Source organism: Streptomyces globisporus C-1027, assembly GCF_000261345.2.
In the GTDB taxonomy this organism is placed as follows: domain Bacteria; phylum Actinomycetota; class Actinomycetes; order Streptomycetales; family Streptomycetaceae; genus Streptomyces; species Streptomyces pakalii.
On sequence record NZ_CP013738.1, the window covers coordinates 3,709,510 to 3,940,195 of the forward strand.

Annotated in this window: 187 protein-coding genes, 11 tRNA genes, 2 rRNA genes, 1 other RNA gene, 2 pseudogenes and 2 riboswitches (2 of these 205 running past the window's edge); of the genes and pseudogenes, 106 read left to right on the top strand and 97 right to left on the bottom strand. The window is 71.1% G+C overall.

Features of this window, described 5'->3' with window-relative positions; translation table 11 throughout:
* The 3 genes from WQO_RS16085 to WQO_RS16095 form a co-directional block, all read right to left on the bottom strand.
* Nucleotides 1–2,056, bottom strand: a 23S ribosomal RNA gene (locus WQO_RS16085) (it extends 1,069 nt beyond the left edge of the window).
* Between the two features lie 302 nt (nt 2,057–2,358).
* Nucleotides 2,359–3,884, bottom strand: a 16S ribosomal RNA gene (locus WQO_RS16090).
* Together the 16S and 23S rRNA genes form the textbook arrangement of a ribosomal RNA operon.
* A 673-nt stretch (nt 3,885–4,557) precedes the next feature.
* On the bottom strand, nt 4,558–5,115 hold the full coding sequence (locus WQO_RS16095; RefSeq protein WP_006125761.1) for a MarR family winged helix-turn-helix transcriptional regulator: 558 nt from the start codon (nt 5,113–5,115) through the stop codon (nt 4,558–4,560).
* Between the two features lie 132 nt (nt 5,116–5,247).
* Here WQO_RS16095 and WQO_RS16100 point away from each other — a divergent pair, with 132 nt between their 5' ends.
* The gene (locus WQO_RS16100) at nt 5,248–6,582 is read left to right on the top strand and encodes an MFS transporter (RefSeq protein ID WP_010056519.1); all 1,335 of its coding nucleotides are present in this window, start codon (nt 5,248–5,250) and stop codon (nt 6,580–6,582) included.
* 38 nt (nt 6,583–6,620) lie between these two features.
* On the opposite strand, the gene WQO_RS16105 is transcribed toward WQO_RS16100, so the two are convergent.
* Nucleotides 6,621–8,285, bottom strand: coding sequence for an ATP-binding SpoIIE family protein phosphatase (locus WQO_RS16105; protein ID WP_029181908.1), 1,665 nt, complete (start codon nt 8,283–8,285; stop codon nt 6,621–6,623).
* A gap of 312 nt (nt 8,286–8,597) precedes the next feature.
* On the bottom strand, nt 8,598–10,070 hold the full coding sequence (locus WQO_RS16110; RefSeq protein WP_107115825.1) for an NAD(P)/FAD-dependent oxidoreductase: 1,473 nt from the start codon (nt 10,068–10,070) through the stop codon (nt 8,598–8,600).
* Nucleotides 10,071–10,413: 343 nt separating this feature from the next.
* On the opposite strand from WQO_RS16110, the gene WQO_RS16115 reads away from it, so the two are divergent.
* The gene (locus tag WQO_RS16115) at nt 10,414–11,334 is read left to right on the top strand and encodes a TetR/AcrR family transcriptional regulator (RefSeq protein ID WP_029181907.1); all 921 of its coding nucleotides are present in this window, start codon (nt 10,414–10,416) and stop codon (nt 11,332–11,334) included.
* Between the two features lie 319 nt (nt 11,335–11,653).
* Nucleotides 11,654–13,648, top strand: a complete 1,995-nt coding sequence (locus tag WQO_RS16120; RefSeq protein ID WP_058954005.1) for a sigma-70 family RNA polymerase sigma factor — start codon at nt 11,654–11,656, stop codon at nt 13,646–13,648.
* Between the two features lie 39 nt (nt 13,649–13,687).
* Here WQO_RS16120 and WQO_RS16125 read toward each other — a convergent pair whose 3' ends face one another.
* On the bottom strand, nt 13,688–15,799 hold the full coding sequence (locus WQO_RS16125; protein WP_107115826.1) for an asparagine synthase-related protein: 2,112 nt from the start codon (nt 15,797–15,799) through the stop codon (nt 13,688–13,690).
* An 853-nt stretch (nt 15,800–16,652) separates the two neighbouring features.
* Between WQO_RS16125 and WQO_RS16130 the strand changes: the two genes are divergently transcribed.
* The 4 genes from WQO_RS16130 (at nt 16,653) to WQO_RS16145 (ending at nt 22,175) form a co-directional block, all read left to right on the top strand.
* Nucleotides 16,653–18,221, top strand: coding sequence for a hypothetical protein (locus WQO_RS16130; RefSeq protein ID WP_010056510.1), 1,569 nt, complete (start codon nt 16,653–16,655; stop codon nt 18,219–18,221).
* A 121-nt stretch (nt 18,222–18,342) separates the two neighbouring features.
* On the top strand, nt 18,343–19,599 hold the full coding sequence (lhgO, locus tag WQO_RS16135; RefSeq protein WP_010056509.1) for an L-2-hydroxyglutarate oxidase: 1,257 nt from the start codon (nt 18,343–18,345) through the stop codon (nt 19,597–19,599).
* Complete coding sequence (gene trmB, locus WQO_RS16140) at nt 19,592–20,512, top strand: tRNA (guanosine(46)-N7)-methyltransferase TrmB (RefSeq protein WP_010056508.1); 921 nt, start codon at nt 19,592–19,594, stop codon at nt 20,510–20,512. Before lhgO ends, trmB begins: the two co-directional genes overlap by 8 nt.
* A gap of 73 nt (nt 20,513–20,585) precedes the next feature.
* On the top strand, nt 20,586–22,175 hold the full coding sequence (locus tag WQO_RS16145) for a PrsW family intramembrane metalloprotease (RefSeq protein ID WP_010056507.1): 1,590 nt from the start codon (nt 20,586–20,588) through the stop codon (nt 22,173–22,175).
* On the opposite strand, the gene WQO_RS16150 is transcribed toward WQO_RS16145, so the two are convergent.
* The 5 genes from WQO_RS16150 to WQO_RS16170 all read right to left on the bottom strand — a co-directional run bounded on the left by WQO_RS16150 (nt 22,156) and on the right by WQO_RS16170 (nt 27,107).
* Nucleotides 22,156–23,103, bottom strand: a complete 948-nt coding sequence (locus WQO_RS16150; protein WP_010056505.1) for an aldo/keto reductase — start codon at nt 23,101–23,103, stop codon at nt 22,156–22,158. The two genes, WQO_RS16145 and WQO_RS16150, sit on opposite strands and share 20 nt — an antisense overlap.
* A 240-nt stretch (nt 23,104–23,343) precedes the next feature.
* Nucleotides 23,344–24,375, bottom strand: coding sequence for a M23 family metallopeptidase (locus WQO_RS16155; RefSeq protein WP_010056504.1), 1,032 nt, complete (start codon nt 24,373–24,375; stop codon nt 23,344–23,346).
* Between the two features lie 12 nt (nt 24,376–24,387).
* A riboswitch (cyclic di-AMP (ydaO/yuaA leader) is annotated at nt 24,388–24,538 on the bottom strand.
* Between the two features lie 276 nt (nt 24,539–24,814).
* Nucleotides 24,815–26,041, bottom strand: a complete 1,227-nt coding sequence (locus WQO_RS16160) for a PP2C family protein-serine/threonine phosphatase (RefSeq protein WP_010056503.1) — start codon at nt 26,039–26,041, stop codon at nt 24,815–24,817.
* A gap of 142 nt (nt 26,042–26,183) precedes the next feature.
* Nucleotides 26,184–26,930: a MerR family transcriptional regulator gene (locus tag WQO_RS16165; RefSeq protein ID WP_010056502.1), complete on the bottom strand. Its 747-nt coding sequence runs from the start codon at nt 26,928–26,930 to the stop codon at nt 26,184–26,186.
* A gap of 103 nt (nt 26,931–27,033) precedes the next feature.
* Nucleotides 27,034–27,107 (bottom strand) — tRNA-Met (locus WQO_RS16170).
* Between the two features lie 155 nt (nt 27,108–27,262).
* Between WQO_RS16170 and tsaD the strand changes: the two genes are divergently transcribed.
* Both tsaD and alaS read left to right on the top strand, forming a co-directional pair.
* Nucleotides 27,263–28,327 carry a tRNA (adenosine(37)-N6)-threonylcarbamoyltransferase complex transferase subunit TsaD gene (gene tsaD, locus WQO_RS16175; RefSeq protein WP_029181906.1) on the top strand — a complete coding sequence of 355 codons (1,065 nt, stop codon included), beginning with the start codon at nt 27,263–27,265 and terminating at the stop codon, nt 28,325–28,327.
* A gap of 63 nt (nt 28,328–28,390) precedes the next feature.
* Nucleotides 28,391–31,042 (top strand): alanine--tRNA ligase, encoded by a 2,652-nt coding sequence (alaS, locus tag WQO_RS16180; RefSeq protein ID WP_010056500.1) that lies wholly within the window; start codon nt 28,391–28,393, stop codon nt 31,040–31,042.
* Between the two features lie 33 nt (nt 31,043–31,075).
* Here alaS and WQO_RS35080 read toward each other — a convergent pair.
* Nucleotides 31,076–31,213: pseudogene (locus WQO_RS35080) on the bottom strand (short-chain fatty acyl-CoA regulator family protein); the annotation flags it as partial.
* On the opposite strand from WQO_RS35080, the gene WQO_RS37410 reads away from it, so the two are divergent.
* The 7 genes from WQO_RS37410 to WQO_RS16215 all read left to right on the top strand — a co-directional run bounded on the left by WQO_RS37410 (nt 31,179) and on the right by WQO_RS16215 (nt 37,239).
* Nucleotides 31,179–31,472, top strand: a complete 294-nt coding sequence (locus tag WQO_RS37410; RefSeq protein WP_010056499.1) for an isocitrate lyase and phosphorylmutase — start codon at nt 31,179–31,181, stop codon at nt 31,470–31,472. The pseudogene WQO_RS35080 and the gene WQO_RS37410 sit on opposite strands and share 35 nt — an antisense overlap.
* Nucleotides 31,473–31,609: 137 nt before the next feature.
* Entirely contained in the window at nt 31,610–32,467 is an 858-nt protein-coding gene (locus WQO_RS36545; RefSeq protein WP_010056497.1) for a hypothetical protein, read from the top strand.
* Nucleotides 32,468–32,579: 112 nt separating this feature from the next.
* Nucleotides 32,580–33,440 carry a SigB/SigF/SigG family RNA polymerase sigma factor gene (locus tag WQO_RS16195; protein WP_010056495.1) on the top strand — a complete coding sequence of 287 codons (861 nt, stop codon included), beginning with the start codon at nt 32,580–32,582 and terminating at the stop codon, nt 33,438–33,440.
* A gap of 205 nt (nt 33,441–33,645) precedes the next feature.
* Nucleotides 33,646–34,689, top strand: coding sequence for a fatty acid desaturase family protein (locus WQO_RS16200; protein WP_010056493.1), 1,044 nt, complete (start codon nt 33,646–33,648; stop codon nt 34,687–34,689).
* Nucleotides 34,690–34,814: 125 nt separating this feature from the next.
* On the top strand, nt 34,815–35,624 hold the full coding sequence (locus tag WQO_RS16205) for an alpha/beta fold hydrolase (RefSeq protein ID WP_010056491.1): 810 nt from the start codon (nt 34,815–34,817) through the stop codon (nt 35,622–35,624).
* Nucleotides 35,624–36,883 (top strand): PP2C family protein-serine/threonine phosphatase, encoded by a 1,260-nt coding sequence (locus WQO_RS16210; protein ID WP_010056490.1) that lies wholly within the window; start codon nt 35,624–35,626, stop codon nt 36,881–36,883. Before WQO_RS16205 ends, WQO_RS16210 begins: the two co-directional genes overlap by 1 nt.
* Complete coding sequence (locus WQO_RS16215; protein WP_010056489.1) at nt 36,880–37,239, top strand: STAS domain-containing protein; 360 nt, start codon at nt 36,880–36,882, stop codon at nt 37,237–37,239. Before WQO_RS16210 ends, WQO_RS16215 begins: the two co-directional genes overlap by 4 nt.
* Before the next feature lie 160 nt (nt 37,240–37,399).
* Here the strand turns inward: WQO_RS16215 and WQO_RS16220 are convergent.
* The 6 genes from WQO_RS16220 to WQO_RS16245 form a co-directional block, all read right to left on the bottom strand.
* Nucleotides 37,400–37,473: transfer RNA gene (locus tag WQO_RS16220), tRNA-Lys, on the bottom strand.
* 230 nt (nt 37,474–37,703) lie between these two features.
* Complete coding sequence (locus WQO_RS16225; protein ID WP_058954006.1) at nt 37,704–39,914, bottom strand: DEAD/DEAH box helicase; 2,211 nt, start codon at nt 39,912–39,914, stop codon at nt 37,704–37,706.
* Between the two features lie 239 nt (nt 39,915–40,153).
* Nucleotides 40,154–40,738 carry a hypothetical protein gene (locus WQO_RS16230; RefSeq protein ID WP_058954007.1) on the bottom strand — a complete coding sequence of 195 codons (585 nt, stop codon included), beginning with the start codon at nt 40,736–40,738 and terminating at the stop codon, nt 40,154–40,156.
* Between the two features lie 157 nt (nt 40,739–40,895).
* Complete coding sequence (crcB, locus tag WQO_RS16235; RefSeq protein WP_010064939.1) at nt 40,896–41,270, bottom strand: fluoride efflux transporter CrcB; 375 nt, start codon at nt 41,268–41,270, stop codon at nt 40,896–40,898.
* Nucleotides 41,267–41,758 (bottom strand): FluC/FEX family fluoride channel, encoded by a 492-nt coding sequence (locus WQO_RS16240; RefSeq protein ID WP_010064940.1) that lies wholly within the window; start codon nt 41,756–41,758, stop codon nt 41,267–41,269. The genes crcB and WQO_RS16240 overlap by 4 nt, the downstream gene beginning before the upstream one ends.
* On the bottom strand, nt 41,755–42,105 hold the full coding sequence (locus WQO_RS16245) for a metallopeptidase family protein (RefSeq protein WP_006125792.1): 351 nt from the start codon (nt 42,103–42,105) through the stop codon (nt 41,755–41,757). Before WQO_RS16245 ends, WQO_RS16240 begins: the two co-directional genes overlap by 4 nt.
* Before the next feature lie 136 nt (nt 42,106–42,241).
* Between WQO_RS16245 and WQO_RS16250 the strand changes: the two genes are divergently transcribed.
* The 4 genes from WQO_RS16250 to WQO_RS16265 all read left to right on the top strand — a co-directional run bounded on the left by WQO_RS16250 (nt 42,242) and on the right by WQO_RS16265 (nt 44,301).
* Nucleotides 42,242–43,939: a metallophosphoesterase family protein gene (locus tag WQO_RS16250; protein ID WP_010064941.1), complete on the top strand. Its 1,698-nt coding sequence runs from the start codon at nt 42,242–42,244 to the stop codon at nt 43,937–43,939.
* An 80-nt stretch (nt 43,940–44,019) separates the two neighbouring features.
* Nucleotides 44,020–44,092 (top strand) — tRNA-Glu (locus WQO_RS16255).
* A gap of 38 nt (nt 44,093–44,130) precedes the next feature.
* Nucleotides 44,131–44,205 (top strand) — tRNA-Asp (locus WQO_RS16260).
* A gap of 22 nt (nt 44,206–44,227) precedes the next feature.
* A tRNA-Phe gene (locus WQO_RS16265) sits at nt 44,228–44,301 on the top strand.
* 41 nt (nt 44,302–44,342) lie between these two features.
* Here WQO_RS16265 and WQO_RS16270 read toward each other — a convergent pair.
* The 3 genes from WQO_RS16270 to WQO_RS37135 form a co-directional block, all read right to left on the bottom strand.
* A complete protein-coding gene (locus WQO_RS16270) occupies nt 44,343–45,224 on the bottom strand; it encodes a cytochrome c biogenesis CcdA family protein (RefSeq protein ID WP_010056797.1) in 882 nt (293 codons plus the stop codon).
* Nucleotides 45,221–46,024 (bottom strand): DsbA family protein, encoded by an 804-nt coding sequence (locus WQO_RS16275; RefSeq protein ID WP_010056798.1) that lies wholly within the window; start codon nt 46,022–46,024, stop codon nt 45,221–45,223. The genes WQO_RS16270 and WQO_RS16275 overlap by 4 nt, the downstream gene beginning before the upstream one ends.
* 73 nt (nt 46,025–46,097) lie before the next feature.
* On the bottom strand, nt 46,098–46,676 hold the full coding sequence (locus tag WQO_RS37135; RefSeq protein ID WP_010056799.1) for a hypothetical protein: 579 nt from the start codon (nt 46,674–46,676) through the stop codon (nt 46,098–46,100).
* 133 nt (nt 46,677–46,809) lie between these two features.
* Here WQO_RS37135 and hrpA point away from each other — a divergent pair, with 133 nt between their 5' ends.
* From hrpA to WQO_RS35090, 3 genes are all read left to right on the top strand, one after another.
* Nucleotides 46,810–50,742 carry an ATP-dependent RNA helicase HrpA gene (gene hrpA / locus WQO_RS16285; protein WP_058954008.1) on the top strand — a complete coding sequence of 1,311 codons (3,933 nt, stop codon included), beginning with the start codon at nt 46,810–46,812 and terminating at the stop codon, nt 50,740–50,742.
* A 128-nt stretch (nt 50,743–50,870) separates the two neighbouring features.
* Nucleotides 50,871–50,945 (top strand) — tRNA-Asp (locus WQO_RS16290).
* A 153-nt stretch (nt 50,946–51,098) separates the two neighbouring features.
* Nucleotides 51,099–51,329: a DUF6274 family protein gene (locus WQO_RS35090; protein WP_073822288.1), complete on the top strand. Its 231-nt coding sequence runs from the start codon at nt 51,099–51,101 to the stop codon at nt 51,327–51,329.
* 575 nt (nt 51,330–51,904) lie between these two features.
* Here the strand turns inward: WQO_RS35090 and bldC are convergent.
* Complete coding sequence (gene bldC, locus WQO_RS16295) at nt 51,905–52,111, bottom strand: developmental transcriptional regulator BldC (protein WP_003949541.1); 207 nt, start codon at nt 52,109–52,111, stop codon at nt 51,905–51,907.
* 656 nt (nt 52,112–52,767) lie between these two features.
* Entirely contained in the window at nt 52,768–53,613 is an 846-nt protein-coding gene (locus WQO_RS16300) for a DUF8083 family protein (protein WP_010056432.1), read from the bottom strand.
* 175 nt (nt 53,614–53,788) lie between these two features.
* Between WQO_RS16300 and WQO_RS16305 the strand changes: the two genes are divergently transcribed.
* Nucleotides 53,789–54,880, top strand: a complete 1,092-nt coding sequence (locus WQO_RS16305) for a Leu/Phe/Val dehydrogenase (protein ID WP_029181900.1) — start codon at nt 53,789–53,791, stop codon at nt 54,878–54,880.
* Nucleotides 54,881–55,161: 281 nt separating this feature from the next.
* Nucleotides 55,162–55,419 carry a DUF3073 domain-containing protein gene (locus WQO_RS16310; protein WP_006125824.1) on the top strand — a complete coding sequence of 86 codons (258 nt, stop codon included), beginning with the start codon at nt 55,162–55,164 and terminating at the stop codon, nt 55,417–55,419.
* 138 nt (nt 55,420–55,557) lie between these two features.
* On the opposite strand, the gene purM is transcribed toward WQO_RS16310, so the two are convergent.
* The 9 genes from purM to purS all read right to left on the bottom strand — a co-directional run bounded on the left by purM (nt 55,558) and on the right by purS (nt 65,082).
* The gene (purM, locus tag WQO_RS16315; RefSeq protein WP_010056437.1) at nt 55,558–56,631 is read right to left on the bottom strand and encodes a phosphoribosylformylglycinamidine cyclo-ligase; all 1,074 of its coding nucleotides are present in this window, start codon (nt 56,629–56,631) and stop codon (nt 55,558–55,560) included.
* A gap of 60 nt (nt 56,632–56,691) precedes the next feature.
* Nucleotides 56,692–58,218 (bottom strand): amidophosphoribosyltransferase, encoded by a 1,527-nt coding sequence (purF, locus tag WQO_RS16320; RefSeq protein ID WP_010056438.1) that lies wholly within the window; start codon nt 58,216–58,218, stop codon nt 56,692–56,694.
* 331 nt (nt 58,219–58,549) lie between these two features.
* Nucleotides 58,550–59,389, bottom strand: coding sequence for an META domain-containing protein (locus WQO_RS16325; protein ID WP_010056439.1), 840 nt, complete (start codon nt 59,387–59,389; stop codon nt 58,550–58,552).
* Between the two features lie 111 nt (nt 59,390–59,500).
* Nucleotides 59,501–60,298: a maleylpyruvate isomerase family mycothiol-dependent enzyme gene (locus WQO_RS16330; protein ID WP_010056440.1), complete on the bottom strand. Its 798-nt coding sequence runs from the start codon at nt 60,296–60,298 to the stop codon at nt 59,501–59,503.
* A 10-nt stretch (nt 60,299–60,308) separates the two neighbouring features.
* Entirely contained in the window at nt 60,309–61,238 is a 930-nt protein-coding gene (locus tag WQO_RS16335) for a M23 family metallopeptidase (RefSeq protein ID WP_010056441.1), read from the bottom strand.
* A gap of 47 nt (nt 61,239–61,285) precedes the next feature.
* Nucleotides 61,286–61,792 carry an ArsR/SmtB family transcription factor gene (locus WQO_RS16340; RefSeq protein ID WP_010056442.1) on the bottom strand — a complete coding sequence of 169 codons (507 nt, stop codon included), beginning with the start codon at nt 61,790–61,792 and terminating at the stop codon, nt 61,286–61,288.
* 115 nt (nt 61,793–61,907) lie between these two features.
* Nucleotides 61,908–64,157: a phosphoribosylformylglycinamidine synthase subunit PurL gene (purL, locus tag WQO_RS16345; RefSeq protein ID WP_010056443.1), complete on the bottom strand. Its 2,250-nt coding sequence runs from the start codon at nt 64,155–64,157 to the stop codon at nt 61,908–61,910.
* A complete protein-coding gene (purQ, locus tag WQO_RS16350) occupies nt 64,154–64,834 on the bottom strand; it encodes a phosphoribosylformylglycinamidine synthase subunit PurQ (protein ID WP_010056444.1) in 681 nt (226 codons plus the stop codon). Before purQ ends, purL begins: the two co-directional genes overlap by 4 nt.
* Entirely contained in the window at nt 64,831–65,082 is a 252-nt protein-coding gene (gene purS / locus WQO_RS16355; RefSeq protein ID WP_010056446.1) for a phosphoribosylformylglycinamidine synthase subunit PurS, read from the bottom strand. Before purS ends, purQ begins: the two co-directional genes overlap by 4 nt.
* 436 nt (nt 65,083–65,518) lie before the next feature.
* Between purS and WQO_RS16360 the strand changes: the two genes are divergently transcribed.
* From WQO_RS16360 to WQO_RS16395, 8 genes are all read left to right on the top strand, one after another.
* The gene (locus WQO_RS16360) at nt 65,519–65,854 is read left to right on the top strand and encodes a histone-like nucleoid-structuring protein Lsr2 (RefSeq protein ID WP_010056447.1); all 336 of its coding nucleotides are present in this window, start codon (nt 65,519–65,521) and stop codon (nt 65,852–65,854) included.
* 183 nt (nt 65,855–66,037) lie between these two features.
* Nucleotides 66,038–66,109, top strand: a tRNA-Gly gene (locus WQO_RS16365).
* A gap of 79 nt (nt 66,110–66,188) precedes the next feature.
* Nucleotides 66,189–66,261: transfer RNA gene (locus tag WQO_RS16370), tRNA-Gly, on the top strand.
* Between the two features lie 128 nt (nt 66,262–66,389).
* Nucleotides 66,390–67,457 carry an ABC transporter ATP-binding protein gene (locus WQO_RS16375; protein ID WP_010056448.1) on the top strand — a complete coding sequence of 356 codons (1,068 nt, stop codon included), beginning with the start codon at nt 66,390–66,392 and terminating at the stop codon, nt 67,455–67,457.
* Complete coding sequence (locus tag WQO_RS16380) at nt 67,454–68,290, top strand: ABC transporter permease (RefSeq protein ID WP_010056449.1); 837 nt, start codon at nt 67,454–67,456, stop codon at nt 68,288–68,290. Before WQO_RS16375 ends, WQO_RS16380 begins: the two co-directional genes overlap by 4 nt.
* A gap of 1 nt (nt 68,291) precedes the next feature.
* A complete protein-coding gene (locus WQO_RS16385) occupies nt 68,292–69,668 on the top strand; it encodes a sensor histidine kinase (protein WP_029181902.1) in 1,377 nt (458 codons plus the stop codon).
* Nucleotides 69,665–70,285, top strand: a complete 621-nt coding sequence (locus WQO_RS16390; protein WP_010056451.1) for a response regulator transcription factor — start codon at nt 69,665–69,667, stop codon at nt 70,283–70,285. The genes WQO_RS16385 and WQO_RS16390 overlap by 4 nt, the downstream gene beginning before the upstream one ends.
* Before the next feature lie 23 nt (nt 70,286–70,308).
* Nucleotides 70,309–70,384, top strand: a tRNA-Gly gene (locus WQO_RS16395).
* A gap of 56 nt (nt 70,385–70,440) precedes the next feature.
* Here WQO_RS16395 and WQO_RS16400 read toward each other — a convergent pair.
* The 6 genes from WQO_RS16400 to ffs form a co-directional block, all read right to left on the bottom strand.
* Nucleotides 70,441–71,355, bottom strand: a complete 915-nt coding sequence (locus tag WQO_RS16400; RefSeq protein ID WP_010056452.1) for a phosphoribosylaminoimidazolesuccinocarboxamide synthase — start codon at nt 71,353–71,355, stop codon at nt 70,441–70,443.
* Between the two features lie 84 nt (nt 71,356–71,439).
* Nucleotides 71,440–72,894 carry a N,N-dimethylformamidase beta subunit family domain-containing protein gene (locus WQO_RS16405; RefSeq protein ID WP_030806787.1) on the bottom strand — a complete coding sequence of 485 codons (1,455 nt, stop codon included), beginning with the start codon at nt 72,892–72,894 and terminating at the stop codon, nt 71,440–71,442.
* A 313-nt stretch (nt 72,895–73,207) separates the two neighbouring features.
* Nucleotides 73,208–74,926 (bottom strand): M48 family metalloprotease, encoded by a 1,719-nt coding sequence (locus tag WQO_RS16410; protein ID WP_010056454.1) that lies wholly within the window; start codon nt 74,924–74,926, stop codon nt 73,208–73,210.
* Between the two features lie 395 nt (nt 74,927–75,321).
* Nucleotides 75,322–76,572: a phosphoribosylamine--glycine ligase gene (gene purD / locus WQO_RS16415; protein ID WP_010056456.1), complete on the bottom strand. Its 1,251-nt coding sequence runs from the start codon at nt 76,570–76,572 to the stop codon at nt 75,322–75,324.
* A 180-nt stretch (nt 76,573–76,752) separates the two neighbouring features.
* On the bottom strand, nt 76,753–79,035 hold the full coding sequence (locus WQO_RS16420; RefSeq protein WP_010056457.1) for a DNA polymerase III subunit gamma and tau: 2,283 nt from the start codon (nt 79,033–79,035) through the stop codon (nt 76,753–76,755).
* Between the two features lie 58 nt (nt 79,036–79,093).
* Nucleotides 79,094–79,190: signal recognition particle sRNA small type (gene ffs / locus WQO_RS34455), an RNA gene on the bottom strand.
* A 143-nt stretch (nt 79,191–79,333) separates the two neighbouring features.
* Here ffs and WQO_RS16425 point away from each other — a divergent pair.
* The 4 genes from WQO_RS16425 to WQO_RS16440 all read left to right on the top strand — a co-directional run bounded on the left by WQO_RS16425 (nt 79,334) and on the right by WQO_RS16440 (nt 86,113).
* Nucleotides 79,334–79,421 (top strand) — tRNA-Ser (locus tag WQO_RS16425).
* A gap of 340 nt (nt 79,422–79,761) precedes the next feature.
* Nucleotides 79,762–81,729: a type I restriction-modification system subunit M gene (locus WQO_RS16430; RefSeq protein WP_010056458.1), complete on the top strand. Its 1,968-nt coding sequence runs from the start codon at nt 79,762–79,764 to the stop codon at nt 81,727–81,729.
* Complete coding sequence (locus WQO_RS16435) at nt 81,726–82,961, top strand: restriction endonuclease subunit S (protein WP_010056460.1); 1,236 nt, start codon at nt 81,726–81,728, stop codon at nt 82,959–82,961. Before WQO_RS16430 ends, WQO_RS16435 begins: the two co-directional genes overlap by 4 nt.
* A gap of 8 nt (nt 82,962–82,969) precedes the next feature.
* Entirely contained in the window at nt 82,970–86,113 is a 3,144-nt protein-coding gene (locus WQO_RS16440) for a type I restriction endonuclease subunit R (RefSeq protein ID WP_010056461.1), read from the top strand.
* Nucleotides 86,114–86,233: 120 nt separating this feature from the next.
* Here the strand turns inward: WQO_RS16440 and WQO_RS16445 are convergent, their stop codons facing one another.
* From WQO_RS16445 to WQO_RS16455, 3 genes are all read right to left on the bottom strand, one after another.
* A complete protein-coding gene (locus tag WQO_RS16445) occupies nt 86,234–88,000 on the bottom strand; it encodes a tyrosine-type recombinase/integrase (protein WP_010056462.1) in 1,767 nt (588 codons plus the stop codon).
* Entirely contained in the window at nt 87,997–88,293 is a 297-nt protein-coding gene (locus tag WQO_RS16450; protein WP_010056463.1) for a helix-turn-helix domain-containing protein, read from the bottom strand. The genes WQO_RS16445 and WQO_RS16450 overlap by 4 nt, the downstream gene beginning before the upstream one ends.
* Before the next feature lie 163 nt (nt 88,294–88,456).
* Nucleotides 88,457–88,951 (bottom strand): helix-turn-helix domain-containing protein, encoded by a 495-nt coding sequence (locus WQO_RS16455; protein WP_010056464.1) that lies wholly within the window; start codon nt 88,949–88,951, stop codon nt 88,457–88,459.
* A 321-nt stretch (nt 88,952–89,272) separates the two neighbouring features.
* Here WQO_RS16455 and WQO_RS16460 point away from each other — a divergent pair, with 321 nt between their 5' ends.
* The 4 genes from WQO_RS16460 (at nt 89,273) to WQO_RS16475 (ending at nt 94,806) form a co-directional block, all read left to right on the top strand.
* On the top strand, nt 89,273–90,793 hold the full coding sequence (locus tag WQO_RS16460; protein WP_010056465.1) for a DnaB-like helicase N-terminal domain-containing protein: 1,521 nt from the start codon (nt 89,273–89,275) through the stop codon (nt 90,791–90,793).
* Nucleotides 90,794–91,045: 252 nt separating this feature from the next.
* Nucleotides 91,046–92,425 carry a hypothetical protein gene (locus tag WQO_RS16465; protein WP_010056466.1) on the top strand — a complete coding sequence of 460 codons (1,380 nt, stop codon included), beginning with the start codon at nt 91,046–91,048 and terminating at the stop codon, nt 92,423–92,425.
* 324 nt (nt 92,426–92,749) lie between these two features.
* Complete coding sequence (locus WQO_RS16470) at nt 92,750–93,091, top strand: hypothetical protein (RefSeq protein WP_010056467.1); 342 nt, start codon at nt 92,750–92,752, stop codon at nt 93,089–93,091.
* Nucleotides 93,088–94,806: a relaxase/mobilization nuclease domain-containing protein gene (locus WQO_RS16475; protein ID WP_010056468.1), complete on the top strand. Its 1,719-nt coding sequence runs from the start codon at nt 93,088–93,090 to the stop codon at nt 94,804–94,806. The genes WQO_RS16470 and WQO_RS16475 overlap by 4 nt, the downstream gene beginning before the upstream one ends.
* 55 nt (nt 94,807–94,861) lie before the next feature.
* Here the strand turns inward: WQO_RS16475 and WQO_RS16480 are convergent, their stop codons facing one another.
* The 4 genes from WQO_RS16480 to WQO_RS16495 are packed head-to-tail and all read right to left on the bottom strand — an operon-like array spanning nt 94,862 to nt 97,962.
* Nucleotides 94,862–95,266, bottom strand: a complete 405-nt coding sequence (locus WQO_RS16480) for an NUDIX hydrolase (protein ID WP_029181903.1) — start codon at nt 95,264–95,266, stop codon at nt 94,862–94,864.
* A gap of 48 nt (nt 95,267–95,314) precedes the next feature.
* Nucleotides 95,315–96,229: an FAD-dependent oxidoreductase gene (locus WQO_RS16485; RefSeq protein ID WP_010056472.1), complete on the bottom strand. Its 915-nt coding sequence runs from the start codon at nt 96,227–96,229 to the stop codon at nt 95,315–95,317.
* A gap of 4 nt (nt 96,230–96,233) precedes the next feature.
* Entirely contained in the window at nt 96,234–96,803 is a 570-nt protein-coding gene (locus tag WQO_RS16490; protein ID WP_010056473.1) for a cysteine hydrolase family protein, read from the bottom strand.
* A 25-nt stretch (nt 96,804–96,828) separates the two neighbouring features.
* On the bottom strand, nt 96,829–97,962 hold the full coding sequence (locus WQO_RS16495) for a helix-turn-helix domain-containing protein (protein ID WP_029181904.1): 1,134 nt from the start codon (nt 97,960–97,962) through the stop codon (nt 96,829–96,831).
* Nucleotides 97,963–98,175: 213 nt separating this feature from the next.
* On the opposite strand from WQO_RS16495, the gene WQO_RS16500 reads away from it, so the two are divergent.
* Genes WQO_RS16500 through WQO_RS16535 form a run of 8 tightly spaced genes read left to right on the top strand, consistent with a single transcriptional unit; the run spans nt 98,176 to nt 105,310 of the window.
* Nucleotides 98,176–98,643: an NUDIX hydrolase gene (locus WQO_RS16500; RefSeq protein ID WP_010056475.1), complete on the top strand. Its 468-nt coding sequence runs from the start codon at nt 98,176–98,178 to the stop codon at nt 98,641–98,643.
* Nucleotides 98,644–98,646: 3 nt separating this feature from the next.
* The gene (locus WQO_RS16505; RefSeq protein WP_010056476.1) at nt 98,647–99,294 is read left to right on the top strand and encodes a hypothetical protein; all 648 of its coding nucleotides are present in this window, start codon (nt 98,647–98,649) and stop codon (nt 99,292–99,294) included.
* On the top strand, nt 99,291–101,090 hold the full coding sequence (locus WQO_RS16510) for a DUF4254 domain-containing protein (RefSeq protein ID WP_010056477.1): 1,800 nt from the start codon (nt 99,291–99,293) through the stop codon (nt 101,088–101,090). The genes WQO_RS16505 and WQO_RS16510 overlap by 4 nt, the downstream gene beginning before the upstream one ends.
* 46 nt (nt 101,091–101,136) lie before the next feature.
* Nucleotides 101,137–101,712 (top strand): phosphoribosyltransferase family protein, encoded by a 576-nt coding sequence (locus WQO_RS16515; protein WP_010056478.1) that lies wholly within the window; start codon nt 101,137–101,139, stop codon nt 101,710–101,712.
* On the top strand, nt 101,709–102,857 hold the full coding sequence (locus WQO_RS16520) for a glycosyltransferase family 9 protein (protein WP_010056479.1): 1,149 nt from the start codon (nt 101,709–101,711) through the stop codon (nt 102,855–102,857). Before WQO_RS16515 ends, WQO_RS16520 begins: the two co-directional genes overlap by 4 nt.
* Nucleotides 102,854–103,990, top strand: coding sequence for a hypothetical protein (locus tag WQO_RS16525; RefSeq protein ID WP_029181905.1), 1,137 nt, complete (start codon nt 102,854–102,856; stop codon nt 103,988–103,990). The genes WQO_RS16520 and WQO_RS16525 overlap by 4 nt, the downstream gene beginning before the upstream one ends.
* Nucleotides 103,975–104,724: an SDR family NAD(P)-dependent oxidoreductase gene (locus WQO_RS16530; protein WP_010056482.1), complete on the top strand. Its 750-nt coding sequence runs from the start codon at nt 103,975–103,977 to the stop codon at nt 104,722–104,724. The genes WQO_RS16525 and WQO_RS16530 overlap by 16 nt, the downstream gene beginning before the upstream one ends.
* Complete coding sequence (locus WQO_RS16535) at nt 104,717–105,310, top strand: histidine phosphatase family protein (RefSeq protein WP_010056483.1); 594 nt, start codon at nt 104,717–104,719, stop codon at nt 105,308–105,310. Before WQO_RS16530 ends, WQO_RS16535 begins: the two co-directional genes overlap by 8 nt.
* A 320-nt stretch (nt 105,311–105,630) precedes the next feature.
* Here the strand turns inward: WQO_RS16535 and WQO_RS16540 are convergent, their stop codons facing one another.
* The 3 genes from WQO_RS16540 to WQO_RS37465 all read right to left on the bottom strand — a co-directional run bounded on the left by WQO_RS16540 (nt 105,631) and on the right by WQO_RS37465 (nt 108,983).
* Nucleotides 105,631–106,179, bottom strand: coding sequence for a hypothetical protein (locus WQO_RS16540; protein ID WP_010056484.1), 549 nt, complete (start codon nt 106,177–106,179; stop codon nt 105,631–105,633).
* A gap of 30 nt (nt 106,180–106,209) precedes the next feature.
* The gene (locus WQO_RS16545; protein ID WP_032747500.1) at nt 106,210–107,130 is read right to left on the bottom strand and encodes a hypothetical protein; all 921 of its coding nucleotides are present in this window, start codon (nt 107,128–107,130) and stop codon (nt 106,210–106,212) included.
* Between the two features lie 786 nt (nt 107,131–107,916).
* A protein-coding gene (locus WQO_RS37465) for an IS630 family transposase (protein WP_470433552.1) occupies nt 107,917–108,983 on the bottom strand; the annotation gives its coding sequence in 2 pieces (ribosomal slippage) (nt 107,917–108,537 and nt 108,540–108,983; 1,065 coding nt in all).
* An 840-nt stretch (nt 108,984–109,823) separates the two neighbouring features.
* Here WQO_RS37465 and WQO_RS16560 point away from each other — a divergent pair.
* Together WQO_RS16560 and WQO_RS16565 are read left to right on the top strand one after the other, a co-directional pair.
* On the top strand, nt 109,824–110,039 hold the full coding sequence (locus WQO_RS16560) for a type II toxin-antitoxin system VapB family antitoxin (RefSeq protein ID WP_010056557.1): 216 nt from the start codon (nt 109,824–109,826) through the stop codon (nt 110,037–110,039).
* Nucleotides 110,036–110,458 carry a PIN domain nuclease gene (locus tag WQO_RS16565; RefSeq protein ID WP_010056558.1) on the top strand — a complete coding sequence of 141 codons (423 nt, stop codon included), beginning with the start codon at nt 110,036–110,038 and terminating at the stop codon, nt 110,456–110,458. Before WQO_RS16560 ends, WQO_RS16565 begins: the two co-directional genes overlap by 4 nt.
* 122 nt (nt 110,459–110,580) lie before the next feature.
* Here the strand turns inward: WQO_RS16565 and WQO_RS16570 are convergent, their stop codons facing one another.
* The 3 genes from WQO_RS16570 to WQO_RS16580 all read right to left on the bottom strand — a co-directional run bounded on the left by WQO_RS16570 (nt 110,581) and on the right by WQO_RS16580 (nt 112,729).
* Nucleotides 110,581–111,834: a damage-control phosphatase ARMT1 family protein gene (locus WQO_RS16570; protein WP_010056559.1), complete on the bottom strand. Its 1,254-nt coding sequence runs from the start codon at nt 111,832–111,834 to the stop codon at nt 110,581–110,583.
* Nucleotides 111,831–112,097 carry a hypothetical protein gene (locus tag WQO_RS16575; RefSeq protein ID WP_010056560.1) on the bottom strand — a complete coding sequence of 89 codons (267 nt, stop codon included), beginning with the start codon at nt 112,095–112,097 and terminating at the stop codon, nt 111,831–111,833. Before WQO_RS16575 ends, WQO_RS16570 begins: the two co-directional genes overlap by 4 nt.
* Nucleotides 112,098–112,168: 71 nt before the next feature.
* Nucleotides 112,169–112,729: a hypothetical protein gene (locus WQO_RS16580; RefSeq protein WP_010056562.1), complete on the bottom strand. Its 561-nt coding sequence runs from the start codon at nt 112,727–112,729 to the stop codon at nt 112,169–112,171.
* 163 nt (nt 112,730–112,892) lie between these two features.
* Here WQO_RS16580 and WQO_RS16585 point away from each other — a divergent pair, with 163 nt between their 5' ends.
* On the top strand, nt 112,893–113,477 hold the full coding sequence (locus WQO_RS16585) for a TetR/AcrR family transcriptional regulator (RefSeq protein WP_010056564.1): 585 nt from the start codon (nt 112,893–112,895) through the stop codon (nt 113,475–113,477).
* A 47-nt stretch (nt 113,478–113,524) separates the two neighbouring features.
* On the opposite strand, the gene WQO_RS16590 is transcribed toward WQO_RS16585, so the two are convergent.
* The gene (locus WQO_RS16590; protein ID WP_010056565.1) at nt 113,525–114,241 is read right to left on the bottom strand and encodes a hypothetical protein; all 717 of its coding nucleotides are present in this window, start codon (nt 114,239–114,241) and stop codon (nt 113,525–113,527) included.
* A 282-nt stretch (nt 114,242–114,523) separates the two neighbouring features.
* Between WQO_RS16590 and WQO_RS16595 the strand changes: the two genes are divergently transcribed.
* Complete coding sequence (locus tag WQO_RS16595) at nt 114,524–116,341, top strand: lysyl oxidase family protein (RefSeq protein ID WP_010056566.1); 1,818 nt, start codon at nt 114,524–114,526, stop codon at nt 116,339–116,341.
* A gap of 323 nt (nt 116,342–116,664) precedes the next feature.
* On the opposite strand, the gene cobN is transcribed toward WQO_RS16595, so the two are convergent.
* Nucleotides 116,665–120,270, bottom strand: coding sequence for a cobaltochelatase subunit CobN (gene cobN, locus WQO_RS16605; RefSeq protein ID WP_010056567.1), 3,606 nt, complete (start codon nt 120,268–120,270; stop codon nt 116,665–116,667).
* A 94-nt stretch (nt 120,271–120,364) separates the two neighbouring features.
* Nucleotides 120,365–120,450: riboswitch (cobalamin riboswitch) on the bottom strand.
* A gap of 186 nt (nt 120,451–120,636) precedes the next feature.
* On the opposite strand from cobN, the gene WQO_RS16610 reads away from it, so the two are divergent.
* From WQO_RS16610 to WQO_RS16620, 3 genes are read left to right on the top strand one after another with little or no spacing between them, the layout of a single operon-like run.
* The gene (locus WQO_RS16610; protein ID WP_010056568.1) at nt 120,637–121,947 is read left to right on the top strand and encodes a cobalamin biosynthesis protein CobG; all 1,311 of its coding nucleotides are present in this window, start codon (nt 120,637–120,639) and stop codon (nt 121,945–121,947) included.
* A gap of 28 nt (nt 121,948–121,975) precedes the next feature.
* The gene (locus WQO_RS16615; RefSeq protein WP_010056569.1) at nt 121,976–122,602 is read left to right on the top strand and encodes a precorrin-8X methylmutase; all 627 of its coding nucleotides are present in this window, start codon (nt 121,976–121,978) and stop codon (nt 122,600–122,602) included.
* A 2-nt stretch (nt 122,603–122,604) separates the two neighbouring features.
* Entirely contained in the window at nt 122,605–124,119 is a 1,515-nt protein-coding gene (locus WQO_RS16620; RefSeq protein ID WP_010056571.1) for a precorrin-2 C(20)-methyltransferase, read from the top strand.
* Between the two features lie 113 nt (nt 124,120–124,232).
* Here the strand turns inward: WQO_RS16620 and WQO_RS16625 are convergent, their stop codons facing one another.
* Nucleotides 124,233–125,003 (bottom strand): cobalt-precorrin-6A reductase, encoded by a 771-nt coding sequence (locus tag WQO_RS16625; protein ID WP_010056573.1) that lies wholly within the window; start codon nt 125,001–125,003, stop codon nt 124,233–124,235.
* A gap of 16 nt (nt 125,004–125,019) precedes the next feature.
* Here WQO_RS16625 and WQO_RS16630 point away from each other — a divergent pair, with 16 nt between their 5' ends.
* The 3 genes from WQO_RS16630 (at nt 125,020) to WQO_RS37140 (ending at nt 127,162) form a co-directional block, all read left to right on the top strand.
* Nucleotides 125,020–126,129 (top strand): cobalt-precorrin-5B (C(1))-methyltransferase, encoded by a 1,110-nt coding sequence (locus WQO_RS16630; protein ID WP_010056575.1) that lies wholly within the window; start codon nt 125,020–125,022, stop codon nt 126,127–126,129.
* A 203-nt stretch (nt 126,130–126,332) separates the two neighbouring features.
* Nucleotides 126,333–127,028 carry a VOC family protein gene (locus tag WQO_RS16635; protein ID WP_202970403.1) on the top strand — a complete coding sequence of 232 codons (696 nt, stop codon included), beginning with the start codon at nt 126,333–126,335 and terminating at the stop codon, nt 127,026–127,028.
* Nucleotides 127,029–127,030: 2 nt separating this feature from the next.
* A complete protein-coding gene (locus WQO_RS37140) occupies nt 127,031–127,162 on the top strand; it encodes a hypothetical protein (protein ID WP_257721847.1) in 132 nt (43 codons plus the stop codon).
* Between the two features lie 703 nt (nt 127,163–127,865).
* On the opposite strand, the gene WQO_RS16640 is transcribed toward WQO_RS37140, so the two are convergent.
* On the bottom strand, nt 127,866–128,510 hold the full coding sequence (locus tag WQO_RS16640) for a dihydrofolate reductase family protein (protein WP_010056576.1): 645 nt from the start codon (nt 128,508–128,510) through the stop codon (nt 127,866–127,868).
* Nucleotides 128,511–128,681: 171 nt separating this feature from the next.
* Here WQO_RS16640 and WQO_RS16645 point away from each other — a divergent pair, with 171 nt between their 5' ends.
* The 3 genes from WQO_RS16645 (at nt 128,682) to WQO_RS16655 (ending at nt 131,069) form a co-directional block, all read left to right on the top strand.
* On the top strand, nt 128,682–129,248 hold the full coding sequence (locus WQO_RS16645; protein WP_010056577.1) for a flavoprotein: 567 nt from the start codon (nt 128,682–128,684) through the stop codon (nt 129,246–129,248).
* Between the two features lie 64 nt (nt 129,249–129,312).
* Nucleotides 129,313–129,783 (top strand): cation:proton antiporter regulatory subunit, encoded by a 471-nt coding sequence (locus WQO_RS16650; protein ID WP_010056578.1) that lies wholly within the window; start codon nt 129,313–129,315, stop codon nt 129,781–129,783.
* 2 nt (nt 129,784–129,785) lie between these two features.
* The gene (locus WQO_RS16655; RefSeq protein ID WP_058954009.1) at nt 129,786–131,069 is read left to right on the top strand and encodes a cation:proton antiporter; all 1,284 of its coding nucleotides are present in this window, start codon (nt 129,786–129,788) and stop codon (nt 131,067–131,069) included.
* Between the two features lie 112 nt (nt 131,070–131,181).
* Here the strand turns inward: WQO_RS16655 and hemC are convergent, their stop codons facing one another.
* Nucleotides 131,182–132,114 carry a hydroxymethylbilane synthase gene (hemC, locus tag WQO_RS16660; protein WP_029181916.1) on the bottom strand — a complete coding sequence of 311 codons (933 nt, stop codon included), beginning with the start codon at nt 132,112–132,114 and terminating at the stop codon, nt 131,182–131,184.
* Between the two features lie 191 nt (nt 132,115–132,305).
* Between hemC and WQO_RS16665 the strand changes: the two genes are divergently transcribed.
* Complete coding sequence (locus tag WQO_RS16665) at nt 132,306–132,761, top strand: tellurite resistance TerB family protein (RefSeq protein WP_010056583.1); 456 nt, start codon at nt 132,306–132,308, stop codon at nt 132,759–132,761.
* Between the two features lie 57 nt (nt 132,762–132,818).
* Here the strand turns inward: WQO_RS16665 and WQO_RS16670 are convergent, their stop codons facing one another.
* Nucleotides 132,819–133,892: a PucR family transcriptional regulator gene (locus WQO_RS16670; protein WP_029181917.1), complete on the bottom strand. Its 1,074-nt coding sequence runs from the start codon at nt 133,890–133,892 to the stop codon at nt 132,819–132,821.
* Between the two features lie 387 nt (nt 133,893–134,279).
* On the opposite strand from WQO_RS16670, the gene WQO_RS16675 reads away from it, so the two are divergent.
* The 4 genes from WQO_RS16675 (at nt 134,280) to WQO_RS16690 (ending at nt 144,607) form a co-directional block, all read left to right on the top strand.
* Entirely contained in the window at nt 134,280–134,933 is a 654-nt protein-coding gene (locus tag WQO_RS16675; protein ID WP_010056585.1) for a hypothetical protein, read from the top strand.
* An 86-nt stretch (nt 134,934–135,019) separates the two neighbouring features.
* Nucleotides 135,020–137,134 (top strand): flotillin family protein, encoded by a 2,115-nt coding sequence (locus WQO_RS16680; protein WP_058954010.1) that lies wholly within the window; start codon nt 135,020–135,022, stop codon nt 137,132–137,134.
* 419 nt (nt 137,135–137,553) lie between these two features.
* Entirely contained in the window at nt 137,554–142,563 is a 5,010-nt protein-coding gene (locus WQO_RS16685) for a DNA repair ATPase (protein WP_010060258.1), read from the top strand.
* Nucleotides 142,564–142,603: 40 nt separating this feature from the next.
* On the top strand, nt 142,604–144,607 hold the full coding sequence (locus WQO_RS16690; protein ID WP_050992300.1) for an NAD-binding protein: 2,004 nt from the start codon (nt 142,604–142,606) through the stop codon (nt 144,605–144,607).
* Nucleotides 144,608–144,686: 79 nt separating this feature from the next.
* On the opposite strand, the gene trpS is transcribed toward WQO_RS16690, so the two are convergent.
* Nucleotides 144,687–145,787: a tryptophan--tRNA ligase gene (gene trpS, locus WQO_RS16695; protein ID WP_010060260.1), complete on the bottom strand. Its 1,101-nt coding sequence runs from the start codon at nt 145,785–145,787 to the stop codon at nt 144,687–144,689.
* A gap of 413 nt (nt 145,788–146,200) precedes the next feature.
* On the opposite strand from trpS, the gene WQO_RS16700 reads away from it, so the two are divergent.
* The 4 genes from WQO_RS16700 (at nt 146,201) to WQO_RS16715 (ending at nt 152,163) form a co-directional block, all read left to right on the top strand.
* A complete protein-coding gene (locus WQO_RS16700; RefSeq protein WP_010060261.1) occupies nt 146,201–147,292 on the top strand; it encodes an LLM class flavin-dependent oxidoreductase in 1,092 nt (363 codons plus the stop codon).
* A gap of 5 nt (nt 147,293–147,297) precedes the next feature.
* Nucleotides 147,298–147,966 carry an FMN reductase gene (locus WQO_RS16705; protein ID WP_010060262.1) on the top strand — a complete coding sequence of 223 codons (669 nt, stop codon included), beginning with the start codon at nt 147,298–147,300 and terminating at the stop codon, nt 147,964–147,966.
* A gap of 156 nt (nt 147,967–148,122) precedes the next feature.
* Nucleotides 148,123–148,545, top strand: coding sequence for a universal stress protein (locus WQO_RS16710; RefSeq protein WP_010060264.1), 423 nt, complete (start codon nt 148,123–148,125; stop codon nt 148,543–148,545).
* 120 nt (nt 148,546–148,665) lie between these two features.
* On the top strand, nt 148,666–152,163 hold the full coding sequence (locus WQO_RS16715) for an ATP-binding protein (protein ID WP_032748387.1): 3,498 nt from the start codon (nt 148,666–148,668) through the stop codon (nt 152,161–152,163).
* 118 nt (nt 152,164–152,281) lie between these two features.
* On the opposite strand, the gene WQO_RS16720 is transcribed toward WQO_RS16715, so the two are convergent.
* The 5 genes from WQO_RS16720 to WQO_RS16740 all read right to left on the bottom strand — a co-directional run bounded on the left by WQO_RS16720 (nt 152,282) and on the right by WQO_RS16740 (nt 156,653).
* A complete protein-coding gene (locus tag WQO_RS16720; RefSeq protein WP_032748388.1) occupies nt 152,282–153,481 on the bottom strand; it encodes a MerR family transcriptional regulator in 1,200 nt (399 codons plus the stop codon).
* 171 nt (nt 153,482–153,652) lie between these two features.
* Entirely contained in the window at nt 153,653–154,510 is an 858-nt protein-coding gene (locus WQO_RS16725; RefSeq protein WP_010060269.1) for an ABC transporter permease, read from the bottom strand.
* Complete coding sequence (locus WQO_RS16730; protein ID WP_058954011.1) at nt 154,507–155,478, bottom strand: ATP-binding cassette domain-containing protein; 972 nt, start codon at nt 155,476–155,478, stop codon at nt 154,507–154,509. Before WQO_RS16730 ends, WQO_RS16725 begins: the two co-directional genes overlap by 4 nt.
* An 84-nt stretch (nt 155,479–155,562) precedes the next feature.
* Nucleotides 155,563–156,132, bottom strand: a complete 570-nt coding sequence (locus tag WQO_RS16735) for an NADPH-dependent FMN reductase (RefSeq protein ID WP_010060273.1) — start codon at nt 156,130–156,132, stop codon at nt 155,563–155,565.
* Nucleotides 156,133–156,245: 113 nt separating this feature from the next.
* Complete coding sequence (locus WQO_RS16740) at nt 156,246–156,653, bottom strand: hypothetical protein (RefSeq protein WP_010060274.1); 408 nt, start codon at nt 156,651–156,653, stop codon at nt 156,246–156,248.
* Between the two features lie 130 nt (nt 156,654–156,783).
* Between WQO_RS16740 and WQO_RS16745 the strand changes: the two genes are divergently transcribed.
* On the top strand, nt 156,784–157,713 hold the full coding sequence (locus WQO_RS16745) for a hypothetical protein (protein ID WP_010060275.1): 930 nt from the start codon (nt 156,784–156,786) through the stop codon (nt 157,711–157,713).
* Nucleotides 157,714–157,791: 78 nt separating this feature from the next.
* Nucleotides 157,792–158,037, top strand: a complete 246-nt coding sequence (locus WQO_RS16750; RefSeq protein ID WP_010060276.1) for a DUF2630 family protein — start codon at nt 157,792–157,794, stop codon at nt 158,035–158,037.
* Nucleotides 158,038–158,082: 45 nt separating this feature from the next.
* Here the strand turns inward: WQO_RS16750 and WQO_RS16755 are convergent, their stop codons facing one another.
* Nucleotides 158,083–158,508 (bottom strand): RNA-binding S4 domain-containing protein, encoded by a 426-nt coding sequence (locus tag WQO_RS16755; protein WP_010060277.1) that lies wholly within the window; start codon nt 158,506–158,508, stop codon nt 158,083–158,085.
* An 86-nt stretch (nt 158,509–158,594) separates the two neighbouring features.
* The gene (locus WQO_RS16760) at nt 158,595–160,664 is read right to left on the bottom strand and encodes a PhoX family protein (RefSeq protein WP_010060278.1); all 2,070 of its coding nucleotides are present in this window, start codon (nt 160,662–160,664) and stop codon (nt 158,595–158,597) included.
* A 294-nt stretch (nt 160,665–160,958) separates the two neighbouring features.
* On the opposite strand from WQO_RS16760, the gene WQO_RS16765 reads away from it, so the two are divergent.
* Nucleotides 160,959–162,590: a VWA domain-containing protein gene (locus tag WQO_RS16765; protein ID WP_079055560.1), complete on the top strand. Its 1,632-nt coding sequence runs from the start codon at nt 160,959–160,961 to the stop codon at nt 162,588–162,590.
* Here the strand turns inward: WQO_RS16765 and WQO_RS16770 are convergent.
* Together WQO_RS16770 and WQO_RS16775 are read right to left on the bottom strand one after the other, a co-directional pair.
* Nucleotides 162,524–163,849 (bottom strand): sensor histidine kinase, encoded by a 1,326-nt coding sequence (locus tag WQO_RS16770; protein ID WP_010060281.1) that lies wholly within the window; start codon nt 163,847–163,849, stop codon nt 162,524–162,526. The genes WQO_RS16765 and WQO_RS16770 overlap by 67 nt on opposite strands.
* Nucleotides 163,846–164,499 carry a response regulator transcription factor gene (locus WQO_RS16775; protein ID WP_010060284.1) on the bottom strand — a complete coding sequence of 218 codons (654 nt, stop codon included), beginning with the start codon at nt 164,497–164,499 and terminating at the stop codon, nt 163,846–163,848. The genes WQO_RS16770 and WQO_RS16775 overlap by 4 nt, the downstream gene beginning before the upstream one ends.
* A gap of 182 nt (nt 164,500–164,681) precedes the next feature.
* Here WQO_RS16775 and metG point away from each other — a divergent pair, with 182 nt between their 5' ends.
* Entirely contained in the window at nt 164,682–166,295 is a 1,614-nt protein-coding gene (metG, locus tag WQO_RS16780) for a methionine--tRNA ligase (protein ID WP_010060286.1), read from the top strand.
* 85 nt (nt 166,296–166,380) lie between these two features.
* On the opposite strand, the gene WQO_RS16785 is transcribed toward metG, so the two are convergent.
* Together WQO_RS16785 and aspS are read right to left on the bottom strand one after the other, a co-directional pair.
* On the bottom strand, nt 166,381–167,172 hold the full coding sequence (locus tag WQO_RS16785) for a L,D-transpeptidase family protein (protein WP_010060287.1): 792 nt from the start codon (nt 167,170–167,172) through the stop codon (nt 166,381–166,383).
* Between the two features lie 237 nt (nt 167,173–167,409).
* A complete protein-coding gene (gene aspS, locus WQO_RS16790; protein WP_010060288.1) occupies nt 167,410–169,203 on the bottom strand; it encodes an aspartate--tRNA ligase in 1,794 nt (597 codons plus the stop codon).
* 165 nt (nt 169,204–169,368) lie between these two features.
* Here aspS and WQO_RS16795 point away from each other — a divergent pair, with 165 nt between their 5' ends.
* Entirely contained in the window at nt 169,369–171,486 is a 2,118-nt protein-coding gene (locus tag WQO_RS16795; protein WP_010060289.1) for an ATP-binding SpoIIE family protein phosphatase, read from the top strand.
* Nucleotides 171,487–171,628: 142 nt separating this feature from the next.
* On the opposite strand, the gene WQO_RS16800 is transcribed toward WQO_RS16795, so the two are convergent.
* The 3 genes from WQO_RS16800 to WQO_RS16810 form a co-directional block, all read right to left on the bottom strand.
* Nucleotides 171,629–172,765, bottom strand: a complete 1,137-nt coding sequence (locus WQO_RS16800; RefSeq protein WP_010060290.1) for an AI-2E family transporter — start codon at nt 172,763–172,765, stop codon at nt 171,629–171,631.
* 65 nt (nt 172,766–172,830) lie between these two features.
* Nucleotides 172,831–173,787, bottom strand: a complete 957-nt coding sequence (locus WQO_RS16805; protein ID WP_010060291.1) for a pirin family protein — start codon at nt 173,785–173,787, stop codon at nt 172,831–172,833.
* A gap of 178 nt (nt 173,788–173,965) precedes the next feature.
* Complete coding sequence (locus WQO_RS16810; RefSeq protein WP_058954012.1) at nt 173,966–174,478, bottom strand: SseB family protein; 513 nt, start codon at nt 174,476–174,478, stop codon at nt 173,966–173,968.
* 168 nt (nt 174,479–174,646) lie between these two features.
* On the opposite strand from WQO_RS16810, the gene WQO_RS16815 reads away from it, so the two are divergent.
* The 3 genes from WQO_RS16815 to WQO_RS16825 all read left to right on the top strand — a co-directional run bounded on the left by WQO_RS16815 (nt 174,647) and on the right by WQO_RS16825 (nt 178,249).
* A complete protein-coding gene (locus tag WQO_RS16815; RefSeq protein ID WP_010060295.1) occupies nt 174,647–176,473 on the top strand; it encodes an acyl-CoA dehydrogenase in 1,827 nt (608 codons plus the stop codon).
* Between the two features lie 152 nt (nt 176,474–176,625).
* The gene (locus WQO_RS16820) at nt 176,626–177,924 is read left to right on the top strand and encodes a M18 family aminopeptidase (RefSeq protein ID WP_010060297.1); all 1,299 of its coding nucleotides are present in this window, start codon (nt 176,626–176,628) and stop codon (nt 177,922–177,924) included.
* Nucleotides 177,925–178,027: 103 nt separating this feature from the next.
* Nucleotides 178,028–178,249 carry a DUF6458 family protein gene (locus WQO_RS16825; protein ID WP_010060299.1) on the top strand — a complete coding sequence of 74 codons (222 nt, stop codon included), beginning with the start codon at nt 178,028–178,030 and terminating at the stop codon, nt 178,247–178,249.
* Nucleotides 178,250–178,297: 48 nt separating this feature from the next.
* Here the strand turns inward: WQO_RS16825 and WQO_RS16830 are convergent, their stop codons facing one another.
* Entirely contained in the window at nt 178,298–180,115 is a 1,818-nt protein-coding gene (locus tag WQO_RS16830; RefSeq protein ID WP_010060301.1) for an NHL domain-containing thioredoxin family protein, read from the bottom strand.
* A gap of 64 nt (nt 180,116–180,179) precedes the next feature.
* On the opposite strand from WQO_RS16830, the gene WQO_RS16835 reads away from it, so the two are divergent.
* Nucleotides 180,180–180,671 (top strand): LURP-one-related/scramblase family protein, encoded by a 492-nt coding sequence (locus tag WQO_RS16835; RefSeq protein ID WP_010060303.1) that lies wholly within the window; start codon nt 180,180–180,182, stop codon nt 180,669–180,671.
* Nucleotides 180,672–180,757: 86 nt separating this feature from the next.
* On the opposite strand, the gene WQO_RS16840 is transcribed toward WQO_RS16835, so the two are convergent.
* Complete coding sequence (locus tag WQO_RS16840; RefSeq protein WP_010060304.1) at nt 180,758–181,549, bottom strand: carbon-nitrogen family hydrolase; 792 nt, start codon at nt 181,547–181,549, stop codon at nt 180,758–180,760.
* 201 nt (nt 181,550–181,750) lie between these two features.
* Between WQO_RS16840 and WQO_RS16845 the strand changes: the two genes are divergently transcribed.
* A complete protein-coding gene (locus WQO_RS16845; RefSeq protein ID WP_010060305.1) occupies nt 181,751–182,575 on the top strand; it encodes a maleylpyruvate isomerase family mycothiol-dependent enzyme in 825 nt (274 codons plus the stop codon).
* A 47-nt stretch (nt 182,576–182,622) separates the two neighbouring features.
* Here the strand turns inward: WQO_RS16845 and WQO_RS16850 are convergent, their stop codons facing one another.
* Together WQO_RS16850 and WQO_RS16855 are read right to left on the bottom strand one after the other, a co-directional pair.
* The gene (locus WQO_RS16850) at nt 182,623–183,930 is read right to left on the bottom strand and encodes an MFS transporter (protein WP_010060306.1); all 1,308 of its coding nucleotides are present in this window, start codon (nt 183,928–183,930) and stop codon (nt 182,623–182,625) included.
* A complete protein-coding gene (locus WQO_RS16855; protein WP_010060307.1) occupies nt 183,927–184,610 on the bottom strand; it encodes a GntR family transcriptional regulator in 684 nt (227 codons plus the stop codon). Before WQO_RS16855 ends, WQO_RS16850 begins: the two co-directional genes overlap by 4 nt.
* A 126-nt stretch (nt 184,611–184,736) precedes the next feature.
* Here WQO_RS16855 and WQO_RS16860 point away from each other — a divergent pair, with 126 nt between their 5' ends.
* The 4 genes from WQO_RS16860 to WQO_RS16875 all read left to right on the top strand — a co-directional run bounded on the left by WQO_RS16860 (nt 184,737) and on the right by WQO_RS16875 (nt 187,893).
* Entirely contained in the window at nt 184,737–185,072 is a 336-nt protein-coding gene (locus WQO_RS16860; RefSeq protein ID WP_010060308.1) for an ArsR/SmtB family transcription factor, read from the top strand.
* On the top strand, nt 185,072–185,746 hold the full coding sequence (locus WQO_RS16865; RefSeq protein ID WP_029182250.1) for a cation efflux transmembrane domain-containing protein: 675 nt from the start codon (nt 185,072–185,074) through the stop codon (nt 185,744–185,746). The genes WQO_RS16860 and WQO_RS16865 overlap by 1 nt, the downstream gene beginning before the upstream one ends.
* Nucleotides 185,747–185,831: 85 nt before the next feature.
* On the top strand, nt 185,832–186,731 hold the full coding sequence (locus WQO_RS16870; RefSeq protein ID WP_010060311.1) for a D-alanyl-D-alanine carboxypeptidase family protein: 900 nt from the start codon (nt 185,832–185,834) through the stop codon (nt 186,729–186,731).
* Nucleotides 186,732–187,017: 286 nt separating this feature from the next.
* A complete protein-coding gene (locus WQO_RS16875; RefSeq protein WP_050992303.1) occupies nt 187,018–187,893 on the top strand; it encodes a D-alanyl-D-alanine carboxypeptidase family protein in 876 nt (291 codons plus the stop codon).
* A gap of 67 nt (nt 187,894–187,960) precedes the next feature.
* Here the strand turns inward: WQO_RS16875 and WQO_RS16880 are convergent, their stop codons facing one another.
* From WQO_RS16880 to pdhA (WQO_RS16890), 3 genes are read right to left on the bottom strand one after another with little or no spacing between them, the layout of a single operon-like run.
* Complete coding sequence (locus WQO_RS16880; protein WP_010060315.1) at nt 187,961–189,415, bottom strand: dihydrolipoamide acetyltransferase family protein; 1,455 nt, start codon at nt 189,413–189,415, stop codon at nt 187,961–187,963.
* Between the two features lie 11 nt (nt 189,416–189,426).
* Complete coding sequence (locus WQO_RS16885) at nt 189,427–190,407, bottom strand: alpha-ketoacid dehydrogenase subunit beta (protein ID WP_010060316.1); 981 nt, start codon at nt 190,405–190,407, stop codon at nt 189,427–189,429.
* A gap of 2 nt (nt 190,408–190,409) precedes the next feature.
* On the bottom strand, nt 190,410–191,570 hold the full coding sequence (pdhA, locus tag WQO_RS16890) for a pyruvate dehydrogenase (acetyl-transferring) E1 component subunit alpha (RefSeq protein WP_010060318.1): 1,161 nt from the start codon (nt 191,568–191,570) through the stop codon (nt 190,410–190,412).
* Between the two features lie 350 nt (nt 191,571–191,920).
* On the opposite strand from pdhA (WQO_RS16890), the gene WQO_RS16895 reads away from it, so the two are divergent.
* The 3 genes from WQO_RS16895 to WQO_RS16905 all read left to right on the top strand — a co-directional run bounded on the left by WQO_RS16895 (nt 191,921) and on the right by WQO_RS16905 (nt 194,281).
* Entirely contained in the window at nt 191,921–192,580 is a 660-nt protein-coding gene (locus WQO_RS16895) for a response regulator (RefSeq protein WP_010060319.1), read from the top strand.
* Nucleotides 192,581–192,667: 87 nt separating this feature from the next.
* Nucleotides 192,668–193,120: a pyridoxamine 5'-phosphate oxidase family protein gene (locus WQO_RS16900; RefSeq protein WP_010060320.1), complete on the top strand. Its 453-nt coding sequence runs from the start codon at nt 192,668–192,670 to the stop codon at nt 193,118–193,120.
* A gap of 129 nt (nt 193,121–193,249) precedes the next feature.
* Entirely contained in the window at nt 193,250–194,281 is a 1,032-nt protein-coding gene (locus WQO_RS16905) for a phosphotransferase (RefSeq protein WP_058954013.1), read from the top strand.
* 101 nt (nt 194,282–194,382) lie between these two features.
* Here the strand turns inward: WQO_RS16905 and WQO_RS16910 are convergent, their stop codons facing one another.
* Complete coding sequence (locus WQO_RS16910; protein ID WP_010060322.1) at nt 194,383–195,978, bottom strand: protein kinase domain-containing protein; 1,596 nt, start codon at nt 195,976–195,978, stop codon at nt 194,383–194,385.
* A 353-nt stretch (nt 195,979–196,331) separates the two neighbouring features.
* Between WQO_RS16910 and WQO_RS16915 the strand changes: the two genes are divergently transcribed.
* The 4 genes and pseudogenes from WQO_RS16915 (at nt 196,332) to WQO_RS16930 (ending at nt 200,004) form a co-directional block, all read left to right on the top strand.
* Nucleotides 196,332–197,966, top strand: a complete 1,635-nt coding sequence (locus WQO_RS16915) for a protein kinase domain-containing protein (protein WP_010060323.1) — start codon at nt 196,332–196,334, stop codon at nt 197,964–197,966.
* 188 nt (nt 197,967–198,154) lie between these two features.
* A complete protein-coding gene (locus tag WQO_RS16920) occupies nt 198,155–198,898 on the top strand; it encodes a hypothetical protein (RefSeq protein ID WP_032748366.1) in 744 nt (247 codons plus the stop codon).
* A 57-nt stretch (nt 198,899–198,955) separates the two neighbouring features.
* Nucleotides 198,956–199,096, top strand: a pseudogene (locus WQO_RS36550) (PadR family transcriptional regulator); the annotation flags it as partial.
* A gap of 359 nt (nt 199,097–199,455) precedes the next feature.
* Nucleotides 199,456–200,004 carry a bacterial proteasome activator family protein gene (locus WQO_RS16930; protein WP_029182253.1) on the top strand — a complete coding sequence of 183 codons (549 nt, stop codon included), beginning with the start codon at nt 199,456–199,458 and terminating at the stop codon, nt 200,002–200,004.
* Between the two features lie 62 nt (nt 200,005–200,066).
* On the opposite strand, the gene WQO_RS16935 is transcribed toward WQO_RS16930, so the two are convergent.
* The 7 genes from WQO_RS16935 to pdhA (WQO_RS16965) all read right to left on the bottom strand — a co-directional run bounded on the left by WQO_RS16935 (nt 200,067) and on the right by pdhA (WQO_RS16965) (nt 208,544).
* Nucleotides 200,067–201,056, bottom strand: coding sequence for an NAD(P)H-quinone oxidoreductase (locus WQO_RS16935; RefSeq protein ID WP_010060330.1), 990 nt, complete (start codon nt 201,054–201,056; stop codon nt 200,067–200,069).
* A 49-nt stretch (nt 201,057–201,105) separates the two neighbouring features.
* Nucleotides 201,106–202,248 (bottom strand): potassium channel family protein, encoded by a 1,143-nt coding sequence (locus WQO_RS16940; protein WP_010060331.1) that lies wholly within the window; start codon nt 202,246–202,248, stop codon nt 201,106–201,108.
* Complete coding sequence (locus tag WQO_RS16945) at nt 202,206–203,918, bottom strand: molybdopterin molybdotransferase MoeA (RefSeq protein ID WP_058954014.1); 1,713 nt, start codon at nt 203,916–203,918, stop codon at nt 202,206–202,208. Before WQO_RS16945 ends, WQO_RS16940 begins: the two co-directional genes overlap by 43 nt.
* Entirely contained in the window at nt 203,915–204,853 is a 939-nt protein-coding gene (locus tag WQO_RS16950) for an NTP transferase domain-containing protein (protein ID WP_010060333.1), read from the bottom strand. Before WQO_RS16950 ends, WQO_RS16945 begins: the two co-directional genes overlap by 4 nt.
* An 84-nt stretch (nt 204,854–204,937) precedes the next feature.
* Nucleotides 204,938–206,356, bottom strand: coding sequence for a dihydrolipoamide acetyltransferase family protein (locus tag WQO_RS16955; RefSeq protein WP_010060334.1), 1,419 nt, complete (start codon nt 206,354–206,356; stop codon nt 204,938–204,940).
* Nucleotides 206,356–207,387 (bottom strand): alpha-ketoacid dehydrogenase subunit beta, encoded by a 1,032-nt coding sequence (locus tag WQO_RS16960; protein WP_010060335.1) that lies wholly within the window; start codon nt 207,385–207,387, stop codon nt 206,356–206,358. Before WQO_RS16960 ends, WQO_RS16955 begins: the two co-directional genes overlap by 1 nt.
* Entirely contained in the window at nt 207,384–208,544 is a 1,161-nt protein-coding gene (gene pdhA, locus WQO_RS16965; protein ID WP_010060337.1) for a pyruvate dehydrogenase (acetyl-transferring) E1 component subunit alpha, read from the bottom strand. The genes WQO_RS16960 and pdhA (WQO_RS16965) overlap by 4 nt, the downstream gene beginning before the upstream one ends.
* A gap of 276 nt (nt 208,545–208,820) precedes the next feature.
* On the opposite strand from pdhA (WQO_RS16965), the gene WQO_RS16970 reads away from it, so the two are divergent.
* Nucleotides 208,821–209,390 (top strand): Lrp/AsnC family transcriptional regulator, encoded by a 570-nt coding sequence (locus tag WQO_RS16970; RefSeq protein ID WP_010060338.1) that lies wholly within the window; start codon nt 208,821–208,823, stop codon nt 209,388–209,390.
* A 75-nt stretch (nt 209,391–209,465) separates the two neighbouring features.
* Here WQO_RS16970 and WQO_RS16975 read toward each other — a convergent pair whose 3' ends face one another.
* Entirely contained in the window at nt 209,466–210,065 is a 600-nt protein-coding gene (locus WQO_RS16975; RefSeq protein WP_010060340.1) for a TetR/AcrR family transcriptional regulator, read from the bottom strand.
* 157 nt (nt 210,066–210,222) lie between these two features.
* Here WQO_RS16975 and paaN point away from each other — a divergent pair, with 157 nt between their 5' ends.
* On the top strand, nt 210,223–211,923 hold the full coding sequence (paaN, locus tag WQO_RS16980; RefSeq protein WP_010060342.1) for a phenylacetic acid degradation protein PaaN: 1,701 nt from the start codon (nt 210,223–210,225) through the stop codon (nt 211,921–211,923).
* Between the two features lie 3 nt (nt 211,924–211,926).
* Here paaN and WQO_RS16985 read toward each other — a convergent pair whose 3' ends face one another.
* Genes WQO_RS16985 through WQO_RS16995 form a run of 3 tightly spaced genes read right to left on the bottom strand, consistent with a single transcriptional unit; the run spans nt 211,927 to nt 214,903 of the window.
* The gene (locus WQO_RS16985; RefSeq protein WP_010060344.1) at nt 211,927–212,610 is read right to left on the bottom strand and encodes a TrmH family RNA methyltransferase; all 684 of its coding nucleotides are present in this window, start codon (nt 212,608–212,610) and stop codon (nt 211,927–211,929) included.
* Nucleotides 212,607–214,004 (bottom strand): HTTM domain-containing protein, encoded by a 1,398-nt coding sequence (locus WQO_RS16990; protein WP_010060346.1) that lies wholly within the window; start codon nt 214,002–214,004, stop codon nt 212,607–212,609. Before WQO_RS16990 ends, WQO_RS16985 begins: the two co-directional genes overlap by 4 nt.
* On the bottom strand, nt 214,001–214,903 hold the full coding sequence (locus WQO_RS16995) for a DUF5819 family protein (RefSeq protein ID WP_032748390.1): 903 nt from the start codon (nt 214,901–214,903) through the stop codon (nt 214,001–214,003). Before WQO_RS16995 ends, WQO_RS16990 begins: the two co-directional genes overlap by 4 nt.
* 115 nt (nt 214,904–215,018) lie before the next feature.
* Between WQO_RS16995 and paaA the strand changes: the two genes are divergently transcribed.
* The 6 genes from paaA (at nt 215,019) to WQO_RS17025 (ending at nt 219,973) form a co-directional block, all read left to right on the top strand.
* Complete coding sequence (paaA, locus tag WQO_RS17000) at nt 215,019–216,134, top strand: 1,2-phenylacetyl-CoA epoxidase subunit PaaA (RefSeq protein ID WP_029182256.1); 1,116 nt, start codon at nt 215,019–215,021, stop codon at nt 216,132–216,134.
* Complete coding sequence (gene paaB / locus WQO_RS17005) at nt 216,131–216,421, top strand: 1,2-phenylacetyl-CoA epoxidase subunit PaaB (protein WP_010060350.1); 291 nt, start codon at nt 216,131–216,133, stop codon at nt 216,419–216,421. The genes paaA and paaB overlap by 4 nt, the downstream gene beginning before the upstream one ends.
* On the top strand, nt 216,418–217,134 hold the full coding sequence (paaC, locus tag WQO_RS17010; RefSeq protein ID WP_010060351.1) for a 1,2-phenylacetyl-CoA epoxidase subunit PaaC: 717 nt from the start codon (nt 216,418–216,420) through the stop codon (nt 217,132–217,134). Before paaB ends, paaC begins: the two co-directional genes overlap by 4 nt.
* On the top strand, nt 217,128–217,625 hold the full coding sequence (paaD, locus tag WQO_RS17015; protein WP_010060352.1) for a 1,2-phenylacetyl-CoA epoxidase subunit PaaD: 498 nt from the start codon (nt 217,128–217,130) through the stop codon (nt 217,623–217,625). The genes paaC and paaD overlap by 7 nt, the downstream gene beginning before the upstream one ends.
* Complete coding sequence (locus WQO_RS17020; RefSeq protein ID WP_010060354.1) at nt 217,626–218,684, top strand: 2Fe-2S iron-sulfur cluster-binding protein; 1,059 nt, start codon at nt 217,626–217,628, stop codon at nt 218,682–218,684.
* Between the two features lie 95 nt (nt 218,685–218,779).
* The gene (locus WQO_RS17025) at nt 218,780–219,973 is read left to right on the top strand and encodes an acyl-CoA dehydrogenase family protein (protein ID WP_010060357.1); all 1,194 of its coding nucleotides are present in this window, start codon (nt 218,780–218,782) and stop codon (nt 219,971–219,973) included.
* Between the two features lie 32 nt (nt 219,974–220,005).
* On the opposite strand, the gene WQO_RS17030 is transcribed toward WQO_RS17025, so the two are convergent.
* From WQO_RS17030 to WQO_RS17045, 4 genes are all read right to left on the bottom strand, one after another.
* Nucleotides 220,006–220,350 carry a rhodanese-like domain-containing protein gene (locus WQO_RS17030; protein WP_010060359.1) on the bottom strand — a complete coding sequence of 115 codons (345 nt, stop codon included), beginning with the start codon at nt 220,348–220,350 and terminating at the stop codon, nt 220,006–220,008.
* A gap of 102 nt (nt 220,351–220,452) precedes the next feature.
* Entirely contained in the window at nt 220,453–221,367 is a 915-nt protein-coding gene (locus WQO_RS17035; RefSeq protein ID WP_029182257.1) for a J domain-containing protein, read from the bottom strand.
* Nucleotides 221,368–221,460: 93 nt separating this feature from the next.
* The gene (locus tag WQO_RS17040; protein ID WP_237274137.1) at nt 221,461–222,873 is read right to left on the bottom strand and encodes a DUF2252 domain-containing protein; all 1,413 of its coding nucleotides are present in this window, start codon (nt 222,871–222,873) and stop codon (nt 221,461–221,463) included.
* A gap of 139 nt (nt 222,874–223,012) precedes the next feature.
* Nucleotides 223,013–223,363: a winged helix-turn-helix transcriptional regulator gene (locus WQO_RS17045; protein WP_029182259.1), complete on the bottom strand. Its 351-nt coding sequence runs from the start codon at nt 223,361–223,363 to the stop codon at nt 223,013–223,015.
* Between the two features lie 147 nt (nt 223,364–223,510).
* Between WQO_RS17045 and WQO_RS17050 the strand changes: the two genes are divergently transcribed.
* On the top strand, nt 223,511–224,122 hold the full coding sequence (locus WQO_RS17050; RefSeq protein ID WP_010060364.1) for an FMN-dependent NADH-azoreductase: 612 nt from the start codon (nt 223,511–223,513) through the stop codon (nt 224,120–224,122).
* A gap of 133 nt (nt 224,123–224,255) precedes the next feature.
* Here the strand turns inward: WQO_RS17050 and WQO_RS17055 are convergent, their stop codons facing one another.
* Together WQO_RS17055 and WQO_RS17060 are read right to left on the bottom strand one after the other, a co-directional pair.
* Entirely contained in the window at nt 224,256–225,068 is an 813-nt protein-coding gene (locus WQO_RS17055; protein WP_010060365.1) for a ScbR family autoregulator-binding transcription factor, read from the bottom strand.
* Between the two features lie 293 nt (nt 225,069–225,361).
* Nucleotides 225,362–225,444, bottom strand: a tRNA-Leu gene (locus tag WQO_RS17060).
* A 313-nt stretch (nt 225,445–225,757) separates the two neighbouring features.
* Between WQO_RS17060 and WQO_RS17065 the strand changes: the two genes are divergently transcribed.
* The 5 genes from WQO_RS17065 to WQO_RS17085 form a co-directional block, all read left to right on the top strand.
* Nucleotides 225,758–226,615, top strand: coding sequence for an FhaA domain-containing protein (locus WQO_RS17065; RefSeq protein WP_010060366.1), 858 nt, complete (start codon nt 225,758–225,760; stop codon nt 226,613–226,615).
* A gap of 10 nt (nt 226,616–226,625) precedes the next feature.
* A complete protein-coding gene (locus tag WQO_RS17070) occupies nt 226,626–227,144 on the top strand; it encodes an FHA domain-containing protein FhaB/FipA (RefSeq protein WP_010060367.1) in 519 nt (172 codons plus the stop codon).
* Between the two features lie 129 nt (nt 227,145–227,273).
* A complete protein-coding gene (locus tag WQO_RS17075; protein ID WP_010060368.1) occupies nt 227,274–228,773 on the top strand; it encodes a PP2C family protein-serine/threonine phosphatase in 1,500 nt (499 codons plus the stop codon).
* A gap of 22 nt (nt 228,774–228,795) precedes the next feature.
* Nucleotides 228,796–230,196 (top strand): FtsW/RodA/SpoVE family cell cycle protein, encoded by a 1,401-nt coding sequence (locus tag WQO_RS17080; RefSeq protein ID WP_010060370.1) that lies wholly within the window; start codon nt 228,796–228,798, stop codon nt 230,194–230,196.
* Nucleotides 230,193–230,686, top strand: partial view of a peptidoglycan D,D-transpeptidase FtsI family protein gene (locus WQO_RS17085; protein WP_010060372.1) — the beginning only. Its footprint extends 964 nt past the window's final position; only the first 494 of its 1,458 coding nucleotides appear in the window; the start codon lies at nt 230,193–230,195; its stop codon lies beyond the right edge, outside the window. Before WQO_RS17080 ends, WQO_RS17085 begins: the two co-directional genes overlap by 4 nt.

Sequence of the window (230,686 nt, forward strand, 5' to 3'; positions counted from 1 at the left end):
CCGGGCAGGCGTCAGTCCGTATACATCGCCTTACGGCTTCGCACGGACCTGTGTTTTTAGTAAACAGTCGCTTCTCGCTGGTCTCTGCGGCCACCCCCAGCTCAAGCAGCAAGTGCTATCACCGGTGATGGCCCCCCTTCTCCCGAAGTTACGGGGGCATTTTGCCGAGTTCCTTAACCATAGTTCACCCGAACGCCTCGGTATTCTCTACCTGACCACCTGAGTCGGTTTAGGGTACGGGCCGCCATGAAACTCGCTAGAGGCTTTTCTCGACAGCATAGGATCATCCACTTCACCACAATCGGCTCGGCATCAGGTCTCAGACTATATGCACGACGGATTTGCCTACCGTGCGTCCTACACCCTTACCCCGGGACAACCACCGCCCGGGCTGGACTACCTTCCTGCGTCACCCCATCGCTTACCTACTACAAGTCTGGTTCATCGGCTCCACCACTACCCTCAACTCCGAAGAGATCGGGCCGGCTTCACGGACTTAGCATCGCCTGATTCAGTACTGGGCGTTTCAAAGCGGGTACCGGAATATCAACCGGTTGTCCATCGACTACGCCTGTCGGCCTCGCCTTAGGTCCCGACTTACCCTGGGCAGATCAGCTTGACCCAGGAACCCTTAGTCAATCGGCGCACACGTTTCTCACGTGTGTATCGCTACTCATGCCTGCATTCTCACTCGTGAACCGTCCACAACTCGCTTCCGCGGCTGCTTCACCCGGCACACGACGCTCCCCTACCCATCCGTACTCCCGTTGGGGATATATGTACGAATGACACGACTTCGGCGGTACGCTTGAGCCCCGCTACATTGTCGGCGCGGAATCACTTGACCAGTGAGCTATTACGCACTCTTTCAAGGGTGGCTGCTTCTAAGCCAACCTCCTGGTTGTCTCTGCGACTCCACATCCTTTCCCACTTAGCGTACGCTTAGGGGCCTTAGTCGATGCTCTGGGCTGTTTCCCTCTCGACCATGGAGCTTATCCCCCACAGTCTCACTGCCGCGCTCTCACTTACCGGCATTCGGAGTTTGGCTAAGGTCAGTAACCCGGTAGGGCCCATCGCCTATCCAGTGCTCTACCTCCGGCAAGAAACACACGACGCTGCACCTAAATGCATTTCGGGGAGAACCAGCTATCACGGAGTTTGATTGGCCTTTCACCCCTAACCACAGGTCATCCCCCAGGTTTTCAACCCTGGTGGGTTCGGTCCTCCACGAAGTCTTACCTCCGCTTCAACCTGCCCATGGCTAGATCACTCCGCTTCGGGTCTAGAGCGTGCAACTCAAACGCCCTGTTCGGACTCGCTTTCGCTACGGCTTCCCCACACGGGTTAACCTCGCTACACACCGCTAACTCGCAGGCTCATTCTTCAAAAGGCACGCAGTCACGACTGACAGCACAAGTGCTGCCAGCGACGCTCCCACGGCTTGTAGGCACACGGTTTCAGGTACTATTTCACTCCGCTCCCGCGGTACTTTTCACCATTCCCTCACGGTACTATCCGCTATCGGTCACCAGGGAATATTTAGGCTTAGCGGGTGGTCCCGCCAGATTCACACGGGATTTCTCGGGCCCCGTGCTACTTGGGTGTCTCTCAAACGAGCCGTTAATGTTTCAGCTACGGGGGTCTTACCCTCTACGCCGGACCTTTCGCATGTCCTTCGCCTACATCAACGGTTTCTGACTCGTCTCACAGCCGGCAGACTATGAAAAAGAGATCCCACAACCCCGCATGCGCAACCCCTGCCGGGTATCACACGCATACGGTTTGGCCTCATCCAGTTTCGCTCGCCACTACTCCCGGAATCACGGTTGTTTTCTCTTCCTGAGGGTACTGAGATGTTTCACTTCCCCTCGTTCCCTCCACACTGCCTATGTGTTCAGCAGCGGGTGACAGCCCATGACGACTGCCGGGTTTCCCCATTCGGAAACCCCCGGATCAAAGCTTGGTTGACAGCTCCCCGGGGACTATCGTGGCCTCCCACGTCCTTCATCGGTTCCTGGTGCCAAGGCATCCACCGTGCGCCCTTAAAAACTTGGCCACAGATGCTCGCGTCCACTGTGCAGTTCTCAAACAACGACCAGCCACCCACCACCCCGTCCTTGCAGACGAGTTCACTGGGGCCGGATCAGAAGGACAGCCACATTCGGCCGCACCCTCAGATACCCAACAACGTGCCCGGCCCGATGCCCCGTTCACCACGTTCCACGCCGAAGCAGTACTAGTAGTGACCAGATCATCGTGCCGAATAGTCAACGTTCCACCCATGAGCAACCAGCACCGGACATTCGCCGATGTACTGGCCTCTGACCAAACCGAAGCCTGGTAAGAAGTGCTCCTTAGAAAGGAGGTGATCCAGCCGCACCTTCCGGTACGGCTACCTTGTTACGACTTCGTCCCAATCGCCAGTCCCACCTTCGACAGCTCCCTCCCACAAGGGGTTGGGCCACCGGCTTCGGGTGTTACCGACTTTCGTGACGTGACGGGCGGTGTGTACAAGGCCCGGGAACGTATTCACCGCAGCAATGCTGATCTGCGATTACTAGCAACTCCGACTTCATGGGGTCGAGTTGCAGACCCCAATCCGAACTGAGACCGGCTTTTTGAGATTCGCTCCGCCTCGCGGCATCGCAGCTCATTGTACCGGCCATTGTAGCACGTGTGCAGCCCAAGACATAAGGGGCATGATGACTTGACGTCGTCCCCACCTTCCTCCGAGTTGACCCCGGCAGTCTCCTGTGAGTCCCCATCACCCCGAAGGGCATGCTGGCAACACAGAACAAGGGTTGCGCTCGTTGCGGGACTTAACCCAACATCTCACGACACGAGCTGACGACAGCCATGCACCACCTGTATACCGACCACAAGGGGGGCACCATCTCTGATGCTTTCCGGTATATGTCAAGCCTTGGTAAGGTTCTTCGCGTTGCGTCGAATTAAGCCACATGCTCCGCTGCTTGTGCGGGCCCCCGTCAATTCCTTTGAGTTTTAGCCTTGCGGCCGTACTCCCCAGGCGGGGAACTTAATGCGTTAGCTGCGGCACCGACGACGTGGAATGTCGCCAACACCTAGTTCCCAACGTTTACGGCGTGGACTACCAGGGTATCTAATCCTGTTCGCTCCCCACGCTTTCGCTCCTCAGCGTCAGTAATGGCCCAGAGATCCGCCTTCGCCACCGGTGTTCCTCCTGATATCTGCGCATTTCACCGCTACACCAGGAATTCCGATCTCCCCTACCACACTCTAGCTAGCCCGTATCGAATGCAGACCCGGGGTTAAGCCCCGGGCTTTCACATCCGACGTGACAAGCCGCCTACGAGCTCTTTACGCCCAATAATTCCGGACAACGCTTGCGCCCTACGTATTACCGCGGCTGCTGGCACGTAGTTAGCCGGCGCTTCTTCTGCAGGTACCGTCACTTTCGCTTCTTCCCTGCTGAAAGAGGTTTACAACCCGAAGGCCGTCATCCCTCACGCGGCGTCGCTGCATCAGGCTTTCGCCCATTGTGCAATATTCCCCACTGCTGCCTCCCGTAGGAGTCTGGGCCGTGTCTCAGTCCCAGTGTGGCCGGTCGCCCTCTCAGGCCGGCTACCCGTCGTCGCCTTGGTAGGCCATTACCCCACCAACAAGCTGATAGGCCGCGGGCTCATCCTTCACCGCCGGAGCTTTCAACCCCGTCCCATGCGGGACAGAGTGTTATCCGGTATTAGACCCCGTTTCCAGGGCTTGTCCCAGAGTGAAGGGCAGATTGCCCACGTGTTACTCACCCGTTCGCCACTAATCCACCCCGAAGGGCTTCATCGTTCGACTTGCATGTGTTAAGCACGCCGCCAGCGTTCGTCCTGAGCCAGGATCAAACTCTCCGTGAATGTTTACCCGTAATCGGGTGCACACACACGAGAGCGGAACAACCGGTCGGAATAAGACCCGTTGTTCACAGCGTCCTCGCTGTGTATTTCAAAAGGAACCGCGTCCCAGCGTGATGCTGGAGACGGGGTATCAACATATCTGGCGTTGACTTTTGGCACGCTGTTGAGTTCTCAAGGAACGGACGCTTCCTTCGGTCCCGTATCACCGGGGCCCTCCGGGCGCTTCCCTTCGTCTTTACTTCTTTGTCTTGCTGTCTTGCGTTTCCGACTCTATCAGACTCTTTCGTGTCCGATTCCCGGTCGAAGCGGGCCGTGCAGTTTCGCTTTCCAGGTTCTTCGCTTTCGCGTTTTTCCTTTCCGGCGAGTCCGACTCTATCAGATCCTTTCGGGCCTGATTCCCAGTCAGCGGGGCTTGTCCTCCCGGCTGTTGGGCCGTTCCGACGCTCAAACCCTAGCGGATTCTCCCGGCGGCTCATAATCGGGCCCTCGTCATGAATTCCGGCATGCCGAAATCATCCCGAGTGGGAGATCGTGCTGAAGTTTGGTTGCCGCGTTCGCGGCGGATGGCTGCCCCGGAACCCTTGGCTCCGTGACAACTCGGAGAACTTTACGGATCCACCAGGGGTGTGTCAACCCTCCCCAGCAGTCCCGACCGCGGCCTCTCGCGCGGCCCTCAGTCCAGGTCGGTGAGCCGGCCGCCGGCGTCCGGCTGGGCGTGCTCCACGCGGCGCAGGAGGCGGACGAGCAGCTCGCCGAGGACGCCTCGCTCGTCGCCGGACAGGTCCTGGAGGAGGTCCTCCTCGAAGTCGCTCGCCATGCGCATCGCCTCGAGCCACTTCGTACGGCCCTCATCCGTCAGCTCGACGATGACGCGGACCCGGTTGTTCTCGTCGCGGTCGCGGGTGACCAGGCCCTCGCCGGCCATCCGGTCGATGCGGTGGGTCATGGCGGCCGGGGTGAGTCCGAGGCGCTTCGCCAGTTCGCCGGGGCCCAGCCGGTAGGGGGCGCCCGACAGGACCAGGGTCTTGAGGACCTCCCACTCGGCGTTGCTGATGCCGAGCGCCGCGACCTGCCTCCCGTACGCGACGTTCATCCGGCGGTTCAGGCGGCCCAGTGCGGAGACGACCTGCTCGACCTGGGGGTCGAGGTCGCGGAACTCGCGCTGGTAGGCGGCGATCTGTTCGTCGAGGCTCGGCTCGCTGGGGCCGGGCTCCTCGGTGCTCTCGGACATGGCGGGCAGTATGGCACGCCCTCACCACCCTTGAAGTCCTTCAGTCTGAAGTTTTCACCTTCTAAGTTTAGTGCTAAAGTCTTCGAGTCTGATTCCTTCAAGATCTTGAGGTAGGTGAGTGTGACCAGGGAGATGGGCGCAGCGCTGCGGCGGATCCAGCTGGGCAGCGCGCTGAGCGCGTTCGGGCTCGGGTTCACCGTTCCGTATCTGTACGTCTACGTGGCGCAGGTGCGGGATCTGGGCGCCGGGACGGCGGGGGTCGTCCTGGCGGTCTTCGCGATGGCAGCGCTGGCCGTTCTGCCGTTCACCGGGCGGGCCATCGACCGGCGGGGCCCGTTGCCCGTGCTGGTGGTGGCCTCCGCCCTGGCCTCCGTGGGCGCCGCTGCCCTGGGCTTCGCGAGCAATGTTCCGGCCGCCGTGCTGGCCGCCGCGGTCCTGGGTGCGGGCACCGCCGTCATGCAGCCGGCTCTCGCCACGATGCTCGTGTGGTGTTCCAGCACCGCGACCCGTACGCGCGCCTTCGCCATGCAGTTCTTCCTGCAGAACCTGGGGCTGGGCCTCGGCGGGCTCGTCGGCGGGCAGCTCGTGGACGTGGACCGTCCGGCGAGCTTCACCATGCTCTTCCTGATCGAGGCCGCGATGTTCGTGGTGCTCGGTGTCGTCGTCACCACCGTGCGGATGCCCCGTACGGCTTCCCTCGGCGGGGCCAGGCCCTCGGGCGACGCCGCTGCCAAGGGCGGCGGGATGCGGGCGCTGCTCTCGCACCGGGCCATGGTGCAGCTGTGCGTGCTGGGCTTCGTGCTGTTCTTCGCCTGCTACGGGCAGTTCGAGTCCGGGCTCGCCGCGTACGGCACGGAGGCCGCCGGGATCCAGCCCTCCACCCTCGGCTTCGCGCTGGCCGCCAACACCGCCGTCATCGTCGTCGCCCAGTTCGTCGTGCTGCGGCTCGTGGAGCGGCGGCGGCGCAGCCGGGTCATCGCTGCGGTCGGCCTGATCTGGGCGTTCGCCTGGGTCGTCGCCGGGTACGCGGGGCTGGGCCACGGCAGCCAGACCATGGCGACGGCCGCGTTCATCTCCACGTACGCGCTGTTCGGGCTGGGGGAGGCGATGCTGTCGCCGACCGTCGCGCCGCTGGTCGCCGATCTGGCGCCGGAGTCGATGGTCGGGCAGTACAACTCCGCGTTCGCGCTGTGCAAGCAGCTCGCGCTGGCGGTCGGTCCGGCCGTCGGCGGTCCGATGGGGGCGTCGCTGCACGGCCCGTACATCATGACGTTCGTGCTGTTCTCGCTGGGCATCACGGTGCTCGCGCTGCGGCTGGGGCGCCGGCTCACCCCCGTACAGGATCAGCCGTCCCTGGCGGCCGTCCCCTCGCGGGTCGTGGCGGTGTCACTGCCCGAGGCTGCGGAAGGCGCGGTGTCCGTCAAGAACACCTCAGCCGCTCCCGCCCCGGCTTCCGCCGGTCACTGACCGGGCCTGACGGAGAACATTCGCCCTGCCGCCCTGCTTCACTGCGGCAGGGCGAACTCGCACCAGACCGCCTTGCCGCCGCCGGGTGTGCGCCGGCTGCCCCACGAGGTGGCGATCGAGGCGATGATCGAGATGCCGCGTCCCGCCTCGTCGGCCGGTTCGGCCTGGCGGCGGCGCGGCAGGTGGTCGTCGCCGTCGGTGACCTCGATGATCAGCCGTCGGTCCGTACGCCGCAGTCCCAGGCGCATCGGCGGGGTGCCGTGCTGGAGGGAGTTCGCGACGAGCTCGCTGGTGGCGAGGACGCCGAGGTCGCGGAGCTCGACGGGGAAGCGCCAGGAGCTCAGGACTCCGGTGGCGAAGGCGCGGGCGCGCGGGGCGGCCTCGATGCCGCCGAGGAGATCGAGCGCGGCGTTGTGGAACAGCTCCGCGTCGGCGCCCGTACGGGCGGGGTGCTGGACGACCAGGACCGCCACGTCGTCGTCGTGCTCGGCGGTCACGCCGAGGGAGCGGATCAGCCGGTCGCAGACCACCTGGGGTGATCCCTTGGCGCCGGAGAGGGCCCGGGCCAGGGAGGCGACGCCCTCGTCGATGTCCTCGCTGCGCCGTTCGACCAGGCCGTCCGTATAGAGGACGGCGGTGGAGCCGGGCGGCAGCGCGATGGTGCCCGAGGTGTGGACCCAGCCGCCGGTGCCGAGCGGGGGTCCTGTGGGGTCGGCGGCGCGGTGCACGGTGCCGTCCTCGTCGCGGACGAGGATCGGGAGGTGTCCGGCGGAGGCGTAGACGAGCTGTCCCTCGTTCGGATCGTGGACGGCGTAGACGCAGGTCGCGATCTGGCTGGCGTCGATCTCGGCGGCGAGGACGTCCAGCAGCTGGATCACCTCGTGCGGTGGGAGGTCGAGGCGGGCGTAGGCGCGGACGGCGGTGCGGAGCTGGCCCATCACGGCGGCGGCCCGGACCCCGCGGCCCATCACGTCGCCGATGACGAGGGCGGTGCGGCCCGCGCCGAGGGTGATGACGTCGTACCAGTCGCCGCCGACCGCGGCGTCGGTGCCACCGGGCTGGTAGGTGGCGGCGATGCGGAGGTCGTCGGGCTGTTCCAGCTCCTGCGGGAGCAGGGAGCGCTGGAGGGTGACGGCCGTTTCGCGGTGGCGGCGCTCGCTGGTGCGCAGGCGTTCGGCGGCTTCGGCGTGGTCGGTGACGTCGGCGGCGTAGACGAGAACGCCGTCCTCTCCGGCGATCGGGGTGCAGGTCACCGTGTACGAGCCGCCCTCGGCGGTTCTGCGGGACTTGACCGTGCGGGGGGTGCCGCTGCGCAGGACCTGGTCGAGCAGCGGGAGGACGCTGAGCCGGTCGAGCTCGGGCATGGCCTCGGCGGCGGGGGCGCCGGACGGGCGGGGGCCGAACGCGGCCTCGTAGGCGTCGTTGACGTACGCGACGCGGTGGTCCGGGCCGTGCAGCAGGGCGACCGGGGCGGGAAGCCGGCCGAGGATCTCGCGGGCGGAGAGGTCGTCGAGGGCGGGCCCGGGGAGGCCCTCCGCCGTCTCGGCGCCGGAAGGCGCCTGGGCGGCGTCGTCCGGCTGGGCGGGCGTGCCCTCGGTCCGGGCGTACTCGGCGCGGGCGGCCGGCACGGAACTGCGGTCGTCCCGCGCGGCGGCTCGGCGCTGCGTTCCGGGAAGGCGGGCGCTCCAACGCGTGAAGTTCACGGTATTTCTGGCCTCGTGTGTCGGTCTGGTCCGCTCGGGCGGGCTGCTTCTTCTGCCGTTTCCTCGGCCGTGTTCGGGGCTCCGGGGGCCGTACCCCCGGGAAGGCGCAGCCGGGCCTCGTCGCGCTGTCGGTGCGTCGCTGCTGGTCACTGATGGTCACTGCCGACCGGGTCACTCTGTGCAGGTGTGGGCCCACCTATGGTCACACGTCCAGTGTGACCGACCGTACTGACAGTTGCCGCCGGGCCGCTCGGTGAACGGCCGTCAGCCGGCTTTCCGGCCCCACCGTCAGCTGTCGGTCCGGTCGGCCGGTCAGCCGTCGGTCCGGCCGCCCTTCGGCGGTTCTCCGGCGTCCCTCGGCGGTTCTCCGGGACCCTTCGGGCGGCTGGGGCCGGGCAGTCCCGGGGTGCCGGAACCGCCGCCGCCCGCCGCGAGTTCGAATTCGGCGCGGGGGTGCTCCAGCGAGCCGAGGGAGACGATCTCGCGTTTGAAGAGTCCGGACAGGGTCCATTCGGCAAGGACGCGTGCCTTCCGGTTGAACGTCGGTACCCGGCTGAGGTGGTAGATGCGGTGCAGCAGCCAGGCGGGGTAGCCCTTGAGCTTGCGGCCGTAGACGTGGGCGACGCCCTTGTGCAGGCCGAGGGAGGCGACCGAACCGGCGTACGCGTGGCGGTACTCCGTGAGCGGCTTGCCGTCGACGGAGGCGAGGACGTTGTCGGCGAGGACCTTCGCCTGGCGCACGGCGTGCTGGGCGTTGGGGGCGGTCTCGCGGCCGGGTTCCGAGGCGGTCAGGTCGGGTACGGCCGCGGCGTCGCCCGCGGCCCAGGCGTGCGGCATGTCCTCGACGCCGAGGGTGGCGGTGCAGCGGAGCCGGCCGCGTTCGGTGAGGGGCAGGTCGGTGGCGGCGAGCAGGGGCGCCGGTTTGACGCCCGCGGTCCAGACGAGGGTGCGGGTGGGGAAGCGGGAGCCGTCGCTGAGGGCGGCGACGCGGTCCTCACAGGTGTCGAGGCGGGTCTCCAGGCGTACGTCGATGTTCCGGCTTCGCAGCTCGCCGATGGCGTAGGTGCCCATGGCCTCGCCGACCTCGGGGAGGATGCGCCCGGAGGCCTCGACGAGGATCCATTTCAGGTCGGTCGGTTTGATGTTGTGGTAGTACCGCGCCGTGTAGCGGGCCATGTCCTCCAGTTCGGCCAGCGCCTCGACGCCCGCGTAGCCGCCGCCGACGAAGACGAAGGTCAGAGCGGCGTCGCGGATCGCGGGATCGCGGGTGGCGGAGGCGATGTCCATCTGTTCGATGACGTGGTTGCGCAGCCCGATGGCTTCCTCGACGGTCTTGAAACCGATGCCGAAGTCGGCGAGACCGGGGATCGGCAGGGTGCGCGACACGGACCCGGGGGCGATGACGATCTCGTCGTACCCGATCTCCAGGGCCCCGGTGCCGTCCTCGCCGGTGGCGAGGGTGGTGACGGTCGCGGTCCGTTTGGCGTGGTCGACGCGCTGGGCCTCACCGATGACGATCGTGCAGTCCTTGAGGACCCGGCGCAGCGGCACGACGACATGGCGGGGCGAGATCGAGCCGGCGGCCGCTTCGGGGAGGAAGGGCTGGTACGTCATGTAGGGCTCGGGCGTGACGACCACGATCTCGGCGTCGCCGCTCCTCAGTCTCTGCTTCAACTTCCGCTGGAGACGCAGCGCTGTGTACATCCCGACGTAGCCGCCGCCGACGACGAGAATGCGCACACCTGGCCGGGTGCCGGGGGTCGTCCCCCGGGAATCTGGAGCCATCACCACCCCATGACGCAACGGAGTCAGTGGTTTGTCCACAGGCCCGGCAAATTGTGTGACCGGAGGTCCGGCGGCGGCACTCGGGGCCCGTCGGCGCTGGAAAGCGACAGCCGTGCAGGTCAGGCGCTACGCACGGGGTGAGCGGAGGGGCGATGTTCCGGCGCGGATCGGATCGTGGTCCGATCGGGGGGCGTCCCATGCGGAACAACCCCCTTCTGAATTGACGCGGGCTCAACTATGTTCGTTACCCGTCGGGGTGTCGGGTGCGGATTTCGTATGGCTCCGCTCCCCAACTGAAACGGCGGGAAGTCTCCGGGGGGAGACGTCATAACCGGGGGAAGTTATGCATATTCAGGATACTCATGGCCAGGCTGCGCTCTCGCGCGCTTCCGAGGACAAAGGACGCCTCGGCTCCGTGGGTGCGCTGGGCGTCATGAGCTCGGCCGATGCTGTTCGTTCCGCGGCCGCGGTGAGTGCGGCGGCGCTGGGTTCGGCCGCTGCTGGACCGGGCCCGAGCGGAGCGACGACGACGGGAACGGGGGCTGCGGGCGCGCCGCGCTCGGCCCCGCTGCGGGTCGACGCGCAGCGCAATCTGGAGCATGTGCTGCGGGCGGCCCGCGAGGTGTTCGGGGAGCTGGGTTACGGCGCCCCGATGGAGGATGTGGCCCGTCGCGCACGCGTCGGCGTGGGCACCGTCTACCGGCGGTTCCCGAGCAAGGACGTGCTGGTGCGCCGGATAGCCGAGGAGGAGACCGCCCGGCTGACCGAGCAGGCGCGTACGGCGCTGGGGCAGGAGGAGAAGCCCTGGGCGGCGCTGTCCCGCTTCCTGCGTACGTCGGTGGCGTCGGGCGCGGGCAGGCTGCTGCCGCCGCAGGTGCTGCGGGTCGGGGTCGACGGTGAGGAGCAGCCGGGTGTGCCGGCGGCTTCGCGGCCGGAATCGGTGGACGAGACCCGGGTTCCGCAGCAGCGCCAGGGCGTGGGCCAGGACGACTTCCGCGCCGCCGACCGGCGCTCGGGCGGAGGCGGCGACGGGCTGGACGGCCTCGGCGAGGAGACCGGCGCGGTCGAGCTGCTGGAGGTCGTGGGGCGGCTGGTGGACCGGGCGCGGGAGTCCGGCGAGCTGCGCCGGGATGTGACGGTGGCCGATGTGCTGCTGGTCATCGCCACGGCGGCTCCTTCGCTGCCGGACGCCGCCCAGCAGGCCGCGGCTTCGGCCCGGCTGCTGGACATCCTGCTGGAGGGCCTGCGGTCGCGGCCGGCGTGACGGCCGGGGCCGGCCGGTCGGCCCGCTCGTCCCGTTCCGGGCCGGGGGGCTCGTCCGGCCGGTGGTCGGTGTGAGCGGCGGTTCGTGCGACTCGTGCGGTCCACTGCTCGTGCCGTTCCGCGTTCGTCCGTTCCGCGTTCGTCCGTTTCGCGCGGTCGAATCAACGGGGAGTGATTCCCCGAAAGAGGACGCTCTAGTACTCACATTCGGGAAAACGCCCCGGATGAGTGGTTGGCGGGACTGAGGGGCCAACACGATTGAGCCATGTGGCAGTCTTGGCCGGTATTCGGGTCCGAGGGTGTATACGGGGGCTTCCGCGATGAGCGGTAACGAGCAGCAGGAAGAGCCGCTCGGCGAGATCGCTGCGGCCGACAGGGATACGAAGGCGGATGGGCCGTCCGCCGGGCAGGTGCCGGTCCAGTCCGGGCGCGGCCCGTCGGGCGGCGAGGCCGAGGGTGGCACCGTCCTGCCCGGTCCGTGGCCCGCCGTCGCCGAGGACGCGTCCGGCGAGGCGGGTACGGGCGTCGGCCCGCACGCGGTTCCGCAGCAGCGCGCCGGTCGCAGCGGGGCCCCCGAGGCCGGTCTCTCCGACGCCCGGCTGATCGAGGACATGCGGGCGGGCGACGACCAGGCCTACGAGGAGCTGTTCCGGCGGCATTCGGGCGCCGTGCTCCGCTACGCCCGCAGCTGCTGCCGGGACGCACACACCGCCGACGACCTGACGGCCGAGGTGTTCGCCCGCACGCTCCAGGCCGTACGGGGCGGCAAGGGGCCGACGGAAGCGGTCAGGGCCTATCTGATGACCGCCGTCCGCCATGTCGCCGCCGCCTGGACCAAGAGCGCCAAGCGGGAGCATCTGGTCGACGACTTCGCGGTGTTCGCCACGCAGGCGACCCGGTCCTCCGAACTCTCCGACGACGACACCCTCGAACTCGGCGCCGACGTCCTGGCGATGCACGAGGCCGAGCAGACCATGGCGATGCAGGCGTTCCGGAGCCTTCCGGAACGCTGGCAGGCGGTCCTGTGGCACACCACGGTGGAGGAGGAGTCGCCGAGCGAGATCGCCCCGCTGTTCGGCCTCACCGCCAACGCCACCGCCGTGCTGGCCAGTCGCGCCCGCGAGGGGCTCAAGCAGGCGTATCTCCAGGCCCACGTCAGCCAGGCGCTCACCACGGGCGGGGACTGCGCGCAGTACGCCGACCGGCTCGGCGCCCACGCCCGGGGCGGGCTGCGGACCCGGGCCGAACGGGGGCTGCGCAAGCATCTCGACGAGTGCGCCCAGTGCCGGGTGGCCGCGGGCGAGCTGGACCATGTGAACGCGGGGATCCCGGCGCTGTTGCCCGTCGCGGTCATCGGCTGGTTCGCCGCCGGGTATGCGCTCAAGGCCGCGGGCATCGTGGCCGGCGGTGCGGCCGGGCCCGCCGGGGCGGGAGCCGCCGCCGCGGCCACCGGGTCCGGCTCGACCGGCGGGGCCGCCGGTGGCGCCGCTGCCTCCGAGGGGCTCGGCGCGCCCGCCAAGGCGGGAATCGCCGCCGCCGTGGCGGTGGCCGCCGCGGCAGGTCTGGTGTGGGCGCTCGTCGGTGACGACCAGCCGAAGCCGGAGCCCAAGCCGGTCGCGAAGCCCCCGGCCGTGGCGCCCGCCGTGCCCACACCGGAGCCCCCGGCGCCCGCCCCGAAGCCGACGCCGAAGCCGCCCGCCGCGCCCGCACCGCCCGCGCCCCCGGGCCCGGACCCGTCCGAGCCGGCACCGAAGCCCACTCCGAGCCCCACGCCCTCGCCCGAGCCGCCGCCGAAGCCCGCGCCCCCGGCACCGAGCCCGCCGCCGTCCCCGAAGCCGACGCCCAAGCCGCCGAAGCCCACACCGCCGCCGCCCGCGCCGGAGGTGTACCAGGTCAGCGAGTTGGCGTATTCGGTGTTCGGCGACCAGAGCGAGCCGGAAGTCGTGATGGGGCAGAGCAGTTGGGTCTGGCAGCGGTCGAACGTGTCGGTCGCCTCCACCCGTTACGCGCACGGGGTGACCGTGCACGCCCGCTCCTCGGTGACCATCCAGCTGAACCGGCCGTGCACGCGCTACGAGGCCATGGTCGGGGTGGACGACCTGACGCTCGGGCTCGGCGCGGTGCGCTTCTCCGTGTTCAACGGGGACGGGGCCCGGCTGTGGCGCTCCCCGGTGATGGAGGGCGGCGAGCCCGCTGTCCCGGTGAGCGTGGGCATCGCGGGCCAGTCCTCGATCCGCCTCGTGGTGGAACCGGAGGGGCCGATGGGCGGGGTGGCCCTGGCCGACTGGGCGGATTCCCGGATCAGCTGCACCTGACCCGTACGCGCGCCACACGTCCTCGACGGCGGGTTCCGGTCAGGGCTGGAGGGTGCGCCGGGCGGGGATCACTCCGCCCGCGACCGCGCGCTGGCGCGGGGCGGCCGTGCCCGTCCAGCAGGTGCCGCGGCGGGTCACCAGGCGGCGCAGCCACAGTTCGGTGGAGGCCAGGTCCGCCAGGCCGTCCAGGGGCAGCGGTTCGCCCTCGGACGCGGCGCGCAGGGCCTTGCGGACCACCCGGGCCTCCACCAGACCCGCGTCGGCGAGCAGCGGGGCGTCGAAGAGGGCCATCAGCTCGGGCAGCGCGGTGCGCAGGCCGGTCCGGGTGACGGCGGTGGAGGTGGCCTGGGAGGGCGTGCCCCAGCCGGGCGGCAGGTCGTGGATGCCCGCACCGCCGAGCACCCGGCGCAGGATCGCGGCCCGTGCGCCGGGCTGGACGCGCAGCGACTCGGGCAGGGCACGGGCGGCCCGGACGACCTGATTGTCGAGGAACGGGGCGTGCAGGCGCTGGCTGCGGATCTCGGCGGCCTGTTCCAGGATCCGGTGGTCGGCGGCTCCCCGGGCGAGGGCGGCGCGGGCCCGGGCCTCGCCCGGGCGCTGTACGGAGGTGGGCCGGATCGCCGCCCCCTGAAGGCGAACCGATACTTCGGCCAGTGCCTCCCCCGTCAGCCAGCGCGCCGCCGGTCCCGGACGCGACCAGGCGAGGGCGGCGAGCGAGGCGTCGGCGGGGGTGGCGAGGTCGGGGGCGTGGCGGTTGGCGTCGGGGAGGAGCCCGGCGGCGGACTCCAGCCCGGTGCGGTAGGACGTGCGGGCCAGGCGGCGGGCGGCGCGGTAGACCGTGAGCGGGACGAACAGGGAGTGCGCCGTGGGGCCTTCGGCCTTGGTGAGGGCGGCGACGGGGCGCAGGAGGTGGCGTCTGCGCCGGTCCATCAGGAGGTCGGCGAGGCGGGCCGGGTGGGCGTCCAGGACCTGCCGGGCCCCGGACCCGACGAGGTGGTCGGCGCTGCCCGCGGAGAGCCGGCGGCGGTGGCGTTCGGCGAGGACGAGGGAGGGGGCCGGTTCGTCGGTGAGCGGGCCGGTCTCCAACGAGGCGTACGGCAGGGCCTCCTCGCCCGCCGCGACGACGACGTGGTGCAGGCGCGGGTTGGCGGCGATGACGCGGGCCCGCTCCATCTCGCCCTCGTTGCCGCGGGTGGTGAGGTCGTTGAAGGTGACGGCGAGCAGCCGCTCCCCCGCGCCGGTGCCGTGGCCGAGGAGGGTGCCGGGCAGTCCGGGCAGCCCGGAGGCGAGCAGGGCGAGGGTGGCGGACGCACTGCCTCCGGAGAGGTCGGCGCCGATGCCCGCCACGGGTCCGCCCCGGGCGGCGCGCCGGTCGGCGGGGCCCATGCCGGGGACGGGCCCCGGGTCCTGCGGCATGCTCTCCGGCGCGTGGCGCGGGGCCGTGAGCCGGGCGCGTACGGCTTCGACGAGCGCGTCCCGTACGCCCTCCACCGCGTGCACCGGGTCGGCCTGGGGTGCGGCGACGGCGAGCGAGGCGACGGCTTCGTACCCGGTGATCTCCCGCGAGCCCTCGCGCAGGATCAGCGCGTGGCCCGGCGGGACCCGCCGCACGCCCTCGTACGGCGTTCCGTCACCGAGGGCCTCGGGGGTCTCCGGGCAGGCGAGCAGGGCGGCGAGGTGCCCGATGTCGAGCTGGGCCTCGATGAGGTCGGCCAGCGGCAGGGCGGCGGTGGCGTAGGCGGTGCCGCCCGCCCAGGGGGTGTGGAAGACGGGCCGGGCTCCGGCGAGGTCGCCCGCGACGGTGATGCGGCGGCCGATCTGGACGACGGCGGTGTAACTGCCGGGCCAGGCGGTGAGATGGCGCATCGCGCCGCCGCGTGCGGAGAGCAGACCGACGCGGAGTTGTTCGTCGGTGGCGCCGCAGCAGCCGAGGACCGCGAGGCGGGCGGTGGGGGCCCCTTCGGGGGTGGCGACGCCGATGACGCGGATCTCGTCGGGCCGCCAGTCGCCGACCGCCCACAGCGGATCCGGGTCGCCCCACAGGAGTTGGGAGCCCACCGGGTGGACCGTGCGCCCCTCACCGCCGTTTCCGACGGCGCCGACGGTGCCGAAGCTCGCGGCGATACTGCTCCATCCCACCAACCAACGCATCGCCGCCTCCACAGGCTGTGGACAAACGGCGTACGAGATGAACGCAAACGCCGCTGCGGGACATGCTGCCACGACAACGCCGCAGGAGAGGGTGTACGGGCAGCGCACGCCGGAAGAGCATGCGCCCCTGGCAAAGGCCCGACGCGGTCTTCACCGCGGCGACAGCAACGGAACTTCCCGTTCCGGGAGTTGTGGAGGCCGGGCCGTGCGGTCACCGCGCCGCCCCGGCCCGCTCCCCCGGTGAGGGGAGGGGCCGGCGCCGCCCGGAAACAGCGGCGATATCCGGCCAAAGTCGGACCGTTGGCCAGACCCTGAACGGACCGTCGCTATTCGGCCATTCTCTCGAAGTGCCGCCCAGCGCGCATACCGCGCCGCGCCCCCCGGGCGACCCCTCCACGCACAGTCCGGGAGGTGGGCCTCACCTCCCGGACCGGTCCGCCGCCCGCGGGGAATGGAGCGGCGGTTTCCCCCAGCCCACTGAGTCCAGTGCAGCGGGCCGACCCACGCAGGACTCAGCCAAGCGCCACGCGACGGGACGGGCCAGAGCGCACGGCCGGGCGCACGGCCACACACCGGGAGCACGCCGCACCCCGGCCCGGACCGCCCGCCCCGAACACCCGGACCGCCCGCACGGACAACAATCCCGCCATCCGGACGTCTGCCCCTTAACGGTAGGGATAGGGAGAACTACGCTGTGTTTACTGGTGTTCTCGACAGGGGGCATATTCCTCGGGGCTCGGCCACATGCGTGTGCAGGCGGAGTACGAGGGTTCGAACCTGGGGAGGCATCGGTACGAATGCCGCGCGCCGTCCTCGGTGACGCGGCGGCCGTCTGTGTGTCGAGGGGTGGCGCATGTCCAGGGAGCAACGCGGGCCGAACGAGAAGCTCGGCACGGTTCTCGCCCTCGCGGGAATCAGCAACGCCGGGCTCGCCCGGCGGGTCAACGACCTCGGAGCACAGCGCGGTCTGACACTTCGCTACGACAAGACCTCGGTGGCCCGGTGGGTCGCCAAGGGGATGGTGCCGCAGGGCGCGGCGCCGCATCTCATCGCGGCGGCGATCGGGGCCAAGCTCGGGCGCCCGGTGCCGCTGCACGAGATCGGCCTCGCCGACGCGGACCCGGCCCCGGAGGTCGGTCTCGCCTTCCCCCGGGACGTGGGCGAGGCGGTCCGGTCGGCGACCGAGCTGTACCGGCTGGATCTGGCCGGGCGGCGGGGCGGCGGCGGGATCTGGCAGTCCCTGGCGGGATCCTTCTCGGTGAGCGCCTACGCGACGCCCGCCTCCCGCTGGCTGATAACCCCCGCCGACCCGTCGGTGGCCCGGGACCCGACGGCGGCGCAGGCGGCGATCCTCGGTCCACGCGGCGGCGGGCCCGAAGGCCCCGGCGCGGCCGGCGGCCAGGGGCCGGGGACCGCACCGGACGCCCGGGGCGCACACATCCTCCACACCCCCGGCTCCGTCCCCGTACAGCCGGGACCCGATTCCGCGGCGGACGCCTCACCGCTCCGCGTCGGCCACAGCGATGTGTCGAAGCTGCGCGAGGCGGCCCAGGACGCCCGGCGCTGGGACTCCAAGTACGGCGGCGGCGACTGGCGTTCCTCCATGGTTCCGGAGTGCTTACGCGTCGACGCCGCACCCCTGCTCCTCGGCTCGTACACCGACGAGGTCGGGCGGGCCCTGTTCGGCGCCTCCGCCGAGCTGACCCGGCTGGCCGGCTGGATGGCCTTCGACACCGGTCAGCAGGAAGCCGCCCAGCGCTACTACATCCAGGCCCTGCGCCTGGCCCGGGCCGCCGCCGACGTGCCGCTCGGCGGCTATGTCCTCGCCTCGATGTCCCTCCAGGCGACCTACCGCGGCTTCGCCGACGAGGGCGTCGACCTCGCCCAGGCCGCCGTCGAGCGCAACCGGGGTCTCGCCACCGCCCGCACCATGAGCTTCTTCCGGCTGGTGGAGGCCCGCGCCCATGCGAAGGCCGGCGACGCACCGGCCGCGGGGGCCGCGCTCAAGGGCGCCGAGAGCTGGCTGGAGCGGTCCCGGGCGGGCGATTCCGACCCGCCCTGGCTCGGCTTCTACGGCTACGACCGGTTCGCCGCCGACGCCGCCGAGTGCTACCGGGACCTGAAGGCCCCCCGCCAGGTGCGGCGCTTCACCGAGCAGGCGCTGTCCCGGCCGACCGAGGAGTTCGTCCGCAGCCACGGACTGCGGCTCGTCGTCTCCGCCGTCGCCGAGCTGGAGTCGGGCAATCTGGACGCGGCCTGCGCGGCGGGCACCCGGGCGGTGGAGGTCGCGGGCCGCATCTCCTCGGCCCGCACCACGGAGTACGTGCGCGACCTGCTGCACCGCCTGGAGCCGTACGGGGACGAGCCCCGCGTCGCGGAGCTGCGCGAGCGGGCCCGCCCGCTGCTGGTCACCCAGGCCTGAGCCGGACACTGAGCCGGACACGACAGGCCCTGGGGGGCCGGATGTGCGCCACGCCCTGCCCATCTCGGGTTTGAGCCGGTTGTCAGTGGGTCAGTGCACTATCGGGGTGGGAGGTGGCGTGATGATGACGCACGCGGCGTACGACTGCGATGTGCTGGTGATCGGCGGCGGGATCGTCGGTCTGTCGACCGCGCACGCGCTGACCCGGGCGGCTCCGGGCACCCGGGTCACGGTCCTGGAGAAGGAGCGCGGCCCCGCCCGCCACCAGACCGGCCGCAACAGCGGCGTGATCCACAGCGGCATCTACTACCGCCCCGGCTCCCTCAAGGCGCGGTACGCGCTGCGCGGCTCGGCGGAGCTCGCGGACTTCTGCGCGGAGCACTCCATCGCCCATGCCACCACCGGCAAGCTGATCGTCGCCACCGAGCGCTCCGAGCTGCCCCGGCTGCACGCCCTGGTGCAGCGCGGCCGCGAGCACGGGCTGCCCGTGCGGGAGCTGGGCCCGGCCCAGATCGCGGAGCACGAACCGGAGGTCCGGGGCCTCGCGGCGATCCGGGTCGGCACGACGGGCGTCTGTGACTTCACCGCCGTGGCCAGCCGCTTCGCGACCGAGGTCACGGCGGCGGGCGGCATCGTGCGGTACGGGGCGGAGGTCACCGCGATAGACCGGCGCCCCTGGGGCGTCGCGGTGCGCACGACGGACGGCCTGGTCGTCCGGGCCCGGGTGCTCGTCAACTGCGCGGGCCTCCACTGCGACCGGGTGGCCCGCCTCGCCGGGGACGAACCGGGGGTGCGGATCGTGCCGTTCCGGGGTGAGTACTACGCGTTGGCCCGCCCCGAGCTGGTGCGCGGCCTGGTCTACCCGGTGCCGGACCCGGCGTTCCCCTTCCTCGGCGTCCACCTCACCCGGGGCTTCGACGGCTCCGTCCACGTCGGGCCGAACGCGGTCCCCGCCCTGGCCCGCGAGGGATACACCTGGCCCCAGGTCCGCCCCGCCGAACTGCTGTCCACGCTGAGCTGGCCGGGCACCTGGAGAATCGCCCGCCGCCACTGGCGGTACGGGGCGGGCGAGGTGCACCGCTCGCTGTCCCGGTCCGCGTTCACCCGGGCCGTCGGGCGGCTGCTGCCCGCCGTCACCGAGGACGACCTGCGCCCGTCGCCCGCCGGGGTGCGGGCCCAGGCGGTGCTGAAGGACGGCACGCTGGTCGACGACTTCCTGATCCGCGAGGCCCCGCACACCGTGCATGTGCTCAACGCCCCGTCGCCCGCCGCGACGGCGTGCCTGCCCATCGGACGGGAGGTGGCGCGGCTCGCGCTGCGCCGGGCTCGGGGGACGGGGTGGAAGCCGCCCGCCGTAGAATCCGGTCATTGTGTCTGAGCAGCCTCTGAACCCCACCCCCGCCGGATCCCCCGACGCGCCGCCGACCGACGAGACGCCGACCGGCCCCGCGCGGACCGGCTCCACGGCGGCCGACGCGCTCGCCGACGCCACCGCCGAGGAGACCACGACCGCCGACGAAGCCGCCGCGCTGCGGGCCGCCTCCTTCGAGCGTGCGCGCCGGCTGCGTATGGAGCCGCGCTTCCCCGGCGGTCCCGCCGCCGACCCGGCCGGTTCGCACCACGAGCGCCGGATCCGCAGCTTCCAGCCGCGCCGCAGCCGGGTCACCACCGGCCAGCAGGAGTCCCTGGAGCGGCTGTGGCCGAAGTGGGGCCTGGACATCGACGGCCGTCGCGTCCTCGATCTGGCCGAGCTGTTCGACGGGCTGCCCGTGGTCCTGGAGATCGGTTTCGGCATGGGCGAGGCCACCGCCCAGATGGCGGCCGACGACCCGGGCACCGGCATCCTCGCGGTCGACGTCCACACCCCCGGCCAGGGCAACCTGCTGGGCCTCGCGGACAAGGCGGGCTCGACGAACGTCCGGGTGGCCAACGGCGACGCGGTCATCCTGCTGCGCGAGATGCTGGCCCCCGAGTCCCTCGACGGCCTGCGGGTCTTCTTCCCCGACCCGTGGCCCAAGGCCCGGCACCACAAGCGGCGCCTCATCCAGCCCGACTTCCTCGACCTGGTCGCCCCGGTCCTCAAGCCCGGCGCGATCGTCCACTGCGCCACGGACTGGGAGCCGTACGCCGAGCAGATGCTGGAGGTGCTCACCGCGCACCCCCGCTTCGAGAACACCGCGGCCGACGGCGGATACGCCCCGCGTCCCGCTTTCCGGCCGCTCACCCGCTTCGAGGGCCAGGGCCTGGACAAGGGGCACGTCGTCCACGACCTGCTGTTCGCCCGCGTCTGACGCACCGGCGGACAGCCGGTCGATGGCCGGATGCGCCATCGCGGGTGTCAGTGGCCCTCGTTAGGGTCGAGAGGTGTCCGACCCCTCCGTGCAGCATCAGCAGGCCCACCCGGCCGTCCCGGTCCTCCACGAGCAGCGGCTCGACGAGGTCCTGGGCGCGGTGCCGGAGCGGGGCCGGGCGCGTTACCGGCCGCACCGCGTCGGCATGGTGTGGCGCAGCAAGGTGTTCCGCGCCGGGGCCGTGATCGTGGCGCTCCTGCTGTGCGGTCTGGTGATCCTCGCGCTCGTCCGCGAACAGACCGGGCCCGAGGGGTTCCTGGTCGGCCTCGGCCTGGCGGTGCTGCCGGTGCCGCTGCTGATGGCAGCCTTCCGCTGGCTGGACCGGGTCGAGCCGGGGCCCTGGCGGAATCTGATCTTCTCCTTCGCCTGGGGCGCGTGCGCCGCCGCGCTGGTCGCGATCATCGCCAACTCCTTCGCGACGCGCTGGATAGCCACCGCGACGGCCGACCCGGCGAGCGCCGACACCCTGGGGGCGACGGTGATCGCCCCCGTCGTCGAGGAGAGCGCGAAGGCGGCGGCCGTGCTGCTGATCTTCCTTTTCCGCAGACGGGAGTTCAGCGGGGTGGTGGACGGCATCGTCGTCGCCGGGTTCACCGCGACGGGCTTCGCGTTCACCGAGAACATCCTCTATCTGGGCAACGCCTTCGGCGAGGACCAGCAGCTCGGCAGCTCCGGGTTCGCCTCGGTGACGGCCGGGACGTTCTTCGTGCGGATCGTCATGTCCCCTTTCGCACATCCCCTGTTCACGGTCCTGACCGGCCTCGGTTTCGGCTTCGCGGCTGTCAGCGCCCGCCGCCACCGGGTCCGCCGGATCGCCCTGCCGGTGCTGGGTCTGCTGCTGGCGATGGGGCTGCACGCCCTGTGGAACGGCTCGTCGGTCTTCGGCCCGTACGGCTTCTACGCGGTGTACGGGATCGTCATGGTCCCGGCGTTCGGCTTGGTGACCTGGCTGGCGATCTGGTCGCGCCAGCGGGAGCTGCGTACGCTCGCCGCCGAGCTGCCCGCGTATGCGGCGGCCGGCTGGCTCACCCCCGCCGAACCGTCGGCGCTCTCCTCCATGCGGGCCCGGGGCATGGCCCGCGACCTGGCCCGCCACTGGCAGCAGGACCGGGCCCGGGGCCGGGCGGCGGCCCGCGCGGTCGCGGAGTACGAGTCGTTCGCGACGTCGCTCGCGGGGCTGCGCCGCCGGGCCCGCCACGGCGCGGTGGGCCCGGACTTCGGCGCCCGTGAGCGGGAGTTGCTGCACCATCTGTGGCAGCGCCGGGAGATCGCGGCCCCGGCCCTGGCCCACGCGGCCCGCCTCACGTCCCACCGGGGCCCGCACCACGGCCGCCAGGCCCACGCCGGACGCCACGCGGCGATGCCGTACGGCCAGGGATACGGGTACGGCCCGGCACAGGGCTACGGCCCCGCGCCCGCGCCGGCCCCCGGATACGGCCCCGGGCCCGCGCCCGGAAACGGCCCCGGATACGGACAGCCGCACGGCCCGGCGTACGGACAGCCCCAGCCGCACCCGTACGGACAACCCCAGACGCAGCCGCAGCCGTACGGATACGGGTACGGGTATGGCGACCCCGGCTCCGTCAGGCCGACGCCTCGGTGAGCAGCGCGAGTTCCCGGTCCGTCAGCCGCAGGTCGGCGACCGCGACGAGGGCGGGGAGCTGTTCGACCGTACGGGCGGAGGCGATCGGCGCGGCGACGGTCGGCTGTGCGGCGAGCCAGGCGAGGGCCACCGTCGCGATCTCGGCGTTCCGCTCCCCGGCCACCTGGTCGAGGGCGGCCAGCACTTTGCGGCCCTGCTCCGACTCCAGGTGCCCGCCCGCCTTCGCGGAGCGCGCGCTCTCCACCGTCGCACCGGGGCGGTACTTGCCGGTGAGGAAGCCGGAGGCGAGCGCGTAGTACGGGACGGCGGCGAGGCCCGCGGCGGCCGCGGTGTCCTGGAGCGCGCCCTCGTAGGTGGAGCGGGAGACCAGGTTGTAGTGCGGTTGGAGCGCCACGTACCGGGCGAGGCCCTCGCGCTCGGAGAAGGCGAGGGAGGCCGCGAGGCGCTCGGGGCTGATGTTGGAGGCGGCGATGTGGCGCACCTTGCCGTCCTTCACCAGCTGGTCGAGGGCGGTGATGATCTCCTCGACCGGGACGGTCTCGTCGTCGAAGTGCGTGTAGTAGAGGTCGATGTGGTCGGTGCCGAGCCGGCGCAGCGATGCCTCGGCCGCGCCCTTGATCGTGCCGGCCGACAGCCCCCGGAAGTCGGGGTGGGCGCCGGCCTTGGTGGCGACGACGATGTCGGACCGGTTGGAGCGGGAGGCGAGCCACTTGCCGATGACGGTCTCCGACTCGCCGCCCCGGTTGCCCTCGACCCAGGCGGAGTAGGCGTCGGCGGTGTCGATGAAGTTGCCGCCGGCCGCGACGTACGCGTCCAGGACGGCGAAGGACTGTTCCTCGTCCGCCGTCCAGCCGAAGACGTTGCCGCCGAGGGCGAGGGGGAAGACCTGGAGGCCGGAGGTGCCGAGGGGGGTGTGCGCGGAAGTCATGTGAGAGTTCAACGGGCCGGTCGGAGGACGGTATTCCTGCCTCGGCCGTGCGGAAGGATGAATTCCGCCGCGTACGCCCATCATGATCCACGCACGGGCCTGTCGCCCCCTCCCCGTCCCCGTCCCCGGACAGACCGGCAGCCCTGACGTCGGGGGGTGTGCGTCAGGGCTGCCGGGGTTTCGGGACGGGCCGCCGGAGAAGGGCGGCCCGGGGCCGGCGGCGCGCGCCGGCCCGGGGGCTCAGACCGAGAGGCCCTTGCTGGTCAGCCAGGCCATCGGGTCCATCGCGGAGCCGCCCGCGGTGCGGACCTCCAGGTGGAGGTGGACGCCGGTCACGTTGCCGGTGGCACCCATGCGGCCGATGGTCTCGCCGGTGGTGACCTTCTGGCCGACCGAGACGTCGATCGAGGACTGGTGGGCGTACCAGATCTCCGTGCCGTCATCGAGCTGGAGCACCGTGCGGTAGCCGTACGAACCGGACCAGCCGGCCGACGTGATCGTGCCGCTGTGCACGGCCTTGAGCGGCGAACCGGCCGAACCGGCGAAGTCGAGGCCGGTGTGCTGGCCGGAGGACCACATCGCACCGGACTGACCGTAGGTCGAGCTGATCGTGTAGGAGGAGGCCGGCAGGGAGAAGCTGGCGGCGAGCTTGGCGAGACGCTCCTCCTCCGCCTTCTTCTTCGCCGCTTCCTCCGCCGCCTTCTTCTTCGCGGCGGCGTCGGCCTCGGCCTCGTCCTGCTGCTTCTTGGCCTCTTCCGCCGCCTTCTCGGCCGCGGCCTTCTCGGCTGCCGCCTTGGCCTCGGCGTCGGCGCTGGCCTGCTGCTGCTCGGCCTGCTGGAGGATCCGGGCGCGCAGCGCCTCGCCGGCGTCGGTGCCCTGCTCGGCCTCGGCGCTGGTGAGCCCGGCGGTGGTGAGCGGCGCGGCCGCGGCGACCGGGGCGGCCTCCGCTTCGTCGGACATGAAGGACCCGACGCCGGGAAGGGACTTGGCGTCGGGGAGGTTGTCCGCGATGGAATCGGGAAGAGAGATGGAGACGGGAGCCTTGTCCTGAGCGGTGGCCATGCCCCCCGCTCCGACGGCCGCTATGACGCCGACCCCGAGGACGGTGGAGCTACGGGCCAGACCACGCTGCTTGGCGACGCGGTGCCTGCCGCGCACGGGACGGATGGAGTCCTCGGTGGGATTCCACTCCCCCACGGACCGCTCGGCGCCACCGTAGCTGTCGGTGCTGAAGGGTGACGGGGCCTCAGGGGCAGGCTTGTTGGACGCCACGTGGGCGCACTCCTTTCCTTCCTTCTCGCCTACCGGGTTAGCTGACGGGTTCGGAGCAGGAAGGTCTCCTACGGGCCCCTCCGCCTCTCACGAGACGCAGGCGTCCGATTCACCCCATGTAGTGGGTCCCCGGTTCCCTTGCGGAATTCGGCGCTCGCGCGCGGCGCCGTCCCTGACGACGGCTGTGACGACCGCGCTGCGTTATCGAACGTTAATAGACACCCGGACCCGATTCCAAGCTGTTCCTGTTGATCATTAACGAACAGGGGTGGGAGGTACGGGGCACAAGCGGGCGGAATCGGGCGACTTGACCGGGGCTCAGCCACATGCCTTTTTCTGACGGTGTATCAAATGTTATGCGGAGCGGTGCGCTTCGATTACGCACCGTGTCATCGCTGCGAGTTGCGAGTTCAGCGCGCCGGCGGACAGCCGCGCCACGTCAGCGGGCCGCGTCCTCGTCGCCCCGGCCCACGATCTTCACCGTCGTCCGGCGCACGGGCTGCCCCTCCGCCGGCCGGCCGACCGCGATCAGCGCCATGTCGTCCGTGGCGTGCCCGCCGGTGTGCAGCCGTACGTCGTCGGTCAGCGCCGACAGCAGCTCCTCCGGCCCCGGGAAGATCCGGCCGCGCAGCCGGGCCGCCGGATCGTAGAAGACCCCGTTGGCGTCCCGGGCCTCGGACAGGCCGTCCGTGAAGGCGAGGAGCGTCGCCCCGGGAGGCATCACCCACTCGTCGGCGCGGTCCGGCCACACCCCGAGGTCCATCCCCAGCGGCAGCGCGGGCACCGAGGGCGCCAGCACCTCCAGGGCCCCGTCCGCGTGGAGCAGGATCGGCTCGGGGTGGCCGCGGTTGACCAGGCGGACCGTGGCCGCCCCGGGCGGGATCTCGGCCAGTACGGCGGTGATGAACCCCTCCATGGCGTCCAGCCCGTACTGCCGCGTCCCCTCCCGGGCCAGCGCCCGCTCCAGCCGCTGGGCCACGCCCTCCAGCGAACGCTCCTGTTCGGCGGCCTCCCGGAACGACCCGATGATCACCGCCACCGCCCCGACGGCGTCCAGCCCCTTGCCGCGGACGTCGCCGACCACGACGCGCACGCCGTACGGGGTGTCCGCGACGGCGTACAGGTCGCCGCCCACGAACTCGTCCGCCTGCGCCGCCTCGTACCGTGCGGCCACCTGGAGTCCGCCGATCCGCTCGGCGGGCGTCGGCAGCACGGCCCGCATGGCGGTCTCCGCGACGGCCCGGGCCGAGGCGAGCTGCTCGTTGCCGCGCCGCACGACGCCGTTGATGACGAGGGCCAGGACCGAGCCCGTGAGCACGGTGAGCATCTCGATGACCGGGACGACCTGCGTGGACGTCCCGTCGGAGATCCGCATCACGATGACGGAGATGACCGCGGCGATCCCGGTGCGGACGGTCCGGGACAGCGAGAAGAACGGGGCGGCGATCAGCGGGGCCGCGACGAAGAGGGGGACGGCGGTGAAGTTGGGCGGGGCGAGCGAGTCGAACAGCAGTCCGCCGATGATCAGCAGGGCGGGCAGCATCCGGATGAACCGCCCGGTGCCCCGTCCGCCGCCGGACGCCAGCTCCCCCTCCCGGGATCCGAGCACCGCACGGCCCACGGCGTCCATGCTCCCCGCCGCCCCGCTGCGCCGTCCCTCGGCCATCCCCACCTGTGCACTCCTGCCCGGTCCACCCACGGCTGCGGACGGTACCGCTCCCTGTCCAGGCTTCCCGGAGCCGCGCCGAGCGGCGACCGGGCATCGGCCGAATAGGGGGAAAAAGCGGTGGCGGCCCGGCCGGCCGTGGTCAGTCGGAGAGCCGATGCTGCGCGTAGACCGTCAGTGCGTCCCGTACGAAGGCGGCGGTGCCGTCCCCGTAGCGATCGTAGTTCTTTCCGAAGCGCGGATCGGCGACATACATCTCCCCGAGCCCGATCACGTACGAACGGCTGGGCTCCTTGGCCGAGGACAGCCAGGCGCAGTGCCGCCGCGCGAGCTCCTGCGCCTCGGGCCCGTCGACGGCGAGCCCGGCCTCCCTGGCCCGGCCCCAGTCGCGCGCGATGGCCTCGTGCTCGTCCCTGAACGCCTTCTTCTCCCCGTCCCCGAGCGAACGCCACCAGCGGTCGCCCTCCTCGTACGCGTCCCGGCCCCAGCGCTCGGTGACCTCCTGCTCGTGGGCGGTGTGGTCGAAGCCGTCGAACACCTCAGCGGCCATGAGTTCCATCCCCTCCTGGGTCTTGTGGAGCGTGGTCCGCACCGAGGCGATCTGCCGTCCGATGCGCGCCTGCTCCTGTTCGAGCAGCCGCAGATGCGCCCGCAGCGCCACCGCCGTGTCCCGCTGCCCCTCCAGTACGTCCCTGATGGCGGGCAGCGAGAGCCCGAGCTCCCGCAGCAGCAGGATGCGCTGCAGCCGGACGAGGGCGTCCTGGTCGTAGTAGCGGTAGCCGTTGCTCCCGATCCGGCTCGGCGCGAGGAGACCGAGGTCCCCGTAGTGCCGGAGCGTGCGGCTCGTGGTGCCGGCCTGGCGGGCGATTTCCTGAATGGACCACTCCATGCCGGAAACGCTAGATCTTTACGCTGCGTCAAGGTCAACCCGGAAATGCCGGGGAACGACTCGGGCCCGGCACGCTGTCTGCGTGCCGGGCCCGGATCTTCAGTAGCGGGGACAGGATTTGAACCTGCGACCTCTGGGTTATGAGCCCAGCGAGCTACCGAGCTGCTCCACCCCGCGTCGGTGAACACAACTGTACGGCATTGCAGGGGTGCCGTTGACCAATAAGCGGACCCCCTCCTCCGGTCCGCGTTGCCCCGCCCGGGCGAGTACCTTGTTGCATAGAGGTTGCAATAACGATCACTGTGCGAGAAGAGGACCCCGTGCGGACTCCGGTGGTGCTGGGCATCGAGTCGTCGTGTGACGAGACGGGGGCGGGGATCGTCTCCGGCGGGCGTCTGCTCGCGCACGTCGTGGCGTCGAGCATGGACGAGCACGCCCGTTACGGCGGGGTGGTGCCGGAGATCGCCGCCCGGGCCCACCTCCAGGCGTTCACCCCCGTCGTCCAGGAAGCCCTGGCGCAGGCGGGACTCGGGGTGCGGGACATCGACGCCGTCGCGGTGACCACAGGGCCCGGTCTGTCCGGGGCGCTCCAGGTCGGTCTGGCCGGGGCCAAGTCCCTGGCGTACGCGGCGGGGGTGCCGCTGTACGGGGTGCACCACCTGGCCGGGCACGTGGCCGCCGACACCCTGGAGCACGGGCCGCTGCCCGACCCGTGCATGGTGCTCATCGTCTCGGGCGGGCACACCTCGCTGCTGCTCGTGCGCGACCTGGTGCGCGATCCGATCCTGCACCTGGGCGACACCGTGGACGACGCGGCGGGCGAGTGCTTCGACAAGGTCGCCCGCGTCTTCGGCCTCCCGTATCCGGGCGGGCCGGCCATCGACCGGGCCGCCCGCGAGGGCAATCCCTGCGCCGTCGCCTTCCCCCGGCCGCTGCTGGGATCGAAGGACGACCCGTACGCGTTCTCCTTCTCCGGGCTGAAGACCGCCGCCGCCCGCTGGGCCGAGCAGCACCGCCTGCACGGCGAGGACATCCCGCTGGCCGACGGGGCGGCTTCGCTCCAAGAGGCCGTCGCGGACGTCCTGACGCGCAAGGCGCTGGCCGCCTGCCGCCAGTACGACGTCCGCACCCTGGTCGTGGTCGGCGGGGTCGCGGCGAACTCCCGGGTCCGGGCACTGGCCGAGGAGCGGTGCGAGGCGGCGGGCGTCGAACTGCGCGTACCGCCGCTGACGCTGTGCACCGACAACGGGGCGATGATCGCCGCCGTCGGCGACCTGCTGGTACGGGCCGGTGCCGACCCGGCCCAGCTGAACGTGTCCATCGACCCGTCGGCGCCGTTGGAATACGCCGCGCTGCACCCGGTCGCCGCGCCCGCGAGGGTGGCCCGAGCCGCCTGAGCGGCGTGGCACCGCGCCCGGATTTCCCCCTGGTGACCGACCGAAGGACTAAGAGGACCGCTTGTGCGTACCGCCGACATCCGCAGCCGATTCCTGGACTTCTTCGCCGCCCGGGACCACACCGTCGTCCCCAGCGCGCCCCTGCCGACGCCGGACCCGACCCTGCTGTTCGTCAACGCGGGCATGGTGCCGTTCAAGCCGTACTTCACCGGTGAGGCGCCCGCCCGCTGGGAGCGGGCCACCAGCGTGCAGAAGTGTGTCCGGACCCTGGACATCGAGGAGGTCGGCCGCACCACCCGGCACGGCTCGTTCTTCCAGATGAACGGCAACTTCTCCTTCGGCGACTACTTCAAGGAAGGGGCCATCGCCTACGCCTGGGAGCTGTCGACGAGCCCGCAGGCCGAGGGCGGCTACGGTCTGGACCCGGACAGGATCTGGGTCACCGTCCACCACTCCGACACCGAGTCGCGCGGCATCTGGCGCCGGGTCGCGGGCCTGCCCGACGAGCGGATCGTGGACCGGGGGGACGAGGACAACTTCTGGTCCATGGGCGTCCCCGGACCGTGCGGGCCCTGCTCCGAGCTGTACTACGACCGCGGCCCGGCCCTCGGCCCAGAAGGCGGTCCGGCGGTCGACGAGGACCGGTACATGGAGTTCTGGAACCTGGTCTTCATGCAGTACGAGCGCGGCCCGGGCCCCGGCAAGTCCGGCTACCCGATCCTCGGGGAGCTGCCCCGCCGCAACATCGACACCGGCATGGGCCTGGAACGGATGGCGACCCTCCTCCAGGGCGTCGACAACCTCTACGAGATCGACGAGACCCGCCCCGTCCTGCAGCGCGCCGCCGACCTGGCCGGCGTCCGCTACGGGGCCGATCCGGAGGCCGACGTACGGCTGCGGGTCGTCGCCGACCACGTCCGTACGGCCCTGATGCTCCTCGCCGACGGCACCACCCCCGGCAACGAGGGCCGCGGCTACGTCCTGCGCCGCATCCTGCGCCGCGCGGTCCGCTCCATGCGGCTGCTGGGCTACGAGGACCTGGCCCTGGCCGAACTGCTGCCGGTGGCCCGCGACTGCATGGCTCCGAGCTACCCGGAGGTCGCCGACGCCTACGCCCGTATCGCCGATCAGGCCGGGGCCGAGGAGGACGCCTTCCGCTCCTCCCTCAAGCAGGGCACCACCGTCCTGGACACCGCCGTCGCCCGGGTCAAGGAGAGCGGCGGCCGGCTGCTGCCCGGCGCCCAGGCGTTCCTGCTGCACGACACGTACGGCTTCCCCATCGACCTCACCCTGGAGATGGCCGCCGAGCAGGGCGTCGAGGTCGACCGCGAGGGCTTCACCGCGCTGATGAACGAGCAGCGCGAGCGGGCCCGCGCCGACGCCCGCGCCCGCAAGGCCGGCGGGGCCGTGGACACCACCGCCCTGCGCCCGGTCCTCGACGCGCACGGGCCGACCGACTGGCGGGCCTGGGACACCCTGGAGACCGAGTCCCGTGTCCTCGCGCTGCTCGGCCCGGCCGGCCCGGTGCCGGTGGCCCGGACCGGCGACATCGTCACCGTCGTCCTGGACCGCACGCCGTTCTACGCCGAGTCCGGCGGCCAGGACAGCGACGCCGGGCTGCTGTCCGGCGCCTCGGTCGAGGCCGAGGTCCTCGACGTCCAGCGCCCGCTGCCCGGCCTGGTCGCCCACCAGGTCCGCATCACCGCCGGCGAACTCGCTCCCGACGACACCGTGCACGCCGCCGTCGACCCCGAGTGGCGGCTCGGCGCCCGCCAGGCCCACTCCGGCACCCACGTCCTGCACGCCGCCCTGCGCGAGATCCTCGGCCCCGACGCCCTCCAGTCCGGCTCCTACAACCGGCCCGGCTATCTGCGCCTCGACTTCCCCTGGCGCGGTGCCCTCTCCGCGACCGTCCGCAGCGAGATCGAGGAGGCCGCCAACCGCGCCCTGCGACGCGATCTGCCGGTCGGTGTGCGGTGGATGACGCTGCCCGAGGCGAAGGAGATCGGCGCGCTCGCCCTCTTCGACGAGACGTACGGGGAGAAGGTCCGCGTCGTCGAGATCGGCGGGGCCTGGTCCCGGGAGCTGTGCGGCGGTACGCACGTGGAGCGCGCGGCCCAGATCGGCACGGTCGCCCTGACCTCCGAGGGCTCGGTCGGCGCGGGCATGCGCCGCCTGGAGGCGGCCGTGGGCATCGAGGGCTTCGGCTACCTGGCCCGCGAGCGGGACCTGGTGGCGCGGATCGCCGAGCAGCTCGGGGCGCCGCGCGCCGAGCTGCCCGACCGGATCGCCGGTCTGCTGGACCGGCTGAAGGCGGCCGACCGGGAGAACGCCCGGCTCAAGCAGCAGGCCACCACGGCACGCGCCGGCGAACTCGCCGAAGCGGCGGGCGAGACGGGCGGCGTGCGGATCGTCACCACCACGGTGGGCGGCGGCGCCCAGGAGGCCCGGGCGCTCGCCCTGGCCGTCCGCGACCGGCTGCCCGACGGCACGCCTGGCGCGGTGGCGGTGGGCACGGAGGACGGGGCGCTGGTCCTCGCCGTCAACAACGCGGCCCGGGAAGCGGGCCTGCACGCCTCCCCGTTGGTGAAGCAGCTTCTCGGTGGCCGCGGCGGAGGGTCGGCCGAGGTCGCCCAGGGCGGCGGCCTCGGACCCGGCGGGGTCGCCGACGCGCTGGCGGCCCTGTCGGCGGTGATCGCCACCGCGGCCGGCTGAGCGGGCCGCAGAGTCTCCTAGCGCAGCCCGGCCCCCCTCCACCGGATACGGCACGTACGTCCGCCGGTCCGGGTCGATCGCCAGTCGGCCGCCGGCCGGGGGCCGGGCCCGCTGGGCGCAGTCGCGGCGTTCGCAGATGCGGCAGCCCAGCCCGATCGGGGTCGCCGCCCGCGTCCCGCAACCGAAGCTGATCAACACGTTCCACGGCGGCAAGACCCCGCTCGTCCCCAGGGACCGCCTCCGCGAACTCGACTACCGGCTGATCATCGTCCCCTCGGACCTCCAGCGCGCCGCGATCACCGCGGTCCGGCGCACGCTGGAGGCCATCAACCGCGACGGCGACAGCGGCGCCGTCCGCGAGGACCTGACCTCCTTCGCCGAACGCGAGCGGATCGTGCGCACGGCGGAGTACCTGGCGATCGGGTCCTGAGGCGGAGGAGGGCCACACCGGGGCCCCGTCGAGCCGTATGGCAGGGCGCTCACACCGCGCGTAGCGTGAATTTCAGGGGCGGGGTTCGGCATGTGAGGTTCTTGCATGCAACGTCCGATATGTCGGGAGGTCGCGGCATGGCACGGGGTATCCGTAACACGATCGGACTGATCTTGGCGGTCGTCGGCGCTGCCGCAGCGATCTGGGCGCCCTTCCGCAACTGGTACGACGGGCGGCTCGGACACGACTTTCGGGTGTGGGAGCTCTTCACCGGGGCCGGCATCACGGATTCGGGCGCGGGGCTGTTCGCGTCCATGTTCCTCCCCCTCTTCGTCGGCGCGCTGCTCACCGTTCTCGGCGTGGCGTTCCGATCGCGGCTCCTCGTCCTGATCGCGGGGATCGTCACGCTCGGATTCGCCGTCCTCTGGATGGTCCGGCAGGCGCAGGCCCAGGGCAGCCTGACCGTCACGGGCGACAGCGACGGGCTCGGCACCGGCGTGGGCCTGGCCCTCATCGGCGGTCTCCTCATGCTGATCGGCTCGGCCGTCATGAGCGGGCGGGAACGCAGGGCGGTACGAAACGCCCGCCATGAACAGGAGCAGCGGGGGCAGGACGCTCTGGACCGCGAGGAGGACGCGGAGCGACACCGCACCGGAGTCGAGCAGTCGTACGGCACGGCCGCCCGGGACGGGGCCGCCGGAGGCGGCACCGACCGAGCCGGCGCGACCGAGGCGCGCCCCGGTACCGACGCCGGGCCCGCTCGGGGCACGCCGGTCGAGGGCGAATCCCAGCGGCGCTTCCGCCGGTCTCAGCAGCAGACGTCGGCAGCACCGCGCGGCCGGCCGGTTCCGGCGCGGGACGCCGGCGGCGTGGAGCCCGGACGGAGGGACACGGACCGGACGCAGTACGAGCAGAGCGACCGGGACACGGGAGCCCGTCCGCCCGATCAGGGCTCGCCGGGCAGGAGGTACCCGGACCGCGGAGACCAGCAGTAAGCCGCGCTGGTGTTCCATCTGCCCAGATCTGCGTACTCCGTCCGGATCCGGGTAGGTGACCCCTGTGCCGACGGGTCTCCGCGGCACCTTCTGGGGCAGGGGAACCATCGCAATGCCGATATCCACGACGGCTCCGGCCTCGGCCACCGACGCGCCCCTGGTGGCGCTCCCGCAGATCCGCGACCCCAGCAAGGTGGCGCCGAAGGACGCCCGCGCCCTCAGCTCCGTCTTCTTCGAACGGCTGCGGGTGCTGGAAGAGGGCACGCACGAGTACCAGTACGCGCGTAACACCCTGATCGAGACGAACCTGTCACTGGTCCACTTCGCCGCACGCCGGTATCGCAGCCGTGGCAGCGGCGAGATGGAGGAGATCATCCAGGTCGGAACGGTGGGCCTGATCAAGGCGATCGACCGGTTCGACCTCAGCCGGGAGGTGGAGTTCACCTCCTTCGCCATCCCTTACATCGTCGGGGAGATCAAGCGTTTCTTCCGCGACTCCACCTGGGCGGTCCATGTACCGCGCCGCCTTCAGGAGCTGCGCGTCACCCTGGCCAAGGCCAAGGAGGAACTCGCCAAACGGCTGGACCGGGACCCCACCGTCCAGGAACTCGCCCGCCATCTGGAACTCAGCGAAGACGAGATCATCGAGGGCCTCGTCGCCTCGAACGGATATACCGCGGGATCCCTGGACAAGCCCGTCGGGAGCGAACGGGACAACGCGTCGGCCGTCACCTACGGCGACACCGAAGGGGACATCGATCCCGCCATCGAGAGGGTCGAGGATCTCCATGCGCTGGCGCCCCTGCTCGAAGACCTGAACGACCGCGACCGGTCCATCGTGGCCATGCGCTTCGGCCAGGAGATGACCCAGTCCGAGATCGGCCGACAGCTCGGCATCTCCCAGATGCACGTCTCCCGGCTCCTGACCCATCTGCTCGGCCGCCTCCGCACCGGGATGCTGGCGCACGGATGAATCCTGCGGAGTGAGCCTCACGTACCCGAGCGAGGTCCACCGCCCCGCCGGGCGGCCGCTCCGATCCGAGGGGAGGCGGCCGAGGCCGCGCCCCTTCGACCCACCAGTCCAGCGACAGCGGTCACGTCCTCGGCTGTTCCGTTCCCACCACATCGCGGTGACCGCCCAACGGCTGCCCGGTGTCGGCCACGAGAGGTTCGTACTCATGACCGCAGAAGTCTCCGTCCGCCCCGAGCGGACGACCGGGAGCGATTTCGCCCGGCTGTCCAAGAGGATCGCCGACCACGGCCTGATGGCCCGACGACCCCGCTACTACGCGGTCCGTATCGTGGCCGTGAGTGCCCTGTACGTCGCCGGCTGGACCGCGTTCGTCCTCGTCGGCGCCTCCTGGTGGAACCTGGCCGTCGCCGTCTTCCTGGCCGCGGTCTTCGGCCAGGTGGCGCTGCTGGCCCACGACATCGCCCACCGCCAGGTCTTCCGGCTGCGCAAGGCCAGCGAGAGGTCGGGGCGCATCACCGCGAACATCGGCATCGGCATGGGCTACGGCTGGTGGCAGGACAAGCACACCCGCCACCACGCCAACCCCAACCACGAGACACTCGACCCCGACATCGAGCCCGATCTGCTGGTCTGGTCGCAGGACCAGGCCCGCTCGGCCAAGGGCCTGCCCCGGCTGATCGGCCGCTCGCAGGCGTACCTGTTCTTCCCTCTCCTCACCCTGGAAGCCATCAACCTGCACGTGTCGGGCCTGCGGGCGCTGGCCGACCGTTCGCTCAAGCACCGGATGCTGGAGGGGTCCCTGCTCGTCGCGCACTGCGCGGCCTACCTGACGGCGCTCTTCCTGGTGCTTCCGCCCGGCATGGCGATCGCCTTCCTCGCCGTCCACCAAGGCCTCTTCGGTCTGTACCTCGGCTCCGTCTTCGCCCCCAACCACAAGGGCATGCCGATCCGGACGGGCAACGACCGGCCGGACTTCCTGCGCCGCCAGGTCCTCACCTCACGCAACGTGAGCGGCAACTGGTTCACGGACATCGTCCTGGGCGGGCTGAACTACCAGATCGAGCACCACCTCTTCCCGAGCATGCCCAGCCCCAACCTGCGCAAGGCCCAGATCGTCGTCCGGCGCTACTGCGAAGAGCTGGATGTCGCCTACCTGGAGACCAGCCTGATCGCCTCCTACAGGCAAGCACTCCGCAGCCTCCACCAGGCAGGCGCTCCCCTGCGCCGGACAGAGGCACGCCCCGCGTGACCGGTGATCCCTCACCCCGCCGACGCGGCCGCAACCGCGCGACGCTCCCGCCGGGCTCAGCCGTCAGCCCCGGTTGCGAGCTACGGGAGAAGCCCTCGCGCCGGGAGTCTGCCACGATGGCGCGCATGGACGTGCGGAGCAGGAACCATGTCAGGGTGACCGGGCGGGCCGGTGCGCCGGTGGTGATGCTGGCGCACGGGTTCGGGTGCGACCAGAACATGTGGCGTCTGGTGGTGCCTGCGCTGGAGCGGCACTTCACCGTCGTCCTCTTCGACCACGTCGGCTCGGGAAACTCGCAGCTGTCTTCCTGGAGCCAGGACCGGTACGGATCGCTGGACGGTTACGTCGCCGATGTCCTGGAGGTCGTCGGGGAGCTGGCGCTGGGGCCGGTCATGTTCGTGGGGCATTCGGTGAGCGCGATGATGGGCGTGCTGGCCGCCGCGCGCGAGCCGGAGGCGTTCGCCGGACTGGTGCTGCTCGCACCGTCTCCCTGCTTCATCGACGATCCGGCCACGGGGTACCGGGGCGGCTTCAGCGCCGCCGACATCGATGAGCTGCTGGAGTCGCTGGACGCCAACTATCTCGGCTGGTCGGGCACGATGGCACCGGTGATCATGGGCAACCCGGATCGGCCCGAGCTGGGCGAGGAGCTGACGAACAGCTTCTGCCGCACGGATCCGGAGATCGCGCGCGTCTTCGCCCGGGTGACGTTCCTGTCCGACAACCGCGCCGACCTCGCGGCAGTGCGGGTGCCCACGCTGGTCGCCCAGTGCTCCAGCGATGCGATCGCACCGCCGGAGGTCGGCACGTTCGTCCACGCCCGGATACCGGGAAGCCGGCTGGTCACACTGAACGCGACGGGGCACTGCCCTCAGCTGGCTGCTCCGGAAGAGACCGCTGCGGCGATCGCCGCGTTCGCCGGGGCGGCGCGGTGATGTGCGAGACGGGCGACGCGGCGGACAGCAGGGACCCGGCACCCGTGGATGAGGAGGCCCGCTTCTCCGAACTGCTGGAGGACAGTGCCGAGGACCTCTACGAGCACGCCCCGTGCGGCTACCTCTCCACCCTGCTGGACGGCCGGATCGCCAAGGCCAACACGACCCTGCTGGACTGGCTTGGCTACCGGCGCGGCGATCTGGTGGGACGCATGGCCTTCTCCGACCTTCTGACCGTCGGCGGCCGGCTCTATCACGAGACCCACTTCGCCCCGCTGCTGCGGATGCAGGGCGAGATCAGCGGCATCGCCCTGGAACTCAAGGCGGCCGACGGCTCCCACCTGCCGGTCATGGTCACCTCGACAGTCAAGACCGGCAGCGACGGGCAACCCCTGCTGATCCGCACCACCCTCTTCGACGCCCGCGACCGCCGCGCCTACGAGACGGAACTGCTGCGGGCCCGCCAGGAAGCCGACCAGGAACGCGACCGCCTCAAGCTCCTGAACACCACCCTTCAGAAGACACTGCTGCCGCCCACGCTGGCCAACGTGCCCGGCCTGGACGTCGCCGCGCACTACCACATCGCCTCCGTCGACGAGGTCGGCGGCGACTTCTACGACCTGTTCCCCCTGGCCGCCGGGACCTGGGGCCTGTTCCTGGGCGACGTGTGCGGCAAGGGCGCCGCCGCCGCGGCCGTCACCTCCCTGGCCCGCTATACCCTGCGCGCCGCCGCCGTCTACGACCCGGACCCGGCCGCCGTACTCGCCAACCTCAACACCGTCCTCAACCACGAGTACCAGGGCACCGACCCCCGCTTCTGCACCGTCGTCTTCGGCCTTCTCACCCCCGACCCCGACCGCGGCGGCTTCCGCATCACGCTGGCCAGCGGCGGCCACCCCCCGGCCCTGCTGATGCGCGCCGACGGCACCGCCGACTACCTGCCCACCCCCGGCGGGCAGCTCATCGGGGCCCTGCCCGACGCCCACATCGCCACCACCACCGTCCACCTCGCCCCCGGCGACACGCTGCTCCTGCACACCGACGGCCTCACCGAAGCCCACACCACCGCCGTTGGAGGCGAGGACCGCTACGGCGACGAGGCTCTCCTCGACTTCGGCCACGACCTCGCCCCCACCACCGCGTCGGACACCATCGGCGCAGTCCGCGACCTGCTCCGCACCTTCGGCACCGGCGTGGACGACGACACCGCCGTTCTCGCCATCCACGTGCCCCGATCCCTCAGTGAAGAGCAGCAGTGACCCAGCACTTGACCCTCAGCACCCGCACCACCGCTGCCGGCACGGTCATGGAACTCGCCGGGGAACTCGACCACCACACCGCACCCCAGGTCCGCGACGCCCTGCCCGGGCTCGCCCTGCGCCCGGGACAACAGCTCGTCATCGACCTCAAGGGCATCACCTTCTGCGACTCCAGCGGAATCACCGCCCTGATCGCCGCCCGCAACCACGCCCTGGCCGCCGACGCGACCATCGCACTGGCCGCCCTCCCCGAACACCTCGCCCGGATCATCCGCATCATCGGCCTGGACCAGGTCTTCCCCACCCACCCCACCGCACAGCACGCCGAGGACGCCTGGCGAACCGTCTCGGATTGATCCGCCGGATCTCCCGTCCGAGTCACGCAGTGGTCGGCGTACAGCACCGCAGGACGTGCGCCTGACGCGGGAACCACATGGCGAAGCGCCCCCACCCGGACGGGACCGGATGGAGGCGCTTCTTCGCAGATGGCGGGCTTGTGCCCTGTCCTGCTGTCGGTAGGCCGTGTGGGACTCGAACCCACAACCAACGGATTAAAAGTCCGCTGCTCTGACCAATTGAGCTAACGGCCCGTGCAACATCACCCCCCGAGCATAGCCCGCCCGGTCCCGGCAGCCGATCCGGTATCGGTCTTGGGCCCGTCGCGCGCGTTGCGGGAGCCCGGCGTGGGCTCAGGAACAGGTGGGACGAGGGGGTCGGGAACAGCAACAGGGCCCGTACGTCACCGAGTCGGTTCGGTGGCGTACGGGCCCTGCCGGTCTGTCAGGCGGACCTGCTCGGCCGGGGGCCGGCCGGGCCGGGGTCAGCCGTTGCGCTTCCAGCGCGGCTTGTCGTCGCGGCGGCCGAACGAGCCGGTGTTGGTGCCGGTGTTGGCGCCACGGTGGTCGTCACGGCGGCCGGTCGGGCGGTCGCTGCCGCCGGAGCGGAAGCCACCCGACGGGCGGTCGTCGCGACGGTCACGGTTGAACGGGCGGTCGCTGCCGCCGGAGCGGTAACCGCCGGAGGGGCGGTCGTCGCGACGGTCACGGTTGAACGAGGGGCGGTCGTCGCGGCGCTCGAAGGAGCGGCCACCACGGTCGTCCCGACGGTCGTTGCCACCGGAGCGGAAGCCACCCGACGGGCGGTCGTCACGACGGTCACGGAACGACGGACGGTCGTTGTCGCGACGCTCGAAGGAACGGCCACCACGGTCGTCCCGACGGTCGTTGCCACCGGAGCGGAAGCCACCCGACGGGCGGTCGTCACGACGGTCACGGAACGACGGACGGTCGTTGTCGCGACGCTCGAAGGAACGGCCACCACGGTCGTCCCGACGGTCGTTGCCACCGGAGCGGAAGCCACCGGAGGGGCGGTCGTCACGGCGGTCGTTGCCGCGGTAGCCGCCACGGTCGCCACCACGGTTGTCGCGGCGCTCGTAGTTGCCCCGCTCGTCGCGGCGCTGCTCGTCGCGGGCGGCCGGCTGCTCGGGGACGGAGATGGCGGCCACCAGGGCGGCCTCCGCCTCGGCGGTGACCTCGGCGACCGCGGCCTCCGGGTCGTCGCCCCGCTCGCGGGCGGCACGGGCGACCAGGCGGTCGGCCTCCTCGCGGAGCTCGACGGCGCGGCGCTGGACGCGCTCCAGCTGCTTCGTCAGGTCGGCGGCCTCGCGCTCGGCCTGCTTGGCGGCGTTGTTCGCGGAGTCGGCCTGGACCTCGGTGAGCGAACGGGCGCCGGTGATCTCGGCGACCTCCGGCTCGAAGACGCCCGCGCCCTGGACGATGTGGCGCGAGGCGTCGACGCCCGCGTCCTCCATCAGGCGGAAGATCTGGCGGCGCTGGTGCGGGAGCGCCAGCGAGACGACGACACCGGACTTGCCGGCGCGGGCGGTACGGCCCGAGCGGTGCAGGTAGTCCTTGTGGTCACCGGCCGGGTCCACGTTCAGGACCAGGTCGATGCCGTCCACGTGGATACCGCGGGCGGCGACGTCGGTCGCGACGAGCGCGTTGACGTAACCCTTCTTGAAGTCCTCCAGGACCCGCGTACGGGCGCCCTGGGTCATGCCGCCGTGCAGCGCGTCGGCCTTCACGCCGGACTCGATGAGCTGCTCGGCGATGCGGTCGGCGCCCAGCTGGGTGCGGACGAAGATGATGGTGCGGCCCTTGCGGGCGGCGATGGCGGCGGTGACCGGCGCCTTGTCCTTCGGCTTCACGACGAGGACGTGGTGCGACATGGTCGTGACGTTGCCCTGGGCGCTGTCGACCTCGTGCGTGACCGGGTTGGAGAGGTACCGCTTGACCAGCGTGCCGATCTCGTTCTCCATGGTGGCGGAGAAGAGCATCCGCTGACCGCCGGCCGGGACCTGGTCCAGCAGCTCGGTGACCTCGGGCAGGAAGCCCAGGTCGGACATCTGGTCGGCCTCGTCGAGGACGGCGACCTGGACGTCCTCCAGGGAGCAGGCGCCGCGGTTGATGATGTCGCGCAGCCGGCCCGGGGTGGCGACGAGGACGTCGACGCCGCGCTCCAGGGCGTAGATCTGGTTGCCCATCGACGTACCGCCGCAGACGACCTTCATCTTGAGGCCGAGCACGTCGCCGTACGGCTGGAGCGCGTCCGCGACCTGCATCGCGAGCTCACGGGTCGGGGTGAGGATGACGGCGCGGGGCTTCTTCTTCTCGGTGCGGCCACCGGCCAGCGCGGCCAGGGTGGGCAGACCGAAGGAGAGGGTCTTGCCGGAGCCCGTACGGCCACGGCCGAGGATGTCCTTGCCGGCCAGGGCGTCCGGGATGGTCGCCGCCTGGATCGGGAAGGGGGTGGTGACGCCGTTCTGCGCGAGCTTGCGGACGATGCCCTCGGGCAGGCCCAGGTCGCCGAAGGTGACGGTCGGCTCGGCGGAGGCCTCGGCCTCGGGGGCCTCAGCAGCCTCGGACACCTCGTCGGTCTTCTCGGCGGCCGGGGCGGTCGCACCGGCGGGGGCCTCGGTCACGGCGGACTCGACCAGCTCGGCGAGCTCGGCGTTGTCGACGTTCTCGGGCATGACGGTGCGGTCAGAACTGGAAATTGACATGCGAAATGCGAAACCTTCCGGAGTCTCGGCACGCGCCCATAACTCCGTGATTCGCAATTTCGACCGCCTCAATGCGGTCCAGCCACGGCAAGGGAGAGTACGCGCCACACGGCGCTCTTCTGTGTCGGCGCCGGGCAATGGGATCAAACGATCTACCACCATACGCACCCTCACCCACCTTGCGCAAACCACCCCCGCTGTGACGCCGGCTACACCGGCCCCACCTGCGGCGATGCCTCCGGCGTCCGCAGCGGGCCGACCGGCTGCGGCCCGCCCGTCCCCTGGGCCCGGAACTGCGCGGCGGGCGATGCCGACGGGGGCGGCTCCGGCGGGTCGGTGGGCTGCGGCTCGGGGTCCGGGTCCGGGGCGGGCGTCGGCGGGGCCGGCGGCTCCGGGGTGACCGGCGGCGGCTCCCCCGGCCCCGGGGTCGAGGGCGTCGGCGTGGGCCGCACCCCGCCGCCTGCGCCACGGGTGGGCTGCCCGGGAGCGGCCGGTTCCGGGCGGGCGTCCTTCGCGGTGGCCGACGGCTTCGCACCGGAGGCGTCGGGGCGCGGGCTGCTGCCGGGAACGCCCCGGTCCGAGTGGGGGTGGGCGCCCCCGCCGCGTCCTCCGGACTGCCCGGAGCCGGGGATCGTGTTCCCGGCCGGATCGGTCTGGGAGCCCTTCGGGCCTGCGGACCGTGAGGGCCCCGGGCCTCCGGCGCCGTCCTCGCCGACGCTCATGCAGCCGGTGGACGCGGCGATCGTCAGCGCGGTGACGGCTGCCCAGCGGACAGGGGCGGGGAACTGGCGCACGAGGGGCACCTCCGGGGCGAGGGAGCGGGAGCGTGGCGAGGGGTGGAGCCCGCGACGCCGGAGCGAGGCTTCGCACCGTGCCCAACTCCCCCGACCCCGCCGGAGACACGCCCGAAACCGCAACGCCCCGCACATGCCCTCACCGCACGCAGCCCCGCTACCCCCCGAACCCGCCCGCCAGTTCCGCCCCCAGGAACACCGCGCCCAGCCCCGCGAGCAGGGACGCCAGCACATTGGCCGCGGCCAGGAAGGCACGGCCCGTCTCGGCCAGGCGGAGGGTCTCGTACGAGAAGGTCGAGTACGTCGTCAGCGCCCCGCACAGGCCCGTCGCCAGCAGGGCGTGCACCGGGGAGGAGACCGCGGCGCCGGTCAGTACGCCCAGCAGCAGGCTGCCCGCGATGTTCGCCGTGAAGGTGCCCCACGGGAAGACGTACGGGACGCCCGGCCCCTGGTACGTCTGCACCGCACGGTCCGTCAGATAGCGCAGGGGCGCGCCCACCGCGCCGCCGATCGCCACCAGCAGCCAGGTCACGCCGTCCGCCCCTCGGCCCGCGCGCCGGATCGCTCACCCGGTCGCCCGCCCCGGTCCAGCCAGGCCCGCGTCGCCACGGCCGCCGCCCACACCGATGCGAGCGCTGCCGCCGCCGTCGCCACCGTGTACGCCATCGCCACCGCGATCTCCTGACGGACCAGCAGGCCCGAGACGTCCGCCGCGTACGTCGAGAAGGTCGTGTAGCCGCCGAGCACCCCGACGCCGAGGAAGGGCCGTACCAGCGGGCGGGTGATCCGGCCCCGCTCGACGGTCAGCACCATCAGGGCGCCGATGAGGGCGCAGCCGGTCACGTTGACGGCGAACACCGTCCACGGGAAACCGTGACCCGGCGTCGGCCACAGCACCAGCGCCCCGTACCGCGCGAGGGCTCCGAGCGCGCCACCCGCCGCGACCGCCGCCAGCACCCGGCCCTGCGGTGCGGACGGCGGGCCGGGCTCCGGCAGCTCCCGCGGTTCCTGCTCGCTCATCCGTACCCCAGGGCATGCAGCCGCTCGTCGTCGATGCCGAAGTGGTGGGCGATCTCGTGGACCACGGTGATCTCGGTCTCCGCGACGACGTCCTCCTGGGTCTCGCACATCCGCAGCGTCGGGCCCCGGTAGATGGTGATCCGGTCCGGCAGCACCCCGGCGTACCACTCACCGCGGTCGGTGAGCGGGGTGCCCTCGTAGAGCCCGAGCAGGTCGGGGTCGCCGGGGTCCGGTTCGTCCTCGACGAACACCGCCACGTTGTCCATCAGCCGCGTCAGCTCCGGCGGAATCCGGTCCAGAGCCTGGCTCACCAGCTCCTCGAACTGTTCGCGCGTCATCTCCAGCACCCGGCCATTGTCCCGTACGGGGGCCGGGTACGGGCAGATGGCCACCGCCCGGCATCGCGGCGACAGGGTCCGTACGGACGCATGACCGGTGGCGCCGCCCGGCATGGCGAAGGCCGTACCGGGGCATACGGGCCCAATGGTCCGCGTCCCGTTCCGTGCCGCAGCCGACCGCGTCCGGCACCGCCTCAGCCAGCTCGTCCGCCCGGCGTCCCGGAGCCGTACCGCCGCCCCGAAAGCCTCCCGCGCGACGGACCGAACCGGCGCGACGGCCCCCGGCGGTCCGAAGGCACCCCACCCGGCGGTCCCCGGCGACCTGGCGGCCCCCGCCCGCAGCCCCTGGCTCCGCGCGCTCGGCATGCTCGCCGTCGTCGTGCTGGGGGCCTGGCTGGGACTGCTCGCCGTGGGGTCCATCCGTACGCCGGTCGGCCCCATGGACACCAACATGACGCTCCGCCCCTCCCTCACCGGCGGCAGCAAGATCAACGTGGCCCCGCTCGGCGCCCTGGAGCTGGACTCGCACATCGCGCCGCTGCGGCTCGACGTGGACGTGGACCGCCTCGACCCCGAGCGCTCCCAGGCCCTGGTCGACCAGCCGGAACGGTTCTCCGGCCTGGAGGACGAGGTGACCCGGGACGTCGCCGCCGGGACCAAGGAGCTGGCCGTACGCTCCTGCGTCGCCGTGATCTCCGGCGCCACCGCCCTCGGCCTCGTCGTCTACCGCCGCCCCCGCCGCGCCCTGGCCGCCGGCGGGCTCGCCCTCACCCTGCTGGCCGCGTCCGGCGTCAGCGCGTACGCCACCTGGAACCCGAAGTCCGTGCTGGAGCCGAAGTTCTCCGGGCTGCTCTCCAGCGCCCCGTCGCTGGTCGGCGACGCCCGCTCGATCGTCACCGAGTTCGACATGTACCAGCAGGAACTGGCCCGCCTGGTCACCAACGTCACCAAGCTGTACGACGCGACCTCCACGCTCCCCGTCTACCAGCCCGACCCCGGCACCATCCGGGCCCTGCACGTCTCCGACATCCACCTCAACCCGGCGGCCTGGCACATCATCGCCTCGCTCGTCGAGCAGTACGAGATCGACGTGATCATCGACTCCGGCGACACGATGGACCACGGCTCCACCGCCGAGAACGGCTTCCTCGACCCGATCCGCGACCTCGGCGCGCCCTACGTGTGGGTGCGCGGCAACCACGACTCGACCGTCACCCAGGACTACCTGGAGAAGTTCCGGAACGTCCGCGTCCTCGACGACGGCAAGGCGGTGAACGTCGGCGGGCTGCGGATCGCGGGCACCGGAGACGCCTCCTTCACCCCGGACCGGACCGGGCCCGGCGGCAACAAGGCGGCCGCCCAGCTGGAGGGCGCCCGCCTGGCCACCGCGCTGCGCGACCAGGAGCGCGCGGGCACCCCCGTCGACATCGCCGTCGCCCACGACCCGAACACCGCCCGGGCGACCGACGGCACGGTCCCGCTGGTGCTCTCCGGCCACCTCCACCGCCGGATCAACGAACAGCTGAAGCTCGGGACCCGGCTGAAGGTCGAGGGCTCCACGGGCGGCGGCGGGCTGCGCGCCGTGCAGAACGAGAAGCCGGAGAAGGTGCACGCCTCGGTGCTCTACCTGGACCGCTCCACCCGCCGGCTCCAGGCCTGGGACGAGATCACACTCGGCGGTCTCGGGCTGACGACGGCCGAGGTCAGCCGCCATCTCCCGGAGGAGAACCTGAAGAAGGGCTCCCCCGGCTCGCCCTCCCCGTCGCCGTCCCCCACGCCGTCGTCCGCGTCCTCGTCGCCCTCCGCGACCCGCTCCCCGGGGCGCCCGACCCCATCGCCGTAAACCGTTTTGGCGATAGCTCCACCCATCCCATATGCTTCTCACGTCCCCGACGCGCTGCAAAGCGAACCGGCGGGCCAATAGCCCTCATCGTCTAGTGGCCCAGGACGCCGCCCTTTCAAGGCGGTAGCACGGGTTCGAATCCCGTTGGGGGCACGTTTCACCGTGTGCGAGACTTGTTTCGCGCATTGCTTGGTCCTGTGGAGCAGTTTGGAGTGCTCGCCACCCTGTCAAGGTGGAGGCCGCGGGTTCAAATCCCGTCAGGACCGCTTGCAGCCCCAGCGGCTGCGTGGCTGGGTAGCTCAGTTGGTACGAGCGATCGCCTGAAAAGCGATAGGTCGCCGGTTCGATCCCGGCCCCAGCCACTTCACGAAGGCCCCGTCCACCGGACGGGGCCTTCGCCGTGTCACACCTTCCCGGTCTCGGCCTGCTCCTCCTGAACCTTCTCCTCCGCCGGTACGCCGGCGTCGCGCCGCCGCCAGGCCCGTACGCCCAGGACCAGCAGCGCCACGAGCACCACCGCGACCAGCGCCATCCCGTCCGGCACCCGTTCGCCGAGCTTCTGCGCCCACTGCTCGACCGCGAACGAGTCGTCGACCCCGAGCAGGCCGGGCAGCGCGGTCGTCCCGTCGTAGACGAGGAACAGCGCGCCGAGGCCGATGAAGAACAGGCCCGACAGCAGCGATGTGGTGTGCAGCTGGAACCGGCCGCCGAGCTGGACGGTCCGGCCGCGCAGCCAGGTGCGGCGGCCGAGGTCGAAGCGTTCCCAGAGCAGGGCGAGGACGAAGAGCGGTACGGCCATCCCGAGCGCGTACACCGCCAGCAGCAGTCCGCCGTAGACCGGGCTGCCGCTGACCGCCGCGACGGTCAGGACGCTGCCGAGGATCGGGCCCGCGCAGAATCCGGCCAGGCCGTAGACCGCGCCCAGCGCGTAGACGGAGAACGCGGTGGTGGGGCGGAGCCGGCCGCTCAGCTCGGCCATCCGCCGGGAGGCGAAGCCGAGGCCGACGATCTGCGCGACGCCCAGCACGATGATCAGCCAGCCCGCGCCGGTGACGAGGGCGTCCCGGTGGCCGTAGAACAGCCGCCCGGCGTACGAACCGGCCGCGCCGAGCGGGACGAGGGTGGTGGCGAGCCCGGCGTAGAAGATGCCGGTGCGGGCCAGCAGCCGGGAGGTGGAGTCGATGGAGTACGCGAAGAACGCCGGGAGCAGCAGCGCGCTGCACGGGCTGACCAAGGCGAGCAGCCCGCCGAGGAAGGCCGCGAAGTAGCCGATGTCCGCCGTCACTTGGCGGGCTCCCCAGCCTGGCCCGCCGTCCCCTGGGTCTTCGCCTGCTCGGCGGCGGACTCGATGGCCCGGGTGAACGTCTCGTCCGGCTGGGCGCCCGCGATCGGGCGGCCGTTGATCAGGAACGACGGGGTGGACGTGGCGCCGATCCCGTACGCCTGCTCCTGGTCCTTCTTGACCGACGCCCGGGCCGTATCGCCGTCGAGGTCCTTCATGAACCGGTCCAGGTCCTTCACCCCGGCCTCCTCGGCGAGTGCCTTGACCCGGTCCTTGCCGAAGCCCTTCTCCTTCGCCCCCTCGGCGTAGGCGGCGCGGTGGAACTCCCAGAAGCGGTCCTGCTGCCCGGCGGCCCAGGCGCCGCGCGCGGCGTTCTCGGACTCCTCGCCAAAGATCGGGAAGTTGCGCCACTCGATGCGCAGCGTGCCCTCCTTCACGTACTTCTCGATCAGCTCCGGCTCGGTGTCCCGGGCGAACTTGCCGCAGTAGCCGCACTTGAAGTCGGCGTACTCGATCAGGACGACCGGGGCGTCCGCCGGGCCGATGGCCAGCTTGTCGTCGGCGTCCCGGCGGGCGAGCTTCGCCAGCTCCGGGTAGACGCCCGCCTCCGGGTCGGCGGAGACCTCGGCGGCGGGGCCGGTGGCGGTGGTGTCCTTCGACGCGGTGTCGGGGGCGGTGGCCTTGTACGAGGCGAAGCCGAGGAGACCGGCCGCGACGACGACCACCGCGCCGTAGACGAGGGGCTTGCGCGTGCTCGCGGACTTCGGGGACGGCGAGGGCTTCGGGTTCTTGGGCGTGGACATGCGGCACTCCGTGCTGGTGATGCGGGAGGAAGGGCGGACGGTGCGGGGCGGGCGGGTGCCCGCCGGACGCCTCCTACACCCGCAGCACGGAGAGTTCGACCGGGGTCGGGGTGTACGGGAGGGGGGCGCGGGCCCGTATCGGCGGCGGCTCGGCCGGCAGCGCGCCCGTCGCGGCGGGCAGCCCCCAGGGCGCGAGCCCCGGCGCGTGGTCGTGGGCGGACCGGGCGCGGGAGGGGACGGCGGGCTCACCGTCGTGATCACGGAGCTTCCCGCAGCCGGGGACCGGGGCGCGCTCTCCGGAGGCCTCGGTCGCGAGGGCGGGGGCGTCGGTCGCGAGGGCGGGGGCGTCGACCTCGGCTGCGAGGGACTGTGCCCGCTCACCGGAGGCCTCGGCCACGGGGGCGTGGGTCTGGGCCTGGGCCGGGGTCTGGACCTGGGCCCGGTGCTGCGCCCGGTCCGGAGCCGAGCCCTCGGCCCTTCCCTGAGCCGGGCCCTCGGCCTGAGCCGGGCCCTGCGCCACGTGCGTCACCGGCGCGCCGGAGGCAACGGGAGAGGCCCCCGGACCGGCGGCGGCGACCGCCCCCGGTCCGCACAGCAGCCCCAGCACCACCGCGAGCAGCGCCGTCAGGCTCCACCACTGCGTACGGGACACGGGACCGGGCCTTTCTCGCGCGAGCGGTGGTGACGGGGGCGTTCGACTGCCCGAAATGGTACGTGCCGCGTGACGCAGCCCGCGCGAAATGAGGTCGCCACTGGCCGGGCCCGGGTGAGATCCTTGGAGCCGTATGTCTACTTCCTTCGCCGATCTCCAGTCCCAGCTCGGTCAGCTCTCGCTCCGCGACGCGAACCGGCTCGGCCGGCGCCTCGAAGGAGCGCGCCGCATCCGCAAGCCGGGGGCCCGCCAGTCCGTGCTGGACGAGATCGCGGCCGAGGCGGGCAAGGCGGCCGAACGGCTCGCGGCGCGCGCGGCCCGGCTGCCCGCCCTGTCGTACCCGGAAGAGCTGCCGGTCAGCCAGAAGAAGGACGAGATCCTGGAGGCGATACGCGACCACCAGGTCGTGATCGTCGCGGGGGAGACCGGGTCCGGGAAGACCACGCAGCTCCCGAAGATCTGTATGGAGCTGGGGCGCGGTGTCCGGGGCATGATCGGGCACACCCAGCCCCGCCGGATCGCCGCCCGTACGGTCGCGGAGCGCGTCGCGGACGAGCTGAAGACGCCGCTGGGCGAGACGGTCGGCTGGAAGGTCCGCTTCACCGATCAGGTGAACCCGGAGTCGACGTATCTGAAGCTGATGACGGACGGCATCCTGCTCGCCGAGATCCAGACGGACCGCGAGCTGCTGGCGTACGACACGATCATCATCGACGAGGCCCACGAGCGGTCCCTCAACATCGACTTCCTGCTCGGCTATCTGGCCCGGCTGCTGCCCCGCCGCCCCGATCTGAAGGTCGTCATCACCTCGGCGACGATCGACCCCGAGCGGTTCGCGCGCCACTTCGGGGACGCCCCGATCGTGGAGGTCAGCGGGCGGACGTATCCCGTCGAGGTCCGCTACCGGCCGTTGCTCGAAGAGGACAGCGAGGACTCCGACCGGGACCAGATCACCGCCATCTGCGACGCCGTCGACGAGCTGGGCCACGAGGCCCCCGGCGACGTCCTGGTCTTCCTCTCCGGTGAGCGCGAGATCCGGGACACGGCGGACGCGCTGAACAAGCGCAACCTCAGACATACCGAGGTGCTCCCCCTCTACGCGCGTCTCTCGCACGCCGAGCAGCACCGCGTCTTCCAGCGCCACACCGGACGCCGCATCGTCCTGGCGACCAACGTCGCCGAGACCTCGCTGACCGTCCCCGGCATCAAGTACGTGATCGACCCGGGTAACGCCCGCATCTCCCGCTACAGCCACCGCACCAAGGTCCAGCGGCTGCCGATCGAGCGGATCTCCCAGGCCAGCGCCAACCAGCGCAAGGGCCGCTGCGGCCGTACCTCGGACGGCATCTGCATCCGGCTGTACTCGGAGGACGACTTCGTCACCCGGCCGGAGTTCACCGATCCCGAGATCCTGCGGACCAACCTGGCCTCCGTCATCCTCCAGATGACCGCCGCCGGGCTCGGCGACATCGAGAAGTTCCCCTTCATCGACCCGCCGGACCACCGCAACATCCGCGACGGCGTCCAGCTCCTCCAGGAGCTGGGTGCGCTCGACCCGGCGGAGAAGGACCCGAAGAAGCGGCTGACCCCGCTCGGCCGCAAGCTCTCCCAGCTGCCCGTCGACCCGCGCCTGGCCCGCATGGTCATCGAGGCCGACAAGAACGGCTGCGCCCGCGAGGTCATGGTCATCGCCGCCGCGCTCTCCATCCAGGACCCGCGCGAGCGGCCCGCCGAGAAGCAGACGCAGGCCGACCAGAACCACGCCCGGTTCAAGGACGAGACCTCCGACTTCCTGGCCTTCCTCAATCTCTGGGCCTATGTCCGCGAGCAGCAGAAGGAGCGCGGCTCGTCCTCGTTCCGCCGGATGTGCAAGCAGGAGTATCTGAACTTCCTGCGCATCCGCGAATGGCAGGACATCTACGCGCAGCTGCGGACGGTCGCCAAGCAGATGGGCATCACCGTCGAGGAGCCCAAGGCGGAGGCGTCCATCCCCGAGCAGGCGGTGCACACCTCGCTGCTGGCCGGGCTGCTGTCGCACATCGGGCTGAAGGACACCGAGAAGAACGAGTATCTGGGCGCGCGCAGCGCCAAGTTCGCGATCTTCCCCGGCTCGGCGCTGTTCAAGAAGCAGCCCCGGTTCCTGATGTCGGCGGAGCTGGTGGAGACCTCCCGGCTCTGGGCGCGGGTCAACGCCAAGGTCGAGCCCGAGTGGATCGAGCCGCTGGCCGGGCACCTGCTGAAGCGGACCTACAGCGAGCCGCACTGGGAGAAGGACCAGGCGGCGGTGATGGCGTACGAGCGGGTGACGCTCTACGGCGTGCCGATCGTCGCCCAGCGCAAGGTCAATTTCGGACGAATCGACCAGGAGGCCTCGCGGGATCTGTTCATCCGCAACGCCCTGGTCGAGGGCGACTGGCGCACCCACCACCAGTTCTTCCACGACAACCGCAAACTGCTCGGCGAGGTCGAGGAGTTGGAGCACCGGGCCCGTCGCCGCGACATCCTCGTGGACGACGAGACCCTGTTCGACTTCTACGACCAGCGGATTCCCGAGCACATCGTGTCCGGGGCGCACTTCGACTCCTGGTGGAAGCACAAGAAGCGCGAGGAGCCGGACGCGCTCGACTTCGAGCGCTCCATGCTCATCAACGAGAAGGCCGGGGCCGTCACCAAGGACGACTACCCGGACTCCTGGCGGCAGGGGAAGCTCAAGTTCAAGGTGACGTACCAGTTCGAGCCCGGCGCGGACGCGGACGGTGTGACCGTGCACGTGCCGCTCCAGGTGCTCAACCAGGTCACCGCCGAGGGCTTCGACTGGCAGATCCCGGGGCTGCGCGAGGAGGTCGTCACCGAGCTGATCCGCTCGCTGCCGAAGCCGATCCGCCGGCACTACGTCCCCGCCCCGAACTACGCGGACAAGTTCCTGGACCGGGCCGTCCCGCTCCAGGAGCCGCTGCCGCAGACCCTGGCGCGCGAGCTCCAGCGGATGGTCGGCGTCCCGGTCACGGCGGACGACTTCGACCTCTCCCGGGTCCCGGACCACCTCAAGATCACGTTCCGGATCGTCGACGAGCGGCGGCGGAAGGTCGCCGAGGACAAGGACCTGGAGGCGCTGAAGCTCCAGCTGCGCCCGAAGGCCCGCCAGGCGCTCTCCAAGGCCGCCGCGGCGACCGCGGGGCCCTCGGGCGAGTCCATCGAGCGCTCGGGCCTCACGGACTGGACGATCGGCACGCTGAACAAGGTCTTCGAGACCCGTCGGGCCGGTCAGCCGGTGAAGGCGTATCCGGCCCTCGTCGACCAGGGCGAGACCGTGGCGGTACGGCTCTTCGACACCGAGGCCGAGCAGCAGCAGGCGATGTGGCGCGGCACCCGGAAGCTGATCATGCTGAACATCCCGGTGAACCCGGCGAAGTTCGCGTCGGACCGGCTGAGCAATCAGCAGAAGCTGGCGCTCTCCCGCAACCCGCACGGCTCGGTGCAGGACCTCTTCGAGGACTGCGCGACCGCCGCGGCCGACCGGCTGATCGCCGCGCACGGCGGGCCCGCGTGGGACGAGAAGGCGTTCCGGACGCTGTACGACAAGGTGCGCGCGGACCTGGTGGACCTCACCGTCCGCACGATCGACCAGGTGCAGCAGATCCTGGCCGCGTGGCAGGCCTGCGAGCGCCGGCTGAAGTCGACGAACAGCCTGGCGCTGGTGGCCAACGTCACCGACGTACGGGAGCAGCTGGCCCGTCTCGTACCGCCCGGTTTCGTTACGGCCACCGGGCTGCGCCGGCTGCCGGACCTGATGCGCTACCTCGTGGCGGCCGACCGGCGGCTCCAGCAGATGCCGACGGCCGTCCAGCGGGACACCACGCGGATGGAGAAGGTCCACGAGATGCAGGACGAGTACGCGTGGCTGCTCGAACAGTTCCCGCAGGGCAGGCCGGTGCCGCAGGAGGCGCTGGACGTCCGCTGGATGATCGAGGAGCTGCGGGTCAGCTACTTCGCCCACGCGCTGGGGACCGCGTTCCCCGTCTCGGACAAGCGGATCGTGAAGGCGATCGACGCCCTCGCGCCCTGACGCGGGGCCGCCGGAGGGGACCGGGAGGCGGGTGACGGAGTCACCACCAGGAGTGAAGTCGACCTGGGCCTCCCACCTCCTGTACAGTCTGGTTTCGCAGCAAGCCGCAAGGCAAGCAGCGAAAACCTGGTCCTGTGGAGCAGTTTGGAGTGCTCGCCACCCTGTCAAGGTGGAGGCCGCGGGTTCAAATCCCGTCAGGACCGCAGTAGGAGAAAGCCCGGATCGTTTCGATCCGGGCTTTCTCGCGTCTTGACGGCTTCATCCGCCGCGGGTACCCCGTAGAAGCAGAGGCCTTGTCCGTACCCTCGGCGCTTCTCGCGGCGGGGGACGGCCGGGCCCACCGGGAGGTGGCTCGTATGTCCGCGTCCGCAGCTCGACATGAGACCCGCGCGCTGCTGCGCGCCCACCTGGCGGCCGCTTCCGCCTATCGCCATCTCACCCGGCACTGCGCGGTCTGCCATCGCCTCCTGCGCCTCGCCATGGAGCCCGGGGCGACCGCGGAGCCCGAAGGGGCGGCCGAAGCCCCTCAGGAGGCCGGCGGCGACGAGGACGAAAGACCCCCGGCAACACGACCATCGGCCGGGTGACTCCGCGTTCGGACAGTGGCAGGCTCGTAGTTGGCAAGCATCAGGCGATGTGACGGTAGTCACCGAAAGAGTTTTCAGAGCGGGGGATTTTACGCCTCCCCTACAACTGGTGAATTTAATATGTGCAATTGCACGGGGTCCGCGGAGTTGCGGGGACCGTTCCGTCCGGGGCTGTCCCACCGCGTCCGGGACGCTCACCCACACTCCCGCACAGACCCGCTCACAGACCCACGAACGCCCCCGCCGACCCCCTGAAGCCGACCGACCGCCCGGTTCTGACTCCGGGCCGGCACGGGCGCGGGAGCGGCCCGGAGAGCCCCTCCAGGGATCGTCCGGGCGGTCCGGGAGCCGGCCGGAAGGGCTCCGTCCGGGCACAAAAAAGATCGCGCTGGACCCGGCGGAGTCCAGCGCGATCGATACGACGAAAACCCGTGGAACACAGGTATGACGCCCGTTGGGGCAGGCGTCCGTCGAGTGGAGCTATGGGTGGGCGACTGGGGTTGGGGGACCTGCCAGCTGCCCGGATGTTGTGCGGTACTGCTGTGCTGCTGTTATCGCTGGTCGGCAGGGGTGTGTCAGGCCTCGCTGCGCTGCTGCGGAATACCCGCAAGCAGTGCGCGGACCTCTGCCTCGCGGTACCGGCGATGTCCACCGAGCGTGCGGATGGACGTGAGCTTGCCAGCCTTGGCCCAACGGGTGACCGTCTTCGGGTCCACGCGGAACATCGTGGCAACCTCAGCCGGGGTCAGCAGCGGCTCGGCATCAGGGGTGCGAGCGGTCATGAGCGGCCTCCTCGGGAGAACCGAACCTTCTCGGTTCTTTCCTCTAAATTCTGCACCTTGACCCGCGTTGCCCGAAATGGCGGACGCGGGCCGAGTCGGTTATAGGACGAACGGCTTGTCCTCGGCACTACAACTACACCATCCGTCCAGCCACGTCGGCCAAACCGATGGAATTGCCCTCCCAGGTGTTCATCAGCGACGGAAGCCGATGGACCATGCCATAGCGGACAGTCACGCCCCAGTGACGATCAGTCACAGAGCGATCAGGAGTCGTCAGACCCCCCATAGAGTGCAATGTCGAGCATTCTGCCCTTACTTGGACAGAAGGAGCCCTCCCCGGACTCCTTGTCCTATTTTGGCATGAGGGTTAGGGATAGGCGCAAGGGCCCCGTTAGTGCTGTCCATCACGCTTGAGTCAAAGGCCCGGTTCGGGACGTAGGTCCCGGGCCCAGCGGCGTACACCCCTGCCCCACCCGTCCCATGAGACCTCACGGGTCACGCGGAACGCCGGTTCACAGAACACCGGTTCGCGGATCGTCCGTCGGTTCACGGCCCGTCCGCTCCGCCTCCTCCCTCCTCCTCGCGTCCCAGCCTTTCGTCCTGGATGAAGGATGCCCCGGTTCCATCACGTTGATGCCGCTGTGGGTCTTTTCACGTCAATTGGTGAACTGGAGGTCCCGGACCGCCCGCCAGCGCTCCGCGAGCCGCGCGTACGCCTCCCCCGCGCCCTCGCTGTCGCCGTCCCGCAGCGCGGCGAGCCCCTCCGCCACATCCGCCGCCGACCGGTCCCCGGCGAGCCGGTCCGCCGGCAGCGCGTGGACGAGGCCCCCGTAGTCCAGCTCGACCAGCGAGCGCGGATGGAACTCCTCCAGCCAGCGCCCCACGTCCACCAGCCCCTCGGTCAGCGGCCCTTCGGGAACGCTCTCCCGCAGCGTCCGCAGCGCCCGCGCCAGCCGGCGCCGGGCCTCGACCATCGGCGTGCGGTAGCGCAGGACGGGCCCGGCCCCCTCACCGTCCGCCGCCGTGTACTCCCGCTCCTCGTCGCGGAAGAGGACGAACCAGCGCACCGGGACCTGCCACACCGTGGTGCGGATCCACGGCCGCGCGTCCGGGTGGAGCCGCCGCCAGCGCTCGTGGTCCGCCGCCGCCTGGCCGCGCACCACCGCGGGCAGCACGGCGTCGAGCACGTTGGCCGGAAACATGCCCCCCAGCTCCTCCAGGGCCAGCCAGCCCCGCAGCCGGGTCCGCCACGGGCAGACGCACACCACCCCGTCCAGCTCCGCCACGAACGCGTCACCGCTCTCGTGCACGGGCACCCCGACCGGCGGTGTCGCCACCAAGTCGGCCAGCGAGCGGCGCAGTTCGTCCTGGGCCGTGGGAAGCTCCTCGCGTTGCGCGTAGCGCGTCCAGTGGCTGCGCTCGGGCTCGGCGAAGGCGGCGAGCGGCTCGTAGATCCGGAGGTAGGACGTGTAAGGGACGCGCACCGAAGACACCACCGACATGGAGCGCATCGTGTCACGGCTGCGCACCCCCGGAGAGTGATCCTTCGCGCGGGGGCAGATACGCGCCGCCGGAGGACTTACGCTCTTGCCCATCGGACCGGCCGTGCCGGTCGGTCCGGGGTCCTCCCCACCCCTAGGAGGGCCTCCGCCGCTTCGTTCTTTGGGAGTCACCACAGTGACCGATGTGACTAGCGGGCACGTAGACGTACTGCAGACCCTGTTCCACTCGGATCAGGGGGGCCACGAGCAAATCGTGATCTGCCAGGACCGTGCCAGCGGCCTCAAGGCCGTCATCGCCCTCCACTCCACCGCCCTGGGTCCGGCCCTCGGCGGCACCCGCTTCTACCCGTACGCATCCGAGGCCGACGCCGTCGCCGACGCGCTGAACCTGTCGCGCGGGATGTCGTACAAGAACGCCCTCGCCGGCCTCGACCACGGTGGCGGCAAGGCCGTCATCATCGGCGACCCGGAGAAGATCAAGAGCGAGGAACTCCTCCTCGCCTACGGCCGGTTCGTCGCCTCGCTCGGCGGCCGCTATGTCACCGCCTGCGACGTCGGCACCTATGTCGCCGACATGGACGTCGTCGCCCGGGAATGCCGCTGGACCACCGGCCGCTCCCCCGAGAACGGCGGCGCGGGCGACTCCTCGGTGCTCACCGCGTTCGGCGTCTTCCAGGGCATGCGGGCCTCGGCCCAGCACCTCTGGGGCGACCCGACGCTGCGCGGCCGCAAGGTCGGCGTCGCCGGGGTCGGCAAGGTCGGCCGCCACCTCGTCGAGCACCTGCTCTCCGACGGGGCCGAGGTCGTGATCACCGACGTCCGCGCGGAGTCGCTGCGCGCGATCACCGACCTGCACCCCGAGGTCACCGTGGCGGCGGACACCGACGCCCTGATCCGTACCGAGGGCCTGGACATCTACGCGCCGTGCGCGCTCGGCGGCGCGCTGAACGACGACACGGTGCCGGTTCTCACGGCGAAGGTGGTGTGCGGCGCGGCCAACAACCAGCTGGCGCACCCGGGTGTGGAGAAGGACCTGGCCGACCGGTCGGTTCTCTACGCGCCCGACTACGTGGTCAACGCCGGCGGCGTGATCCAGGTGGCCGACGAGCTGCACGGGTTCGACTTCGACCGGTGCAAGGCGAAGGCGACGAAGATCTTCGACACCACGCTGGAAATATTCGCACGTGCGAAGGCGGATGGGATTCCGCCGGCCGCGGCGGCCGACCGGCTCGCCGAGCAGCGGATGGCGGAGGCGCGCTCCCGCTGACCGTCCGGCCGCCCGTGACCGCCGACCGGCGAGACAAGACTCACGCCGGTCGGCGGGTCGTACCTCCACAAGAGGTTAAAATCGCAGTTGACCAGCGAGGACGGGGCTCCTCACTGGCCCTGTGCCGGGGACCGGAATGCGGGCGGCGTACCGTATGGCCACGGAAGCAGGTACCGTTAAAGCCCTACGGGCGCGGTCTCTCTGCCGAGAGTCCGTCCTGAAACATGAACGCGTGTCAAGACTCTGGGGCCGTCGAGCCCCGTCACCGAGGGGGTCGAGCCATGGGGCGCGGCCGGGCAAAGGCCAAGCAGACCAAGGTCGCCCGCCAGCTGAAGTACAGCAGCGGCGGGACGGACCTGTCGCGTCTGGCCAATGAGCTGGGCGCATCGCCTTCGAGTCAGCCACCGAACGCAGAGCCGTTCGAGGACGACGACGAGGAAGATGACCCGTACGCACAGTACGCGGATCGCTACAACCAGGACGATGACGACGATCAGGACGACCAGTCCGGTCCGTCGTCACAGCGCCGCGGCGCTTGACCTCGCGCTGACACTTCAACCCGGTCCGGGCTCGCCCCGGGCCGGGTTCTGTGTGTCCCGGTCCGGTCCGCCCGTGCTGCGCGCCGGTTTCCGTGCCGTGTGCGGTGGTGCGCCGGGCGCACCACCGCGTGAGCGTGACTAGCGTGCGTAGGCCCCGGTCAGCTCGGCGCCCGTCGTGTGGTCGCCGCGGTCGGTGATCTCACCGGCGACCCAGGAGTCCACCCCGCGGTCGGCCAGCGTCGTCAGGGCCGCGTCCACCGAGTCGGCCGGGACGATCGCGATCATGCCGACGCCCATGTTGAGCGTCTTCTCCAGCTCCAGCTGCTCCACGTTCCCGGCCTTGCCGACCAGGTCGAAGACCGCGCCGGGCGTCCACGTGGAGCGGTCCACGGTGGCGTGCAGACCGTCCGGGATGACCCGGGCCAGGTTGTTGGCCAGGCCGCCGCCGGTGACGTGGCTGAAGCCGTGCACCTCGGTCGTCCGAGTGAGGGCCAGGCAGTCCAGGGAGTAGATCCGGGTGGGCTCCAGGAGCTCCTCGCCGAGCGTGCGGCCGAACTCCTCGACCTCGCGGTCCAGGGTCCAGCCGGCCCGGTCGAAGACCACGTGGCGGACGAGCGAGTACCCGTTGGAGTGAAGACCGGAGGACGCCATGGCGATGACGGCGTCACCCTTGCGGATACGGTCCGGGCCGAGCAGGCGGTCGGCCTCGACCACGCCCGTACCGGCTCCGGCGACGTCGAAGTCGTCCGGGCCCAGCAGGCCCGGGTGCTCGGCCGTCTCGCCGCCGACCAGGGCGCAGCCGGCCAGGACGCAGCCTTCGGCGATGCCCTTCACGATGGCCGCGACACGCTCGGGGTGCACCTTGCCGACGCAGATGTAGTCGGTCATGAACAGCGGCTCGGCGCCGCAGACGACGAGGTCGTCCACGACCATGCCGACGAGGTCGTGGCCGATGGTGTCGTACACGCCCATCTGGCGGGCCAGGTCCACCTTGGTGCCCACACCGTCGGTGGCGGAGGCCAGCAGCGGGCGCTCGTAGCGCTTGAGCGCCGAGGCGTCGAAGAGGCCGGCGAACCCGCCGAGTCCGCCGAGACCGGCGACCTCGGGGCGCTGGGTCTTCTTCACCCACTCCTTCATCAGCTCGACGGCGCGGTCACCGGCTTCGATGTCGACGCCGGCCGCCGCGTAGGAAGCACCTGTTGTCTCAGACATGGCCTGGGATCTTTCGTGTGGAGATACGGGGCTGGTGGGAGGGGCCGCGGTGCGTCCGGGTCACGGACGGCGCAGCGCGTCGGCCGCGGCGGTCGCCGCGGGGCCCGCCGCCAGCTCGGTCTCCAGCAGCTGCTTGCCGAGCAGCTCCGGGTCCGGGAGGTCCATGGGGTACTCACCGTCGAAGCAGGCGCGGCAGAGGTTCGGCTTGTCGATCGTCGTCGCCTCGATCATCGAGTCGATCGAGATGTACGCGAGGGAGTCGGCGCCCATGGAGGTGCAGATCTCGTCGACCGTCATGCCGTTGGCGATCAGCTCGGCGCGGGTGGCGAAGTCGATCCCGAAGAAGCAGGGCCACTTCACCGGCGGCGAGGAGATCCGGATGTGGATCTCGGCCGCACCGGCCTCGCGGAGCATCCGGACCAGGGCGCGCTGGGTGTTGCCGCGGACGATCGAGTCGTCGACGACCACCAGGCGCTTGCCCTTGATGACTTCCTTCAGCGGGTTCAGCTTGAGCCGGATGCCGAGCTGGCGGATGGTCTGCGAGGGCTGGATGAAGGTCCGGCCGACGTAGGCGTTCTTGACCAGTCCGGCACCGAAGGGGATGCCGCTGGCTTCCGCGTACCCGATCGCGGCGGGAGTGCCGGATTCCGGGGTCGCTATGACGAGGTCCGCCTCGACGGGGGCCTCGGCGGCCAGCTTGCGGCCCATCTCCACGCGGGAGAGGTAGACGTTCCGCCCGGCGATGTCGGTGTCGGGGCGGGCCAGGTAGACGTACTCGAAGACACAGCCCTTGGGCTTCGCTTCTGCGAATCGCGAGGTGCGGAGACCGTTCTCGTCGATGGCGACGAGCTCGCCCGGCTCGATCTCGCGTACGTAGCTGGCGCCGCAGATGTCGAGCGCGGCGGACTCGGAGGCGACGACCCAGCCGCGCTCCAGGCGGCCCAGGACCAGCGGGCGGATGCCCTGCGGGTCGCGGGCGGCGTAGAGCGTGTGCTCGTCCATGAAGACGAGCGAGAAGGCGCCCTTCACATCGGGGAGCACCTTGGCGGCGGCTTCCTCGATGGTGAGCGGCTTGTCGTCCTCGTCGCGCTGCCCGGCGAGCAGCGCGGTCACCAGGTCGGTGTCGTTGGTCGCGGCGACCTGGGTGGCGCGGCCGTCCTTGCGCGGGAGGTCGGCGACCATCTCCGCGAGCTGGGCGGTGTTGACCAGGTTCCCGTTGTGGCCGAGGGCGATCGAGCCGTGCGCGGTGGCACGGAACGTCGGCTGCGCGTTCTCCCACACCGAGGCACCGGTGGTGGAGTAGCGGGCATGACCGACCGCGATATGGCCCTGGAGGGAACCCAGAGACGTTTCGTCGAAGACCTGCGAGACCAGTCCCATGTCCTTGAAGACCAGGATCTGGGACCCGTTGCTCACTGCGATGCCCGCGGATTCCTGTCCGCGGTGCTGCAGGGCATACAGTCCGAAATAGGTGAGCTTGGCGACCTCTTCGCCCGGAGCCCAGACACCGAAGACGCCACAAGCGTCCTGGGGGCCTTTCTCTCCGGGGAGCAGGTCGTGGTTGAGTCGTCCATCACCACGGGGCACGGCACCGAGTGTAGGCGAGGTCGGCCACTGGTCCGAATTGGGGACCGGGGGGCGAACGCGCGGTGGAGCACGGGGAACGGGCCCGCCCGCCGCCCGGGGCGGGCGATTCGGGGGACTTCGATCAGTGACCCTGCGTGACGACGGCCCGGAGGGCGCGGAGCGCCCGGGGCGGACGCGGCGCTCCCTTCCGGGCCGAGCGAATGGTTACCGACGGGTAGCCATGGTGGGCGGCGGGCGGACGGCCGTGGCGCTCGGTGAACCCGGCCGATCTTCGCCGCGGCTGCTGGCCGAACGCTCGTTTCGTGGTGAGCCTCACACCGAGGGGCCGGGTTCAGCCGTGCTCGGAGCTGTTTTCGGCCCCGGCGGGTGCCGCTGTGGCGCCGATCCCCTTGCCGTCGTCGGCGGCGAGGGTGAGCGTGCTGCCCTTGATCGTGTACGTCTTCGTGCCCTTGAGGGCGGCGAGCACGGCGCGCTCCGTCTCCATCTCGGCCTCCGGGCACATCTTGCGGGTGCTGACCGTGGGCCCGAAGACGATTCGGGAGTCCTTGACCGTGGCCTTGCCGCTGAAGGAGTTGCAGCCGGCGTTGCCGCGTACGGTGCCGTCCTCGGCGAAGGTCAGGTGCGGCGTCCGCTCCTTCGGCAGGTCCGCCGGCACGGTGGTGGCGGTCTTCCCGTCGAGCAGCGTGTTGACCGTCCACTTGGTGCCCACCAGGTCGGCCGGCTTCTCCTCGCTGAGGGCCATGGTGTCTCCGCTTTCCGTGGTGAGGGTCAGCTTGTCGCCGGAGAGCTTCGCGGTGTGCTCGCCGCCCATCGCGTCGATGGCGGCCTTCTCGAACCTCTCGATCTTCACGTCGCATGCCATCTGCGTGGTGACGGGCTTGCCGAGGGTGATCCGGTCGCCCTTCACCTGCGCGTCCACGCTGATGTGGTTGCAGCCGAAGTCCGCGGTGGCCCGGCCCTTCGGGTCGATCTCCAGGCGGGCCCCCTCCGGGGCCTCGGTCTTCTTCCCGCCGACCGTCACCGAGTCGACGCTCCACGCCACGCCGGTGACGGGGACATCGCTCTGCGCGGTGTCACCGCCGTCGCCGGATCCCTTGCCGGAGCCGGAACCCGACTCCGTACCGCAGGCGGCGAGGGCGAGGAGGGCCAGGACACTGACGCTGAGGGTCATCCGTTGTGTGTGCATGGCGATGTGACGGTACGAGGGTCCGATCCGGTTCCGTCCGCTCCGCTTCGGGGTGTACGGAACCGGGTCGCCTCTTCTCTCCGCCGGGCGGCCGGCTCAGCGCAGCAGCGGGAGCAGCGCGGCCAGGTCGGCCCGCTCCCCACTGGCGCTGACCTCGGCTTCCTCCAGTGCCCGCGCCCACTCCGTACGCCCGGTGGCGAGCCGGATCCAGGTCAGCGGGGAGGTCTCCACGACGTTGGGCGGGGTGCCCCGGGTGTGCTTGGGCCCGCCGATGCACTGGACCACCGCGAACGGCGGGACGCGTACCTCGACCGAGCCGCCGGGGGCCCGGTCCGCGAGGGTGTCCGCCAGCAGCCGGGTGCAGGCGGCCAGGGCCTGCCGGTCGTACGGGATCTCCAGCCCGAGCGCCTCGTTCAGGTCGTCCGTGTGGACGACCAGCTCGACGGTCCGGGTGACCAGGTAGTCGGTCAGCCGCATGGAGCCGACCCGGGTGGGCAGCAGCCGGTCCCCGGTGCCGGAGGCGGGGACGTCCGCGAGGAAGGCCGCCTCCACCTCCCCGTACAGCGCGAGGAGGTCGGGGTGGTCGGCAGCCGGGGCCGGCGCCTCGGGGTCCCTGACGACGGCCGCGACGGCCGGCGGCCACTCCAGGAGGGTGGTCGCGGGCTTGGGTCCCGGCGGCTCCGGCAGGGCCAGGTCCCGGCTGACCGAGCCGAGCCCCAGCGCGATGTGCGCGACCAGATCACGCACCGTCCAGTCGCCGAGCCGGGTCGGCGCGGCGAGCTGCTGCGGCGTCAGCGCGGCGACGGCGTCGCGCACATGGGCGTACTGGGCGAGGACCGCCGTCCGGGTCCTGAGGTGGTCGTAGGCGCGCGGGCGCTTCTTGGCCGGAGGCATGGGGCCGAGACTAACCGGCGCCACCGACATCGCCGGGCCGGGCTTCCGCGACCCGCTCGCCGGCTTCGTCGATCCGCTCGCCGGCTTCCGCGACCCGCCCCCCGGCTGCGTCGACCGTGAACGTCTCGCCGTTCGCCGGGACTCCGACGCCCCGCCAGCTGAACGGGACACCCCGCGCGTCGTCGAGGTCCGGGCCGTCCATGAGGTGGACGTGGAGGTGCGGTTCGGAGCTGTTGCCGGAGTTCCCCACGCTGCCGATCCGCTGCCCGGCCCGGACGGTGTCCCCGGCCTTCACCCGGAGCGAGCCGCGCCGGGCGTGCGCGTAGACGGCGTACGTACCGTCGCCGAGGTCGAGGATCACGTGGTTGCCGATGACCCGGTGCGCGCCGACGATCGAACGGACGTTGCCCTCGATGAGCATCAGGTAGAGGAACCCGGCCAGCGACGTGCGGCTCAGGTGGTCGCGCTGGCCGTCGCTCGCCCGCACGACCGTGGCGTCGGCCACCGCGAGCAGGGGCGCGCCGAAGGCCGGGAAGGCCCGGTTGCGGCGGACGAGCGGCCAGATCCAGCGGAACGCGGGCCGGGCCGGGGGTTCGCCCTCCAACGTCTCCGGGTCCGCCGCGATGTCGATCGCGTACGTCTGCCCGTACACGTGCGTCCCGTGGCTCGGCACCTTGTCCGCCGGGCTGTTGAGGGCGCTCCAGCGGCCGGTCACCGGCGGCTCGACCTCGACCGGGGGCCGCGGCTCGCCCCGGGGCGCGGCGGCCCGGGCCTGGAGGGTCGTCGTGGCCACCATGAGGGCGAGCACGATCATCGCGGGCAGGAAGGTGGTCGCCCAGCCCGGTCCGGGCAGGTCCGTGACGAACTCGGCGATCATCAGCACGAACAGGACCAGCCAGGACAGCCGCATGGCGACCGGGACGGCTTTGCGGACGGACATGGTCTTCCCCCCTGTTGTCTGCGGTTCCACGGCTGTTGCTCGCGGTTCTACGGCCGCGCCGCCGTCAGCACCACCAGCAGCGGCACGACCCGGGCGGGCGGCACCTCGTACCTGCCGCGCCCTGCCGCGTGCAGCCAGCCCGCGCCGGTCAGCTGGCGCAGGTGGTGGTAGATCTGGCCGGTGGTGCCGGCCCCGTCGAGCGCGGCCAGTTCGGCGGCCGTCCTCAGGCCGCCGAGGATCTCGCGGAGCAGGCGCAGCCGGACCGGGTGGCCCAGGGCGGCGAACGACTCGGCGGCATCCGCCCAGTCCCCGTCGAACAGGGCCTCGGTGAAGGCGCCGTACTGCCATCCGTACTGCTCACCGGTGGGCAGCCGGACCGAGCCCGTGTAGAGCACTCCCCCGTCGGCCCCGGCCTCCCCGGCGTCGGCGAGCTGCTGTTTCAGCCCTTCCAGCGCCCAGAAGTCGCCGTCGCCCAGCCGGGGGGACTCGGGGTCCCGCCGCTCCAGCGCCGTGAGCCGCCTCTCCAGCTCGGCGACCCGCTGCTCCAGCTCCATGACACCAACCTTACGTAATTACGTAATTTCCATCAAGAAGGTTCGGGGGAAGGCCGAAGCCCCCGCCCGGACGGCCCGGGCGGGGGCTTCGCGAAAACGCCGGTCGGCGCGCGGCTCAGGCGAGCAGCGCGGGGATCGTCGCCTCGTGCGCCGTACGGAGCTCGCTCAGCGGGATGCTGAACTCGCCCTGGATCTCGATCTCCTCGCCGTCCACGACACCGATGCGGGCGACGGGCAGACCGCGCGCCCCGCACATGTCGGTGAAGCGGAGCTCCTCGCTGCGCGGGACCGCGACGACCGCGCGGCCCGCCGACTCGGAGAAGAGGAACGTGAACGCGTCCAGGCCGTCCGGCACGACCAGCCGGGCGCCCTTCCCGCCGCGCAGGCAGGACTCGGTGACCGCCTGGATCAGGCCGCCGTCGGACAGGTCGTGCGCGGCGTCGATCATGCCGTCGCGCGAGGCCGAGATGAGGATCTCCGCGAGCAGCTTCTCGCGGGCCAGGTCCACCTTGGGCGGCAGGCCGCCGAGGTGCTGGTGGACGACCTCGGACCAGGCCGAGCCGCCGAACTCCTCGGCCGTGTCGCCCAGCAGGTAGAGGAGCTGGCCCTCTTCCGCGAAGGCGACCGGCGTGCGCCGGTTCACATCGTCGATGACACCGAGCACGGCCACGACCGGCGTCGGGTGGATCGCCGTCTCACCGGTCTGGTTGTACAGCGAGACGTTGCCGCCGGTGACCGGGGTGCCCAGCTCCAGGCAGCCGTCCGCGAGACCGCGCGTGGCCTCGGCGAACTGCCACATGACGTCCGGGTCCTCCGGGGAGCCGAAGTTCAGGCAGTCCGAGATGGCGAGCGGCTTGGCACCGGAGGCGGCGACGTTGCGGTACGACTCCGCCAGCGCGAGCTGTGCGCCGGTGTACGGGTCGAGCTTGGCGTACCGGCCGTTGCCGTCGGTCGCCAGGGCCACGCCCAGGTTCGACTCGGCGTCGATGCGGACCATGCCCGCGTCCTCGGGCATCGCGAGGACGGTGTTGCCCTGCACGAAGCGGTCGTACTGGTCGGTGATCCAGGACTTCGAGGCCTGGTTCGGGGATGCGACCAGCTGGAGGACCTGCTCGCGCAGCTCGGCGGCGTCGGCCGGGCGGGCGAGCTTGCCCGCGTCGTCCGCCTGGAGCGCGTCCTGCCAGGACGGCCGGGCGAACGGGCGGTGGTAGACCGGGCCGTCGTGGGCGACCGAGCGCGGCGGTACGTCGACGATCTGCTCGCCGTGCCAGAAGATCTCCAGCTGGGAGCCGTCGGTCACCTCACCGATGACGGTGGCGATGACGTCCCACTTCTCGCAGATCTCCAGGAAGCGGTCCACGTGCTGCGGCTCGACGATCGCGCACATGCGCTCCTGCGACTCGCTCATGAGGATTTCCTCGGGCGAGAGGGAGGAGTCGCGCAGCGGCACGGTGTCCAGCTCGACGCGCATGCCGCCGGAACCGGCCGAGGCCAGCTCGCTGGTGGCGCAGGAGAGCCCGGCGCCGCCGAGGTCCTGGATGCCCGCGACGAGCTTCTCCTTGAAGATCTCCAGGGTGCACTCGATGAGGAGCTTCTCCTGGAACGGGTCGCCGACCTGGACGGCGGGGCGCTTGGCGGGGCCCGTCGACTCGAAGGTCTCGCTCGCCAGCACGGAGACGCCGCCGATGCCGTCGCCGCCGGTGCGGGCGCCGTACAGGATGACCTTGTTGCCGGGGCCCGACGCCTGCGCGAGGTGGATGTCCTCGTGCTTCATCACGCCGATGCACCCGGCGTTGACCAGCGGGTTGCCCTGGTAGCAGGAGTCGAAGACGACCTCGCCGCCGATGTTGGGCAGGCCCAGGCAGTTGCCGTAGCCGCCGATGCCCGCGACGACGCCCGGCAGGACGCGCTTGGTGTCGGGGTGGTCGGCCGCGCCGAAGCGCAGCGGGTCGACGACCGCGACCGGGCGGGCGCCCATCGCGAGGATGTCGCGGACGATGCCGCCGATGCCGGTGGCCGCGCCCTGGTAGGGCTCGATGTACGAGGGGTGGTTGTGCGACTCGACCTTGAAGGTGACCGCGTACCCCTGGCCGACGTCGACGACGCCCGCGTTCTCGCCGATGCCGACGAGCATCGCGTCGTTGGCGGGGACCTTCTCGCCGAACTGCTTGAGGTGGACCTTGCTGCTCTTGTACGAGCAGTGCTCTGACCACATCACGGAGTACATGGCGAGTTCGGCGCCGGTGGGACGGCGGCCCAGGATCTCGCGGATCCGGGCGTACTCGTCCTCCTTGAGGCCGAGCTCCCTCCAGGGCTGCGCGGCGTCCGGGGTCTCGGCCGCGTGCTTGACCGTATCCAGGCTCATGCGTTGACCAGCTTCTTGATGATCGAGGTGAAGAAACCGAGGCCGTCGGTGCGGCCGGTGCCGATGAGCGGCTCCACGGCGTGCTCCGGGTGCGGCATCAGGCCGACGATGTTGCCCGCGGCGTTGGTGATGCCCGCGATGTCGCGGAGCGAGCCGTTGGGGTTGCCGTCCAGGTAGCGGAAGGCGACGCGGCCCTCGGCCTCCAGCTCGTCGAGCGTGCGCTCGTCGGCGGTGTAGCGGCCGTCCATGTTCTTGAGCGGGACCCTGATCTCCTGGCCGGCGCTGTAGTCCGAGGTCCAGGCGGTCTCCGCGTTCTCCACCCGCAGCGTCTGGTCGCGGCAGATGAAGTGGAGGTGGTTGTTGCGCAGCATCGCGCCGGGCAGCAGGTGCGCCTCGGTCAGGATCTGGAAACCGTTGCAGATGCCGAGGACCGGCATCCCGGCCTTCGCCTGCTCGATGAGGGTTTCCATCACCGGCGAGAAGCGGGAGATGGCACCGGCGCGGAGGTAGTCCCCGTAGGAGAAACCGCCGGCCAGGACGACCGCGTCGACCTGGTGCAGGTCCTTGTCGCGGTGCCACAGGGATACGGGCTCGGCGCCCGCGATACGGACGGCGCGCAGGGCGTCCTGATCGTCGAGGGTGCCGGGAAAAGTGACGACGCCGATACGGGTGGTCACTTCTCCTCCTCCACCTTCACGACGAAGTCCTCGATGACGGTGTTGGCGAGGAAGGTCTCGGCCATCTCGTTAATACGGGCGAGGGCGGCGTCGTCGACCGGCCCCTCGACCTCCAGCTCGAAACGCTTTCCCTGACGAACGTCCGCGATTCCCTCGAAGCCGAGACGGGGCAGTGCGCGCTGCACCGCCTGTCCCTGCGGGTCGAGGATCTCGGGCTTGAGCATGACGTCGACTACGACGCGTGCCACTGGCACTCCCGGTGTGGTGGTGTGGTGCGGCTGTCTCTCCGGGGGGTTCCCCAGACCCCCGCGGGTCCACTCAGCGTACCTGGCCAAAATTTCTACGCGGGTAGATATCGGGCAGGACGCCCCTGGTCAGGGCAGTGCGTAGATCACGTCCGCATATCGGCCACGACACCGCACGGAAAAACTCTGGGAAAAACCCGCCCGGATTGCACACGGATTGCACACGGACACGCGCACGTAATTGACTGGGCTTCACAATGCGGCACCGAGCGCTGTACAAATGATTACCGGGGAAAGCACCATTGCCCCGAAACAACGGAACACCGGGGACAACGGACCAGTCGACATCGCGTCGATCCGCATCCGCCCGCCTGGCAGCCGGAAGGCAGGCGTCAGCGCACGCAAAATGCGCAGATGCCGTAGGAAAGGACCGATATCCGTGGCTCAGCGCGTAGTGGTGACACTCTCCGACGACATCGACGGGGGAGCGGCGGCGGAAACGGTGACCTTCGCCCTGGACGGGAAGACGTACGAGATCGATCTCAATCCCGCCAACGCGAAGAAACTGCGGAAGACCCTGGCGCCCTACGTGGCCGCCGGGCGGAAGCAGACGAAGGCCGGCAAGCACGGCAGGACGCCCACGGCCTACCACCACACCTCCCTCGCCCCGGACCCGGCGGCCGTCCGCGCCTGGGCCCGCTCGCACCGGATGGACGTGCCGGCCCGCGGCCGCATCCCGAAGAAGGTCTACGAGGCGTTCGCCGCGGCGGGCTGAGCCGACGCCGTACGACGCCCCGTCAGGCGGCCCCGGGTGCACCGCCGGACGGCTCGCCGGCCCTCCCCGCGGACCCGCCCGCCGAGCTCCGCGGGGAGCCGACTTGCGCGACACCCCCGCAGGTCGGATAGAGTCTGGAACACGCCGAGGGGCGAGGCCGCAAAGCCGAATCCCACGCAGCGTGCGGGTGTAGTTCAGTAGTAGAACAGCCCCCTTCCAGGGGGAAGGCGCAGTGTGCAATTCCTGTCACCCGCTCTGCACGACTCTTCGGACCACTTCGTTGGATCAGGTAGAGTGGTGCTCGCTCCACCGGTGAAAGCCGAGTGGCTGCACTGCGGACGTAGCTCAGTTGGTAGAGCGCAACCTTGCCAAGGTTGAGGTCGCCAGTTCGAACCTGGTCGTCCGCTCAGAGCAAAGGCCCCGATCGTTTTCGATCGGGGCCTTTGGCGTTCTTCCGCCACCCCATGACGTTTGTCATGAGCAGTGGTGACAGCGCGCACTGCTTCCGGGCCCGATCCGGCGGAACCCTTGAAGCATGACCAGCGACGACTTTCTCAACGACCGACGCGACGGTGGCACGTTCCCGGTCACGGCCCCCTCGGGAGCCGTGACCACGGAGACGGTGATCGCGGTGGACGGGGTTCGCCGCAGCTACAAGGACGGCTTCGAGGCCGTCTCCGGCGTCTCCTTCTCCGTCGCCCGCGGCGAGCTGTTCGCCCTCCTCGGGACGAACGGCGCGGGCAAGACCTCCACCGTGGAACTCCTCGAAGGACTGGCCCTCCCGACCTCCGGGACCATCAAGGTCCTCGGCCACGACCCGTACCGCGAACGCGCCGCCGTCCGCCCCCGTACCGGCGTCATGCTCCAGGAGGGCGGCTTCCCCTCCGACCTCACCGTGCTGGAGACCGCGCGGATGTGGTCGGCGTGCACCACAGGCGCCCGCCCCGCCGCCGAGGCCCTGGAGATGGTCGGCCTCACCAGCCGGGCCAAGGTGCGGGTCAAGCAGCTGTCCGGCGGCGAGAAGCGGCGCCTGGACCTGGCGCTGGCCCTCACCTCGCGGCCCGAGGTGCTCTTCCTGGACGAACCGACCACCGGACTGGACGCCGAGGGGCGGCGCGACACCTGGGACCTGATCCGGGCGCTCCGGGAGTCCGGCACGACCGTCCTGCTGACCACCCACTATCTGGAGGAGGCCGAGTCCCTCGCGGACCGGCTGGCGATCATGCACCAGGGACAGATCGTGACGGCCGGGACGACGGCCGAGGTCACCGCCGAGCACCCGGCCCGGATCCGCTTCACCCTGCCCGACGGCGTACCGGCCGCACACATTCCGCTCTCGCTCCAGGCCGGGGCGGACGGGCAGCGGGTGGAGATCCGCACCCCCACGCTCCAGAAGTCCCTGCACGAACTCCTCGGCTGGGCCAGGGAGTCGGGCGTGGAACTGCTCGGGCTCGACGCCCGCTCCGCCTCGCTGGAGGAGGCGTTCCTGCAGATCGCGAACACCCAGCTCCGCTCGCGGGCCGACGACCCGCGCCGGGTGGGGCCCCGGCACGGGTCCACCGACGGCAGCACCCCGAACGAGACGAAGAAGGTGACGGCATGACCACGCCCACCGCCCTCGCGGACGGCCGCACGGCCCCCGAGCGGTCCCCCTCCCCCGCCCCCTCCGGCTGGTCCGCCTCCCTCCGGCGGCTGAACGCCCTCGCCCGCGCCGAGCTGATCCTGCTGATCCGCAACCGGTCCGCGATCTTCGTGGCCCTGGTGCTGCCGATCGTGATGATCTTCTCGATCCGGGCCTCGCTCGAACAGATCGACCTCGCCGGCACCGGACTCTCCGTCGCGGGCGCCGCCCTCACCGGCGGTATCGGCATCGTGCTGGTCCAGGTCGTCTACATGAACCTCGTCACCGGCTACGTCACCCGGCGCGAGGAACTCGTCCTCAAGCGGCTGCGCACCGGCGAGGTCACCGACCGGGAGATCCTGATCTCCACGGCGCTGCCCTCCGTCGCGCTGGCGGTCCTCCAGAGCGTGCTGCTCGTCGTGGCGGGCGCGATCGCCTTCGACCTGTCCGCGCCGAAGCGGCCGGAGCTGTTCCTGCTGGGCCTGCTCGTCGGCTTCGTGATGATGTCCGCGCTCGCCGCCGCGACCTCCGCGGTGACCCGGACGGTCCAGACCTCGCAGCTCACCACGCTGCCGCTGTTCTTCGTCTCGCTCTTCGCCTCCGGGATCTTCGTCCCGTTGGACGTCTTCCCGGACAAGCTGGCCGCCGTCTTCGAACTGCTGCCGCTGACCGGCGTGATGACCCTGGTACGGCACGGCTGGCTCGGCGGGGTGGAGGGCGGCGACCTGGTCACGGCCGTCGTGGCGGCGCTGGCCTGGACCGCGTTCGCGGTGTTTGCTGTGCGACGGTGGTTCCGCTGGGACCCGCGGGGCTGACATGAAGGGGCTGAGGGGCGTGATCGGTCGGGTACGGGGCTGGCGGCGGGGCTGGCACGAGCGCAGCAAGCTCCAGCGCATCGACCTGTACACCCGGGGCACACTCGCCGGGCTCCCCTGGGTCTTCCTCGTCTCCTGGGGACTCGTGCCGCTCCTCCCCGTACTGGGCGAAGGCCCGGTTCCGACGGGCCTCGCCGTGGCGTTCTTCGCGGTGAACACCGCCCTGTGCGTCCTGAGCAACCGCCATCTGGGAGCCGCGTTCGCCCACCACCGGGGCACGGAGACCTTCCCCATGCGGCGACTGCGGCTCCCGGCGGCGCTGCTCGCGCTGCTGACCGGCCTGATGGTGGCGCTCGCGGCGACGGCCGACCTCAAGGACGCGGGTCTCGCCCTGCTGGTGCTGGACCTGCCGCTGGCGTTCGCCATCCCGTACGTCCTCCTCGTCCCCATCCGCACCTACCTGGTGCACTGCGCGGTCTACGCGGCGGTCCTGGTGGGGCTGCTGGCGGCCGTCGGGGTGCCCGCGGGGCTGCTCTTCGGCGCGGTCCTCTCGATGCTCGTCGCGATCCTGCTCGTGCTCTCCTCGGTCCGGCCGAGCGCCTGGAGCATGAGCGTCATGTGGCAGGCGGAGGAGGCGCGGGACATGCAGGCCCGCCTCGCGGTGGCGGAGGAACGGCTGCGGTTCGGCCGGGACATGCACGATGTGCTGGGCCGCAACCTGTCGGTGATCGCCCTGAAGAGCGAGCTGGCCGTGGAGCTGGCCCAGCGCGGGAACGCCGCGGCGGTGGACCAGATGGTCGAGGTGCAGCGGATCGCCCGGGCCTCGCAGCAGGAGGTCCGCGATGTCGTGCGCGGCTACCGGGAGGCCGATCTGCCCACCGAACTCATGGGTGCGCGGGGCGTGTTGCAGGCCGCCGGGATCTCCGTCACCGTCGAGGGGGCGGACGGCCCGGCCGGCATCGGGGCTCCGGCCGCCGTGCAGGCGGCGCTCGGCTGGGTGGTGCGCGAGACCGCGACGAACGTCCTGCGCCACGGCGATCCGACCCACTGCTCGATCCGCCTCGCCCGGACCCGGGACGCGGTGGTCCTGGAGGTCGAGAACGACGGGGCCGACGCCACGGATCCGCTCGGCGGCGGGGACGACGGCGGCGGTTCGGGCCTGGCCGGGCTGCGCGAACGGCTCGGGGCGCTCGGCGGCACCCTCACCGCCGGACCGGCCGGGGACGACCTGTTCCGGGTGACGGCGACGGTGCCGCTCACGGCCTCGCGCCCGGACCCGGGCGGGCGCGCCCCCTCGGCCCCGGACCCGGACGGCCCCCCGAGCTCGGCCGCCTCCCCTCCCTCTCCCGCCCCTTCCGCCCTCCCGGAGGAACGATGACCACCGCGCGGCCCCTACGTGTCCTGCTGGCCGACGACGAGCACCTGATCCGGGGCGCGCTGGCCGCGCTGCTCGCCCTGGAGGAGGACCTCGTCGTGGTCGCGGAGGCGGCGAGCGGTCCCGAGGCCCTCGCGATGGCCCTGGCGCACCGGCCCGACGTCGCCGTCCTGGATCTTCAGATGCCGGGTGCGGACGGTGTGAAGGTCGCCACATCGCTGCGGGCCGAACTGCCCGACTGCCGCACCATGATCGTGACCAGCCACGGCCGGCCCGGGCACCTCAAGCGGGCGCTCGCCGCCGGCGTACGGGGGTTCGTGCCGAAGACGGTCAGTGCCCGGCGGCTGGCCGAGATCATCCGTACCGTCCACGCCGGAAACCGTTACGTCGATCCGGAGTTGGCCGCCGACGCGATCTCCGCCGGGGACTCCCCGCTGACCGCCCGGGAGGCCGAGGTGCTCGAACTGGCGGCGGACGGGGCGCCGGTCGCGGAGATTGCCGAGCGGGCCTCGCTCTCCCAGGGGACCGTACGCAACTACCTCTCCTCGGCCGCCTCCAAGATCGGTGCGGAGAACCGGCATACGGCAGTGCGTCTCGCACGCGAGCGAGGATGGGTATAGTAGGCATCGCGCTTCGGCGCACTGCGGACGTAGCTCAGTTGGTAGAGCGCAACCTTGCCAAGGTTGAGGTCGCCAGTTCGAACCTGGTCGTCCGCTCCATGAGAAGAAGGCCCCGGACCTTTCGGTCCGGGGCCTTCTCCGTCTCCACCCGGTCGTTACGCCCAGCTGGTGCCGGTCAGCACCTCGAACGCCTCGATGTACTTGGCGCGGGTCGCGTCCACGATCTCCTGCGGCAGCGCCGGGGGCGGCTGCTCGCTCGCGCGGTCCCAGCCGGAGGCCGGCGAGGTCAGCCAGTCACGCACGAACTGCTTGTCGTAGCTGGGCTGCGCGCGGCCGGGCTCCCAGGTGGCGGCGGGCCAGAAGCGCGAGGAGTCCGGGGTCAGCACCTCGTCGGCGATGATCAGCCGCTCGGTCCCGTCCTCGGTGGTCTCGAAGCCGAACTCGAACTTGGTGTCGGCCAGGATGATCCCGCGCTCGTGCGCGATGTCCCGGGCCCGGCGGTAGACGTCGAGCGTGGTGCGCCGCAGCTCGGCGGCGGTCTCCACGCCGACCTCGCGGGCGACGTCCTCGTAACTGACGTTCTCGTCGTGGTCGCCGACGGCCGCCTTGGTGGCCGGGGTGAAGATCGGCCCGGGCAGCTCGGACCCGTTGACCAGGCCCTCGGGGAGGCCGATGCCGCAGACCGTACGGGTGGCGTCGTACTCGACGAGCCCGGAGCCGGTCAGATAGCCGCGGGCCACACACTCGACCTCGACCATGCGCAGGCTCTTGCAGATGAGGGTGCGCCCCGCCCAGTCGGCCGGGGCGCCCGGGGGCAGCTCGGTCGAGATGACGTGGTTGGGGACGAGGTCGGCGAGCTGGTCGAACCACCAGAGCGAGAGCCGGGTGAGGACGCGGCCCTTGTCGGGGATCTCGGTCGGCAGGACCCAGTCGTACGCGGAGATACGGTCGCTGGCGACCATCACGAGGTCGCCCGCCTCGTTCCGGTACAGGTCACGCACCTTGCCGGTGTGCAGGTGGGTGAGGCCCGGAACCTGTACGGGCTCGGGCTTTTCTACAAAACCGGACACGGTGCCTCCGCGTAGATTGATCCAGGAGCGGTTCCGATTGTCCCGTATCCGCGGCCCGTTCTCCGCCCGGGGCCCGGCCTTCGGTCAGTCGCGCTTGCAGATCCGGTCGAGGAGGTTGGCCGTGGCCCGCTGGATCCGTGGGTCGGTGTGTCCGGGGCGGTCCAGGGCCGGCGACCAGGCGAAGGTGCCGGAGGCGAAGACGAGGGCGCCGGAGGGGGCCTGGTAGAGCGAGGTCTCCTGGTGGCGGGTGGCGCCCTCGGAGTCCTCGTACGGGGAGTGGGCGAGCAGGATCCTGGTGTCGTGCTCGGGCAGGCTGGTGCGCGGGAAGTAGCGGTCGGCCTCGCCGGCGACCAGGCCCGGGATCTCGTCGCCGTCGACCGCGCCCGTGGAGTCCCAGAGCCAGTGCTCGGCGTTGCGCACGACCAGCGGGCGGGGATCGGGGACCCGGCCCGCGTACTGGATGCCCAGGAGCTGCTGCTCGGGCCGGTCCACCTCGCGCCACAGGGCGGACTTCCCGGGCCCCCGGCGCTTGCGGCAGGTCAGCAGCCGGTCGGGCTCGTTGGACGCGGAGGGGGCGAGGCCCACCTGCCAGTACATGGTGTTGGCGGAGAGGAAGACGAGCGAGGTGCCGGAGTCCCGGGCGCGCTCGGCGGCCCGGCGCATCGGCAGCGACCAGTACTCGTCGTGGCCGGGGAAGACCAGGCCCCGGTAGCGGCTGGGGTCGACGCGGCCCGCGTGCAGGTCGCGGGCGTCGGCGTAGGCGAGGTCGTAGCCGTACCGCTCGGCCCAGCGGATGAAGTCGTACGCGTGCCCCACGTGCAGCGGCAGGCCCGATCCGGCGTACGGGCGGTCGAAGGAGATCGTCACGGCGGCGTCCTCCTCGCCGAGCAGCCGGCCCCGCTCGTCCCACGCGTGGTAGAGGCTGGCGCCGGTGCGGCCGTCCTCCGGATAGAGGTTGTACGCCTGCCAGGTGATGTCGGGCAGCAGGAGCAGCAGATCGGCGGGGTGGTCGTGGCGCACGGTGAAGGGGATGTGCGAGCGGTAGCCGTCGGCCGTGGTCAGGACGGCCACATACGCGCCGACCGACCAGTAGCTAGGGATCTGGAGGCGCCAGGACATCCACCAGTGGTGGCAGGAGACGGTCCGGTCGGCGGCGAGCGGCGGAGGCTGGACGATGCCGGAGAGCCGCGGGCTCGTGGTGATCTTGGACGCGCCGTCGCCGCCGTAGTGACCGATCCGGTAGACGTCGACGGAGAACTGCTGGGGCGGGTCCACGGTGATGTGGAAGTCGATGGCCTCGCCGGGGGCCGCCGCACCGGGCGAGACGAAGCCCTTGATCTGGCGGTGCACGTCGTCGGCGGTCCGGGTGCCGCCACCGGTGGAGCGGGCGAGGTCGGCGTACCAGGGGACGACCTGGCCGGTGTCGTCGAAGTAGTTCTCACTGCCGCGCAGCCAGGGCAGCGGGCCCTGGCCGAAGGGGTCGCTCACCGCGTGCGCGAGGGCGCCCGACTCCCACCGGCGAATCTGCTCCGCCCCCATGCCGCGCCCCTCCCTCGGATCACCCGCACGACTCGGGTGATCCCCCGGACAACTCTGGTGCGCCGAACGTCAGCGCCGATCCCCAGCACATCACATAACGCACGCACCCCGTCACCCTTCGTCGCGAATTGACGGGAACGGAACCATTCCTTCCGAACAGCGCACTCCGCACTCCGGACGCCCGCTGTCCGGGCTGTGGCTTCGGGTCCAGGCCCGGGTCACGGCATCGGGGTGGCGTGCCCCGGTCCCGTACGCGGTCCCGTACGCGGTCCGGTGCGCGGTCCCGTACGCGGTCACACCAGCCGGACCGGGGTCACACCAGCCGGACCGGCTTGTCGGAGCGCACCCCCACCTCGGCCAGCCAGGACAGCAGCGGGTCCGGATCGCCGTCCTCCACGAGGCTGAGGACCGGAGCCGCGAGGTCCGCCCGCCGCTCACCGCCGACGAGCAGCGCGGGGCCGTCCAGCCAGTCCAGGCCGGGGGCCGCGCCCGCCGTGTCCACGGCCGCGCAGCAGACCATGGCCGCGACGTGGTCGGCGAGCAGTTCGGTGCCCGTACGCGGCGGCTGGAGCGGGAAGAGGGGCAGCGGGCCAGGACCCCAGAGGTCGAGGGGGTCATCGGCCGGGCCGCTCCCGGCGGCTCCTTGCACCTGTCCGCCCTGCCCCTGGCCTCCGCCGTGGACCGGGGCTTCGGCCTCCTCCCGGGCGACCGCGGCGCCGATGCCCGCCGCGAGCGCCTCGCCCGGGCCGCCGGGTCCGCCGGCACCGGACAGGTGCTCCATCACCCGGGCCAGCGTGGGGACGGCCGGGTCGGCGGCGGAGGCCCGGGGGACGCCCAGGTTGTCCAGGACGCGGTGCAGCCGGGCCGCCTCGCTGCGCCACTTCCGGTCGACGACCTCGTCGGGATACTGCTGCCAGTCCACCGGCGCCCAGCCCGGACCGCTCTCGGCGGGGCCGCCGTGGAAGAGCCGGGCGGCGAGCAGGGACGCGGCCTCGTCGGCCACCCCGGGCTCCTCCAGCAGGTCGCACGCGGGCCGCTCGCCCAGGCGCAGGGCGAAGCCGTCCGCCAGCCGGTCCCGGCGCGAGAGCTCGGTGAGCGCGGAGACGACCCCGGCGTCCAGGCGGGAGGGCCAGCGGCCCATCCGCCAGGCGGGCAGCGCCACCCGGGTCAGCAGCCGGTCCCAGCCGGCGTAGGCGAGGCCGACCTGTTCCTGGGCGGCGATGCGCAGCCCGTAGTCGACGGTCTGGGCCCGCATGGACGCGGCGGCCGCCACACAGCGCTCCATCTCGGCGGCATGGCCCCGGCAGGCCCGCAGCAGCAGCCGGGCGACCCAGCCGGCGAAGGCGAGCGGCGCCCCGCGCACCGGGCCCCGCCCCGGGGCGGCGGCATCGGCGATCGCGGCGTCCAGACCGCGGACGAAGCGGCGGGCGGCGGCTATGTCGGGATGCGCGGAGGGGCCCGTACCGGCCACCACGGGGGCGAGGACCGCGCGGAGCTCGGCGACCCGCATCCACCACAGGAACGGCGAGCCGATGACCAGGACGGGGGCGGTGTCCGGGGCCTCCGCCGGGGCTCCCGGGCCCTTCCGGAGCGATGCTCCCGGACCCCTCCGGAGCGCGCGGTGCGTCCGGTCCTCCAGCCAGCTGTCGCAGTCCGGGGTCAGCGCTATGGCCGAGGGCGCGGGCACGTCGAGCCGGTCCGCCAGGTCGCGGACCAGGTGGTAGAGGTCGGGGGCGCCTTCCTCCGGCACGGGGACGGTCGGACTCATGGCGGGCCGCGCGCGGGCCACGGAGACGGCGACCAGGACGGTCACCAGCAGCACGACGACCGCGACGCCGAGGACCGTCCAGCGCACGGCGTCCCAGGCCCGACCGGCCAGATGCCCCTGCGCGTCCGCCGCGAACAGCACGACGGCGAAGGCCGCGGGCAGGATCGCCACGGCCAGGGCCCTGCTGCGGATCCGCAGCAGGGCGAGCGCCCGGGCCTGCGCGGCCCGCGCACCCAGCTCCTCACCCACGTCGATACCGGACACAGCCGGACGTCACCCCCTCTGCCCTCATCGCGGCCCTCTTGGCCCTCGCGGCGGTGTAGCTCACTCCCCCACTGTGGCACCCGTCACCGACATCGCAATGCCGGTGGGCCAAGTGCCGGAACGCTTGCGCCGCACCCTAGTTGGGGGTCCGGCGGCCGTCATCCGGATAGCCCAGTCGTCACCCGATGGAATGGCTTTGGGCAAAGCTGCTGACGTGTTCGCGCCCATGAGGCAGGCCGGGGAACGGGCTGGTGGCACGGGACAGCCCCTCGCGCCTGCCGCGTACGCCGGTGGCGTGCGGGGGCGGGCGCGAGGGGCTGCGGGGCCCGGGGGGCTTGTGCGGGCCACGGGGCCCGGGGGCTCGTACGGGCTGCGGGAGGGCACCCGGGCGCGGGTCAGCCCTGGGAGGCCTTCAGAGCGATGTCCGTACGGTGCTGCGAGCCGTCCAGGCGGATCCGGCCGAGCGCGGTGTAGGCGCGCTCCCTGGCCGCCGTGAGGTCCTTGCCGGTCGCGGTCACCGAGAGCACCCGGCCGCCCGCGCTGAGCACCGCTTCGCCCTCGGCGCGGGTCCCGGCGTGCAGGACGTACGCGTCGGGGGCATCCTGCGCCGCGATGTCCGCGAGTCCGTCGATCGGGTCGCCGGTGCGCGGGGTGTCGGGGTAGTTGTGCGAGGCGATGACCACGGTGACGGCGGCGTCGTCGCGCCAGTTCAGCGGCGGGAGGACGTCGAGGGTGCCGTTGGCGGAGGCGAGCAGGACACCGGCCAGCGGGGTCTTCAGCCGGGCCAGGACGACCTGGGTCTCCGGGTCGCCGAAGCGGGCGTTGAACTCGATGACCCGGACGCCGCGCGAGGTGATCGCGAGGCCCGCGTAGAGCAGCCCGGAGAAGGGGGTGCCCCGGCGGCGCAGCTCGTCGACGGTCGGCTGGAGGACGGTTTCGAGGACCTCGTCGACCAGCTTGGGGTCGGCCCACGGGAGCGGGGAGTAGGCGCCCATGCCGCCGGTGTTCGGGCCCTCGTCGCCGTCCAGGGCGCGCTTGAAGTCCTGGGCGGGCTGGAGCGGCACGACGGTGGTGCCGTCGGTGATCGCGAAGAGGCTGACCTCGGGGCCGTCGAGGAACTCCTCGATGACCACGCGGTCGCAGGAGAGCGCGTGGGCGCGGGCCACGTCCACGTCCTCGGTGACGACGACGCCCTTGCCGGCCGCGAGGCCGTCGTCCTTGACGACGTACGGGGCGCCGAAGGCGTCGAGGGCCTCGTCGATCTCGGCGGGGGTGGTGCAGACGTAGCTGCGGGCAGTGGGCACTCCGGCGCCCGCCATGACGTCCTTGGCGAACGCCTTGGAGCCTTCCAGCTGCGCTGCTTCGCCGGAGGGGCCGAAGCAGGGGATGCCGGCCGCGCGCACGGCGTCGGCGACCCCGGCGACGAGCGGCGCCTCCGGGCCGACGACCACCAGCCCGGCGCCCAGCTCGGTCGCGAGGCGCGCGACGGCGTCACCGTCGAGCGCGTCGACCGGGTGCAGTTCGGCCACCTCTGCGATGCCGGCGTTGCCGGGGGCGCAGTACAGAGCGGTGACGTCGGGGTCGAGGGACAGAGAGCGGCACAGGGCGTGTTCGCGGGCGCCGCCGCCGATGACGAGGACCTTCACGGGATGCAGCCTAGCCGCCGGGCAGGGGGAGCCCCGACGGCCGCCGGTGGGTGGACGCACCGCCGGGCGCGGCCGGCCCGGTCGACCCCCGGTGGGTGGACGGCATCACCGGTACGGGGAGCCCGGTCGACCTCCGGTGGGTGGACGGTGGACGGCCGGCACCTGAGGGCGGGGCCCACCTCACTGCTCGTTGGCGAACTCGTCGATCACCGTGGCGCCGAGCTCGCGGACGATCAGGTCGTGGCCGGAGAGCGCGGAGTCGACGAGATCCGGATCGTCGTCCTCCGGAACGTCGTCCTCAGGGGAGACGGAGCGTGGCGGCTCGGCCCCGTACGAACTGCGCGAGGCCTCGGGGGCGGGCGCGGCATCCCGGCCCTGCGGCGGCGCGGCGGGAGGCGGCTGCTGGGCCGACGGGGCGGGCTGCTGCGGCGCGGGCGCGGACTGCTGCGGGGGCGTGTGCTGGGGCCGGGGCTCGTACGCGACCGGGGCGGCGGGGGCTGCCGGGGCGGGCTGGTACTGCGGGGCGGGGCGTCCGCCACCGCCACCGGCCTGCGGGGGCATCCCGCCGCCACCGGAGGGGTCGATGACCGCTTCGATGCGCCACTGGGCGTTGAAGCGCTCGGCGAGGGCCTGCTTCAGGACCTCCTCGCTGCCGCTGCTGGCGAAGTTGTCGCGGGCGCCCGCGTTGAGGAAGCCGAGCTGGAGCGTCGTCCCGTCGAACCCGGCGACCTGGGCGTTCTGGCTGAGCAGGATCCAGGTGAAGCGGCGGCGGTTCTTGACCGCCTCCAGGATGTCGGGCCACATGTTCCGCACCTGGGCGGCGCCCTGGGCCATGTTCTGCCCGCCCTCGGGCGCGGCCGGTGCGGCGGGGGCCGCCGGGGCGACCGGAGCCGCGGCGGGCGGCGGGGTGGCGGCGGGGGCCGGTCCGCTGCCGGGGGCGGACGCGGTGGGCCAGCCACCGGGCCGACGGGCCTGCTCCCCGGCCCCGGAACCCGCCCCGGATCCGGCTCCCGCGGCGGCGGGCCAGGAACCGGGCCGCTGGCCGGACTCGGGGGCCGGCGCCGGGGGGGCCTGCGGGGCGGGCTCGGCGGCGGGCGGTACGTAAGCGGCCGGGGCGGGGGGCGGTGCGTAGGCGGCCGGAGCAGCATGCGGTGCCTCGCCCCGCGCGGCGGCACGGGCGGCGTCCGGACCGGCGGGCCCCGGGGCGGCATGGGCCTGGGGAGCATGAGCATCCGGCCCCGGTACGTACCCCATGGGCGCGGCACCGACGGGCGGAGCCGCGAACACACCGGCAGCGGCGGCCGATGCCCCGCGCTCCAGCCGGTCGAGCCGGGCCTGCAGCGAGCGCTCGTCGTCGTAGGCGGCGGGCAGCAGGACCCGGGCGCAGATCAGCTCGACCTGGAGGCGCGGCGAGGTGGCACCGCGCATCTCCGTGAGCCCTTCGTTGACGAGGTCGGCGGCGCGGCTGAGCTCGGCGGCGCCGAAGACGGAGGCCTGGGCCTGCATGCGCTCGACGACATCGGCGGGGGCGTCGATGAGCCCCTTCTCCCCCGCATCCGGAACGGCGGCGAGGATCACCAGATCCCGCAGCCGCTCCAGGAGATCGGCCACGAACCGGCGCGGATCGTTGCCGCCCTCGATGACCCGGTCCACGACCTCGAAGGCGGCGGCCCCGTCGCCGGCGGCGAAGGCGTCGACGATCGAGTCGAGGAGCGAGCCGTCGGTGTACCCGAGGAGCGAGGTGGCCATGGCATACGTCACACCGTCGTCGCCCGCACCGGCCAGCAGCTGGTCCATGACGGACATCGAGTCACGCACGGACCCGGCCCCGGCGCGCACGACGAGCGGGAGGACGCCGTCCTCGACCGGGCTGTTCTCCCGCCCGCACACATCGGCGAGATAGCTGCGCAGGGTCCCCGGGGGCACCAGCCGGAACGGATAGTGGTGCGTACGCGACCGGATCGTCCCGATGACCTTCTCGGGCTCCGTCGTCGCGAAAATGAACTTGAGGTGCTCCGGCGGCTCCTCGACCACCTTCAGCAGGGCGTTGAAGCCCGCCGGGGTGACCATGTGCGCCTCGTCGATGATGTAGATCTTGTAACGACTGGAGGCGGGCCCGAAGAACGCCTTCTCACGCAGATCACGGGCGTCGTCGACACCACCGTGGGACGCGGCGTCGATCTCGATGACATCGATGGATCCCGGCCCGTTGCGCGCGAGGTCCTGGCAGGACTGGCACTCCCCGCACGGCGTGGGCGTGGGCCCCTGCTCGCAGTTCAGACAGCGGGCGAGGATGCGCGCGCTGGTCGTCTTTCCACAGCCGCGCGGCCCGCTGAACAGGTACGCGTGATTGACCCGGTTGTTCCGCAGGGCCTGCTGGAGCGGGTCAGTGACATGCTCCTGACCGATGACCTCGGCGAACGACTCGGGGCGGTAGCGGCGGTACAGCGCAAGGGACGACACACCTACGAGGTTATCGGGGCGGACTGACACCCGGCCCCGCAGGCACCTCGCGGTGAACGCAAAGGGCCCCCCACGCACCCGCCAGAGCCAACCTACCCTTGCTGCCTTCCGGCCCTGGGGGAGTTCAGTCAGATAGCGCCACGTGAGGGGCTGACGCCCACCTTAGCGGATCCCCACCCCCTCCGGTCCACCCGCCCGCCCCCGCGAACGACCTGCGGAACGTCCGCGGACCCCCCTCGGGACGATCTCCGGGGATCGTGTTCGCGAGCACCCTCAAACGTCTTGTATTGTTTGCGGCGGAGGATTCGCCTAGTGGCCTAGGGCGCACGCTTGGAAAGCGTGTTGGGGGCAACCCCTCACGAGTTCGAATCTCGTATCCTCCGCCATTGCTCTCACCGGGCAATACGTTGAAGGGCCCCACCGCTTGCGGTGGGGCCCTTCGACGTTCCGTGGTCTCAGTTCTGGTCTCAGTAGGCCAGCGACCGCCTGGGCCGCTACAAACGGCACGCGCCGGAGCTCCTACCCAGGGCATGCCGCCCGAGAGAGGGCGCCAGAACCGTACCCGCCACCTCGACGAGACCGTGTGGCCAGCCAGAGCGAACAGCTGCATGCCGGTGACGTGAGCACAAGGGTCTTCAATGCCGAGGTCGCCGATCCGACTGATCATGTGGGTGCCCTCTGACATGCTTGCCCCCTACCACCGGCAGTCAGAGAGCAGGACCTGAATTGAGCACCCTGGGTGGCCTCGTCTGGTCGATCGCCGACCAGCTACGAGGCGTCTACAGGCCGCACCAGTACGGCGGCATCATTCTCCCGTTCACGATCCTGCGCCGCCTGGACTGCCTGCTCGAGCCCACCCGTGACGAAGTTCGCGCCCTGGCCAAGGAGTTCGAGGACGGCGCCCTGGACGTCCAGGTCAAGCGGAAGACCGGCCTGACCTTCTACAACACGTCGCAGTACGACTTCGCCAAGCTGCTCCTTGACCCTGCGGGACTCCGTGCCAACCTGATCGACTACATCTCGCACTTCTCCGGGAACATTGACGTCTTTGAGCGCTTCGGCTTCGAGGCCGAGATCAACAAGCTCGACGAGAAGAACCGGCTGTATCTGATCGTCTCCCAGTTCGCCAAGGTCGACCTGCACCCCGACACCGTCCCCAACGCGGAAATGGGCGACCTGTACGAGCACCTGATCTACAAGTTCGCGGAAGCCTCTAATGAGGAGGCCGGCGAGCACTACACCCCGCGCGACGCGATCCGTCTCATGGTCGACCTGCTGTTCGCGGAGGAGAGCGAGGCTCTGCTTGAGCCCGGCACCATCCGCACGATCTATGACCCCACCGCGGGTACGGGCGGCATGCTCTCAGTGGCCGAGGAGCGCCTACTTGAGCGCAACCCTCAGGCTCGTCTGCGCCTGTACGGACAGGAGATCAACGACCTGTCCTACGCCATCTGTAAGTCCGACATGATCGGCAAGGGGCAGGATGTCGGCAACATCCGACTCGGGGACACCCTGGCCGACGATAAGTTCTTCGATAAGAACTTCGATTTCTGCCTGTCCAACCCGCCCTATGGGGTGGACTGGAAAGCCTCGGAGGCAGCAGTCAAGGACGAGTGCAAGAAGGGCGGGCCGAACGGCCGCTTCGCTCCCGGTCTCCCGCCGGTCACTGACGGTCAGATGCTTTTCCTGATCCACTTGGCGCACAAGATGCGACCGAGGAACGAGGGCGGTGGCCGCGCGGGAATCGTCCTGAACAGCTCCCCAATGTTCAACGGAGCCGCCGAATCGGGGCAGTCGGAGATCCGTCGCTGGCTGCTGGAGAACGACATGGTGGACGCCATCATCGCGCTCCCCACAGACATGTTCTTCAACACCAACATCTCCACCTACATCTGGATTCTTGACAACACCAAGCAGGCCGAGCGTCGAGGACGAGTCCAGCTGATCGACGCCTCCGACATGTGGAACAAGATGCGAAAGGGCATGGGCTCCAAGCGCAAGGAAGTCGACGCAGCCGCCCGCGAGAAAATCGTGAAGCTGTATGACACCTTCACCGAGGCCGAGGATTCCAAGATCCTCAAAAACTCCGACTTCGGATACTGGGCGATCACCGTCGAGCGTCCTCTCCGCCTAAACTTTGCGACTTCTCGCGCCACTGAGTTGGACGACAAGGCACTGGCCAAGGTATTCGGAAAGGGCGCAGACCCAGCGCCTTTCGTCGCTGTACTGGCGAGCATGGGCAAGCAGGTGTACCTGAGTCAGGGGCAGTTCATTGAGGATGTCCGTGGGGAGTTCACTACAGCCGGCCTCAAGCTGACCCCAGCCCAGTACCGCCACTTGGCCGTGGCCCTTGGTGAACCCGATGCATCTGCAGAGATCGTCACGGACGCGAAGGGCAATCCCGAGCCGGATACGTCAAAGCGGGACACGGAACATATCCCATTTACTTACGTCGGCAACACACTCGGCGAATCCGCCCGAGACGAGACCATTCGGTCCTACTTCGAGACCGAGGTGGCCCCGCACGCACCGGACGCCTGGATCGACACGAAGAAGACGAAGGTCGGCTACGAGATCCCGTTCAACCGAATCTTCTACAAGTACGCCCCGCCGCGGCCGCTGGCAGAGATCGACCGTGATCTGGAGGAGCAAATCGCCAAGATCATGGGACTGCTGCGGGAGGTTGAGGCGTGATTGATCGCAGCATGGATGTCGTGGACTCCAAGATTCCCTGGATCGGCAAGATCCCAATCAGCTGGAATGTGAAACCGCTCTGGTCAATGTACGAGCGCATTAAGGACGTCGACCACCCCGACGAGCAGATGCTCTCCGTCTTTCGCGACTACGGTGTTGTCGCGAAAGACTCCCGCGACAATACCAACCAGACAGCCGACAACAGGAGCATCTACCAACTCGTACATCCCGGCTGGCTCGTCACCAACCGAATGAAAGCTTGGCAGGGATCCGTCGGCATTTCACGACTTAAGGGAATTGTTTCCGGGCACTACATCTGCTTTACTCCTCGACACGACGAGAACCACGACTACCTGAATTGGCTGTTCCGGTCGCCCCCATACACCGCTGGATATAAAACAATTTCGCGCGGGGTTCGCCCCGGTCAAGCCGAGATCGATAACGATCACTATCGACTCCTGCCGGTAATCGTCCCCCCCTTGGCCGAGCAGAAAGCAATCGCCACCTATCTCGACCACGAAACCGAGCAGATCGACACACTGATCAACGAGCAGCAGCGGCTCGTGGAGATGCTGCGCGAGCGCCGTCAGGCCGTGATCGACCACGCCTTTGCCGAGCTCTCCAAAGAGCGGATCCAGCTTCGAAGGTTCACCAGGTTCCTGACCAGTGGATCACGCGGATGGGGGGCATATTACTCAGACTTCGGTGACGTTTTTATTCGAATTGGAAATCTGCCGAGAGGATCTCTTTCTCTCGGCGGAGAAGTGCAGCGCGTCGACCTTCCCCCCGACGTCAATGAGGGGCATCGCACTAAAGTCGAAGCGGGCGATCTTCTATTTTCTATCACCGCCTACATCGGATCTGTCGCAGTGGTCGACGAGGGGTGGACTGACTCCTATGTCAGCCAACACGTCGCTCTATGCCGATTGGACCGGTCCGTTCTCGACCCAGAGTTCACCGGCTATTTCATGCTCACCACAGAGGGTCAAGACCAACTTTCCGAAGGGGCGGTCGGTGGCACCAAGGTGCAACTTGCCCTCGACGACATCCGCGCGCTTCGGGTAGCCGTCCCGCCTCTGGATGCCCAGCGGCAGATCGCCAAGCACCTTAACCGTGAGACTTGCCGGATTGACACTCTTATCGCCGAATCCGAGCGACTGATCGAACTGTCTAAAGAGCGGCGCGCCGCTCTCATTTCTGCGGCCGTCACCGGCCAGATCAAGGTCCGCTAGGAGCGCTGATGGCCCAGCACAACGAGGCTGAGTTCGAGCAGGAACTGTGCAAGCACCTTGCCACTCACGGCTGGCTGTATTCCGGGAACGACGCAGGCTACGACCGTGACCGGGCAATTTTCCCGGAGGACACCTTCGAGTGGCTTCAGGAAACTCAGCCCGGTGAGCTGGCCAAGGTCGTCAAGCAGGGTGCCCCAGACGAGTCCAAGCAGCGCGAGCAGCTGCTGGACCGGCTGGTGAAGTTACTGACGATCGACATGGAGAACGGTGGTGGCACGCTAAACGTGCTGCGCCACGGCTTCAAGCACCTGTCGGCCAGGTTCCGCATGTGCCAGTTCATGCCCGAGTCCACCCTCAACGCTAAGACGGTGGAGGACTACGGGAAGGTCAGACTGCGTGTGATGCGGCAGGTCCACTTCTCCACGGCTGACCAGCGCAGTGTCGACCTGGTGTTCTTCATCAACGGCCTGCCGGTGGCTACGGCCGAGCTGAAGACCGACTTCACCCAGACGGTCGAGGACGCCAAGCAGCAGTACAGGAACAGCCGGCATCCGAAGGACCCCGGCACGAAGCACGTGCAGCCGCTGTTCACCTCTGGGCGCGGCGCACTCGTGCACTTTGCGGTGTCCAATGACGAGGTCTGGATGACCACGAAGCTGGCCAGCGAGAAGACGGTCTTCCTGCCATTCAACCGGGGTACCGAGGACGGTGGGGCTGGCAACCCGCTCAACCCGGAAGGGTCGCCGTCGTCGTACCTGTGGGAGCGCGTGCTGCAGCAGGACGCATGGCTGAACATCTTCGGCCGGTTCATGTACATCAAGCACGACCCGCACACCGATCCGATCACCGGCAAGAAGACCCGCTCAGCAACCCTGCGCTTCCCTCGATTCCACCAGTGGGAGGCCGTCACCGAAGTGACCAACAAGGTCATTGAGGAGGGTGCTGGCCGCCGGTACCTGATCCAGCACTCTGCGGGCTCGGGCAAGACCGATTCAATCTCCTGGCTGGCGCACCGCTTGGCGCGGTTGCAGGTGGACAACACCAAGGTCTTCGATTCCGTCATCGTCGTCACCGACCGCAACGTGCTGGACGGGCAGCTGCAGGACGCGATCAAGCAGATCGACAACGATCAGGGCATCGTGCTGGCCATCGACCGAAAGCAGGCAGCCCGTGAGGGCTCCTCCAAGTCGGGGGTCCTGGCCAAGGCGCTGGCCGAGGGCAAGCTGATCATCGTGGTCACGATCCAGACCTTCCCCCACGCGATGGACGAGATCAGGCAGTCGAAGGGGCTGAAGGGCAAGAGGTTCGCCGTCATCGCCGACGAGGCGCACTCCTCTCAGTCTGGGCAGGTGGCCAACAAGCTGAGGGCAGTGCTGACGTCCGAGGAGCTGAAGGAGATCGAGGAGGGCGGCGAGGTCGACGTCGAGTCGGTCCTGGCCGCCGAGGCATCCGAGCGGGCCGCCAGCGAGAACATTTCGTACTTCGCGTTCACCGCCACGCCCAAGGGCAAGACCTTGGAGCTGTTCGGCAGGGTGCCCACGGGCACGACCCTGCCACCCCAGGCGTTCCACGTGTACTCGATGAAGCAGGCCATCGAAGAGGGTTTCATCCTCGACGTGCTGCGGGGCTACCACTCGTTCAATCTGGCATTTCAGGTCGGGCAGAACGTGACCGGCGACTCCGAGGTCGAACAGAGCGAGGCGACCAAGCAGGTCATGCGGTGGGTTAAGCTCAATCCGCAGACCATCGCGCAGAAGGCCGCGATCATCGTCGAGCACTTCCGGTCCAACGTCGCCCACCTGCTGGACGGTCACGCCAAGGCCATGGTCGTGGCCGACTCCCGTAAAGCGGCCGTGCGCTTCAAGCTGGCGATCGACGACTACATAGCCAAGAAGGGCCTCGGATACGGCACCCTGGTGGCCTTCTCAGGCAAGGTCGACGACCCTGGCTCCGGCCCGACGGACTTCACCGAAACCTCGATGAACCCCGGGATATACGACCTGCGCACCGCGTTCCGAGGCGACGAGTACAAGGTCATGATCGTCGCGAACAAGTTCCAGACCGGCTTCGACCAGCCGTTGCTATGCGCCATGTACGTCGACAGGCCGCTGTCGGGCGTGACGGCGGTCCAGACGCTCTCCCGCCTCAATCGCACGTATGTGACCCCGTCGGGCATTCACAAGACGTCGGCGATGGCGCAGATCGTGGACTTCGTCAACCCTCCGGACATCATCCAGAAGGCGTTCGAGCCGTACTACACCGACGCGCACCTGGAGCAGTCCACCGACCCGAACCTCGTCCACGACCTGTCCGCCAAGCTGGACACCTTCGGGATCTATACGCCGGCGGAGATCGACCAGTGCGCCGAAGCGTTCGTGAAGAACAAGGGCAACAACGCCCTGACGGCTGCGGTGAACCCCGGGAAGAAGCGATTCCAGGACCGGTATACCGCTGCACTGGCCGCGAACGGCGGTGAGGGAGACAAGGCCGTCCTAGATGAGCTCGACATGTTCCGCAAGGACGTCGGCACCTTCGTACGCCTCTACGACTTCATGAGCCAGATCATCGACTATGGCGATGCAGACCTGGAGAAGCGCAGCATCTACCTTCGGTTGTTGGCCCGCCGAATCCAGCCCGACAACTACACCGCCCCGATCGACCTGTCCGACGTGGTGCTCCAGAACGTCAAGCACATCGACAAGGGCAAGATCGACATCTCTCTGGGCGACCAGGACGTCGCGCTCAAGGGCATGACGGGCGCCGGGTCGGCAAGCAAGAAGGACCCCAAGATGGTCGCGTTTCAGACCGTCCTGGAGCGGCTCAACGATCTCTTTGGGAACGAGGACTTCACAACCACCCAGAAGGTGTCCTTCCTAGAGGCCCTGCTCGGCTCTCTGCTGGAGGACCAAGACCTCGTGCAGCAAGCCAAGGTCAACAGCCCCACCCAGTTCGCAGAGTCTCCGGACTTCGACGATGCCATCACAGGAGCCGTCGCGGACAACCAGGGCGCGCACAACAAGATGAGCGACTACTTCTTCACGAGCACCCCGGGGCGGGCCCAGCTCGTCGTCGAGTTGGCCAAGTGGTTCTACGCCGTGGTGGTCGATCAGGTGGAGAGCAGCGACGAGGGCACGGATCCCGTCCCGCAGTAATGCTGGTGGTTGGACGCCCAAGGAACGAGTCCCGCTGAGACGTGGCAGGGGATGGGATGGTGCTACCTTCCCCATCCCACCCCCGGCACTCTCGGCCTGACCGTTAGCGCGCCGCTGGCGCTACCACTCGTCGGTGTCGCCGTACTTTCCCGGGTTCTGCGCTCGGTCCACAGCCTGTGCACATGCTTCGGCGAAGGCCGCCTCGACGGCCGTCTTGTCCGTGCCTCGCACCTGGGCCTCGACCTCCTGGCCCGTGCCAGGGCGCCGGGCCGTGCGCCAGGCCGAGGCGCGGTCGGTGTAGCGGTCGGTCTCGAAGTCCCACGCCGGCATTGACCACTGTTCCGGGACCCCGGTCGCCGCGCGTTCCCCGCCAGGGAGGAACAGAGCTCGGGCGTGGAAGACCACGGCCCGCTCCGGTACACGGCCGCGGATGGCGCTCGCGCCGCCGGGGCCCCGGTGATCCCAACGCCAGCGGTCCCATTTCTCGACCTCAGCGGTGTGGTCGGGCCAGTCGTCGCTCCAGCGTGCGACGACCTCGTCGGCGTGCTCGCGATGGAGGAAGGGCACGCGCCGCTCGCCGAGACGGGCGACGTGGACCACCAGCTCGGCGGGGACGGGACTCTGGCTGGCCTCCGGCACAGCGCTACCTGCAGGCTGGCCCGTGCCCCACAAGAGGCCGCCGACCTTCGCCGCGGTGTCCTTGAGGACGCGGCTGGTCAGGTGCTGGTAGCGGCGGCGCATCCGGGCGGACTTGCCGGGTTCCCAGCCCATGATGGAGTCGACGACCGCGTCGGAGACGCCGAGGATGAGCAGGACCGTCGCCGCGGTGTGGCGAGCGTCGTGGAGGCGGGCATCGCGGACGCCGGCGGCCTTCAGCAGCTCCTTCCACTTGTGGTAGTCGGTGTTCGGGTTCAGGGGCTCGCCGGTGGGCGAGGTGAACACGTACCCCTTCTCCGTCCACAGGTCGCGGGCAAGGGCTCGCTCGCGGGCCTGTTCCTCCTTCTGCTGGCGCAGCAGCTTGAGGAGCTCGTCGGGGACGCCGATGGGGCGCTGGCTGGCGCGGGACTTGGCGTTCTTCGTCTCGCGGCGGATGTTGATCTTCTGGGGGCAGAAGCCGGGCTTGCGTCCGCAGCGGTCGCCGCAGCCGTGCTTGTAGCGGGGCCGCAGCCGGCCGCGCCGTACGCGGATGACGCCGAGCTCGAAGTCGACGTCGTCCCACTGGATGCCGAGCACCTCGCCCTGACGCAGGCCGAGGGCGAGTGCGATGACCCAACGGGCGGTGTTGCGGTGCTTGGCGGCCTCGGCGAGGAGCCGCTGGACCTCCTCGACCGAGTACGGCTCGACCTCCTCCTCTTCGACCTTGGGGGCCTTGGCGATGGAGGCCGGGTTCGCAGTGAGGTGCTTGCGGCGCACAGCCTCGTTCAGCGCAGTGCGGATCGTGCGGTGCGCCTGGTGGGCGGTGCCGGCGGCGCTGCCGCTGTCCTGCATCTTCTTGTAGAAGCGCTCCAGATGTTCGGGGTCGAGCTTCTCCAGGCGATGGGCGCCCAGGCCAGGGATGAGGTGGTGGTTCACCGCGACGCGGTAGCCGTCGATGGTGTTCTCCGAGACGTGCGCGGCGGCGATGTTCTCGACCCAGTGGGTGAGCCAGGTCTTCACGGTCCAGGACTGGCCGGCCTTGCGGACGGCGCCCTTGTCGCGCTGGCGCTCCAGCTCGCGGACGACCTTGGTCACCTCGGGGCGGGTCTTGCGGCTGACGTGGCGCCGGTCCGGGGTGCCGTCGTCCTTGACGCCGACGGTGACGCGACCGTGCCAACGACCGTCCGTGCCGAGGTAGATGGACGAGGCGCCGTTGGGCTGGCGGGACTTCGGTACGGAGGCTCGCGTCACGCGGCGGCCCCGAAGTCGGTCGCCGACAAACGGCGGGCCAGGAAGTCGTTCACCGCCTCTGCTGGGATGCGGCGCAAGCTGCCGATCTTGACGGAGGCGATCTCGCCGGAGGCGACGTACTCGTACAGCTTGGTGCGGCCGATGCCGATCCGGCGGGCGGCCTCGGCGACGGTCAGGGCGACCAGGGTCGTGTCGCCGACGGGTCGCCGCTCGGCCATCAGGGTGCGTAGGGCGTCCTCAGGGACGTCCAGGAGCTGGGCTATCTGGGAAATGGGCAGCGTGGGCTGCGGCATGGGGATACTCCTCGCGCCGGCATCTCGGCGTCGCGGGAGCGGCAACTCCCGTCGGCCTGGCCGGTGGCGTCGTTCAGGGATGGATGGTTGATCGTCGGCAACGGAGGTCGCCACGTGTGGTGCTTCTCGGCTTTCGTAGCGCCGTGGGAGGGCCAGTGGCCGGCTATTCGCCGGCGGGTGACTGCCCCTGGTTTCGCAAGTGGGCCCGGGACGGGTGCATGCGTCTCATCAACGCTCGCTCTTCGAGCCGGAGGAGCTCGTCGACCTGCCCTCTCCGCTCGGGTCCCTTGTCCCCGTAGGCATCGAGTTCCCTCTGGATCTCGCCCAGGTGCATCTGGTTCCGGTCGATCGCCGCTCGCAGCTGGTGGTACTCCCGCGTCATCTGGACGTACTCGTGTACGAGCTGGCGAATGCGAGGGGTGGCCAGCTCGTCCGGCGGTCCGGTCAGGTCCTGCATGGTGAGGTCGAAGACCTTGCAGAAGCCGAGCGCCTCGTCGAGGTTGACCCTGCGACGGGGCTTGCCGCTCTCGATGCGCCAGATCGCGGACTGGTTGATCGGATGGCCGGCGGCGGCCATCTCCTCCGCGAGCTTCACCGTGCTCCAACCGCGGACCTCTCGTTCCAGCTTGACGCGTGCGGCGACGTGATCTTCCGGCACCGGTCGACCTGGGCCGGCGCGCTCCGCGCCTTCCTCACCGCTCACTCGCGCCTCCCTTCACACGTCGGCAGGTCCAATTGGTCCAGCGTCCACAACTAAACATCGTTGCGGATTGAAATGCAAGGCATTGCGTTGACGAAAATCTCGGCTATGGTCGTGGTCCGCCGTACAGCGACGGACGGAACCGCACACGCAAGCGGCCCCGGTGCTACGAACACCGGGGCCGAAGTAGAGGCTCCACCGCACAACCATCCATCCCTGAACGATCGAAACCGGAGGCCGGGGTTGCCGCCCCATATGGCCTGCCGGGTGAGGAGCTCCGTGAACCAGGGTACGACCCTGCCCTCCCAGACGCCATCCCGCTTCGACGAAGGCTCCACCCCGATGGAGCATCCGTTCAACCTGGACGCCGAGTGCGCGGTCCTCGGCGCCTGCATGCACGAACCCGGCGTCATCGCCGCGGTCAGGCCCATCCTCGGCGACGACGCCTTCTACCGGCCCGCGCACGAGACCATCTGGCGCGCGCTCCTCACTCAGCACCGCGAGGACAAGCCCACCGACCCGATCGTTCTCACCGAGCTGCTCCAGCAGCAAGGGGACCTACAGCGCGTGGGTGGCCACACCTACCTGTCTCAGCTCGCCAACGCCCCCTACGGCACCAGCAGCGCCGAGTACCACGCGGAGATCGTCCGCTCGAAGGCCGACCTTCGCCGCCTGGTGACCTCGGCGGTACGAACCCTTCAGCGGGCCCGGGAACCCGGCGCCGATCCCGATGCGATCCGCAGCGAAGTCGAAGCGGAAGCGCGCGCAGAGCGTGAGCGTGCGCTCGCCTCGGGGCAAGGCCGGTTGTCCCGCTTCGCCACAGATGGGTGGTCATTCGTCAAGGAGAGCGGGGCGGACGCCGAGCCCTTGTGGGGTACGCGTGAGAAGACCGTCTGGGCACCGGGCGAGAGCCTGATGATCGTCGGCGCTCCGGGCGTCGGCAAGACCACGCTGGCCCATCAAGTGATCTTCGCTCGCCTCGGTCTCCAGGAGACCGTCCTGGAGATGCCCGTCGCCCCGAGCCGACGCGTGCTCTACCTGGCGATGGACCGCCCCAAGCAGATCGCCAAGGCCATGGTCCGCCGCGTTTTCTCGACCGACGAGAAGATCCTGCGCGAGCGGCTCGTGGTCTGGCAGGGCCCGCTGCCCGCGACCCTCGACAAGGAGCCCGACCTCCTCGCCGATCTCGCCGCCGCCCACCAGGCCGACACGATCGTGGTCGACAGCCTCAAGGACGCGGTCAGCACGATGGTCGACGACAGTCTCGCGGTCGCCTTCCACAACGCCCGCATGCGCGCCCTGCGCAACGGCGTGGAGATCCTGGAGCTGCATCACCAGCGCAAGGCAACCGCGGACGCTCCACGTGGACAACGCCCCAGCCTGGACCAGGTCTACGGCTCCACCTGGATCACCGCCGGCGCGGGCAGTGTCCTGTTCGTGAGCGGTCGGGCCGGCGACCCCGCGGTCACACTGCACCACCTCAAGACCCCTACCGGCGAGGTCGGCCCCCTGGACGTCACGCACGACCATGTGCGCGGCACCACCATCGTCGACCCCACCAAGGACCCCGCCGTCCTGCTGCGCAACGCCCCCAACGGGCTGACCGCACGCGACCTGGCCGCCGTCCTCATCGGCGGAGGCGAACCCGACCGCGCCGACATCGAGAAGGCCCGACGCCACCTCGGCCGCCTCGTCGACAGCGGCCTGGCCACCAAGACCGACGGCATCGCCGGCGGGGCCGGAGGCGGCCAGCAGGCCCGCTACTACGCCTCCGCCCGCCACCTCACCGCCGTCGGCTGACCTCCTCGCCAACTCTCTCGAAGCGTTCACGGGACCGTGCACGCGGCCTCCACGCCCATGCACCCCCGTGAACCGCTCACAGGGCACACGGTCACCGAAAAACCGCAGGTAGAGCGATCACGCGCCCGTACACGCCGTACACGTGCCTAAGCGATCACGCGCGGGCCCCCCTTTAGAAGGGGGCCCGCGTGTACGCCCCCTCCGTGAACGCCGTGGTCGTCTCCCCTCCCTTCCCCCGGAGTAGATCCGCGCATGCCGCCCGCCATACCCGAAACACTCGCCACCGCCCCCTTCCCGTACGCCGACAGCCCGCTCCTGCCCGCCGCCGTCTTGGCGGTTGCCGCCGGTGCACTGCTCGTGGGCCTGAGGGCCCGACGCGGCCAACGCCTCCCCCATGATCGGAAGCGGCGGCCCTCGGCTGCCGTCGTCACCGCCACCGTGGCGGCGCTCGTGTGCACGGCCTACAGCGCGGACACCAGCTGGCGGTTCGCCGCCCACTACCTCGACATGCGCAACACCGCCGAGCGCACAACGATGTTCTCCGCCGCAGAACTCGCCCTATTCTCGATGGCACTGATGGCCCGGCAGAACCTGCATGGTCCACGGCAGACGGCCGGCCTGCCCGGAGTCCTGGTCTGGGTGATCACCGCCATGCAGACCATTCCCGCCTACGCCGAGTCCGGCCCGGTCGGCGGCACCGTACGCGCCTTCACCGGCCCGGTGATGGCGGCCGTGCTGTGGCACCTGGCCATGGGCATCGAACTCCGCCAGCGCACTCCCGACGCCACCTCCCACGGGTTCGGCGCTGTACTCACTCGGCAGGCCCGCGAGCGGCTGCTCGCCCGGCTGGGGGTCTTCGAGCAGGACCAGGGCGCGGCCGAGATTATCCGCGATCGGGCCACGCAGCGGGCCGTCGCCCTGGCTACTCGCCTCGCCGAGATAACTCCCGAACAGCGGACCGGACGGGCAGGCCGCCGCACCATACGTCGGCTTGCCAAGGCGCTCGCCCGCTCCGGCGTCGATGCCGACCCGTTCCGGAACGAACAGCTGCTGCGGCAGCTCGCCACCCGCCGTCAAGCAGCGGCGCTGGCCACCGTCGATCTGCCCGAGCGCTGGAGCCTGCCCGTCGGGCAGCCCCTCGACCTGTCCACTGCGCAGCCCGGATCCTCCCGGGCAGAGGCCGACGGGCAAGCGACCGACCACGATCGGGCAGACCGCGACGGGCGGGCAGAAGACCACGCCCGCCCGCACCCGTCAGATCCGGTCGACGGGGCGCCCGACCCGGGCGCCTGCCCCAATCCCACCGACCACTCCAGCCCGAAAACGGCCGCCCGCTCGCACCAGGTGTCGCGCCCGCAAGACGCCGCTCCGCCTCCTACGGGCAGCACCTCACTCACCCCATCGGCCAAGCACCAGACGCCGAAGCCGAAGCGGTCCGTGCGCAAGCCCAGCGCTTCCGACGAAGTCATCCTCGCGTCCGCCCGCCGCGTGTACGAGGAGACCGGCAGCGTCGGACGCGACCGTGTGGAGGACGCCGTGCGCGACGCCGGCTACAGCGTCTCCAGCAACGTCGTAGGCCGTGTCGTCCGCGAGTTCAAGTCTCGGATCGGGACCGCACACGCAGATTCCTGACCCAAGACGCAACGACTCACCCCAGCGGTGACCTGAGACGGAGATCCCGTGCGCGACCCCCATCACGAACCCGCCACATGCCAACAGCAGCCGACCACCACCCCAGCAGAAGGCGGAGCAAGTTGTCCCGGGAGCAATGCTCCCGGAATTCCCGCCCCAGGGGTGGCGGGACCGGCCCTGCGCCAGGGGGTGCCGGACCGGCAGGCTGCGACCGAGGGCGGACCGCAGCCAGGAGGGGGACGGCAGGCCGAGGCCCTTTCGCGGCGGCGTCAGCGCGCCCGTCAGCCGAAGCCCCGCAAGCGTCTGCACCAGCCCAGCTGCCGCATGAACGACGCCGAGTACCAGCGCTTCACCGATGCAGCCTCCCAGTGCCAGATGACCAACGCCGCCTTCCTCGCCTACGCAGTCGACAAGGCCGCCCGCGACCTGTCCCGCACCGCGGCCGAGATCGCCACCGAGCGGGAAGTCCTCGATGAGGTGTTCGCCGCCCGCCGGCACCTGGGTCGGATTCATGGCCTGTTCAATCAGGTCGCCAAGGCACTCAACTCCGGCGCCGACGCACCCCACCTCGACGCCGCTGCCCAGGCCGTCCTGAACGCAGCCCGCCGGATGGAAGACGCCGCCGACACCCTGCTCGCCCACCGGGACGGTGGCTGCCCGGCATGATCCCTCGAATCCACAAGCGCGGCAGCGCGACGGTCGGCCTCATCCGGTACCTGTACGGCCCCGGCACCCACGAGGAGCACATCGACCCACACCTCGTGGCGGCCTTCGACCCGCTCATGCCCGACCCGGGCCGCGATCCGCAGGCCACCTACGGGCAGCTGCAGCGGCTGCTCGACCAGCCCGTCAACGCCCTGCCCGCCGGCCGACGCCCTGACAAGCACGTGTGGCACCTGTCCGTACGCGCCAGCCCTGAAGACCCGGTTCTGCCCGACGATGCTTGGGCAGCCATCGCCCGCCGCGTAGTCGCCGCCACCGGCATCGCCCCCGAGGGCGACGACGCCGCCTGCCGGTGGGCGGCCGTCCGGCACGCCGACGACCACATCCACATCATCGCCACCCTGGTCCGCGACGACGGGCGACGGCCCCGCCTGCACAACGAAGCCCGCCGCGCTCAGGCCGAGGCCCGCCTCATCGAGACGGACTACGGCTTGCGCCGGGTCACTCCGGGCGATGGCACCGCCGCCAAGCGACCCACCAGCGCCGAACGCCATAAGGCCGAACGCCGAGGTCGACAACGCACCCCGCGCGAGGAACTGCGGGAGGCGGTCCGACGCTCGGTGGCCGGCGCCGGAAGCGAGGAGGAGTTCTTCGACCGCCTCGCCGGGGCCGGCCTGCTCGTGCGACGCCGTGTCGCACCGTCGGGCGACACCCTCGGCTACACCGTCGCCCTCCCCGGCGACCGCAACGCCAAAGGCCAGCCGGTCTTCTACTCCGGCTCCAAGCTCGCCCCGGATCTTTCCCTGCCCCGTATCCGCGAACGCTGGGACGGGAACCCTGACCGCCCCGCCCAGCAGCCGACCCTGCCGCCGGTGACCGGACCTGCGTTCGCACGCCGTCGCGTCACCAGCGCCGCCTGGCAGGCCCTGTTCGTCGTCGACCACGGCGAGAACGGCGTCGTCGCCGCTCAAATCGCCGCCACCGGGGAAGTGCTCGACACCCTCGCCCAGACGTCTGCGGCCCACACCCGCCACGAACTCCAAGCCGCAGCAGCCGCGTTCGAGCGCGCCTCCCGCTCTCACGTACGTGCCGCACGCGGCCACGACCACGCCCTGCGCCGAGCCGCCCGTGACCTCGTGCAGAGCGGCCCGGCCCTCGGCCAAGGCGAGGACGGCGCCGCCACCGCGATGGCCATCGACATGCTCATCTTCCTGGTCTCTGCCGCCGCTCACTGGCACGCCGGGAAGCAGCATGCCCAGCAGGCCGAAGCCGCGCACCGAGCTGCTGAACATCTCCGCATGGCTTACCGGACCGCCGCCGAGCGCCCGCTGGCGGCCCTTCACCAGCGAGGCGTACGCATGGCTCCCTCCCGGCAACACCGCCATGCCGCCCTCGTACGGAAAGCCCTGCCCGAATTGGCCGACCGGATCATCGCCGAACCCGGCTGGCACGCCCTCGTCGCCACTCTCGACGAAGTCCAGGCAGCCGGGCACAACCCCACCACTCTGCTCACCGAGGCAGCGGCCCGAAGGGAACTGGGCACGGCGGCGCACATGAGTGACGTACTCGTGTGGCGGCTACGGAGGTCAGCCGATCTTCCTGTTGACCCTCGGAACCTCCAGGTCCCGCCCACTTACGGGAAGCGCCCGGTCGCCGCACCCGAGCCAGCGCCTCGGAGCGAAATCATGCCGCTGAATGGCTCCCCACGGCGACGCTGAACCGCACGTTCCAGCCCTGCCGCATCAGCCCCACACTCGTGGCGTTTCACGGAAGCTAGCTCGGCAGGGCAGCGTCGAGGTAGCGCTGCACCGGCTCGAACAGCCCGTACGGCACGTACTGAGGAATCTCACCGAGCGTGACCCAGACCGTGTCGGCCACTTCACCAACGCTCGCAACAGTCGCCTCGTCCCCGACGGACCGACATGCGATGTAGTGGATCTCCCGGCCCGTCAGCGGGTGCACTCTGTGTCCCAGCGACTTCTGTGGGGCCACCCGTAGTCCGGTCTCTTCTTGGGTCTCACGTACAGCGGCTTCTTCGGGTGTTTCGCCGGATTCGATCTTCCCCGCCGGGAACTGCCACGAGAGGGCGCCTTCCGTCACGCGTCGTTGTACGAGCAGAACGCGCGCACCCCGAGCGACGATGGCAGCAGCGACCGCCACTTCTGTCTTGCTGGTCACAGGGGCTTTCCCTCCAAGAGCCATCCCTTGACGCACGACGCCGCGGCCTCACCCCTTGATGGGCAGGTCCCTGGCCGCGTAGTACGCGTGCAGCGCCGCCTCGCTGCCGGAGCCCAGGGCGGTCATGATCCGTTGGAAGCGGGCGGAGCGGAGGTCGCCGGCCACAATGACGCGGGGGTGCTGGTCGGTGGGCGGGCAGTATCCGTCCGTGCCACGGATCAGGTCTCCGGGTGGGGCTGCGGGGGCGCTTCCCAGACTGAGGAAGGCCGCGTCCGCCGTGATCGTACGGTGGGTACCGTCCCTTGCCACTGCCTCGGCCGACAGCTGGGCGCCTTCCCCACCGTGCAGCGTCAAGTGATCGACGAGGAGGAGCGTGACCCGGGAGTCCTCGCGGATCTCGTCGATCTTGTACTCGTCCGCCGCTGGGTACGCCACCAGAAGGCGCGTTTCCGTGGTCGGGTGGGCGCGCAGGAAGGTGCCAATAGAGCGGTCGCCGCCGAGGACGAGGAGGGTCCGGCTGTGGGCGTCGTCGGCGTTGGCCTGCCAGAGCGCGGGCAGGGTCAGGCCGGCGGGGGCGGTGATCCAGGTCGCGTCGCTGGGCTGGAGAGGGCCGACGCCCGTGGCGACGATGGCGTATGGGGCTGTGAGGGAAGCGCCCGTGTCCAAGGTGGCGGTCATCTGGTCGTCGTCGGCGCGGAGCTCGGTGACGTACCGACCGAGTTCGAGGCGGCACAGCTCGGTGTTCTTCAGCTCGGCGACGATGGCGTCGGCCAGCTCGGGGCCGCCGGTGTAGCCGCCGAGGACGTTGTTCAAGGCCGAGATCCGGTACAGGTTCCGGCACAGCCGGTCCGGCTCCACCAGGATCGAGCGCATGCCGACGCTGGCAGCCATACGTGCGGCAGCGCACCCGGCGGGTCCGCCGCCGATGATGAGCAGATCGGTGTCGTACAGCGTGTCGCCCATGGGGCTATTCCAGCACCGGGGCCCCTGCGTACGCGGCGAGTTGGCCGGCCACGTGGTCCGTGGTGACAAGTTGGCCGGTTCCGATCAGACGGCGTGCGACGACGAGCCCGGCGTCGTGCACGTCAGGGCCCGCGTCGCTGGCGCAGGCGTCGGTGACGATCCAGGGTGCGTGACCGTGTTCGAAGGCGTCGGCCGCGGACTTCAGGACGCAGCTCTCGGTAGCGATCCCGCAGAAGACGAGGTCGGTCCAGCCGCCTCCGCGGACCAGTTCGGCTGCCTGGGGAGTGAAGAGTGTGTAGCCGGTCTTGTCGACGACCGCGTGCGCGCGGGCTGCCGCCTCCGCGAGTTCGGGGACGATGTCGGTCTCCGGTGGTTCTTGGAGGCGGCGCCACTGGAAGAAGCGCTCGTACGGGCTGTCCGGGTAGTTGAAGTACCGAGTGAAGATCACGGGTCGGCCGGCGCCGGTCCACTGGGCGACGAGATCGGAGACCGCGGGCACGGCGTGGCGGCTTCGCTCGTTCACGAAGCCGTTCTGCATGTCGATCACAACCAGTGCGGCGCTGCCGATGTCCATTCGTTGCTTCTCCTGCCCTGTGTTCTCACCCGACGCCCTCTCTCAGAGCGTCCTGCGCTGCGCGCAGCCGTTCGGCCAGCCCGCTGGTCTTCATGATGGCCTCACGCATCAGAACGTGTTGAGCGGTCTCCTGGGCTCGGGCGGTGGTGAGCCGGGAGGAGGCAGCACGCAGGAAGCGCCAGCCGTACTGCTCGGGCATGGAGGGGTCCTGGCCGTCCTCGATCATCTGCTGCACCTGGCGGGTGAAGCACCAGAGGGCTTGGACGGTCAGTTCGCAGGTGACCAACTCGTCGATCGTGAGGCTGCGCTCGCGGGAGTGCGAGGCGTAGGCGACGCCGGACCAGCCCGCGTAGGCGGTGGAGACACCCCGTACGCCGAAGGACACGATGTCGGGGTGGTCGAAGCCGGTGGCGAGGAGAGACTCCTCGACCGCACCGCCCAGAGGAGCGGGGCCGTCCGGGGCGCCGCGGTCGACCAGGACAGAGGGCGTGGACAGGAGGCGCAGGGCGGTGTCGTGGGCGTCGCCGGACCAGGGGCCCGAGGTGAGCCAGTAGAGGGAGAGGACGTACTCGGGGTTGGGGACGCGGGCGGGTTCCTCGTCCAGGAGGTCGCGGAGCTTGTCTCTTGCCCAGGGCAGGTCGGAGGCGTAGGAGCGGTACCGCCAGACCGCAAGGTCGGTGAGCGCGGCAGGCTGGTGCGGCTGAACGAGGTGAAAGACGGCCACCCCGCACGCGAAGACGTGAAGGACGCACTCCTGTGCCTCGGGGTGGTCGACGTGGGCCGAGGAGGACTCCAGCCACTCGCCGTGCGCACTCGGTCTCATGTGTGCACGGAGGCGGCCGGCGCGCTCGACGCCGATGAAAACTGGCAGGAACTTGTGGGAGTCGACTTCGATTCGGCCTGTCACGGGTGGCGCAGCGCCGTTTGTTCCCAGCGCCGCCGCGAACCGCGTCTGCGCTTCGCCCGACGCATGGTCGAGCGCGGTGTCAAGCACAGCCTGGGACTCGGCACGCGGCTGGTAACCCGCGCCGCCGCCCTCCCAGTTCGACACGGTGCGGTCGCTGACGCCGAGGTAGGCGGCGAAGTCACGCAGGCTCATGCGAAGGGCTTCGCGCAGCAGCCGTGCTTCGCGCCCGGACCATCTCTGCACAGTCACCACCGTCGTACCCCCCGTCCGTCACCTGGTGAAATGCCGAAGCACCCTGTGCGGGCAGTCCTGTTCGGCATTACTGCGGCATTGCTGCAGCACCCGTGCGTCACACTCAGCGATCAGTTTGCACCATGCTGTATTCACGAACCGGGGAAAGTGGCCACAGCCGAAAAGCGCCCCTCCGCCCGTTCTCTCCGGTCACACACCCAAGGAGCAAACGGCATGACCGACATCGTCAAGCGCAACGCCCGCGCCATCCTTCTCGACGGCGACGAACTGGTCCTCATCAAGCGCACCAAGCCCGGCAGGGAGCCGTACTGGGTGTCCGTCGGCGGAGGAGTCGAGGAAGAGGATGCGACCATCGAGGCGGCTCTGCACCGGGAGGTGTTCGAGGAGCTGGGCGGCAAGCTGGAACGCGCCGAGCTCGTCCACCTCATCACCGATGCGCTGGAGGGAGGCGTCGGAGTCCAGCACATCTTCGCGGCGCGCCTGGAGTCGATGGACCTGGCCGCGCGGACGGGCACCGAGTTCGACAAGCCGGAGCGGGGCGGGTACGAGGTGGTCCGGGTGCCCTTCACCGCCCAGGCCGTCCGTGAGCTGAACCTGATGCCGCCTGAGCTGGCCGAGTTCATCGCCACGAACACCCACGCGATCACCTCCGTCCTCGACACACCGATCCGCGAGGCATGAGCGGTGGAGCGGTTACCGGACTTCATCAGCCTCAACGGCCCTGACAACGTCGGCAAGACGACTCACCTCGATCGGCTGGCCGCGCGCCGACACGTCTTCCAAGCGTTGGGAGCCGTCCACGAGCACGACCCCGAGCCGTGGGCGCGAGCAGCGGCCGGCGACTACGCCCGGTGGTGGTTCGAGACGTCCACGACGGTCGAGCTGACGGAGATGCTGCTCGTCGGTCACGCCAAGCGGGCCGCCGCACGCGAGCCCGGTCGTACGGCACTGCTGGACCGTGGCCTGCCCATGCTCCTCGCTGTGGCCACCGCGACATGCGTGGTCAAGGACGGGCTGACGGTGGGCGAGGCGTTCAAGACCGTGACGGATATCGCGGGTTCGCGCGCCACCGCATCGGAGACCTCGGTGCTGCTGCTCGCGTCCTTCGACGCCGAGCGCAGTTACGCCATCACCAGCGCCCGCGAGGGCCGCCCGTGGACCGGGATCTACCCGGCCTATCAGAAGACGCTGCACGCTGTTCTGCTTCACCAGGCCGGCCACGGCACGTACGCCGCCGTCGTGGACTGCGAGAACCGCTCCCTGGACGACGTGCACAGCGACGTACTCGATCACCTTGGCCTCACTCCACTCACCGACGGGAGTCCCCGATGACTCAGAACTCCCCGCCCCTGGTGCTGCCTCCGGGGCTCACCCGCGCCATGGCCACCCTCCAGGACAAGGACCGGCAGCGTCTGGACGACACCGTCACCCGGCTCCACACCGTCAACGGGCGTCTGTGGGACACCGAGAACCGAGTGCGCAGCGCCTTGCTCTCCGCCGCCCAGGTCGCCGACTGCAAGCGAGAGATCGACCAGCTCAACGCCGAACGCAACGCCCTCGCCGAGCGCGCTGACGAAGTGCTCGGCTCGCTGGCGGACGCGGGCCGTGCCGATGTGCCGCTGCACACCGAGACGCTCGCCTCCGTCGTGGACCGCATGTCGGTGCTGACGCTGCGGATCTGGCACAGCGAGCGTGCGGCGGGCCGCGATGAGCTGGCCCGTCGACGTGTCCCGGCCCTTCACGGGCAACGTGAGGAGCTGTGCGCCGCCCTCGACGCGCTGGTATCCGATGTCGTCGCAGGCCGTCGTCGGCTCCCCGTGCCGGCCCGCTTCAAGCTGTACGGGCGGGAGGACGTCGCTCCGGCGGAGATCAAGCCGAGTCGGCATCTGCGCCAGGTGCTCGCCTTCGGCGGGCTGAGCGAGTGCGGGAAGAGCACCAGCGCGCAGTTCGTCCAGCGGACCTGCGGCGCCCAACGTCTCAAGATCGGCTTCCTGTTACGGCAGGCAGCCCACCGGGAAGGGCTCGCGGACCCGTACGCGCTCTCGGCCCGTCGGCAGGCCGAACTGCTCCTCGGCGAGCTGAACCGCTTTGCGGACGCCCACGTCGACACGAAGCTGTTCACCATCGAGTCCGTCCACGACGATGCCTCGATCGCCGAGCTCAAGCAGCTCATGGGCGACACGCTCCAGATCGTCTACCTGGACGCCTCCTTCGCCGTACGCGTCGAGCGGTCGGGCACTCCGGCCCAGGCCGTCGCCGCGAAGGACGAGATCAAGATGAGCCGCGGCGCCCATCAGGTCGCCGCTCTGGCCGACCACGTCATCGACAACACCGGCAGCATCGCAGCCCTTCGCGCCCGCCTCCGGCGCATCGCCTCCCCGCCCTCCACGACTGCGCTGCGCGTGGCCACCCCGTACGGGCTCGGTCTTCCGGCAGCAGTCGCGTCGGCGACGGCCGACTTCACCGACACGGTGCGGGCATACGGATCCGGCGTCCGGCTCGTCGCCCTGACCGGAAGCCCCGGAGAGGGAACCTGGATCGCCGGCTGGTCCGACCTGGACCTCATGGTGATCGCCGAGCACGAGGTCATCGGCGAGATCCATGAGGCCCTGGAGCAGTACCGGACAGCCCTCGGCAATGCGGCCTCTCTGGGCCCCACCCTCGTCACGCCCGGAGAACTGACCGCCCGACGCCTCACTCCGCGCCTGGCCTTCGTCCTTCACCAGCTCCAGCAGGGAAGCCCCGTCCTGCATGCGGCATCCGACCTCGCACTCCCGACGATCAGCCGGGACGAGCTCGCGTTCGCCGCCGTCCGCGAACTGCCCCAGGTCATGCTCACCATGCGCCGCCTGCGCACTGCGGAGGGGGCGACCGCCCTGCGGCAGCTCTACAAGCACCTCGTGCTCGCCTGCCGCCTTCTCCTGCGCGAGCACAACCAGTGGGAGTCCGGCCCCGACCGGATCCTCGCCGCCGCCTCCCGCATGCCGGGTCTTACGGCCCTCACGGTCCCTCCTCTGGCCGAGGTCGCGAACGCTTGGCGTGACGGTGACACCGAGCTCGTCCTCAAGCCCGTCACCGCGTCGGTCGACCAGCTCCTCACCTGGTACGCCCTCCAGCTCGCTGCCTGAACCAAGCACCTCTCCTTCTCCCCTCTCCACCGACAGGAGCTTCGTCATGCCCGAAACCCTCACCGTGCCGCCCTTCTCCGCCCGAATCGTCGAGCGGCTCAGCGTCGGAGCCACCAGCCGCCGCGAGCGTGTCATCCACTCTTTGGACGGCCTGGAAAGCCCCGTGCATCCCGACACCCTCGCCAGCACGGGGGCCGATCTGTGGCGTCTGCTCCAGAAGCAACTGCCGGACGGGGCCGGCCCCGTGGACTTCCTCCTGGGCTTGGACGCGGGCGGCATCCTCCCGACCGTCTCCCTGGCCGACGCCGCCCGCCTCCCGTACAAGATCGCCTGGAAGCTGCACCTCCCCCTGGACGGCGCGGTCCGCTTCAGCGAGCCGCACGCCATGCGCACCGACGTCTTCGCCTACGGCATCGCTCCGGGACAGCGCATCGTCATCGTGGACGACGAGATCACCACCGGTCGGACCCTGGCCGACCTCACCCGCCGCCTCCGCGAGGCCGGCGCCGTCCCGCTGGCGGCGGCCTGCCTGGTGGAGGACACCACGCGCGGAGCCCGCGCCCTGCTCGACGAGCTGGAGCTGCCGCTGGTCGCGCTCACCACGATCGAGGGCCCGGCATGAGCGCGGTCGCCCCGCCAAGGGTCCGGTTCCACCACGGCTCCGTGGTCGTCCCCGCCGGGGCCGTCCACACCACCCCGCTGGGCTACGACCGTGGCAGCGTCCCCCTCGGCGCCCCGCTCCCGCTGACTGCCTCCGCCGAGTTCGTCCACCGCCTGAGCGGGTGCGGCGAGGTCGTGGTGGCCTTCGAGGGGAAGCTCGGAGACACCCTCCTCGCTCTGTCGGGGGTCCGCGCGGTGCTCGACTGGCTGCGGCTGCGGTCGGTTCGCACGTCTGTCCGGGCGGTGGGGCCGTACGCGGGGCCGATCGCCCGGACCGGGCTGATCGCTCACCGCCCAGTCACCACGCCCCACGGTCGACGCGCCGTGATCGGAGACCGCGCGGGGATCGAGGCGCACGGCTCCGAGGCTGTGCTGAGCGTGGTACTCGATCCAGCGGCCCCGCCCTGCTGGTCGAGCGACGGCCGCGCCCACCCGGACCTGCCGGCCCGCCATTACCTGGCACTGGAACGCCGCCTCGGTATCCGCCTCCCCGGCACGGCTCCCTTCGCGCCGACCCTCGTGACCGGCCCGAATGATCTCGTGGAGGAGCTGCGATCGGTGGGCTGGCTGGGCGGCCTGACCATCGCCGCCATCACCGCCACCAGCTGGCCGGAGCGCAAGGACTACACCGCCCAGCGGTACATCGCCCTCGCCGAGCAGATCGCCGAAGCCCAGCAAGCACAGGCCCGGCTGCTGCTCATCGGCGGCAACGCGGAAGACGGCTTCCGCGTCAGCGCAGAGGCCCCTCGGCGCCACGTTCAGGTGCTCCACCTGGACGGGGTGCCGGCCGAACAGCTCGCCGATCTCTTCCCGCACTGCGACCTGATCGTCGGCAATGACACCGGCCTCACCCACCTCGCCGCGATGACGCGCAGTCCCGAGAGACCCGTCATCGGCTTGTACGCGCGCCACAGCCACAGCAAGTGGCGCACCGGGCTCCCCCACCACCACGCCACCGCCACCGACCTGTCCGACCGCATGCACCAGGGCGACCTCTGCCCTGTCCGAGACGCCATTCCCCCGGACGTCGACATTCACATGGACGCCTTCCCGCCCGCCGAACTGGCCCGAGTGTGCCTCGATCTGCTCAACGGGGTGCGGCCATGACCCTCCGCAGCCCTCTGCGTCTCGGCCCGGTGCGGCGCTTCACTCGCAACCTGCTCTGTCCAGTCGACCTACTCGGCCGCCCGTTGCTCCTGAAGTACACGCGCGACCCGGTGGGAAGCCGAGCCGAGGTTCGCGGACACGCACGCCTGGCCCAGCACTACCGGGCGCCCACCCTCCACGCCCACCTGCGTGTGCCGGGCGGGCGGCTCCTCGCGTACGAACGTCTGCCCGGCGGCACCGATCACGGGCTCCTGCTCGATCTCTTCAACGCCAACGAGCCGAGCAGAGACCTCCGCGCCTACATGGATCAACTCACCGCCGCGTACCACAAGGCCATCCTCGCGACGGCGAGGCCCACCGACCCGACACGCGTGGTACGCAAGCTGTACTGGGACCGTGCGGCCCCCGGCGGCCGACTCGACGAGTACTACGGCGGCAGAGACTTCTTGATCGCCGACGACCTCGTCGACGTACCGGTCTCCCGCCTCGACACCTACACCCTGAACATCAACGGCCTTCGGCACCACCTGGACTGGGTTGCCACCCTCCGCTGGCTCCGGGCTCATTTCGCCGCGACTGAGCCGGTCTGGGCGGCCCTCACCCAGGGCGACCCCACCGACGTCAACCTCGCCCACCCGCTCGCCTGGTTCGACTACGACACCGCCGGGATGAACAGCATCCCCGGTGAGTTCGCCAACTTCCTCTGGTACGCCTCCGCCCTCGGCGGCTGGCTCGTGCCCACGTACAACCCGGTGGCCTTCGCCGACCACCCCGCCACGTTCGCCCGCGTCCCGGACAACACCCCCGAGATCCGACGAGCGGACATCGAGCACACCACGAGCACTCTCCACATCAACTACGTCCCACGTCTCGCGGCTCCTCGGCGGGCCGCCGTGACCACTTACTGGACCCAGCTCGTACGGCCGGTCGCCGACCGTCTCTGGCCCGGTGCGGACCTGGCGAACCTTCTCCGCCCCTACTTGGCCATGCGCATCCTCGGCATCTACAACCTCGCCGACCTGGCCCCAGCGGACCGGCTCATTCTCCTCGCCCGGCTCGCCGAAGCGATGAGCCCCGCCTTCGACCCCGCCACCTACTTCTGCCCCCTGGAGTCGTCATGCCCGGCCCCCTGAACGGCCGCACCGCCTTGGTCACCGGAGCGACCGGCGGCCTCGGCACGGCCATCGCCCGCCGCCTCGCAGCCGACGGCGCCGCTATCGCGCTCGCCCACTTCGACGACGACCGGACGGCAGGAGAGCTCTCAGCCTCCCTGCCCCCTTGCTTTTCCCTATCGGCAGACCTTCGGGACGCCGAGGCCGTACGGTCCCTGTGCCGTCGGGCCCAAGAGGCGCTGGGCCCGGTGGACATCCTGGTCAGCAACGCCGGTGCCTACCCGCGCCAATCGTGGCCGGAGACGACACCGACCCACTGGGAAGACACCCTGGCCACCAACCTGACCAGCCACTATCTCCTCGCCCACGAACTCACCGCCGGGATGACGGCCGCTGGCTGGGGCCGAGTCATCACGATCGGCTCCGTCCTCGCCACTGCAGGCCGCCACGAGCTCGCCGGCTACATCAGTGCCAAAGCCGGCCTCGAAGGACTCACCCGGGCCCTCGCCCGCGAACTCGGCCCAGACGGCGTCACCGCGAACTGCGTCGCTCCCGGCTCCATCCGCGTCCCCGCCGAAGACGCAGTCGTCGACGATCCAGAGGCCATGACCGCCCGCCAGCTCGCCCGCCAGTGCGTCCAACGGCGGGGCCGACCGGAAGACATCGCCGCGGCCGTCGCCTTCCTCGCCACCGAGGACGCCGGCTTCATCACCGGCCAGACCCTGCGCGTCGACGGAGGCTGGATCCTTGGCTGACATCTGGCTCATGCGCCACGGCGCCTACGAAGGCCACCGCCCCGGCTACCACGCCCCACACGAAGCCACCCTCACGCAGGAGGGCCGCGACCAGGTACACCGCTCCCTCCCTCTCCCCAACGGCATCACCGCGATCGTCACCAGTCCCATCCCCCGTGCCCGCCAGACCGCCACCCTCGTCTCGCATCTCACGGGCCTGCCGATCGTGGCCACCTCCGGCCTCCTCGCCGAGTGGCGCGCCCCGAGCATCGTCCTCGGCCGCAGCGCCGAGACCTACCCGCCCGCCTATCGCGCCTGGCGAGCCCGGCGCCTCGCCCACCCGTCACTACGCTGCGAAGACGGCGAAAGCCTCACCGACCTCCACACCCGCGCCCGCCACTGCGCCACATTCCTCCACCACACCGCCCAACGCCACGGCCCCCTCCTGGCCGTCTCCCACACCCTCTTCCTGGGCGTCCTCACGCATCTCCCAGAAGGACCCGCCGCTTTCGTCACCGCCGCGAAGGTCCCCTGGCGCTTCGCCGAGCTCCGGCTTCTTCCCACACCTCAACGAGCGACACCCCGCCTCAGAAGGCAGTCCCAGTAGGCCGGCCCTCCGGTCAGTCGCTACGTCTGTCCCCGCCACCACGCCCGTGGCGACAAGCACTTGTGGGTCGAAAAACCGCTCCTTTGACCGATGCCGTCACCAAGCACAGAGCAGCGGCTGGCAGGCTGCCAGCAGTTGGTCGGGACCCATCACAATCGGGCAGGGGTGCCACAGCATGTGGCTGTCGCTACTCGTGGGAACCGAGATCGGGACTGCATAGCCGCCCCATCGCTGTACGGTGCGCCCCCCAGCCGCCTCCAGCTAGGTAATCACCGAGGATTCACAGCTAGCCACTACCGCACGCCCGGGTACATGTACCTTCAGCGCCGGGCCCGTTCCCGCCGACGCAGCCAGGCAGGGTCCCTAACAGGAGTTGTCGTTTGCTCTTCGCGGACCAGGTCCGCGTCTGAAACCTGCATCATGCGATCGAACAACCAGACCAGCCGCATGAAGCGAAGCGAAGCAAACACCATGGTGTACTCGAACAAAAAGCGGCAGGAAAGAGGATCCGTCTCTCTGTCAAGCGCCAGGGAGATCAACAACAACAGACAGCAGAGCGCAGTGCTCTGGATCAAACTGCGCCAGCTGCGCCTCAGCTCCTCGTGGTGTTGTGCGCGCACCGCCCGCAGCCGTTCACCGTTGGCGGCGGTGTAGAGCGAGACTGCGATAGCACTCAGACCGCCGATGGCTGACACCACGCCAGCGGCCGTAGCGTACAGATCGGTGCGCTGCCCCGAGTCAATCCACGAGAGCCAATCCGACGACCCCGTACTTCGTATGACGAAGATGTGAACTCCGACGGCCAGAGCTGCGAGGAGGTAGTCGATCCAGAGGTAGGCGGCCCAGCGATCTTCGATGCTCGTACGCACACTCACGTGCCCCCCAGTTCATCGCCCAGGTCACGAGTCCCCTGCATCGACCGCCAGCCGCAGGGCGTCCTCGTGCTCGATGGCTGCTGCCAGGATCGCATCTACCGCTGACACGATCCGGATCGAGTTGCCCTCACCATCAGTGGCTGGCACGCGCTTCTTAGCAGTGATGCTGTGTTCGACCAGTTCAACGAGGCGAGTGTGCTCCGGCCCGCCCGGATCTGAGTAGACCAGCCGCGCGCGCGCCCGCTCGGCTCCAGTGACCACGTCCGAGATTTCCTCAAGATCAGCGAGGAGGTGCTCGCGGTGCTCCCGAAGTTCCTTCTTCTTCGGAACGGAAATAATCATCGTCACGCTGATCTCCCCGTACGCCTCGCCCGCCACACGAAGTGTGCGCGCAAGTCCGCCCCGGCGCTCCTGCAAGGCGCCCATCTTGTTGGCCATGATCTTGACTTCGACGCGACTGGCGCCAGAAGCGGTCTTCAACCGCTCCATCTCCGCATGCGCGACGACCGGCCGAACCTGCAGCTGGAAGCCAGGGAACAGCTGGATCCCGTTCAGCCAGGTTTCCAGGGCCTTGTGACTAGGAGCAGATACGCCGCCCTGCATGATCCCAATGACGTTCCCGAAGGGAAGGAAGCAGATCACCGAAGTGTCCACGTATCCCTCCTGCGCGGACTGTTCCAGTTCTCGCAGATCACCCGTGTCCCAGTTCACCACCGACAGCCACTCACCCGCATCCTTCACTCGGTGCAGCAGCAAGTGGTCCTGCATGTCGTAAGTGGCGACAGTCCCTACCATGTGCGAGTCGCCCTCGAAGGATCGAGACGCAACATCTGCCCGAGCAACGTCGGAAAGCGCGCCGTCCCAATCCATCCGGTTCGCGGCTCGTTTGGCCACTCCGTCTTGGACCACAACAACTTCATAGAAGCCGACTGTGCGCTCCTTCATATGACCCAACGTGGCCAAGGCGACCCCCTCGCATCTCCAGCGCGCAGCTGCCCTATCGTCAGCCCGCCCGCCCATCAGCACGTCCGATCTGATCGTAGACCTCGGCCCATGTCGCATCGATACCCGTCACGAAACCCGCCGCCACAGGGGCCCGGCATTTGGCGGCGCCAAGCAGGGGAAAGCGAACCCGCAAGAGATGCAGTCATGCCCGCCGTCAACCAGCCCGACTGCTGCCGCGCATCGTGCATCCTGCTCATCGAGCGACGCGTTGACCGCTACAGACGTGAGCCACCCCTTGGGGAGCAGCACGATCCGCCAACCTTGGTTGCCCTGCGCGACAGTGCTCACGGCACCAGTCCATCCACAGCACCTGGCTGCCGGCACTGCTCGACTTTGGACGATTCTGAGACCGTTCCCTACATGACCTTAAGCGCGGCCATCTGCCGCTCGCAGCACCGTTTGGACCAGGCGCGATTCCAGAGCTGCTGCCCCGCGCTGGGCTCCTGTGGCTCTGGTGTTCTTGGCCCGTTTGTCGGCTGCCTGGTACCGACGCTTCAGTCTTGCGCGCTCTTCCTTAAGGGACGCAAATGCCTTCTCCTTGGTCGCTGACGTTTCACGAAGGCGCTGCACCAACGCGGTCTTCCGCTCGGCCCACTCATGCAGTCGGCAACCCTCACACACCCATGAGTTGGCCCGTACGCGGAGCAGATACGTGTTGCACCGCGTACAAGGGGTGGAACTGAACTCCAGCCTACTGAGGTTGAACTCGTGATGTCGCTGGGTTGCTCAGGTGGGTCTGATGGTCAGGCCGGTCTCGGCGAGGCAGCCGTCTATGAGGTGGCTGCGGTATTGGATGTGGCGTAGGCCGTGTCGGATGCGCTGGACGAGGTGTTCGGGGGTGGAGAAGGCGACGTTGGAGAGCCAGCCGCGTCGTAAGAGGGACCAGATCCCTTCGACGGGGTTGAGGTCGGGTGCGTAGGGCGGCAGGTAGTAGATCGTCAGCCAGTCCCGGGAGGCGGCGAACTCCCGCAGCCCGGCGGCTTTGTGGACGTTCAGGTTGTCCCAGATGAGCACGATCGGCCCGCCGAGCTGCTGGTGGGCGGCGATCAGCAGGTCCCGGTAGTCGCGCCAGGAGAAGCTCTTGCGACTGTCGCGTCGGTCGTCGTCCCGGCGTGGCCGGTAGATCAGCCGGGACCGGTGGCCGGGCTTGTAGCAGGTCAGCGCGGCGATGGAGATGCGTCTGCGGGAACGGCCGCGGACACGCACCACCGGGGTCCGGCCGCGCTGGGCCCAGGTCCTGGCCTGCGGCGGCGTCATGGAGAAACCGGCTTCGTCCTCGAAGACGAGCCAGGCTCCACGGGCCGCCGCGAGTCTTCCGCGCACGGCCACACCTCCTTGACCCACCCGGCCACCGCCTCGTCGTCCCGCTCGATGGCGCGTCGGGCCGGGACCTGACAGGACCAGCCGTTGCGCACCAGGAGCTTGCGCACGCCCTGGATCGTGTAGGTCAGGTGGAAGCGTCGGCCGATCACCGTCTTCACACGGCTCAGGGTCCAGCGCTGGTCTTCCCAGCCATGCGCGGCCGGTCCCTTGGCCAGCTCCGCCTCCAACTGGGCGAACTGCTTCTCGCTCAGCCTCGGCAGCGATGCCGGGCCCTGTGACCGCAGAGCCCGCGGCCCGCCCTCGTCCCACATCCGCCGCCACCGCTGCACCGAGCGGACGCTGACCCGCAGGTCCCTGGCGATCACCGAGCTCGCCTCGCCCTGGGCGAACCTCTCGGCAGCCTTCAGTCGTAACTCCTCGCGGAACTGCTGCCGCTCGGCGGTCAGCCCGCCCCCTTGTGGATACCGCATGCCCCGGTGATACCGCACCGGCGAGGAGCCGTCAGCCCCTACGACACCACAAGTTCAACCTCAGTAACTGCGTAGATGCGGCCGCGCGGCTGGGCGGTGCTGCCCCCAGCAGTCAGAGCGACGTGGTTGTTGGTCGCGGTCAGGCGGGAGGAGGCGCGTTGGCCCGATCCCGGAGGCTGCTTCCGCGGTTTGGCCAGCGGGTGAGGTCTACGTGACTTCGCCATGCCCTCATGATGCCCTTCAAGAAACGACAGGCGCCATGGAATCCGCCCAGAGCGGCCAAGCATCATGGGGGAGGAACATCCAGATCCACCAACGGCCCCTACACAGGCGGCCCGGCAGGGCCCGGGACCTCTGACCAGGGGGCCCGCCTGGGAGAAGTTGGTCTCAGTTCTGGTCTCATTCGCCCCCGTCCGGGCCCGTCCACACGGGGTCACATTAGATGTTCCGCCCCAGGTCAGGACAGGCACGCACCCCGTCGGACCCCCAGGCGAACATTTGGAAAGCGTGTTGGGGGCAACCCCTCACGAGTTCGAATCTCGTATCCTCCGCCATTGCTCTCACCGGGCAATACGTCGAAGGCCCCCGCAGCTTGCTGCGGGGGCCTTCGACGTTGGCCGCAGCGAGCAGGCCAGGACTCAGGATCACGCCGCCGGCGAACGCCGAGCCTGCCGCGAGGGAATCACGCCTCCCGCATCCCATCTGTGACTCACCCTGTGAACCCCATCCACACAGATCGGTCAGAACTCGATCCGTGCACCCTCGACCTGGCATCACAGCACTCGGCGGCACCGTCTGATATATACTCGATGCCATAGTTGATATCTGAGGAGGTCATCAATGAGTCGCACCGTGATCGATCTCGACGACGAGCTGCTGGCCGACGTGGCTCAGGCGCTGGGGACCGGCACCAAGAAGGAGACGGTCAACACTGCTCTGCGCGAGGTGCTCGACAACCGCCGACGGGCTCTCGCTCTCACGCGGCTGCGGGCTGCAGCGGGCGAGGGCGCGTTCGATCTGGATGTCTTCGAGGACAAGAGGGACTACCGGCGGTGAGCGCGGCACAGTTCCTGATCGACACCAGCGCGCTCGCCCGGTTCTTCCGCAACGACGCCGAGCAGTACGGATGGGATCAGGCCGCCACGGCAGGGCTCATCGCGACCTGCCCCGTTACCGAGCTGGAGTTCTTCCACAGCGCCCGCTCCGCCGAGGACCGGGCGCGCGGCATCGAGGACATGCGGCTGCTGTTCGGCTGGGTGCCCGTCGATGACCGCGCGTACGACCGCGCCTGGCAGGTTCAGGAGCTGCTGACCCGACGCGGCCAGCACCGCAGTGCGGGAGCTGTTGACCTCGTCGTTGCCGCCACAGCGGAACTCCAGGGGCTGACCCTCCTGCACCGCGACCATGACTTCGAATGTATCGCCGCGATCACCGGTCAGGCCATGCAGTGGTACGGCCCGGCGTCCGGTAAATGAACGAGCGCCAGGTCTCAGCTCCGGTCTCATTCGCAGGTGCTCATCACAGTTCACCGAGCCTGTAGCCGTCGGCTCCGCCATGGCCTCGGACGCCCGTGCGTGGCTCAGCGTGGAGGGCCGGTCTACCCGCGCACCTGGATCAACGCATGCGTACCGCTCGTACGCCAAGCCGCACCGGACCGCTCCAGAGCGTCCAGCGTCTTCTGCTCCAACCCCACCACCACGTCGGACTTCAGTGTGCGCAGCGCCGCGACCGCCCCGGGGAAGTACGCCGTGCGGTGGGCGAACGGCGTCGTCGCGTCCCACGTCCGATCGCCCACCAGACGGCGGTAGTTGAGGTCGCCCTTCAGGATCGTCACGGTGGCCATCGCGAACTCCGCCCGCAGGTCCGCCGGCATCTCCTCGTACGGCAGCGGGGCGCAGAAGAACGGATGGGCCCGGATTTCCAGGCGCCCCGTCGCCATGGCGTCCCAGAGGCGGCCTCCGATGCGGCCCGCCTCGCCGGGTGCCTCCGCCAAGCGGCGCAGGCAGTCGACCACGTCGGCCGTCATCGCGTCGGAGACGTAGTACGGGTAGGGCTTCACGTAGAGCACGATCCGCTCGGCATGGCGGTGCAGGAGGAGATGGTCGATGAGGATCAGGTCCGGGATCAGCTCCCGCCCCGCGTTGTCCGCCACCACGGCGACCGTGGTGGCGGCTCCGGCGGGCAGGAGCTGCCAGAGCAGGGCGCCGTCGTCGGCGACCAGATCGTCGGCAGCGGTACCGGGTGCCGCATCTCCCTCCGTGACGCGGAAGCCCAGGTCCGCTCGGTTGCCCCAGACCGAGGCGTGGAGCAGGGCCGTGGCCCGCTCGTCGGCCGGTACGTCGGCGAGGGCGTCCAAGGCGCGGAGTTCCTCGTCCACCGCCGTGCCGCGAAGCTCGGCCTGCTTGAAGGGGGCGAAGGGGTCGACGCCCCGCCACGGGCTCGTCCCGAAGTAGCCGGTGGCGTCGAGGAGCCTGCGGTAGAAGTAGCTCTCCACCCACAGGAACGGGGCGTCGAACCACGATCGCCCGAAGAACTCCCGCCCCCAGGCCGACCACTGCTCGTGGTCGGGCTCCGAGGGGGCGAGCGGTTCGATCACCCCGTTGTTGTTCTGCTCCAGCAGGGCGTCGAGTGCCTCGTGCTGGCGGGGGCCGTACGGGAAGGCGCTCCGTACCTGCTGGATCAGCGCCGGATGGCGCTCGGCCAGGACGCTCCGGGCGAACGAGCCGGGCTCGTTGCTCAGGATGACCTGTGCTGACTGTTCGGGGGCCCGGCGTGGTCCGCCGCCGACGCCGTCATCCGTGGTGTGGGGCGTCTTCTCCGCCGTGGTCCGGGCCTCTCGCTCGCCGCTCATGCGGCTTCGGCCTTCAGGGCCATCAAGCGGGTGGCCACCGCCTCGGGCTCCGACGGTGCGGGGGTGAGGCCGAAGTGCTCCACCAGTTCGGTCCGCAGGAACGCGGCGATCTCCGCCTGGTCCGCGCCACGGCGGAGCCTCACGAGGAGAGGCGCGATCATGCAGTCGTACTCGTCGGGCACCTCGTCGGCGACGCCGATCGGATCCCACTCGTCGAGGAACTGCCGCAGGTTCTTCTCGGTCAGGCCGGTTCCGGTTCGCATGGGTGCAGGATGCCACCCGGGGCGAGCCGGGGCCGCTCGCCCGGTCCCGGCCGTACGGCGCGGTCGGCGGGCTACCGGCCGTGCTCATCGCGCAGGCGGAGCGCGGAGACGAGGAAGAAGACGCCGCCGAGGAAGGCGTAACCGGCCAGGCTGGTCAGGGAGGCTCCGTCCTTGCCCGCCTGGGCGATGAACGAGGCGCCGGCGAGCGTGGAGATGCCGCCGCTGGCGATCATCGCCCACTGGCCGCCGAGTTGGCGTCGGACGGCGCCGACGACGAGCTGGACGATGCCCGCGGTGATCGCCCAGGCACCCCAGACCCGCAGGACGGCGGGGATGCCGGAGGTGGCGGCGACGGCGACGCCGATGCCGGTGAGGGCGCTGAGCGCGATGTTCGCGTACAGAGCGCGGGCTGGTCGGCCGGCCGTCCGGGCGGACCGGATGTCGACGACCGCGCAGGCCACGTCGAACAGGGGATAGACCACCAGAAGGGTGGCGGTGAGCGCGCCCAGCTTGTCGGCGGTCGCGAACAGCAGGGCGGCCCACACCGCGGCGAACGCGAAGCGCAGGAAGTACAGCTTGCGCAGGGTGGTGGGGACGCTGGTGGTGGGAGGGGTACCGACGAGGGTGTCCATGGAAGTTCCTTTCAGGAAAGCCGAGTTCACAGCGATCGGCTGGGCACCGGAGGCCCTCCACTTCGAGAGGGAGAACGTTCGGTCTCATTCGCCATGAGACCGGCACCAGGGGCGTCCTGTCAAGACCGAACGTTCTCCCTCATCCGTGCGGTAATCTGGCCGCATGAGCGAAGGCACGGGAAGGGGCAGCACGTCGGCGGCGCGGGCCCGGCTGCTCGGCACGGCGACGAGGATCTTCTACGCGGAGGGCATCCACTCCGTCGGCGTCGACCGGATCATCGCGGAGGCGCAGGTCACCCGCGCCACGCTGTACCGGCACTTCACCGGCAAGGAAGAGCTCGTCCTCGCCTACCTCGACCAGGCGGACCAAGGCATCCGTGCGGGCATCGAGGCCGCGCGGGCGGGCGAGGGAACGGCGGCCGACGCGGTCCGGGCGGTCGCCCGGTTCATCACCGGAGGCATTCAGAGCCCCGGCTTCCGCGGCTGCGCGTTCCTCAACGCGGCGGCGGAATACCCCGATGCCGCCCACCCCATCCACCAGGCCGTCCTGGTCCACCGCCAGTGGTTCCTGGAGACTGTCACCGAGTTGCTGGCACAGGTCGGCGACGAGCCCGCCGAGGGTGCCGGCCGGCACCTCGTCATGCTCCGCGACGGCGCCATGGCCGCGGGCTGCCTCTCCGACCCGAAGCCGATCGCCGAGACCTTCCTTTTGGGCGTCGAGGGAATCCTGCGCGCGCGGGGCGCCTGAGGGGCTGCAGACGGGGTGGCCGGGACGGCCGGGCCCGTCGAGAGGTTTCAGCCCACCGATGGTGGCGAGGAAGGCGCGGACGGGAGCGGGCTGATGCCCGGTTCGAAGTGGGCCCGGAGGTAGATGCGGGTGCGTTGCGGTGTGTACGCGTGGGCGTACAGGCGCACGCACTGTTCGCCGGACGTGTCGTGGCCGCCCTCCATGCCGTACGGCATGTCCGGGGCACCGGAGGGTTCCGGACTCTCGGCGGCCCCGGGGCTGCCGGGGCAGACGGAGCCGTAGCGGATGCCCTTCGTGAAGGTCTCCGGTTCCGGGAGCCCCAGGTGGGTGAAGTCGTGGGCGGGTAGGTCGGCCTGCGCCTCGGCCGGTTCCAGCCACTTGCCCTGGGACGGGTGCTCGGACAGGTAGGCCTCCGCCTCGGCTCGCGTCAAGGTGAAGGTCAGAATCCCCGTGTCGAAGCGTGAGGTTCCCTCGTAGGCGGCCTGAGCGGACTCGGCGGTGGCCGGGATACCGAGGCCCATGTGGCCGCTCATCCACGCCGGGGTGACCCCCTCGGCCCAACCGATACCGGGCCCCGTTTCCTTCACGCGGCCGGACGTGCTCTCGCCGCCCTCGTCCATGAGGAACAGGACGGCGACAACTGCGGCACCGACGAGGACCAGCGCGCCGGCGGCCACGGATGCAAGGATCCAGCGGCGCCGGCCCGGACCGCCGTCGCCTCCGGAGGAGCCCTCCGTGGGCTGGTCGGCAGAGACGTCACCCACGTGGCAGAAGTCCTTCCGGGCAGTCGGTTACTCGGACTGCTCAATGTTACGAATCGGCTCCGCCTGTAACGGAGTTCGAAGGCCAGGCCCTCGATGAGCAGGTGCTGAGGGCAACTACAGCCCTTTTCGGACAACCCTGCGCCAATCGGGGGACCGAAGACAACCCGACCCACCCGTGCCGCCTCTCACAGGTCGGACACAGCGTCGCCACAGGTGAGTTGAGTTGGGGCCGTGCTGCCCGTCCACGTTCCATCGCGCACTCGGAAGCCGGAAGTACGAGGAATGATGACCAGATCCCCGCAGGGCCGCACCAACCGCCTCACCCGCCCCTCGATCGCCGTCGCCGCGGCCGTCGCCGTGACGGCGGGTGTCGTGGCCGCCGCGCCCGACGCCAAGACCGCCGAGCCGACGCCGAAGCTCAGTCTGATCGCCGCGTCCACCTCGGTGACGCTCGACTCGTGGAAGGACGATCCCGGTGTCTATCTCGACCTCGGGACCTATCTGACCTCGGAGAACGGCGCCTTCGAGCTCAAGGTGACCCGTAAGTCGTACAAGGATCCGGTCGTCGCCACGCAGGTGCTCCGGAACGGGAAGAAGACCACGACCAAGGCGCTTCCCGCCGGGCTCGTGAAGGACTTCTCCGGGCTGCCGGGCTTCGCGCAGGTCTCCGTCACCGATGCGGCCGGCAAGACCGTGCTGAAGCAGACCGAGGCCTTCTGCCCCAACAACGCCTCCGGGCGGATCCGGCCGGACGCGCCCGCCCAGTCGAAGTATCCGCAGAGCTGTCCGGTGAACCCCTTCACCCTCGGCTCGGTCTGGGGCGTGGAGAACGGCTGGGCGTCCAACACCTACGCCGGGTACTACGCCAAGCCGGTGCAGCTGGCCGCCGGGACCTACACCGCCAAGATCTCCGTGACGAAGAAGTACCGCGACCTCTTCGGCATCGCCAACAAGCCGCAGACCGTCAAGGTGACCGTCCGCGAGCGCAGTTGGGAAGAGGAGGAGGGCTCGGGCTCCGCAGCTCGCAGCGCCGCTCCCCAGTCCGCCAAGTCCGCTGCCGGTCACCAAGGGCACACCGGGCACTCCGGACATGGCGGCCATGAAGGCCACCAGCAGGCCACCGATGCGCCCGCCGCCTCCGCCCATGCCGCGCACGGCGCCCCGGCCCGCCCCGAGGCTCCCGCCGCCCGGACGACCGGCGCCGCCCCCACCTTCAACGTCGGTCACGGGCCCTACCCGCCCGCGCCGCCCGCCCTGCCCTGGGCGCTCAAGAAGGAGTCCCTCCAGCGGCAGGCCTTCTCGGCCGCCAAGGTCGGCGACCGCCCCGGCCAGACCGACGGATCGCGACAGGCACCCGGGGCCAAGCCCAACGCCAAGCGGCCCACCGGCAAGGCCACCGTCCCCGACGTGCCCAAGCCGGACCTGCGCTCGCTGCCCGCGTACGGCATCACCGTCAGCGACGGCTACGAGGACGTGCCCGGCAAGGACTACCTCGCCTTCAGCGCCAACGTGTGGAACGCGGGCCCGGCCAAGCTCGTCGTGGACGGCTTCCGCTCCCCGGGCAAGGAGCTGATGGACGCCTACCAGTACTTCTACGACGCCAAGGGCAAGCAGGTCGGCTACACCCCGACCGGCACCATGGAGTGGGACCCGCGCCCCGGCCACGAGCACTGGCACTTCACGGACTTCGCCAGCTACCGGCTGCTGAAGGCCGACAAGAAGGAGTCGGTGCGCAGCGGCAAGGAGGCGTTCTGCCTGGCCAACACCGACGCCGTCGACTACACGGTGAAGAACGCCAACTGGCACCCGGGCAACACCGACCTGTCCACGGCGTGCGGCCAGGAGAACTCGATCTCCGTCCGCGAGGTGCTCGACATCGGCTCCGGTGACACCTACACCCAGGACCTGCCCGGCCAGTCCTTCGACATCACGGGCCTGCCGAACGGCACGTACTACATCCAGGTCCTCGCCAACCCGGAGAACCGGCTCAAGGAGACCAACCACAAGAACAACAGCGCCCTGCGCAAGGTCGTCCTCGGCGGCAAGAAGGGCGCCCGGACCGTGAAGGTCCCCGCGCATGACCTGGTGAACGCCAACTAGTCCCCTTCAGGGATGCGTTGATTCACCCACGTGTACGCTCCGTCGGCCCCGGGAAATCCTCCCGGGGCCGACGGCGTGAGCGCCGCCTCAGCCCGGCGCGTCCACCGCCGCCCGCACAGCTTCCGGCCGCCCCAGGAAGTCCGTCGACGTCGTCGACCGAGACGCGGTGATCGACCGGGCCGGCGGTCAGCTCCATGTGCCCGACCGGGTCCGCCGGATCGGCGTGCCGGAAGTGCGCCGGCCAGCCGCGTACCTGCTTGGGCAGCCGTTCGGCGAGCAGGCGGTGGATTCGCTCCACCGGTCGGTCGCCGGGACCCGCCGGGTCAGTCCTCGCCCTCCAGGTTCCCTTCCGTCTCCAGGTACACCTGGCGCAGCGCTTCCAGGACCGCCGGGTCCGGCTTGGCCCACATGCCGCGGGACTCGGCCTCCAGCAGGCGTTCCGCGATGCCGTGCAGGGCCCAGGGGTTGGCCTCCTGGAGGAACTGCTTGTTCTCCGGGTCCAGGACGTAGGTCTGGGTGAGCTTGTCGTACATCCAGTCGGCGACCACGCCGGTCGTGGCGTCGTAGCCGAAGAGGTAGTCGACGGTGGCCGCCAGCTCGAACGCGCCCTTGTAGCCGTGGCGGCGCATCGCCTCGATCCACTTCGGGTTGACCACGCGGGCGCGGAAGACGCGGGACGTCTCCTCGACCAGGGTGCGTGTGCGGACCGTCTCGGGGCGGGTGGAGTCGCCGATGTACGCCTCCGGGGCCGTGCCCTTCAGCGCGCGCACGGTCGCCACCATGCCGCCGTGGTACTGGAAGTAGTCGTCGGAGTCCGCGATGTCGTGCTCGCGGGTGTCGGTGTTCTTCGCGGCGACCTCGATGCGCTTGTAGGCGCTCTCCATCTCCTCGCGGGCCGGGCGGCCGTCGAGTTCGCGGCCGTAGGCGTAGCCGCCCCAGACCGTGTAGACCTCGGCGAGGTCGGCGTCGGTGCGCCAGTCGCGGGAGTCGATGAGCTGGAGGAGGCCCGCGCCGTACGTGCCGGGGCGGGAGCCGAAGATGCGGGTAGTGGCCCGGCGTTCGTCGCCGTGCTCCGCCAGGTCGGCCTGGGTGTGCGCCCGTACGTGGTTGCGCTCGGCCGGTTCGTCGAGGGAGGCCGCCAGGCGTACGGCGTCGTCGAGCAGCCCGACCGTGTGCGGAAACGCGTCGCGGAAGAAGCCCGAGATGCGGAGCGTGACGTCGATCCGGGGGCGGCCCAACTCCTCGTACGGGATGGGCTCCAGGCCCGTCACCCGGCGCGAGGCGTCGTCCCAGACGGGGCGGATGCCGAGCAGCGCGAACGCCTCCGCGATGTCGTCGCCCGCCGTGCGCATCGCGCTGGTGCCCCACAGGGAGAGGCCGACCGACGTGGGCCAGTCGCCGTTGTCGGTGCGGTAGCGGGTCAACAACGATTCCGCCAGGGCCTGGCCCGTCTCCCAGGCCAGCTTCGAGGGGACCGCCTTCGGGTCCACCGAGTAGAAGTTGCGGCCCGTCGGGAGCACGTTGACCAGGCCGCGGAGCGGGGAGCCCGACGGGCCCGCCGGGACGAAGCCGCCGTTCAACGCGTGCACGGCGTGGGTGAGTTCGTCGGTCGTGGCCGCCATGCGCGGGACGACCTCGGTGGCCGCGAAGGTGAGGATGTCGGCCACGGCTTCGGGAAGGCCCGCCGCCACCGTTGCCACTGCCGCCGGCGCCCAGTCCGCGTCGTCCATCGCCTGGACCAGGGCGCGCGCCTGCTCCTCGATCTCGTCGGCCGCGGTGCGGGTGGCCGCCGACTCGTCCAGGCCCAGCGCCTCGCGCAGGCCGGGGAGGGAGGCGGTGCCGCCCCAGATCTGGCGGGCGCGGAGCACGGCGAGGACCAGGTTGACCCGGTCGTTCCCGGCGGGCGGGTTGCCCAGGACGTGCAGGCCGTCGCGGATCTGGACGTCCTTGATCTCGCAGAGCCAGCCGTCGAGATGCATGATGAAGTCGTCGAAGCCCTCGTCCTCCGGGCGGTCCGCCACCCCGAGGTCGTGGTCGAGCTTCGCCGCCTGGATCAGCGTCCAGATCTGGGCGCGGATCGCGGGCAGCTTCGCCGGGTCCATCGCGGCGATCTGCGCGTGCTCGTCGAGGAGTTGCTCCAGGCGCGCGATGTCGCCGTAGCTGTCGGCGCGGGCCATCGGGGGTACGAGGTGGTCGATCAGGGTGGCGTGGACGCGGCGCTTCGCCTGCGTCCCCTCGCCCGGGTCGTTCACCAGGAACGGGTAGACGAGGGGGAGGTCGCCGAGGGCGGCGTCGGGGCCGCAGGCTGCGGAGAGGCCCGCGTTCTTGCCGGGCAGCCACTCCAGGTTGCCGTGCTTGCCCAGGTGGATCATCGCGTCCGCGCCGAACCCGTTGTCCTCGGCGGAGGCGGCGATCCAGCGGTACGCGGCCAAGTAGTGGTGGGACGGCGGGAGATCGGGGTCGTGGTAGATCGCGATCGGGTTCTCGCCGAAGCCGCGCGGCGGCTGGATGAGGATGAGGAGGTTCCCGCGCCGCAGGGCCGCGAGGACGATGTCGCCCTCCGGGTTGGCCGAGCGGTCCACGAACATCTCGCCGGGGGCCGGGCCCCAGTGCTCCTCCACGGACTCCCGCAGCTCCTGCGGAAGTTCGGCGAACCAGCGACGGTAGTCGGCGGCCGGGATGCGGACCGGGTTCTTCGCCAGCTGCTCCTCGGTCAGCCACTCCTGGTCGTGGCCGCCCGCGTCGATGAGGGCATAGATCAGCTCGTCTCCCTCGCCGGAGACCAGGCCCGGGATGTCCTCCTCGGGCCCGAAGTCGTACCCCTCGGCGCGCAGCCGGCGCAGCAGGGCCACGGCGCTGGCCGGGGTGTCGAGGCCGACCGCGTTCCCGATGCGGGAGTGCTTCGTCGGGTAGGCGGACAGCACCAGCGCGATGCGCTTCTCCGCGTTCGGGATGTTCCGCAGCTTCGCGTGGCGTACGGCTATCCCGGCGACCCGGGCCGCGCGCTCGGCGTCGGGGACGTACGCCGGGAGCCCGTCCTCGTCGATCTCCTTGAAGGAGAACGGGACCGTGATCAGACGGCCGTCGAACTCCGGCACCGCGATCTGGGTGGCCGCGTCCAGCGGGGAGACGCCCTCGTCGTTCTCCTCCCAGGCGCTGCGCGGGCTGGTGAGGCAGAGCGCCTGGAGGATCGGCACGTCGAGCTGGGTGAGCGCGCCCGCGTCCCACGACTCGTCGTCGCCGCCGGCCGAGGCCTCGGCGGGCTTGGTGCCGCCCGCGGCGAGGACCGTGGTCACGATGGCGTCGGCGGTGCGGAGCCGGTCGATGAGGTCGGCCTCCGGGGTACGGAGGGACGCGACGTACAGCGGGAGCGGGCGGGCCCCGGCGTCCTCGACCGCCGTGCACAGCGCTTCCACGAACGCGGTGTTCCCGCTCATGTGGTGGGCGCGGTAGTAGAGGACGGCGACCGTCGGCGCACCCTCGGGCACCGCGCGGGCCTCCCGCTCCAGTGCTCCCCACGCGGGGGCCGGGGCGGGCGGCTCGAAGCCGTGGCCGGTCAGCAGCACGGTGTCGGAGAGGAACCGGGCCAGCTGCTCCAGGTTGGCGGGCCCGCCGTGCGCGAGGTAGGCGTGCGCCTCGGCCGCGATGCCGATCGGCACGGTGGACGCGGCCATCAGCTGGGCGTCGGGGGCCTGCTCACCGGTCAGCACGACGACCGGGCGGCCCGTGGCCAGCACCGCGTCGAGGCCTTCCTGCCAGGCCCGTACGCCGCCGAGCAGCCGGACGACGACGAGGTCGACGCCGTCCAGCAGCTCCGGCAGTCCGCCGAGGTCGACACGGGAGGGGTTGGCGTACCGGTAGCTGACGGGTCCGTCGGAAGCGCGGGCGCTCAGGAGGTCGGTGTCGGACGTCGACAGGAGCAGGATCATGCTGCGTCAGGCCTTCCTCGGGGTGTCCACGCCCCGGGCGGGTGTCGGAGGGTCTCCCCGGGCGGTCCGGCGGCTACCGGGCACGCGGGGAAGGGAGTTCCTGACTCGTCCGGCAGCCGGTGGTGGCGGCGGCCGGACTCACAGTGGCGGGACCGCGCCGGAATCTCACCGGGCTTCCTCCCCTGTCGCCGTCTGGCGATGGCGGCCTGAACGGACCACCGCCAGCATCCTAAGCGGCGGGGGTGGGGGCGGGGCAGGGGGCGTGGGTGCGGTGGTGATCACTGTTTCCGGCGGCCACCACCGGTACGCCGCCGCTGTCCCGCAGGTCACAGCGGCGGGCCCCTCGCAGGGAGCGGCCCGGTCGGTATGCTCGCCGCCATGCCCGATTCCGCCCCCTCGCCCTTTTCCGCGGGCGGCCCAGCCCGCCGCGGCAGCGGCGACGCCTGCCCGGGGACCCTGCGGCTGCACCGGGCCGACGACGGTGCGCTGGCCCGGGTCCGGGTGCCCGGCGGGGTGCTGAGCGCGGACCGGGCGGACGCGCTGCTCGCGGCGGCCGAACGGTTCGGGGACGGTGAGCTGCATCTCACCTCGCGGGGCAACGTCCAGCTGCGCGGCCTCGACGCGGCGTGCGGCGGCGCCCTCGCCGAGCTGCTCACCGCCGCCGGGCTGCTGCCGTCCGCCGCGCACGAGCGGGCCCGCAACATCGTGGCCTCGCCGCTCGCCGGGCTGGACGGATCGTCCCCGGTCAGCGGCTGGTTGTCCGGCCTGGACGGGCTGGTCTGCGGATCGTCCGCCGCCGCCTCGCTCTCCGGCCGCTTCCTCTTCGCCCTGGACGACGGCCGCGGTGACGTGGACGCGCTGGGCGCGGACGTGACCCTGATCGCGGCGGGCGACCGCTGTCTCCTGCGGATCGGGGCCGAGGACGAGGTGTTCCGGATACCGGACGGGGAAGGCCCGCGTGCCGCGCTCCTGGCCGCCGAGATCTTCCTCCGGGCCGCCCGGGATTCGGGGGCGTGGCGCGTGAAGGACCTGCCCGACGACGTACGGGCCGGAGTGCGCGACGACGTACGGGCCGAGCTGCTCCGGACCGTCGGGGCGGCGGCCGGTCCGGCTGTGCACCGGCCCCGCCCGCGTACGGCGACTCCCCCCGCCCCGGGCGCACACGGTTCCCCGAACGCGATCAGCGTCGACGTACCTCTGGGGCGGCTCACCTCCTCCCAGTGGCGGCTGCTCACCGAGACGGCCCGCCGGCACAGCGACGAGCTGCGGCTCACCCCGTGGCGCGGGATCGTCGTTCCCGGGCCGTTCGGGCGGCCGGAGGACGCGACGGCGGCCCTCGACGCCCTGGCGGCGGCCGGGCTGATCACCGCCCCCGACTCCCCGTGGACCGGGGTCGGCGCGTGCATCGGCCACCCCGGCTGCGCGAAGTCCCTGTCCGACGTACGGGCCGAGGCGGGGGCCGCCGTCGGACCGGTCGGGCGGCTCCCTGTGTACTGGTCCGGGTGCGAACGCCGCTGCGGCCACCCCCACGGGGAGTGGATCGACGTGGTGGCCACCCCCGACGGGCACCGGATCTCGCACGTACGCGAAGAGCGGCGGGACGCCCCGCGGACGGTCCGGGACGACCCGGCCGCGCTGGCGGCGGCGGTCGCCTCGGCCCGCGCCCGATCCCTCTGATCCATCAGCTGAAGAAAGCGACAGCACTGTGCACCAGTACGAGAAGGACGGACCGGCGATCTACCGCCAGTCCTTCGCCACCATCCGCGCGGAGGCGGATCTCGCCGGGCTGCCCGCCGACGTCAGCCAGGTCGCCGTCCGGATGATCCACGCCTGCGGCATGGTCGATCTCGTGACGGACCTCGCCTTCTCGCCGAACGCCGTGGCCGACGCCCGCGCCGCTCTGCGCTCGGGCGCACCGATCCTCTGCGATGTGGCGATGGTGGCCAGCGGGGTCACCCGCAAGCGGCTGCCCGCGGACAACGACGTGGTGTGCACGCTGTCCGACCCGTCCGTGCCGGAGCTGGCCGCGAAGATGGGGACGACGCGCAGTGCGGCGGCCCTGGAGCTGTGGCGGGACCGGATGGAGGGGGCGGTGGTCGCGGTCGGCAACGCCCCGACGGCCCTGTTCCGGCTGCTGGAGATGATCGAGGAGGGCGCCCCGCGTCCGGCCGCCGTGATCGGCGTCCCGGTCGGCTTCGTGGGCGCGATGGAGTCCAAGGAGGCCCTGGCCGAGCACCCGTCGGGCCTGGAACACCTGATCGTCCGGGGCCGGCGCGGCGGCAGCGCGATAGCGGCGGCGGCACTGAACGCCATCGCGAGCGAGGAAGAGTAGTGATGAGCGAGTCCAGCGGCAGCACGGGGCGTCTCTACGGTGTCGGGCTCGGCCCCGGCGACCCGAACCTGATGACTCTGCGGGCCGTCCAGGCCATCGGCGATGCGGACGTCGTCGCGTACCACAGCGCCCGGCACGGCCGCTCGATCGCGCGCTCCATCGCCGCCGCGCACCTGCGGCCGGACCACATCGAGGAGGCCCTGGTCTACCCCGTCACGACGGAGACCACGGACCACCCGGGCGGTTACCGGGGCGCGTTGGAGGAGTTCTACGAGAAGGCCGCGGCCCGTCTCGCGGCGCATCTGGACGCGGGCCGCACGGTCGCGGTGCTCGCCGAGGGCGACCCGATGTTCTACGGCTCGTACATGCACATGCACAAGCGCCTGGCGGACCGCTACACCACCGAGGTCATCCCGGGTGTCACGTCCGTCAGCGCCGCCGCCGCCCGGCTCGGCACCCCCCTCGTCGAGGGCGAGGAGATCCTGACGATCCTGCCCGGCACGCTGCCGGAGGAGGAGCTGACGGCCCGTCTCGCGGCGACCGACACGGCGGTCGTGATGAAGCTGGGGCGGACGTTTCCGGCGGTGCGCGGGGCGTTCGAGGCGTCGGGCCGGCTACCGGAGGCGCGGTACGTCGAGCGGGCCACGATGGCCGGGGAGCGTACGGGCGAACTGGCGGACATCGACCCGGAGTCGGTCCCGTACTTCTCGGTCGCGGTGCTGCCGAGCCGGGTCGACGCGCCGCGCCCTGCTCCTTCGGCTTCCGGCGAAGTGGTCGTGGTCGGCACCGGACCGGCGGGCCCGCTGTGGCTGACGCCGGAGACGCGGGGCGCGCTGGCGGCGGCGGACGACGTGGTCGGCTACACCACCTATCTGGACCGGGTGCCGGTCCGCCCGGGCCAGGCGCGGCACGGCTCGGACAACAAGGTGGAGTCGGAGCGGGCGGAGTTCGCGCTGGACCTGGCCCGGCGGGGCCACCGGGTCGCGGTGGTCTCGGGCGGCGACCCCGGGGTCTTCGCGATGGCGACGGCGGTCCTGGAGGTGGCCTCGCAGGACGACTACGCGAACATCCCCGTCCGGGTGCTGCCCGGCGTCACCGCGGCGAACGCCGCAGCCGCCCGCGCGGGTGCGCCGCTCGGCCACGACTACGCCACGATCTCCCTCTCGGACCGGCTCAAGCCGTGGGAGGTCATCGCGGAGCGGCTGCGCGCGGCGGCCTCGGCGGACCTGGTTCTGGCCCTGTACAACCCGGGTTCGAAGTCCCGTACGTGGCAGGTCGGCAAGGCCCGCGACCTGCTCCTGGAACACCGCTCGCCGGACACCCCGGTGGTGCTGGCACGGGACGTGGGCGGCCCGACGGAGTCCGTCCGTACGGTACGGCTGGCCGACGTCGACCCGGCGGAGGTGGACATGCGCACGCTCCTGATCGTGGGCTCGTCGCAGACGCGGTGGGTGCGGCGGGGCGAGGACGACGGCCGGGGCATCGTCTGGACGCCGCGCCGCTACCCGGAGGCGTAGAGCCGATGCCCGGCGGGCCGCTTCCGGGAGACGCGGGCCCGCTACCCGGTGGCGTAGCGCTGAGGATCGTGGGAGCGGGCCCGCTACCCGGAGGCGTGGATTCCTCAGGCCTGCTACCCGGAGGCGTGGAGCCGCGCCACCCAGCGGGTGGCCTCGTCGGGCGTGCGGGCCACCGGCACCCCTTCCGGTACCGGTGGCCGCCGGACGACCACGACGGGAATCCCGGCCTCGCGGGCGGCGGTGAGCTTGGGGGCGGTGGCGTCCCCGCCGCTGTCCTTGGTGACGAGGACGTCGATGCGGTGACGCCGGAGGAGTTCCCGCTCGCCGTCGAGGTCGAACGGCCCCCGGTCCAGCAGCACCTCCATCCGGGCCGGGCAGGGCGGCTCCGGCGCGTCGACGGACCGCACGAGGAACCACAGCGCGTCGAGGCCCGCCCCCGCGAAGGCGGCGAGCCCCATCCGCCCGGTGGTGAGGAAGACCCGCTCGCCGAGTGCGGGCAGCAGCCCGGCGGCCTCGGCCAGCGATCCGGTGGAGTGCCAGCGGTCACCGTCCTGGGCGACCCAGCCGGGCCGACGGAGGGCGAGGAGGGGAACATGGGCCAGGGCGGCGGCCTCGGCGGCGTTCCGGCTCATGGCGGCGGCGAAGGGGTGGGTGGCGTCGATGAGGGCGTCGACGCGGTGCTCACGCATCCAGGCGGCGAGCCCTTCGGGTCCTCCGAACCCGCCGATACGCACCTCACCCGGTGGCAGCCGGGGGGAGGTGACACGGCCGGCGAGCGAGGTGGTGACCCGGACGCTCCGGTCACCGGCCAGGCTCTCGGCGAGCCGGCGCGCCTCGGTCGTACCCCCCAGAACGAGAACATGCACGGCAGCAGGCACAGGCATCGGAACGGACTCTCTCATGAACGCTGAGGCGCAGGGCGGTCGCAGTGCCCAACTCAAGCACACCGGTCTGCGCCCCGGCTGGACGACCGGTGCCTGTGCGACGGCGGCGACGACGGCCGCGTACACGGCACTGCTGACCGGCGACTTCCCGGACCCGGTGAGCATCACGCTGCCGAAGGGCCAGACCCCGGCGTTCGCGCTGGCGGTGGAGGAGCTGACGACGGAAGGCGCGAGCGCCGGAGTGGTGAAGGACGCGGGCGACGACCCGGACGTGACGCACGGGGCGCTGGTGCGGTCGACCGTACGGAAGCTGCCGCCCGGCTCCGGTGTGGTGTTCCGGGCCGGCCCGGGCGTGGGGACGGTGACGCTCCCCGGCCTGCCGCTGGAGGTCGGGGAGCCCGCGGTGAACCCGGTGCCGCGCCGGCTGATGCGGGAGCATGTGGAGCGGGTGGCGGCGGAGCACGGTGCGGCGGGCGACGTGGAGATCACGGTGTCGGTCGACCACGGCGAGGAGATCGCCCGCTCGACGTGGAACGGCCGTCTGGGCATCCTGGGCGGCCTGTCGATCCTCGGCACGACGGGGGTGGTCGTCCCCTACTCCTGTTCGGCCTGGATCGACTCGATCCGCCGGGGCGTCGACGTGGCGCGGGCGGCGGGCCTGACGCATGTGGCGGGCTGCACGGGTTCGACGTCGGAACGGACGGTGCGCGCGGAGTACGACCTGCCGGACATCGCGCTGCTGGACATGGGGGACTTCGCGGGCGCGGTGCTGAAGTACGTACGCCGGCACCCGGTCGACCGCCTCACGATCTGCGGCGGCTTCGCCAAGCTCTCCAAGCTCGCGGCGGGCCACCTGGACCTCCACTCGGCCCGCTCCCAGGTGGACAAGGCCTTCCTGGCCTACCTGGCCCGGACGGGCGGCGCGGACGACGACCTGGCCGCCCGGATCACCACCGCCAACACGGGCCTGGAGGCGCTGCGCCTGTGCGAGGCGGCGGGCGTCCCCCTGGGCGACCTGGTGGCGGCCCGCGCCCGCGAGGAAGCCCTGAGTGTGCTGCGGGGCGCGCCGGTCGCGGTGGACGTGCTGTGCATCGACCGGGCGGGGGTGGTGGTGGGGCGGGGGTAGTCCCACGGAAAGCCCCACCTCGACACGTGGCTTACTGCTTCGGTGGGGCGGCGGCCCGGCTGTGGGCGGAATTCCGCACGGCACGAACGCTGTCGGTGGCCACGGTCCCGGCGCGCGGCCTGACGGAGGAAACGGTGAGGACGCTGCCGAGGTGGCGAGGTAACCCAAAACCCCTTTGAGGGAAGGCCAGTTACGGTAACGCGATGCCACACGACACAACACGCCTCCACCATGTGGGCCACATCGTCGAGAACTTGGTAGAGGTGAGCGTTCTCTACGAACGGCTCGGGTTCGTCGTGCCGTCGCCGAGCTGTCCGGCGATGCCCCGGAGCGAAGGCGCGGCGCCCGAGCCTTTCGGCGCGGCCACTACGCACGCGGACTTCCCGGACTCCTTCCTCGAACTCGCGACCTGCGTGAAGGAAGGCGACGCCGGACGCCTGCCCGCCGACACGCGCCTCGTCCCCTTGGAGGCCCCGGCGGAGGTGCTGCCGCTGCTGGTGGAGCGGATCAGCGGAACGAGCGCCAGCCTGGCGGCCTGCCTCGACCGCTTCCAGGGCCTGCACATCCTCATGTTCTCGTCGCCCGCCATCGACGAGGCGGCCGTACGTCGGACGGCGGCGGGCGTACGGCGCGGCGGGGTCAACACCGTACGACGGGAGGCACCTTCGGGAGCCGACTCCGCGATCGAGACGATCCGCTACCTGGAGATCGACGCCGACGAGCCGCACACGGGCACAGCCCCCGGCACCGGCTCCGGCACCGTCCCGGAGGGCCGGGTGGGCATCGTCGCGGACCTCGACCCGGGCATCCAGTCAGGCTCATCCCGCAGTCGGCCCTGCCCACAACCCTGCCGGGCGAGGAGGCACCCGCGCTCCCGGCTCTGGTGGCGTACACCGTAACGGTGCGCGACCTGCCCCTGGCCAGGGACCTGCTCCACCGGAACGACGTCCCGGTACGGGAGACACCGACCGGAGACCTCTTCGTACCGGCGGAGGCGGCGCTGGGCGCGGCGGTGGTGTTCCGCGCCGGGTGAGGCGACGGCCCCCTCGACCACCGCTGAGGGGCGAGCCCCAGCCGCAATCGTGCAGGGCCCGCCGCTCCAGATGGCCGAGCAGATGACCGGCGGCCCGCCCGACGGTGCCCTGCGGCGCCTCGAACCGCCGGTCCCGGGCCTGGAACCGGCCCCGCCACCAGTGCGCATCCGGGCTGTCAGCAGGGATGGCCTTGGCCCTCACCAGAATCCTCTCGTCGAGGTCCCGGACCAGGGCACGCAATTCCCGCGCGCTCTTCCTGGGCAGGAGATGCCGCACGGTCTCGAGGTGCTCGCGGAATCCGGCCCCGTGGCATCCGCATTCAGGGAAGCCGCAATCAGGACCGAACATCGGGTCCACAAGGTGTCTGAGCGGACCGTGGGCAAGAGCGTTCCAGTGCCAGAAGGCCTCTTCCGCGGCTTCGGGCCAGAAGCGGGTTCGCTCCAGGCGGCGCAGGTCAGCGGTGCACGCCCCTGAGAGCCGATCGATCAAGGGATACCGCCGCCGGGGAAGGCGTATGGGGAGGTCGCCCCGCAGGGCGGACGGGCGCCTACGCGGCATGGCCCTTTCGGTTGCCAATCACGCGGGCAAGGTACACAACCCCGGACCGGGCGGCCACCGCATGGTGCGGGCACTCCATGGAGGACCGCCGGAGCGGCCGGAGCAGCGGCTGATTCGCCTCCCTCACTCCGGCCACCCCCTACGTCACTTCCGCCAGAACAGGTGGTGCGTCATCCCGCTCGGGCTCGGCACGACATCCAGGTGGTACCGGTCGCGCAGGTCGTCCGGCGAGTCCCACAGGCTCAGGCCCGTGCCCAGCTTCACCGGGGCGACCGCCACGTGGAGGGTGTCGATCAGGTCGGCGTCGAGGAACGCACGGATCGTGGTGACGCCGCCGCCCAGCCGGACGTCCTTGCCGCCCGCCGCTTCCCGCGCCCGGTCCAGCGCTGTCGCCGGGTCGGCGTCGACGAAGTGGAACGTGGTGTCGGAGAGCGTGAACGAAGGGCGTGTGTGGTGGGTCATCACGAACACCGGGGTGTGGAACGGGGGTTCGTCGCCCCACCAGCCCTGCCACTCGTGGTTCTCCCACGGGCCGCGCTGCGGGCCGAACTTGTTGCGGCCCATGATCTCCGCACCGATGTTGTGGGAGAAGTCCCGGGTGAAGTAGTCGTCCAGGCCGCGGCTCCCACCGGGGTCCGTGCGGTTCGGCCAGCTCGCCGTGGCACCCGCCCAGGAGAAGAGCCGGCCCGGGTCGACGTGGCCGAACGGCCGCTCCAGCGTCTGGTCCTCGCCGGCGGCGATGCCGTCACTCGACACCGTGAAGTTCTGCACTCGCAGCAGTTGAGCCATGCCGTCCGTCCTTTTGTGGTCCGGTCCTGACGTTCACCGTGGGTGGACCGGGGGCGCCGCCTCAACTCATCGGTCGGTTGCGTCCGTAGGCCTCTCTCCCTCCCCTACTATCGCCGCCCGTCCCCCGTACGCTGCTGAGCCGCACCGCCTCAGCGATCACCAGGGGAGCCCATGAGCCAGCAGTCGGACCAGCCGGACCAGCCCGGCCGCAAGCCGTTCCTGTACGTCGTCGTCTGCGCGGCCGGCGTCGCCCGTGACGTCGACCGGCTCTTCGTCGCGGCGCAGGACGCCGGCTGGGACGTCGGCGTCGTCGCCACCCCGCAGGGGCTCGGCTTCCTCGACGCGGCGGCCGTCGAGGCGCGGACCGGGTATCCGATCCGCTCCGGCTGGCGCGCCCCGGGCGACCCCCGCCCGTTCCCGGACCCGGACGCCATCGCCGTCGCGCCCGCCACGTTCAACACCATCAACAAGTGGGCCGCCGGGATCTCGGACACCCTGGCCCTCGGCATCCTCTGCGAGGCGTACGGGCTCGGCGTGCCCACCGCCGTACTCCCGGCCGTGAACTCCCTCCTCGCCCAGCACCCCGCGTACGTCGAGAGCCTGGCCAGGCTGCGGAGCATGGGGGTCCGGGTCAGTTCCCGCGCGCCGCACACCCCCAAGTCCGGTGAGACCGCCGACTTCCCCTGGGAAGAGGCCCTGGAGCTGCTCGCCCAGGGACCGGATGCGGCCGCCCGATAAGGTAATGGCCGGATAAAGAGATCACCAAGTGCGCGCCCGCTGCCGCACGTCTCGGGAGGAAGCCATGGGAACCCGCCGTACCTCGCTGCCCGGAGTGGGTGCCCAGTACGACTTCACGACCGAGACGGGTCAGCACATCTCGGTCGTCGTCCACCACGACGGACGCCGGTTCATCGGGTTCTACGAACAGGACGATCCTGATGCGTGCCAACTCTCCGTCCCCCTGACGACGACCGAGGCCACCGCCCTCGCGCACCTCATCGATCCGGCGCCCATCGACGCCGTACGGACCGAGGGCATCGACCTCGTCACCGAGCACATCCCGCTCGGGTCCCGCTCCCCGTACGGCGGGCGGCTGCTGGGGGAGACACGGGCACGGACCCGGACCGGGGCGTCCATCGTGGCGGTGCTGCGCACCCACAGCGCGCACCCGTCGCCGGAACCGGATTTTCGACTGGCCATCGGGGACACACTCGTCGCCGTCGGTACGCGTGAGGGCGTCGACGCGCTCTCCGAGATCATTGCGGAGGGCTGACCGTGCATGACACGACTGCGTTGCTGGTGGAGCTGGGGGCCGTCATCCTGGGGCTCGGCCTCGTGGGACGGCTCGCCGGGCGGATAGGGCTGTCGCCGATCCCGCTGTATCTGCTCGCGGGGCTCGCCTTCGGACACGGCGGGCTCATCCCGCTCGACGCCAGCGAGGAATTCACCATGGTGGGCGCCGAGATCGGCGTCATCCTGCTGCTTCTGCTGCTGGGCCTCGAATACAGCGCGTCCGAACTGGTCACCAGCCTCAAGACGCAATACCCCTCCGGCGCCGTGGACTTCGTCCTCAACGCGACACCCGGCGCCGTCGCCGCCCTGATCCTCGGCTGGGGACCCGTGGGCGCCGTCGCACTCGCCGGAGTCACCTGGATCTCCTCGTCCGGCGTGATCGCCAAGGTCATGACCGACCTCGGCCGGCTCGGTAACCGTGAGACCCCCGTCATCCTCGGCGTCCTCGTCATGGAGGACCTGGCGATGGCGATCTACCTGCCGCTGCTCACCGCCATGCTCGCCGGGGTCAGCCTGGCCGGCGGCAGCCTGGCGCTGGTCATCGCGCTCGGGGCCGTCGGGCTCGTCCTCTACCTGGCGCTCCGCCACGGCCGCCTGATCAGCCGCGCGGTCTCCTCGGACAACCCGGAGATGCTGCTCCTGGTCGTCCTCGGCCTCACCGTCCTGGTCGCCGGTGTCGCCCAGCAGCTCCAGGTGTCCGCCGCCGTCGGCGCGTTCCTCGTCGGCATCGCGCTCTCCGGTGAGGTCGCCGAGGGCGCCCGCAAGCTGCTCACCCCGCTGCGGGACCTGTTCGCCGCCGTGTTCTTCGTCTTCTTCGGGCTCTCCACGAACCCGGCCGACATCCCGCCGGTGCTGCTGCCTGCGGCGCTGCTGGCCATCATCACCACCTTCACCAAGATCGGCACCGGCTACTACGCGGCCCGCCGCGCCGGAGTCGGCTCGCGCGGTCGCTGGCGTGCGGGCGGCACCCTCGTGGCGCGCGGTGAGTTCTCCATCGTCATCGCCGGTCTGGCCGTGGCCACCGAGCCGCGCATCGGCCCCATCGCCACCGCCTACGTCCTGATCCTCGTCATCGTCGGCCCGCTCACCGCCCGGTGGACGCAGCCCATCGCGGCGAAGATCGAGGCCCGTCGCGGCGGTGGCGGCGACAAGGCCGTGGGCGTGATCGGTGCGGAGGCCGAGCCCGTCGCGAAGTCCGCCCCCGAGCGCCGGCTGGGCTCGCACGACGACCTCACCCCGGAACCGGCGGGCGAGAAGCACGAGTAGGCGCCGCCTTGGCGCCCATACCCGCGGACCACGCCGAGCCCCCGGACACGTACCTCGTGTCCGGGGGCTTCGTCGTCGTACGGGGGGTCAGCTGATCAGGCGTGCGTGCCTCTCAGTGGGCGATGCCGTCGATCAGGTCCCGTGCTCCCTGCCGCAGCAGCGCCACCGCCACGGACGTGCCCAGGGTCGCCGGGTCCAGCGGGCCCGCCCATTCGTGCGCGTTCAGCACGGTCTTGCCGTCGGGCGTGAACACCTTCGCCCGCAGCGAGAGGTCGCCGTTCCGTTCGACCTGCGCGTACCCGGCGATCGGGCTGTTGCAGTGGCCCTGCAGCACATGCAGGAACATCCGCTCGGCGGTCGTCTCGCGGTACGCCGCCGGGTCGCCGAGTCCGCTCACGATGTCGATGACCGCGTCGTCGCCCTCGCGGCACTGGAGGGCGAGGACCCCCGCCCCGATCGGCGGGCACATCACCTCGGGCGACAGGACCTCGCTGATCACGTCCGTACGGTCGATGCGTTCCAGACCGGACACCGCCAGGAGCAACGCGTCGGCGTCGCCGCCCGCCAGCTTCTCCAGCCGGCGGTTGGCGTTGCCGCGCATCGGTACGCAGTCGAGGTGCGGGTGCGACGCGGCGAGCTGCGCGGAGCGGCGTACGGACGAGGTCCCGATCCGGGTTCCGGCGGGGAGTTCGTCGAGGGTCAGGCCACCGGGGTGGATCAGGGCGTCGCGGATGTCGTCACGCCGGAGGAAGGCGGCGAAGACCGTGCCCGCGGGCAGGGGCCGGTCGGCCGGGATGTCCTTGACGCAGTGCACCGCCAGGTCCGCGTCCCCGGCGAGGAGCGCCTGGTCGACCTCCTTGGTGAAGGCGCCCTTGCCCTCGACCGCGCTGAGATCGCCCATCCACTTGTCGCCGGTCGTCCGGACCGGGACGACCTCGGTGCGGATGCCGGGGCGGGCGGCCGTCAACTCCGCTCTCACGCGCTCCACTTGAGCGAGCGCCATCGGGGAGTCACGGGACACGATGCGGATCAGAGCGGCGGGCATGGCGCCCACGATAAGGGGCGGACGACGGTTCCACCGACCCGACTTGGCCGCCATCTACCGTTTCCGTACAGGGTGTTGAGTATAAGTCAGGCGTGCGAGAGCACCTCGGGCCGGCGTTCGCCAGTATTCTCTACACGTCTGTAGAGTTGTTGCCTCAGTCCCGGCTTCGTAGCGCAACGTAGGGAGATGTCATGGCTCTGTGGGATCGCATCAAGGAATCCGCGTCGTCGATGCAGGCGCAGTTGGAGGCGAAGAAGAACGAGCTGAAGTCGGGGTCGTTCCGGGACGCGAGCATGGCCATGTGCGCCCTGGTCGCCGCCGCCGACGGTTCCGTCGACCCGTCCGAGCGCCAGCGCGTCGCGGCGCTCATCGCGTCCAACGATGTCCTGCGGAACTTCCCCGCCGACGACCTGCAGCGGCGCTTCAACGCGTACGTCGACCAGCTCACCGCCGACTTCGCCCTCGGCAAGGTCGGCGTGGTCCAGGAGATCGCCAAGGCGAAGAAGAAGCCGGCCGAGGCCCGTGCCGTGATCCAGATCGGCATCGTCATCGGCGGCGCCGACGGTGACTTCGACGCGACCGAGCAGGCCGTGGTGCGGGAGGCGTGCTTCGCGCTCGACCTGCCGCCGCACGAGTTCGACCTCTAAGGATTTCGACCTGTAGGGATCATTCGATCCGTACGTGCGTCGGCGGCCGGTCGAGGTTCACAGCTCCTTGGCCGGCCAGTCCAGCAGCCGGGCGCCGATGACCGCCGTCTGCAGGCTGTAGCGGTGCACCGGGTCCGAGGGGTCCGACCCGGTCAACTGGTGGATGCGCTCCAGGCGGTACGTCAGCGCCCGTACGCTCAGCGCCAGCCTGCGGGCGGTCTCGGCGGCGACGCAGCCCGCGTCGAAGTAGACCGCCAGCGTGTTCAGCAGCGGTTCCGCGCCGCCCCTCGCCTTCTGGAGCGGACCCAGCTCGCTGCGCACCAGATCGGCCATCGCCTGCCGGTCCCGGGTCAGCACCGGGTAGACCATGAGGTCCGAGGCGTACAGCACCGGGTCGTCCATCCCCATCCGGTCCGCCAGATCGAGGGCTTCGAGCGCCTCGTCGTAACTGTGGACCACCCCGCCGGGGCCCTTGTGCGGGCGGCCGACCGCCACCTGCCCGCCGTCCGTCGCCGCGTGCGCCTGCTTGGCGAAGTACCGCAGGACGTCGGGCTGGCTGCCCGGCGCGATGCAGACGATCCGGCCGTCCTTCGTCGTCAGCAGGATCTTGCGCCCGCTGAACCGCGTGAGCAGCGCGGCCTCCACACTGCGCGGCACCGCGTCCGTCTCCGTGTACGCCTCCGGGCCCGAGGCCACCGCGACCGCGTGCGCCCGGGATAGCCGCAGGCCGAAGCGGGTCGCCCGCTCCGCGAGCCGGACCAGGTCGCTGCGCCCGTAGAGCAGGTCGTCGATGAACTCCCGGCGCGCCGCCTCCTCCCGCCGTACGGTGAGGCGCTGGGCCCGCTCGAAGCCCTCGGCGAACGCGTCGACCGCCTGCTCCACCGCGGCCAGGACGGCATCCGTGACGGCGGGGGAGTTTCCGGCAGCGGCCCGGGGCCAGGCTTCACGGGTCTGCGCCAGATGCATCGTCACCAGCGCACGCAGCTGATGGCCCGCGTCCGCCGCAGCACGGCCCAAGGCGCGGCGCTCCTCCAGTTCGTCACGGGTCAGACGTCGGCCGGTGAGGGCGACTTCGCCCAGAATGCGGGCATAATCGCCCAGCATTTCCTCGGGAATCCTCGGCTCGGCCACACGCTCCCCTTCAGCCTTGCAACAGTCCTGTCATTTCCCCAACGCATACGGGGCGGTGCCGGTGCCCGGCATCAGCAAAGCGTAAAGATTGCCGGAATCCGGCAATGCGTGGGGCCCTCCCGGATGACAGGATCAGGTCAGCAAGAACACGGGGGAGATACCCGGGGGAAGTACCCGGGAGCACGGGGGATCACGGGGGAAGCAGGGGGAACGACCCGGCCGCTGCGGCAGGTTACGACCACACCGCGGTTGCCGGGCCCCTCGCCCGCAGTCCTGCCGACCGCCTGCGGACCGGGCACTCATCGGTCGGCCGCTCGCCTTCCCCGTACCGGATCACGGCAGCGCACGCCTCAGGGCCCGTGCGCCGAACCGCAGGGGGTGGGATCGATGGACGAGTTCCTGAGCGCGGCGATCGGATTCCCCGCCGTCATCTTCGGCGCCGCTCTGGTGGTCATCGTCTGCTTCTGGCTGCTCGTGCTCGTCGGGGCCGCCGGCCACGACTCCTTCGACGCCGACCTCGACACCGGTCCGGTCGGCCTCGGCGGTGTCCCGGTCGCCGTCTCCGTCTCCCTGCTGATCGTCTTCGCCTGGTTCGGGAGCCTGACCGGTACGGTCCTGCTCCGCCAGAGCGGCACCGGCAGCGCCACCCGCGCCGTGCTCGCGGTCGCCGTGCTCGCCGGGTCGCTCCTGCTCGCCTGGGCGGCCGTTCGCCTCCTCGTACACCGCTTCCGCCGGTTCTTCCCGGCGGAACCTCCGCCATCCCGGCTGCACTTCGTCGGGAGCGTCTGCACGATCCGCACCGGTACCGTCACCGCGACGTTCGGCCAGGCCGAGGTCGTCTCGCGCGACGGGTCGACGGCCATCGTGCAGGTCCGCCGGGCCGAGTCCCTCCCGTCCCCCTCCCGGCCCTCGGGGCCGGGCGCCGAGGACGCGCCGCTCGTCATGGGCGGCACCGGGCTCCTCTACGCGTACGACGAGGACGGCGAGTTCTTCTGGGTCGCGTCCTACGACGCCGCGCTCGATCCGGGTCCGAACGCCTGACGTCCGGCCCGTCCCCGTGACCGCAGGCGGCCTCGCCGCTCCGCTGTGCCACTTCCGCGTACCAACCAGCCGCCAAGGACTCTTCTATGGATGCCATCTCCCTGGGCATCGGCGTGCTCGTCGCCGTTGTCCTGCTCGTCGTCATCGCCATCGCCTTCGTCATCACCCGGCTGTTCCGCAAGGTCGAGCAGGGCAAGGCGCTGATCATCTCCAAGACCAAGAAGGTCGACGTGACCTTCACCGGTGCCGTCGTCCTGCCCGTGCTCCACAAGGCCGAGACGATGGACATCTCGGTGAAGAAGATCGAGATCCACCGCGCCGGGCGCGAGGGACTGATCTGCCAGGACAACATCCGCGCCGACATCCAGATCACCTTCTTCGTCCGGGTCAACAAGACCGTCGAGGACGTCATCAAGGTCGCGCAGTCCATCGGTACGCAGCGGGCGAGCGACAAGGCCGCCATCCAGGAGTTCTTCGCGGCGAAGTTCTCCGAGGCCCTCAAGACGGTCGGCAAGCAGCTCGACTTCGTCGACCTGTACACCAAGCGCGAGGAGTTCCGGGACCGGATCATCCAGGTCATCGGCACCGACCTGAACGGCTACCACCTCGACGACGCCGCCATCGACTTCCTTGAGCAGACCCCGATGGCGCAGCTAGACGGCTCCAACATCCTCGACGCGCAGGGCATCCGGAAGATCACGGAGCTGACCGCGATCGAGCACGTGCGCACCAACGAGTTCCAGCGCACCGAGCAGAAGGAGATCACCCGGCAGGACGTCGACGCCCGCGAGACGATCCTGGAGCTGGAGCGCCGGCAGGCCGAGGCGGAGATCAAGCAGCGCCGCGAGGTCGAGAGCCTGCGGGCCCGCGAGGAGGCGGCCACCGCCCGGGTGCAGGAGGAGGAGCGGCTGGGCGCGCAGACCGCGTTCATCAGGACGGAGGAGCAGCTCGGCATCCAGCGCGAGAACCAGGCGCGGGAGATCGCCGTCGCGCAGAAGAACCGCGAGCGGGTCATCGCCGTCGAGAGCGAGCGCATCGAGAAGGACCGGATGCTGGAGGTCATCGGGCGCGAGCGCGAGACCGAGCTGAACCGGATCGCCGCCACGAAGGAGGTCGAGGCCGAGCGCCGCGAGGTCGCCGACGTCATCCGGGAGCGGATCGCGGTGGACCGCACGGTCGCCGAGCAGGAGGAGTCGATCCTCACCCTGCGCGCCGTCGAGGACGCCGAGCGGGCCCGTAGGTCGGTCATCATCGCGGCCGAGGCGGAGGCCCAGGAGAAGCTGGTCAAGGACATCAAGGCGGCCGAGGCGGCGGAGGCGGCGTCCGCGCACCTGGCGGCCGAGCAGCTCACGCTCGCCGAGGCGCGGCTCAAGACGGCCGACCTGGACGCGCAGGCCAAGCTGCGGCTGGCGGAGGGCGTCCAGGCCGAGACGGCCGCGCCCGGGCTCGCGGCGGTGCAGGTGCGGGACGCGGAGGCGGACGTCACCGAGAAGGCCGGTCTCGCGGAGGCCGAGGCGACGGCGGCCCGGCTCAAGGCCGAGGCGGAGGGCGCGCGGCTCAAGGCGCTCGCGGAGGCCGAGGGTACGCAGGCCCGCGCCACGGCGGACGCGGCGGTCATCGGCGAGAAGCTGAAGGCGGAGGCCGCGGGGCTCACGGAGAAGGCTGCCGCGATGGCGGCGCTGGACGAGGCGTCGCGCGGGCACGAGGAGTACCGCCTGCGGCTCGACGCGGAGAAGGAGATCCGGCTGGCCGGCCTGGACGTGCAGCGGCAGGTCGCCGAGGCGCAGGCTTCGGTCCTGGCGACGGGGCTGGAGAACGCCGACATCGACATCGTCGGGGGCGACTCGGTCTTCTTCGACCGACTGGTCTCGTCGGTCTCGCTCGGCAAGGCGGTGGACGGGTTCGTGGACAACTCCCAGACCGCGCAGGCGTTGGCGGGGCCGTGGCTGGACGGCTCGTCGTCCTTCACGGACGACCTGAGCCGGGTGCTGGGGTCGGTCTCCACGGGTGATGTGCAGAACCTGACGGTGTCGGCGCTGCTGATGCGGCTGATGGGGTCGTCGGGGGCGGCGTCGGGCCAGGTGGAGCAGTTGCTGGCGGCGGCGAAGGAGTTGGGGCTGGCGGATCTGCCGGTGGGTTCGGTGGTGGACGGTACGAAGGTGGCCCCTGCGGCGGTGTCGCTGAACGGGGCCAAGGGCTAGCCGCAGGCAGCTTGGCGGTCCGCCGTTGCCGTCCGCCCGCACCACCACAGCCCGTCCGGCGTTTGAGGACGGCCCATCGGCCGGGGGCGCGGGGCGGGCCGCCGTTTCAAGCCCGTCCGGCGTTTGAGGACGGAACCTTGGCCCGGGAGGGCCGGAAGGTCTGGGTGTGCGTCCCACGGGGGTGGGCGCACCAGGGCCTGGTCCGCCCGCCCGGGCGGGCCCTCCGGGTCAGGGGTTCCGTCCTCAAACGCCGGAAAGGCGGGAAGTCCGGGCCCGTGCCACACGCCGGGAGCGGGCCCGACAGCCCGACGGTTCCGTCCTCAAACGCCGGACGGGCTGGGTGGTGCCGCCGGCCGGGGCGCCCCACGGGGGTGGGCGCCCCGGCCGGAAGAGACGAAGACACGTAGGGAGCCGTACCCATGGACAGCGACATCACCGACACCGCCACCGCGCCCCAGGGCGGCCAGGGCGGCCAGGGCGATGTGGACGCCGGCGCCTACGAGGTGCTGCGGCGGCGGCTCTCCGCGCAGGCCGGGGAGCTCGTACGGCGGGCCGAGGTCCTCAACGCCCGCCGGACCGAGGAGTTCGGTTCGACCGGGCTGCGGCTCCTGGCCACCGAGCAGGTGCGTACCGAGCACGCCTCCGTGCCCCGTGACCTCGTCGCCGTCGGCGGGAAGCTCCTCTTCGGGTTCGAGCGGGGGCCGGGCGCACGCGGTGAAGCCGGCGTCGAGGACCTACTCCTTGTACGCGACGCCGGGCCCGAAGACGACGCCCAGGCAGAGCAGCCCACCCTCCTCGACGACGACGGGTTCCGCCGCGAGTTCTCCTCCCTCCACCGCTACTTCCGCGACGCCCGCCTCCTGCGCCTGCGCCGGGCCGGCGGCAAGCTCCTCGCCGTCTTCCGTACGGGCGAGAACGCCGAGGACATCCGCGTCCTGCGGTGGGCGCTCGGTCCGGACGGGGCGCCCGGGGCGTTCCTGGACGCGCGGGGCGAGCGTGACCATGTGTTCCCCGCATCCCACGACTTCGACTGGATCGTCGCCGGGCGCGAGGCCCACCGTCCCGGCCGCCACCCGCACATCGCCATCGGCAAGGGCGGCGGCCTCTTCGTCGACACGCTCGGCGGCACCCTCACCGTCAAGGTCACCGACGACACCGAGTCGCCGGACGGGATCTACGAGGAGCCCGTCGACGAGCCGCTGCAGTCGCTGGCCGACGCCGACGTCGAGTACGCCGAGGTCGGGCCGCTGACGCTGCTGCGCGTGCGGCCGTACAAGGAGACGGACTGGCGGTATCTCGTCTTCAACTCGCTGCTCTCCAGCGTCCGGCGGCTCGACTCCATCGGGCCCGCCTGCCACCGCCTCCCCGAGGACCAGGGGATCATCTTCCCCGGCGGCTACTACCTCACCACCGGCACCGCGAAGACCTTCGACACCGCCGAGGAGCTGACCGAGCCGGTCTTCGAGGGCGCCGTCCGCTCGCCCAACGGGGAGGACGTGCTCTACGTCTTCCGCTCGCGCGACGGCCTACGCAGCCTGCTCCTCCCCTACAACCTGATCCGCCAGGAGGTCGCCACCCCGCTCACCGGGCGCGGCCACGCGCTGCTGGACGACGGGACGCTGGTCCTGCTCCGGGACAACCCGGACGGGCCGGCCCGCGTGCACCCGTTGCAGCGCTGGCAGACCCCGTACGTCTCCGACACCTACGCCGCCGCCCGGCCCGCCGGGGCCGGGCCGCTCTCCCGGACCGGCAACGCCGATCTCGTACGCGGGATCTCGGACTGCCTCGCCCTCGCGCACGGGGTGCGGGACATGACGCCGACGACGGCGGTGTACGGGCAGCTCGCCGCCGACTGCGCCCGCGCGCAGGACCGCTACCACTGGCTGTCCGACCCCGAACTGGGCGCGCTCGGCGAGCCGTTGGGTGAACTGCGGGCCACCGCGCAGCAGGTGCTGGCCGAGTTCACCGCCGTACAGGATCTGACCCGGCGGGCCGCCGACGCACTGGAGGAGACCGCCGGGCGCATCACCGCGCTGGTGCGGCGGGTGCGCGGCGAGGTGCCCGGGTCGGCGTCCGCGTGGGTCGAGCGGCTGACCGAACTGCGGCAGGCGCACGGGCACTTGGCGACAGTCGGCGAGATGCGCTACGCCGATGTCGAGCGGATCGCGGAGCTGTCGGCCCGGACCGAGGACGACATCGACTCCGCCGCTCAGCGGGCCGTGTCGTTCCTCGCCCGTGAGGACGCGTTCGACGGGTATCACGCGGACATCGCGGGGCTCGTGGCCGACGCGGGGGCGCTGGAGACCGTACGGGACGCCTCCGCCGTGACGGACCGGCTGGCGGCCATGACGGAGGGGCTCGCCACCGTCACGGACGTCGTCGCCGGTCTCGACATCGGCGACGCCACCGTGCGCACCTCGATCCTGGAGCGGATCGCGGAGGTGCTGGGCGGGGCGAACCGGGCCCGCGCCACGCTGGACGCGCGCCGCCGGGAGCTGCTGTCGAAGGAGGGGCGGGCCGAGTTCGCCGCCGAGTTCGCGCTGCTCGGGCAGGCGGTGACGGGAGCGCTGGCCGCCGCCGATTCGCCCGAGGCGTGCGACGACCAACTGGCACGGCTGTTGCTCCAGTTGGAGAACCTGGAGTCGCGGTTCGCGGAGTTCGACGACTTCCTCGCCGAGCTGGCCGAGCGCCGCACCGAGGTGTACGAGGCGTTCTCGGCGCGCAAGCAGACCCTCCAGGACGAGCGGGCGCGGCGAGCGGAGCGGCTGGCCGGGTCGGCGGACCGGGTGCTGGAGACCATCATCCGGCGGGTGGCCGCGCTGGACGATCTCGACGCCGTCCACACCTACTTCGCCTCCGACCCGATGGTCGCCAAGATCCGGCGGACCGCCGACGAGCTGCGCGAACTCGGCGACCCGGTACGGGCGGAGGAGCTGGACGGGCGGCTGAAGGCGGCCCGGCAGGAGGCGGGCCGGGCCCTGCGCGACCGCACCGAGCTGTACGCGGACGGCGGGTCCGTGATCAAGCTGGGCCGCCACCGGTTCGCGGTGAACACCCAGCCGTTCGACCTGACGCTCGTGCCCTCCGGGGAGAGCCTCGTCTTCGCGCTGACCGGAACGGACTACCGGGCCCCCGTCATCGACCCGGCGTTCACGGCGGCCCGGCCGTACTGGGAGCAGCTGCTCCCCTCGGAGAACGCCGCCGTCTACCGCGCCGAGCACCTCGCCGCCCGTCTCCTCGACGAGCACGGGGCGAGCCGTCTGGCCGCGCTGCCCGATGCCGAACTGGCGAAGCTGGTAGGGGAGTCAGCCGCCGAGGCGTACGACGAGGGGTACACACGGGGCGTCCACGACGAGGACGCCACGGCGATCCTGGCCGCCCTGCTGCGCCTGCACGCGGACGCCGGCCTGCTGCGCCACGAGCCGGCCGTCCGCGCGGCGGCCCAGCTCTTCTGGGCGTACGGCACCGAGGAAGCGCAGCGCATCTCCTGGACCAGGCGCGCGGTCTCCCTGGCCCGGGCCCGCGACACCTTCGGGCTCGCCCCCGCCATCGCGGTGCTCCAGGAGGAGTGGGCGGCGGCCATCGGCTCCCCGTCCCCGGCCGCACCGGCCCCCGCCGTCGCCGCGTACCTCTTCGAGGAGCTGACCACCGAACCCGCCGGGTTCGTCGTGGGCTCCTCGATCCGGGACTTCCTGGAAGCGTTCCACCGAGCGGCGGGCCCCGACGCGTACGGGGACGACCTCGCGGCACTCGGCGACGACCTGGCCGCCCGCAAGCAGCTCGTGGAAGGCTGGCTCGTGCCGTACGCCGAGTCCACGGGGGCGGACCTCGGCGGCGGCGACCTGGCGGAGGCGGTCGCGGCGGAACTCTGCCCGGAGCTGGAGCGGTACGCGTGCGACGCGCCGCTCACCGAGCGTCTTGAGGGCCTCCTCGGCGACCACCCGCGCATCGCGGGCGGCGGGGCCCTCACCGTACGGATCGACGAACTCCTGGCCCGTACGGCCGAGTTCCGTACCGACACCGTGCCCGGGTTCCGCGCCTACCAGCGGCTGCGCACCTCCCTGGTGACCGCCGAGCGCGGCCGGCTGCGGCTGGAGGACCACCGGCCGCGGGTGATGTCGGCGTTCGTCCGCAACCGGCTGCTCGACGAGGTGTACCTGCCGCTGATCGGCGACAGCCTGGCCAAGCAGCTCGGCACCGCCGACGCCGACCGGCGCACCGACTCGCAGGGCCTGCTCCTGCTCGTCTCGCCACCCGGCTACGGCAAGACGACGCTGATGGAGTACGTCGCCGACCGGCTCGGCATGGTCCTCGTCAAGATCAGCGGGCCGAACCTGGGCCACGACGTGACCTCCCTCGACCCGGACCGGGCTCCGAGCGCCACCGCCCGGCAGGAGATCGAGAAGATCAACTTCGCGCTGGAGGCGGGCAACAACACGCTCCTCTACCTCGACGACATCCAGCACACCTCGCCGGAACTGCTGCAGAAGTTCATCCCGTTGTGCGACGCCACGCGCCGCATCGAGGGGGTGCGGGACGGTGAGCCGCGCAGCTACGACCTGCGGGGCAAGCGGTTCGCGGTGTGCATGGCGGGCAACCCGTACACCGAGTCCGGCGAGCAGTTCCGGATCCCCGACATGCTCGCCAACCGGGCCGACGTGTGGAACCTGGGCGAGGTGCTCAGCGGCCGTGAGGACGTCTTCGCGCTGAGCTTCGTGGAGAACGCGCTGACCGCCAACCCGGTCCTCGCCCCGCTGGCCGGGCGCTCCCGGGACGATCTGGCGCTGCTGGTGCGGCTGGCGGGTGGAAGTGAGCCTTCGGCGCGCGCCGAGCACCTGAAACACCCCTACTCGGCAGCAGAGTTGGACCGCATCCTGGCGGTGCTGCGCCATCTCCTGACGGCCCGGGACACCGTGCTCGCGGTCAACGCCGCGTACATCGCATCGGCCGCGCAGACGGACGCCACCCGCACCGAACCGCCGTTCCGGCTCCAGGGCTCGTACCGCAACATGAACAAGATCGCGGAGCGGATCGTGCCCGTCATGAACGACGAGGAACTGTCCGCTGTGATAGACGACCACTACGCGGGCGAGGCCCAGACGCTCACCACCGGGGCCGAGGCGAATCTGCTGAAGCTGGCCGCCCTGCGGGGCACGCTCACCGCCGAACAGGCCGAGCGGTGGGCGGCGATCAGCGGTTCCTACGTCCGTACGCAGGCGCTCGGCGGGCCGGACGGCGACCCGATGAGCCGTGCCGTGGCCGCGCTCGGACTGCTCGCGGACCGGATCGCGGCGGTCGAGACGGCGATCCAGCGGGCGGCGGATCCTCGGCATCCGCTCGCGGGCACCAAGGAGGGCGCCAACGGCGGAACGGTCAACGACCGGCCCGCCCCCGGCCGTCATGCGAAGATCACCAACGTTCCACACTGATCGGGCCTGATCGGGAAGACCGAGCCGGAAGGATCACGGCATGCTGGGTTTCGTGCCCCCACTTCCTCAGCAGCCGGGACGGCCGCCGTCCTCCGGCCACATGATCGTCTGCGGTGACGACGCCCTGGCGCGGCGGCTCGCGGTGGAGCTGCGCTTCATCTACGGGGAGCGGGTCACGCTGCTCCTCCCGCCGGGCCGGGACGCGAACAACCCCGAGACCCCGCTGACCCAACGGGGGCGGGCGGCAGCCCTGTTCGGCCGGATGTCGGCGGCGATGAACCGCGCGGGCAACGGCAGCGGGACCACCGGCGGCAGCGGCGACACCAACGCCGGGGTCGAGGCCGTCCGCATCATGGAGGCCCCCGAGCCCTCCGACGACGTCCTGGAGGAGGCGGGCATCGACCGGGCCGCCGCCCTCGCCCTCGTCTACGACGACGACGAGCGCAACATCCGCGCCGCCCTGACCGCCCGCCGCCTCAACCCCCGTCTGCGGCTGGTGATCCGGCTCTACAACCGCAAGCTCGGCCAGCATCTGGAGGAGCTGCTCGACCAGGCGGCGGCCGTCGCCATGCCCGGCATCGACCCGGCGTTACTGGACGCCTCCACCACCGTCCTGTCCGACGCCGATACGGCGGCCCCGGCCCTCGCCGCCACCGCGCTGACCGGCAGCAGCAAGATCATCCAGGCGGAGGGGCTGCTCCTGCGCGCCGCCGAGCGCCCGCCGCCGCGCCCCGGCGAGCACGCCGACCCCGGCCTGTGCACCCTCGCCCTCCTCTCCTCCACCGCCAACGACCCGGCGGGCGCGGAGGGTTCGGACAGCAGCGGCGACGAGGCCCCGCAGCTCCTGCCCGACGAACGCGCCGTCGCCGACGCGACCGGCCGGGGCACGGTGGTCCTCGAAGCGATCAGCCGCGCCGACCCGGCCCGGCCCGCGACCCGGATGGGCGGCAGGGGCGCACCGCTCGCCCAGATCTTCTCGCGCCGGCTGCGCTGGTCGGCCCTCGGCTTCGCCCTCGCCGCGGTCGCGCTGGTGATCGCCTCGCTGCTGACCACCAAGGACACCGCGCTCCACTCCGCCTACCTGACCGTCCTCGACCTGCTGGGCATGAACGACCCGGCCGAGGGCGCGTCGGCGGCCCGGCAGATCATCCAGATCCTCTCCGGCATCGCCGGTCTGCTCCTGCTGCCGCTGCTGATCGCCGCCGTCCTGGAGGCGTTCGGCACCCTGCGCACCGCCTCCTCACTGCGCCGCCCGCCCCGCGGCCTCGGGGGGCACGTGGTGCTGCTGGGGCTCGGCAAGATCGGTACGCGCGTCCTCGTACGCCTGCGGGAACTCGACATCCCCGTGGTCGTCGTCGAGGAGGACCCCGAGGCGCGCGGCATCCCGCTCGCCCGCTCCCTGCATGTGCCGACCGTCATCGGCGACGTCACCCAGGAAGGCGTCCTCGAAGCGGCCAAGATCTACCGCGCCCGCGCCCTCCTCGCGCTCACCAGCATCGACACGACGAACCTCGAAGCGGCGCTGTACGCCCGCTCGGTGAAGCCGGACCTGAGGGTCGCGCTGCGGCTGTACGACGACGAGTTCGCCACCGCCGTCTACCGCACCCTGCGCACCGCGCACCCCGGGGCGTTGACCCGCTCCCGCTCGGTCTCGCACCTGGCCGCGCCCTCCTTCGCGGTCGCCATGATGGGCCGCCAGATCCTCGGTGCCGTCCCGGTCGAGCGCAAGGTGATGCTGTTCGCCGCCCTGGAGGTCGCGGGGCACCCGCAGTTGGAGGGTCACACGGTCGAGCAGGCGTTCCGGGCGGGCGCCTGGCGGGTCCTGGCCATCGACGCCACCCCGCCCGCCGACCGCAACCCGGACCTCGCCGCCCTGCCCCCGTTCGATCCGGAGGGCGACGCGACCCCGCCGCCCTCCGGCCTGGTCTGGGGCCTGCACCCCGGTTACGTGCTGCGCGCCCAGGACCGGGTGGTGATCGCCGCCACCCGCCGGGGCCTCGCGGAGCTGCTGCGCCGGCAGCGGTCGGCGGTGCCGAGGCGGTAGGGGGCGGTCCGGCTATCCGGGGGGGCGGTTCGCGGGCGGGCGGCGGGCCGGTTCGTGGGCGGGTGGTTCGCCCGGCCGGCTACCGGAACGCGCCCATCGCCTCCCGTACCTCGTCCAGCGTGGCCTCCGCCAGCGCGTTCGCCCGCTCGTTGCCTGCCCGGAGCACCGACCGTACGTACGTCAGGTCCTTCTCGTACTCCGCCCGCCGGGCCCGGAAGGGGGCCAGGTGGCTATTGACCGCGTCGGTCACCGTCCGCTTCAGAGCCGCCGCCCCGCCGTCGCCGATCTCCGCCGCGACCTCGTGCGGGTCGCGGTCGAGGCAGAGGGCCGCCAGCAGCACCAGGGAGGAGACGTTGGGGCGGGTGTCGGGGTCGTAGGTGATGTGCCGGTCGGCGTCCGTGGTCGCGCCCTTGAGGAGCCGGGCGGTCTCGTCGGCGGTGGCGGAGAGCGGGACGGAATTGGCCCGGCTCTTGCTCATCTTCGTCCCGTCCGTGCCGAGCAGCAGGGGTGCGGCGGAGAGCAGGATGTCCGGTTCCGGGAAGACCTGGCCGTACCGCTCGTTGAAGCGGCGGGCGATCGTCCGGGTGACTTCCAGGTGGGGCGCCTGGTCCCGGCCGACCGGGACCAGGTTGCCCTTGCAGGACAGGATGTCGGCGGCCTGGTGGACCGGATAGGTGAGCATCAGCCCGCTCACCGTGGACTGCCGGGAGTGCGCGATCTCGTCCTTGACCGTGGGGTTCCGGTTCAGTTCCGCGACCGAGACCAGGCTCAGGAAGGGCAGCATGAGCTGGTTGAGCGCGGGGACGGCGCTGTGGCAGAAGACGGTGGACCGGGCGGGGTCGATACCGAGGGCCAGGTAGTCCAGGAGCAGCCCGTCGGTGTACTCCCCCAGCCGCTCCGCGGTGTCCCGGTCGGTGATGACCTGGTAGTCGGGGATGAGGACGATGACGTCCACGCCGAGATCCTGGAGGCGGACCCGGTTGCGCAGGGAGCCGAAGTAGTGGCCGAGGTGGAGGGCGCCGGTGGGGCGGTCCCCGGTGAGGACCCGGAAGCCGCCGGGGTCCTGGGCGATGCGGCGCTCCAGGTCGGCGGTGCGGTTCTCGGCGGTACGGCTGTCGGCGGCGCGGTTCTCGGCGCCCTGGGACTCGGTGGATCGGGGCCGGGCAGTGGTCGTGGTCATGGTGGGTGCCTCTCCTCGCGTGAGTGATACGTGAGGGACGGCCCCGCCGGTGAGCGCCGCTGCGCTCCGTCTTCCGTGTCCGCGCCGTACGAGGGCAGCGAAAAGGGCCGTCCGTGTCGAACGGCCCTGGTTCCGTGCAGATGCTGTGGCCGCTCCTATGAGGAGCGCCACCAGTTTCGGCACGGGACGGAGGTCATGGGCCGAGTGTAGCGGTCCCGTGCCCGGCGGCCCCGTGCCCGGCGGCCCCGTGCCCGGCGGGCATGGGGCTGGAGGTCAGGTACCCGGAGGCGGACGTGGAATAGGTCGGAGGGGGGTCCCGTTGTAGGGTGTAGTTCAATGTTCAACCAAATCGGTCAGGGCCTCCGGATCTCCGCATCCCCGGACCCCGGCCAGGGCTCAGGAAGGCGGACGCCATGCAGTTCGGGATCTTCACCGTCGGGGACGTCACGACCGACCCGACCACCGGCCGGACCCCCACCGAGAACGAGCGGATCAAGGCGACCCTGGCCATCGCGCAGAAGGCCGAGGAAGTCGGTCTGGACGTCTTCGCGACCGGCGAGCACCACAACCCGCCGTTCGTCCCGTCCTCCCCGACGACGACGCTCGGCTACATCGCCGCCCGCACCGAGAACCTGATCCTGTCCACGTCCACGACGCTGATCACCACCAACGACCCGGTGAAGATCGCCGAGGACTACGCCACCCTCCAGCACCTCGCGGACGGCCGCGTCGACCTGATGATGGGCCGGGGCAACACCGGTCCTGTCTACCCCTGGTTCGGCAAGGACATCCGCCAGGGCATCCCGATGGCGATCGAGAACTACGCCCTGCTGCACAAGCTGTGGCGCGAGGACGTCGTGGACTGGGAGGGCAAGTTCCGTACGCCGCTCCAGTCCTTCACCGCCACCCCGCGCCCGCTGGACGGTGTCCCGCCGTTCGTCTGGCACGGCTCCATCCGCTCGCCGGAGATCGCCGAGCAGGCCGCGTACTACGGAGACGGCTTCTTCCACAACAACATCTTCTGGCCCATGGAGCACACGGAGAAGATGGTCGACCTCTACCGGCGGCGGTACGCCCACTACGGCCACGGCACCGCCGAACAGGCCATCGTCGGACTCGGCGGCCAGGTGTTCATGCGCAAGAACTCGCAGGACGCGGTACGGGAGTTCCGCCCGTACTTCGACAACGCGCCGGTCTACGGCCACGGCCCGTCCCTGGAGGACTTCACCCGCGAGACTCCGCTGACCGTGGGCTCCCCGCAGGAGGTCATCGAGCGGACACTGACGTTCCGGGACGCGGTCGGCGACTACCAGCGCCAGCTGTTCCTGATGGACCACGCGGGGCTCCCGCTGAAAACGGTCCTGGAACAGCTCGACATCCTCGGCGAGGAGGTCGTGCCCGTACTGCGCAAGGAGTTCGCCAACCTGCGGCCGGCCGGTGTGCCGGAGTCCGCGCCCGTCCACCCGGCGGTCGCCGCCGCCCGAGCCTCCGGAAAGGAGAGCTGACCCCGATGTTCGCCACCACACCGCTGCGCGTCGTCGCCGTATCGGCCGGGCTCAGCCAGCCGTCCTCCACCCGGCTGCTGGCCGACCGGCTGGCCGCCGCCACCCGTGAGCGCCTCACGGCCGAGCAGGACAGGGCCGGCAGGGATGTCGAGGTCCGCGTCATCGAGCTGCGCGACCTCGCCGTGGACATCGCGAACCACCTGGTCAGCGGGTTCCCGTCGGCCGGGCTGCGGGAGGCGATCGACGCGGTGACGGAGGCCGACGGGCTGATCGCCGTGACGCCCGTGTTCACCGCCTCGTACAGCGGTCTGTTCAAGTCGTTCTTCGACCTGATCGACCACACCGCGCTGACCGGCAAGCCCGTCGTGATCGCCGCGACGGGCGGCACGGCCCGGCACTCGCTGGTCCTGGAGCACGCCCTGCGCCCGCTCTTCGCCTATCTGCGGGCCGTCACCGTGCCCACCTCCGTCTACGCGGCCTCGGAGGACTGGGGTTCCTCGGGCGACGAGTACACCGAGGGCCTGCCGTCCCGGATCCGGCGTGCGGGCGGCGAGCTGGCCTCCGCGGTCCTGGGCCGTACGGTCTCCGGGGCCTCGCGGACCCCGGGCCTGGACGACGGGGAGGACGCGGTCGTCCCCTTCGAGCAGCAGCTCGCGGACCTGCGGCTGGACTGAGGCCGGGCCAAGAGCGAGCCCATGCGGGCGGGGCGATCGGGGCGGGTCACATCGACCCGCCCCGATTGCCCTATTTGATTACAGTGAGACAGGGCGCTGTACCGAGCGCGACCGAGCACGACCGAGCTACCGAGCACGACCGAGCTGGAGGCAGATATGGGCAGGATCGTTGTGGGCGTCGACGGCTCCGACTCCTCGATCAAGGCACTGCACTGGGCCGTACGCCAGGCCGAGCTGACCGGCGCCACGGTGGAGGCCGTGAACAGCTGGGAGTACCCCGCGACCAGCTGGGCGTCGATGATGCCGGGCATGCCCGAGGACTTCGATCCGCAGGCCCTGGCCACCGTCTCCCTGAACGAGGCACTGGAGGAGGCCCTCGGCGCCGCGGGGGCCGCCGCGGTCAGCAAGGTCGTGGTCATCGGCAATCCGGCCCAGGCCCTGCTGGACCGCGCCCAGGGCGCCGACCTGCTCGTCGTCGGAGCCCGCGGTCACACCGGCTTCAAGGCCACCCTGCTCGGCTCGGTCAGCCTCCACGTCACCCAGCACGCGCCGTGCCCGGTGACGGTGGTCCGCGGCTGAGGAGGGAGCGGGGCGGCTGACGCACGGTGGGGCGGCCCGCCCCACAGCTGACGCAGGGTGGGGCGGCCCGCCCCGGAGAAACGAGGGGCCGTTGTCAGTGGGGGCTCCTATCGTGTGGTCATGACCCCTGCTCTCTTCGGGCGCGACCACCCCGCAGGCGTTCTCCGCTCGGAGATCGCCCGGGCCACGGACAGCCACGGCGGTCTCGTGCTGGTCACCGGTGAGGCCGGGATCGGCAAGAGCACCCTCGTCACCGACGCCGCGCACGAGGCGCGGCGGCGCGGGGCGCTGGTGGTCGGGGGTTCCTGCTGGGACTCGGACAACACCCCGGGCTACTGGCCCTGGGTCCAGATCCTGCGCGGCCTGCGCCGGTCCGCCACGGCGACGGAATGGGCGGCGGCCCAGGAGGCGTCGGACGGCCGGCTCGCCGTGCTCCTCGGCGACACGGCCGCCGTCGCCACGGCCGGCGCCCACGCGGGCGAGCCCGGCGTGGAAGCCGGTGCGCCGGGCGACACGGGCCCGCCCGGCGGTGACTGGGGCGGGGGACTGCCGGGCTGGGGGTCGTCGGAGGGGGCGGAGGCCTTCGGGCTCTTCGACGCGGTGACCACGGCCCTCGTCACGGTCTCCCAGAGCCGGCCGCTGGTGGTCGTCCTCGACGATCTGCACAGCGCCGACCCGGCCTCGCTGCGACTGCTCGAATTCGCCGCCCAGCACGCCTGGTTCGAGCGGCTGCTGCTCATCGGCACCTACCGGGACGTCGAGGTGGAGGCCCCCGGGCACCCGCTCCAGCAGCTGATCCTGCCCCTCGTCTCGCGCGCCGCCGCGACCCTCACCCTGACCGGCCTCGGCCGGGACGAGGTGGGCGCGCTGATGACGGTGACGACGGGCCGTGAGCCCGCGCCGCAGCTCGTCGACGAGGTCCACCGGCGTACCGGCGGCAACCCCTTCTTCGTCGAGCAGACCGCCCGGCTCTGGCACAGCGGAGCCCCGGTCTCCACCATTCCGCCCGGGGTGCGGGAAGCGGTCCGCCAGCGGCTCGCCCTGCTGCCCGAGCCGGTCGTCTCGCTGCTGACCAGCGCCGCCCTGCTCGGCCGGGAGTTCCGCCGGCAGGTTCTGGCCGTCGTGCACGGGGCGCCCGTCCCCCACGTGGACCGGCTCCTGGAGTCGGCCGTCGTCGCCCGGGTCGTCGTTCCCCGCCCGTCCGGCCAGTACGCCTTCGCCCACGACCTCCTGCGCGAGACGCTGTACGCCTCGCTGGACGACGCCGAGGCCCGCGAACGCCATGCCGCCGCCGTACGGGCCCTGGACGCGCACGGCGGCCTCGGCGACGCGCTGCCGCCGGGCGCCCTGGCCCGCCACGCCCACCTCGCCGGCGACGCCCTGGAGCGCGACCGCCGCCTCGATCTGCTGCTGGCGGCCGCCCGGGACGCCTCGGGACGCCTGGCCGACGAGGAGGCCACCGGCCACTACCGGCGCGCCCTCGCGGTGGCGTCCGACGAGTCGGGCGCGGCGGGCCGGGGCCCCGACCTCAGGCGGGCCGTGCTGATCGGTCTCGACCTCGCCGGACAGCTCCGGCACGCGGGGGAGTCCGCCGAGGCGCAGCGCCTGCTGGACGGGGCGGTCGCCCGGGCGCGGGAGCTGGACGACCCGGAGCTGCTGGGCCGGGTGGCGATCACCCTCCACGGCGACGGGTTCCTGGGCGGCCCCGGCCTGTCCACGAAGGACTTCCTCGCCGAGGCCCACCGCAGGATCACCGGCAAGGAGGGCCAGGAGAGCCTCTCCGACGACCGGCTCGCCCAGGAGCTGGCCATCAACTTCATGGCGCTGGCCCGGAGCGGCTCGGACGACGAGGCGCTCGCCTTCTCCCTCTGGGCGCGCCACGACTCCGTGTGGGGTCTCGGCTCGGCGGTGGAGCGGCTCGGGCTGACCGACGAGATGACCGTCGTCGGCCGGCGCACCCAGCACCACGACATGGAGCTGCACGCGGCGTCCATGCGCTGGGTGGCGCTGCTGGAGCTGGGCGACCCGGCCTTCCTCGACCAGTTCCGTACGTATCTCCGGCTCGCCGAGCTGACCGCGCTGCCCCGGTTCGCCCTGGGGGTCGCCGTCGACACCAGTCTGATCGCCTCGCTGCAAGGCCGGTTCGCCGAGGCCTCCACCGCGCTGGAGGACGACTCCCTCGCCCCGGAGAACAACGACCACGCGGCCTTCGGCTTCATGGCGCACCACCTGCACTGGTCGCTGCATCTGCTCCAGGGCCACTTCACCGAGGCCGAGGAGGTCCTCGCCGAGCTCCCGGCCTCCGGGTATCCCCACCCCGGACTGCTGGAGGCGGTCACCGCGGTGGAGCAGGGCGACGCCACACCCGCGCTGCGCCTGATCGCCGAGCACGCGGACCGCGCCGCCCCCTACCCACGGGCGTTCATGCCGCTCTGGCTCAGGCTGCTGGCGCAGACGGCCGCGCTGACGGGCGACCCGCGCCTCATCGCCCGCGCGGAGGACGAACTGACCCCCTTCACGGGCCAGTGGGTCGTCTCGCTGTACGGGTGCGACATCGGCGGCCCCGTCGACCTCTGGCTCGGCATGCTCGCCGCCGCACGCGACGACCAGGACGCGGCGGTGGCGGCGCTCACCGAGGCCGCCGCCTCCTCGGACCGCCTCGGCGCCCGCCCCTGGGCCGTACGCGCCCGGTTGTGTCTGGCCCATTCCCTGCTCGCCCGCTCCGACGCGGGCGACGGCTCCGGTGCGGGCGACGCGGACCGGGCCCGGCGGCTGCTCGGCGAAGTGGCCCGGGAGGCCGGGGAGCTGGCCCTGGACCAGGTGGAAGCAGAGGCCTCCGCCCTCCGTGCGACCCCGCCCCTGACGGCCTCCGCCACCGCGACTGCCGCCCTTGCCCCGGCCACCGCGGCGGCCGATGCCTCCGCAGCCACCTCCGTCTCACGGACACAGGACCCGGACCGAAGCGGGGGAGAGACCGGCGGCGGGGTGGCGGCGGACCGCGACACGGCAGCGGTGGCAGCGGGCCCGGACACGGCAGCGGACCGGGACACGGCCGCCGCGCCGGACGGGGCGTCCGCCGAATTCCGGCGGAACGGGCCGGTGTGGCAGCTGCGGTGGGGCGGGGTGACCGTGCACGTCCCGGACGCCAAGGGCCTGCGGGACCTGCACAGCCTGCTGGGGCTGCCCGGCACCGACGTCCCGGCCGTCCGGCTCCTCGCACCCGAGGGCGGGGACCTCGTCGTCGCCGCCGGCCAGTTCGGCGGCGATCCGGTGCTCGACGAGGAGGCCAAGCGCCGCTACAAGGAACACCTGGACCGGCTGGACGCCGAGATAGACCGAGCGGCCGCCCGGGACGACAGCCAGCAGGTGGAGAAGTACGGCCGGGAGCGGCAGGCCCTCCTCGACGAGCTGCGCACCGCGGCCGGGCTGGGCGGCCGGACCCGCCGACTGGGCGACCAGACCGAGCGGGCCCGCAAGACGGTCACCGCCCGGATCCGCGACACCCTGCGCAAGCTGGACACCCTGCACCCCGCACTGGCCGCCCACCTCAAGGCCTCCGTGACGACCGGGACCACCTGCGCCTACCGCCCCGAGCGCTCCCCCGACTGGCGGCTCTGACCCGTACCCCACCGGCCTCCGGAGCGCCCCGGCCCGGCCGTTCGCCCCGCGCGACCGGGCCGGCCCCCGGGTCCGCCGTCCGCCCGGCGTCTCTGCCTCTCACTTCACTCTCTGCCTGTCACTCCTCGACGACCACGTCGGCCACGACACACGCCACGTTGTCCGGCCCGCCCGCCTCACGGGCCAGGCCGGCCAACCGGCGCACCGCCTCCTGCGGATCGTCCGCCGCGACGACCGCCGCCCGCAGATCCGCCGTCTCCACCACCGCCGACAGGCCGTCCGAGCACAGCAGATAGCGGTCCCCCGCCAGCACCTCCCGCAGGCGGACGTCCGCGCGGCACGCCACGGCCACCGCTGCCGGGCGCGCCTCGCCGACCAGCGCCTTCAGCAGCAGCGCCGGCCCCGGGTGCGAAACGGCCTCCTCCGGGCTCAGCGAACCGTCGTCGAGCATCGACTGGACCAGGCTGTGGTCGTGCGTGATCCGGAACAGCTCTCCGCCCCGCAGCAGATAGGCCCGCGAGTCCCCTATGTGCACGAGCCCGAGCCGCGATCCGGTCCAGAGCATCGCGGTGAGCGTGGTCCCCGAACCGTCCGGATCCGCACAGGGCGCCACCGCGTCCCGGACCGCCCGCGCGGCCGAATCCGCAGCCTCCTCCAGGGCGTTCAGCAGATCCGCCGCGGACAGCGCACCGTCCCGGCCCCACGTGGACGGCTTGAGCGCCTCGATCGCCGCAGCACTCGCCTCGGCCCCGCCCTCCCCGAATCCGTCGGCGACCGCCAGCAGCCGCGGCCCCGCGAACGCCGCGTCCTGGTTCGCCGTACGCACCACCCCGATATCGGTCAGCGCGGCGCACCGGATCGCAAGCGCCACCGCCCCCGCGCTCCCCGAACTTCCCGAACTTCCCGTGTTCTCCGCGTTGTGCGCGTTGTGCGCGTTGTGCGCGTTGTGCGACATCCCCGACATCGTCCTGCCCTCCGCTGACAGATGGTCGACGAGGTACATCGCCAGATCGCGCCGGGCCGCCGTCTCGGCCTCCACCCGCGCCCAGTAGGCCCGGATCTCCACGGCCGCGGCACCCGCGTCGAGCGCCACCACCCGGCCGATCCGGTTCAGCGGCATGCCGATCCTGCGCAGCCACGCCACGAGGCGGGCCCCCTCCACCTGCGCCGGGTCGTAGTACCGGTAGCCGTTCACCGGGTCGACCAGGGCGGGCCGGAGCAGGCCCAGTTCGTCGTAGCGGCGGAGCGCCTTGGCGGAGAGCCGGGACAACCGGGCGAACTCCCCGATCGTCACCAGTTCCCCGCTCGCGGCACCCATCGGATGGCCTTCGCGTTCCACCCCGTACCTCCTCGCACCGGGCGCCTTCCGCCCGGCCCCACCGATGCTGGGGCTTCCCTCGCGGGGAAGGTCAAGGATGCCGGGGCGGACGCTGCCGGGGCACACCGGCGGGCGCGCCCGGAATCCCCTGGGGGGCGCGCCCGCCGTCGGTCACTTGCGGTTGTACAACCGCATCGTCACCACACCGAAGACCGCCATGAGCACCCCGGCCCACCCCAGCGTCCAGCCGATGTCGGCGGCCGGCCAGTTGCCCGCCATCAGCTCGCGCACCGCCGTGGCCAGGTGGGTGACCGGGCTGTTGTTCACGAAGGCCTGGAGCCAGCCCGGCATCGTCTGCGGGTCGACGAAGACGTTGCTGAGGAAGGTCAGCGGGAAGATCACCATCATGCTGACGCCCATCACCGACTTCTCGGAGCGCAGCAGCAGCCCGAACATGGTCCAGATCCAGGAGAACGCGAACGAGAAGACGATCAGCAGCGCGATGCCCGCCAGCACTCCGAGGACCCCGCCCTCCGGGCGGAACCCGATGATCATTCCGACGGCGAGCATCACCGCCGATGCCAGCAGATAGCGCAGGACGTCACCGAGCAGATAGCCGACCATCGGGGCAGGCCGCCAGATCGGCAGCGTGCGGAACCGGTCGAAGACGCCCTTGGCGATGTCCGTGTTCACCGCGATACCCGTGTACATCGTGATCATCACGACGCTCATCACCATGATGCCGGGCAGCAGGAACTGGATGTACTCCTCCGTGGAGCCGGCCAGCGCCCCTCCGAAGAGGTACGTGTACATCAGGACCAGCATGATCGGGAAAGCCGTCACATCGAACAGCTGCTCCGGCACATGCTTGATCTTCAGCATGGCGCGCCAGCCGAAAGCCATCGATGCCGACAGTGCGCTGGGCCTCAGCGGCCGGGCCTGCCCCACCAGGAGCGCCGAGAGGCGTTCCTGGTCGGGCTCGGCGAGCTGGACGTCCTCAGGCTCCGTCTTGGCGGTCGCGGTGCTCATGCCGCCACTCCCTTCTTGTCCGTGAGTGCGAGGAAGACCTCGTCGAGGCTGGGCTGTCCCAGCGAGAAGTTGTCGACCGTGATGCCGCACCGGGCCAGCTCGGCCAGGGCACGCCCGGCGTGCTCCGCCGCGCCCTGCTCGGTGCTCTGCGAGTCGACCCGGGCGGTCAGCGCCACCGGGTCCGCGTCCAGCTGGACGTCCGCGTTCAGCGCGAGCGCCAGCACCTGCTGCGCCTCGGCCCGCTGGTCGGCGTTCCGCAGCCGCAGATGGACGGTGCCGGCGCCGACGGAGGCCTTGAGCTCGCCCTTGGTGCCCTCGGCGATGACCTTGCCGTGGTCGATCACCGCGATCCGGGAGGCCAGCTGGTCGGCCTCGTCCAGATACTGGGTGGTCAGCAGGACCGTGGTGCCGTGGGCGACGACCGCCCGCACGATGTCCCACACCTGGTTGCGGCTGCGGGGGTCGAGTCCGGTGGTCGGCTCGTCCAGGAACAGCACGTCCGGGGTGTTCAGGATGGACGCGGCGATGTCGATGCGCCGCCGCATGCCTCCCGAGTAGTTCTTGACCTGCTTTCCCGCCGCCTCGCTCAGCCCGAACCCGTCGAGCAGTTGGTCCGCCCGGTCCCGGGCCGCCGGCTTGGAGTGGCCCAGCAGCCGGGCGAGCAGGACGAGGTTCTCCGCGCCGGTCAGGTCCTCGTCCACCGAGGCGTACTGGCCGGTCAGGCTGACCCGGCTGCGGACCGCGTCGGCGTCCTTCACGACGTCCTTGCCGAAGATCCGGGCCGAGCCGCCGTCGGGGCGCAGCAGGGTCGCGAGCATGCGGACGGCGGTGGTCTTGCCGGCGCCGTTGGGTCCGAGGACGCCGTAGACGGTGCCCGTGGGGACCGCGAGGTCGATGCCGTCCACCGCGCGGTTGTCGCCGAAGACCTTCACCAGCCCCGTGGTCTCGATGGCCAGTTCAGTACTCATGATCCGTTCCTTGGTGGTCGTCGGTGGAAGTCGATGGAAGTCGGTGATCCGCACCCTGCTCCGCTGCTCGTGAGAAGGAGCCGTTCATGAGACGTAGGGGCGGACGGCGCGCGCCTCCCGCAGGGCCCAGCCCCACCAGCCGAGCTGGTCGAGCATGAGACCCACGGACCGGTCCCGTCCGGTGTCGCCGGGGTGCTCCTCCAGCGGCTGCTGGAGGAGGTCCAGCGCGACCCCGTTCCTCAGGGTCACCGTGTGCAGCTCGGTGAAGACCGAACGCAGCTGCTCCACGGCGTACAGCCCGGCGGATCCGTGTCCGTAGCTCACGAAGGCGACCGGTTTGGTCTGCCACTCGTCGTAGGCGAAGTCGATGGCCTGCTTCAGGGAGGCGGGGAACGAGCGGTTGTACTCGGGGGTGACGACGACGAAGGCCTCGGCCCTGGCGATCTCGTCGGTGAACTCCGTCATCTGGTCGGTCGCCCGCCCCGGGTAGTGCACGGGAAAGTCGAAATCGGCGAGGTCGAGCACGGCGAGCTCCAGCTCGCTCCGGTGCCGGGCACGCTCCATGAACCAGCGGCCGACCGCATCGCCGATGCGGCCCTCACGGGTACTGCCGATGATCACCGCTACCCGCAGCGGAGCGCTGTCCGTCGTCACCGCTCGTTCCTCCTCCCGCTCTCACCTCTTGGGCGCGAGGCGGCGAGGCGCGGCCGCCAGATTGAATCTGGCGGCCGCGCACGGTCGGAGAAGGCCGGGACGCCCGACGGGCTTCAGGTCTCCCGCGAGTAGAGGTAGTAGTACGAGACGACGAGGACGCCCGCCCCGACGGCCAGCCCCAGGCCGGTCGACCGCAGCACGCTGGTATCGGTGAGGCTCACCAGGAAGCCGATCGCGCACGCGGTGAGCGCGCCGTAGGCGACGGCCCGCAGCTCGCGGGGCAGCGAGCGCTGGATCCGGCCCAGCGCGAAGCAGAGGGCCGCGAGAGCGACCCCGGAGACGAGCCCGAGCAGGACCTGCCCGCCGGTGCTGGGACCGCCGTCGCGGCGGATGAACGCCGCGTAGAACCCGTAGATCACGCCGAGCACCAGAGGCAGTGCCCAGGCGAGCGGGGTGTGATGACGGGTCCGCGCATGGGCGCGGGCCCCCCTTCGGCCGGGCATGGCTGCGTGTGTGGCCATCGGGACAGCTCCTTCCGTCGCCCCCGTCGCGCGCCCCCGTTTCTCCAGAGCACACCCGACCGCGCCGCCCGGCAACTCGAATGGCGTACGGTCCGGAGCGGCCCGGCTCCGGACGGGATTGTCTGGAGGAGTGCGGACCTCTTCCTCGGCCACCTCCCCGACCCCGTCGCCCACCCCGGCCTCGGCGATCTCGGCGGTCCCGGCAGCTCTCTCGGCGGTCCTGCTCGTCCTGCTCGCCGTCCTCGTGCCGCTGAGCGCGCTCTCCGCCTGGGTCGACCTGGAGATCGACGACACCGACCGGTACGTCGCCGCCGTGTCCCCGCTCTCCTCCGACCCGGCGGTCCAGGCCACCGTCACGGACCTGGTCACCGAGGAGGCGATGCGGCGGATCGATCTCGGTCCGCTCCAGGACACGGTCCGGGAGTTCCTGCACGAGACCGTGCGGTCGTTCACCACCACCGAGGCTTTCCGTGACGCCTGGGACACCGCGAACCGTGTCGCCCACCAGGCGGTGAAGGCCGCCCTGGACGGCGACAGCGGACAGGCCGTCACGATCGATCTGGCCCCGGTGATCGACCAGGTCAAGCAGGACCTGGTGCGCGACGGGGTGCCGTTCGCGGACCAGATCCCCGTCGAGCGGACGGAGATCACCCTGCTCGGCCCCGGTCAGGCCGACGAACTCCGGGACTCGTTCCGCTGGCTCCGCTACTGCAGCATCTGGCCGGCCGTCGCCACGCTGGTGTTCCTCGTCCTGGTCGTGGGCATCGCGACCGTACGGGGCGGGCTGCGGGCCGGATTGTGGGCCACCGCGATCGTCGGCGCGGGGTTCGTGCTCGGTGCGATCGTGCTCCGGGTGCTGGTCACGGTCGGCCGCGGCCGGGTGCTGGACGAGGTGCCGGGCAGCGACCGGGACGCGGCCGCCGCGGTCGTCGACGCCCTGACCGCCTCGCTGCGGACCACGGTGTGGTGGGTGCTGGCGGTCGGTGCGGTCCTGCTGGTGGGAGCGGTGCTGGCCCGGGTGCTCCTGCGGCGCGGGAAGACCCGGGCCGACGTGCGTTGAGGCGGCGCCCGGGTGAGAGTGGGATCCGGGAGGGCCACCGAGCGACGACCGCCGCCGAAGGAACCTGAGAGAGGCGTCATGGCCGACAGCGACATCTTCGAGAACATCGACGAACTGGTCTCCGAGGAGCGCGAACTGCGCGACCGCTCCGTGGCGAAGATGGGCCTGTCCACGGACGAGAAGGCCCGGCTGCGGGCGGTGGAGGTCCAGCTCGACCAGTGCTGGGACCTGCTGCGCCGGCGGCGGGCCCTCAGCGAGTACGGCGAGGATCCCTCGACGGCGAAGGTCCGCCCCGCCGACGAGGTGGAGGGGTACCAGAGCTGACCCGGTGTTTCACGTGAAACACCGGGCCGGGGGTCCGCCGTGGGCTCAGTTCTCCGGCGAGCGCCCCTGAAGGTTCTCCGGCGCGCGGCCCTGAAGTCGTTCCATCTCCCGCCGGTCGCGCTTGGTCGGGCGGCCCGCGCCCCGGTCCCGTACGGGCACCTGGATCGCGATCTCACGGGGCGGCGGGGGCGGGCTGTTGTCGACGAAGCACTCCACGGCCACCGGCGGGCCGACCCGCTTCTTCACGATCTTCGAGACGACGACCACCCGGTCCCGTCCCGCGTGCCGGAGCCGCACCTCGTCGCCGACGCGTACGGCCTGTGCGGGCTTGGCCCGGTCGCCGCCGACCTTCACATGTCCCGCCCGGCAGGCTGCGGCCGCCTGGGCACGGGTCTTCGTCAGCCGGACCGACCAGATCCACACGTCGACCCGGACGCTTCCTTCCGCCTGCGGCGCGTCACCGGAAACCATGCCTCCGACTCTAATGCGGACCGGGCGGCAGGCGAGAGCCGATAAGACCCCCGTCCGCCGCCCGGTCTCCTACGTCCTGCCGGACCTCACACGCCGATGTCGCGCCCGTCCTTGCGCCAGACGGCGACGACCGAGGGGCGGACGATCTTGCCCGGCCCGTCGGGCCAGACGCTCGCCGGCTTCTCCACGGAGGCCCCGTCGATCTCGCCCGGGTGCTGGACCGCGACCAGGACCCGGCGGTCCTGGATGACCGGGCCGCAGGTCTCGGCCCCGGTCGGGACGGTGAGGAACTGCTTCAGCTCACCGCGCCGGTCACCGTGGGTCGCCACGCCGAACAGCCCGTCGTGCGAGCCGAGCGCGTTGCCGTCCGTGGAGATCCACAGGTTGCCGTGGGCGTCGAACGCCACGTTGTCCGGGCAGGAGATGGGGCTGACGCTCGACTTGGGGAAGCCGGCGAAGTACGTCGACGGGTCGTCCGGGTCGCCCGCCACGAGGAACAGCCGCCAGGCGAAGCCGTCGCTCGTCGGGTCGTCCCAGTTCTCCGCGAGCTCCAGGATCTGCCCGTGCTTGTTGACGTTGCGCGGGTTCGCCTCGTCCGCGCCGGGCTTGCCCTCCTTGCCCCGGTCCGAGTTGTTGGTGAGCGCCACGTAGACCCGGCCGGTGCGCGGCGAGGGCTCGACGTCCTCGGGGCGGTCCATCTTGGTCGCGCCGACCTTGTCACCGGCGAGGCGCGTGTAGACGTACACCTCCTCGGCGGTCATGCCGGGAACGTGCGAGGTGGTGCCGGTGGCCAGCGGGATCCAGACGCCGCTGCCGTCGAACTCGCCGTCGTTGGGGAGCTTTCCGGTGCCGTCGATCTCGTTGACCGGTGAGTCGCCGGTGAGCTTGGCGACGTACAGTGTGCCCTCGTCCAGCAGCGTCAGGTTGTGCTCGCGGGCGGCCCGCGAGTTCCCCTTCTTCATGCGCTTGCTGGAGACGAACTTGTAGAGGTAGTCGAACTTCTCGTCGTCGCCCATGTAGACGACCGGGCGGCCGTCGGAGGTGAGCCGGGGCTGCGCGGCCTCGTGCTTGAACCGGCCCAGCGCGGTCCGCTTGCGCGGGGTGGAGTCCGGGTCGTACGGGTCGAGTTCGACGACCCAGCCGAAGCGGTTGGCCTCGTTGGGCTCCTTCGCCAGGTCGAACCGCCGGTCGAACCGCTCCCACTTGCGCTCGGAGGCACTCGTGCCGATCCCGTACCGCTTGTGCATGGCGGTCGTGCCGTTGGCGAAGTACTGGTTGAAGTTCTCCTCGCCGTGCAGCGTGGTGCCCCACGGAGTGGTGCCGCCCGCGCAGTTGTTGAGGGTGCCGAGCACCTTGCGGCCGGTGCGGTCGGCGGACGTGCGCAGCAGGGTGCTCCCGGCGGCCGGACCCGTCATACGGAACTCGCTGGTTGCGGTCAGCCGGCGGTTGAGCGGGTGCCGGTTGACCGGGCCCAGCTTGCCGGTGCGGTGCTCCTCCTGGACGACGACCACGGAGAGTCCGTGCGCCGCCCAGGCGATCTCCACCTGCTCGCGGGTCGGGTTGGCCGGATCGTAACCGCGGAACATGAGGATCTCGTCCGTGTACTCATGGTTCGCGACCATGACCTGACGGCCGCGCTCGCCGCGCAGCGGGAGCAGGGAGAGGAAGTCGTTGTTGTAACCGAACTGGCCCGCCTGCGCCTTCGCCGTCTGCTTGTCCGGATCGAAGGCGGGAGCGCCGCGCAGGATCGGCTCGCCCCAGCGGATCACCACGTTCTGGGCGTACCCGTCGGGGACCGTGACCTTGTCGTCCTTGTTGGGCGCGACCGGCGAGAACCGCAGGCCACGCGCGCCGGACGCCCCCGGTTTCTGGGGACGGCCCGGTTTGTTGCCGTGCCCGGCGAGCGCGGCGGCCTCGGCCTGTGGGGCGCTCGGGCCGGTCAGCGCGGCGGTCCCGGCGGCGGTGGCGACGGTGACCACGGCGGCGGCGCGCATCATCGAGCGGCGCGACACGGCACCGGCGATGATGTCGCCGGCGTACTCGTTGTCGCTGTTGTTGGGCGTCTCCTTGAAGCAGGCGTCCCCACAGCGGAAGCGGCAGGTCAGCGCGGAACGCCCACCGGGATGCGAGCTGATGAACGGCAGCAGATTGCGCACGTGGATTCCCTCCGTCTGGTGTCGTGCGTGACGGTAGGTGCGCCTCCACCCGGTCCGAGGGACTCCCGGTGAACGGCGGGTGAAGTCCGGGCCACCGCTGTTCCTTTGAGGGCCGGTGGTGGACACCGCGGCGGACTCGGTCCGGGAACGGTTTCGGCTCGGTCGGCGCAGGGGTGGGCCGCACCGGCGAACGGCCGGATCCGGCCGCTAACCTTACGTATCCGTCCTGGCCAGGGATGAAGTCGCCCCAGGTCGGACATTCCCCGCACCCAACTCATGCGAAAGGCCTCGCCCATGGGCATTCGGAGCTTGCTGCGTAAGGTGTTCGGCCGCACGGAGCAGGACGAGCCGACCACGGCCACCGTCCCGCCCCAGGCCGAGCGCACTCAGCCCAAGGAGACGGAGCCGGAGACCACTTCGGCGGCCGAGCCGGCGGCGGAGCCGAAGGCGTCGATCCCGGCCCCCGCCTCGCCCTCGTCCCCCGTCGCCGGGTCCACGGACCGTGCCGGCTCGCCGGCCTCCGACCTGGTGGCGGAGGCCTTCGACAAGGCGGCCGCCTCGCCGGCGTCCCCGACCGTCCCCGCGCAGGGGTCGGCTCCCGAGGACGTCCTCGACGGCGCTCCGGCAGACGCCCCGAAGGACTCCCCGAAGGCGGAGAAGCCCGAGGAGCCGGTGGCCGCCGAGCAGGCAGGCGAACCGGTGGCCGCCGAGGAGCCCGTCAAGGCCGAGGCTCCCGTGTCGACGCCGGAGCCGATCACGATCGACCTCGACTTCGACTTCGAAGAGGCCGCGAAGGCCGCACCGGCTCAGGAGTCCACGCCCGATCCGGCAGAGGCGGAGGCGGAAGCACCGGCAGAGGCCCCGGAGAGCACCCCCGAGGCGCCCCGGGCCGCCGCCGAGGCCCCGAAGGCCACCGAGGCGCCCGGGACCTCCCGGGCCTCCGAGACGCCTGAGGCGCCCGAGGCCGCAGCGGCACCGGAGCCCGCGGAGACCCCGGTCGCCGTAGGGGCCCCGGCCGTCGTAGAAACCCCGGAGCCCGCGGAGACCCCGGCGGTCGTGGAAGCCCCGGCGGTCGTGGAGACCCCTGCCGTCGTAGAGACCCCTGCCGTCGCGGAGACCCCGGCGGCCGCGGAGACACCGGTGGTCCCCGCCGCACCCGAGCCGACGGCACCCGCCGCGGCGGAGGAGCCGGCCCCGGCCGTGTCGGAGCCCGCCGCGTCCGAGCCCGCCCCCGGCAAGCCCGCCACCACGCTCGCGCGGGTCAAGTCGCGTGCTCCGCAGCTCGCAGCCCCGTACAAGGCGGCGCAGGCGGCGCTCAAGGCGCACGGGCTGACCGGGCTCCGCGCCCGCGTCTACCTGGTGCTCGACCGCTCCGGCTCGATGCGGCCGTTCTACAAGGACGGCAGCGCCCAGCACCTGGGCAACCGGACGCTCGCGCTCGCCGCGCACCTCGACGAGGACGCCACCGTGCAGGTCGTCTTCTTCTCGACGGACATCGACGGCACCGGCTCCCTGGGGCTCTCCGGCCACGAGGGCCGCGTCGACGAGCTGCACGCGGGCCTCGGCCGACTGGGCCGGACGCACTACCACCGCGCGATCGAGGAGGTCGTCGCGGACTACGAGAAGGCGGAGGCCACCGGTCCGGCTCTCGTGATCTTCCAGACGGACGGTCCGCCGGACGCCAAGCAGGCCGCCCGGCAGGCCCTCATGGAGGCGGCGCGGCTGCCGCTGTACTTCCAGTTCGTCGCCTTCGGCGAGCAGGACGCGAAGGGCTTCGACTTCCTGCGGAAGCTCGGCGCGCCGAACGCCGGGTTCTTCCACGCCGGACCGGCCCCCCGCGAGATCGCGGACGCCGAGCTCTACCGGGAGATCCTCGCCGGGCTGCCGGACTGGACCGCCGCGCGCGAGACCGGCTCCGGGGCCTGATCGACCGGCAGTCGTACGGTCACGGCGAGACCGCCGCCCTCCGGGCCCGGTACCGCCGTGACCGTACCGCCGTGGGCCACCGCGATCGACCGGACGATCGACAGACCGAGGCCCGACCCCGGGCCCATCCGGTCCCGGCCCTCGCCCCGCCGGAACGGCTCGAAGAACCCCGCGACATCGGCCTCGGAGACCACCGGCCCGGTGTTGCGCACCAGCAGGGCCCCCTCCTGGCTCAGCGCGACCTCCACCGAGCCGCCCGGCACGTTGTACGTGACCGCGTTGGCCAGCAGGTTCGCCACCAGCTGGGCGAGCAGCAGCCGGTTGCCGCGCACGGAACAGGCGGCCACCGCGACGTTCACCGCCGGGCCTGCACCGCCCGCGCTCCGGCCCTCCGGGCCGCCACCTCCCGGACCCGGACCGTCCGGGCCGTCGCCGCCCCCGCCCCGTACCGCCGGATACCGGGCCGTCTCCTCCCTGACCACGTGGTCGAGGCGGACCACCTCACGCTCGTCCGTGGCCAGGCCCCGTTCGCTGCGGGCCAGCACAAGGAGCCCCTCGATGAGGCGCTCGCTGCGCCGGTTGGTGTCCAGCAGGGTCTGCCGGGTGCGGACGAGGTCCTCGGGGGACGGGTCGTCCAGGCCGATCTGGATCGCGGCACGCTGGGTGGCCAGCGGGGTCCGCAGCTCGTGCGAGGCGTTCGCGATGAATCTCCGCTGGCTGTCGAACGCCTTCTCCAGACGGCCCAGCAGCGCGTCCAGCGTCTCGCCCAGTTCCTTCAGCTCGTCGTCCGGGCCACTCGACGCGATCCGCTCGTGCAGGGTCTTCTCGGAGAGCCGGCGGGCCTTCGCGGTCATCGCGTGGACAGGCCGCAGGACCCGGCCCGCTATCCACCAGCCGACCCCGACCGCGCCCGCCGTCATCACGAGCAGCGCGGCGAACGACCAGTTCAGGAGCTGCTTGCCCGCCGCGTCGCTGACATGATCGGTGAGTTCGTAGGCGGTGGGCGATCCGGTGGAGCTGCGGGCGATGAAGGGGCCTTTCACGGCGTATCCGGGCGGGACGACGACCACAGCCGTGGAGGCGATGGCCCGCGCCTCGGTCTCCGTACCGGCGCGGGATGCCAGGTTGACGGTGGCCAGCAGAGCGGTGCCGAGCACCAGGAAGACACCGCCGTACACGAGGGCGATGCGGGTGCGGATCGTCGAGTGCGGCAGCTTCGAGGCGTCCGCCAGCCGCCGCAGCGGGGACGGCCGCTTCACAGGGCGTACCCGACGCCCTGCACGGTGCGGATCAGCGCGGGCTCGCCGAGCTTGGCGCGGAGCTTGCTCATGCAGACGCGCACGGCACCGGTGAACGGGTCGGCGTTGGCGTCCCAGGCCCGCTCCAGCAGCTCCTCCGCGCTGACCGTACCGCCGTCGGCCTCCAGGAGCAGTTGCAGCACGGTGAACTCCTTCGGGGAGAGGTCCAGGTCCCGGCCGTCGCGGAGCGCCGAGCGCCGTACGGTGTCGAGCCGGATGCCATGCCGCTCCAGCTGGGGCGGTACGGGCCGGGCGCTGCGCCGCCGCAGGGCGCGTACCCGGGAGACCAGCTCGGGGAACTCGAACGGCTTGGCCACGTAGTCGTCGGCCCCCAGATCGAGCCCGGCGACCCGGTCCTCCATGGCTCCGGAGGCGGTGAGCATCAGGATCCGGGTGCGGGAGCCGGAGGCGACGAGCCGTCGGGCCACGTCGTCGCCGTGGACCCGGGGGAGGTCGCGGTCGAGGACGACGACGTCGTAGTCGTGAAGGCCCAGATAGGCGAGGGCCGCGTCCCCGCTGTACACGGTGTCGACGGCGAATCCGGCCCGGCGCAGTCCGGTGGCGACCAGCTCCGCGAGGATCTCCTCGTCCTCGGCGACCAGTACCCGCATCGTGATGTCCCCTGCCTCGTGCACGCTTGTCCGCTCCCTCCCAGGATGCGACTTTCCTACGGGAACCATTACGTGAGGGGATGTTTCGCAAAGCTCTCCACCGGAGGGCCTTCCTCCGTCCGCGCACCGGGCGCCGTTTATCGATGTGAGTGGATCTTGATCGGGCCGTTAGGATTTCGACCATGGCGGCCACTGGATCCGAGAAGCAGGGGGCGACGGCGTACTACGTCTCGACCCCCATCTACTACGTCAACGACGCTCCTCACCTGGGCCACGCCTACACGACCGTCGCAGGCGACGTGCTCACGCGCTGGCACCGCCAGCGCGGCGAGAAGGTGTGGTACCTCACCGGCACGGACGAGCACGGTCAGAAGATCATGCGCACGGCCGAGGCGAACAACGTGACTCCGCAGGCCTGGGCGGACAAGCTCGTCGAGGAGGCGTGGAAGCCCCTCTGGGAGCACCTCAACATCGGACACGACGACTTCATCCGGACGACGGAGAAGCGGCACACCGACCGGGTGCAGGAGTTCGTGCAGGACCTGTACGACAAGGGCGAGATCTACAAGGGCGGGTACGAGGGCCCGTACTGCGTGGGCTGCGAGGAGTACAAGCTCCCCGGCGATCTGATCGACGGCGAGGGCGAGTTCGCCGGGCAGAAGCTCTGCCCGATCCACAAGAAGCCGGTGGAGCTCCTCAAGGAGGAGAACTACTTCTTCAAGCTCAGCGAGTACGGCCCGAAGCTGCTGGAGTTCTACGCGGAGAACCCGGACTTCATCCAGCCCGAGTCGGCGCGCAACGAGGTCGTGAACTTCGTCGAGCAGGGTCTGCAGGACCTGTCGATCTCGCGCTCGACGTTCGACTGGGGCGTCCCGGTGCCGTGGGACGACAAGCACGTCATCTACGTGTGGGTCGACGCGCTGCTCAACTACGCGACGGCGGTCGGCTACGGCGCCAACCAGGAGAAGTTCGACGGTACGTTCCCGGCGAACGTGCACCTGATCGGCAAGGACATCCTCCGCTTCCACTCGGTGATCTGGCCCGCGATGCTGATGGCGCAGGGTCTGCCGCTGCCCGGCAAGGTCGTCGCCAACGGCTGGCTGATGGTCGGCGGCGAGAAGATGTCCAAGTCGAACCTGACCGGCATCAAGCCGCAGGACCTGACCTCGCACTTCGGCGTGGACGCGTACCGCTGGTACTTCCTGCGGGCCATCTCCTACGGCAGCGACGGGTCGTTCTCCTGGGAGGACTTCTCCGCCCGCTACACCTCCGAGCTGGCCAACGACTACGGCAACCTCGCCTCGCGCGTGGCGGCGATGGTCGGCAAGTACTTCGGCGGGGCGCTGCCGGAGGACACGGCCGCCGGTGACGCCGAGCAGGCCGTGCGGGACGGCCTGGCGAAGGCCGTGGCGACGGCCGACCGGAAGATCGGCGAGGAGCTGGACTTCCAGGGCGGCATCCTGGCGATCTTCGACTTCGTGAAGCAGGTCAACGGCTACATCACGGAGCAGGAGCCGTGGAAGGTGGCCAAGGACACCACCCCGGAGGGCCAGGCGCGTCTGGCGACCATCCTCTACACGGCCGCCGAGTCGCTGCGCGGGGTCGCGGTGCTGCTCAACTCCGTGATGCCGGAGACCTCGCAGAAGCTCTGGGAGTCCCTGGGCGCCGAGGAGTCCCTGGGCGCCCTGGCCGACCAGAAGGTCCAGGACGCGGGCGTCTGGGGCACCCTGCCCGCGGGTGCGACGGTGACGAAGGGCGCGGTGCTGTTCCCGCGCCTGGAGGAGAAGCCGGCGTAACGCCTCCGTACGCACGCAGGGAGCCCGGGACCGTCGACAGCGGTCCCGGGCTCCTCGCGTTGCTCCCCCTGCCCACCGGCTTCCCTCACCGCCTCAGCGTCTCCGCGTCAGCCATCACGATCACCGGGTTCATCTCCGGGTCCAGGGTGCGCAGGAGTTCCTCCATGCGCTCCTCGGGGACGGAGACGCAGCCCTGGGTCGGGCCGTCGTGGTCGACGTGGATCCAGATGCCGCCGCCGCGTTCGAGGCCGAGCGGGCGGGTGCGGTTGAGGGGGCTGACGCCCTCGGTGCGGTTGTAGTTGATCGCGACGACGTAGTCGAAGGAGCCCTCCAGCGGCTCACCGAAGAAGCCCTCGCCGTCCACCGCGAACCGGGGGTGCTCGTCGTACGGCAGCAGGGCCCCGGGGTCGGGGAGCCGGCCGCCCGCGTCGGTGAGGGTGTAGACGCCCTTGGGTGATCTCCGGTCGCCCGCCACGTGGTAGTCCGTCCAGCCCTCCATGCCGTTGTGCGCCGGCCAGGGCCCCGCGACCCGCTCCCAGCCCTGTGCCGGGTCCGCGCGGCTGTACAGGACCGCGCTGGAGCGGTAGGAGTCGGCCTCCTCGCCGGTGACCACGAATGCCTGCCGGGCCTCGGCGGGGATCTGGGCCAGGGTCTCCGGTCCCAGGTCCGGGATCTCGGCGGGGCTCGGGGCGGGCACCGGGCCGGCGGAGGACCGGAGCGCGGACGCGGCGTCGGACTGCGGGCCCGCGGCGCCCTGCCCCGGAACGCCGACCGGGGCCTTCTCCGGAGCGGCGCCGGAGGAGCAGCCGCCGAGCAGCAGGGCCAGGGCGAGGAGCGGTGCGGCGAGCAGGGCGGGTGGGCGGCGGGGGAGGGACACGGCGGTGGGCTCCTCGGATGGCGGCGGGCGGCGCGACGCGGCGGGACGGGCTGCGAGAGGGGTGTCTCGGTGCCAGTCTTTGCCGGGCCCGCCCCGGCCGAACCCGAACCGGGGCCATCCGGCTGTACCACGTCGCCCGGCCGTCACCGGCGCTCGCGGGTATGCAACGAAACAGCCCCCGATCGGGTGATCGGGGGCTGTTTCACGTGAAACATCCGCAGGGCGGGACCGTGCGGACTACTGGTCGGCGGGCTTCTCCGACGCGCCCTTCGCGGCGACCGGCTTGCGCAGCTGGATGTTCAGCTCGCGCAGGCGGGTCTCGTCCAGCTCGGTCGGGGCGCCCATCATCAGGTCCTGGGCGTTGCCGTTGAGCGGGAAGGCGATCGTCTCGCGGATGTTCGGCTCGTCCGCGAGCAGCATGACGATGCGGTCGACGCCGGGGGCGATGCCACCGTGCGGCGGGGCGCCGAGGCGGAACGCGCGGAGCATGCCCGCGAACTCGTGCTCGACGGTCTCGCGGTCGTAGCCGGCGATCTCGAAGGCCTTGAGCATCAGCTCGGGCTCGTGGTTACGGATGGCGCCCGAGGACAGCTCGATGCCGTTGCAGACGATGTCGTACTGCCAGGCGAGGATGTCCAGCGGGTCCTTCTCCTCCAGGTCGGCGAGGCCGCCCTGAGGCATCGAGAAGGGGTTGTGCGAGAAGTCGATCTTTCCGGTTTCCTCGTCCCGCTCGTACATCGGGAAGTCGACGATCCAGCAGAAGCGGAAGACGCCCTCCTCGAAGTGGCCGGCGCGCCTGGCGGCCTCGACCCGGACCGCCGACATGATCTTGGAGACCTCGTCGAACTCGCCCGCGCCGAAGAAGACGGCGTGGCCGGGGACCAGCGAGAGGCGCTCGGTGAGCGTCTTGACGTCGGTCTCGGTGAGGAACTTGGCGATCGGTCCGGCCAGCGTGCCGTCCTCGCCCACGCGCACCCAGGCCAGGCCCTTGGCGCCGTGCTCGACGGCGTACTCACCGAGGCCGTCGAAGAACTTCCGGGACTGGCCCGCGGTGTCCGGGACCGGCAGCGCGCGGACGTGCTTGCCGGCGAACGCCTTGAAGCCGGAGTCGGCGAAGACGTCGGAGATGTCGACGAGCTCCAGCTTGGCGCGCAGGTCCGGCTTGTCGTTGCCGTACTTCAGCATCGACTCGCGGAACGGGATGCGCGGGAACGGCGAGGTGACCTCGCGGCCGTTGCCGAACTCGGTGAAGAGCTCGGTCATCAGCTTCTCAATCGGCTGGAAGACGTCCTCCTGCTCGACGAAGGACATCTCGACGTCGAGCTGGTAGAACTCGCCCGGCGAGCGGTCCGCGCGAGCGTCCTCGTCGCGGAAGCAGGGCGCGATCTGGAAGTAGCGGTCGAAGCCCGAGATCATCAGCAGCTGCTTGAACTGCTGCGGGGCCTGCGGCAGCGCGTAGAACTTGCCGGGGTTCAGCCGGGACGGGACGACGAAGTCACGGGCGCCCTCGGGGGAGGTCGCGGTGAGGATCGGGGTCGCCATCTCGTTGAAGCCGAGAGCCACCATCTTGGAGCGGATGGCGGCGATCACGGCCGAGCGCAGCATGATGTTGCGGTGCATGCGCTCGCGCCGCAGGTCGAGGAAGCGGTACTCCAGGCGGCGCTCCTCGTTGACGCCGTCCTCGGTGTTGATCGTGAAGGGCAGCGGGGCGGCCTCGCCGAGCACCTCGACCTCCGAGACCTCGATCTCGATCTCGCCGGTCGGCAGCTCCGGGTTGACGTTGTCCGCGCCGCGCGCGGAGACCTTGCCGTCGATCCGGACGACGGTCTCCTTGGTGAGCTTCGCCAGGGCCTCGTTGCCGGGGGTGCCGGGGCGGGCGACGAGCTGCACCAGACCGTAGTGGTCGCGCAGATCGATGAAGAGGATGCCGCCCAGGTCTCGGCGATTGTGCAGCCAGCCGCTCAGCCGGACGTCGGTGCCGACGTCAGAGGCGCGGAGCTCGCCGCAGGTGTGGGACCTGTACCGATGCATCGTCGTTCATCCAGTCTTCGCGGTTAGGTGGGGATTGAGCCTCCCCAGGCTACCGCCCGGGGCCGGGGGGCTTCATTTCCCTTTGTCCCGCCGCACCCGCCGCCCCCTGGGCAGGTGGCCGCCTCTCGGTGGCGTCCACCGAGCAGATCTTCCTAAAGTGGGGCAATGCGCACCGAGGAAGTCCTGGCCGCGATCGCGACGGGCCTGTGGCGCTGGGACAACGCAGCCGGCACGGTCACGCTCGACGCGGAGGCGGCCCGGCTCCTCGGCCTGCCTCCCGAGCCCGGCAGCTACCGGGAGGCGGCGGTGCGCTCCCGTTTCCACCCGGTCGACTGGAACGAGATCTACGGGGTGGTCAACCTCGCGGTCGCCGAGGGCAGCCTGGCCGAGGCGCGGCTGCGGATCGTGGACGAGCGCGGGCAGGTCCTGCGTACCGTGCGCAGCCGCTCCAAGCCGGTCTTCCGGACGGACGAGGACGCCGACAGCGAGGCCTATGTCCTCTACGGCACGCTCCAGGAGGTCGCCGAGCCGCAGCCCGGTGCCACCGACGCCGCCCACACGCCGATCACCGGGGACTGGCGGCGGTCCCGGGAGGCGTTCCTGCTGGACGCCGGGCGGGCGCTGGCCGAGGCCCGGTCCACCGCGGAGGTGCTGCGGGTCGCCGGGTCCCTGTCCATGCCGGGGTTCTCCCCGGACGGGCTCGCGGTCTTCGGCTCCGCCGGGGAACGGCTGACGATCATCGGGCACCACGGGCACAACATCGGGGACGAGGAACCCTTCACCGACATGCCTCTGGACACCGACTACCCGGCCGCCGAGGTCGTCCGCACCGGCCGCGCGATCTATCTCCCCTCCCCCGAGGAGTACCGCCGCCGCTATCCGGCCACCTGGCCGCTCGCCCGGCGCTTCGGGCGGCAGTCCTGGGCCTTCCTGCCCCTGGTGTCGTCCGGGCGCACGATGGGCGCCTGGATGGCCGGGTTCCAGCACCCGGTGGGGTTCTCCCCGGACGAGCGCGCGGTGCTCTCGACGGTCGCCCGGATGCTCGCCCAGGCCCTGGCCCGCGCCGGGGTCGCCGAGACGGAGCGCGAGCTGTCGCTGGGGCTCCAGCGCTCGATGATGCCGACCCTGGGTCCGGAGATCCCCAAGATGACGGTGGCCGCGCGGTACGTGCCGACCGGCGGCGGGCTCCAGGTGGGCGGCGACTGGTACGACATGATCCCGCTGCCCAACGGCCGGATCGCCCTGGTCATCGGCGACGTCCAGGGCCATGACGTACGGGCCGCCGGACTGATGGGCCAGCTCCGCATCGCCCTGCGCGCCTACGCGTCCGAGGGGCACCGCCCGGACGCCGTGCTCGCCCGGGCCTCGCGCTTCCTGTCCGGGCTCACCGACGCGTACGAGAGCGTCGAGGGCGACGAGGAACCCCCGGCTCCGCGCTTCGCGACCTGCCTGTACGCCGAGGTCGACCCGGAGGCCGGGACTCTGGACATCGCCCGCGCGGGCCACCCCGACCCGGTGGTGATCAGCGCCGACGGGACCGCGGTGATCCGGCAGACGGCCGGGGGGCTGCCGCTCGGGATCGAGACGGACTCCGACTACCCCACCACCCGGGTGGTCCTGGAACCCGGCGAAACGATCATGCTCTGCACGGACGGCCTCATCGAGACCGGCGGGCACGACATGGCGACCGGCTGGACCCGGCTGCGCCCGGTCCTGGAGAAGCCGGTGGAGGACCTGGAACAGCTCGCCGACGCCTTGGTCCAGGCCGTGCACGGGCCGACCTCGCACTACACGACGGGGCCGCTCGCGGACCGGCGGGAGGACGACATCGCGGTCCTGGTGCTGCGGCGCGAGAGTGCCCCGGCCCCGGAGACGGCGGCGCGCCGCAGCGTCCTGACCATCGCGCAGGCCGAGCCGGAGCGGATCTCGGTGGGGCGGCAGCTGGTGCGGGAGCTGCTGCACGACTGGAGCGATCCCGAGCAGGTCGACTCGGCGGTCCTGATGGTCTCCGAGATGGCGACCAACGTGCTCGTCCACACGGACGGGGACGCGCTGATGGTGGCGGAGGTCTCCGGCGAGCAGGGGGAGCGGCGGCTGCGGGTCGAGGTCGCCGACGCCAGCGACGAGCTGCCGCACAAGCGGCGGCCGGGCGAGATGGCGTCCAGCGGGCGGGGCCTGGTGCTGATGGAGATGCTGGCGGATGCGTGGGGGGTGGATCCGCGGGGGGAGGGGAAGTCGATCTGGTTCGAGCTGTACGAGTCGGATGAGCCGGGGGTTTTCTGAGCGGGTGAGGGACCCCGGGCCGTGGCTCTCCGGGAGCTCGGGCTCGTTTCCGTGACGGTTCCGTCCTCAAGCGCCGGACGGGCTGGTTCTGCCGGGCCCGGCCCACAGCAAGCGCGGGCCCACCAGCGCGAGGGCTCCGTCCTCAAGCGCCGGACGGGCTGGGAGGTGCGCCGGACGGGCTGGGGTGGGCGCCGCCCGACGGGCCGGGGTCGGTATCCGGCGGGGCGGGGTCCTCGGGGCCGCCGTGCCTCCCGCGCAGTTCGCCCAGGACGCCGAAAGCCGCCGCGCAGAGCGGGACCGCCAGCAGCATGCCCATCAGCCCGGCCACGCTCGCTCCCGCCGTCAGGGCGATCATGATCATCGCGGGGTGCATCTGGACCGTACGGCTCTGGATCATCGGCTGGAGCACATGGCCCTCCAGCACCTGGACCGCGAGGACCACCCCCAGCGCCCACAGGGCGATCACGAACCCCCGGTCGGCCAGCGCGACCAACACCGCCACCGCGCCGGAGAGGAACGCCCCCAGGTACGGGATGTACGCCCCGACGAAGACCAGCGCGCCGAGCCCCACCGCCCCCGGCACGTCCAGGATCAGCAGGCCCACCGTGATGCACACGGCATCGATCAGGGCGATGAACGTGGTGCCGCGCATGAAGCCCTCGACGGCCTCGAACGCCCGCCGCCCCATGGCCTCCACCAGGTCCCCCGTGCCGCGCGGGGCCACCGTGTGGGCCAGGTTCACCGCCCGGTCCGAATCGCGCAGGAAGAAGAACGTCAGCAGCAGGGCCAGCACACTGGTCGCCACCAGCGAACCGATCAGGCTGATGCCGCTGAGCAGCCCGCCCGCCGCGCTCGCCCCGAACTTCTCGACCAGGCCCTTCGCGTTGTCGGCCAGATCGTCGACGTCCGTGGCCCCGGCGATCTCCAGGTGGTCGACGACCCACTGGCCCGCGTCCTTCAGCGAGGCGACGATCTGGTCACCGGAGTCGACGAGGGCGGTGACGACGATGTACCCGGCGCCGCCGACCACCGCGACGAGGGCGGCACAGGTCAGCCCCGCGGCCAGCGAACGGTTGAGGCGGCGCGCGACGAGCCAGCGGTGGACGGGGCCGAGCAGGGCGGTGCCGAGCAGGGCCAGCAGCACCGGGGTGACCGCGGTCTTGAGGGCGACGACCAGCCAGATCGCGACGGCGGCGACGCCCGCCACGAGCAGGACCACACCGCACCAGGCGGCGGCGCGGCGGGCGCTGTCGGGCAGGAGGGGCTTGGATGCGGGCACCCTCCCAGCCGATCACGGGGGGCGTCGGCGGGCCCGCCGACGCCCCCCGTACGGGTGACGATGCGTCACATGCCGTGGACCGCGGGGACCGTGCCCAGCCGGCCGGCCTGGAAGTCCTCGAAGGCCTGCTTCAGTTCGGCCTGACTGTTCATCACGAACGGACCGTAGTGGGCCATCGGCTCCCGGATCGGGCGGCCGCCGAGGAGGACGACCTCCAGGTCCGGGGTGTGGCCGTCCTGCCGCTCGTCCGCGCGGACGGTCAGCGAACCGCCGGCCCCGAACACCGCGGTCTGGCCCATCGCGATCGGACGGCGCTCCGCGCCGACCGTGCCGCGCCCGGCCAGGACGTACGCGAGGCCGTTGAAGTCCTCGCGCCACGGCAGGGTCACCTCGGCGCCGGGCCGGACGGTGGCGTGGATCATCGTGATCGGGGTGTGGGTGATGCCCGGGCCCTGGTGGCCGTCGAGTTCACCGGCGATGACGCGGAGCAGCGCGCCGCCGTCCGGGGAGGCGAGGAGCTGGACCTCGCCGCCGCGGATGTCCTGGTAGCGCGGGTTCATCATCTTGTCGGCCTTGGGCAGGTTCACCCAGAGCTGGAGGCCGTGGAAGAGGCCGCCGGACTGGACGAGCGACTCCGGCGGGGCCTCGATGTGCAGCAGGCCCGAGCCGGCGGTCATCCACTGGGTGTCGCCGTTCTCGATGGTGCCGCCGCCACCGTTGGAGTCCTGGTGGATGAAGGTCCCGTCGATCAGGTACGTGACGGTCTCGAAGCCACGGTGCGGGTGCCAGGGGGTGCCCTTCGGCTCCCCGGCGGCGTACTCGACCTCACCCATCTGGTCCATCATGATGAACGGGTCGAGGTGCCGGTAGTTGATCCCCGCGAACGCGCGGCGGACGGGGAAACCCTCGCCCTCGAAACCGCTGGGCGCGGTCGTGACGGCGAGCACGGGACGGGCCACGGCGTCACCCGAAGCCGCCACCTTGGGCAGGGTCAGCGGGTTGTCGACAGTCACTGCGGGCATGGGAGCCACCTCCGGGCGAGTGTTCTGGAATCAATTTAGTTGAATGGTGAACATCTTGCAAGGCGTCGCGCATTCCCGGAGGGCGGCCCCGACAGGGCGAGGGCCCGCGCCGTCTCGGCGCGGGCCCTCGCCCGACAGAAGAAATCCCAGGTCAGCGACCCACGGACACCCCGAATCCCTAGCCGTACATACGGCGCATCGCGAAGTCGACCATCTGCTCGACGGCCTTGGCGTCGAAGACCATCCGGTGGTCGCCCTCCATGTCCAGGACGAAGCCGTACCCCGTCGGCAGCAGGTCGATCACCTCGGCCCCGGTGATCACGAAGTACTTCGACTCCTTGCCCGCGTACCGCCGCAGTTCCTTGAGCGTGGTGAACATCGGGATCACCGGCTGCTGCGTGTTGTGCAGCGCCAGGAAGCCGGGGTTGTCGCCGCGCGGGCAGTAGACCTTCGTCGTCGCGAAGATCTGCTGGAAGTCCTCGGCGGAGAGGGAGCCGGTGGTGAAGGCCCGGACCGCGTCGGCCAGGGAGGGCGGCGACGGTTCGGGATACAGCGGCTGCTCCCCGTAGCCGCCGCCCATCTGACCCATCTGACCCATCTGGCCCATCTGGCCCATCTGGCCCATCTGGCCCATCTGACCCATCTGACCCATCTGCTGCTGAGCACCAGGGTTCTGGTCGTAGCCGTACATGCTGCAAAGAGTAATCGGACACATCTACGGCTTGAGGGGTTGCGCCTTATTACTGACGGGTAGCATCATCGGAGAGGTCAGCTGATAGACCTACGCCTGCCTGTCGCCCGACCCGCATCACTCCCCGGGGCGCTGTGGCGCCACTGCTATTGATTACGGAGCCTTCCCATGGGGCACTACAAGTCGAATCTCCGCGACATCGAGTTCAACCTCTTCGAGGTCCTCGGGCGCGACAAGGTGTACGGCGCCGGTCCGTTCGGTGAGATGGACGTCGACACCGCGAAGAGCATCCTGGACGAGGTCGCCCGCCTCGCGGAGAACGAGCTCGCCGACTCCTTCGCCGACGCCGACCGCAACCCGCCGGTCTTCGACCCGGAGACCAAGACCGCCCCGGTCCCGGCGAGCTTCAAGAAGTCGTACCAGGCCTTCATGGACTCCGAGTACTGGCGTCTGGGCCTGCCCGAGGAGATCGGCGGCACCACCTCCCCCCGCTCCCTGATCTGGGGCTACGCGGAGCTGCTGCTCGGCTCGAACCCGGCCGTGTGGATGTACTCCTCCGGCCCGGCCTTCGCCGGCATCCTCTTCGACGAGGGCAACGAGGAGCAGAAGAAGATCGCGGAGATCGCCGTCGAGAAGCAGTGGGGCTCGACGATGGTGCTGACCGAGCCGGACGCCGGCTCGGACGTCGGCGCAGGCCGGACGAAGGCCGTGCAGCAGGAGGACGGCTCCTGGCACATCGAGGGTGTGAAGCGCTTCATCACCTCGGGCGAGCACGACATGTCCGAGAACATCATCCACTACGTGCTGGCCCGCCCCGAGGGCGCCGGACCGGGCACCAAGGGCCTCTCGCTCTTCATGGTCCCGAAGTTCCACTTCGACTGGACGACCGGCGAGCTGGGCGAACGCAACGGCGTGTACGCGACGAACGTCGAGCACAAGATGGGCCTCAAGGCGTCCAACACCTGCGAGATGACGTTCGGCGACCAGCACCCCGCCAAGGGCTGGCTGATCGGTGACAAGCACGACGGCATCCGCCAGATGTTCCGCATCATCGAGTTCGCCCGCATGATGGTCGGCACGAAGGCCATCGCCACCCTCTCCACGGGCTACCTCAACGCCCTGGAGTACGCCAAGGAGCGCGTCCAGGGTCCGGACCTGGCGAACTTCATGGACAAGACGGCGCCCAAGGTCACCATCACTCACCACCCCGACGTGCGCCGCTCGCTCATGACGCAGAAGGCGTACGCCGAGGGCATGCGCTCCCTCGTGCTGTACACCGCCTCCGTCCAGGACGCGATCCAGGAGCAGGAGGCCGCGGGCGAGGACGCCAAGGCGCTGAACGGCCTCAACGACCTGCTGCTGCCGATCGTGAAGGGCTACGGCTCCGAGAAGTCCTACGAGCAGCTCGCGCAGTCGCTCCAGACCTTCGGCGGCTCCGGCTACCTCCAGGAGTACCCGGTCGAGCAGTACATCCGGGACGCCAAGATCGACACCCTCTACGAGGGCACCACCGCGATCCAGGGCCAGGACTTCTTCTTCCGGAAGATCGTCCGCGACCAGGGCGCCTCGCTCAACACGCTCTCCGAGGAGATCAAGAAGTTCCTCGCGGGCGCCCAGGGCAACGAGGAGCTGGCCCCCGCGCTGGACTCCCTCGCCAAGGCCGCCGTGGACCTGGAGGCGATCGTCGGCACGATGATCACCGACCTCACCGCGACCGGCGAGGACGTCAAGAACATCTACAAGGTCGGCCTCAACACGACCCGCCTGCTGATGGCCTCCGGCGATGTCGTCGTCGGCTACCTGCTGCTCAAGGGCGCGGCCGTGGCGGCCGAGAAGCTGCCGACCGCCTCCGCGAAGGACGTGCCCTTCTACCAGGGCAAGATCGCCGCCGCGAAGTTCTTCGCCGCGAACGTCCTGCCGGGCGTCTCGACCGAGCGCGCGCTCGCCGAGTCGATCGACAACTCGCTGATGGAGCTGGACGAGGCCGCCTTCTAGGACCTCGCAGCAACTCAGCACATCCGACAGCGCCGCCGCCCGACCGTCCGGGCTGCGGCGCTGTCGCACGACCGGGGGACCGGACAGCGGGGGCGCCGCCGATCTCGCGGTCACCGGATACCGGACCCCGGGTCCTCGTTACAGTGAAGAACATGAGTTCCCCTCTCCGGTTCGACCGTGCGCACACCGATGACCTGATGACCTTCCTGGCGGCCAGCCCGTCCCCCTACCACGCCGTGGCCAACGCCGCCGCCCGGCTGGCGGAGGCCGGCTTCCGGCAGGTCGAGGAGACCGCCGCCTGGGACGGCTCGGCGGGCGGGAAGTACGTGCTGCGCGGCGGGGCGATCGTCGCCTGGTACGTGCCGGAGGGCGCCGAGGCGCACACCCCGTTCCGGATCGCGGGGGCGCACACCGACTCCCCGAACCTCCGGGTGAAGCCGCTGCCCGACACCGGGGCGCACGGCTGGCGTCAGATCGCCGTCGAGGTCTACGGCGGCACCCTGCTCAACACCTGGCTCGACCGGGATCTGGGCCTGGCCGGGCGGATCTCGCTGCGCGACGGCACGCACCGGCTGGTCAACATCGACCGGGCGCTGCTGCGGGTGCCGCAGCTGGCCGTCCACCTGGACCGGTCGGCCAACACCGAGGGGCTCAAGCTCGACCGCCAGAAGCACATGCAGCCGATCTGGGGACTCGGCGATGTGGAGGAGGGCGACCTGATCCGCTTCGTCGCGGAGGAGGCGGGCGTCGACGCGGAGGACGTCACCGGCTGGGACCTGATGCCGCACGCCATCGAGCCGCCCTCATACCTGGGCCGGGACCGGGAGCTGGTGGCCGGGCCCCGGATGGACAACCTCCTCTCGGTGCACGCCGCGACCGCCGCCCTGGCCGCCGTCGCGGGACTCCCCGACGCCGACATCCCGTACATCCCGGTGTTCGCGGCCTTCGACCACGAGGAGAACGGTTCGCAGTCCGACACCGGCGCCGACGGGCCGCTGCTCGGCTCGGTGCTGGAGCGCTCGGTGTTCGCGCGCGGCGGCACGTACGAGGACCGCGCCCGCGCCTTCGCCGGGACCGTCTGCCTCTCCTCCGACACCGGCCACGCCGTGCACCCCAACTACGCGGAGCGGCACGACCCGACGCACCACCCGGTCGCCAACGGCGGGCCGATCCTCAAGGTCAACGTCAACATGCGGTACGCCACCGACGGCAGCGGCCGGGCGGTGTTCGCCGCGGCCTGCGAGAAGGCGGGCGTGCCGTGGCAGAGCTTCGTGTCCAACAACGCGATGCCCTGCGGCACGACCATCGGGCCGATCACCGCCGCCCGGCACGGCATCCAGACGGTGGACATCGGCGTGGCGATCCTCTCGATGCACAGCGCCCGTGAGCTGTGCGGTGCGGACGACCCGTATCTGCTGGCCAACGCGCTCACCGCGTTCCTGGCCGGCTGACCGGGAAACGCCCAACCGCCTCCGCGCACATGGTTGTTGCCGGGCCGGGTACGCGAGTCGTACACCGGCCCGGACTCACCGGGCGGTCGAGGAGGCGGGAATCATGGGACTCGGAGGATGCATTCTCCTGATCGGTGCGGGCGCGATCCTGGCGTTCGCCACCGACTGGCAGGCCGACGGCATCAACATCGACCTGGTCGGCTGGATCATGATGCTCGTCGGCCTCATCGGGGTCTTCGTCTACATGAGCATCGCGCGGCGCCGCCGGATGGTCGTGCCGCCGACCACCACGGTCGTCCAGGACGACCAGCAGCACTACCAGTAGAGGCTGACGCTCCGGGTCGCCCCGCGCGGGGGCGACCCGTCCGGCGCGTCAGCCCTGCTCGTCCATCCCGGCGAGCACCAGCGCCAGCCGTGCATCGCCCGCCGCGGTGACTCGGACCGGCACCCCCCAGTCCTGCTGGTGCACATGGCAGGCCGGGTACTCGTTGGCCGGGTCGTCGTCGCAGGACGCCGCCATCGCGGAGACGTGCAGCACGCCCTCGGTCACCCCGTCGGCGAGGGCCAGATCGCGCCCGAGGTCCGTCCCCGCGCCGGAGCCGTCCGCCAGCAGCTCGGGCGGGGTGGCGGAGACCAGGAGCCGGGTCGAGGGACCGTAGCGGGTGTCCAGCTTCTGCCCGGCGGGCGCCTGGAAGACCACGTCGAGGCGGAGGGTGCCCGGGGCGATCTCGGTGGCGGCCCGCTGGGTGCGGTGCGCCTGGTCGGCGACCTGGACCGCCTCCTCGGGCAGCCGGAGGCGGGTCAGCCGGTGGCGGGCCGACTCGACGACGACGAGATCGCTGTCGACCAGCACCGCGTCGCTGGGCTCGCGCACATCGGTGGCCAGCGTGGTGACCTCGCCGGACGCCGGGTCGTACCGGCGCAGGGCGTGGTTGTACGTGTCGCTGATCGCGACGGACCCGTCGGGCAGCGCGGTCACGCCGATCGGGTGCTGCAGGAGCGCCTGGTCGGCCGCCCCGTCCCGGTGGCCGAAGTCGAAGAGGCCGGTGCCGACGGCGGTGTGGACGTGCTCGTCGCGGTCGACCCAGCGCAGTGCGGAGGTCTCCGAGTCGGCGACCCAGAGCCGCTCCCCGTCGGCGGAGACGGCGAGCCCGGACGGCTGGGCGAACCAGGCCTCGGCGGCCGGCCCGTCGACCAGGCCCTCGTTGGTGGTCCCGGCGGCGACGCGTACGGTCGCGCTCTCGGGGTCGTACGTCCACAGCTGGTGCACGCCCGCCATGGCGATCCACAGCCGGTCGCCGAACCACGCCACGTCCCACGGCGAGGAGAGGTCCACCCCGCGTGCCGGGCCGCTGGTCGGGGTCCCCTGCCACCACTGGCGGCCGGTCCCGGCGAGGGTGCTGGTCACCCCGGTCGTCAGGTCCAGCGCGCGGATCGCGTGGTTGACGGTGTCCGCGACGGCGACGCGGCCGTCCGGCAGCACGGCGAGCCCCTGCGGTTCGCTGAACCGGGCCTCGCCCGGGCCGCCGTCGCTCAACCCGCGTTCGCCGGTGCCGAAGTGGCGTCGCACGGTCTCGCCGTCGGCGTCCAGCTCGACCAGGCGGTGCCGGGTGGTGTCGGAGACCAGGAAGCCGCCGTCCGGCAGGAGCAGCGCCTTGCCGGGGAAGCGCAGATGCGTGGCGACGGGCTCGGGCGCGACGTAGGGGCCGTCGCCGCGGCGGAGCGTGCCCTTGGCCCCGTGCTCGGCCTCCAGCTCCTCGACGAGCTTCTCGATGGCGTGCGCGTGGCCCTCGCCCGCGTGCTGGGCGACGACATAGCCCTCGGGGTCGATCACGACGAGCGTCGGCCAGGCGCGGACGGCGTACTGCTTCCAGGTGGCCAGCTCGGGGTCGTCGAGGACGGGGTGGTGGACCTCGTAGCGTTCGACGGCGTCGACGACGGCCTGGTGCTCGGCCTCGTGGACGAACTTGGGCGAGTGGACGCCGATGATCACCACGGTGTCGCGGTGCTTCTCCTCCAGCTCGCGCAGCTCGTCCAGGACATGCAGACAGTTCACACAGCAGAACGTCCAGAAGTCGAGGATGACGATGCGTCCTCGCAGGTCAGCGAGGGTGTACTGCTGGTCGCCTGTATTGAGCCAGCCGCCCTTGCCGATGAGTTCGGGGGCGCGGACGCGTGCACGTGTTGCCATGTCACCAGTCAACACCGTCCCGGCCTGCGCGCATTCCGCCGGGCCCCGGGGGAACCTGAGCCCCATGAGACTTCTCGTACGTGAGCGGATGTTCGCCATCGGCGACGACTACTGGATCGAGGACGACGGGGGCCGGAAGGTCTTCCTGGTCGACGGCAAGGCGATGCGGCTGCGCGACACCTTCGAGCTGAAGGACGCCGACGGCCGGGTCCTGGTCGAGCTGCGGCAGAAGCTGATCAGCCTGCGCGACACGATGCTCATCGAGCGCGGCGGCGAGGAGCTGGCCAAGGTCAAGCGCAAGCGGCTGTCGCTGCTCCGCAACCACTACCGGGTGACGCTGGTGGACGGTACGGAGCTGGACGTCAGCGGCAAGATCCTGGACCGCGAGTTCGCCATCGAGTACGACGGTGAGCTGCTGGCCCAGATCTCGCGCCGCTGGCTGACCCTCCGGGACACGTACGGCATCGACGTCGTCCGGGACGACGCCGACACCGCGCTGCTCATCGCCGTGGCGATGTGCGTGATCGTGCTGGCGGACAAGGAGAGCGGGGGCTGAGCGCCCGCGCGGGCGCGGCGGCCTGTTGTTTCACGTGAAACGTGGGCGGAGCCGCCGGGCGCCCTCGGAACACCGTCGCGCGGCCCTCAGAGCGGTGACGTGAGTCCCAGGCGGCGGTCCTTCAGGGCCGGGAACTGGTCCCGGGTCGCGCGTACCTTGTCCGCGTCCAGCTCGACGGTCAGGACCTCCTCGTCCGCGCCCGCCTGGGCCAGCACCTCGCCCCAGGGGTCGACGACGATGCTGTGGCCGGCCTGCTGGATGTCGCCGTGGGTGCCCGCCGTGCCGACGGCGAGCACGTACGCCTGGTTCTCCACGGCGCGGGCCTGCGCCAGGAGCGTCCAGTGGGAGCGGCGGCGCTCGGGCCAGCCCGCCGCGACGACGAGCGTCTCGGCGCCCGCGTCGACGAGGCCCCGGAACTGCTCGGGGAAGCGGAGGTCGTAACAGGTGGCGAGGCCCAGGGTGGTGTCCGGCAGGGCGACGGTCACCAGCTCCTCGCCCGCGCCCATCATCACCGCCTCGCCCTGGTCGAAACCGAAGCGGTGGATCTTGCGGTAGGCGGCCGCGCGCTCACCCTCGGGCGAGAAGACCAGGCTGGTGTTGTAGAGGGTGCCGTCGTCCGCGCGTTCGACGAAGGAGCCCGCGTGCAGCCAGACACCGGCCTCGGCCGCCGCCTTGGCCATCGCCTCGTGCGTGGGGCCCTCCAACGGCTCGGCCTCCGCCTCGAAGGCGGTGTAGGCGAACGCCCCGACCGGCCAGAGTTCGGGAAGAACCACCAGGTCGGCGCCGCGCTGGGCGACCACCAGAGAGGCCGCTCGCACTCTGCGGGCCTCGACGGATTCGTCCGGGTCTACTGCGATCTGGATGAGGGAGGCGCGCACACTACCACCGTCCTGGCATTCAAGCCGTCAACACGGGCCTACGATCGTCACACGAAAGCACTGCCGGGGTGCCTGCTCGCAGCGTAACTTAGCCACCGAACCTCCCACGCAGCTCGCCGACAGTGCCGTCAGAGCCGGCCCACCCGCCAGCACTCCCTGCTCTCTCCAGCCCATGCACCGCAGAACCGCACGAGGGGTCCCGTGACCGTCCATCCCAGCCTCCAGCCCTACACCGACGCCGCGACCCACTCCATCGAGGCGATAGCCGAGCTGGTGAAGCCCCTTCCCGAGAGCGAGTGGAACCGGCGTACCCCCTGCCCGGGGTGGTCGGTGCGCGACATCGTGTCGCACGTCATCGGCATGGAGTGCGAGATGCTCGGCGATCCCCGGCCGATCCACACCTTGCCGCGCGACCTCTACCACGTGCAGAGCGACTTCGCCCGCTACATGGAGATGCAGGTCGACGTCCGGCGGCACCACACCTCCCCGGAGATCACCGCCGAGCTGGAGTACGTCCTCATCCGCCGGGCCCGCCAGATCCGCAACGAGTCGCGCAGCCCCGAGACCAAGGTCCGCGCGCCCCTGGGCGCCGAGCAGACCCTCGAAACGGCACTGAATCTGCGGGCCTTCGACGTGTGGGTGCACGAACAGGACCTGCGCACGACCCTCGGCCAGCCGGGCAACCTGGACTCCCCCGGCGCCCTGATCACCCGCGACATGCTGCTCCTCGGGCTGCCGAAGGTGGTCGCCAAGAGCGCCGGCGCCCCCGCGAACTCCGCGGTCGTCTTCGACGTGCACGGCCCGGTGGAGTTCCTGCGGACGGTCCGGGTCGACGCGGAGGGCCGCGGTTCGATCGACGGCGCACCGTCGCTGGGCCCCGCCGTGACGCTGTCGCTGGACTGGGAGACGTACGTACGCCTCGCCTGCGGCCGGGTCCGTCACGCGGCCGTCGCCGACCGGATCAAGGTCGAGGGCGACCAGGAGCTGGCCACGGCGATCCTGGACAACTTCGCCGTGACCCCGTGACCCCGTTACCGCTTCACGGGCACGTGCCCGCGCCCCGGGGGTGAGGGCTACGCGGGCACGTGCACGGCCTCGACGCGGCTGACCACGTGGTGCTCGCGTTCCCTGAGGGCGGCCCGTCGGCGCAGCCGCAGGATCTGGGCGACGCCGAACGCCTCCAGGACGAAGACCGAGGCGAACGCGACGCGGTAGTTGTCGCCGGTGGCGTCCAGCAGGACCCCGACGGCCAGCAGGGTGGTCATCGAGGCGACGAACCCGCCCATGTTGACGATGCCGGAGGCGGTGCCCTGGCGCTCGGGCGGGTTGGCCGGGCGGGCGAAGTCGAAGCCGACCATCGAGGCCGGTCCGCAGGCGCCCAGCACCAGGCACAGGACGATCAGCAGCCACATCGGCGTGTGGTCGGCCGGGTAGAAGATCGCGGACGCCCAGAGCAGGGCCGTCGTCGCCACCGTGCCGAGCGCGATCGGGGTCCGCGCCTCGTGGTGGCGGGCGATGATCTGCCCGTAGACGAGCCCGACCACCATGTTGGACAGCACCACCAGGGTGAGCAGCGCGCCCGCCGTGCCCCGGCTCAGCTCCTGCGCCTCGACCAGGAACGGCATTCCCCACAGCAGCAGGAACACCATCGCCGGGAACTGGGTGGTGAAGTGCACCCACATCCCGAGCCGGGTCCCCGGCTCCCGCCAGGCGGCGGCGATCTGCCGGCGGACGTACGCGGCCCCGGCGTGCTCGGCGGGCGGCGGCTCATGGCCCTCGGGATGGTCCTTCAGGAACAGCAGGAGCAGCACCAGCACCACGACGCCCGCCAGCGAACTGCCCACGAACGTCGTGGTCCAGCCGTAGCTGTGCAGCGCCCGCGCGATGAACAGTGTCGAGACGAGGTTGCCCGCCATCCCGAACAGCGCGGCGACCTGCCCGATCAGCGGTCCGCGCCGGGCCGGGAACCAGCGGCTGCCGAGCCGCAGCACGCTGATGAACGTCATCGCGTCGCCGCAGCCGAGCAGGGCGCGCGCGGCCAGCGCCATCCCGTACGAGGGGGAGAGCGCGAAGCCGAGCTGTCCGGCGGTGAACAGCACGACCCCGATGGTGAGGACCTTCTTGGTGCCGAGCCGGTCGACCATCAGCCCGACGGGTATCTGCATGCCCGCGTAGACCAGGAGCTGGAGGATGGAGAACGTGGAGAGCGCCGAGGCGTTGACGTCGAACCGGTCGGCGGCGTCGAGTCCGGCGACGCCCAGGCTCGTCCGGAAGATGATCGCGACGAAGTAGACGGCGACGCCGATGCCCCAGACCCAGGCGGCGCGCCGGCCGCCGGGCGGGTCACCGGGCAGGGAGAGCGTGGGGGCGGCCGAACTCACCGGTCCTCACCCCGCACGAGCTCCCGCACCCGGCCGACATGGCGGCGCACGACCAGGGCCGCCCCGTCGGCGTCCCCGGCCCGGATCGCCTCCAGCAGCTCACCGTGCTCGGTGATGTTGGCCTCGATCCTGCCCGGGTGCGCCTCCATCACCGCGACGCCCATGCGCAACTGACGGTCGCGCAGCTGGTCGTAGAGGCGCGAGAGGATCTCGTTGCCCGCGTATTTGACGATCTCCGCGTGGAAACAGCGATCCGTGACGGCCACCGCTGCCAGATCGCCGGCCTCCGCCAGCTGCCGCTGCTCCTCCAGGAGCTGTTCCAGGCGCTCGATCAGCTGCGGGGACGCGGGCACGGCCTTGCGCGCCGCGAACTCCTCGACCAGCAGCCGGGTCTCCACCACGTCCTTGATCTCCTGCGCGGAGACGGCGAGGACGAGCGCCCCCTTCTTCGGGTAGAGCTTGATCAGCCCCTCGACCTCCAGCCGCAGCAGCGCCTCGCGCACGGGCGTCCGCGAGACCCCGACCGCGTCCGCCAGATCCCCTTCGGTGAGCAGCGTCCCGCCCTCGTAACGCCGTTCCAGGACGGCTTCCTTGATGTGCGTGTAGACCCGCTCGGCGGCGGGCGGGCGCTTGAGGGAGGAGGGGGCGGACCGTACGGGGGCGGAGGATGCGGCAGGCATGCGCACAGCATAGATACAACATGCACGCATGGGGGCCGGCGTCCGGATTCTGGACCTCCGCAACGCCCGGAGAGGCAGACATAGTTCAGACTTCCTTGAATTCAGGAATCGCTGTACTGTCACGCCATGCTGACCGTCGCTTCCGACATCGAGGTGCTCGCACGGTTCGGCCGCGCGCTCGCCGACCCGATCCGCTGCCGCCTCCTGCTCGCGCTCCGCGAGGCGCCCGCGTACCCCTCCGACCTCGCCGCAGCGCTGGGCATCTCGCGCACCCGGCTCTCCAACCACCTGGCCTGCCTGCGCGACTGCGGCCTCGTCGTCACCTCGCCGGACGGCCGCCGCACGCGCTACGAACTCGCCGACGAGCGCCTCGGTACCGCCCTGAACGATCTGCGCACCGCGGTGGTGGCCGTCGAGACCGACCGCACCTGCCCGGACGCCGAGACGGAAGGGTGCTGCTGATGACCACGCTCTCCCTCGGCCCCTCGCCGGCCCGCCGGGACGCCCTCGCCCGCCGGATACGGCTGCTGGTCGCCGCCACCATCGCCTACAACGTCATCGAGGCGGTCGTCGCCCTCACCGCCGGAACGCTCGCCTCCTCCAGCGCGCTGATCGGCTTCGGCCTGGACTCCGTCATCGAGGTCTCCTCCGCCGCCGCGGTCGCCTGGCAGTTCTCCGCCCGCGAGCACGCGGTGCGCGAGGCCCGGGAGAGGACGGCCCTGCGAATCATCGCCGTGTCGTTCCTCGCCCTCGCCGCGTACGTCGCCGTCGACGCGGTCCGCGCGCTGGCCGGGACCGGCGAGGCCGAACCCTCCCCGCTCGGCATCGTCATCGCCGCGATCTCACTGGCGATCATGCCGTTCCTGTCGGCCGCCCAGCGGCGCGCGGGACGCGAGATCGGCTCCGCGTCCGCCGTCGCCGACTCGAAGCAGACCCTGCTGTGCACGTACCTCTCCGCCGTCCTGCTCGTCGGCCTGATCCTCAACGCGGCGTTCGGCTGGTCCTGGGCGGACCCGGTGGCCGCCCTCGCCATCGCCGGCATCGCGATCAAGGAGGGCCGCGACGCATGGCGCGGGAAGGGCTGCTGCGCGCCGACGGCCCAAGGTCAAGCCTGCGCAAATTCACCCGTTCGGTAACACATCCCTTGCCCCTCCTCAGGAGTCTCCTCCACGAGCGGCACCCTTATGTGGCCGCATATCAGGGGCATTTGGGAGCATTCAGTTGAAAATCGGCATCAAGCGCATCAATCGCGTCTCCGTCACGGCCACCGTGACGCTCACCGCCGGTGCGGTGCTCGCGGGCAGCGCCTTCGCCTCCACGGCACACGCCGCCACGCCGCCGGCTCCGAAGATCGTCGCCAAGGGCGGCTTCCTGATGAACGACGGCACCGGGAAGACCCTCTTCACCAAGTCCGCGGACACCCGCCGGGCCACCGGTTCGACCACGAAGATCATGACGGCGCTGGTCGTCCTGTCCCAGAAGAACGTGAACCTGAAGTCCAAGGTCACGATCCAGAAGGCGTACAGCGACTACATCGTCTCGAAGAACGCCTCGTCCGCCCGGCTCATCGTGGGCGACAAGGTGACGGTGGGCCAGCTCCTCTACGGCCTGATGCTCCCCTCCGGCTGCGACGCCGCGTACGCCCTGGCCGACAAGTTCGGCTCCGGCTCGACCCGTGCAGCCCGGGTGAAGTCGTTCATCGGCAAGATGAACTCCACGGCGAAGAGCCTCAAGCTGAAGAACACCCGCTTCGACTCGTTCGACGGCATCGGGAGCGGCAGCAACTACTCCACTCCCCGTGACCTGACGAAGATCGCCAGCAAGGCGATGAAGAACTCCACGTTCCGCTCGATCGTCAAGAGCAAGTCGACGAAGCAGAAGGTGACCACGAAGAGCGGCGGCTACCGCTACATGTCGTGGACCAACACCAACAAGCTGCTCGGCAGTTACAGCGGCGCGACCGGCGTCAAGACCGGCTCCGGCCCGACCGCCAAGTACTGCCTGGTCTTCGCGGCGACCCGCAAGGGCAAGACGGTCATCGGCACGGTGCTCACGTCCACCTCCGAGGCGAACCGCACCGCCGACGCGAAGAAGCTGATGGACTACGGCTTCAAGAAGTAGGGCCTCCGCCCCGGGACAGCCGAGAAGGCCGGTGGGCCCGCGCGGTCGCCGTGCGGGCCCACGCATCAGGGGTCAGCCGGATTCTTTGCCATGGCTGCGTACATCCTTGCGGGCCGGTCATGAGTCTCGTATCGGGGCCTCTCCATCTGGCCGGTCCCTCAATGCATTCGCGGAATCGGAGCGTTCATTGATATCGAGCCACAAGACCCGCCCCGTGGCCGGTCACCAGGCCCGCGGCAAGCGCCTGCGCAACTCGGTCGTCGCAGCCGTCGTATCCGGAGGCGTGATGCTCGGGGTCATGCCCCTCGCGTCGCCCGCCCAGGCCGCTGCCGCCCTGCCGACGCTCAGCGCCAAGGGCGCGTTCCTGCAGGACCGGGCGACCGGCGCCAAGAAGTACGGCAAGGCCGCCGACATCAAGCGGCAGATGGCCAGCACCACCAAGGTCATGACCGCCGCCGTGGTCCTCAACACCCCCGGCGTCGATCTGTCCCGCAAGGTGACCATCTCGCAGGCCTACCGCGACTACGTCACGGCCCAGGGCGCCAGCACGGCGGATCTGCGGACCGGCGACAAGGCGACGGTCCGTCAGCTGCTGCACGCCCTGATGCTTCCGTCCGGCTGCGACGCGGCGTACGCGCTCGCCGACACCTTCGGCGTGGGCTCCACCCGGGCCGCCCGGACCAAGCAGTTCATCGGCCAGATGAACGCCAAGGCCGCCTCGCTCGGGATGACCAACACCAAGTTCGACTCGTTCGACGGCATTTCGGCGGCCGGGAACAACTACTCGACCCCGCGCGACCTCGCGCAGCTCGCCAGCTACGCGATGCGGGGCTCGACCCTGCGCGGCATCATGAGCACCACCAAGTACGTGGCCCCCGTGACGGCCGGCAACGGCGGGACCCGCACGTACACCTGGTACAACACCAACCAGCTGCTCGGCTCCTACAGCGGCGCCGTCGGCATCAAGACCGGCACCGGCACCGCGGCGGGTCCCTGCCTCATCTTCGCCGCCACCCGGGGCGACAAGACGTACGTCGGCGTCATCCTGAACGGCACCGACCGCTACAACGACGCGGCCAAGCTGCTCGACTACTACTACGGTTCCAGCACCGCGTCGACCATGAAGCTGCGCACGCTGCCCCAGGGCGCACAGCGCGACTGATCCGGCACCGGGCATGACAGAAGGGTGCGGCCACCGACGGTGGCCGCACCCTTCTTCCGTTCGTCGATCAGGCCCAGGTGATGAGCCGCTTCGGCTGCTCCAGGATCGCCGCCACATCGGCCAGCACCTTGGAGCCCAGTTCGCCGTCGACCAGGCGGTGGTCGAACGACAGGGCCAGCGTGGTGACCTGACGCGGCTTCACCTTGCCCTTGTGGACCCACGGCTGGAGCTTGATCGCGCCGACCGCCAGGATCGCGGACTCGCCCGGGTTGAGGATCGGCGTACCGGTGTCGACGCCGAAGACGCCGACGTTGGTGATGGTCACCGTGCCGCCGGCCATCGCGGCCGGGGACGTCTTGCCGTCCCGGGCCGTGGTGACCAGCTCGCCCAGCGCCTCCGCGAGCTGCGGCAGCGTCTTGTCGTGCGCGTCCTTGATGTTCGGCACGATGAGACCGCGCGGGGTGGCCGCCGCGATGCCCAGGTTGACGTAGTGCTTCTGCACGATCTCCTGGTTCGCCTCGTCCCAGGCGGCGTTGACCTCGGGGTTCCGCTTGATCGCGACGAGGAGGGCCTTGGCGATGACGAGGAGCGGGTTGACCCGCACCCCCGCCATGTCCTTGTCCTCCTTGAGCTCGGCCACGAGCTTCATCGTGCGCGTCACGTCGACCGTGACGAACTCGGTGACGTGCGGCGCGGTGAACGCGCTGCCCACCATCGCCTGCGCGATGGCCTTGCGGACGCCCTTGACCGGGATACGGGTCTCGCGGGCGGAGTCGGGGACAGCTGCGGGGACAGCCGCTGCCGGGGCCTCGGGGGCCACCGGGGACGCGACCGCCGCGGGAGCCTCGGCAGCGGCCGGAGCCGCCGCCGCGTGGACGTCCTCGCGGGTGATGATGCCGTCCTTGCCGGTCGGCACCACCGTCGCCAGGTCGATGCCCAGGTCCTTGGCCAGCTTGCGGACCGGGGGCTTGGCGAGCGGGCGGCCCCCTGCCGGAGCACCGGCCGGTGCGGTCGCCGCCGGAGCGGGAGCGGGCGCCCCGTGTCCGTTCAGCTCGGCCTGCACCGCCGCCGCGACGGCGGCGGCCTCCGGAGCGACGGCCGTCCCCTTGCGCGGGCGGCGCTTGGTGGAGGACTCGGCGACCCCGTAGCCCACCAGGACCGGCGTGCGGCCCTTCGGCTCGGCCTCGGCCTCCGGCGCCTCCACCGGCTCCTGCGCCGGAGCGGCGGCGGCCGGAGCGGGCGCGTCGCCGCTGCCCGGGGCCACGTCGATCGCGATGATCACCTGGCCGACATCGACGGTCGTGCCCTCGGGGAAGCGCAGCTCGTGCACCACCCCGTCGAACGGGATCGGCAGCTCGACGGCCGCCTTCGCGGTCTCGACCTCGCACACGACCTGGCCGTCGGTGACGGTGTCGCCGGGCTGGACGAACCACTTGAGGATCTCGGCCTCGGTCAGTCCTTCGCCCACGTCGGGCATCTTGAACTCACGGAAGCGAGCAGACGTTTCGGTCATCGTCGTCACGAACCCTCTCCTCAGAACGCCAGCGAGCGGTCGACGGCGTCGAGCACCCGGTCCAGGCCGGGCAGGTACTCGTCCTCCAGCCGGGCCGGCGGGTAGGGCACGCTGTAACCGCCGACCCGCAGCACGGGGGCTTCGAGGTGGTAGAAGCAGCGCTCGGTGATCCGGGCGGCGATCTCCGCGCCGGAGCCGTAGAAGACGGGCGCCTCGTGGACGACCACGACCCGGCCGGTCTTCTCCGCCGACCTCTGGATGGCGTCGAAGTCGATCGGGGCCATCGAGCGCAGGTCCAGGACCTCGATCGACTTGCCCTCCTCCTGGGCGGCCGCGGCCGCCTCCAGGCAGACCTTGACCATCGGCCCGTACGCGACGAGCGTGAGGTCGCCGCCCTCGCGGGCGGTCACGGCCCTGTGCAGCGGGCCGGGGATGGACTCGGTGTCGACCTCGCCCTTGTCCCAGTAGCGCCGCTTGGGCTCGAAGAAGATGACCGGGTCGTCGCTCTGGACGGCCTGCTGCATCATCCAGTACGCGTCGCTCGCGTTGGACGGCGAGACCACCTTCAGGCCCGCGACGTGCGCGAAGAGCGCCTCGGGGGACTCGCTGTGGTGCTCGACCGCGCCGATGCCGCCGCCGTACGGAATGCGCACGACGACCGGCAGCTTGACCTTGCCGAGCGCGCGGGCGTGCATCTTGGCGAGCTGCGTGACGATCTGGTCGTACGCGGGGAAGACGAAGCCGTCGAACTGGATCTCGACGATGGGGCGGTAGCCGCGCAGGGCCAGGCCGATCGCCGTGCCGACGATGCCGGACTCGGCCAGCGGGGTGTCGATCACCCGGTCCTCGCCGAAGTCCTTCTGGAGCCCGTCGGTGATCCGGAAGACGCCGCCGAGCTTGCCGACGTCCTCACCCATGATGAGGACCTTGGGGTCGGTGTCGAGGGCGAGGCGGAGCGACTCGTTGAGCGCTTTCGCGATGGACATCTTTTCCACGGCCATGGCTACTTGCCCTCCTCGACAGAGTCGGCGAACGATGCCTGGTAGGCGGCGAACTGGGCGCGCTCCTCGTCCACGAGGGAGTTGCCGTCGGCGTAGGCGTGCTCGAACAGGGCCAGCGGCTCCGGGTCGGGCATCGCACGTACCGCTTCCCGTACCCGCTTGCCGAGGGTCTCGCTCTCCTCCTCCAGGGCGGTGAAGAACGCCTCGTCGGCGTGGCCGGCCTTCTCCAGGTACGTCCGCAGCCGCAGGATCGGGTCCTTGGCCTCCCAGGCGGCCCGCTCCTCGTCGGCCCGGTACTTCGTCGGGTCGTCGGAGGTGGTGTGGGCGCCCATGCGGTAGGTGAACGCCTCGACGAGGGTCGGGCCCTCGCCGCGGCGCGCCCGCTCCAGCGCGGTGCGGGTGACGGCGAGGCAGGCGAGGACGTCGTTGCCGTCGACGCGGACGCCGGGGAAGCCGAAGCCCTGGGCGCGCTGGTAGAGCGGCACGCGGGTCTGGCGCTCGGTGGGCTCGGAGATGGCCCACTGGTTGTTCTGGCAGAAGAAGACGACGGGGGCGTTGTAGACCGCGGAGAAGGTGAAGGACTCGGCGACGTCTCCCTGGCTGGAGGCGCCGTCACCGAAGTACGCGATCACGGCGGAGTCCGCACCGTCCTTGGCGACGCCCATGGCGTAGCCGGTGGCGTGCAGCGTCTGCGAGCCGATGACGATCGTGTACAGGTGGAAGTTGTTGCTGTTCGGGTCCCAGCCGCCGTGGTTCACGCCGCGGAACATGCCGAGCAGGTTGGTCGGGTCGACGCCGCGGCACCAGGCGACGCCGTGCTCCCGGTAGGTCGGGAAGACGTAGTCGTCGTCGCGCAGGGCGCGGCCACTGCCGATCTGGGCGGCCTCCTGGCCGAGCAGCGAGGCCCACAGGCCCAGCTCGCCCTGACGCTGGAGGGCGGTCGCCTCGGCGTCGAAGCGGCGGGTGAGCACCATGTCCCGGTACAGGCCGCGCAGCTCTTCCGCGCTCAGGTCGATGCTGTAGTCCGGGTGCTCGACGCGCTCGCCCTCGGGCGTCAGCAGCTGTACGAGCTGGGGCTCGGCGCTCTGCGGCTTCTTCGCGGCGCTGGTCCGCTTGCTGGCGCGTCGCGGTTTACGCGCGGCGGCAGTGCTCTCCACGGTCACGTGCGTGCTCCTCCGTCGGTCCGGCCCCCGGGGTCTGCCGGGAAACCAGTGCGGCTCGCCTGAACCCGACAGCCGTGCACGGGGTGGGTGCCGGTCGGGCCGGGATCAGGCGTGACAGGTGCCCCGGCGAGCGCCCTGTCATAGGCACGTTACCCAGTGCATCGCATAACTGCGAAACCCTCTCTGACCTGCGATTTTGCTTGGATTTCCAAGTAAATCGAAAAAAACGCGAAGCGCTGCTGGTCAGGGCACTGGAAACAGCCTTGCAGGCCGCCGGAACAACGGCACGTTATCCCGCGGATCAGCGCCAGGGAAGAGCGGAGGGGAGGCGAGTATGTGAGACTGCGGTCGTGCGCGAAGAAGGAAAAATCACGGTATTTCTGCTCGACGATCACGAAGTCGTCCGGCGCGGCGTCCATGAGCTGCTCGCCTCCGAACCGGACATCGAGGTGGTCGGCGAGGCCGGTACGGCCGCGGACGCCCTGGCCCGGATCCCGGCGACGCGGCCCGACGTGGCGGTGCTCGACGTGCGGCTGCCGGACGGCAGCGGGGTGGAGGTATGCCGGGAAGTCCGTTCCCAGGACGAGAACATCAAATGCCTGATGCTCACCTCGTACGCCGATGACGAGGCGCTTTTCGACGCGATCATGGCGGGTGCCTCGGGATATGTGCTGAAGGCGATCCGCGGCAATGAACTGCTGAATGCCGTACGGGACGTGGCGGCCGGAAAATCCCTGCTGGACCCGGTGGCGACCGCCCGGGTGCTGGAGCGGCTGCGCGACGGCGGGAGCGCCAAGGGCGACGACCGGCTCGCGGGCCTGACCGAGCAGGAGCGCAAGATCCTGGACCTGATCGGGGAGGGGCTGACCAACCGCGTCATCGGGGAGCGCCTGCACCTCGCCGAGAAGACCATCAAGAACTACGTCTCCAGCCTGCTGTCCAAGCTGGGCATGGAGCGCCGTTCGCAGGCCGCCGCGTACGTCGCACGGCTTCAGGCCGAGCGCCGCTGAACCGCCCCGGGCGCGGGACTTTGGTCCCGCGCCACCCGGGGCAGGCGACTCTTACGCGGCCCCTACGCCCGGGGGACAGTGGAAGCCATGTCCTTCGACTCCCACGGCTCCCCCCGCGAACGCCGCGCGGTCGGCACGATCGAGCGGACCGGTCCGGCCGAGCCCCTCGACCTGCTCGGCCGGGTCCCCTACGGCCGCCTCGCGACCAGCATGCGGGCCCTGCCGTTCCTGGCGGTGGCCCGGCACATCGTGAGCGACGGCCGCATCCTGCTGCGGATGCACCGGGGTTTCGGCCACCACGAGGCGTGCGACGGGAGCGTCGTCGCGTACGGGGCGGACAACTACAACGACGCGGCCTCGGGCGTCGGCGGCAACCTGTGGTCGGTGCAGTTCACCGGGCCCGCCGAGATCGTGCACCTCTGCCCCGAGCAGGAGGAACTGTTCGGCGCGGCCCCCGTCAGCGTCAACGGGGAGCCCTACGCACCGGCGTACCTCCGGGTCGATCCGCACTTCGTCACGGAACACACGCTGGACTTCTGAAGTATCGCCCCCCTTAGCGCACTGGCCGACGTCACCGCAAGTCCGCAAAGTGGCCACACAGAGTGATCTAACATCTGGTAAGTGCTGCGCTCATATGTCACTCGTCCGCCTGTTCCCCCGGTCGGCGAGGTGCTGCGCCGTTACCCGGGCGTGGGTGAGCCGCTCGCCTGCGAGCCGATCACCAAAGGCCTGCTGAACCACGGATACCGCGTCTCCACGACGAGCGGTTCCTACTTCCTCAAGCACCATCTCGACAAGAAGCACCTGGACGACACCAGCGGCGAACGCGCCGCGATCGTGCGCCAGCACCGTGCCACCCAGCGCCTGCAGTCGCTCGGCGTGCCCGTCGTGCCACCACTGACGGACACCCGGGGCGACACCGTCACCATGATCGGCGAACGCTGCTACGCCCTGCACCCCTGGGTCGAGGGCCTCCACCGGGTCGGCGCCCAGCTGACCCTCGCCCAGTCGCGCCGGCTCGGCACGCTCCTCGGCACCGTGCACACCGGCCTGGAGCAGGTGATGGCCCCGCGCGACGGCCCGCCCCGCGCGAGCCCGCCCGCCCGGCCGGGGCACCGCAGCCCGGACGCCGCCGACACCTTCGCGCTGATCGACGACCTGCTGGCCGCCGCACGCGGCGAGGACGGCCGGGACACCCCGCGCGACGCCTTCGACGAACTCGCCGTGCACCGGCTCGTGGAGCGCCGTGCCCTGCTCGAACAGCACGCCCACCGCCGCCCGCCCACGCCGGACGGGCCCGCCACCGGCTGGGTGCACGGGGACTTCCACCCGCTGAACCTGCTCTACCGGGGCGCCGACCCGGTCGCGATCGTGGACTGGGACCGGCTGGACGTACAGCCGCGCGCCGAGGAGGCGGTACGGGCGGCGGCGATCTTCTTCGTCCGGCCGGCCGGGGAACTGGACCTCGCGAAGGTACGCGCCTACGCCCGGGCGTACCGGCGGGCCGCCGGCGCGGGGGCCGGGGAACTGGCGGCCGCGGTGCACCGGGTGTGGTGGGAGCGGCTCAACGACTTCTGGATACTGCGCTGGCGCTACCGCCTGGACGACCGCAGGGCCGACCCGCAGTTTCCCGCGGTGGCGGCCCTGGCGGTGTGGTGGACGCGCGAGTACGAGGCGGTGTGCGCGGCCTTCACGGAGTGAGGCGTCCCTTCACAGGGCGAAGCGTGGTGCGGACGCGCATGAGCCCGGCGCGTGCCACGAGGGCGCACGCCGGGCTCATGGGGTGGTGCGGTGGTGCCTGGCTACGGCGTGGTGGCGCCGGCCGCCACCTCGCCGGGCGTCGTGCCCGTACCGCCGTCCTCGCCGCCGGCCCCGCCGTCGGCGGCTCCGCCGCCCGGGGTGCCGGGGTCGGTCGTCGGGTCCGTGGGCTCGCCCGTGGGCTCCCCGGTGCTGCCCTCGTTGGTGGAGCCGTCCGACGTGCCGCCGTCGCTGTCGGTCGGCGTCGGGGACGGGCTGAACGTCGGCTCGCTCGGGGTCGGGTCCGGGGTGAACGGCGGCGGGTTCGGCTCGGTCTGGCCGCCGCTGGTGGTGTCCGGCTCCTCCGGCTCCTCGCTCTCCTCCTCGGACGGCTCGTCCGAGGGCTCGTCCTCGGACTGGCTGACCGAGGTGGACGGGGTGACCGGGTCCTTGTCCTTGTCACCGTTGTCCTGCGCCGCGTTGAGGGCGAAGGCGACGCCCGCACCGATCGCGATCAGCGCGAGCAGCACGAAGAGCCACATCTTGCCGCGCCCGCCGGAACGCCGCTGTCCGCCGCCGTCGTACCCCCCGTCGTCCGGGTTGTACGGGGGCAGGATCGGTCCCTGCGAGGTGTCCCCGTGCGTCGGGTGCCCCGTGCCCATCGCGCGGGTCGAGCCGGTCATCCCGTGCGGCGGGGTCTGGCCCCCCTCGTGCAGCGCGACCGGGCCGGTGTTCCAGGTGCCCGTGTGGCCGCCCTGCACCTGGAGCATCTGCAGGCTGTACTGGACGAGCCCGCGCATCTCCTCGGCGCTCTGGAACCGGTCGTCCGGGTCCTTCGCCAGCGAGCGCATCACCATCCCGTCCAGCTCCGGCGGTACCACGTCCGAGACCTCGGAGGGCGGCACCGGGATGTCCTGGACGTGCTGGTAGACCACCGAGAGCGGGGTCTCGCCGGTGAACGGGGGCCGCAGCGCCAGCAGCTCGTAGAGCAGGCAGCCGGTGGCGTACAGGTCGGACCGGTGGTCGACGGCCTTGCCGAGCGCCTGCTCGGGCGAGAGGTACTGCGGCGTGCCCATGACCATGCCGGTCTGGGTCATCGTCGACTGCGCGCCGTGCAGCGCGCGGGCGATGCCGAAGTCCATCACCTTGACCGCGCCGGAATCCGTGATGATCACGTTGGCGGGCTTGATGTCGCGGTGCACGATGCCGTGCTGGTGCGAGTAGGCGAGGGCTTCCAGCACACCCGAGACGATGATCAGCGCCTGCTCGGGCGGCGGGGCCTCGGCGGTCAGGAGCAGATCGCGGATGGTGCGGCCCTCGACCAGTTCCATCACGATGTACGGGACGGTCTGGCCGCCCACGACGTCCTCGCCGGAGTCGTACACGGCGACGATCGCATGGTGGTTGAGGCCCGCGACGGACTGTGCCTCGCGGGTGAAGCGGGCCTTGGAGACCGGGTCCTCGGCCAGGTCGGAGCGGAGCAGCTTCACCGCGACCGTGCGTCCGAGCCGGACGTCCTCCGCCGCGTAGACCTCTGCCATGCCGCCCCGGCCGAGCCGGTGGGTCATCCGGTAACGGCCGTCACCGACGACGCCGCCGACGCCCCAGGAGTCGGTGCCATCCGAGACTCCGCCGCCGTTTGCTTCGGAATCGGGTGCCATCAGTCCTCGCCGTCGTATCTGTCCGCGCGTCCGCGGGTTCTCACGGTGCCTTGCTGCATTGCCACGTCACGCTACAGCCTCCGCCGGACACCACGGTTCCGCTCCGGCAGGATCATCGGACCGCCCGGCGCGTCCTGCACGGGATTTTGATGCGTTTCCTGTAACGCTTCCGAGACGCTTCTTGTGCGTAGGGTCACGGAACGGGCACCCGGCTTGACGTGTCGGACCCCTACGGCAGACTTGGCGCGTCATCGCGTTGTACGGGAACCGCGTCGCACGCAATCACGTCAGACAGAAACACGTCGGACAGAAACGCCGCGTGCGACCGCGCGCCGCCGAGGGGGAAGCAAGTCATGAGCCAGGACGGCGCACAGGGCCGCTATGCGGGCGGGTCGGTCGCGGGCGGCCGCTACCAGCTGCGCGACCTGCTCGGCGAGGGCGGGATGGCGTCCGTGTACCTGGCGTACGACTCCGCCCTGGACCGCCAGGTCGCGATCAAGACCCTGCACACCGAGCTCGGGCGCGAGCAGTCCTTCCGCGAGCGCTTCCGGCGCGAGGCACAGGCCGTCGCCAAGCTCCAGCACACCAACATCGTCTCCGTCTTCGACACCGGCGAGGACGAGCTCGGCGGTGCGCTGATGCCGTACATCGTCATGGAGTACGTCGAGGGGCAGCCGCTCGGCTCGGTGCTGGCCGCCGACATCCGCACACACGGCGCGATGCCCGCCGACAAGGCCCTCAAGGTGACGGCGGACGTGCTCGCCGCCCTGGAGACCAGCCACGAGATGGGCCTGGTCCACCGGGACATCAAGCCGGGCAACGTGATGATGACCAAGCGCGGCGTCGTCAAGGTCATGGACTTCGGCATCGCCCGTGCCATGCAGTCCGGCGTCACCTCGATGACCCAGACCGGCATGGTCGTCGGCACCCCGCAGTACCTCTCCCCCGAGCAGGCCCTCGGCCGCGGCGTCGACGCCCGGTCCGACCTGTACTCGGTCGGGATCATGCTCTTCCAGCTGCTCACCGGCCGGATCCCGTTCGACGCGGACTCGCCGCTGGCCATCGCGTACGCGCATGTGCAGGAGGAGCCGGTCGCGCCCTCCAGCATCAACCGGTCGGTCACCCCGGCGATGGACGCCCTCGTCGCCCGCGCGCTCAAGAAGAACCCGAACGAGCGCTTCCCCAGCGCCGCCGCGATGCGCGACGAGATCGCCCGCGTGCTGAACGCCTCCGGCGGCCAGACCGGTGCCCCGATGATCGTGTCGGGCGGCGGGCCCGCCAACAGCGGCTCCGGCGTCGGCTCGGCGGTGTTCCCGCCGGTCGACCAGAGCACCCCGGCGCCCCACAGCGTCCAGACGCCGTACCAGCCGCATCCGCACCAGCAGCCGGGGCCGTACGGCCGGCCCACCCCCGCGCCGAGCTACGGCTACCCGCAGTCCGGTCAGGTCCAGGGCTATCCGACCCCGGGCCAGCTGTCGCACCAGACCCCGCCGCCGTACTCGATCAGCCCGCAGCACTCGACGGCTGTGGGCACCACCGGTGGCGGCGGCTCGAAGCGGAACATGCCGGTCATCGTCGGCTCGATCGTCGTGGCCCTGCTGGCCGTCGGCGGTCTGATCACCGCCGTCGCCCTCCAGGGCGACGGCAAGGACGACGAGGCAGGCAAGGGCGGCGAGACGGGCACGGAGCAGGTGGAGGGCTACCGCCCGCCGGAGCGCAACCGGACGATGAAGGAAACGGACTGCTCGAACGCCTCGGAGGACTCCAACGACCCGGCGAAGGTCCAGGCACCGAACTTCGTCTACAAGGACATCCAGTCCGCGAAGGCGTGCGCGAACGCAGCAGGGTGGACGGTCAAGGAGATCGAGGAGCCGGGCAACACCTACGCCGACGGCCAGGTCGTCGGCCAGTTCCCGTCCTCCGGTACGGCGGTCCCCGAGCGCGGTGCCCACTTTGAGTTGAAGGTCTCCACCGGTAAGCCGTCCTGAACCACCGGTAAGCCGTCCTGACCATCGGTATGCCGTCCTGAAACGTCGGTGTCCGAAGGTGATCGTTACGGTTCACGGATCTCGCCGGAGCTTCGTCAGAGACCGGTACGTGGACCGGTAACGGGCCCCTGATTTCCGGATACCGCGTCCGGGATGCCGGATGCAGGGGCCCGTGTGACGCTGATCTCATGGCTCCAGGACTTCCGGCCGCATGGCCGTCGAGGTGTGCGGTCTGTCTGCTGGCGGCGGCCGGAGCGGCGCTGGGGCCGTCGGCCGGCTCCGCCCACGGTTCCTCGGCGCCCGACGGTCCGCCGTCCGTCACCGCCCCGGGGACGTCGGGCCCCACCGCGACCGCGTCCGCCGTCCCGCCCTCGCCGGCCTCTCCGCCGCCCGTCCCGTCGGGCTCCGCGTCACCCTCGGCGGTTCCCTCCGCGCTGCCCCTGCCGTCCGGCGCCCCGGCTTCCGGAGCGTGGGGGACGGGGCCGTCCCCGTCCTCCCCGGTGGCGACCGGGAGCGGCGCGCACACCCCCGGCGGAGCCGGTTCCGGGCCCGGGGCCGACGCACCCGAGCCCTCTTCCTCTCCTTCCGCTTCGCCCGGCGTATCGGGGTCGACCGTCCCCCTGGCCGGGCGCGAGGCCGGGGCGGGCAAGGCGCGTCCCGGGCGTTCGCTGTCGCCGATGGAGCTGGCGCGGGCCGGTGACCCCGTCGAGGAGGATCCGCCGGAGGAGACCGCCGAGGGGATCGCGGACCCCGTCGACCTGCCTGCTTCCACCCCGCCGCCCGACGCGTTCAGCGACCCGGGGCAGCGGTCCGGGCAGGCGCTGGACGCGGCTGCCGTACGGCGGGTGCAGGAGGTCTCGCTCGGTACGGGCATCGCCCTGGTCGGACTCGGACTCGGCTTCCTCGCGTTCCGTATGCGCCGCGCGAACTGAGCGTCGCACCCCGCGGTTCCGGCTCCGACGAGACTTGCCAGGAGGGACATACTCAGTATGTCCATTCGTCACGGCCTGCTGGCCCTGCTGGAGCGGGGCCCTCGTTACGGGTCCCAGCTCCGCACCGAGTTCGAGTCGCGCACCGGCTCCACCTGGCCCCTGAACGTCGGCCAGGTCTACACGACGCTCCAGTGCCTGGTCGTCGCCCTGACCGGGGTCCTGCTGGGAACGGCGGCAGGACTCGTCCCCGCGGTCGCCCTGCGCCTGACCGACCTGCGCGCGGCCCTGGAGAAGATGCGGGAGGACCCGATGCAGTCGGCGTACACGCCGATCGTGATGCCGTGGGAGACCGTCGGGCTGCTGGCCCTGGTCGTCCCGGTGCTCGCCGGTCTGCTGGCCGCCGCTCTCACCAGCTCCCGGCTGACCCTGGCCCGGCGCGCGGGCTGAACGGCACGTCCGGGTCTCCCGGAGGGGTTCCGGTGCCCCCGAAGACGGTGGATCTTCCGTTTTCGGGGGCACCAACGTGGTGTACGGCATGTGTGCGAGACAATGGCGGCATGGAAATGCCGAGGAATGACCGGTCGCAGGAGCACCCGCAGGTCCTTGTCGTGGGCCAGGACGGAATGGCTATCGGCGGCGGTGCCAGTGACGACGAGTCGCGCGAGGTCCCGGTGACGGAAATGGTGGAACAGCCCGCGAAGGTCATGCGCATCGGCAGCATGATCAAGCAGCTTCTGGAGGAGGTCAGGGCGGCTCCTCTCGACGAGGCGAGCCGGGTCAGGCTCAAGGAGATCCACGCCAGCTCCGTGAAGGAGCTGGAGGACGGCCTGGCGCCCGAGCTGGTCGAGGAGCTGGAGCGGCTCTCCCTGCCGTTCACCGAGGAGTCGGTGCCCTCCGAGGCTGAGCTGCGGATCGCCCAGGCCCAGCTCGTGGGCTGGCTGGAGGGCCTCTTCCACGGCATCCAGACGGCGCTGTTCGCCCAGCAGATGGCGGCCCGCGCCCAACTGGAGCAGATGCGCCGTGCCCTGCCGCCCGGTATGACCCACGAGGACGAGGAAGGCGGCGCGGACCCGCACGGCCCGATCCGTTCGGGCCCGTATCTGTAGATCCGCGTCCGTTCCCGGCCCCGGTCCGGACCGGGAAAGGCCCGGACCGGGAACGGCCCCGATCAGCCGGCCGACGGCGCCACCAGCAGGACCTTGCCGATGTGCGCACTGGACTCCAGCACCCGGTGCGCCTCGGCGGCGTCCGCCATCGGCAGGGTCCGGTCCACCACGGGCTTGACCACCCCGCCGCCGATCAACGGCCACACGTGCTCGCGTACGGCGGCGACGATGGCGGCCTTCTCCTGGAGCGGGCGGCCCCGCAGGGAGGTCGCGGTGACGGCGGCCCGCTTGGTCAGCAGGGCGCCGAGGTTCAGCTCGCCCTTGGCGCCGCCCTGGAGACCGATGATCGCGAGGCGGCCGTTGACGGCGAGCGCCTGGACGTTCCGGTCCAGGTACTTGGCCCCGATCAGGTCCAGGATGACGTCGGCCCCCGCTCCGGCGGTGTTCTCCCGGATCTCCTCGACGAAGTCCTGCTCGCGGTAGTTGATGAGGATGTCCGCCCCCAGCTCGGCGCACCGGGCGAGCTTCTCCGGGCTGCCCGCCGTGACCGCGACCCGGGCCCCGACCGCCTTCGCCAGCTGGATCGCCATCGTGCCGATGCCGCTGGAGCCGCCGTGCACCAGGAAGGTCTCTCCGGGGCGCAGGTGGGACACCATGAAGACGTTGGACCACACCGTCGCGGTGACCTCGGGCAGCGCCGCGGCCTCCACCAGGCCGACGCCCTCCGGTACGGGGAGGAGCTGGCCGGCCGGAACGGCGACCTTCTCCGCGTAACCGCCGCCCGCCAGCAGCGCGCACACGGCGTCGCCGACCGCCCAGCCCGTCACCCCGGGCCCGAGCGCGACGACACGGCCCGCGCACTCCAGGCCGGGGTAGGGGGACGCGCCGGGCGGCGGATCGTAGAAGCCCTGCCGCTGGAGCACATCGGCCCGGTTCACGGCGCTGGCGACGACCTCGACGAGGACCTCGCCGTCACCGGGTACGGGATCGGGCACCTCGGCCCAGACGAGCGCCTCGGGACCACCGGGTTCGGGAATCGTGATCGCATACATGGCCGCGAGGCTACTCCCGCCGCGCTCGCCCGAGCGGGCGCCTCGTCGGTCAGGGTCGCTGGTGCGGAGGCATCGGGTTCTTCGGCAGCGCGGCCGAACTGGGGCTCGCCCGCACGATGGTGATGACCCGGTCCGTCAACTGCAGGGGGCTGGCCGCCGGGTCGTCGTAACCGAGCAGCCGGTGCCCCCGCAGCACGCTGACGACCAGGTCCTCGGTCTCCCGGACGTTCTTGCCCACCTCGGCCTTTATGACCGGCCGCTCGACGAGATCGAGGCCGCTGCCCTGCTGGATCAGGTCCTCCATCACGGTGCCCGCGCTCGGGCTGAGGACGGAGAGGCCGAGCAGCCGTCCGGCGGCACTGGCGCTGGTGATCACCGCGTCCGCACCGGACTGCCGGAGCAGGGGCGCGTTCTCCTCCTCACGGACCGCCGCCACGATCTTCGCCCCGCGGTTCAGCTGGCGCGCGGTCAGCGCGACCAGGACGGCGGTGTCGTCGCGCTGGGTCGCGATGATGATCTGACGCGCCTTCTGGAGCTCGGCGCGCAGCAGCACATCGCTGCGGGTGGCGTCACCGAGCACCCCGGTGAAGCCCTCGGCGTTGGCGGCCTCGATCACCTTGGAGGCCGGGTCGACGATGACGATCTGGTCCTTCGACAGACCGGTGGCACAGAGGGTCAGAATCGCCGAGCGGCCCTTCGTGCCGAAGCCGACGACGACGGTGTGGTCTCGCAAGTTGGCTCTCCAACGCTTCAGCCGGAAGTCCTCCCGGGTCCGCTCCGTGAGGACCTCGAGAGTGGTACCGACCAGGATGATCAGGAACATCACGCGCAGCGGTGTCACGAGCACCACGTTGATCAGCCGTGCTCCGTCGCTGTACGGCGTGATGTCGCCGTACCCGGTGGTGGAGAGGGTGACCGTCGCGTAGTAGACCGCGTCCAGCAGGTCGACCTTGCCGTCGGCGTTGTCGTTGTAACCGCTGCGGTCGAGCCAGACGATCAGCACGGTCGCGGCCAGCACGAGCAGCGCCATCAACAGGCGTTTGGCGACCTGGCGGGCCGGACCGAGGGCCACCCGGCGGGGGAGCATCACCCGGGTCGGCACGACCAGTTCATCGGCTCGCCTGGCCATCGCATCGTGGCCGGGAAGTTTCACGTGAAACACCCTTCCGTCCACGGCGTCGCCGGGGCCCATGGGAGATCCAGAATCTCCACCTCGGTGCCGGACCGTACCCCGCCCGGCGGCACCACAGCCAGTCCGTCCGCCGCGGCGATCCCCCGCAGCATCGCGGGCCCGTTGTAGCGCAGCGGCGCGACATGGTCCCGGCCGCCCGCCCGGCCCGGGCGGTGGACCACGGGGACGAGGCGGGTGTCGTGCGGATGGCCGTGCACCTCGGCGTGGACGAGGGCCCGGTACGGGTCCTGCGCGGGGCGGCCCGCGATGCCCGCGAGCAACGGCTCCGCGAGCGTCAGCAGACCCGATACGGCCGCGAGCGGATTGCCGGGAAGCCCCACGAGATACGGCCCGTCCGGCGACAGCCGGGCCAGCAGCATCGGGTGACCGGGGCGGACCGCGACCCCGTCCACCAGCAGTTCGGCCCCGAGGGCGTCGAGGACCGGGTGCACATGGTCGACCGGACCGGCGGCGGTGCCCCCGGTGGTGACGATCAGGTCGGCGTCGGAGGAGGTGAGGGCATCGCGCAGCGCCCCGGCGTCGTCCCCGAGCCGGCGGGCGCCGGAGACCTCGGCGCCGAGGGCCCGCAGCCAGGGGCCGAGCATGGGGCCGAGGGCGTCCCGGATCAGCCCGTCGTGCGGCAGACCGGCGTTGAGGAGTTCGTCGCCGAGGACAAGGATGTCGACGCGCGGACGGGGCACGACGGGCAGCGCGTCGTACCCGGCGGCCGCGGCGAGGCCGAGCACCGCCGGGGTCACGACCGTCCCGGCCGGAACGAGCTGCTCGCCCGAGCGGCATTCCTGGCCCCGGGGCCTGATGTCCTGCCCGGTGACCACGGACCGCCGGGCGTGGAGCAGCCCCCTGGCCTCGTCGACGTGGGCGTGCTCGCTGCGGATGACCGCCGTGGTCTCGGGCGGCACGCGGGCGCCGGTGGCGATCCGTACGGCGGTGCCGTCGGGCAGCGCGGCGGCCGGGCTGCGTCCGGCGAGGAGCCCCGCCCCGGCCTCGAACGCCCAGGGGCCGGGTCCGGCGACGGCCCAGCCGTCCATGGCCGAGGTGTCGAAGGACGGCAGATCGGTGAGCGCGCCGAGCGCCTCGGCCAGCACGTGCCCGAGCGCACGGTCGAGCGCCAACCGGATCGTCGCGGGCGGACGGCCCCGCCCCGCCCGTGCCGCGACCGCCCGCGCCCGGTCCCAGGACGGGGGCGGGGGCGAGGTCTTCGCGGGGTCGCCCGGGAGGGCCCTCTCGGGGAGGGGCGGCTGTTCGCTGCCGGGCGCCGGGGCGGTGGCCGGGGTGGCGCGACCGTCGCGGCGGTCGTCGTCGCGCCGGTCGTTGTCGCGGCCGTCGTTGTCGCGGCCGTCGTTGTCGCGGCCGTCGTTGTCGCGGCCGTCGTACGGGTGACTGTCGCTGCTCCGATGGGCGTGCGGGTCGCGGCTTCGGTCCGCGTGCGTGTTGCTGCTCCGGCCGGCGTTCAGGTCCTCGTCCCGGGGGCCTCGGTGGCCCCCGGAGTCCCGGCTGCGGCTCGCGGGCTCGCCCGACCCTCCGGACCGGTCGGACCGGCCCGACCCGCCGACCAGGGCGAGTGCCTGCTCGACGGCCCGCTCCTCCTCCTCGCGTGCGCGTTCGCTCGCGGACCCGGGGGCACGGACGTCGCTGCCGGGCTCACGGTGCGGCCCGTCGGAGCCGGTCACGATGTCCCGGTCCCCTCGCGGCCCGCGTCGGGCTTCGCCCCGCCCGCCGGCCCGCCCGACGCATCGCCGCCCTGTCCCGCCGACTCCGCCGCCTCCGCTTCCCAGCGCAGAGCGAGGGCGGTGGCCTTGCGCGAGGCCTCCGCGACCGCCGCGGCGGCCTCGTCGGGGCCCGCACCGGCGCTCGCCCTGGCTGCCGCGTACCCGACCAGGAAGGTCGTGAGCGGGGCGGCGGGCCGGGCGACTCCGTGCGCGGCGTCACGGGCGAGGTCGAGCAGGACACCGGTGTCGACGTCGAGTTCGATTCCCAGTTCGTTCTTGACCGAGGTGATCCATTCGTCCAGCACGGCCCCATGCTCCCTGATCCGGGCTCGGGCGGCGGCGATGTCGTCCCAGGTGTCGCAGTCGAACGCGGCGTCAGGACCCGCGTCGATCCGGGCGAGCTCCAGCTCCGCCGTCAGAATCCGCAGCGGCAGCCCGGTGAGGCTCCCGTACTCGGTGGCGATCAGGGCCAGCTCCCGGCGGAGCGGCTCGGCGCGGTACGCGGCCACGAGCGGCTGGTCGTGCCCGTCGGGGTCGGTGCACAGGGCGCCTTCGCTGCCGGGCTCTCCGGCGGCGGCGAGCAGCGCGTCGACCGTGCCCGGGCCGAGGAAGGGCAGGTCGGCGGAGAGAACGAGAACGTACTCCGCCGTCGTCAGCTTCAGCCCCGCGCCCAGCGCCGCCAACGGGCCGCCGCCCTGCGGCACTTCCCGGGTCCAGAGCACCGGGCGGGCGGTCGCGCGGCGGTCGCCCACCACGACGGTGCGGGCCGCGCCGTCACAGGCCGCGAGGACCCGGTCGAGCAGCGCCCGGCCGCCCACCCGGACCCCTGGCTTGTCGGCGCCGCCGAGCCGCTTCGCGGCCCCTCCGGCAAGGACGATCACGTCGTAGGCGGTCATACGTCGAGTATGGGCGGCGCGCCGGAGCGAAGCCCCCGCCGGGGTGGCCGGAAGACCGGCACCCGCGACAGGGGCACCTCGCGGCTATACGGTGCGCAGCAGCACCGCCGGCTGCTCCACGCAGTCCGCCACGTACCGGAGGAAGCCGCCCGCCGTTCCGCCGTCGCACACCCGGTGGTCGAAGGTGAGGGACAGCTGGACGACCTGACGTACGGCCAGTTCACCCTGGTGCACCCAGGGTTTGGGCATGATCCGGCCCACGCCGAGCATCGCCGCCTCCGGGTGGTTGATGATCGGCGTCGAACCGTCGACCCCGAACACCCCGTAGTTGTTCAGCGTGAACGTGCCCCCGGTCAGCTGCGCCGGGCTGAGCTTCCCCGTACGCGCCAGCTCGGTCAGCCGGGCCATCTCGGCCCCGATCGACTCGGCGTTACGGGTGTGCGCGTCCCGGACGACCGGAACGACGAGGCCCCTCTCGGTCTGGGCGGCGAACCCGAGGTGCACGCCGGACAGCCGGACGATCTCCCGGGCCTCCGTGTCCACCGTGGAGTTGAGCTCGGGGAACCGGGCCAGCGCCGCCGTGCAGATCCGCGCCAGCAGGGCCAGGACCGACACCTTCGGCCCGGCGGACGGGCCCGTGGCGGCGTTCATCGCGGCCCTGGCCGCCATCAGCTCGGTGGCGTCGGCGTCGACCCAGCAGGTGGCGTCGGGAATCTCGGTCCGGCTGCGCGACAGCTTGTCGGCGACCGCTCCGCGCACCCCGCGCAGCGGAATCCGCTCGGCGTCCACAGCAGCGGCTACGCCGTTCGGGGCTGCCGCCGGTACCTGGGCCTGCACCGGTGCCTGGGCCGCACGTGCCGTCGCCGTCGCGGTCTCCTCCGCCGTCCGGATCGCGCGGTCGACGTCGGCGCGCAGGATCAGCCCGTCGGGACCCGAGCCCGCCAGCCGCCGCAGATCGATGTCGTGCTGCCGGGCCAGCCGGCGTACCAGCGGAGAGACCACCGGCACGGGCCCCTCGGACACCGAGGCGTCGGCGACCAGGACCTTGACCACAGGGGCTTCAAGCACCGGGGCCTTCACCACCGGCGCACCGGAGACCGGGGTCTCGGTCACCGGCCGGGCGGGCCGGTCCGGACGGATGCGCCGACGGCGTGCGGCCGGTGCGCCGGTCCCGTATCCCACAAGCACGTTCCCCGAGCCGCCCGAGGACTCCGGGTCGGAGCCGGAGTCCTCGCCGGAGCCGGAAGAACCCTCCGGTGCTCCGACGGCGACCGTCAGGAGCGGTGCGCCGACGGGGAGTTCCGTGCCCTCCTCGCCGAACCGTGCGGTCACCACGCCGCCGTAGGGGCAGGGCACCTCCACCATGGCCTTGGCCGTCTCGACCTCGACGACGGGCTGGTCGATGGCGACGACATCGCCGACCTCCACCAGCCAGCGGACGATCTCGGCCTCGGTCAGTCCCTCGCCGAGGTCCGGAAGCTTGAATTCGAGCACCTGGGCCATCAGCTGTCCGCCTCCCACTGCAGCCGGGCCACCGCGTCGAGCACCCGGTCCACTCCCGGCAGATGGTGCCGCTCCAGCATGGGCGGCGGGTAGGGGATGTCGAACCCGGCCACCCGCAGCACCGGAGCCTCCAGATGGTGGAAGCACCTCTCGGTGATCCGGGCCGCGATCTCGCCGCCGGGCCCGCCGAAACCGGGGGACTCGTGCACGACGACAGCGCGCCCGGTGCGCCGCACCGACGCGGCCACCGTCTCGTCGTCGAACGGCACCAGCGAGCGCAGGTCCACCACTTCGAGGTCCCAGCCCTCGGCGAGGGCCGCTTCGGCGGCCTCCATGCAGACCGGCAGGGAGGGCCCGTACGTGATCAGGGTGGCGCTGCGCCCGGGCCGGCGCACCACGGCCTTGCCGATCGGCTCGACCGCGGCAGGGGCCTCGGGCGACCAGTCGGCCTTGGACCAGTAGAGCCGCTTGGGCTCCAGGAAGACCACCGGGTCGTCGGAGGCGATCGACTCCCGCAGCAGCCCGTACGCGTCCTCGACCGTGGCCGGCGTGACGACGTGGAGGCCGGGGGTGGCCATGTAGTACGCCTCGGAGGAGTCGCTGTGGTGCTCGACCCCGCCGATCCCGCCGCCGTACGGCACGCGCACGGTGATCGGCAGCGGCATGGCTCCGCCGGTGCGGTTGCGCATCTTGGCGACGTGGCTCATGAGCTGCTCGAACGCCGGGTAGGCGAACGCGTCGAACTGCATCTCCACGACGGGCCGCAGTCCGTACATCGCCATGCCGACGGCCGCGCCGAGGATGCCGGCCTCGGCGAGCGGGGTGTCGGTGCAGCGCTCGTCGCCGAACTCCTTGGCCAGCCCGTCGGTGATCCGGAAGACCCCGCCGAGCGTGCCCACGTCCTCACCGAGCACGTGGACGGTGGGGTCCTCGGCCATCGAGTCGCGGAGCGCGCGCCCGAGGGCCTGCGCCATCGTGGCCGGTTTCGCCTTCACGGGGCGCCCCTCAGCCGTCACTGCCGCCGTGGTCATCGTCCTGCCTCCGGGCCGTGCTCGTCGTGGTCCTGCTCGGCGTCCAGCTCGGCGCGCAGGGCGGCGGCCTGCTCCCGGAGCTGACTCGTCTGCTCGGCGTACACATGGGTGAAGAGGTCCATCGGGGCCAGCTCCGGATCCGCGTTCATCCGGTCGCGCAGGGCGGCGGCCATGCGTTCGGCGGCCTCCTTCGCCTGCTCGATGCCCGCGTCGTCCAGCAGCCCGCGCTCCGTCAGCTCACGCTCCAGGAGCCGCACCGGGTCATGCGCCTTCCACGCCTCGACCTCGCTGTCGACCCGGTAGCGGGTGGCGTCGTCGGCGTTGGTGTGGGCCTCCATGCGGTAGGTGACCGCCTCGACCAGCGTCGGGCCCTCGCCGCGCCGGGCGCGGGCGACGGCCTCGCTCAGCACCTGGTGCACCGCCGCCGCGTCGTTGCCGTCGACCAGGCGGCCCGGCATCCCGTACCCGACGGCCTTGTGGGCGAGGGAGGGGGCGGCGGTCTGCTTGGCCAGCGGCACCGAGATCGCGAAGCCGTTGTTCTGGACGAAGAAGACGACCGGGGCCTTCCAGACGGCCGCGAAATTCAGCGCCTCGTGGAAGTCGCCCTCGCTGGTGCCGCCGTCGCCGACCATGGCGAGCGCCACCACGTCGTCGCCCTTGAGGCGGGCGGCGTGCGCCAGCCCCACGGCGTGCGGGAGCTGGGTGGCGAGCGGGGTGCACAGCGGGGCGATGCGGTGCTCGCGCGGGTCGTAACCGGTGTGCCGGTCGCCGCGCAGCAGGGTCAGCGCCTCGACCGGGTCCAGGCCGCGCGCGACGGCCGCGAGCGTGTCGCGGTAGCTGGGGAAGAGCCAGTCACGCTTCTCCAGCACCAGGGCGGCGGCGATCTCGCACGCCTCCTGGCCGGTGCTCGACGGGTAGACCGCCAGCCGGCCCTGCTTGGTCAGCGCGGTGGCCTGGGCGTTGTAGCGACGCCCGCGCACCAGCTCCGCGTGGAGCCGGAGCAGCAGCTCGGGGTCGACGTCGGCGACCGCGTCCGTACCGAGCACCCGGTAGGGCTCCGGGTCCGGGAGCAGCGGGGCGGGGTCGGTGATCGGCTTCCAGGCCGGGGGCGGCGTGGGCCGGTAGGCGGCCGCGCCGGGCAGCTCTTGGACCGTCATGAGAAGCACCTCCTGGCATCGAGGGAGATCGAGGGGTGTCGATCGGCGGTTTCGAGTCGATCGGCGGTGTCGATGGGTGTCGATGGTGTCGATCGGGAGCGAGACATCGGGAGCTGGGCGAGGCACGGGTGTGGTGTGCCTCACCTACCGATTGTTCGGTCGCAAGCGCATTTTGGCTACAGGCACCATCAGCCTGTGGACAAACGGTTCTCCACAGCCTGGGATGGGTACAGGTCGTCCACGACAGGGAGGCGCGGGCCGATGGCAGCTGAACAAATGGCCGACAGAGGCGAGGAACAGGACCGGACCCCGCCCACCGCGACGCCGTCGGCCGCCGCCCCCGCGAGCCCGGCGCCGGAGCCGGCCCCGGTTCCGCCCGCGCGGCCACTGGACGCCATCGACCGCGACATCCTGCGGATCCTCCAGACGGACGGCCGCGCCTCGATACGGTCCGTGGCCGAGCGGGTCCATGTCTCGCGGGCCAACGCCTACGCCCGGATCAACCGGCTCGTCGAGGACGGCGTGATCCGCGGGTTCGGCGCCCGGGTCGACCACGAGCGGGCCGGCCAGGGGGCGTCCGCGTACATCACGCTCAAGATCGTGCAGAACTCCTGGCGCACCGTGCGCGAGCAGCTCCAGGCGCTGCCCGGGGCCACGCACATCGCCCTGGTCAGCGGCGACTTCGACGTACTGCTGCTGGTGCACACGCCGGACAACAGGGCGCTGCGCGAGCTGGTCCTCACCCGGATCCAGTCCATCCCCGAGGTGCTCTCGACGCGGACGCTGCTGGTGTTCGAGGAGACGGACCTCGGACCGCGCCCGGACCGGCCGGCCGAACTCGCCTGACCGTGCCGTGCGCGGCCAGGCGGCCGTGCCGCGCAGGGGAGCCCGACGACATGGAAGCCCGGTGAAACGGCGGGCTCAGCGGGCGCCGCCCGCCCGCATCCCTTCGAAAGCCAGCTGGACGACCGTGTCCGCGAGCTGCTCCTCCCCGGGGAAGCCGCCCGGCTGCGGCCGGTACCACTCGACCAGCGAGTTCACCATGCCGAACAGCAGCCGGGTCGCCAGCCGTATGTCCACGTCCGCCCGGAGGTCGCCCTCGGCCACCGCGGCCTGGAGCAGCTCCGCCACCCGCTGGTCGAACTCGCGGCGCCGCTCCAGTGCCCAGCGCTCCGTCTTCGTGTTCCCGCGCACCCGCAGCAGCAGGGTGACGTAGGGGACCTCCGCCATCAGCACGTCGACGGTCCGGCGCGTGACGTACTCGACCCGCTCGACCGCGCGCCCGCGCTGCGCCCCCGGCTCGTCGAGGATGGCGAAGAGCCCGTCGAGCGCCCGGCTCACGGCACGGCGCAGCAGTTCCTCCTTGCCCGCCACATGGTGGTAGATGGAGGATTTCGAGATACCCGCCGCCCGGGAGAGATGCTCCATGGACGTGCCGTCGTAGCCGCGCTCGTTGAAGACACGGACGGCGACGGTGAGCAGGGTCTCCGGTGTGTACGTGTCCCGCTTGGCCGTGGTCATGTCCGCGATCCTCCCCCATGAGGGATCAGCCCCGCACAGGCGGGGACCACCGAAGTTGTCCACAGGTTCCCCGAGGGCCCCTTGTCCCGACCGATCGTTCGGTTACTCTAACTCCGTCCGCACGTCCCCGCCCGGCTCGATGAGGAGTTGGTCCGCCATGGCCTCCGTGCTCACCCCCCAGCAGCTGTCCGAGACCCACCGGCCCACGCTCGACCAGGCCCTCGACGTGATCGGTACCCGCGCGTACTGGTCCCCGCACCCCGAGCACCCGAAGGCGTACGGCGAGGGCGGTGCCCCGGGCAGCCTCGGTGCGGCCGAGGGCAAGGCCGCCTTCGACGCAGCTCTGGGCACCCGGTTCGACCTGGACCAGCCGGGCACAGACGGCTGGGTCGGCGGCGAGGTCTCGCCGTACGGACCGGAGCTCGGCATCGAGTATCCGCACGTCGACCCGGACATCCTGCTGCCGGCGATGAAGGCCGGCACGGCCGCCTGGCGGGCGGCGGGACCGGAGGTCCGGGCCCTGGTCTGTCTGGAGATCCTGTCGCGGATCAGCGCCCGCACCCATGAGCTGGCCCACGCCGTGATGCACACGAGCGGCCAGGCCTTCATGATGGCGTTCCAGGCGGGCGGCCCGCACGCCCAGGACCGCGGCCTGGAGGCCGTGGCGTACGCCTACCGCGAGCAGGTCCGCACCCCGGAGACCGCCGACTGGTCGAAGCCGCAGGGCAAGCGCGATCCGCTGAAGCTGCACAAGTCGTTCATCACGTCCGGCCGCGGTGTCGCGCTGGTCATCGGCTGCAACACGTTCCCCACGTGGAACGGCTATCCCGGCGTCTTCGCCTCCCTCGCCACGGGCAACCCGGTGCTGGTCAAGCCGCACCCGCGTGCCGTGCTGCCGCTGGCGCTCACGGTGTCCATCGCCCGCGAGGTCCTCGGCGAGGCGGGCTTCGACCCGAATCTGGTGGCGCTGGCCGTCGAGCGGCCCGGCGAGGGCATCGCCAAGACCCTGGCGGTCCGCCCCGAGGTCCGGATCATCGACTACACCGGCTCGACCGCCTTCGGCGACTGGCTGGAGGAGAACGCCCGCCAGGCCCAGGTCTACACGGAGAAGGCCGGCGTCAACACGATCGTCGTCGACTCCACCGACGACTACCGGGGCATGCTGGCCAACCTGGCGTTCTCCCTCTCGCTCTACAGCGGCCAGATGTGCACCACCCCGCAGAATCTGCTGATCCCCCGGGACGGCATCGCCACCGACGACGGCGCCAAGTCCTACGACGACGTGGTCGCCGACCTCTCGGCCGCCGTCACCGGCCTGCTCGGCGACGACGCCCGCGCGTCCGCCCTGCTCGGCGCGCTGGTCAACCCGGACGTCAAGGCCCGGCTGGAGGCCGCGGGAGGGCTGGGCGAGGTCGCCCTGCCCTCGCGGACGGTCACCAACGCCGAATTCCCCGACGCGACCGTCCGTACGCCGGTCGTCGTGAAGCTCGACGGCACCAAGCCCGACGACAGCGCGGCCTACTTCTCGGAGTGCTTCGGGCCGGTGTCCTTCGCCGTCGCCGTCGAGTCGACGTCCGCCGCCCTGGACCTGCTCCGCCGCACGATCCGGGAGCAGGGCGCCATGACGGTCGGGGCGTACACCACCTCCCCCGAGGTGGAGCGCGCGATCGAGGATGTCTGCCTGGACGAGTCGGCCCAGCTCTCGCTGAACCTGACCGGCGGGGTGTACGTCAACCAGACCGCCGCCTTCTCCGACTTCCACGGCTCCGGCGGCAATCCGGCGGCCAACGCGGCCCTGTGCGACGCGGCCTTCGTCGCCAACCGCTTCCGCGTGGTGGAGGTGCGCCGCCAGGCGTAGGCGCTACCGGCGAGGGTCGGGGACGTCGGCGTAGCGCTGGATCCACGCGTGCATCGCGATGGCCGCGGCGGCTCCGGCGTTGATGGACCGGGTCGAGCCGAACTGCGCGATCGAGCACACCGTCGTGGCGTGCTCGCGCGCCTCCTCGGTGAGGCCCGGCCCCTCCTGCCCGAAGAGCAGGACGCAGCGGCGCGGCAGCTCGGTGCGCTCCAGCGGTACGGCGCCGGGGAGGTTGTCGATCCCGATGACCGGCAGCCCCTCGGCCGCCGCCCAGGCGGTCAGGTCCGCCGTGTGGGGGTGGTGGCGCACATGCTGGTAGCGGTCGGTGACCATGGCGCCGCGCCGGTTCCAGCGACGCCGTCCCACGATGTGGATCTCCTTGGCCAGGAAGGCGTTGGCGGTCCGGACCACGGAGCCGATGTTGAAGTCGTGGGTCCAGTTCTCCACGGCCACGTGGAAGTCGTGCCGCCGCAGGTCGAGATCGGCGACGATCGCCTCCCGCGTCCAGTAGCGGTACGTGTCACCGACGTTGCGCCGGTCACCCTGGGCCAGCAGCTCGGGGTCGTACCGCTCGTCCTCGGGCCAGGGCAGCGGGTGCGGCCCGACGCCGATCGGCTGGCCGTAGCCGTCGTCGTACTGGAGGGGTTCCGCCGGGGGTTCTTGGGTTCTGCCGGTCTCACTGCTCACCCGACGAGCGTATGGCCCCCGCCGCCGCCCTGGGGCCGGGGCTCGTCCGGACCACCGTCGCCGCCCTGCGCCGGGCCGTCCACCGGCCGTCCGTCCGGGCCGTCCGCGCGGGTGGGCGTTCCGGGCTTCCCCGGCGTCCGGGACCGGCCGGGCAGCCGGGAGAGCAGTCGCCGCCTGCCGGTCGTGGCCCGGGTGCCCAGCCACACGAGGAAGACCGTCGGCAGGAACACCGCGTCGGCCGCGATCATCGCCATGGAGAAGAAGGGCAGCCCGAGCAGCAGGGCGATCCCCGCGTGCTCGCAGATCATCACGGCCAGCAGGACGTTCTTGACCCGCCGGTTGAACAGCGTGAACGGGAAGGCGACCTGGACGATGACCGTGCCGTACGTCAGCACCATCACCATCAGCCCGCTGGCGCCCAGGATCTCCGACAGGGCGGGCCACGGGGTGAAGTAGTCCAGGTTGAGCGGGTAGTAGAGCGCGGTGCCGTCCTGCCAGCGCGAGCCCTGGATCTTGTACCAGCCGGCGGTCGCGTAGATCAGGCAGACCTCGGCCATGATCACGGCGAGCGTGGCGTTGTGCGCGAGGTTGGCCAGCACGTCGAGCAGGGTGCGGAACTCGCTCCGGGGCGCGTAGCGGTCCACGGCCCACCAGACGGCGGCGGAGATCCAGAGGATCCACAGCAGCGTCGGCAGCCACCAGGTGCCACCGAGCCCGCCCATCAGGGTGGCCGTCGCGAGAACGGGGCCCAGGACCACCCAGAGCACCGGACCCACGATGTCCCGGAGCGGCGGCAGGCCCTCGGCGGCACGCCGCGCGTTGCGGGCCGCACGCCGGGCGTCCAGCGACCAGACCTGGGCGCAGCGCGTCAGCACGAGGTAGATCGCCATGAGGTGGACGACGTTGTCGCCGCCGTCGCCCATGAAGATGCTGCGGTTCTGCACCGAGAGCACGCCGACCATGAAGAGGACGGACATGGTCCGGGTCCGCCAGCCGACCATCAGCGCCGCCGCGGACAGCAGCGTGAGGACGTAGACCACCTCGAACCAGACCGTGCTGTCGGTCCACATCAGGACGGAGAAGGCCTCGTTGCCTTCTGTGAGCTGGCGGGCCAGGTCCCAGTGCCACGGGCCGTCCGGGCCGTACAGCTCATGGCGGTGCGGCAGCTCGCGCAGCAGGAAGAAGAGGTAGGTGGCGGCGAAGCCGATCCGGACGACGGCACTCTGGTACGGGCCGAGGGCCGAGGCGGTGACACGCTGAAGGCCACGGGCCAGACCACCGCCGGGGCCGCCGACACCTTGAGGCCGGGGCCCGGACGGCTGCTGGCCGGACGGCTGCGGAGCCGGGTTCTGCGGGGACGGGTTCTGCGGGGTCTGCGGCGAGGGGATGGTCACTGGTCCGCCTCCGCACGGGCCGCGTCACGGCTCTGTTCCGCCGCGTGCTCGGGAAGATCGTCGGGGGTCACGGTCCACCAGGGGAGTACGCGGTAGACGGGCCGGGTGCTGATCTTCTCGGTGCTCCACGGGGGCGGGGCGATGGAGCTGGTGGCGGAGCGGAGCTGGATGCGTTCGATCGTGCCGCCGTAGTCGCGCTCGCTCAGCCGCAGCATCGCGATGCGCCGCACGTAGCGCTCGGAGAGATCCCCGCGCAGGCCGTTGGGGCGGTTCTCGCTGTCGTGGGAGTTGACGTAGAAGTCCCAGCCCCGGCGGAGCTCGTTCTGGTCGACATGGCTGGGGAAGAGGTTGCCGCGTATCCCTTCGGCGTCCTCGTGGGTGAGGTTCATCCACCGGGTGGTGCGGCGGCCGTCGGCGTCGGCCACTTCGGCCCGTACATGGACGGCGACGTTCTGCTGGAGCGGGTTGGGCGCGAACAGCTTCCAGTTCTGCTCGAACTCCGGGTAGATCCAGCGGTCGATCGTCTTCCCGTGCTCCTTGGTCAGCGTGTTGGACGGGGCGACGTGCAGGAACACCATGGCCACCTGGGTGCAGGCGAGCAGCCCGATCAAGGACAGCGCCAGGGCCGCGACCACCTGGTACGGAGTCGAGAGCCCGGCTATGCCCCGGCCGGTGACCGAGGGATCCGGCACCGGCGACGAGGGCGTCGGGGACAAGGCCGCCGCGGACGAGGCCGCCGGGGACGAGGATGTCGAGGACGAGGACGTCGAGGGCGTGGTGACCGCCTGGTCCGCCGGTATGGCTCCGGGGGCGCCCCGCACCTCCGCCGGCCGGTTCAACGCCTGCGGCCAGGCGTCCTTCCCCCCGCCCGCAGAGCTCCTGTCGTGGTCCGAATCCATCCCGCCCCGCTCACCGTCGATCACCACTCAGTTATCCACAGGGTTGACACCCTACGGGCCTCCGACTCACCATTGAAGTCAAGGAACCGAACGATCGGTCGGTAGGGAGCCCGGGATGGCGGCAGTGACTGCGCACCAGACGACGCAGAAGACCCTCGGCACGGCGAATGCGGCGGGCGGAGCAGGTTCTACGGCCGCCGCGGGTGAGACGGACGCGGCGGCTGCGGACCACCTCGCGGCCTTCGACGCGGCCGTGGCGGCGGACGAGCGGATCGAGCCACGCGACTGGATGCCGGACGCCTACCGGGCGACGCTGATCCGCCAGATGGCCCAGCACGCCCACTCGGAGATCATCGGCATGCAGCCCGAGGCCAACTGGATCACCCGGGCGCCCTCGCTGCGCCGCAAGGCGATCCTCATGGCCAAGGTGCAGGACGAGGCGGGCCACGGCCTGTATCTCTACAGCGCCGCCGAGACCCTGGGCACCAGCCGCGAGGAGCTGCTCGACAAGCTCCACGCGGGCCGCCAGCGCTATTCGTCGATCTTCAACTACCCCACGCTGACCTGGGCCGACGTCGGCGCCATCGGCTGGCTGGTGGACGGCGCGGCGATCACCAACCAGGTGCCGCTCTGCCGCTGCTCCTACGGCCCCTACGCCCGAGCGATGGTCCGTATCTGCAAGGAGGAGTCCTTCCACCAGCGCCAGGGGTACGAGCTGCTGCTCGCCCTCAGCCGTGGCACCGAGGCCCAGCACGCCATGGCCCAGGACGCGGTGAACCGCTGGTGGTGGCCCTCCCTGATGATGTTCGGCCCGCCCGACGACGCCTCGTCGCACTCCGAGCAGTCCATGGCCTGGAGGATCAAGCGGCACTCCAACGACGAGCTGCGCCGGCGCTTCGTCGACATCTGCGTGCCCCAGGCCGAAGCACTGGGCCTGGAGCTCCCGGACCCCGACATCCGGTGGAACGAGGAGCTGGGCGGCCACGACTTCGGCGCGATCGACTGGTCGGAGTTCCAGGAGGTCCTCAAGGGCAACGGCCCCTGCAACGACCAGCGGATCACCCAGCGGCGCAGGGCCCACGAGGAGGGCGCCTGGGTCCGGGACGCGGCAGCCGCGTACGCCGCCAAGCACGCCCCGGCACAGACATCGCCCCGGACATCGGCATCGGCATCGGCATCGGCATCGGCACAGACCAGCGCGTCCGCGCAGCATGTGGAGGAGACGGCATGAGCAGCTCGACCGACTGGCCTCTGTGGGAGGTGTTCGTGCGTTCCCGGCGCGGACTGTCCCACACCCACGCGGGCAGCCTGCACGCGCCGGACGCCGAGATGGCCCTGCGCAACGCCCGCGACCTCTACACCCGCCGCTCCGAGGGCGTCTCGATCTGGGTGGTCCCGTCCACCGCGATCACCGCCTCCTCCCCCGACGAGAAGGACTCCTTCTTCGAACCGGCCGGCGACAAGCCCTACCGCCACCCGACGTTCTACGAGATCCCGGACGGGGTGAAGCACCTGTGAGCGCCGCACTCGCCCTCGGCGACGACGCGCTGGTGCTCTCGCACCGGCTGGGGGAGTGGGCCGGTCACGCCCCCGTCCTGGAGGAGGAGGTGGCGCTCGCCAACATCGCCCTGGACCTGCTGGGGCAGGCACGGGTGCTGCTCTCGCTCGTCGGCGACGAGGACGAGCTGGCCTACCTCCGCGAGGAGCGCGCCTTCCGCAACCTCCAGCTGGTCGAGCAGCCGAACGGGGACTTCGCCCACACCATCGCCCGGCAGCTCTACTTCTCGGTGTACCAGCACCTGCTGTACGAGCGACTGGCGGACGGGGACGGCGAGTTCGCCGGTCTGGCGGCCAAGGCCGTGAAGGAGGTGGCCTACCACCGTGACCACGCCGAGCAGTGGGTTCTGCGGCTCGGGGACGGCACGGAGGAGAGCCACACCCGGATGCAGAGCGGCCTGGACACGCTGTGGCGGTTCACCGGCGAGATGTTCCAGCCGGTCGAAGGGCTCGATTCCCCGGAAACCGGTGTCGACCGGCAGGCGCTGGAGAGCAGTTGGCTCGCCGCCGTCACCGACGTCGTCGAGCGCGCCACTCTGACCCTCCCCGCGGGCCCGCGGTCCGGGGGCTGGGCGGCGGGTGCGGGCCGGCAGGGCCTGCACACCGAGCCGTTCGGCCGCATGATCGCCGAGATGCAGCATCTGCACCGCAGTCACCCGGGGGCGTCATGGTGACCGACACACTGCTGGAGGCGGAGCTGCGCGAGCTGGCCGGTTCCGTGCCCGACCCCGAGCTCCCGGTGCTGACCCTGGCGGAGCTGGGCGTCCTGCGGGATGTCCGGGTGGAGGGCCCGGGCCGGGTGACCGTGCGGCTCACCCCGACGTACACCGGATGCCCGGCGATCGAGGCGATATCCGCCGACATCGAGCGGGTGCTGCACGACCACGGCGTGCCGGAGGTCTCCGTGGTCACGGTCCTGGCTCCGGCCTGGTCGACGGACGACATCAGCGCCGAAGGGCGCCGCAAGCTCGCCGAGTTCGGCATAGCGCCGCCGCGCGCCCACAGCGCCGACGGCGGCCCCGTGCCGCTGACGCTCTCGGTGCGCTGCCCGCACTGCGGCTCCACGGACACGGAACTGCTCAGCCGGTTCTCCTCCACGGCGTGCAAGGCCCTGCGCCGCTGCGTCGCCTGCCGTGAACCGTTCGACCATTTCAAGGAGTTGTAGATGTTCCATCCGCTCCGGGTCAGCGCGATCGAACGGATCACGGACGACGCGGTGGCCGTGACCCTCGCCGTGCCGGCCGAGCTGCGCGAGACCTTCCGCCACACCCCCGGCCAGCATCTGAACGTGCGCTACACCGTGGACGGCCAGGAGGTCCGCCGTTCGTACTCGATCTGCGCACCGGCCACCGAGCAGCCCGGCGAACCGGTGCTGCGGGTGGGCATCCGCATGGTCGAGGGCGGGGCGTTCTCCACGTACGCCCTGAAGGAACTGGCCGTCGGGGACCAGGTGGAGGCCATGCCGCCGATGGGCCGGTTCGTCCTGAAGCCGCGCCCGGGCCTGTTCGCGGCGGTGGTCGGCGGCAGCGGCATCACCCCGGTGCTGTCGATGGCGGCCACCCTGCTCGACCGGGAGCCGGCGGCCCGGTTCTGTCTGATCCGTAGCGACCGCACGGCGGCCTCGACGATGTTCCTGGACGAGGTGGCCGACCTCAAGGACCGTTACCCGGACCGCTTCCAGCTGGTCACCGCGCTCTCCCGGGAGGAGCAGTCGGCCGGACTTCCCTCCGGGCGGCTGGACACCGATCGGCTCACCGGCCTGCTGCCCGCGGTGCTCCCGGTCGCGGAGGTGGACGGCTGGTTCCTGTGCGGGCCGCTCGGCCTCGTGCGGGGCACGGAGAAGGCCCTGAAGGCGCTCGGCGTCGACCGTTCCCGGGTCCACCAGGAGATCTTCCACGTCGACGAGGGCCCCGCCGATGCGACGGTGGCCAAGGTCGCCGCCCCGTCCGACTCCGTGCTGACGGCCACCCTCCACGGCCGCTCGGGCAGCTGGCCCGTGGACAACGCGGAATCCCTGCTGGAGACGGTGCTGCGAAGCCGCTCGGACGCCCCGTACGCGTGCAAGGGCGGGGTCTGCGGAACCTGCCGGGCGTTCCTCGTCTCGGGCGAGGTCCGGATGGACCGCAACTTCGCCCTGGAACCGGAGGAGACCGAGGCGGGCTTCGTGCTGGCCTGCCAGTCGCATCCGCTCACCCCGGAGGTGGAGCTGGACTTCGACCGCTGAGGCCCGAGCGGACCGCCGCACTGTTCCCTTCCCGTAGAACCTGTTCTATCTTGACGACCCGTCAGCTAGCTCAGGTCTAACGGGAGGCTGGGACAGTGGACTTCACCTTCACCGAGGAACAGCAGGCGGCCGTCGAGGCGGCCAGGGCCGTCTTCTCGGATGTCGCACCTGACGGCGCGCCCAGCCCCGCCCTGACCCCGGGCGCCGTGGCGGAGGACATCGACCGGCAGTTGTGGCACGAGCTGGCGCGCACAGACCTGCTCGGGCTCACCCTGTCGCCGGATCACGGGGGCGCGGGCCTGGACCCGATCGCGCTCTGCCTGGTCCTGCGGGAGTCGGCCAAGGTGCTGGCCAGAGTCCCGTTGCTGGAGAGCTGCGCGGTGGCGATGGCCATCGAGCGGTACGGCGATCGCACCCTCGCGGCGGAGCTGCTGCCCCGGGCCGGCCGGGGCGAACTGATCCTGACCGTCGGCGCCCACGGCCGCAGCGGCCACGATCCGGCCGAACTCGCCGTCTCCGCACGGCCCTACGGGGCGGGAGACGGGGCAGGCAACGGGGCTGGCGAAGGGGAGACCGACGGATCGGCCGGGGGCTCCGGCTGGGTGCTCGACGGGGTCCAGTCCGCGGTTCCGTGGGCCCAGGCGGCCGACTGGATCGCCGTCCCCGCACACACCGCCGGAGGCCGCCCGGTCCTCGCCCTCGTGACCCGTACCCGCGACGGCGTCACTCTGGCGGACCAGGTCTCCACCAACGGTGAACGCCTGGCCGAGGTCCGGCTCGACGCCGTGCGCGTGGAGGCCCGCGAGCTGATCGACGCGGCCGGCTGCTGGGACTGGCTGCGGTCCCTGCTCACCACCGGGACGTGCGCGCTGGCGCTCGGGCTGGGCGAGCGGGTGCTCGCGATGACCGCCGAATACACCGGCAAGCGCGAGCAGTTCGGGTTTCCGGTCGCGACGTTCCAGGCGGTGGCGGTCCAGGCCGCCGACCGGTACATCGATCTGCGGGCGATGGAGGCGACCCTCTGGCAGGCCGCCTGGCGGATCTCCACCGACACCGGCGGCCCGCTCCCGGCTGCGGGAGACGTCGCCGTGGCGAAGATCTGGGCCTCCGACGGGGTGCGCCGCGTCGTGCAGACCGCGCAGCATCTGCACGGCGGCTTCGGCGCTGACACCGACTACCCGCTGCACCGCTACCACGCCTGGGCGAAGCAGATCGAACTCTCGCTCGGCCCGGCAGCGGCCCACGAGGAGGGACTGGGAGACCTGCTGGCCGCCCACCCGCTCGGCTGACAGCGACCGCGCCCGTAGAACGGGGGACCGGCTCAGAGGACGAAGGCGGGCGTCCCGTTGTCCGTGACCATCGGGCGGCCGGCGCCGTCCCAGGCCTGCATGCCGCCGTCGATGTTCACCGCGTCGATGCCCTGCTGGACCAGGTACTGGGTGACCTGGGCCGACCGGCCGCCCACCCGGCACATCACATGCACGCGCCGGCCGTCATCGGCCGCCTCGGTCAGCTCGCCGAACCGGCCCACGAAGTCGCTCATCGGAATGTGCAGCGCGCCCTCGACGTGACCGGCCGCCCACTCGTCGTTCTCACGGACGTCCAGGACGAAGCCGTCCGACGGCACCGCCGCGGCGTCCACCGAGGGCAGCGGGACGAAATTCATGGGTCATGCCTTCTCTCGTACATACGCGGAAGAGTCGTCCACTCACGGAAGAGTCATCCGGAACGCTACTGCACCCCGCCTGCCGCACCCTGCCCCTGCGCCCTACCGCGTCATCTCCGCGAGCTCGGCCTCGCGCCGGGACACCTCGCCCAGCAGCTGCTCCGCGATGTCCTCCAGCAGCTGGTCCGGGTCGTCCGGGGCCATCCGCAGCATCGAGCCGATCGCGCCGTCCTCCAGCTCCTTGGCGAGCACCGTCAGCAGCTCCTTGCGCCGGCTGAGCCACTCCAGCCGGGCGTAGAGCTCCTCGCTCTCGCTCAGCGGGGCCGGCGGCCGCACCGGCCCGGCCTCCCACTCCGCCACGAGCTCCTTGAGCAGCTCGACGTCGCCGCGGCCGTAGGCGGCGTTCACCCGGGCGATGAACTCGTCCCGGCGCTGCCGCTCCACCTCGTCCTGGGCGAGGTCCGGGTGCGCCTTGCGGGCCAGCTCCCGGTAGAGCCTGCGGGCCTCCTCGCTCGGCCTGACCCGCTTCGGCGGCCGGACCGGCTGCTCGGTGAGCATCGCCGCGGCCTCGGGGGAAAGACCGTCGGTGTCCATCCAGTCGTGGAACAGCTCGTCGACCCCGGGCATCGGCATGACGGCCGCCCGCGCCTCCCGCGCCTTGCGCTCGTCCTCCGGATCCCCGCTCTTCGACGCCCGCGCCTCCGCGATCAGCGCGTCCAGCTCGTCGAGACGCGCGTACATCGGACCGAGCTTCTGGTGGTGCAGCCGGGAGAAGTTCTCGACCTCCACCCGGAAGGTCTCCACCGCGATCTCGAACTCGATCAACGCCTGCTCGGCGGCCTGCACCGCCCGGGCCAGCCGGGCCTCGGGGCGCGGCCCGGCATCGTCGGGGCCGGCGGGCTCGGGGGCGCCCGGCTCGGCCTCGTTCTGCTGGACGTCGTCGCTATCCTGCGGGACGTCGTCCTGCCGGTCTTCGTCGTTCCGGGTGGTCGGCACCCCGGCGGCTTCGTGGCTCACCCGTCCAGCGTATGGCCACAGCCCGGCGGCACGGCACACGCGGTGGGCCCCGACCGGGCCCACCGCCTCACACGCGCACCGGACACGGACCGGTCACACACCGAACTCGGCGGCCAGCCTGCCCGCCTTGATCCCCCGCAGCAGCTCGGCGTGATCCGCTTCCGTACGGTCGGCGTACGTCACCGCGAAGGCGGCCACGGCCTCGTCGAGCTCGTCGTTCTTGCCGCAGTAGCCCGCGAGCAGGCGGGGGTCGGCGCTGTGGGCGTGCGCACGGGCGAGCAGTGCACCGGTCATCCGCCCGTAGTCGTCGACCTGGTCGGCGGCGAGCGCGGCGGGGTCCACACTGCCCTTGCGGTTCCGGAACTGCCGGACCTGGAAATGTCGGCCGTCGACGTCCGCCCAGCCGAGCAGGATGTCGCTGACGACCTGCATCCGCTTCTGCCCGAGCACCACCCGGCGGCCTTCGTGCGCCACTTCCGGTACGTCGAAACCGACCGCGGGCAGATAGGGGGCGAGCACCGAGGGGCGCGCCTCCTTCACCTGGAGGACCAGCGGCTCTCCCCGGTGGTCGAGCAGCAGCACCACGTACGACCGGGTCCCCACGCTGCCGGTGCCGACCACCCGGAACGCCACGTCGTGGATCGTGTACCGGGCCAGCAGCGGCACCCGGTCCTCGGAGACGGTGGAGAGATAGCCGCCGAGACCCGCGGCCACGACCGCGGCCTCGGCGTCCGGCACCCGGCGCAGCACGGGCCGGGCGTCGACGAAGCGCCGGCCGCCATCGGGGCACTCCTCGGTGGAGCGGGCGGCGAAACGGGCGCTGGTGTTGTTGCGGGCCTTCTCCGAGACCCGCTCCAGGGTGCCGACCAGGTCACGGGCGTCGGTGTGCGAGACGAGCTCCTCGTCCGCGATCGCGTTCCAGGCGTCGAGGGCGGGCAGCCGGGCCAGCAGCCGCATCGTGCGGCGGTAGGCGCCTACGGCGTCGTACGCGCCCCGGCGGCAGGTGTCCTCGTCGGCCCCGGCGGCCCGGCCCGCGAGCACCAGGGAGGTGGCGAGCCGCTTGAGGTCCCACTCCCACGGCCCGAAGACGGTCTCGTCGAAGTCGTTCAGATCGATGACCAGGCTGCCCCGGGCATCGCCGTAGAGGCCGAAGTTGGCCGCGTGGGCGTCGCCGCAGAGCTGGGCGCCCACCCCGGTGACGGGGCTGCCCATCAGGTCGTGGGCCATCAGCCCGGCCGCACCCCGCAGGAACGCGAAGGGGGTGGCCGCCATCCGGCCCACCCGTATCGGTGTCAGACCCGGTACACGGCCCCGGTTCGACTCCTCGACGGCCCGCACCGCGTCCGGCCGGCCCGGCGGCAGGACCAGCGAGGCGTGCGAGGACCGGGGCACCCGTTCGCGGAGCGCCTTGCCCGCCGCCTTCGGTGAACTCGCGGCCCCGCGCCGGGCGAACCCGGGCACGACGGGAATACGCGGATCCGACTCCTCGGCACGCTGTTCAGGCATCGTCGTCCCGGTTTCGCCCATGGAGCGTCGCCTCCCCCACCCTCGTACACGCTCTTCGGCTGCCCGGCTGTCCCGCCCGGCCAGCAGCCCTGCCCGGCAGCGGCCGAGCACGACGGTACCGCCGATTCGGCCGGCTGTATCAGCAGCCGCCGCCGGTCTCCGGCGCCAGATACGTGTCCGCCCACCGCCCGAGCTCCTTGAGCGCGGGCTCCATCGCCGTACCGGCCTCGGTGAGCCGGTAGGAGACGCGCAACGGTGGCCCCTCGTCGACCTCGCGGATCACCAGACCCGCAGCGCCGAGTTCGGTCAGCCGGTCCGAGAGCATGCGCTCACTGATCCCGGGAATCGCCCTGCGCAACTCGGCGAAGTGCACCGGTCGCTGCAGCAGCACCGAGACGATCGGGCCGGTCCAGCGCTTGCCGAACAACTCGAAGACCCGACTGATCCCCACATCGACCCGCCGACAGGCCCCTTCGCTGTGATCCGCCATGCCTCTAGCGTACTGCGCCGACGTCGGCAGCTTACAAAAAATAAGTAGCTATGCTATTAGTAGTTACGTACGTAAAAGCTGCCTCGGGACGCCCGTGAGGTCGCGTCGACCCACCCGCGCCCCCTTCCCCTCTCTGTGGAGATCCCCATGGCCACGCTTCTGCACCTCGACTCCGCCGTCTTCCCCCAGGGATCCGCCTCCCGCGACGTCACCGCGGCGTTCGTCGAGGCCTGGCGCGAGCAGCACCCGGACGGCACCGTCGTCCACCGCGACCTCGCCGCCGATCCGCTGCCCCACCTGGACGCCGGCGCCACGGCCGCGGGCGCCGACGACCCGCTGCGCCGCGAGCTGGCCGACGAACTGGCCGCGGCGGACGCCGTCCTGATCGGCGCCCCGATGTACAACTTCACGATCCCGTCCACCCTGAAGGCATGGCTGGACCAGGTGATCATCGTCGGGCACAACGCGGGCCCCGATTCCCCCGTCGCCGGCACCCCGGTGACCGTCGTCGCCAGCCGCGGCGGTTCCTACGCTCCGGGCACCCCGCGCGAGGACTTCGAATTTGTCCAGAATTACTTGGAGAAGGTGTTCGCGGGCATGTTCTCCACCGAGGTGGACTTCATCGTTCCCGAGCTGACCCTCGCCCACTCGCAGCCGTCGATGGCCGAGCTGATCCCGCTCGCCGAGGCCTCCCGCGCCCAGGCGCTCGACGACGCCCGGGCAAAGGCGAAGGCCCTCGCCACCCGCCTCGCCGCCTGAGAAAGCCTCAAACCCCAAAGAGAAACGGCAGTGCCGCGGAGCTTCTACAAGCTCCGCGGCACTGCCGCATCACGATCAATGGGACGTTTCACGTGAAACATGGAACGTGAGACATGGCACGTCCGGTCGCGGATCAGACAGCCCCTCCGGCCGCCGCCGCACCCGCGCCCGCGGGCTCCTCGTCGCCCTCGTCGCCGGACTGCCCTGCCCGCGTACCGCGAGCGGATCCGCCGCCCTGCCGGGAGCCTGTTTCCGCCGCGGGACCGGAGCCGGCCTCCTTGGCCTCCGCGGCGATCCTGGCCTCCTGCTCCTCCCGCTCCGCCTTCTCACGCGCCTGGGCCGCCAGATCCACCCGGCCCTCGGGCTTGATGTGGGCGATGACACCGGGGTGAGCGATCGACGGCAGGATGTGGCGCCACATCTCCGCGACCTGCTCGCGCAGATCGGCCCGCCCGGAGTCGGCCTCCGAGACCAGCTGGATACCGGTGAACGAGGCGACGATGATTTTGGCCGACACCATCGGGTCGATCTGCGGGAACACCTCGCCGCGCTCCTGCCCCAGCTCCAGCATCCGGGCCGTCGCGTCGATCCAGTCGCCCCACGGATGCGGTCCGCCGAGGAAGACTCCCTCGATGGAGAGCCTGGTGCCGGCCCGGGCCATCGCGTTGTGGCGGAGGGCGAAGGCGAACTGCTGGCCACCGTCCACCAGGGACTGGAGCGGCGAACCCTCCTGCTCGAACTCGACCGTCGAGGTCTGCTCGTCCATGATCGCCTGCGCGATGGCCTCCTTGGAGGCGAAATGGAAGTACAGGGCTCCCTTGGTGACCTTGGCGCGGCGGAGGATCTCCGAGATGGCGGCACGCTCGTAGCCGTAGTCGTCGAAGACACTCGCCGCGGCATCCACGATCGACCGCCACGTCTGGACCGCGCGAGCCTGCTTCGCCATTTCCTGCCTCCGGGACGTTCTGTGCGCTCAGCCCTTCACCGCCGAGCCGCCGTCGATCCAACCTCTGCGGCCAGCGTATGCAAGTACGCCGTTGCACCGGCCATCGGTCTGTCCGGAAACCGTGCCCACACCCGCTGTCCGTACCCCGCCCGTCCGCCGAAAACACGGGAACGCCTCCGACAAGCCCGACGAGACTGTCGGGAAAGCGCAACAACGAAGAACCCCCGCTCCGGATCTCTCCGAAGCGGGGGTTCTCCCGATTCAACTTCAGCAGCTGCAAGCACCTGCCGTTGTGCGCGAGGGGGGATTTGAACCCCCACGTCCCGAAGGACACTGGCACCTGAAGCCAGCGCGTCTGCCGTTCCGCCACTCGCGCATGAGTGGTGTTTTCAGACTCTCACCTTGGGGGGTGAGCGCCTGGCGACAAACGGAAGATTAGCACGCTGGACAGGGTGGATTCACATCCGTTGTTTCGCCGGCTCCGGGAGGGGAAGCGGGAACCCCGAACCATCGCCCCCACTCCTCCGGAGTGCGTCCCGGGTGCGGGACACTGTGAGGAGGCCACCTCTACGATCCGTGTGAGGGGTGACACTCATCCACAGGCCAGACAAGGGGAACCAGCCGATTTCCCGACGCGTGGATACGATCAGTAAGCAGTACAGGGACGATGACAACGGAGGAGGTGCCCCATGGGGGTCATGAAGCGTTTCGAGCAGCGCCTCGAGGGGCTGGTCAACGGCACCTTCGCCAAGGTCTTCAAGTCCGAGGTGCAGCCTGTCGAGATCGCCGGCGCCCTCCAGCGCGAGTGCGACAACAACGCGACGATCTGGAACCGCGAGCGGACCGTCGTCCCCAACGACTTCATCGTCGAGCTCTCCACCCCCGACTACGAGCGGCTCAGCCCGTACTCGGGCCAGCTGGGCGACGAGCTCTCCGGCCTGGTGCGCGACTACGCCAAGCAGCAGCGCTACACGTTCATGGGCCCGATCAAGGTCCATCTGGAGAAGGCCGACGACCTCGACACCGGGCTCTACCGGGTCCGCAGCCGCACTCTGGCGTCGAGTACGTCACAGCAGGAGCCGTCGGCCCAGTCCCCCCAGCCCCCTGCCGGACGCCCCGGCGCCCCGCAGGCTCCCGGTGGCTACGGCTACCCCCCGAGCGCCGCCCCGCCGATGCCCGCGGCCCCGCCGTCCGGCGCCGGACGGCCCTCGGCCCCCACGAGCGACCGGCGCCCGCCGGCGGCGGCCGGCCCCATGCCGGACGCCCGGACGCGACGCTGGATCGAGATCAACGGCACTCGCCATCAGATTTCCCGCCCGACGTTGGTGATGGGACGATCCACCGACGCCGACGTGCGGATCGACGACCCCGGCGTATCGCGCCGGCACTGTGAGATCCGGACCGGAACGCCCTCGACGATCCAGGATCTCGGGTCTACCAACGGCATCGTGGTAGACGGGCAGCACACCACCCGCGCTACGCTCCGCGACGGCTCGCGGATCGTCGTGGGCAGCACCACCATCGTTTACCGGCAAGCCGAAGGGTGAAGCGGGGGCAATGTCAGAGCTGACCCTGACGGTCATGCGGCTAGGTTTCCTGGCTGTTCTGTGGCTGTTCGTCATCGTGGCCGTACAGGTCATCCGCAGCGACCTGTTCGGAACGCGCGTCACGCAGCGCGGCTCACGCCGCACTGCCGCCGACACGCGCCCCCAGCAGGGCCGCCAACAACAACAAGCGGCGCCGCCCCAGCAGCGTCAGCAGCCGGGCCGGCAGCGCCGCGGGGCGCCGACCAAGCTGGTCGTGTCCGAAGGCTCGCTCACGGGCACCACGGTCGCGCTCCAGGGCCAGACCATCACCCTGGGCCGGGCCCACGATTCAACGATCGTGCTGGACGACGACTACGCGTCCAGCAGGCATGCCAGGATCTACCCGGACCGTGACGGCCAGTGGATCGTCGAGGATCTCGGGTCCACCAACGGCACGTATCTGGAACGGACCCGGCTCACCACCCCGACACCAGTTCCGCTGGGCGCGCCGATCCGTATCGGCAAGACCGTCATCGAGCTGCGGAAGTAGTACGACAATGAGCGAGCGGAGCGAGCGAGCCGCGGCGGTCCCGACCGTGGACGCTGCCCGGTTCCCGACCGGAGGGTGGGCAGTGTGGCTCGAGACAGGCTGTACCCCGAGCCGACGGGCGAGGTGCGCATGAGTCTGTCGCTGCGCTTCGCCGCCGGGTCGCACAAGGGCATGATCCGCGAGGGCAACGAGGACTCCGGCTACGCCGGTCCCCGCCTCCTCGCCATCGCCGACGGCATGGGCGGTCAGGCGGCCGGTGAGGTCGCCAGCTCCGAGGTGATCTCCACCCTCGTCCCGCTCGACGACGACGTCCCCGGATCCGATCTCCTGACCTCGCTCGGCTCCGCCGTGCAGCAGGCGAACGACCAGCTGCGCGTCATGGTCGAGGAGGACCCCCAGCTGGAGGGCATGGGCACCACGCTCACCGCCCTGCTCTGGACCGGTCAGCGCCTCGGCCTGGTGCACGTCGGCGACTCCCGCGCGTATCTGCTGCGCGACGGCGTCCTGACGCAGATCACCCAGGACCACACCTGGGTGCAGCGCCTCGTCGACGAGGGCCGGATCACCGAGGAAGAGGCCACCACCCACCCGCAGCGCTCCCTGCTGATGCGGGCGCTGGGCAGCGGCGACCATGTCGAGCCGGACCTCTCCATCCGCGAGGTCCGGGCCGGCGACCGCTATCTGATCTGCTCGGACGGCCTCTCCGGCGTGGTCTCGCATCAGACGATGGAAGAGACCCTCGCCAGCTACCAGGGCCCGCAGGAGACCATCCAGGAGCTGATCCAGCTCGCCCTGCGCGGCGGCGGCCCCGACAACATCACCTGCATCGTCGCCGACGTCCTGGACGTCGACAACAACGACACCCTGGCCGGCCAGCTCAATGACACCCCGGTCGTCGTCGGCGCGGTCGCGGAGAACCAGGCCCAGCTGGGCGACGGCGGGGCCATGCAGACGCCCGCCGGACGCGCGGCGGGCCTCGGCCGCCCCGTACCCCCGCCCGCCGGCGGCTTCGGCCCGCCCGGCAGCGGCGACACCGGCTACGGCGGCATGCCGGACGGCTCCTACGACTCGTACACGGACGACGACTTCGTCAAACCGCGCGGCGGCCGTAAGTGGCTGAAGCGTTCCGTCTACATCGTGCTGGCGCTGGCCGTGATCGGCGGCGGTCTGTACGGCGGCTACCGCTGGACGCAGACGCAGTACTTCGTCGGCGCGAAGGACGAGAACGTCGCGCTGTTCCAGGGCATCAGCCAGGACCTCGCCTGGGTCTCGCTCTCGAAGGTCGAGAAGAACCACCCCGAGATCGAGCTCAAGTACCTGCCGCCGTACCAGCGCAAGCAGGTCGAGTCGACGATCGCCGAGGGCAACATCACCGACGCCCGCGAGAAGATCGCCGAGCTGGCCGCCCAGGCCTCCGCCTGCAAGAAGGACGCGCAGCGCCGCGCGGCCGAGGCCGAGACCCGGGCCCGTACGGGCGAGGGCGAGGCCGGCGGCACCGCCGGGGCGCCCGCCACCAGGACTTCCGCCACGTCCTCCGCCAAGGGGACCAAGCCGACCACCGCTCCCACTCCCGGCCCCAGCCTCTCGGAGGAAGAGAAGAAGCTGGTCCCGCAGTGCGGTAAGCAGTAAGCCGTAGGGGGCCTTCAGCACCATGAGCGTTGTCACCAACACGACCACCATCGGCGCGATCGACGCACCGAGCCGCCGCAACACCGAGCTGGCGCTCGTCGTCTTCGCCGTCGCCATCTCGGTGTTCGCCTACGCCAACGTGGGCCTCGCCCTCAACGGCGAACTGCCGGCGGGCATGCTCGGCTACGGGGCAGGTCTCGCCCTGCTCGGCGGCGTCGCCCACCTCGTGGTGCGCAGGTTCGCCAAGTACGCCGATCCGCTGCTGCTGCCTCTGGCGATCCTGCTGAACGGGCTGGGCCTTGCGCTGATCTGGCGGCTGGACCAGTCGGAACGCTTCCAGGCACTGGACACCTTCGCTCCGGCCGCCTCCAAGCAGCTGCTGTTCTCCGCCATCGGCGTGGCCACGCTGGTCGCGGTCCTGGCCATCCTCAAGGACCACCGCATCCTGCAGCGCTACACGTACATCTCCATGGTCGTGGCGCTACTCCTGCTGATCCTGCCGATGTTCTTCCCCGCCGTGAACGGCGCCAAGATCTGGATCAAGATCCCGGGCTTCGGAACGCTCCAGCCCGGCGAGTTCGCCAAGATCATCATCACCGTGTTTTTCTCGGGCTACCTGATGGTCAAGCGGGACGCGCTGGCCCTGGCCAGCCGCCGCTTCATGGGCCTCTACCTGCCCCGCGGACGGGACCTCGGCCCGATCCTCGCCATCTGGGCGATGTCGATCCTGATCCTCGTCTTCGAGACCGACCTCGGCACCTCGCTGCTCTTCTTCGGCATGTTCGTCGTCATGCTCTACGTGGCGACCGAGCGCACCAGCTGGATCGTCTTCGGTCTGCTGATGTCGGCGGTCGGCGCGGTCAGCGTCGCCACGTTCGAACCGCACGTCCAGCAGCGCGTCACCGCCTGGCTCGACCCCTTCGCGGGCTGGGGCGAGGTGGCCGCGAGCGAGCAGATGGCGAAGTCCTTGATGGCCTTCGGCTCCGGAGGCACGCTCGGGACCGGGCTCGGGCAGGGCAACTCCGACCTGATCGGCTTCGCCGCCAACTCCGACTTCATCCTCGCCACGGTCGGCGAGGAGCTCGGGCTCGCCGGGATGATGGCCGTGCTGCTCATCTACGGTCTGATCGTCGAACGGGGCGTGCGCACCGCCCTGGCGGCCCGTGACCCGTTCGGGAAGCTGCTCGCGATCGGCCTCTCCGGCTCGTTCGCCATCCAGGTGTTCGTCGTCGCCGGCGGTGTGATGGGCCTCATCCCGCTCACCGGTATGACGATGCCGTTCCTGGCCGCGGGTGGTTCCTCCGTCCTCGCCAACTGGGCGCTGATCGCCATTCTGATCAGGATCAGCGACACCGCCCGCCGCCCGGCTCCGGCCCCCTCGCCGTCGCCCGACGCCGAAATGACCCAGGTGGTCCGACCGTGAACAAGCCGCTGCGCCGGATCGCGATCTTCTGCGGCATCCTCGTCCTCTCCCTCCTCATCCGGGACAACTGGCTCCAGTACGTCCGTGCCGACGAACTGAACAGCCACAAGTACAACCGCCGTGTCGAGATCGAGCGGTACGCCCACGAGCGCGGCGACATCATCGTCGACGGCAAGGCGATCACCGGCTCCGCCGAGACCGAGGACAGCGACTTCAGGTACAAGCGGGTCTGGAAGGACGGTCCTCTGTGGGCCCCGGTGACCGGCTACTCCTCCCAGGCCTTCGACTCCTCGCAGCTGGAGAACCTGGAGGACGGCATCCTCACCGGCAACGACGACCAGCTGTTCTTCGACCGGACGCTGTCGATGTTCACCGGCGAGAAAAAGCGCGGCGGCAACATCGTCACCACGCTGAACGGCGACGCCCAGAAGGCCGCCTTCAAGGGGCTCGGCGACAAGAAGGGCGCGGTGGCCGCCCTCGACCCCAAGAG

Excerpts from the sequence above, each read along its gene's own strand:
- WQO_RS16095 (WP_006125761.1), bottom strand. The coding sequence starts at position 5,115 with ATGTCCGAGAGCACCGAGGAGCCCGGCCCCAGCGAGCCGAGCCTCGAC.
- WQO_RS16100 (WP_010056519.1), top strand. The coding sequence starts at position 5,248 with ATGGGCGCAGCGCTGCGGCGGATCCAGCTGGGCAGCGCGCTGAGCGCG.
- WQO_RS16110 (WP_107115825.1), bottom strand. The coding sequence starts at position 10,070 with ATGGCTCCAGATTCCCGGGGGACGACCCCCGGCACCCGGCCAGGTGTG.
- WQO_RS16115 (WP_029181907.1), top strand. The coding sequence starts at position 10,414 with ATGCATATTCAGGATACTCATGGCCAGGCTGCGCTCTCGCGCGCTTCC.
- WQO_RS16120 (WP_058954005.1), top strand. The coding sequence starts at position 11,654 with ATGAGCGGTAACGAGCAGCAGGAAGAGCCGCTCGGCGAGATCGCTGCG.
- WQO_RS16125 (WP_107115826.1), bottom strand. The coding sequence starts at position 15,799 with ATGCGTTGGTTGGTGGGATGGAGCAGTATCGCCGCGAGCTTCGGCACC.
- WQO_RS16130 (WP_010056510.1), top strand. The coding sequence starts at position 16,653 with ATGTCCAGGGAGCAACGCGGGCCGAACGAGAAGCTCGGCACGGTTCTC.
- lhgO (WP_010056509.1), top strand. The coding sequence starts at position 18,343 with ATGATGACGCACGCGGCGTACGACTGCGATGTGCTGGTGATCGGCGGC.
- WQO_RS16150 (WP_010056505.1), bottom strand. The coding sequence starts at position 23,103 with ATGACTTCCGCGCACACCCCCCTCGGCACCTCCGGCCTCCAGGTCTTC.
- WQO_RS16160 (WP_010056503.1), bottom strand. The coding sequence starts at position 26,041 with ATGGCCGAGGGACGGCGCAGCGGGGCGGCGGGGAGCATGGACGCCGTG.
- WQO_RS16165 (WP_010056502.1), bottom strand. The coding sequence starts at position 26,930 with ATGGAGTGGTCCATTCAGGAAATCGCCCGCCAGGCCGGCACCACGAGC.
- WQO_RS37410 (WP_010056499.1), top strand. The coding sequence starts at position 31,179 with ATGCGGCAGCCCAGCCCGATCGGGGTCGCCGCCCGCGTCCCGCAACCG.
- WQO_RS36545 (WP_010056497.1), top strand. The coding sequence starts at position 31,610 with ATGGCACGGGGTATCCGTAACACGATCGGACTGATCTTGGCGGTCGTC.
- WQO_RS16195 (WP_010056495.1), top strand. The coding sequence starts at position 32,580 with ATGCCGATATCCACGACGGCTCCGGCCTCGGCCACCGACGCGCCCCTG.
- WQO_RS16200 (WP_010056493.1), top strand. The coding sequence starts at position 33,646 with ATGACCGCAGAAGTCTCCGTCCGCCCCGAGCGGACGACCGGGAGCGAT.
- WQO_RS16205 (WP_010056491.1), top strand. The coding sequence starts at position 34,815 with ATGGACGTGCGGAGCAGGAACCATGTCAGGGTGACCGGGCGGGCCGGT.
- WQO_RS16210 (WP_010056490.1), top strand. The coding sequence starts at position 35,624 with ATGTGCGAGACGGGCGACGCGGCGGACAGCAGGGACCCGGCACCCGTG.
- WQO_RS16225 (WP_058954006.1), bottom strand. The coding sequence starts at position 39,914 with ATGCCCGAGAACGTCGACAACGCCGAGCTCGCCGAGCTGGTCGAGTCC.
- WQO_RS16240 (WP_010064940.1), bottom strand. The coding sequence starts at position 41,758 with ATGAGCGAGCAGGAACCGCGGGAGCTGCCGGAGCCCGGCCCGCCGTCC.
- WQO_RS16250 (WP_010064941.1), top strand. The coding sequence starts at position 42,242 with ATGGTCCGCGTCCCGTTCCGTGCCGCAGCCGACCGCGTCCGGCACCGC.
- WQO_RS16275 (WP_010056798.1), bottom strand. The coding sequence starts at position 46,024 with ATGTCCACGCCCAAGAACCCGAAGCCCTCGCCGTCCCCGAAGTCCGCG.
- hrpA (WP_058954008.1), top strand. The coding sequence starts at position 46,810 with ATGTCTACTTCCTTCGCCGATCTCCAGTCCCAGCTCGGTCAGCTCTCG.
- WQO_RS35090 (WP_073822288.1), top strand. The coding sequence starts at position 51,099 with ATGTCCGCGTCCGCAGCTCGACATGAGACCCGCGCGCTGCTGCGCGCC.
- bldC (WP_003949541.1), bottom strand. The coding sequence starts at position 52,111 with ATGACCGCTCGCACCCCTGATGCCGAGCCGCTGCTGACCCCGGCTGAG.
- WQO_RS16300 (WP_010056432.1), bottom strand. The coding sequence starts at position 53,613 with ATGTCGGTGGTGTCTTCGGTGCGCGTCCCTTACACGTCCTACCTCCGG.
- WQO_RS16310 (WP_006125824.1), top strand. The coding sequence starts at position 55,162 with ATGGGGCGCGGCCGGGCAAAGGCCAAGCAGACCAAGGTCGCCCGCCAG.
- purM (WP_010056437.1), bottom strand. The coding sequence starts at position 56,631 with ATGTCTGAGACAACAGGTGCTTCCTACGCGGCGGCCGGCGTCGACATC.
- WQO_RS16325 (WP_010056439.1), bottom strand. The coding sequence starts at position 59,389 with ATGACCCTCAGCGTCAGTGTCCTGGCCCTCCTCGCCCTCGCCGCCTGC.
- WQO_RS16330 (WP_010056440.1), bottom strand. The coding sequence starts at position 60,298 with ATGCCTCCGGCCAAGAAGCGCCCGCGCGCCTACGACCACCTCAGGACC.
- WQO_RS16335 (WP_010056441.1), bottom strand. The coding sequence starts at position 61,238 with ATGTCCGTCCGCAAAGCCGTCCCGGTCGCCATGCGGCTGTCCTGGCTG.
- WQO_RS16340 (WP_010056442.1), bottom strand. The coding sequence starts at position 61,792 with ATGGAGCTGGAGCAGCGGGTCGCCGAGCTGGAGAGGCGGCTCACGGCG.
- purL (WP_010056443.1), bottom strand. The coding sequence starts at position 64,157 with ATGAGCCTGGATACGGTCAAGCACGCGGCCGAGACCCCGGACGCCGCG.
- WQO_RS16375 (WP_010056448.1), top strand. The coding sequence starts at position 66,390 with ATGACCAGCGACGACTTTCTCAACGACCGACGCGACGGTGGCACGTTC.
- WQO_RS16380 (WP_010056449.1), top strand. The coding sequence starts at position 67,454 with ATGACCACGCCCACCGCCCTCGCGGACGGCCGCACGGCCCCCGAGCGG.
- WQO_RS16385 (WP_029181902.1), top strand. The coding sequence starts at position 68,292 with ATGAAGGGGCTGAGGGGCGTGATCGGTCGGGTACGGGGCTGGCGGCGG.
- WQO_RS16390 (WP_010056451.1), top strand. The coding sequence starts at position 69,665 with ATGACCACCGCGCGGCCCCTACGTGTCCTGCTGGCCGACGACGAGCAC.
- WQO_RS16405 (WP_030806787.1), bottom strand. The coding sequence starts at position 72,894 with ATGGGGGCGGAGCAGATTCGCCGGTGGGAGTCGGGCGCCCTCGCGCAC.
- WQO_RS16440 (WP_010056461.1), top strand. The coding sequence starts at position 82,970 with ATGGCCCAGCACAACGAGGCTGAGTTCGAGCAGGAACTGTGCAAGCAC.
- WQO_RS16450 (WP_010056463.1), bottom strand. The coding sequence starts at position 88,293 with ATGCCGCAGCCCACGCTGCCCATTTCCCAGATAGCCCAGCTCCTGGAC.
- WQO_RS16465 (WP_010056466.1), top strand. The coding sequence starts at position 91,046 with ATGCCGCCCGCCATACCCGAAACACTCGCCACCGCCCCCTTCCCGTAC.
- WQO_RS16470 (WP_010056467.1), top strand. The coding sequence starts at position 92,750 with ATGAACGACGCCGAGTACCAGCGCTTCACCGATGCAGCCTCCCAGTGC.
- WQO_RS16475 (WP_010056468.1), top strand. The coding sequence starts at position 93,088 with ATGATCCCTCGAATCCACAAGCGCGGCAGCGCGACGGTCGGCCTCATC.
- WQO_RS16485 (WP_010056472.1), bottom strand. The coding sequence starts at position 96,229 with ATGGGCGACACGCTGTACGACACCGATCTGCTCATCATCGGCGGCGGA.
- WQO_RS16490 (WP_010056473.1), bottom strand. The coding sequence starts at position 96,803 with ATGGACATCGGCAGCGCCGCACTGGTTGTGATCGACATGCAGAACGGC.
- WQO_RS16500 (WP_010056475.1), top strand. The coding sequence starts at position 98,176 with ATGACCGACATCGTCAAGCGCAACGCCCGCGCCATCCTTCTCGACGGC.
- WQO_RS16510 (WP_010056477.1), top strand. The coding sequence starts at position 99,291 with ATGACTCAGAACTCCCCGCCCCTGGTGCTGCCTCCGGGGCTCACCCGC.
- WQO_RS16515 (WP_010056478.1), top strand. The coding sequence starts at position 101,137 with ATGCCCGAAACCCTCACCGTGCCGCCCTTCTCCGCCCGAATCGTCGAG.
- WQO_RS16520 (WP_010056479.1), top strand. The coding sequence starts at position 101,709 with ATGAGCGCGGTCGCCCCGCCAAGGGTCCGGTTCCACCACGGCTCCGTG.
- WQO_RS16525 (WP_029181905.1), top strand. The coding sequence starts at position 102,854 with ATGACCCTCCGCAGCCCTCTGCGTCTCGGCCCGGTGCGGCGCTTCACT.
- WQO_RS16530 (WP_010056482.1), top strand. The coding sequence starts at position 103,975 with ATGCCCGGCCCCCTGAACGGCCGCACCGCCTTGGTCACCGGAGCGACC.
- WQO_RS16545 (WP_032747500.1), bottom strand. The coding sequence starts at position 107,130 with ATGAAGGAGCGCACAGTCGGCTTCTATGAAGTTGTTGTGGTCCAAGAC.
- WQO_RS16560 (WP_010056557.1), top strand. The coding sequence starts at position 109,824 with ATGAGTCGCACCGTGATCGATCTCGACGACGAGCTGCTGGCCGACGTG.
- WQO_RS16570 (WP_010056559.1), bottom strand. The coding sequence starts at position 111,834 with ATGAGCGGCGAGCGAGAGGCCCGGACCACGGCGGAGAAGACGCCCCAC.
- WQO_RS16575 (WP_010056560.1), bottom strand. The coding sequence starts at position 112,097 with ATGCGAACCGGAACCGGCCTGACCGAGAAGAACCTGCGGCAGTTCCTC.
- WQO_RS16580 (WP_010056562.1), bottom strand. The coding sequence starts at position 112,729 with ATGGACACCCTCGTCGGTACCCCTCCCACCACCAGCGTCCCCACCACC.
- WQO_RS16585 (WP_010056564.1), top strand. The coding sequence starts at position 112,893 with ATGAGCGAAGGCACGGGAAGGGGCAGCACGTCGGCGGCGCGGGCCCGG.
- WQO_RS16595 (WP_010056566.1), top strand. The coding sequence starts at position 114,524 with ATGATGACCAGATCCCCGCAGGGCCGCACCAACCGCCTCACCCGCCCC.
- cobN (WP_010056567.1), bottom strand. The coding sequence starts at position 120,270 with ATGATCCTGCTCCTGTCGACGTCCGACACCGACCTCCTGAGCGCCCGC.
- WQO_RS16610 (WP_010056568.1), top strand. The coding sequence starts at position 120,637 with ATGCTCGCCGCCATGCCCGATTCCGCCCCCTCGCCCTTTTCCGCGGGC.
- WQO_RS16620 (WP_010056571.1), top strand. The coding sequence starts at position 122,605 with ATGAGCGAGTCCAGCGGCAGCACGGGGCGTCTCTACGGTGTCGGGCTC.
- WQO_RS16625 (WP_010056573.1), bottom strand. The coding sequence starts at position 125,003 with ATGCCTGTGCCTGCTGCCGTGCATGTTCTCGTTCTGGGGGGTACGACC.
- WQO_RS16630 (WP_010056575.1), top strand. The coding sequence starts at position 125,020 with ATGAACGCTGAGGCGCAGGGCGGTCGCAGTGCCCAACTCAAGCACACC.
- WQO_RS16635 (WP_202970403.1), top strand. The coding sequence starts at position 126,333 with ATGCCACACGACACAACACGCCTCCACCATGTGGGCCACATCGTCGAG.
- WQO_RS16640 (WP_010056576.1), bottom strand. The coding sequence starts at position 128,510 with ATGGCTCAACTGCTGCGAGTGCAGAACTTCACGGTGTCGAGTGACGGC.
- WQO_RS16645 (WP_010056577.1), top strand. The coding sequence starts at position 128,682 with ATGAGCCAGCAGTCGGACCAGCCGGACCAGCCCGGCCGCAAGCCGTTC.
- WQO_RS16650 (WP_010056578.1), top strand. The coding sequence starts at position 129,313 with ATGGGAACCCGCCGTACCTCGCTGCCCGGAGTGGGTGCCCAGTACGAC.
- hemC (WP_029181916.1), bottom strand. The coding sequence starts at position 132,114 with ATGCCCGCCGCTCTGATCCGCATCGTGTCCCGTGACTCCCCGATGGCG.
- WQO_RS16665 (WP_010056583.1), top strand. The coding sequence starts at position 132,306 with ATGGCTCTGTGGGATCGCATCAAGGAATCCGCGTCGTCGATGCAGGCG.
- WQO_RS16675 (WP_010056585.1), top strand. The coding sequence starts at position 134,280 with ATGGACGAGTTCCTGAGCGCGGCGATCGGATTCCCCGCCGTCATCTTC.
- WQO_RS16680 (WP_058954010.1), top strand. The coding sequence starts at position 135,020 with ATGGATGCCATCTCCCTGGGCATCGGCGTGCTCGTCGCCGTTGTCCTG.
- WQO_RS16685 (WP_010060258.1), top strand. The coding sequence starts at position 137,554 with ATGGACAGCGACATCACCGACACCGCCACCGCGCCCCAGGGCGGCCAG.
- WQO_RS16690 (WP_050992300.1), top strand. The coding sequence starts at position 142,604 with ATGCTGGGTTTCGTGCCCCCACTTCCTCAGCAGCCGGGACGGCCGCCG.
- trpS (WP_010060260.1), bottom strand. The coding sequence starts at position 145,787 with ATGACCACGACCACTGCCCGGCCCCGATCCACCGAGTCCCAGGGCGCC.
- WQO_RS16700 (WP_010060261.1), top strand. The coding sequence starts at position 146,201 with ATGCAGTTCGGGATCTTCACCGTCGGGGACGTCACGACCGACCCGACC.
- WQO_RS16705 (WP_010060262.1), top strand. The coding sequence starts at position 147,298 with ATGTTCGCCACCACACCGCTGCGCGTCGTCGCCGTATCGGCCGGGCTC.
- WQO_RS16710 (WP_010060264.1), top strand. The coding sequence starts at position 148,123 with ATGGGCAGGATCGTTGTGGGCGTCGACGGCTCCGACTCCTCGATCAAG.
- WQO_RS16715 (WP_032748387.1), top strand. The coding sequence starts at position 148,666 with ATGACCCCTGCTCTCTTCGGGCGCGACCACCCCGCAGGCGTTCTCCGC.
- WQO_RS16720 (WP_032748388.1), bottom strand. The coding sequence starts at position 153,481 with ATGGGTGCCGCGAGCGGGGAACTGGTGACGATCGGGGAGTTCGCCCGG.
- WQO_RS16725 (WP_010060269.1), bottom strand. The coding sequence starts at position 154,510 with ATGAGCACCGCGACCGCCAAGACGGAGCCTGAGGACGTCCAGCTCGCC.
- WQO_RS16730 (WP_058954011.1), bottom strand. The coding sequence starts at position 155,478 with ATGAGTACTGAACTGGCCATCGAGACCACGGGGCTGGTGAAGGTCTTC.
- WQO_RS16740 (WP_010060274.1), bottom strand. The coding sequence starts at position 156,653 with ATGGCCACACACGCAGCCATGCCCGGCCGAAGGGGGGCCCGCGCCCAT.
- WQO_RS16750 (WP_010060276.1), top strand. The coding sequence starts at position 157,792 with ATGGCCGACAGCGACATCTTCGAGAACATCGACGAACTGGTCTCCGAG.
- WQO_RS16755 (WP_010060277.1), bottom strand. The coding sequence starts at position 158,508 with ATGGTTTCCGGTGACGCGCCGCAGGCGGAAGGAAGCGTCCGGGTCGAC.
- WQO_RS16765 (WP_079055560.1), top strand. The coding sequence starts at position 160,959 with ATGGGCATTCGGAGCTTGCTGCGTAAGGTGTTCGGCCGCACGGAGCAG.
- WQO_RS16775 (WP_010060284.1), bottom strand. The coding sequence starts at position 164,499 with ATGCGGGTACTGGTCGCCGAGGACGAGGAGATCCTCGCGGAGCTGGTC.
- metG (WP_010060286.1), top strand. The coding sequence starts at position 164,682 with ATGGCGGCCACTGGATCCGAGAAGCAGGGGGCGACGGCGTACTACGTC.
- aspS (WP_010060288.1), bottom strand. The coding sequence starts at position 169,203 with ATGCATCGGTACAGGTCCCACACCTGCGGCGAGCTCCGCGCCTCTGAC.
- WQO_RS16795 (WP_010060289.1), top strand. The coding sequence starts at position 169,369 with ATGCGCACCGAGGAAGTCCTGGCCGCGATCGCGACGGGCCTGTGGCGC.
- WQO_RS16805 (WP_010060291.1), bottom strand. The coding sequence starts at position 173,787 with ATGCCCGCAGTGACTGTCGACAACCCGCTGACCCTGCCCAAGGTGGCG.
- WQO_RS16810 (WP_058954012.1), bottom strand. The coding sequence starts at position 174,478 with ATGTACGGCTACGACCAGAACCCTGGTGCTCAGCAGCAGATGGGTCAG.
- WQO_RS16815 (WP_010060295.1), top strand. The coding sequence starts at position 174,647 with ATGGGGCACTACAAGTCGAATCTCCGCGACATCGAGTTCAACCTCTTC.
- WQO_RS16820 (WP_010060297.1), top strand. The coding sequence starts at position 176,626 with ATGAGTTCCCCTCTCCGGTTCGACCGTGCGCACACCGATGACCTGATG.
- WQO_RS16825 (WP_010060299.1), top strand. The coding sequence starts at position 178,028 with ATGGGACTCGGAGGATGCATTCTCCTGATCGGTGCGGGCGCGATCCTG.
- WQO_RS16830 (WP_010060301.1), bottom strand. The coding sequence starts at position 180,115 with ATGGCAACACGTGCACGCGTCCGCGCCCCCGAACTCATCGGCAAGGGC.
- WQO_RS16835 (WP_010060303.1), top strand. The coding sequence starts at position 180,180 with ATGAGACTTCTCGTACGTGAGCGGATGTTCGCCATCGGCGACGACTAC.
- WQO_RS16855 (WP_010060307.1), bottom strand. The coding sequence starts at position 184,610 with ATGCCTGCCGCATCCTCCGCCCCCGTACGGTCCGCCCCCTCCTCCCTC.
- WQO_RS16860 (WP_010060308.1), top strand. The coding sequence starts at position 184,737 with ATGCTGACCGTCGCTTCCGACATCGAGGTGCTCGCACGGTTCGGCCGC.
- WQO_RS16865 (WP_029182250.1), top strand. The coding sequence starts at position 185,072 with ATGACCACGCTCTCCCTCGGCCCCTCGCCGGCCCGCCGGGACGCCCTC.
- WQO_RS16875 (WP_050992303.1), top strand. The coding sequence starts at position 187,018 with ATGCTCGGGGTCATGCCCCTCGCGTCGCCCGCCCAGGCCGCTGCCGCC.
- WQO_RS16885 (WP_010060316.1), bottom strand. The coding sequence starts at position 190,407 with ATGGCCGTGGAAAAGATGTCCATCGCGAAAGCGCTCAACGAGTCGCTC.
- WQO_RS16900 (WP_010060320.1), top strand. The coding sequence starts at position 192,668 with ATGTCCTTCGACTCCCACGGCTCCCCCCGCGAACGCCGCGCGGTCGGC.
- WQO_RS16910 (WP_010060322.1), bottom strand. The coding sequence starts at position 195,978 with ATGGCACCCGATTCCGAAGCAAACGGCGGCGGAGTCTCGGATGGCACC.
- WQO_RS16915 (WP_010060323.1), top strand. The coding sequence starts at position 196,332 with ATGAGCCAGGACGGCGCACAGGGCCGCTATGCGGGCGGGTCGGTCGCG.
- WQO_RS16920 (WP_032748366.1), top strand. The coding sequence starts at position 198,155 with ATGGCTCCAGGACTTCCGGCCGCATGGCCGTCGAGGTGTGCGGTCTGT.
- WQO_RS16930 (WP_029182253.1), top strand. The coding sequence starts at position 199,456 with ATGGAAATGCCGAGGAATGACCGGTCGCAGGAGCACCCGCAGGTCCTT.
- WQO_RS16935 (WP_010060330.1), bottom strand. The coding sequence starts at position 201,056 with ATGTATGCGATCACGATTCCCGAACCCGGTGGTCCCGAGGCGCTCGTC.
- WQO_RS16940 (WP_010060331.1), bottom strand. The coding sequence starts at position 202,248 with ATGGGCCCCGGCGACGCCGTGGACGGAAGGGTGTTTCACGTGAAACTT.
- WQO_RS16950 (WP_010060333.1), bottom strand. The coding sequence starts at position 204,853 with ATGACCGCCTACGACGTGATCGTCCTTGCCGGAGGGGCCGCGAAGCGG.
- WQO_RS16955 (WP_010060334.1), bottom strand. The coding sequence starts at position 206,356 with ATGGCCCAGGTGCTCGAATTCAAGCTTCCGGACCTCGGCGAGGGACTG.
- WQO_RS16960 (WP_010060335.1), bottom strand. The coding sequence starts at position 207,387 with ATGACCACGGCGGCAGTGACGGCTGAGGGGCGCCCCGTGAAGGCGAAA.
- pdhA (WP_010060337.1), bottom strand. The coding sequence starts at position 208,544 with ATGACGGTCCAAGAGCTGCCCGGCGCGGCCGCCTACCGGCCCACGCCG.
- WQO_RS16970 (WP_010060338.1), top strand. The coding sequence starts at position 208,821 with ATGGCCGACAGAGGCGAGGAACAGGACCGGACCCCGCCCACCGCGACG.
- WQO_RS16975 (WP_010060340.1), bottom strand. The coding sequence starts at position 210,065 with ATGACCACGGCCAAGCGGGACACGTACACACCGGAGACCCTGCTCACC.
- paaN (WP_010060342.1), top strand. The coding sequence starts at position 210,223 with ATGGCCTCCGTGCTCACCCCCCAGCAGCTGTCCGAGACCCACCGGCCC.
- WQO_RS16995 (WP_032748390.1), bottom strand. The coding sequence starts at position 214,903 with ATGGATTCGGACCACGACAGGAGCTCTGCGGGCGGGGGGAAGGACGCC.
- paaA (WP_029182256.1), top strand. The coding sequence starts at position 215,019 with ATGGCGGCAGTGACTGCGCACCAGACGACGCAGAAGACCCTCGGCACG.
- paaB (WP_010060350.1), top strand. The coding sequence starts at position 216,131 with ATGAGCAGCTCGACCGACTGGCCTCTGTGGGAGGTGTTCGTGCGTTCC.
- paaD (WP_010060352.1), top strand. The coding sequence starts at position 217,128 with ATGGTGACCGACACACTGCTGGAGGCGGAGCTGCGCGAGCTGGCCGGT.
- WQO_RS17020 (WP_010060354.1), top strand. The coding sequence starts at position 217,626 with ATGTTCCATCCGCTCCGGGTCAGCGCGATCGAACGGATCACGGACGAC.
- WQO_RS17030 (WP_010060359.1), bottom strand. The coding sequence starts at position 220,350 with ATGAATTTCGTCCCGCTGCCCTCGGTGGACGCCGCGGCGGTGCCGTCG.
- WQO_RS17040 (WP_237274137.1), bottom strand. The coding sequence starts at position 222,873 with ATGCCTGAACAGCGTGCCGAGGAGTCGGATCCGCGTATTCCCGTCGTG.
- WQO_RS17045 (WP_029182259.1), bottom strand. The coding sequence starts at position 223,363 with ATGGCGGATCACAGCGAAGGGGCCTGTCGGCGGGTCGATGTGGGGATC.
- WQO_RS17050 (WP_010060364.1), top strand. The coding sequence starts at position 223,511 with ATGGCCACGCTTCTGCACCTCGACTCCGCCGTCTTCCCCCAGGGATCC.
- WQO_RS17055 (WP_010060365.1), bottom strand. The coding sequence starts at position 225,068 with ATGGCGAAGCAGGCTCGCGCGGTCCAGACGTGGCGGTCGATCGTGGAT.
- WQO_RS17065 (WP_010060366.1), top strand. The coding sequence starts at position 225,758 with ATGGGGGTCATGAAGCGTTTCGAGCAGCGCCTCGAGGGGCTGGTCAAC.
- WQO_RS17070 (WP_010060367.1), top strand. The coding sequence starts at position 226,626 with ATGTCAGAGCTGACCCTGACGGTCATGCGGCTAGGTTTCCTGGCTGTT.
- WQO_RS17075 (WP_010060368.1), top strand. The coding sequence starts at position 227,274 with ATGAGTCTGTCGCTGCGCTTCGCCGCCGGGTCGCACAAGGGCATGATC.
- WQO_RS17080 (WP_010060370.1), top strand. The coding sequence starts at position 228,796 with ATGAGCGTTGTCACCAACACGACCACCATCGGCGCGATCGACGCACCG.